Raw genomic sequence first — 230,686 nt, 5'->3', positions numbered from 1 at the left:
CAAAAATTGGATCAGGAATTGCTTCTAATACGCCTTCCAAAAGATTATTAGTTTCTCTGAGGGCAAACTCTGTTTGTTTGCGCTCGGTAATATCCATATTCGCTCCAACCCATTCTCTAATGCTTCCATCCGCCTCTAAAACCGGCACCGCTCGCGCCAAAGAATACACATAACTACCGTCAGATTTTCGCAAGCGGTATTCCGCTTCAAAAACTGTTTTATTTCGCACCGCCTCTTGCCAAAGGTAAGCAGTTTTTTCCCGATCTTCTGGGTGTACTACATCTAACCACCCCCCGTTTTGCATTTGTTCTTTTGTTTGGCCGGTCATAGCTTCCCACCCCGGCACATCAAACTCAACTTGTCCTTCCCCATTCGTTGCCCAAAAAATTTGAGAAGTAGCATGAGCTAAATATCGCTTTCTTTGTTGACTTATTTGCAACTTTTGTAACGTTTCTTTTTCCGCCGTAATAACTTCCTTAGAAATAATTAACCCCCCCACCTCTCCTTGTTCATTTCGCCAAGGAGCCACCGAAACTTTTAGCCACTCACCTTTCTCGCCTTTCCCTCCCATCCATTCTTCAAAACTAAATTCTTCTCCCGACTCCAAACAGCGGCGGTGAATTTCTTTTTCTTCCTCACTGGTAAGCGGGAAAATGTGGTAGTGAGTAATTCCTATTACTTCCGTTTCAATGCCCTGTTGCGCTAACCACCGGCGCGAACATAAGAGATATCGCATTTGGCGATCAAACATCGCAAAAGCTAAACTTGTGTCAGACAAAAAACTCAAACACAAACTAAAAGGGTTAAACTCGACCTTTGCCCCACCACAATCCTGTTGAAGAAGACTTACCATATCATCCGTAAATTCATCATTCTATTCTACCCACAAACAATTAATCCCTAACAAATGCCCCCTACCTTCAAACCCCTAAAACTCTTCCTATCATCGTATTTTTCCATGAATGCTATAACAAATTACAATTATCGTCAAGCGCACCTTACCTTATTTCCGTGCAAAAATAAAAAATTTTGCCCTTCAGACTAAACCCCCTCTAAATCAGCAATCCCGCTCAATTGATACATTGTGAGATAACAATTCACGGACATTAAGCCCACAAACCATAACACCCGCTTTTATCTGTGGCCCCTTGCAAAGAAATTAACCTTAACAAATTTTCAAAAAAAATCCTAGCAAAAATTTACCCAAAACTCTTATAAATAGCATATAATAATTGCTAAAAAATCCCCCAGATCCGCCTTTTTTTCAGAATCAGGGAAACCAAACGCTCAAAAAGCAAGATTTTGCAAAAAAGAAGCACGCGCTGTCGGGAACGCTTGGAAAAAACGGTTCACAGCCCAGACATTTTTTCAAAGCATAAACTTGTTTGTCAAAATCGCCTTAAACCAATCAGGGAAAAACCCATGAAAAACTACGCAGCCATAATCATAGGCATCAACGAATACCAAAATTTCTCCCCCCTAAATTATGCAAAACAAGACGCTCAAGCCCTAGAAAACTTTTTAATAGAAGAAGGAGGATTTGTCCCAGACCGATGCCTGCTAATGACACCAACCTCCCCACCAATCGAAAGTTACTCCACCTACCCCAACCGGTCAAACTTACTCAAAATGATAGACGACCTGTGCCGACATAAATTACAAACAGGCGACGTCTTATGGTTATTTTTCAGTGGTTACGCAGCCAACTGGAACGGAGAAGACTATCTCTTACCCGTAGAAAGCACCCCCACAGACATTGTTAGCACCGGCATCTCCCTCAAAGAAATTTTCAACCTTCTCCGCTCATCAAGCGCCGAACAACTATTAGTATTGCTCGACATCAAAAGACCCAGCAGCATAAATTCTCCCATCGGAGATAGCACCGCAAAACTCGCCCGGAACCTCCAAATTCCCACCATAATTTCCTGTAAATCTCGCCAAACTTCCAGCGAAAGTCCTATCGTCCAGCAAGGATTTTTTACCGGTGCCCTATTAGAAGCACTACGCTCAAATCAAAACATAACTCTCGACAACTTAGCAGAATATTTAAGCGAACGCTTGCCCCAATTGTGTGAAGAACACTACAGCCACCGGCAAGATCCCCTCATCGCCATCGCCGCCGAACACAGCGCCAGAAACCTATTACCCGAACTCAACCAAACACCCGCATCCTCACTCTGGGGAACCAGCGTCGCCGCCAGCCTGGCAACCGCCGGAGCCAACACAGCAACCGCAGAGCCCCAACGGATCTCCCCACCTCAACCCACCCCCACCCCACCTAAACCCACACCAGCCCTCGCCATGACCCCCTCAGCGCCACCCCCCAGCACCCCCCAACCAGCCCCCCAAGCCCCAGCCAAACCGCAACCCCCCTTATGGATTGCCGGCCTCGGCGTATTTTTGCTGCTAATATTTGGCTTGTACAGACTGATGACCCTCGCAGACTACCAAGCACGGCAGGCCGGCACCCCCACCCCCGTCGCCATCGAACCCGCCAGCGCCCCACCGCCGCCCAAACCCACCCCCGCCCCCATCGCACCGATCCCCGTCAAACCCACCCCCGCACCCATCGCACCCATCGCCGTCAAACCCCCCGCCGCCAAACCCCCCGCCGCCAAACCCACCCCAGCCAAACCCGCCCCAGCCAAACCCACCCCAGTCAGCGGCGAAAAACTCCAAAAACCCAACCTAGAATTACAAACAGCCCAAGCCTCTCAATTCAGCGACGCCATAGCCAAAGCTCGCACAATTCCTAAAAACGACCCCCTTTATCCCCAAGCTCAAAAAAATATTGATCGCTGGTCACAAGTCATCTTAGATATTGCCATTGGTCGAGCCCAACAAGGAGCCTATCAAAGCGCCATAAAAACAGCAAATCTTGTCCCCAAAGACCGCAAAGAAATTTATGCCACAGCCCAACAATACATCCCACAATGGCAGAAAAAATCCCAATTAGTCCGCACCAACGAACAGCAATTAATCGAAGCCCAAAAACTTGTCCGCTGGGGCCAACCATCCAGTTATAGCAAAGCCATCGCCGCCGCCAGCCAAATTAAAGCCGGTCAACCCAAATATCCCGAAGCCAAAAAACTTATTAATGAGTGGAGTAATAATATTTGGCAAATAGCTCAATATCGCGCGAACCGGCGCCTTTACCCTTCCGCCATAGCCGCCGCCCAACTAATCCCCCAAAACACCACCGCCTACCCCGCCGCTCAAAAAGCTCTCCAACAATGGCAGCGCTAACTTAAATTCTTGTAGGGCTTTTGCCCTACATACCCTCTATTTTTAAACCCAAAAAATGACCATAAAAAAACTAATTTCCCTAACTCTTATCACCTTAATCTTATTCACATTTTCCTTTCCCTCTCCCGCCCTAGCCAATCCCACCAGCAGCCAACTTTTTGCCACCAACTGCGCCGGCTGTCACCCCAACGGCAGCAACATCATTCGACGCGGCAAAAACCTCAAGAAAAAAACCCTACAAAAATATAAAATGGATACCCAAGAAGCCATTACCGAAATCATCACAAACGGCAAAAATAATATGTCCGCCTACAAAGACCGCCTCAGCCCCGAAGAAATCCAACAACTAGCCGCTTACGTCCTTGAACAAGCAGAAAAAGACTGGCGCAACTAATTAGCCCATTTCTGCCAAATCGCCTATAATCCTTAATATTCTCTCAACAAAAAGTAACTTCCCTCCCGATATTACTTCCTGTGCCATCTACCTTAAAACCAACAGCAAACCCATGAATTTACCCACCCATGCGCGGCTACAATTGACCCCCGATCTCAACATTTGCCGAGTATTAAATGGAATGTGGCAAGTATCAGGAGCACATGGACGAATAGACTCAACAGCCGCCATTCAAACCATGTTTAAATACATAGATGCCGGTTTCACAACCTGGGATTTAGCCGATCATTATGGCCCCGCAGAAGACTTTATCGGAGAATTTCGCCGGCAACTCATCGCCACACGAGGAGAACAAGCCCTAGAGCAACTTCAAGCCTTTACAAAATGGGTACCCAGACCCACAAAAATGACCCGTAAATTAGTCGAAGATAACATCAACATCTCCCTCCGCAGAATGGCAGTAGAAAGCCTCGACCTCATCCAATTTCACTGGTGGGAATACCGCGATAAAAGCTACCTCGACGCCCTCAAATACATGGCCGAATTGCAAGCCGAAGGAAAAATCAAACACCTCGCCTTAACCAACTTCGACACAAAACATTTACAAATCATTGTAGATAGCGGCATTAAAATTATCTCCAACCAAGTGCAATTTTCAATCATCGACCGCCGGCCCGAAATAGAAATGATTCCCTTTTGCCAAAAACACAACATCAAATTACTAACTTACGGCACACTAGGCGGCAGTTTACTCTCAGAAAAATATCTCGGAGTCTCCGAACCCAACACCTTTTTACTCAACACCGCCAGCCTCAGAAAATATAAAAACATGATCGATGGCTGGGGAAATTGGAAACTCTTTCAACAGTTACTCAACACCCTCAAACAAATCGCCGACAAACATGATGTTACTATCCCTAATGTAGCCGTTCGTTATATTTTAGATAAACCCGCCGTCGCTGGAGTCATTGCCGGTGCCCGTCTCGGAGTTTCTGAACACATCGAAAACAACAGTAAAGTATTTAATTTTCAACTCGACGACACCGACTCTCAGCAAATAGAAGAAATCAGCCAACAATCCCGCGATTTATTCAGCCTCATAGGCGACTGTGGCGACGAATACCGGCGCTAAATTCCCCAAAAATTCCCCCTTCCCTATCGGGGGAAGGGATAAAATTTCCATATCAATTTTCTAAAAAAATCAAGCTATAATACTCAAGAAAATATTTTTTACCAAGAGCAAAAATGACAAATCCTCTCCTTAATAACCCCGACAAAATACAAACAATAGATTCCCCGCCATCCAACTCCCCCCAACAATCTTTATTATATTCCTTGTGGAAATTTTCACGACCACACACAATTATCGGCACAAGCTTAAGCGTTTTTGGACTTTACATCCTAACTCAATTTACCTTCCGCAGCGCTACATTCCAGCCCGAATTACTTAACTTATTAGCAACATGGATAGCCTGTTTGTGCGGCAACATTTATATCGTCGGGCTCAATCAACTAGAAGACATAGAAATCGACAAAATTAACAAACCACACCTACCCATAGCCGCCGGCGAATTCACCCCCAAGCAAGCACAAATAATCGTCATCCTCACCGGCATCCTCTCCCTACTCATAGCAGCCAACACCGGCCCCTTTTTATTAGCAATGGTTAGCATCAGCCTAGCCCTCGGCACCGCCTACTCCCTCCCTCCCATTCGCCTTAAACGCTATCCTTTTTGGGCATCTTTTTGTATCTTCACCGTCCGGGGAATCATCGTCAACTTAGGCTTATATTTACATTTTAATTGCCTCTTAAAAGCCGCCCATCTTGGCAACAGCCAGCAAAAATTTGACTTAATAGCCCTCAATCAAATTCCCCCCCAAATTTGGCTACTCACCCTATTTATTTTAATCTTCACCTTTGCCATCGCCATCTTTAAAGACATCCCCGACATCGAAGGCGACAGACAATACAACATCAGCACCTTTACCCTCAAACTCGGTGCCCCCACAATCTTTAAACTTGCCCGCTGGGTAATAACAACTTGCTATCTAACCATCAGCCTAGCAGCCATTTTTTACTTACCCCAACAAACCGCCCTATTTCTAAGCATCAGCCACCTACTCACCTTAATTTTACTCTGGTGGCGCTCTCAAAAAGTTAACTTGCAAGACAAAACCGAAATCGCCCAATTTTACCAATTTATTTGGAAACTATTTTTCCTCGAATATCTCCTCTTTCCCGCCGCCTGTATCCTCGGCTAAAACCCGCCATTTCCTACCTTTTAAAGCCAGGTACATTGAGACGCTGAATCAAGACAAAATAACAGTTGAGCCGGTGATAAAAACATCCTTGAAAGTCGCAGTAGAACACTTTGGGGAAAATCTCAAACCGGTGCCGGTTCAACATAGCCGCTTTTTCTATCGCAAAGCAGATTACTCCGTGATCCCCACCTCTTACAATTACAATTACAACCCCACTTCCTAACCTTCTGAGGACTTAGGCAAAAAACCCCGTTTCGGTTAAAAAACCTCGATCTGTCCCGCATTCATATTCAGGTAGAAGAGGTTTTTGACAGGGCGTACTTCAGCCCTGCATCTAAAAAATTTTATTGTAAGGGTAAATAATTTTATGAGCGTCGTTGAACGTCACGGAGACTTAGAAATCAATGAGGATCTCGAATTCCAATACCGGGCGTGGAAAAGACAAAAAACCGCATGGCAAATCATGGCGCTAGTGCTACTGAGTGCCTTGCTGGGATTGTTTGGAAATGGCCCTTTGAGCGATGCAAAAGCAGGGCGAAAAACAGACAAAATGTGGATAGAATACGAGCGTTTAACAAGGTTACAGTCTCTCACAAAAATACAAATTCACTTATTGGCAGACACATCAAATCAGCAAGAACTGCGGATCAACCTCAACCGAAACTACTTGCAAGATAGCCAGATCCAGCAAATCACCCCCCCACCCTACTATGTAGAAACTGGCCAAAAACAGATCACCTATGTATTTCGGCAGACTCAACCACCCCAACCCACCACCCTAACATTTTATTTTCAGCCAGAGAGAATAGGAATAATCAACGCCGAATTTCAATTACCCAAAGAAAAACCGATTAAATTCAAACAATTTGTCTATCCCTAACCCAAATTTCCCAGCCAAAAAACAGCCTTATTCATCTACAGATAAATAAAATAACCATCCCCAAATTCCAAAAACTTAACAAAAAAAGAGGATAAAAAAGTGTACTCAATTTTGAGAGGAATCGCCATTTACTTTTTTTTATTAGGCATATTTAGACTAGCCGGCAAACGCTCCCTCGCCCAAATCACCACCTTTGATTTTGTCCTAACTATAATTATCAGTGAAACCACACAAAACGCAATGGTAGGAGACGATTACTCGCTTACAAACGCCCTCTTACTCATTGTCACAATGGTTGCCATAGATATCAGCATATCCATAATAAAAGAACGCTGGCCCCTCCTAGAGAAAATAGTAGACGGCGTACCCTTAATTATCTTAGAAGATGGCCGGCCCCTCAAAGACCGCATGAAAAAAGCAAGAGTAGGCGAAGACGACATCATGCAAGCAGCAAGGCAACTACAAGGATTAGAAAGAATGGAGCAAATAAAATACGCTGTATTAGAACGCAGCGGCAGCATTACAATTATTCCAAAATAACAATCCCAAAAACCCAACAAGAAAATGCAATTAATTTTGTATAGCAAACCCGGCTGCCACTTGTGTGAAGGATTACAAGAAAAACTCCTTCAGATCCAAGCAATAAACCTAGACTTAGAAATCCGAGACATCACCACCCGCGAAGATTGGTTTCAAGCCTACCAGTATGAAATCCCAGTTTTGTATGCCAAAATCCCCAACCCTTCGAGCCCCGAACCAACCGTAACACCCTTACCCCGGCCATCTCCCCGCGCCACAGTCCAGCAATTGCAGCAAATGTTACAGAAATATTTTCCGAAAAATGATTCACAATAAGCGAAATATTGCATAGGCTAAGGTCAAACAAAAAATCACCAAGCCTGTAATGAATTCGTGTGAGGACTCACGACCTATGAAGCTGCGCGAACTATTAGAAACCGTTCCCAACCTATTGCAAACGCCAGAGGGTGCAAACCTAGAAGTTGAAATCACAGGAATTGCCACCAATTCCCACGCCTGCCGGCCCGGTGACTTATTCATTGGAATGCCAGGAACCCGCGTCGATGGCGGAGAATTTTGGCCAAGCGCCTTAGCAGCCGGAGCCTTAGCCGCCATTATTTCCCCAGAAGCCGCCAAAAAGCAACCAGCAACAAATCAAAACGTCATCCTCGCAACAGATATTACCCAAGCCTGTGCCAAAATAGCCACCGCCTACTATGGCAACCCCACCAGCAAAATAAAAATGGTTGGAGTCACCGGCACCAACGGCAAAACCACAACCACCCACCTCATCGAATACCTCCTCAACAACGCGCAGCTACCAACCGCCCTCCTGGGAACCCTCTACGCTCGTTGGCCCGGTTTCTCCCAAACCGCCGTTCACACCACCCCCTTTGCCGTCGAACTGCAACAGCAACTCGCCGCCGCCCTCAACAGCAAAGTCACCACCGGCATCATGGAAGTCAGTTCCCACGCCTTAGCACAAGGAAGAGTTCAAGGCTGTGAATTTGAAGTCGCCGTTTTTACCAACCTCACCCAAGATCACCTCGACTTCCACCTCGACATGGAAGATTATTTTGCCGCCAAAGCCCTCTTATTTAGCCCCAACTACCTTAAAGGACGCGCCATAATCAACAGCGACGATGCCTATGGCAAACGCCTGATCGCCAACCTCAACCCCCAACAAGTCTGGAGTTACAGCATCAGCAACTCTGAGGCCGATCTTTACGCCAGCAACTTAACTTATTCGCAAACCGGAGTCAAAGGAATTATTCATACTCCCAAAGGCAACAGCGAATTTTATCTCCCTTTAGTTGGGCAATACAACCTCGCCAACATGATCGGGGCCATAGGCGCCGGTTTGCAACTCGGTTTAGACTTAAAAGACATGACCCAAGCACTGCCCGGATTTACCGGCGTCCCCGGACGGATGGAGCGCGTACAAATCAAAGCAGACCAAGATATCAGCGTCATTGTGGACTATGCCCACACCCCCGACAGCTTGGAAAACTTACTCAAAGCAGCCCGTCCCTTCATTCCCGGTAAAATGATCTGCGTGTTTGGTTGCGGAGGCGACCGAGATCGCACCAAACGCCCAATTATGGGAAAAATTGCTGCGGCTTTAGCCGATAAAGTGGTTGTGACCTCTGATAATCCCCGCACAGAAGACCCTGAACGCATCCTCCAAGACATTCTCAACGGCCTAGCAGCCGACAGCGAGCCGGTGGTAATTAGCGACCGAGCTACAGCCATTCGCGCCGCAGTCATGCTCGCCAAACCCGGAGATGGGGTACTCATTGCCGGTAAAGGCCATGAAGATTACCAAATTCTCGGCACCGAAAAAATACACTTCGATGACCGTGAACAAGCTCGTATAGCTCTAGGAGAGCGTTTATCTGCTGTAGCGTAATTGATGGGGATGAGCCGTCATTTGTAACGAGTTTTCAAAAAAAAATCACCCGTGACAATTGTACAGGCCGGTATGCCTAGCGCCACGCTACTCTATCATCCACATCGCTTACCTCCACCTTTCATCCTTGATAAACCCCTCGACCGAACCGCGCCCCTACAGATAAAACCCCCCCCTACACACAAATCCGGCGCCTATGCCCGATGTCTTGGACGGGGTAGGGTTTATATAAAGATTAGATACGATGGCTTACGGCTCCCCGTAGGCCATCTCTCGCGTCTTTACAAACCAAAACGTTGCGGCTTTTTTCGCACTAAGTCTATGTGCTCTCCCTGCCCAGATATCTCTGTTTATGAGCTTGCGCTCAATCGACACCTCCCTCCACCCCTCCAACTCAGCCCCTCGACTCTCAAAGCGGCGATAGCAGGGCTGGTGGATTTGTTGATCGAGCAGCGCCTCAGTGTTAATTTATTTGTGAAGCTGCCTCAGCAACTCGAATGGCAAGCAGATATTGAACGCTATCACAGCACCGGCATCAATATCGGTTTGTATTTTTTTGATGTCGTTGGTAGCCAGGAAAAAAACGAACCCGATACAGAAATGTATTTAGGCTCACCACATCCTCTCAAGCATTCCCATAAATCAGATTTCAATCACCGGCCAGTTTCTTCTTCACCCGTCTTGCTTAACGTTTCGCCAGAGTCATCTGTGGCGCGCGAGTATTTTGTCTTGGCAGTTTCTCAAAGTTTTTGGGCCGGTATTATTGCTCACCGGCCCCGTTCTCTACAGCAATCTTCTCTCCGCCAGCACGCTAAGACTGCAAACAATTCTTCTCAAGATCGTCATCCCTTGCTTTTGGCCCTTTGCTCGTTGAGCCGGCACACCCTCGAACCTGTCCTCCAATCTCTGCAAGAACTTTCACCCCAAAAATTGCCTGTACTTGTTGGCTCGGTTCCCCAAAATCCTGTAGTTGATTTAAGTACCATCAACGCTACAGAACAATTTTCTGTTTATGCCGCCCACTTGTGGGCAAAACAAATTCAGCAACAAGAGGAACTGTGGCGAGGGGCCGGTCACTACGGAACCACTGCTGCTGAAATCGCCGCCATTCAATTACACAATCAAGAACTCAAAGAAGCTATCGGCCTTAAAGATGAATTCCTCAGCAATGTGGGTCAAGCTTTGCGAACGCCTCTCACTAATATGAAAACGGCTCTCACTTTGTTGAAGTCACCTAACCTGAAAATTGAACAACGTAATCGTTATATTCAGATGCTTCTTACTGAATGTGACCGACAAACTTCTTTAATTAACGGGTTGCTCGATTTAGTGCGTTTAGATCACTTAGTTGATAGCTCTCCAAGCGGCGCTAAACTTCATCAAACAGGGATGGAAACTTTACGTTTATCTGATATTGTGCCTGGTGTTGTGAGTACCTATCAACCGCTCGCACAAGAAAAAGGTATTATGCTGGCTTATACTGTTCCTGAAGATTTGCCGCCGGTTTCTTGTTTGAGTGCTTGGGTAAAACAAATTGTGATTAATTTATTACACAATGGCATTAAATTTACACCGGCTGGCGGTCAGGTTTGGGTCAAAGCCAAACAACAAGGAGATTATATTTCTCTGGAGTTCCGGGATACAGGAATTGGTATTCCTCCTGCGGAGTTGCATAAGATTTTTGAGCGTTTTTATCGCGTTCGTCATGCAGTAGATGATGACCCAGGGGGGGCCGGTTTGGGGTTAACTATTGTCCAACAATTGTTACTTCGTTGTGGCGGGTCAATTTCCGTTAAAAGTAAGTTGGGTCAAGGCTCAACTTTTAATGTTATGTTGCCGGTTTATTTGGAGAGTTGAAAAAACGTTTTTTTTCTCAAAAGAGACAGAACTGTGTACAAAATAGGCCCACAGGGCTACTTTATTCTATGGGTAAGAATATGGTTAGGGTGTCTCCTTGTTGGGGTTTTTGGCGGACAATTAGTTTGCCTCCTAATGCTTGAAATAAATTTTTTGTGACATCTAAATTAAGAGAAAGGTTGCCGGTTTCTGGTTGAAACATTAAGAGTTGACCCAAAGATTTCAACGGCGAATTTGTCGTCGTCGGTTCATTTTCTGCTAGTTCTGATTGCAGTTGAAGTTTTAGTTGAGCGCCTGCTAGAGTTACTAATACTCTGATATGAGCAGAGGTTGGTTGAGTTGCGGTAAAGTTTTCTATTGCTCCTGTCAGCACTTGATCCAGCATCGTTGGATCGCTGACAACCGGCGGTAAGGTACGGGGTAAAATGATGTCTAAAGTTAGGTTCCTTCTTGCTGCTTGTTTTTGCCAGCGGGGAATGCAGCTATTAAATACTTCAGCTAGGGAAGTTGAAGTTAGCTGTACAGGGGTTCGTTTTGTTTGGGAGGTTTCAATTTCTACGGCTTTAAAAATTAGATTAAAACGATCTATCTGTTCCGTACATTCTCGGTCGATCATTTGCAAGCGTTTAATAACATCCGCATCTAAACTCTGCCGTTTTAATAATAACCGCGTTAAAGTCCGAATCGTTGTTAAAGGCGTGCGAACTTCGTGAAAAATTGCTTGCAGTAATTCTAAGTCGGCGGCTGGTTTTTCTTGTTTTAATTGTTTTTCATTGCCAGCCGCTAAACGTTCTATAACTTCTTTGCTTAAATGTTTTTTGGGTTTTAATTCAAATTTAAGATTATCCGCTAATTTCTCTTCGAGATTGTTTAATGCCGGTTCAATCAGTTCGCTTTCTTGTACAGAAGCCGGTAATAAATGCACGCATTTTTTTCGGTTCGGTGCCGTTTCTTGTCTTTCGGGAATATTATTTAATATTATCTGACTAAACCGCATTACAATTTTATAATCAGGAACAGTTGGCCTGACTTTGGCAACCGCTGCATCTAATACTTTTAACTGCTCTTGGCCGCCGGTCAATAAGACGCGAGGACGCAACACCCTTAACGTTTCGGATACTACTTCAGGGTCAAAGGAAAATTGAAAATTTGTCCCTTGTTTGGCTGTGAATACTAAACTAAATTTTTCCGTTAAGCATACACAAAATTGCTCATTGCTTAAGGGGTCATCTAAAAGCAAGGGGACTACTTGCGAGGATAGGGGTTTACTTGCGGTTTTTTGATTTGACTCGCTTAACATTGGTAATGTCGGAGCCGGTGTATCAAAGATGTTTCTGGCTGGCATCGATGTGCCTGAACCGCTGCCTACAGGTTTTTCGAGCAACCACACAGACGGATTAAGCGGGTCGCCAGAAAATGCCCAAATATTCAGAGAAGAAATAATATCGGGATGGCTTAACACCGGCACCGGCCCAGAAAGTATCAAAGCTTGAGATGCTTCATCCCCAGATAGCCGGCCTCGCATTTCTATCAACAGCGACTCAAGCGCCACAACCGCTGAACGAAAAAGAATGTCATTGCGATTTTTAGACCCTAACCGGTCGGTAGAAATAGTTTCCCCAAAAGCCGGTGTATGCAAGCCCGACTCTGGTTGAGTGAGAGCAAACACATCAGCGAGGGTAGGTAAAAACCATTTTGGCTCAGCATCGCTCCCCCTCATCAAATCGCCACCCGTCGCAGAACTGTTTTTAAACACTGTCAAATTCATTGCTTTTGCAACTATATACAGTTATTAACTATTTTCACTCTCCAGCCTATCTGGATTTGTCTTTCAAAGCTGTGAAGGAACCGAACTAACCAGTCGCAATGTCCCACTCTAGGTTAAAAATTCCCCAACCGGCCCACCAGGGCAACATTAGTTTTTGATTTCCTGCGCCCGAAAAAACAGGTTTTCAGCCCCTACCACCTCCTACCAGAGTGCTTAAAAAAAATGTGTACCATAGCTCACATTTTGGCAAAAATCCCGCCAAGCTAAATATAGGAGAGAGTTTCAGGCTGTTGTAACTTTATTTAAAACTCATCATTCAATCAAGCGTCAAGAACCACGCCCGGCTTTAGCAGGCGTGAGGATGTCAAAAAATAAAAGACAATTAAAGAATTGTCAAAATAAAAATAGTTCATTAAGCACTCCCCTAACCCATGCCTAGCTTGCTTGCTGATGTCAAAACCTTACTGTCAGACTTGGTAGACCGCTATAAATCGCGTGTAGATTACTTAGCAATTCGTCTCGAAGAATCCGATGGAACCGATATCCTATTGCGGGGAGAAAAAATTGAAACCCTCAGCCAAGGTATCTCTATCGGCGGACAAATTCGCGCTGCCTACAAAGGTGGGTGGGGGTTTGCCAGCTTTAACCATTTAGGAAATTTAGCCCAAAGAATCGAAGAAGCCATAACCCAAGCTCGTCTAGTCGGAGAAGAAGAAACCCTCCTCGCACCCATCAAAGCCGTGCAAGCGATCTGCCAAGTGCCCGTCACCGGCACCGATCCCAGAAACATACCCTTAGCCGACAAAAAAGCGCTCACAGAACACTACGCCGGCATATTGCGAAGTGTACACCCAAAAATTACCACTACCTCAGTCCGCTACGGCGACAGCGCCCAGCGCATCATCCTTGTCACATCCGAAGGCACGATTTTAGAGCAATCTTGGGTAGACATGGAAATGCGTTTTGCAGCCACAGCTAGAGACGGTAGCACCGTTCAAACCGGACGGGAAACCACCGGCTCACGCAAAGCCTACGAAGACCTCACAACCCTCGATTCCCAAGTCCGCAGCGCTGCCGAGCGAGCCGTTACTGCCCTCAGCTTACCGCCGGTCAAAGGCAACACCTACACTGTCGTCATTGACCCAATTTTAAGCGGTCTGTTTGTTCACGAAGCCTTTGGTCATCTTTCGGAAGCTGACATGGCTTATGAAAATCCAGACTTATTAGAAGTAATGACCTTGGGGCGGGCTTTTGGCCCCAAAGACTTGCAAATTTTTGATGGTGCTGCTCCTGAAGGCCATCGCGGCAGTTATTTTTATGACGACGAAGGTACACCGGCCACGACAACGCAATTGATTAAAGATGGTGTTCTTGTGGGCCGGTTACACTCACGAGAAACCGCCGGCAAATTAGGAGAAGAAGCAACAGGCAATGCTCGCTGTTTAAATTATCATTATCCTCCCCTTGTGCGGATGACAAACACCTGGATTCAGCCTGGAAACACGCCGGTAAAAGATTTATTTAGCGATATCAAAGAAGGTGTTTATGCTCGCAATTGGTTAGGCGGAATGACGAACGGTGAGATGTTTACGTTTAGTGCCGGTGAAGCCTGGATGATTCGCAATGGCGAACTACAAGAGCCGGTGCGCGATGTCACTCTTTCTGGCAATGTTTTTAGCACTCTCGCAGATATCGAAGCCATCGGCGATGATTTCTATTGGGATGAGTCTGGCGGATGTGGTAAAGGCGGCCAAAGTGGTTTGGCGGTGGGTTGTGCCGGCCCAAGTCTCCGCATTCGTAACGTCGTAGTTGGTGGTGAAGCAGCCGAATAACTAACACGGGATTAATAGGGGCCGGTTATTTAAACAACCTAAATAAATCGCCCTCCTCCTCAAACAAATAAAAAGGTTGGTTCTCAAGCCAGAGAACCAACCTAAATAAACCTCAATACAACAAAAAAATCTTATCTATCTATATTCCAGGGCAGCTAAGGATTCTGTTAAAAATCTTCCTTGCACCCCTAAAACCTAGATAACCATCTCAAAAAATTTAATAAAACCTAATAACATAAAATTAAAAACACCTAACGAACAGAAGAAATTTCATTAACCACATTTATGCGACCGCGACGCAAAGAACGCAACATCCGGTCAATCGCTGTCAAGTCTTCTTCAGGGATAGACTCATCAATCAAAGCAGCCAGGAGGCCATAACGGTCAGCGTGAGTGAGTTGTTGAGTTTCTGTAACGCTGGCAAAAATTTCAGAAACGGCACCGGGGAGAAGAATCATTTGAGGCATGAGGTTTGTTTGAACTCGACATCTATATAATCTCTGATTTACCAAGTTTAGAAAGTGACACCATTAGCCTGAAACCGTGATAATTTTCCGTCTTTAGGGTGATGACATCCCCGCCGATCTGTGATCTAAGGCACAATCCACCGGCACCCCAAAATCATTCAAAAATCAAAAAGAGACACTGCCAAAAGCAGCGCCTCTCTTTTTGAATGCGGATGGCGAGACTCGAACTCGCAAGGTTGCCCACACGCCCCTCAAACGTGCGCGTATACCAATTCCGCCACATCCGCAAGGAATTCCTATATTACACAAGCCTATAAATAAAAGCAAGTACCTGTGACGAAAAAATTTCAAAAAAAATCACACGCCTCCCCAAATCCAACCAAAGATACCCCACATGGTAGGATTAATGATTTGGCATCCCAACATCACCGAACCCAGAGAAAACCCCTAGCTCCCCGATGCAATTTTCCAAAATTCTCATCGCCAACCGAGGAGAAATTGCCCTCCGAATTCTCCGAACCTGTGAAGAAATGGGCATTTCCACCGTAGCTGTCCACTCCACCGTAGACCGTAACGCTTTGCACGTCCAACTCGCAGACGAAGCGGTTTGTATTGGCGAACCCCCCAGCAGCAAAAGTTATCTTAATATTCCCAATATCATCGCCGCCGCCCTGACCCGCAACGCTACAGCCATTCATCCAGGGTACGGATTTTTGGCAGAAAATGCCCGTTTTGCGGAAATTTGCGCCGATCATCAAATTACTTTTATTGGCCCGTCTCCCGATGCGATGCGCTCAATGGGCGATAAATCAACGGCTAAGGACACGATGAAACGGGTAGGTGTTCCTACAGTACCCGGTAGTGAAGGCTTGCTTACTGATGAAAAGGAAGCCCTAGAAATTGCTGGCAAAATTGGCTATCCCGTGATGATTAAAGCTACTGCCGGCGGTGGTGGACGGGGGATGCGCCTGGTAAAAGAAAGTTCTGAATTGCCTAAACTCTTTGCCGCAGCCCAAGGTGAGGCAGAAGCAGCTTTTGGTAATCCGGGCGTTTATATTGAAAAATTTATTGAACGTCCCCGCCATATTGAATTTCAAATTTTGGCAGATAGTTATGGAAATGTAATTCACTTGGGCGAGAGGGAGTGTTCAATTCAGCGGCGGCACCAAAAATTACTTGAAGAAGCCCCAAGTCCAATTTTAACTCCCCATTTGCGGGAAAAAATGGGAAAGGCTGCGGTGAAGGCTGCCAAAGCAATTAATTACACCGGCGCCGGTACGGTTGAGTTTTTGGTGGATCGTTACGGTAATTTCTATTTTATGGAAATGAACACCCGCATCCAAGTTGAACATCCTGTAACAGAAATGATTACAGGTTTAGATTTGATTGCTGAGCAAATTCGCATTGCGGCGGGAGAAAAACTGAAACTGTCTCAAAATCAAGTTAAATTGCAAGGGCATTCGATTGAATGCCGGATTAATGCTGAAGATCCCGACCACAATTTTCGCCCTTCTCCGGGTAGAATCACCGGCTTTTTACCCCCCGGTGGTACAGGGGTTCGCATGGATTCTCATGTTTATACTGATTATGAAATTCCGCCTTATTATGATTCGTTAATAGGCAAAATAATTGTATGGGCTCCTGATCGGGCCGGTGCGATTCGGCGCATGAAACGGGCTTTGCGGGAGTGTGCGATCACCGGCCTCCCTACAACTCTTTCTTTTCATCAAAAAATTCTGGAGAATCCTGCTTTTTTGGAAGGGGATGTTTATACCAATTTTGTTGAGCAAATGATGGGGAAATAAGTAATTGGGAATTTTTAGGGCCGGCGGGGGGCACGGCCCCTTTATTTGTCTAGCTTCGGATTTTTTAGGGCAATTGAGTTAGTTATCCCAACATGGTGAATAAGCCTTGTTGACCTACTAAAATTTCACGCAGTAAGCTAAAAATTCCTACCCAGATAATCGGAGAAATGTCTACACCGCCAAGGGGAGGAATAATTTTACGAGTTGGGAATAAAAACGGCTCAGTGGGCCAAGCGACCAGGTTAAAGGGAAATTTATTTAACTCGGCTTGGGGATACCAGGTGAGGACGATGCGAAAAATAAACAAAAAAGTCATTACACCCAAAAAGGGGCCAACCACCCAGGTAGCTATTGTTGCAGCACTCATCATGTCAGGGGAAAATTTTTTAAGATTTGTTACGGGCTTTCATGTTTGATTGTATCTTTTCTGAGGGCCGGTGCGGTGGTGGGGAAGAAGAAGACCGAACAGCCAAAACAAAGCAAAGCCAGCATTTAAAACGATTAACAGAATTAAACTGGAGAGGTTTCGGCAAAAACGGTCGAGCGGGAATAGCAAACAAGTTCCTGGTAAAGAGGCTTCTCAAAAAAGGCACCTGTGCTTAAAATTAAGACTAAACAAATTGTTGTAAAAACAAAACCAAAAGCCATGACACCATCCCTCGCTAACTTTTTGTGGAGCTTGTTATTGGGTACCGTAATTGTGCTCGTCCCAGCCACCATCGGTCTGATCTTCATCAGCCAAAAGGATAAAATCAAGCGCGTATAAGCAGCCTAGATGGCAATTGCCAACCTCAGTTTAAGGAAGGGGCATCAACATCAAAGCTGCCCCCTACCCACTAACTGAGGTTTAATTATTGTTGGTGTTAACCTTTATGCAAGTCCTACAGCGCGTGTCAGCCGGTGGCTGCAACCCCCAAGTTGCTGAAATTTAAACAGAACCAAATCTAGGTGCAGATTTTAGACTGAACTCGTTAATATAAAACTGACACGGGAGTTGAAACAATGGTAAACGTTTACTTTAACTGGAGCAGTTTGCTGGGCATTAGCCTAGCGGTGGCTGGGGCTGGACTCTATTTTTTGCGTTCTGTGCAGCCACGTTTGGCGAGAGATCACGATATCTTTTTTGCCGCTGTGGGTTTACTCTGCGGCGGGATTTTGTTTTTTCAAGGCTGGCGTCAAGACCCGATTTTACAATTCGGTCAGTTTTTGCTGGGCGGTTCAGCTATTTTTTTTGGCGTGGAAAGTGTCCGTCTCCGGGGCGTAGCAACCGAGCAAGCCAAGCGAAACACACGAATTGTTGATGATGAGAGGCCGGTCAGCAAAGTGTACAGTTATGTAGATGCTGAACTCGAACGCCTAGAACCAGAAGAAGATATGGGCGAAAGACCCCGCATCCGAGGTAGAGAGGAAGGTCGTTCTCGTCGGGCCGGCGAGGCTTATTATGAAGATGAAGAACCGCGTCGGCCAAAGTCGGCTAAACCCCGCAGCAGCGATGATCGCTATGGCACCGAGGAAACTTCCCGCAAGCGTAAACCCCGTTCCACAGAGCCTCGCCCCAACTCTAACCGTTATGATGAATGGGATGGCACTGTAGAGACAGAAGAACCTCCCACCTCAACGTCCCGACCGGCCAACCGCAAACCGGTAGACCCAAACCGGCCCAAACGCCGACGTCCCCCAGAAGATGAACGCCGCCGGCCACCGGCACCTTCAGAAACGTCTTCCTCTGATGAATATGTGGATTATCAGCCGATCAATCCCAGACAGCAGGATGAGGATGATTCTGATAACGAAAGCAATTTTGACTACTAGGTTTTGCCTTCAATTTTCCAAACTGCTCAACTTTTTGGCGCTGTGTTCTCAAGCGGTGAAAAAATTTCCCTTTTATCGGTCTCTTTCTCGCTGGCTGGCTTTAAGTTTAGCCAGCTTTGTTGTCGCTTGTACTCCCACCGGCCCCCAAGAACCCGCCGGCCTCAACAGCCGATACACCGACGAACAACCGGCCCTCAGTGGAGACGGTCGCTATTTGGCCTTTGTCTCTAACCGGGAAGGTAGCCGGAATATATTGCTTTATGACCTTAAAAGTCGGCAATATGTTAATTTACCTTTGTTAAATCGCCGCGATGCCATAGCCGACAGCCCCAGCATCAGTAACACAGCCCGCTATATTGTTTATATTGCCAGCGACCAAGGCCGGCCAGAGGTAGAACTTTATGATCGTGTAACCCGCAGCATCCAAGTTTTAACAAGGGGTTATAACGGTTGGGTTCGCAACCCCAGTATTAGTCCTGATGGCCGGTATATTGTTTTTGAAACCGGCCGGCGAGGACAGTGGGATATTGAAGTGATCGACCGAGGGCCAGAAATAGAACTTGATAGGCTTGATGGAGTGTAGATTTTTTATTAATTCTGATTTAGAGAAGGTGTTTTTATGAGGTTTGGTTTTTGAGTGGGAGGGCTTTTATTTTAACCGCAGATGGCTTATCTGTTGGTGTCTGAGGAATAGTTTTTTTTGGGTAGGAATTTTGGTATTAGAAGCTGAAATTATTTTGATTTGAGATTTAGAAGATTAGTTTTTTACACTTAAACATCAAAACTACTTAACTGCTTTAAATGCAATTCAAGATTATCAATCGATTTTTTTATCTTGGGGCAATTGTTCTCTCGGGCACCCTCAGCAGTTGCAGCGTGTACCCGCGTATTCTCAACTTCCCCTACGATCCAGGCGGACGCAGCTTAAATAGCCCTGCCGGTGATATCAACCCTCAAATCAGCGGTCGTTATATAGTGTTTGGTTCCGACCGCGAAGGCCGGCAGGATATATATCTTTATGATAATCAAGATCGGCGCTTAATAGACCTCCCTGGAATCAACGCCCTGGATACGATTGCTTCCCATCCCGCCGTCAGCCAAGACGGAAATTATATTGTGTTCTGTGGCAGTCGGGAAGGTAGAACAGATATTTATTTATACAATCGACCAACGCGGCAACTACGCAACCTCACCGAATCCCTAAAAGCCGAAGTCCGCAACCCAACAATTAGCGCCGATGGCAACACGATAAGCTTTGAGGCCGGTGCTCAGGGACAATGGAATATCATGGTCATAGACAGAACCGGTAACGGCTTAAACATCCCAGATGTGCTGCGGTAGGCTGGGGGGGAAAATAACTCTTGTCTAAAGCCGGAAAGACGTTCCGCGCCTTACGTCTCTACTACATCTGCGTCCATCTGTAGTGGGGCAGGCATCCTGCCTGCCTAACATCTGCGGTTAAAAAATCACCCCTTAGCTGAACTTCCAGCACACCAAAAAAAAGACCCAGAGTAAAAAATCCGATTTCGTATCCTATCCTCACCAATTGTTGCAAATTTCCCCAGAGCCGGTTTGAGAAAAATAAAATGAATAAATAAAAAGAAACTCTATAACAGCCAGTATGAAAGCAAAAATCCTGCATCGGGCAATAACAGGAATGATGGCAACCGCCCTCGCAACCACAACCCTCAGCCTCGAAACCTTTGGCCCAAACAATCTCTTTCCCCATAACCGTGCGGTTGCCCAAGACGTAGACGAACAAACCAATATCCGCGTCTACGAAAAAGCCAGCCCCGCCGTCGTTTCCATCAATGTCGGCAGCGCCACCGGCAGCGGTAGTATTATCTCCAGCGATGGTTTAGTGCTCACCAACGCCCACGTTATTTCACAAGGTGGCCGGCGGAACGTCACCGTCACGCTTTCTGATGGTAGACGTCTCCCTGCGGAAGTGCTTGCTTTTGGAGAGAGAGGACTTGACCTCGCCATTCTCAAAATTCAAGGCCAAAACAACTTACCCACCGTACCGCTGGCTCCCGTCGGCTCGGTAAAAGTCGGTCAACGCGCCTACGCCATTGGCAACCCCTTCGGACGCTTTCAAGGCACCTTCACGGTCGGGATCGTCAGCCGCATTGACACTTCGCGGGGTTTAATTCAAACTGACGCTGCCATTAACCCAGGGAACTCAGGCGGCCCCTTGCTGAACAGCCAAGGGCAATTAATTGGCGTCAACACTGCCATTTTCACCGGCGCCAGACAAGGCGGTAACATTGGCATTGGTTTTGCAATTAACGTAGACCGCGTACAACCATTTTTGACTGCCGTGCGAGAAGGACGTGCCCCTCGCAACGCTTCCACGCCGCGCACTCCCTCGTCAAACCAGCCTCCTAAACCGATCTCCTTAAACGGACAGACGATTGCTGGCAGACTGGGGCCGGGTTCCAATGTTTTGAGGGCAGATAATAGCTTTTTTGATATATATACTTTTCAAGGGCGAGCCGGTGAACGAGTTGTAATTGAAATGGCTAGCCAAGAAATTGACCCATTTTTAATTTTGCTGTCGCCTTCGGGGCGCGATCTTGCTCAAGATGACGACGGTGGAAGTGGTCAAAATGCCCGTATTGTGGCTGTTTTGCCTTCCACCGGCACCTACACGGTTATTGCCAACTCTGCCGAAAGAGGACAGGAAGGTGGTTATAGCTTGCGAGCGTCCAGTAACAGCGGCAACCGTGCTACCACACAACAAACGGTTTCTGGAAATTCTATCGCCCGTTTGGAGGGGATACTTGGCCCCGGCGCTTCGGTTTTGCCTTCGGATGGCAGTTTGTACCGCGAGTCTGCGTTTCAAGGTAGTGCCGGTCAGTCGGTGACAATTACTTTACGAAGCCCTGATTTTGATACTTATTTAGTAGTGATTGATCCTGAAGGCAAAATCATTGCCCAAAATAATGATATCAGCCCCAATGATAAAAACTCTTCTTTGCAAGTGAAGTTTCAGCGCACGGGCACTTATCGTGTCATTATCAACGCTCACGATAGAGGAGGACGGGGCCGGTATTTGTTAACTATTGAGTAGTGATTAAACCTCTGACTAACTCTCTGATTAACCTTCCCCGACAAGGCGGGAAAACTAAAAAAAACCTCTGACTAACCCTCCCTTTTTAGGGGAGGGGAGTTCAAGGGGAAAAACTTTAACTCCGAAATAACCGCGTATATAAAACCTCGTGATTCATACTTGCTAAAGACAACCCCCAACTACAAACACTTAAATCATCATCTTCTAAATATAAAATTTCTTCGGTTGCGCTAATTAAGTTTGATTGGAGGCTCAATAATAACTGCTGTCCGGCAGTTTGTCCCAAAGGTATTAACTTTACCCCAGCCCCAATTAAATTACTTGCCCAACTGTGCAGAAAACCCAACAAAGCCGCTTTTTCTTCTATTTGCCAATTTTGCGCGGCTACCCCAAAGGCTACTGCAAAATTACACCCAGTTTCCCAAGCTTTTAATTTTTCTTCTAACGCCGGCTGCATGGAAACTAAAAGCCGGTTTAAAGACATTCCCATTTGCAAACTTTGCAAGCGCAACTCTTCTGTTTCTCTCGTCGCCGTTGCCCAACTATTCCAATATTTCACGGCTTCTAAATCATCTCTTTGCATAGCGCGGTACACTCGAACCATCACCGCCGCTTCTAAACGAATTGATCCGAATTTCAAAGCATCTTCTATCCAATTTTGCAAGGTTTTTTTGTTATTAATTTTTTCGGCAACAATCAAAGTTTCCAAACCTTCAGAATAACTATAAGCCCCCACCGGCAAGGCAGGAGAAGCTAACTGTAATAAACTCAAAAGTGCTAGATTTTCTTGTGTCATACTAGATAGGATTTTAAGAGTTTTTTTAACCGCAGATGGACGCAGATAAACGCAGATGTAGAGACGTTCCTGCAACTAAATACACGCCCCAATTAAATAGCGAAGCTAAAAAACGATTATTATTGACAATCAAACACGCATTTCTGGTTCTTTAAAATACCGTCCTTGCAAATCTCAATAGCTATTAAAAATTATTAAAGGGTTAATGCTTTCTTTTTCCCACTAGCAAACCAGCCGCTTAACTTGTTTATTTTCAGCCAATTATCTAGGGTATGTAGTAGCGCTAAAGCGCTTTAGCGCTACATACTAAGTTAACGTAAACCCAACCAGCTAAAGAAATCTTGGCCGGTGAAAAACTCCAAAATCAAAAGCGCCACAAAACCAATCATCGCAAAGCGTCCATTGATTTGTTCAGCATAAGCCGTCCAACCAAAAGCTGGTTCAGGTTGGTTATAAGCCGGTTCTACTGGGGGAGTGGCGGGGGTAGGAGGTGTTTCAGAACTCATAACTGTTTATCCCTAATCAATTGATTTTTTGTCTAAGTTTTGTACCGATTCTATCAGCTTCCGCACCACCGGCGCGCCTTCGGACGGTTCAAACGAAAAAGGAATTTTCCCCCGCATCAGCATACGGATTCCCAACGGCCCCAATTTTATCAATTCTTGAGACGCTTTAAAAGAATAGCTAAACAATTTAATGGCAAACTTTCTTTCATTCAGCCAACCGCCCTCTTTTACCAAATCTAACAACAATTTACGGTGGCGCACGGGCTGACTAGAAACCGCATCTTTTCGGTCTAAAATTTCGTGTTTAATTTTGCTGATTTGGTCAAGAGGCGCTACTTCCATCGGACAAACCACATTGCAATAAAAACACCGAGTACAACCCCAAACTCCGCTTGTTCCTTCATTATATTTTTCTACCCGTTCTTCAGTTTTGCTATCGCGGGAATCAGCAATCATGCGATAAGCTTTCGCCAAAGCATGAGGCCCAACAAAATCTGGATTAACTTCCCGACCATTGCATTCGGAATAACAGGCACCACACAAAATACAATTGCCGGTTTGATTTAGTTTTGCACGTTCTTCGGGGGTTTGTAAAAATTCGCGTTCGGGGATATGACGAGCATTGCTGCTGACATAAGGCTCCACCGCTTCCAGATGGTTCCAAAAACTGCTCATATCCACCACCAAATCTTTAACCACCGGCATATTTCCCATCGGTGCAATTGTAATTTCTGGCAGTTTAGAAGCGGGGGGTGGGGGAGCATCTTGTCCGCCTTTATTTTCGACTATATTTAAACGTGCCCCTTCACTAATTTGGCCCAAAGAAATCTCAGAAATATGTTGTAATCTTGCTAATTCACTGCCAACATTTTCTTTACAGGCCAGAGCAGACCGGCCATTAATTCGCATTGAACAGCTACCACAAATAGTATTGCGACAATTTTTGCGAAAAGCAAGAGAGCCGTCTTGTTCCCACTTGATACGGTTAAGACAATCAAGAATAGTATTCCCCGGTTCAACTTCTAAAACGTAAGACTGAACGCGAGGCCCGGAGGTTTGGCTTTGGCGGACAACATTAAAACGAACTTGCATGGCTGCTACCAATAGCGTGAGCAACGGCGGATAAAATCGCCTTGGCTGGAAGTGTTTTAACTATTGTACGCTGTATTTTGAGTTTAGGTCATAAACCAACTGGCAGTAAGCAACCGCTCAGAGCATCACATACACCGGCCCAAAGGTTTTTTTAATTTTCTTTAAGGCCAAATTTTAGAGATTGATAGCGCCCAGAACTTACAGAAGAGAGACTTCCTTAAGTTTTTATTAAAAATTACCCGTTATTTTTACCCAAAAATAAGTATCTTTTTTGACATTAACCAGTCAAACCCCCCCCAACCGATGGCCACCAAAATTTAAATCGGACGATTCAAAATTTTCTATTTGTGCCTGGGGCTGTTGGTATTAACGAAAAATGCCGGTTCAGACGATTGCCAGCGCTAACGTTGTTAGATTTTAAGCTATCGTAAATTTCCTAAAAAAAATTGGTTTTGGATAATTAACAATTAGTCAGAATTTACCCTTGCCGTGTTTTGCTTCAAACTGAAGATGTGTTAAAAATGAGGCGAGGGCTGCTTTGAACCACCCACAACAGAGAAATCTGCTATCTGAGTCTTGGAGCCTTCTTGCTCCCTAGAAACCTTCAGTGTCAAACCTACCTAAGTGAGCCGCCCCTGCTATCGCTAAATTCCAGGGTTTCTACGGATAGCAAATCATTCTCCCCCTGTTTTATAATTCTTAATATGGACAAGTTTAATAACAATATGTTAAACTTTAGAGAGGGGTTTATGCCAACGCCAGTAGGACAAAAAAAGAGCAACTGAAAACATATTTTGTAATGCTGGTTAGGATAAAAAAAAATAAAAGCGTCCTTAAGAAGGATGAGTTCGTTACTGATAAGTGATAAAACCGTGTTTAGAGGTACAAATTTTTCTCAAAGGAAACCCCGACCGAGAAAATTTCGTTAAGAGAAGGAAACAGGAGACTAATTATGAACACAAAACAATCTTGCCAACGACTAGCCATGAGTGTAGCGGCGGTGGTGTTAGGAATCGCGGTTTATCCGGGGTTAACCAGACCGGCAAATGCTACAACACAAACAGCCAGCCTTAACCTGAATTCAATAAACCAACAATTAATCAGCCAAACCTTTCAACCGCCTGATCGCGGGGCCCCACCGAGAACAGCGGACGGAGGATCGAGAGGTTGTGGGTTAGTCAAACCAGGTCAAAAAGGATTAACCGCACTGACACCAGGAAATTCCTTACCCCTGACTGTCTCAGAGAAACCGACATTTTTTTGGTATGTGCCAGCTTCAACGGCTGTCAGACTAGAATTCACCTTAATGGATGAAACAGACTCCCAGGTAATTTACACAACAAAAATCCCGCTTCCTTCAAAAGCCGGCATTGTGGGTTTCACTCTGCCCAAAACCAACGCACCCGCACTAAAGATTGGAAAAATGTATCATTGGTATTTAGCAATGGTTTGCGATAGCAATGACCGAACAGGCGATACCGTTGTGGATGGGTGGATCGAAAGAACTGTTCAAAGCGCAAGCTTAACAGAACAACTAAACCAAGCAAATTCTTTAAGCGAACAAGCAGCAGTTTATGCAGATGCGGGTATTTGGCACGAAGCCGTTTCGACACTTGCCAAATTGCGCCAAAATCAGCCAGAAAATCAAGAATTGTTAAATAGCTGGGAAAGACTGCTCAGATCGGTTGAACTCGAACGATTTGCACAAGAACCCGTTGTGGATACTATCGAAATAAGTCAGGAGTAGTAAAAAATGTCGAAGAGGGGAACGAGTAAAACCGGCTTACTGATTCAGATCAGCTTGGTAATGCCTGCCATTATGACCTGGATGGCCACCGGCCCAGCAAGCTCTCAAACCCTGATTCCCTCTTCGGATGGCACCGGCACCCTGGTGACGCCAAACGGCAGCAACCTAGACATTACCGGCGGAAAACTATCAACAGACAGAGGCAACCTTTTCCATAGTTTTCAAGAATTTAACCTCACAGCCGGTCAAACAGCTAACTTCATTTCCTCCCCCGAACTTCGCAATATCCTAACCCGAATTTCAGGAGGGAATGCCTCCCACATAGACGGAAGACTGCAAATTTCTGGGGGGAACCCCAACCTATATTTAATGAACCCAGCCGGCATGATATTTGGCCCCAACGCCTCCTTAAACGTGCCGGCTTCATTTTTTGCCACCACCGCCAGCAGCATCGGATTTAACAACGGTACCTTCAACGCCACCGGCCCCAACAACTACACCAGCTTGGCCGGCAACCCAAACACCTTTAACTTCCCCCACCCCGAAAGCGGAAACCTGATCAACAGCGCTAACCTCGCCGTATCCGCAGGCCAAAATATCAGCCTCATCGCCGGCACAGTCATCAACACCGGCACCCTCACAGCACCAGCCGGTAGCATCACCATCGCCGCCGTACCCGGACAAAACCTCGTCCGTCTTTCTCAACCAGGGATGGTACTCAGCCTAGACATCCAAACCACCCCAGAAACTCAACCCAACAACATTACACCCCTGAGCATACCCCAACTGCTCACCGGCATCGGCAATAACAACGCCACCGGACTCACCCTCAACCCCGATGGCAGCGTCAGCCTTACCGCCTCCCAAACACCCATCCCCACAACAAACGGCACCGCCATCATTAGCGGAAACCTCAACATTTCCCATCCAAACATTTCTTCCCCAACTTCAACCGTAGGCATTTTTGGCGAAAAAATTGCCTTAATGAAAGCAAATATCAACGCCAACAGCCCCAACGGTAGCAACATTTTAATCGGCGGAGACTTTCAAGGAAAAGGAAACGTACCCAACGCCCTCCGCACCTTTATTAGCCAAGACACCACCCTCAACGCCAACGCCATAGAAGGCACCAATAACGGACGAATAATTATCTGGGCCAACGAAATCACCGGCTTTTATGGCAATATCAACGCACTGGGCGGAACTTCCGGCAATGGCGGTTTTGTCGAAGTTTCTGGCAAAGAAACATTAATATTTAAAGGAAAAGCAGATGTATCAGCCCCCAATGGTGCGGCAGGAACCCTATTACTAGATCCAAGAAATATTAGAATTGCAAGAAACGCCGGCACCGACTCCGAACCGGATACAGCTTTACCAGATATATTATTAACAGATTTCCCCGATACAGATATTACAATTAGCGCCGCAACCTTAGAAAATCAAAGCGGAAACATCGTACTAGAAGCGACAGAAAATATCACCCTAGATCAAAACATATCCCTAACCTTTGTACCCGGAGGCTCAATTACCTTTAGAGCCAATCTTAGCGGCAGTGGCACCGGTGCTTTTTCGATGAGCAACGGGCAGTCAATTGTCGCACCAGGCAGAAATATTGAAATCTCAGCCGCAAGCGTGAACCTGGGAAGCGTAGACACTTCAAGCGCCGACGATGGCGGCTCCATTAGAATTACAACCGCCAATGGCATCCTCAATACCGGCAACTTAACAACCAACAGCACCAACACCGGCAGAGGCGGAGATATTATTTTAAGTGCAGGCGGCACCAACGCCAATATAAACATCAACCCCGGCACATTAGATGCCAGTTCTGTATTAGGAAACGGCGGCAATATTTCCCTGACAACCGCTGACGGAGATATTAACGTTAATGACTTAATTACTCAGTCTAGTCTCGGAACAACCTCCGGCAACATCACCATAAATGCCGGTGGAAACGGTGTGGTAAATATCAACAATAACACCCTTACTGCCGGCTCAATCACCGGCACAGGCGGCGCAATTTCTATTACTACAGCCAATGGCGATATTAACCTGAGAAACTTAATTACAGCGGTCGAAGGCAGTGGGGATGCCGGCCCTATTACCGTGAGTGCCGGTGGCGTTGGCAATATTAATAACATCCCTGGTACTATCAACGCGAGTTCAGCAACCGGCAACGGTGGTAATGTTACTTTTACCACTAACAGCGGCGGTATCAACACCAACACCATCACTACCACTTCAGGGGGTGCCGGCAACGGCGGCGATATTACTTTGATCGTTAATGGCAGCCAAGGCGCACTTAACACCAGCGGTACCCTAGATGTCAGTTCATTTGCCGGGACTGCCGGCACGATTACCCTGCGAAGTGGCGGACGGGATATTAATACTCAAGATATCAACGCTTTGGGTGTCGATGGGGGGACGATTGATATTAATGCCGGCACCGGCAGCGTCAATCTTAACGGCACAACGATAGCGGAGGATATGACGTTAACGGGAGATAATATTGGTTTAAATGCCGGGGCTGGTTCGATTATAGGCACCGGCAATATAACGATCAGACCGGCCACACCAGGACGAAATATTGATATTGGTACCAATACCGAGAGCACGACAAGTTTAGATTTAAATACGGCAGAATTACCTGCAATTACAGGTTTTACGCGGCTGAATATTGGACGCGATGACGGTACAGGCACAATATATCTGGGCGATTTTGCGGCTTTTGGGGTGCCGGTGAATATTAACGGGGCGACAACTTTGGTGGGGCCAAACCGCAATACCACTTGGGATATTATCGGCAATAACAGTGGCAGTATTAGCGGTTATCCTTTGGGTTTAACTTGGACTAATATTCCCAACTTAACGGGAGGGACGGCTAATGATAGTTTTGTTTATTACAACGGGGCGACGATTAGTGGTCAGTTAGCGGATCTGGGGAATAATTTTACGACTTCGACGGCAACTGACCCGACGGTAGAACCTCCAGAGCCCTCGCCGGTGCCGCCTGAAACGCCAAATCCCTCGCCGGTGCCACCTGAAACGCCAAATCCTTCGCCGGTGCCGCCTGAAACGCCAAATCCTTCGCCGGTGCCGCCTGAAACGCCAGATCCTTCGCCGGTGCCACCTGAAACGCCAAATCCTTCGCCGGTGCCACCTGAAACGCCAAATCCTTCGCCGGTGCCGCCTGAAACGCCAAATCCTTCGCCTGGGACTGGGGGAACGCCAAATCCGTCTCCTGGGACTGGGGGAACGCCAAATCCTTCGCCGGTGACTGGGGGAACGCCAAATCCTTCGCCGGTGACTGGGGAAACGCCGACTTTTGCTGAGGCTCCCCCGCAGCAAGGGGTTACTGCCCCCAGTTTGCCTGTCACCAATGCAGCACCCCAGCCACCAGCGACTGCTTTACCAGTACCCTCCCCTCAAGGTAATAATGCGGTTGTAGGGGGGGGAAGTGTGGGGAGACCTCTTGAGGGTGGGGGAGTTTCGCAGGGCAATAGTGTTGAGGGTGGCGGTAGGGAAAATGTGCCGATGCCTCAAGAGGCTGTAAATGCTGCGAATTCGTTTTTGGTTCAAGAAAAGGGCCAAAATTCGGCTCAGTCTAGCCCGAACGGGGACGCTAGACTATCGAGGAGTGAACGTGAAAACGAAATTTCGGGGCCGACTGCGTTTAATCAGCAGTTTTTGCCAATACGATTGGTGACTCGCAATGAAATTGAAGATTTGCTGAGACAAGGCAATGTGATGGAGGCGGTGCGGTTAACCGAGCAGTTTTATAGTGAGGAGTTTGAGGACTATTTGGGGCAGAAATTGGCTGTTTCTAATTTGTCTTTTGCGGGAATTCAAGAAACTTTGAGAAGTCGTAGCCAGCAGACGGGTATTCAGTCGGCAATTGTGTATATTTTTGCGCGGGATAGTCAGCTTGATTTGTTGTTGGTGCCGATGGCGGGTGAGCCGATTTATAAGACTATTCCGCAGGCAAATAGAGCGACGTTGATGGCAAAGGTTCAAGAGTTCCAGCAAGAAATAGGCAATCCGGTGAAGCGTCGCACGAATAGTTATGCAGCGGCTTCGCAGCAACTTTATGAGTGGATGATTGCCCCGTTGCTGCCGGATTTAGAAAGGTTAGGTGTGCAAAGTTTGATGTTTAGTATGGATGGGGGGCTGCGGTCTTTGCCGATAGCGGCGTTGTATGATGGGAAGCAGTTTTTGGTAGAGAAATATAGTTTGAGTTTGGTTCCAAGTTTGAATTTGACGGATGTTCGGTATGCAAATATAAAGAATGTGCCTTTGTTGGCGATGGGGATGTCGGAGTTTTCGGATCAGCCGGCTTTGCCTGGGGTGCCGGTGGAGTTGCAAACTATTACTCAGCAGTTGTGGAAGGGTGAGGCGTTTTTAAATCAGTCGTTTACTTTGCAAACTTTGCAGGAGGAACGGCAAAACCGGCCTTTTGGGATTATTCATATTGCGACTCATGGTGAGTTTCAGCCCGGACAGTTGGAAAATTCTTATATTCAAATGTGGGATAAGAGGTTAACTCTCAATTTAATGGGACAGTTGAAGTGGAATGATCCGCCGGTGGAGTTGTTGGTTTTGTCTGCTTGCCGGACGGCCATAGGTGACAGGCAGGCGGAGTTTGGTTTTGCGGGATTGGCGGTGCAGGCGGGGGTAAAGACGGCGGTGGCTTCTTTATGGTATGCCAATGATGCGGGGACGCTGGGGTTGATGGCGGAGTTTTATAAGAATTTGCAGTTGGCTCCTGTGAAGGCGGAAGCGTTACGGCAAGCGCAAATTGCTATGCTGCGGGGGGATGTGGTTTTGGATGATGGTTTTTTGGTGGGGACGTTTGGCAAGGTGCCTTTGCCAACGGAGTTGGAGGCGTTAGGAAATCGTGATTTGAAGCATCCTTATTATTGGGCCGGTTTTACGATGATTGGTAGTCCTTGGTAAGGGGGATTTATCATTGGTCATTGGTCAAAAGAGTGATAACAAATGACAAATGATATGACAATAAAGGACGAAAGGCTAATGAATAATAAACGGCGCAAAATTTGGGAATGGCGGGGGGTGTTAATGATTGCACCTGGAGTGGCGTCTTGCGTGATTTTGCTGCGGGCAATTGGTTTGTTGCAGCTATTGGAATTGTCGGCTCTGGATCAGTTTTTTCGGGTACGTCCTCAAGAAAAACCTGATGAGAGAATTGTGATTGTTGGGGTGGAGGAGTCAGATTTGGAGCGGTTAAAAAAGTGGCCGGTTCCTGATCAAATTTTAGCGGATTTGTTGGAAAAGATAAAGAAGCAAAAGCCGAGGGCTATTGGGCTGGATATTTACCGAGATTTGCCGGTGGAACCTGGTCATGCAAAATTAAAAAAGCTGTTTGAAACTACACCGCAATTAATTGGGATTCAAAAAGTAGTGGGAAATGGCCAGGATGAAAGTGTAGCACCTTCGCCGATTTTGGCTCGTTTGGGGAGGAGTAGTGCGAATGATTTTCCTTGGGATGTGGATGGAAAAATTCGCCGGGGGTTTTTGTATTTAAGTGATCTTGATAAGAAGATGATTTATAGTTTGGGGTTTAAGTTGTCTTTAATTTATTTGGAAAAAGAGGGCATCCAACCGACAATGATGCCTGATAATGTTCATATTAAATTGGGTAAGGCAATGTTTGCGCCGTTTTCTAGCAATGATGGCGGTTATGTGGGGGCTGCGGATCAGGGCTATCAAGTTTTGTTGAATTATCGGGGGCCAAAAGGAACGTTTAAAAGTGTTTCGTTGAGTCAGGTTTTGGATAATAAAATTTCGCCGGATTTAATGCGAGATAAAATTGTTTTGATTGGTTCAACGGCGAAAAGTTTGAAGGATTATTTGCTGACTCCTTATAGTAGTAATTTGGTGACAATTCCTGAACCAATGGCGGGGGTAGAAGTTCATGCGAATATTATTAGCCAAATTATTCAAGGGGCTTTAAATGGGCGTCCATTGTTGCGAACAATGAGTGAACCTTGGGAGTGGGTTTGGATTTTGTCTTGGTCGTTTGTGGGGGCGACTTTAACTTGTCATTGGCGACGTAAGGAAGGGTTGGCGAAAATTTCGTTTTCTCGAACCACCGGCAGTATTTTGCTTTATGGTGGGGTTTTAGTTGGGATCGTTTATGTGGCGTTTTTAAATGCTTGGTGGGTGCCGGTGATTCCGCCGTTAATGACTTTGGTGGCGTCTACGGTGGTGATTATGAGTTATACTCTTTGGGAAAATCTTAAAAGTTCTTACCGGCAAATTGAAGAATATTCGCGGACTTTGGAAGTAAAAGTAGAGGAACGCACCAAAGAATTAAAGTATAAAAATCAGCAACTAGACCAAACTTTGCAGGAACTTAAGGCAGCACAAAAGCAAATGATTGCCCAAGAAAAGTTAGCTTTTTTAGGTACTTTGACGGCGGGAATTGCTCACGAAATTAGAAATCCTCTGAATTTTGTTAAGAATTTTGCAACTATTTCTGTGGATTTGACGCAAGAGTTAAAAGAGGAAATTGACAATCAATCGCAACAGTTAGAGGCCGAATCTGTAGAGTATATTGATGAGATTTTTAGCGAACTTAAGGATAGTATTGTTGAAATTGAAAAACAAGGTCAAAGAATTGAAGGGATTATTTTGAGTATGATGATGCACGCTCAAAAAGAAAGCGGTAAGCGAGAGAAAATCAATTTTAAGACTTTGTTAAGTGAGTCAATTCAACTAGCTTATCACAGTTTTAAGGCCAAACGAAATAATTTTGAAATTGCTATGGAAAAAAAATTTGATGAGGAGGTAGAAGAGATAGAGATAGTACCCCAAGAAATTAGTCGGGCGGTGGTAAATATTATTAGTAATTCCTGTGATGCGGTTTATGCAAAGCACAAGGCAAAAAAGGAGGAATTTAAGCCGGAAATTTTGATCACTACTATGAGTTTAAAGGATGCGGTTAAACTGATAATTAGGGATAATGGCCAAGGTATTGCCCCAGAAAATCTTGAGAAAATTTTTAATCCGTTTTTTACTACTAAACCCCCAGGCGAGGGGACGGGTTTGGGGTTATCTTTAACCTATGAAATTATTGTGGGACAGCATCAGGGAGAAATTAAGGTAGAGAGCGTGCTTGATTCCCACACAGAGTTTATAATTCTATTACCCAAAAAGTGGGGAGAGAACTAAGTGGGCGCAAAGTAAATATTAAGGAGTAAAGCTAAATGATCCCGAAAATTTTATTGGTTGATGATGAATTACCTTTTGAAGCGTTGATTCGCCGGCATTTTCGTAAACAAATTCGCGCTAAAGAAATGGAGTTATTGTTTGCAGCAAATGGGCTAGATGCCCTGGATAAGTTACAAGTGGAAGGGCCGGTGGATTTGGTAATTACTGATATTAATATGCCAGAAATGGATGGGTTAACGCTGTTAGAAAAAATTGGAATTTTTGACTCAACAATTAAAACTGTTGTGTTATCTGCCTATGGAGATATGAGAAATATTAGAACAGCTATGAACCGGGGGGCGTTTGATTTTCTCAATAAACCGATTGATTTTCAGGATTTAGAAATTACGATTAGTCGGGCGTTAAAACAAGTTCAAGAAATCCGCGAAAATCAGCAAAAGTTAAGGGCGGCGCAGACACAACTTATTCAAAGTGAAAAAATGTCGGCTTTGGGTCAGTTGGTGGCCGGTGTGGCGCACGAAATTAATAACCCGGTGGGATATATTACGGGCAATATTGGCATTGCCGAAGAATATTTGCAAGAGTTAATTGAGTTACTGGAACTGTATCAAACCTACTATCCTGAACCGACAGAAGAAATTAGGAAAAAAATTACAGAGATTGCTTTGGATGATTTAATCAATGATATGCCGCTTTTGATTTCTTCGATGCGAGAGGGCACAGACAGAATATGTTTTTTGAGTACGTCTCTGCGGACGTTTTCTCGTTCGGATGCGGATCATAAGGTGGCGTTTAACCTTCACGATGGTATCGAAAGTACGCTACTGATTTTAAAATACCGACTCAAAGGAAAAGATGGCCGGCCTACTGTTGAAATTATTAAAGAATATGGCGATTTGCCTTTAGTGATGTGTTTTGCCGGCCAGCTTAACCAGGTGTTTATGAATATCATAGCTAATGCTATAGATGCTTTTGATATGGGGAATTTGGATTTTGAAAAAGTTATCCCCACAATTAGAATTAGTACGGAAGTTATGCCAGCTAATAATAGTGTAGCAATTCGTATTTCTGATAATGGCCCTGGTATGTCGGAGGCTGTAAAACACAAGATTTTTGAGTATTTATATACCACAAAGCCGGTGGGCACCGGCACAGGTTTAGGTTTACATATCAGCCGACAAATAGTAGTGGAAAAGCATGGGGGTAGGTTAAGTTGTGAAAGTGAAGTTGGTGCGGGGGCTACTTTTATTATTGAACTTCCCCTATAGCTGGATGGAAAAAACTGGCATTTATCTGCTTGCGTCTGAGGTTTAATTTTAACCGCATCCTATAGCCGATAAACGCAGATTAACACTGATATTTATGGGGATTTTAGGAGGGTTTTACAGATAGTTAACGATTGCTTGGGCGATAGTTTCAGTGCCATTTTTATCGAGTTTTTCTGAGAGGCGGGGGGAGTTAACCGGCTGGTGAAGAAATTCCCAATTTCCCTCAAAAAATTCGGCTGGGGAAATGATTTGATGTTGCCCATAGTTTTGCAAGCCTTCTAATAATAAAGGTGACTCGGCAAAGCCTTCTCGCGTTAAAGAAATGAGGGGTGTATCTAAGCGCAAAGCTTCCGCAAATGTGCTATATCCGGGTTTAGAAATTACTCGCCCGGATATCTGCATAAAATCCACCGGCCTCAAGGTTTTATCTTGGACTTTAATTAAGTTTGGCAAGTCAGGCGCTTGTTTATCAAATGTAATAAACTGCCAATCAGAAAAATGTGCCAAATTATGATAGGGAATTTCTGCTAATCCTAAGCCTCCAAAGGAAAGTAGAATAGTTTTTTCTGCCGGTGCCGTAATTCCCCAATTTTGCCGGATTTGTTCATCACTAAATTGAGGAGTTCCTCCTGTTAAACCGGCCTCTCTTATATCAGGAAAAGCCCCCATTTCTTCATGCAAAGGCAAGCGGAATAAGACATCACATTGACTGAAACATTCTTTGATCCAATCAGCCATTTCTGTAAACTCACCCCCCCAAGGCCGGTAAATAAAATCCCAGCCAAAATTACTCATCATCCAACAAGGAATTCCCGCAGCTTTGGCAATTGGTGCAGCTAAAGGAGGAATATCTGCTAAAATTAAACCTACCTTATTTAGCTTAATAAAATTAACTTCAGAAGCAATTAAAGAATGTTGCTTTTTGCGAATTTCTTTGAGTTTTTCTAACGTGGCCGGTAGATCCATACTCAAACTATCACTTTGAACAACCCCCACATCAAAGGCGCGAGGACGAACAATAAAATCACCAGAAACATAAGATTCCAATAACCAACGTGGTGCAGTTGTTACGAAAATTATGGGAATTTCTGGGTTAATTTTTTTCACTTGCGCTGCTACAGATGCCGCCCGAACTGCATGGCCGAAACCGTGATTTGTGATGGCAATATAAAGAGCTTTTGACATATTTTTGTAAGAAGTGTTTAGGAGGTTGGATATAGTCTCTAGGCTTTTAATATTGCCTACTTTGCCTGAAAATCTAAAATCGCCTCTATTAATTGATCAATTTCCGATTCGAGGGTAAAATAATGCACACAAGCCCGCACACAATCAGGATTTAATAAGGTTCTTACCATAATATTTCTCTCTTCTAAATAATTAACTAAATCGTCGTGAGTTCTGCCAGATTCTATCTGGGTTTCATGCAATTGGAAAGAAACTAAACCGGCATCGGGGGGAGATTTTTTTAGACAAGAAACTCCTGCCAAATTATTTAATTTTTCCCAAAGAATCTTACTTAACTCCCGAATACGCTGATAACGTTTCTCAGTGGTTCCCCATTCGTGATGCAAAGCAATTGCAGTTCGTAAACCGGCATATAATGTAGTAGAAGACGAAGCAATTTCAAATCGGCGGCCATCTGATTTAAACTCCACCGGTTCGCCTTGAGAATTAACTTTAACGGAACGCCAGCCGATAAAAGTAGGACGGACACTTTCTAAAATTGCTGGATGAACATATAAACCGCCTAAACCAGCCGGCCCACACCACCATTTATGGCCGGTAAACGCATAAAAATCCGGTTCTAATTGTGCTAAATTTAAAGGTAAAACTCCCACAGATTGTGCCGCATCCACCAAAATTCTTACCGGCTGACCCCATGTAGAATGACTGCGACATAACTGGATAATTTCTTCGAGAGGTAAAACTTGGCCGGTGTTCCATAAAATATGACTAATCACCACCAAACGAGTATTTGAGCGTAAATATTGAGCAATTACATCCAGGGGCGAGCCTTCATTTAAAGTGGCTTTCAACGGACAAGTTGATACCTCAATATCATACCTGCGTTGCAATTCCCGCACCGCTGCGATAACGCCTTGATGTTCGCAGTCTGTGAGCAACAAATGATCCCCCGGACGCCAATCAATGCCCCACAAGGCAATATTACACCCCACTGTCACGTCTTCTGTGAGCGTAATACTTGATGCGGGTACCCCCAACTCCCCCCCAATCATGCAGCGCGTTTCCTCGGCTTCTTTTGTCATCCAAGCATTTGCTTCTGCCGAAAACGGCCCTCGCAGTTCGATTTGCTTATATGATGTCACAATAGCTTCTAGGGCTTGTTTTGAAAGTGGCCCTTGGCCGCCATAATTAAAATAAGCTTTGTTTGTTAATGCTGGGAAATGTTGCCGGTGATTCATAATTGTTTGGGATTGTTTATGAGGTTTTAATTTAACCACAGATAAATACAAATTGACACAGATGGGTCGAAATTTATTAACTAGCTTAGACTGTTTTTTGGGATACAGGAAAAATTCATGCTATTGAATGATGAGTTGTTTTTTCAATATCAGCGTTGTCCAAGGCGAGCTTACTTAGATGTTTGGGGAGATGCCGAAAAGCAAGACCCTCAAACTGATTTTTTACGCAAGCTTCAACAAGATACCATAGCACATCGGCTGTCTGTTCTTTCCCTACTGTCTTATCATCAGCCACAATATCCTCGTCACGATGTCGCCGCCGGTGCCCAAGCTACCCTTGAACTTATGCAGCAAGGTGTTGATATGATTTATTCTGGGGTTTTGCTGGCAGAACATTACGGCGATTTTACCCTTACCGGCACACCCGATTTATTAATTAAGTATCCGGGGAATTCCGTGTTTGGAGATTGGTGTTATTTGCCGGCAGAAATAAAACTCAGTAAACGGCCAAAGTTAGATTATCAAATTGCTGTAGCTTTTCACGCCTATTTGCTTTCTTTGACGCAAAATTTTCTCCCCGATGTCGGCTTTCTTTTTTTGCGTTCTCGCCGCAATTATCCTGTAAATTTAGAACAGCGTTTACCGCAAATGCACGAGCGCCTCAATGAGTGTATCGAGATGCTCCGCCGGCGTCAAGAACCAGAAGTTTTTATCTCTCGTCATCCTTGCAGTAATTGTCGTTGGTATAGCAGTTGTTATCAAGTTGCTTCGGAAGGTTGTCATCTTTCTTTAATACCAGGCATTACACCAAATCGCTATGCTAAATTAAAAGTCTTAAATATTACTACTCTCGAAGCCCTTGCCAAGGTTGAGCCGGCTGATCTTGCGGAGGAACCAGAGTTTCCAGAATCTATCCCTGAGCAGTTAGTTTTGCAGGCAAAAGCTTTTATAGAAAATAAGGCATTTGTCACACCGGCAGCCTTTTTTCTTTCTGGGGAAGACTTGCCAACTGCTCCGGTAGAAATGTATTTTGATATTGAAGCTGAGCCCGAATTAAATTTGTTTTTTTTGCACGGCGTTTTAGTTGTTAACCGGCTTACGGATACCCAACAATTTTATCCTTTTTTTGCCAAAACTCCGGCAGATGAGGGGGTTATTTGGGAAGAGTTCTTAGAGCTTGTTTGGCAATATCCAACTGCCCCAATTTATCATTTTTGTGAATTTGAGGCTCAAACTATTAAACAACTGGCTAGACGCTATCATACTCCTGCAAACCGTTGGCTTCCTTTGCTGAGCCGGTGTGTTGATATCCATGAAAGAATTACTCGCACAACAATTTTGCCCGTAGAAAGTTATTCCCTCAAAAGTTTAGCGCGGTGGATGGGTTTTCAGTGGCGAAATTCCCAAGGGAATGGCGCTCAATGTGTTTGCTGGTATGATGAGTGGTTGAAAACCGGCAATCGTGATTATTTAACAGCCATCGAGCAATATAATGAGGATGATTGCCGTGCTACTTATTTAATTAAAGATTGGTTAGTTAAATTTTTGCAGGATAGTTCTACAGAAAATTTAATTAGGGCCGGTTTATGAAAGAAATTTATACATCTCGGTTAACCGGCCTCTAATATTACCTAATGGACAAAGTTTACTGTTAAACCTGCTGTGCTGCAACTAAATGCCCTTGTTTCAGCATTTGTTTAACTATCAGCCACACCGCCATTTGTTCAACTATTAATATTCCAAGCACAGAATGTAATATTGCTGGCACTTAATCAATCACCCATCCCCCCTTAATTCACCCACATTTCTGTAAAAGACAAACGAGGGCAATTATTCCACCAAACCCGATTAACACAACTCGCTTTTAGCGTAATATTTTGAGAATTGGGAATTTCAAGAACTCTCTGCTGAATTTCCGTTTGCCGGCCAATATAAATTTGGTCAATCATATTTCTATCCGCATAAACTTCCAGCACAACCATATCTTGTCTATCCGTCTCATCACTATCCTTATCTAACCCAAAAGACAAATTAAGTTGAGAAACCCCCGCCGGCAACTTACAAGTAACCTCAGCCCCATACTCACTGCGGTCTAAAACATCCCCAAAATCTGCTAGATATTTATTGTGTAAATAAGCCACTTCATCGTAATTACTCTCCCCAATACGAACATCTTTTCGAGGAACCGTAAGTTTAAGAGGACTTTGAATTTCAGGAGTTTTACTTTGACATTCCAAATCATACAAATTAGAGGCCGTAGTTTGCGCCTTTAGCTCAACCCCAGCCAACATCACCGGCACACACAAAGTCAAACCCCAAACCACTTTTGCAAACTTGCTCATAAACACTCCTCAATTTTCCAAAAAAAACACATCCACCCTTTAATCTTATAACCGCCCGCAGGGCTATCCACTGCTTCGCGGGGCCGGTGCCACAGTGGCCCAAAATCTCGCCTGTATGCAGGCCCAAAAATGTCCACTGGCACCATCCCGAAAAAATTTTTTCAAAACCCCTTGACAACCCCAAATAGATAAGCAATACTAGATTTCGCGGAACACAAGGGACTGTAGTTCAATTGGTTAGAGCACCGCCCTGTCACGGCGGAAGTTGCGGGTTCGAGCCCCGTCAGTCCCGTTAAAAAAAACAAAAAATCCAAAAGCCCTCTATGAAAGTGGCGCAGCAGTATCGCCTGTGATTGCCGGCCCTGCCCCAACCTTGCAGGCAAAAGAAGTTTAAAGTTTTAAAATAGGCCGCTGCGTCAGAAGATGATAATATCTGCCGGCCTGCTGTATTTATTTTATTTCTTGGAGAAACCTGCTGTGACAGTAAGAGTTCGTATTGCCCCAAGTCCAACGGGCAATCTGCATATCGGAACCGCTAGAACTGCCGTATTTAACTGGCTATATGCCCGTTCCAAAAACGGCACCTTTTTTTTGCGAGTTGAAGACACCGACCTCGAACGCTCTAAACCAGAATATACCCAAAATATCCTCGATGGCCTGACTTGGCTAGGATTAAATTGGGACGTCGGGCCGGTATTTCAATCTCAGCGCATAGACTATTATCGCCAGCAAATACAAACCTTAATAGATAAAGGCGTCGCCTATCGCTGCTATTGCACCACCGAAGAACTCGACCAAATGCGGGAAGAGCAAAAAGCCAATAACCAAGCCCCCCGCTATGATAACCGGCACCGCCACCTCACAGCCGAAGAAATTGCCGCCTTTGAAGCCGAAGGACGCAGCCCCGTCATCCGCTTTAAAATAGACGACGAACGCGAAATAAGCTGGCATGACATGGTACGCGGCATAGTTACCTGGAAAGGCAACGACCTCGGCGGTGATATGGTGATTGCCCGCGCCGCCAAAAATGGCGAAATTGGCCAACCTCTTTACAATTTAGCAGTCGTGGTAGATGACATCGAAATGGGCATTACCCACGTCATCCGAGGCGAAGATCATATCGGCAATACCCCCAAACAAATTTTGCTTTATGAAGCCTTTGGTGCCAATGTCCCCGAATTTGCCCATACACCGCTGATTTTAAACACAGCCGGTCAAAAACTCTCTAAACGCGATGGTGTCACCTCGATTTCTGATTTCAAGAAAATGGGCTACACCGCCGAAGCACTTGTAAACTACATGACATTGCTGGGTTGGTCTTCGCCGGATGCGGAAGAATTATTTACCCTCTCTCAAGCCGCCGAGAAATTTAACTTTGAACGGGTGAATAAGGCCGGTGCTAAGTTTGATTGGGATAAGCTGACGTGGATTAATGGTCAATATCTGCGTCAAATGCCGGTAGCGCAAATGACTGATTTGCTGATTTCTTATTGGCAAGAAGCCGGTTATGAATTTAACGCCGAAACAGACCGGCCCTGGTTAGAACAACTTACCACACTCATTGGCCCCTCCCTCAATCGCTTAGATGAAGCGGTGGCAATGAGTAAGGTGTTTTTTGTACCAAGCTTTGAAGTCACAGAAGAAGCTAATACTCAATTACAGCAAGAAGGCTCAAAGGCTGTATTGCAAGCAATTTTGAGCAACTTAGCCCCAAATTCTCCCCTCACTGAGGCGGAGGCTCAAGAAATTATTAAAAAAGTCACAAAAGAGCAAAACGTCAAAAAAGGCGTTGTAATGCGCTCTCTGCGGGCAGCTTTGACCGGCGAGGTACACGGGCCTGACCTGATACAATCTTGGCTACTCCTCAATCAACGTGCTCAAGATCGAGTGCGTTTAGAAAAGGTTGCAGGCGTCCAAATTCAACACGAACCCCAGAAGGAAGCTATGAGCGAAACCCCCGAAACACCGGCACCAAGTCCTGTTACAGAGAACCCAGAACCCACTCCCGTTGTGGTTGAGACTACTCCCGTTACAACACGGGTGGAAATGAGTGCTCCGACAACTGGACAAGTCCAAGAAGAGGCTCAACAAGTGGGTCAGGCTTTTGTCTCAATTTTGTCTGATTTACCTGATTATATCGGTGGCTTTTTTAATCAATATCAAAAGCTTCTGAAAACTTTAGGTTTAATTGTTCTGGCTTTGCTTAGTTTGCGTTTGTTACAAGCTACGCTGGATGTGTTTAATAGTCTGCCTTTGTTGGGCGGCTTGTTTGAGGTTGTTGGTATTGGTTATTCGGCTTGGTTTGTTTATCGTTATTTGCTGACTTCTAGTAGTCGGCAAGAGTTGGCTGCTCAAATTAAGTCTGTTAAAGAACAAGTGGCCGGTGGAAATTCTCCTGAGTCTTAATTAATTAAGCACGATGGGGTGGGCATTGGCTCACCCTCTCTATTTGGTGGCATCGGTTGGGGTTTTTTTAAACCGCAGATTAACGCAGATTAACGCAGATGTAAAGCAGGCAGGATGGCTGAGCCACTGATGGGTTCTTGAGTTTTTTTGTATAATTTTAAAGTGTAGTTTGGTAAGGGCGGTATGTTATATAAATGGGTGAAAAATTTTAAGGATTGCCGCTTTGTTTTTTTGGGTTTGGTTGTGGTTGGTTTGGTTCTATTTTGTCAGGTTCCTGTTGTTGCTCAAGTTCGGTCTGTGGGGTTGTTTGCAAATGTTACTCTCAATTTGAATTTTAAGCCTGATCCTTTTATCCTTCGGGGTATTAGTGGTGGTGATATTGCGGCGAGTGGTATTGCGGGCAGGAAGGAAAGTTTGACTGGTTCTTGTGTGGGTTTTGTTGATGAAGCTGCGGATCATGTGATTATATTAAAGGCTTTTTTTAAACAGCTTAGTTTGCAAGTAGAAAGTGAAGATGATACAACTTTAGTGGTGCGCGGGCCGGGGGGTAGTTGGTGTAATGATGATGCTCCCACTCGTGGCAAAAATTCGGGAATTAGCGGTGAATGGTTAGCAGGTTCTTATCAAGTTTGGGTTGGTTCTTATCAAGAAAAGAAATATCAACCTTATGTTATTCGCATTAGCCAAAAATAAAAAATAGGTTGGTTTTTATAGTTTTTAGCCAACCTATTTTTGTTTTAAAAATCATCTGCTATCAATCCTTTGAGGCGCTCCAATACAGGATCGGATGGCTCTGCCGGCCCACTATGAGCCGGTTGTGGTTCAGGTTTTGATTCAGGTTTTGAGGCCGGTTGCGAGGATGATACACCTCCCCACTGGGGAGTCACCGGCCTCTGCGTTACCGCAGGCTGAGGTTCTGGTGGTGGCGGTGTTGGTTGGTTGTGTTGTTGCTGTTGTAACTGGCTAACCAGGCGCTCCAAACTAGCCAACCGGCCCGACACATCATTAAGCGTCCTTTGCTCAAAGCCATTAAATTGCCTTTGCAGTTGAGTCAACCGTTCGCTAAACCCTGATAGATCGACAGAATTTGCTGGTGATGCCGATGGAGTGGCGATGACTTCTTTTGCTTGCAAACGTTGCTCCAACTCAATAACATGAGCTTGCAAGGCGGCGATTTGTTGTTCCATTTCCCCAATTTTGGGGCTGGGACGCAAAGACTCTGGCACTCCTAACAAGTGCCAAAGAGCCTCCTTGCAAAGATCACTGAACGTTTTGTGAGGATTGTTGATGATTTGCTCTTCAATCATCTTCAGCAAAGTGCGATCAGTGACCTCTTGAGAGAAGCTGACCGTTTTGTTTGTCGTTTTATTTGACCACTGAAACATCAGCTTTAAAGTTTATTGGCGAGATGCAGAGGGTGCTGCCAGTTGAGCTTCTGCGTAAATATATTGTCCGAGGGCATTAGCTTGGCGGCAAGGCGCAGCTAAATAGGTATTGATGCGAGCATCTTTGAGTAAACGTTCGATATCTTCAGCGAAGAATTCTCCGCCACCGCCGGTTAAGATAACGTGGGTTACTCGTTCTGGCAGCCAATCTAAGATGCGGTTGCAAATTTCGCGGGAGAAACCTTCTTTGAGGTTGGGGAGAGTATCATCCAAATTGGTCGGTTTCAGAGCGCCCCTTGGACGATAAAAGCGATCACCGCGTGGCCGGTTGACAGCTTCAATCAACGACAAAGATTGAGGATCTGCTCCTTCAATTTGAGCCGCCACTTGTTCATAAAATTTTGTCATAGCAAACGGTTCGCTTTTAGATGCAGCCCGTGCAAACCGGAAATTATCAACCATCAGACAGTCAGTAGTTTGATGCCCGATATCAACAATGGCAACGGAGATTTTGCTGAAATCGGGGGCTGGGGTTGCGCTTGCGCTTCTTTTCGGCTGTGCTTCACACCAAATCAAGCTTCCGTAGCCTTCAGGAATCACCCAAACTTTCGTGATGTTCAGGTTCATTTGTTCGCCACGAAATACCATCGTGTGGGGGCCGGTAAGTTGGCTAATCAGTTTTTCTTTTTCCCGCTCAAATTCTTCTTGAGAATAGTAGGGCAAACTGATGACAATAGAAAGGTCGTCTTTGTCTCTCAGTTCTTTAGAGAAATAGCCGATGCAGCCCAAAACTTTAGCCAGAGCGTTTTCGGTTTTTGATTCTTTATCTCTTCTGTCAGATCCGCCGTCTGAGAACAGCTTCGCCCCAAAGTCTGCGGCGAGTTGACCAAGTGCATAGCCATTGCCTTGATACTCAAGCCAAAGATCCATTAAAGGATCAGTGGGACGCACTTCAAAAGTACCGCCGCGTAAGTCTTGCACCGGCTTTTGGATTGCGTTGGCGGGAATAAAGGCCACCGTGCCTTCGTCTCGGCCTACACAAGTTTTTGTGGCTGTCCGGCCCAAATCGATGCTGATAATCGATTTAAGCACTAAGGGCGTTCTTGTTTGTTGTTTTTGGGCGGTGGGCGCGTTAATCGGCGTACTTGCCGAAGTTGCGGCATTCATTGGGGTAGCAGCGGACTGCGGTGGTTGGCTATTCATCAGAACTCCTATTCTCTCTTAGCCTCAAACTTACCATGACCAAACCCCGTTTTCAGAACAGATTAAGGTGGGGTTGGCTTTTTAATATGGAGCGTCATTTTGTAGTCTTTGCACTAGGGCAGGACTATCTTGTTTTGACGCTTTTCCCAGTTTTAGTTTTTTGGGCCACAACAATTTTATGGCATTATGGCACATACACCGGCAATGCTTGAGGGATAACGCGAAAAGTTGCGGGGGTGGTGGTTGTAATTTCGCCGTCTGTGTTGATTGGACGTTTTTTGCTATAGGTTGTAATTTCTATTTCTTGTCCTTGAAAGGCTCTCACTCCTGGCCAAGATGCGTGATTTCCTTGTCTCATGGCCGGCATCAGGGCGAGAATATGCCACCAGTCTTTTGCTTCTAAGCTATATAAATCCAAGCGCCGGTCGTCTATGGCTGCATCTTCGGCTACGGTCATTCCACCCCCATAATAACGGCCATTGCCTACAGCTATTTGAAGCGCTCTTACTAAAATTGGTTCTTCTCCGTTGATTCGTATTGAAGCATTAAAGGGTCTTGATTCCCAGACAGCTTTACTCGCTGTTATGGCATAGGCCAATACTCCCCATTTTTGTTTGATGTCTTTGGTGAGTTGGCGGGTAATTTTGACGCTTAATCCTAAACTTGCGACGTTAAAAAAATATTTTCCATTCACCCAGCCTAAATCTATTCGCTGCATTTTTCCGCTGGCAATCACTTGACAAGCTTCGGGTAATGTGGTAGGAATTCCCAAGGTTCGAGCTAAATCATTTGCAGTTCCGAGGGGCAAAATTCCCAGCGGTAATTGAGTTTCCACTAAACCTTCGACGGCGGCATTCATGGTGCCATCACCGCCGCCAATAATCACTAAATCGACTTTATCTTGGTTGCTACGAATGACTCCGGGGATTTGATCGGCATTTTTTATTTTTTTTTCGAGTAAGTCAAAGCCTAAATTTTCTAGTTGTTCTAGGGCTTCGTTGATTTTATCGCCTCCTTGTCTGGCTTGCCGGTTGACAAACACTAAGGCGCGTTTGCTTTTTGTTTGCTGAGTCATAAAGTGCGGGGCTCATGGGTCAAAACTTCCTTTTCAGGTTAACGATTTTTTTGTAGTTTGGTTGACGATTTAGTTTTTAGCCTTTGAGTTTTTAGCCTTTGTGCATCCGGCGGATAATCCAGTAACTTGTGGAGAGGGCTAAAATTGAGAAAGCTAAGCCAATAATTTGAACCCCTTCGATTTTTTCTAAGTCTAAAATGATAATTTTTCTGGCCACCGCAATAATTGAGGTGACAATCACTAATTCTACCTGGATGACGTGCTTTTTCAGGTAGGCGGTGATGTTTTCTAAAATTTCTAGGGCAATTAAGACGTTTAAAAATAAACCAAAAGTTTTAAATAAAGTTTTGCCAAAATCGTCGAGGGGAGTTGTAAATAACTCCTTCACCAGAAAGGCGTTTAAATTCCAAATAGAAACTAATATCACTATAACCATTGCCACTGATAGAACTTTAGAAACCGCAGTTTCTAGGTACTCTAGCCAGTGCAAAAACTTTTCATCTTGATTATTATAGTGCTTCATTGGGTGGAATAATTTTTTAAATAATGGCATATTCGAGACTTTTGGTATGCCCACCAACAAATATCGGTGGGCATACCTAAAAGCTTATTAATCGTCATCGTGGGCAAAACGATGATATAAGAAGTCTAAGGCATAGTTCCGCAGTTTGTAATATGTGGGGTCTTCCATGATCCGGGCGCGGTCGCGGGGACGGGGGAAAGGAATTTCTAAAATTTCGCCGATTTTCGCCGCCGGCCCGTTGGTCATCATCACTAATTTGTCAGCCAAAAATAGGGCTTCATCAATATCGTGAGTAATCATCAAAACGGTGGCGCGGTTGTCGTTCCAAATTTTGAGTAATTCTTCTTGTAGTTCTTCTTTGGTAATAGCATCCAGCGCGCCAAAGGGTTCATCCAAAATTAAGACTTTTGGTGCAATTGCTAAAGCGCGAGCAATTGAAACCCGCTGTTTCATCCCCCCAGAAATTTGACTTGGTTTTTTATGGGCGGCTTCGGTTAAGCCAACCATTGCCAAGTGTTTTTGAGTAATTTCTCTTTTTTCTGCTTCTGATTTATTGGGGTTAACGGCATCAATTGCCAGGTAAATATTTTCATAAGCTGTCAACCAAGGTAGAAGCGCATAGTTTTGAAATACTACCATGCGATCTGGGCCTGGTTCGCCGATGGGTTGACCCTCTAAACGTACTTGGCCGGTGGTGGGGGTAGAAAAACCAGACACCATATTTAAAAGGGTAGATTTGCCACAACCAGAGTGACCAATCACACAGATAAATTCACCTTCATTGACTGTCAAATTGACTCCATCAAGTACGGTAAATGGCCCCTTGGGAGTTTTATAAACTTTGGTGACGTTATCAACAATTAGATAAGGCTGCCGGTTGGGAGGAGCTTTTTGGGGTTGTTTACCAGTTTGAGTAGAGGTGGCGTTAGTTTTCACAGATTGCATGGTTATTTGTGATGGTTGGTGAACGGTTGATTAGTGGTTGGTCATTGGTCAAAAGTTGAGGTTTGCATACAGGCATGAAGCCTGTGCTACTCTTGGTCGCGCCCCTACATTAGTAAAGACAATTGACTAGGCAAAAATGACAAATGACCAAGAATCAATTAAGCAGCGGGCCGGCGGGAATCGATGACAACTTCGGCAACGCTGAAATCGCGTTTAATTTTCAAATTGTTGAGATATCCGATTGGGTCTTCAGCATCAAATTTTGTCCCGTCAAAAAGTTGGATGGTACCCCGATTATATTTCATATCCAACACGCCTAATTCACGGGCTGCGGTGCTAAAGACATTAACCCGACAAACTCGTTCGAGAATTTCTAACCAGTTGCGGGGGAAGGGAACATCACCCCAGCGAGCCATTTGGGTCATTTGCCAGAGGTGTTCTGTGCGAGAGGGCCGGTTGACACCATCACCAAAGAATAAATGATGGGCGTATTCTCGCATGGGTTGGTCTAAACTGCACGCGGCTGAGGAGGGGTCGCCGAGTTGAATATAATCGACGTTGGTGCTGAGATATTCTCGACTGGCGACGATTTGACGCACTTCTTCGTCGTTGGCATGATCGGCGCAATATTGACCGGCCTCTAAGAGTGATTTCACTAAGGCGATGTGCGTATTAGGATAGGCATTTGCCCAATCTTCCCTTACTCCTAATACTTTTCCTGGGTGGCCGGGCCAAATTTCCAGATCGGTTGCTACGGTGAAACCGACATTTTCCATTGCGGCTCGTAGGCTCCAGGGTTCGCCTACGCAGAAACCATCGATACTACCGGCCTGTAAGTCTACTACCATTTGGGCCGGTGGCAGGTTGGTGAGGTGGACTTCGTGATCGGGGTCAATTCCACCGGCAGCTAACCAATAACGCAGCAATAAATTGTGCATTGAGGAAGGATGAACTACCCCCATGCGGTGTTGTAAATTTGGCGATTCTAAGAGCATTTTCTTAAAGTCTGCCAATCCATAAATGCCTTGTTCGTAAAAGCGTTTGCAAAGAGTAATTGCGTTGCCGTTACGAGTCATTGTCAGGGAAGAAACCACCGGCGCCGGGCGATTTTCGTGGCCACCTAATGTCATCCAAACCGGCATTCCTGAAGGCATTTGAGCAGCATCTAAAAAGCCGCCGGCGATGCCATCAACAATCCCGCGCCAGCTTGTTTCCCGCACTAAAGTTACTTCATCTAAACCATGTTTGGCAAAGAAACCTTTTTCTTTGGCGATGGCAAGGGGTGCACAGGCAGACAGGGGAACAAAGCCAATTTCCAAATTAACTTTTTCCAAGCCATGACGGGCAATTGCGCCTGCTTTTTTCGCCCGCAATTTTTTGATACGTTTTTGTTGGTTAAGGAAGTAAATCATTTCACTCCGCAAGCGATAATAGCTTGGGTGTTCTACTACTTCCATACGCTTGCGAGGGCGTGGGATATCTACATCTAAAATTTGGCCAATTTTTGATTCGGGCCCGTTGGTTAACATCACGATGCGGTCGGATAATAATACCGCTTCATCGACATCGTGTGTCACCATAACTGCTGTAACTTCGTTTTCCTCACAAATTCTCATTAATTGTTCTTGCAAGTTGCCACGAGTTAAGGCATCTAAGGCGCCGAAAGGCTCATCTAATAACAGCACTTTTGGGCGAATTGCTAAGGCGCGAGCAATAGAAACTCGCTGTTTTTGTCCCCCTGAAAGCATCCCTGGTTGTTTATCGGCGTGGGGTCTTAAACCTACCATGTCGATATGATGTTCTACGATGCTGCGTCTTTCTTCTTTGGAGAGGTTTCCGAGAACTTCATCAACGGCGAGGGTGATATTTTCGCGGACGTTTAACCAGGGAAGTAGGGAGTAGTTTTGAAATACTACCATCCGGTCGGGGCCGGGGCCGGTGATTTTTTGGGATTCGAGGGTGACGACTCCATCGGTGGGTAAGTCGAGGCCGGCAATCATGTTTAATAGGGTTGATTTGCCGCACCCGGAGTGTCCAATTAATGAGATGAATTCGCCTTTTTTGATTTGGAGGTCGATGCCTTTGAGGGCTATGTATTTGTTGCCGCCGGCTAGGTCAAATACTTTTTCGATTTGGTCTACTGCTACGAAAACTGACATAGTTTTTTGATTGGGGCTGAATGAGTTTTGAACCGCAGATTAACGCAGATGAACGCAGATGGTTTTATTTCTTTTCGCCGGGGATGAGTTTGTCGGCGACGATTGCCATGATTCTGTCAAGTATTAAGCCGACTAATCCGACCCAAACTAGGGCGACTATGATATCGCTTGTACGGCCTACGTTGTAGGCGTCAAACATGAAGTATCCTATGCCTACGCCGCCGGTGATCATTTCTGCTGCTACGATGGCTAACCATGCTAAACCGATGCCAATTCTGAGGCCGGTGAAGATGTAGGGAACTGCGGCGGGAAGTACGACTTTGACGAAATATTTTTGTTGAGAAAGGCGTAAGACGCGGGCGACGTTTTTATAGTCTTGGGGAATTTGTTGTACGCCGACAATGGTGTTCATTAAAATCGGCCAAACTGCGGTAATGAAAATAACGTAAATTGCAGATGGTTCCGATTTTTGAATGGCGGCGAGGGCGATGGGCAACCAGGCAAGGGGGGGAATGGTACGCAAGAGTTGGAAGATGGGGTCAAAGGCACGGAATAAAAGGTTATTTACGCCGACTAAAATGCCGACTGCGACACCAACGATGCCCGCTAGGGTGTAACCAATGGCAACCCGTTGTAAGCTGGCGGAAATTTGCCAGAATAAGCCTTTGGCGGTTCCTTCTCGGTCGGGGTAAGCGAAGGGGTAGAAAATTTTATCCCAACTTTCTTGAAATACTCTGATTGGCCCTGGCAATGTGGAGTCGGGGCTGATGGTAAGAAGTTGCCATAACAATAGACAACTAATGATTGCAATCAGGGGGGGTAAGATGTTGGGGCCTTGTTTTTTGATCGAGGTAATAAAGTTTTCGATGGGGTTTGATGAGGCGTTGCGTTTGTAATCTGCGGTCATTTTTTAGGTTCTCCAAGAATTGTTAGCGGTGGTTTGTGATTCGTCTTTTTGTCATTTGTCATTTGCCTGTGCTTTAACCAATAACAAAGGACAAATGACAAAGGGCATTAGACTCGTTTAATTTTGAGGCTTGCGAGGTAGGCTTTGGGGTTTTCTGGATCAAAGACTACGCCATCAAAGAATTTTTCTGGCCCTTTGGAGGGACTCGAAGGAATTTCGGCGGCGGCGACTCCCATTTCTTGGGCGGCTTCTCGCCAGTATTTTTCGCCGTTGACTTCTGCGATCAGTTTTTTGGTGTCTAGGTCGGCGGGTAGTTGTCCCCAGCGTTGGTTTTCAACAAGGAACCACAAGTCATGGCTTTGATAGGGGTAGGAGGCGTTGCCTTTGTCCCAGAAACGCATCACGAAGGGACTGTTGTCTACAATCCGTCCGTCGCCGTAGTCGATTTTTCCTTTGAGTCGGTCGATGATGTCGCTGACGGGGACTTTGGCGTATTCGTCACGTCCGACTATTTCTGCCATTTCTTGCCGGTTTTCCATTTTGTCGCACCATTGCTGGGCTTCCATGATGGCTTTGAGGATGGCTTTGAGGGTTTTGGGATTTTTTTCTGCCCACTCTTTACGGAAGGTGAGGGCTTTTTCGGCGTGGTCTTTCCAGATTTCGCCTTGGATGGCGGCGGTGTAGCCGACTTTTTGGCTGATGGCGCGTTTATGCCAGGGTTCACCAACGCTGAATCCTTGGATGTCGCCAGTTTTCATGTTTGGTACCATTTGCGAACCGGGGACGATTTGCACGGTGACGTCGGTATCGGGGTCGATTCCACCGGCTGCTAACCAGTATCTCAGCATCATGTCGCTTGTGCCGCCTTTGAAGGTGTGGGCGAAGCGTAGGTTTTTCCCGGCTGTTTTGGCTTTTTCGACTTCTGCTTTCATTACCGAGGTGTCGAGTTTGACTCCTGTTGGTTTGAGGCTGTCGGATACGGTGATGCCTTGTCCGTCTATGTTGATCCGCATTGGCACGATCATTGGGATTTTCTTGTTGCCTTTGGTGATCGTTCCCAGGGACATTAAATATGGGATGGGGGTAAGAACGTGGGCACCGTCTAAGCCTCCACCGGCTGTTTCGAGTTCGAGTTTATCTCTAATAACTGCCCAAGATGGTTGTTTTTGTAATTGGGCGTCGCTTACTCCATATTTGGCAAAGAATCCTTTTTCTTTGGCTATAATCAAAGGCGCTGCATCGGTTTGTCCGATTATTCCCAGGGTGACGGTTTTTGTTTCCGGAAGTTGATCGGCGCTTAAATTAATAGCTTGTACTTGTTCGACTTTGCTACCGGCTTTTTCTGGGGGGTTCCCTAAACAGCCTTTTAATAAAACTGAACTGGCTGCGGTGGCACCGGCGGTGAATAGAAATTTACGTCTCGAAATTGCGCTGGAAAATTTAGTCATAGGGAATCCTCTTAGCGATTCTTTTTGCATTTACCTTGGTTTGGTGAATGGCTGGTAGAACCGCTATCAACTTTGTTGGTGATAGGTATGGTTTACATTTTGGGTACTTTATTGCTGTTGGGCTTGGGCGGTTTTTTTGGCGTTGGCCCCCCGGCAATATGTTTTCTGGTTAGGGCAAGCTATCTTCAGTGCAACGCTCTGATTTTAGTTCTGGCCCTGTTTTTGTTTTCGTTAAATGTAAGCTTACAGCCTTTAGTGGATTTATGGGCGACTTAGTGGCACCAATTTTAAAATAAATATTAAATTCAATCCATAAGTATTTTTTGCGGTTCTTTGCTGCGATGCCCCCGCTTTTCTATAGTCCCTTGAGTCCTTTATTCTTACCATTGATTTTTTTTGATAAGTCCGGCGTATTATTTTTTAGGAAGAGGATATTTTTTAGCCTTTTTATGTGTTTCTAGGCAAAACGTTACGAAAATACTTTTACAAGTAGTTGAGTTGGGCTGTAAAATTAGGAGTTATGCTTTTTTTGCTCGTTCTTGTTGAAGCCGGCCCCTTGCTCAGTTGGCGAAAAAAGATAAGCTGTGGAGAACGGCAGCTTGTTAGTTGAGGAAGAGTAATAAATTGATAAGGACTTAAAGGGTTGTGGGGTCAAATTAAAAGTTGCAGGTTGAGAATAAAGGTGCTGAGGGGCTGGAATAAGTCTTTCTATAAGAGAGTAAAAAACATTAAAAATGCAAGTTCACAGCGAGTAAATAATAACGATGGTGGCCGGTTCAGAGAAAAACAGAAAGGCAACCTGGACTGGGATAAGAAGCTTTGGCCTGGCGGACTGAAGGTGGGGTTAAGGGGAGAGAGGGAACCGATGGCCCAAGACTGAGGGAAGGAAAAAACAATCTAAAGCGCTGAAACACTTGCGGTGCTTTGGATTCGCTTTGCGGGCTTGCCTCAATTATGATAATTACGTTAAATTTAATTAAGATTTGAGGGAGAAGTGATTCTTATTGTCTATAAGGCTGGCCGGCTTGGCTTGAACAAGTGGCTGGGCCAAAGGGCAACCCAAAGGGCCACGATATCAAATGCTGCCATAATCAAAGGAATTGATAAGCCATTGCAGCCTGAATCTAAAAACCTACTGATGTGAACACATCAGCCGAAAAGCATTCCCCAGTGCTTTTGGAGAGAGGATAGAGGGGATAGAAGTATCTCCACACAACAGCAAGCTTAGGCAGGTGTCTGTATTTGCCTATGCTGATAACTATAACTAGAGGCCATCTATGAAATTTGACTGGAAAATTGGTTTATTGTGGGCTGTGCCTGCTTTGGTAATTGGGTTTTTTGTGTGGCAAGGCGTTTTTGCCAATGCGACCGTAGAAGCCGGTAATAATGCTGCTAATGTTCGGATGAGCTATGGCCGGTTTTTGGAATACCTGGATGCTGGCCGCGTGACGCGGGTGGATCTGTATGAGGGTGGCCGCACGGCGATTGTGGAGGCGGTTGACCCGGATCTGGATAATCGGTTGCAGCGTTTGCGGGTAGATTTGCCGGCGAATGCTCCTCAATTAATTACGAGACTGCGCGAGTCTACTATTGATTTTGACACTCACCCTGTGCGGAATGATGGCGCTGTTTGGGGTTTGTTGGGGAATTTGGTTTTCCCTCTGTTGCTGATGGCGGGGTTGTTTTTCTTGTTCCGCCGGTCTAATAATGTGCCGGGTGGCCCTGGCCAAGCGATGAATTTTGGCAAGTCGCGGGCTCGTTTTAGTATGGAAGCGAAAACCGGCATTTTGTTTGATGATGTGGCCGGTATTGATGAGGCTAAGGAAGAACTGCAAGAGGTTGTTACTTTCTTGAAGAAACCGGAACGCTTTACGGCGGTTGGTGCAAAAATTCCTAAAGGTGTTTTGCTTGTTGGCCCTCCGGGAACTGGTAAAACTCTGTTGGCTAAGGCGATTGCTGGTGAGGCCGGTGTGCCGTTCTTTAGCATTTCTGGTTCTGAGTTTGTGGAGATGTTTGTGGGTGTGGGTGCGTCCCGCGTCCGTGATTTGTTTAAGAAGGCTAAGGAAAATGCGCCTTGCATTATCTTTATTGATGAAATTGATGCGGTGGGTCGCCAGCGTGGGGCCGGTATTGGTGGTGGTAATGATGAGCGTGAGCAGACTCTAAACCAGTTGTTGACTGAGATGGATGGTTTTGAGGGCAATAGCGGAATTATTATTATTGCTGCGACTAACCGGGCTGATGTTTTGGATGCGGCGCTGTTGCGTCCGGGCCGGTTTGACCGGCAGGTGATGGTGGATACGCCGGATATTAAGGGCCGGTTGGAGATTTTGGGGGTTCATGCTCGTAATAAAAAGTTAGGGCCCGATATTTCTCTGGATGCGATTGCTCGCCGGACTCCTGGTTTTTCGGGTGCTGATTTGGCGAATTTGCTGAATGAGGCGGCGATTTTGACGGCCCGCCGGCGCAAGGATGCTATTACGATGCTGGAGATTGATGATGCTGTTGACCGTGTGGTTGCCGGTATGGAAGGTACGCCGCTGGTGGATGGCAAAAGTAAGCGTTTGATTGCTTATCACGAAATTGGTCATGCGATTGTTGGGACTTTGATTAAAGACCATGATCCGGTGCAGAAGGTGACTTTGGTGCCGCGTGGACAGGCTCGTGGTTTGACTTGGTTTATGCCTGGTGAGGATCAGAGTTTGGTTTCTCGTTCGCAATTGAAGGCTCGTATTACGGGTGCTTTGGGTGGTCGTGCTGCTGAGGAAATCGTTTTTGGCGATTCTGAGGTGACGACTGGCGCGGGTAATGATTTGCAGCAGGTGACTGGAATGGCTCGCCAAATGGTGACTCGTTTGGGGATGTCTGAGCTTGGGCCTTTGTCTCTGGAAAGCCAGCAAGGTGAGGTGTTTTTGGGCCGGGATTGGATGAATAAGTCTGATTATTCTGAGAAAATTGCTTCTCAGATTGATGTGGCTGTTCGTTCGATTGTTGAGCAGTGTTATGTGGATGCGAAGCGGATCATGCGGGAAAACCGCGAGGTGATTGACCGGCTTGTTGATTTGCTGATTGAAAAAGAAACGATTGATGGTGAGGAGTTCCGGCAAATTGTGGCTGAGTACACTGTGGTGCCGGAAAAAGAGCAGTTTGTTCCTCAGTTGTAATTGGTCATTAGCTGCTAGTTTTGAGCAAAATTAAGGTAAGGGGATGAATTGACATCCCCTTTTTTATTGATCAGTTTTTTGGGGCTAGGGATGAGGTTTGTTATGAGGCGATGGGTGTTGGTGGGGTTGCTGGTGTGTTTGGTGGTTTTGATGGGTTCGTTTTGGTTTTCTCAGGAGGTGGAGATAGCGGTTGTGGATAAACCGGCTTCTGCTCAGGTATATCGTGTGCAAGGGCCAAAGGTAGATTCTGAGCGGTTGTTTTCTCACATTAAAGAGTTGAATTTTCAGCGATATACAAATAATGACCGACAACGGGCGCAAGAATATATTATCAATAGGTTAAGTGAGTTGGGATTGCAACCGCAGTTACAGGAATTTGAGGGGGGTGTGAATGTGTGGGCGCAACGTCAGGGAACGGATGCGAGTGCGGGGGTGATTTTGGTGGGGGCGCATTATGATACTGTGCCGGTGTCTCCGGGGGCTGATGATAATTCGACGGGGGTGGCGACGGTGTTGGAGGTGGCGCGCCTTTTGGTACAAAGTGAGACGGCGAGGGGTTTGGGGGTGGTGTTTTTTGATTCGGAGGAGAGGGGTTTGTTGGGGAGTTTGGCGTTTAATGGGGGGGATGTGCGGTTAGATGATGTGCGGGGGGTGGTGGTTTTGGATATGATTGGTTTTGCTTGTCGGGTGGCTGGTTGTCAGAAGTTGCCGCAGGGGTTGCCGGTTTCTGGTGTTAGTAATAAGGGGGATTTTTTGGCGGTGGTTGGTGATACTGAACATTTGCCGCTTTTGCGGGTTTTTGAGGAAGTTAAGGGGGGTGGTTTGCCTGCTGTTTTTGGGTTGCCGGTGCCTTTGAAGGGGGCGTTAATTCCTGATGTTTTGCGGAGTGATCATGCTCCTTTTTGGTTAAATGGTATTGGGGCGGTTTTGGTGACGGATACTGCTAATTTACGGAATCCACATTATCATCAATTTTCGGATAAGCCGGAGAGTTTGGATAGGGATTTTTTTGTTGGTTCTGCTCAGTTGGTTGTGAATGCGGTTACGCAGTTGTTGGAGGGGAGGGGAAGTTTGGAGACGGTTAGGAATTAGGGGTTTTTTGGAGGATTGCCGGTTAAATTGGGTTAGGAATTGCCCGATTTTGCATCACTATGGAAAACAAGGGAAAGAGTGGGTGATTAAAACAATGAAAAAATAGTAGACAAACCGGATTTTTCCTAACATTTAAAGGTTTAAATATAGGAGTTCTTAAGAAAAACCCGGTTTGTTATTTGCTATTTCTTCACTTGCTGCGCCGCTTCGTTAATGAGATACCTAGACACTGTTTGAATGCCTGTATGCTCATAATAATTCGTCGTCATATCCAAAAACGCCGCTACATAATCTAACTTATCATCCGCCACATCCACAAAACCTTGCAATTTCCCTAAAATACTGGCCGGTTTCAACCCCCGCGATGATACCAAATTTCCCATCCAACCTTGGGCAGAATTAAAGGTTTGACTGATAAAACCTAGCTTATTCTGAGCGTTATTTCCGGGGATTAAACCGCTGACTTTTTGAAACACAGGATTTTGCTCTAACATGGCCGGATTTAAACCGTTAATCGTTCTTCCAGAAACCTGTAAAAAGTCTGGCCCCAAGGGAATTAAACCATCAAAACATACCAGCGCCGCCATACGCATTACGGCTTCATTGTGATAGTTTGGCAAGGCTTTTACAAAGTCAGGAATGCTGTAAATTGGAATGCGGTTAAGTATGCAAAATGCAATTAATTCTGCTACTAATTTAATACACAAATCCACCGATTGAATTGTATCTGCTTTGGGTGTTAATTTGTTTAAAAAGCCGAGAAAGGATATCGACTGGCTGACTTTATTTGCCATTGCTGCCATTCCCATTGCACTGTCTGCATTATCAACGATTTGATAAAGCCAAATTGCTTTTTGATAACCTAGAGATTCATCATTGTAAATCCATAAAGCGCGTTCGCTGATTTTTTGGATTTTGTCGGGGTCTTTTTTGCCGGTGATTTCCCGCACCATGTTGGCGAAACCTACTGTATTTTGCCACTCTCCGGGGACAACAAAATCTAAGGCTTTTAAGGCGGAAATGGTGATGTTTTCGCTGGGTAAATTGTCGGCTAATTGAATGATTGATTGGCTCATGGTTGGCTTTTTTAAGCAATGATTGTCTTCTGTTTATAGCATCACCTGTGAGGGAGATAATTTCGCAAACTTGGTAAAAGGTTTTTTGATGATCAGCATAAAAATAGACACCGATTAAAATCGGTGCCTACAGGAAGAAAACCTCCTGCGGAGGTTAAAATTTAAAAGTGTGCTAACCTAACTACGTCCAAGCGCGGAAAAAGGTGTTATCTTGCCATGCGGTTGCGGTTCGCTGTTCGATGGCTGCCATTTCTTTCTCACTTAAAGGCTTATAAGCTTGGGCGACTCTCACATTTGATTCTAGTTGCTCTGGTGTTTCGGCGGCGATGACGCAAGTATGCACACCGGCAACGGAAAGGCTGTAGCCCATCGCTTGCTCCATTCCGTCGAGAATGCCATTTTTAAATAACCTTCCATAGGCCGGCACTTTCATCGCAATAACGCCTATATTTTTCTGTCTTGCTATTGGCATGACGGCGGGAATAAAGGGACGCGGATGATGTTTATCTGCTGCATTTACGCAGATTAATGTTGTGTCGAAATCATACCGACGCAAGGCTTCGGCTATGATATCAGGTTCGTGGTGGCCGGTGATGCCGGTGAAGCGAATTAGTTTTTGTTGTTTTGCTTCTTCTAGGGCTTTTATTGCGCCATTTTTACTGAAAATTTCGGTAATTTCTTCTGCCAAAGAAACGTGGTGCAATTGCCACAAATCAAGGTAATCTGTTTTTAAACGTTTAAGGGAATTTTCCAAGTGTCGCCATGCTCCATCTCTGTCGCGTGCATGGGTTTTGCTGGCTAGAAAAATTTGTTTTCGATACTGTGGTAATATTTTACCTAAATTCTCTTCGCTGGGGCCGTATTCTGCGGCTGTATCAAAGTATTTAATGCCTAGTTGCAAGGCGCGTTCAATGATTGGTATTGAGGCTGCTTCTTGTCCTGTTTTTGAAAGTGGGGTTTGTCCGGCGCCTCCTAATCCAAAAATGGGAAGTTTTATGCCGGTTTTTCCTAATATTCGCTCTGGCATTGTGCCGGTTATTTCGGCTTTGGTTGTCAGTGTTGAAACTTCTGGTTGCTGGCTTTTAACTGCTGAACAGGCAACAATTCCACCCGCTACGGATGCGGTGGTTAGTAAAAATTTGCGCCGGCTTGTTTTGCGTTCCATTTTGCATGACTCCCGCTTTCAAATTTTCTTGATTATAGCTTAGACTTCCGGTGCTTGCACCTGTTAATTTACTCCTGGTTTTATTCCAGCAATTGTTAACCGGATTTTGTATAAGCTTTTACCGGCTGTTATGTAAAGGGTTTTGTAATCTTCATCTCCCCAAGCTAAATTAGTGGCACTTTCTGGGACAGCGATTTTATTGATTAATTGGCCGGTGCGAGAAAATACCCAAATTCCGCCAGGGCCGGTGCTATAAACATTTCCTTCGACATCAACTTTGATGCCATCGGGTACGCCGTTTTTGCCTTCTTCTTTCATTTCTGCAAAGACTTCTCCGCCGGCCAAACTTCCATCAGTTTGCACATCAAAAACTCTCATGTGATTTTTTTCTGTGTCGTTGACATAAAGCTTTTTCTCATCGGGAGAAAATGCTAATCCATTGGGACGGATAAAGTCTTTTGCTAATAAGCTTAGTTTGCCATCAGGGGCGATGCGGTAAACGCCATAAAAGCCTAATTCTTCGTCTTTTTTTTGGATGCCGTAAGGCGGATCTGTGAAGTAAATACTGCCATCTGATTTGACTATCACATCGTTGGGACTGTTGAGCAGTTTGCCTTCAAATTTATCTGCTAAAGTAATAATTTTTCCATCTTGGCCGGTGCGGGAAACACGGCGGTTTTTATGCTCTGCGGTAATTAAATTTCCCTGCTTGTCGAGGGTGTTTCCATTGGCGTTTCCTGATGGTTTCCGGAAGACTTCAACAGGTTGATTTTGCTGATATTTGTAAAGAGTATCGGCGGGAATATCGCTGAAAATTAAATAGCCGGCGGGCATCCACACCGGCCCCTCGACGAAATTAAAATTAGAGGCTACTTTTTCTAGTTTTTGGTTGTTTTGGTCTACCGATTCCACAGAGGTATTCTCCTTCGCAAATAAAGTGATACTGAGGAAAACAATCAATAACAAAGTCGCGCCGGCAACAGTTAGATATTTTTTCATGGGTTTTCTAATTCATACCTTTCGCCTGATTTATGCGGTCAATCCATGCTTGATTGTTATCGAGGGTTAAAATGATGCGGTTGTAAGGTTCATCGATTAATTCAAGGGTTAAATAATCCTTGTCTTTTGTGACATACCAAAACTCTTTTCCGCGTCGAGTGTAATAAGTACCGGCCTTTATAATGCCAGGTAAAAATGTTCCGGGTGCGCGAAGTTCTGCCCAAGTGCTTTGGGGTTCTTCTGCGGTGACTCTTTCAATATGAGCAAGGGGAATAGACATGGTTTCATTGAGGGTAAATGCCCAAAGTTGCTCATACCATTCTAAGTCGATAGATAATTGGTTGCCGGTGATACTTAAATTCATAGGGGGTTGTTGTTGGGATGATTTTGTAAAAAGTATTTGGTTATTTTAACCGATTTCTAAACAAAGCTGCACCCTACTAGGGTGGATCGGATATTCCCCCCTGTCAATTGTCAAAAAGTCAGGCAAAATAGAAAGGATAGTGATACTGAAAAGGCTACTGTGATGGTTTCTTCAGAAAATTTAAAAACAACAGACCGTTCCCCAGCCCAAAAAACCGGGCTCGCACCTACTTATAGTCAAGACGAAGTACAGCAAATTTTACATTTAGCTTTATCTCGAAAAGAAGAAGGCGGGGAAATTTCTCGCGCTCAAATGTTAGAAATTGCTCAAGATTTAAACATTCCTCTTGCTCATTTGGAAGCCGCCGAAAAAGAATGGTTAAGCCGTTCAGGTGACTTTGAAGAACGCCAAGTTTTTGAAACTTATCGCCGCAAGAAATTAAAAAAGAACGCTGTTAACTATGGAATTTTTAACAGCTTTTTTGTCCTGTTAAATTTGGCCGGTTCTGGCGAGCTATCTTGGTCTTTATATATTCTGTTATTTTGGGGCTTAGGACTGGCTTTGCAAGGCTGGAATAGCTATCAAAGTGAGGGTGAAGAATACGAGCAAGCTTTCCAGCGCTGGCGGGTAAAAAAACAGTTAGGTCAATCTGTTAATAGTTTGGTTAACAAATTTCAGAAATGGATTAGTTAAAAGCTGGGTGTGGGTTTTTTATAATAGGTTGGGTTTGGCAACCCAACCTACATTTGTAAAGCTGCCATTGCTGATTTAATTAAGTTAAAAAACTGCTTTTGTCGCACATCCACCGGCAATGCTGTTTCTCGATTGGTTCCAAAAATACCAATTTTTTGCCCTTTTTCAATGGCTAAAACTTGCCCTTGGGGAGTTTTGATTCTTATCTCTTGCCCGGAATTTTTTGCATACAAGGCGCAATTATATTTCTGGTTTTCATAATAAAATTCTGCTTTGGCTAGTGCTGCAACCGGCACACTTTGATCTGTTTGTTCTTGCGGTAAGCGCACGCCAATAATTTCGATTTCAAGATTTGTATTTCCCTGCCAATTATTCTCGGTTAAGCGATAAGCGACATCCAGGCGAACGGGTAAAGGAAAATACTCTCCCCATCGCCACGCCATTGCTTGAATGCGAGCATATCCACCATTTTTTAACTGTTGAGAAAGGGTGACTTTCAGGTGATTTTCTCCCACAATTTTTTGCTCAACGACTCGCACATTTGAAACCCAAAAAACCGGCTCTGAGTTTTCAATTCCGCAGGGATGTAAAGCGTCTATTTGACGATATAAATCTAAATTAATTTCATCTAAATTTAATTCGGCGTCTATTTGTACCAAAGGTTTTAAGTGTGCCGGTTCTAAACAGCGATGTGCGAAAACACTAAGCCGGTCGCTAAATGCTTGTAAATTTTCTGCTTTCAAAGAAAAGCCTCCCGCCGCACGATGTCCGCCATATTTGCCTAACAAATCATCGCAAAATTGCAAAGCTTCAAAGACATGAAACTCTGGAATACTGCGCGCAGATCCGCGAATATGTCCGCTATCTTCGTAGGTTCCAATAAACACCGGCACGCCGTATCTTTCTACTAGCCGCGAGGCAACAATGCCAATTACTCCATGATGCCAGTTTGGCTGCACTACCACCAAAACTCGCTTTTCTAATAAGTTAATTTGGCTATTTTCTACCCACTCCACCGCCTCTTTTTCAATTTGTTTGCAAAGTTGCTGCCGGCGCTGATTAATTTGTTCGCATTGCATGGCTTTTTCTAATGCCAATCCCATGTCATCTGTAGTTAACAAGTCAATGACAATTTGCGGGTCGCCAATTCTTCCCACTGCATTAATTCTCGGCCCAAGCCTAAAGCCAATATCTTCGGGTTTTAAAGATTTTGTGTTTTTATTTTCTTGTTTTATGTAAAAATTTCCCTGTTCTCTCGCTTTTACTCCTGCCACTTGAATTAAGGCTTGAATTCCTGCTAATTCTGATGTAGGTAACTGCCGCAAACCCAGCTTTAACCAGCGCCGGTTTACCCCCGTTAAAGGCGCTAAATCGGCAATAGTTCCTAATGTCATTAATGAGCGTAAAGGCGTAATTAAGCCTTGAGTTTTGCCTAACTTTTGAGCAAGGCAAACAGCGAGAATATAGGCAACTCCTACCCCAGCAACTCCCCGATAGGGAGAATCTTCTCTGATTAATTTGGGATTTAGAATTGCGTCTGCCGGCGGTAATTTGTCGGGGATATCATGGTGATCGGTTACAATCACTTTTAAGCCTAATTCCCTGGCACGAAAAACTGGCTCATAGGCTGATATTCCATTATCAACTGTTAAAACTATTTCCACACCTTCGCGGTGGAATTCTTCAACAATTCGGATGTTAATTCCATAGCCTTCGCTCATACGGCTGGGAATGGCATAATCAACTTCAGCCCCCAACCAACGCAATGCTCTTAGCAACAATGAAGTGCTGGTCATTCCATCGGCATCATAGTCTCCACAAATAGCAATTTTTTGTTTTAAACTAATGGCTTGAACCAACAAATCGACGCTTTTTTGCAAGTCTGGAAATTCATCAATTGGGGAGGGTAAAACAATTGAGTCTGGGTTTAAATAAAATTGGGCTTCGGTAGGATTTTTAAGACCGCGATTAATAAGAACTTGTGCTAAAACCGCTGATAAACCGGTAGCATCAGCCAATTGTACGCAGAGGTCTGGCTGTTGTGAGAAAATCTGCCAACGCTGAAGAGGAAGCCGGTGGGGGGGGGAGAATCCAGAGGGGTCTAACACTGCATTTCTATTAATGACATACTTGATTGTAACTTTAGCACTCTTTGTGCTGTCAGCGCGGGCTTGTCAAAAAAAAGGCAGCAAAATCGGTTAATTAATAATTTAGGTTACTATCTTAATTATTTGTGTCAACATAAAGAAAATCTCGTTTTTGCTGTCGGCATCCTCCGTGAATGATTGATCTGTCTCAACTCACTCCTGATTCTACCATTGGCAACTTGCCCAGCCATCACTTTCAAGTTAGCCAAAGAATCCCCGGCAATATTGTGGCGAAAACCTTTGCTCACCAACCAGAAATTCCGGGGGTAATGGTGCTTAATGGCCCGCGCTTGGTGGGAATGATTTCACGGCGAAAATTTTATGAATGGATGAGTCAACCTTATAATATTGAACTTTATATGCAGCGCCCTATAGGTGCGATTTTAGATTTTTTTAAAATTCCTGCTTTGCTACTTTCTCAGAATAGCAAAATTGATGAAGCGGCAAAAATTGCGCTAAATCGCTCTGAAGATTTGGTATATGAGCCGGTGGTTATTGTCTACGATGATAATAGTTTTCGCTTACTTGATATGCGGGTTTTGCTGCTCGGTCAATCGCAAATGCTCAGTTTATCTTATGAAGTTATCCGCTTGCAAAAGTTAGAAATTCATAACTCGCTTAATCTCATTCAAAAAGAACAAAATAAAGCGAAAGGTTACACGCAATTGTTAGAGTTTAATTTAGTTGAACTACAAAACCAAAATCAACTTTTGAGCGAACAGCAATCTCGATTAATGAAGCAAGCAAAAAGAATTTCGCAATTAAATCAAAAGTTTATTCAAATTGGAAAACTTCTGTCTCTGGAAGGCCGAAAGGCTTTTCAGGCAACTTTTGCCGGTGTGAATGCTATTTGCCAGAATACGGATCAAATTGTCGATATTGGCAAGGCTTTAGCCAAAGAATTAGAGACAATTAATGCTGCTTCGGTACTTATTGCAAAAGTTAGCCAGCAAGTGCGATATTTAGCTATGCAAGCAGCCGTTGTGGCGCATCGTTCGGGAGATCACTTTAGCGAATTTAGCAACGTTACGTCTGAAATTGGGAAATTAGTTAGCCAAACTTTTGAAGCCGGTCGGCAAGTAGACCAGCTTGCTAATCGTTTTAAAATCCGTGTTCAGGATCTTACAGAATCAGCAAGAGAAGGTGCGACGGTGGCGCGTTCGCTTATACAACAAATTGAGACAGCAGAGATGGCGTTAGCTCAGTTGGAAGAATTGGTAAAATATCCTGCATCTAACATGAGTTCAGAACTACATAATCCTGAAATCAACGCATATTTAGAAACAGAATCTTTACTGCAAAAAATTGAACAAGCAGAAGGAGCCTTAACAGAATTAGAGCAATTAGTTAAGCATCAGGATTTGGTTAGGGTTATTGAAAAAATCGAAGGCATTTTAAGCCGGCAGAATCGGCAGATTGAGAAACCAGGTTTTTCGGAAAACCTAAGTTTATAAAAACTTCAATAGTTGTCACGGCTATAAAGTCTCATTTTTTTCTGAGTCGGTGGTTAATTAAGTTAAAATTTGGGGAATTTTTACAACAAATTCAACTGTTTATCCCCCTCTTCTCCCCCCAACAAACCCTCCGCCGCCACCAACAAATCCCCCTGAATATCTTTCAAATCACTGCGATTTTCCAAATAACTTTTCAACGCCTCCATCGGAGAAATACCCCCACCGGCCACTAAACTAGGCACACGCGGACGCGCCAATTGACTCACTAATTCCGCCTGAATTGTATAACTATGAGCCGCATTTAACGCCTTATGAATCGCAGCATTATCAATCAAATCTAGCTGCTCAGAACGCACCTGATAAATCAACCGCACCACCGCATCGTTAATTTCTTTCTTACCAATTTTTTCCACCAACATCGCCTGGGGATCTTCCGCCTCCGAAACATCGACCCGAATTGTTACAAAAGACCTCACCGGTAACTTACAAAACTCCCAATTTACCCTGCCTTTTTCCACCTCCAACATCACATAACCTTTATCCTCTTTTTCCTCACTAAAATCCACCCGTTCAATACTCCCCGGATAAATCACCGGCGGATTATTTTGCCGATTCAAATTTTGGTGCCGGTGAACGTGCCCCAGCGCCACATATTCAAAACAAGGACGCACCAACAACGACATCGGAATAGTAAAACCTTTCCCCACCGCCAAAAATCTCTCCGCACCTAATTCTGCCTTATCTGCCATCAAATGCGCTAACAAAATTGTCGGCACATCTTTATCTAACCGCACGATTTCCCCTTCCAAAACTAACCGCAATTTTTCATTTAATAAATTATTCACATCAGCAATTGCCATCCCTTCTGTTTCCGCTCTCGCCATCAAAGTTGAGCGAGTTAACCAAGGCAAAGTTAACACTTGCACCGGCCCACTTTTTGTTTCAATCCTGTGAGTCTCTAAACGATCTCCCACAATAAAACCTGGCACTCCCAAAGTGCGATAAATACACAAACTTGCACCGCCTTGTCCTTGGGAATGTTGATCGTGATTTCCTACTAACAAAACTGTCGGAATATCCGCATCCACTAAGCGGCGAAATTGAGTTGCAAACGCTTCTTGAACATAGGGCGGAGGTGTAGCATCCGGAAACGCATCTCCCCCAAATACAACCAAATCCACCGACTCAGAAATTGCCCTATCAATACACAGCGAAAGAGTCTTGACGAAATCTTCTAATCGTGTATTTAATCCCGTTACTGGATTAATTTTACCGTGCGAAAAACCGCTGCCAATATGAATATCCGAAAGATGCAGAACTTTAATCATTTTTTTGCTCAAAGTAAGGATTATTGATTAGACAATGCCAGGGACTTTTTGATAAATATCCGTAATTGAAACCTGAAAATCTACGCTTTCTAAATAAACCTCCGAACCTTTTTCATAAATTTGTGAATTCCAATTTCCAGACTCATCCAAACGGAAACACTCGACCTTCATCTCGTTTTGACTTACTAATACATATTCCCGCAGCGTAGGGCAAGTTTGATAATCAGCAAATTTCTCAGTTCTATCAAAATTCTCCGTCGAACGAGAAAGCACTTCTACTATCAAAACGGGATAGCGAATAAAATCATCCGTTGAAGTTGTATCCCGTTGATCACAGGTTACAGCCACATCAGGATAATAATAACAATTTGCTTCCTCAAGTCGGACTTTGATATCTGATGAAAGAACTAGACAGGGGCTATTACGGAGATGATTATTAAGCAGGGTAATATAGTTTCCTGCAATCACAATATGAGGTTTTTTTGCCCCCGTCATTGCATAAACATGACCCCGCCGATATTCATGTTTAATCGGACTGATTTGTTCAGCTTCTAAATAATCTGCTGGTGAAATGTAAAAATTGTTTTTAGAGACAAACATCTAGGAAAACTCCTTTTTAAATTAATTTAAGCACTTTCTAAAATTAGAGATTTTTTAAATTAGATTAACCCCGCTACTTTTTGATAAATATCCGTAATTGAAACCTGAAAATCTACGCTTTCTAAATAAACCTCCGAACCTTTTTCATAAATTTGTGAATTCCAATTTCCCGACTCATCCAAACGGAAACATTCGACCTTCATCTGGTTTTGACTTACTAATACATATTCCCGCAGCGTAGAGCAAGTTTGATAATCAGCAAATTTCTCAGTTCTATCAAAATTCTCCGTCGAACGAGAAAGCACTTCTACTATCAAAACGGGATAGCGAATAAAATCATCCGTTGAAGTTGTATCCCGTTGATCACAGGTTACAGCCACATCAGGATAATAATAACAATTTGCTTCCTCAAGTCGGACTTTTGTATCAGATGTTAAGACGATGCAGTTACTTTCATCAAGATGATTACCTAACCGCCTTACTAGGTTTCCTGCAATCACAACATGAGGATTTTTTGCCCCCGTCATTGCATAAACATGACCCCGCCGGTATTCATGTTTAATAGGGCTGATTTGTTCAGCTTCTAAATAATCTGCCGGGGAAATGTAGAAATTATTTTTTGGAATAAACATCTGCCTAAACTTCCGCAGTTTTATCAAACATTATAGCCTAAACCTAAAAAACCCGGTTTGTAATAAAAACCGGGTTTCTCAATTTTACTATTTTCATAATTCCCCCCATAAAATTTAGTCAGTAGTCAGTTTTATTGACTCTTACAAACATACCGAATCTGTCACTGACGACTGACTTTTTACCCACAGTAAATTAGATGTGAATCCCACACTCTGTCTTGCCGGTACCACGCCACCGGCCCGCCCGCTCGTGCTCGTCTGCTCCCACCGGCGTCGTCAGCGGTTCATCACCAATGCTGGCATACCCCATATCATGTAGCACATTATAAGGAACATTATGCTCCAACACATAAGACCACGTTTCTTTGCGAGTCCAAGACGCCAAAGGATTGACCTTAATGCGTTTTTTGATATCTCGCTCAAAAACGAATAACTTTGTGCGACTATCAGATTGATCCCTACGCCGGCCAGTTATCCAAGCCTGTGTATTCAACTCTGATAAACCCCGCTGCAAAGGCTCAACCTTTGTGAGATAGTGAAATTTTTGCACATCCTTTTCCCACAGCAAATCACCATAGCGACGCGCAAAAAGTTCGCGGGACTCAGCATCAATTACCTTATACACTCTGAGATCCAAATTGTAGTGCTGGCGACTGCGTTCCACAAGGTCAAGAGTTTCTTTAAAATGGTGAAGCGTATCCAAAAACAACACCGGCACAGGCGGATTAGGCTTTAGTTCCCGATACAAAAGATCCATAATTACCATGCCGGTGACACCAAAAGCGCTGGTTTGGATCAGGCCGGTGGGGATGTTGCGAAGACACCAGGCCAAAATTTCCTTGGGGTGCGCGTTTTCAAATCTCTCATTAAGTTCGTCCAAATCAAGGTGCGAATTATCAATGTCAGCTTGTTGCGAGCAGACCATGCGTTGTTAACTCTCAAAAAGTTGCGTATTTTACATTCCTGATTTTACTCGATAATGTCGCCTAACTTGATCGGGAATCCGTATTTTATGATAAAACCGCGATAAACCTATGTCCAAACCGCTATCGAGAGCCTCAGAAATATGGTATGTATTAGCTAAACATCTTACAGTCTAAGCTATGTGAGGATGCAGTTAAATCCAATTCACTTAGGCTGCAATTCTATTTAATTTGTAAAACATTTAAACTGTAATAACCATCAAAAATTCCTCCAAAAAAAAGGATCTATGACAATAGCAAAAGGCAAAGTTTATTTAGTCGGTGCCGGCCCCGGAAATTTATCTTATCTAACCGTAGAAGCCTACAATTTACTAGCATCTGCTGAAGTTTTGGTCTATGACGCGCTGATCAATCAAGAAATGTTAAAAATAGTGCCGATCAACGCCACATTAATTGAAGTCGGAAAACGCGGCGGAAAACCCAGCACTCCCCAAGAAGAAATCGACCGGCTATTAGTTGAACAATGCCAAAAAGGAAAACAAGTCATCCGTTTAAAAAGCGGAGATCCTTTTATATTTGGGCGCGTCGCCTCCGAAATTCAAGCCTTACAAAAAGCAGACTGTAACTTTGAAATTATCCCCGGTATTTCCTCAGCCTTAGCCGCCCCTTTACTAGCAGGAATACCCCTAACAGATCCCGTTTTAAGTCGATGTTTTGCCGTCCTCAGCGCTCACGAACCCGACGCCCTAGACTGGCAAAGTTTAGCCAATATAGAAACCTTAGTTATTTTAATGGGAGGCCGGCAATTAGATGAAATTATCCATCAATTACACCGGCATGGCAAACCCATTTCCACCCCCGTTGCCGTCATTCGTTCCAGCAGCCATCCCGATCAAAAAATCTGGACAGGAAATCTCGGAAATATTTCCTTTAAAACAAACGGAGAATCACTTTCCCCTGCCATAATTGTCATTGGAGAAGTCGTGCGCCTGCGCGAATTTTTTATCAACAATTCTCCTAAACAAATTCTTAATCTAAAACCTCCAATTCTCAATACTATGGATGCACCCTTAAGCAACAAAACCGTTTTGGTAACTCGTTCCGCCGGCCAATCTGGCAGTTTTACTAAGCGTTTAGAAGCAGCCGGTGCAAACGTCATAGAAATGCCGGCACTTCAAATTGGCCCCCCTTCCTCTTGGGAAGAACTCGATAACAGCATAGCCAACTTATCCCAATTTGATTGGTTAATTCTCACCTCAACAAACGGCGTAGATTACTTTTTTGAAAGATTGCTCGCCCAAAACAAAGATGCTCGCGCCCTAGCCAACTTAAAAATAGCCGTAGTCGGCGAAAAAACCGCCCAAAGTTTGCAGCAACGCCAGATTCAACCAGACTTTATTCCCCCCAACTTTGTCGCCGATAGTTTAGTAGAAAATTTTCCAGAAAAGGTTGCAGGAAAAACCATATTATTTCCCAGAGTAGAAAGCGGCGGAAGGGAAGTATTAGTAAAAGAATTAACCGCCAAAAATGCCAAAGTAATAGAAGTCGCGGCCTACGAATCCCGCTGTCCCGAAAAAATCGTTCCCCAAGCATGGGAAGCCTTGCAAAATCACCGCGTTGATATTATCACCTTTGCCAGTTCAAAAACAGTCAAAAACTTTTGCCATCTTATCCAAAAAGCAGATATTGGCGGAAGCGGTATCGCCTCATTATTAGAAAACGTTTGTTTAGCATCCATTGGCCCCCAAACTTCCAAAACTTGCCTAGAATTATTCGGAAGAGTTGATTTAGAAGCGCAAGAATATACGATGGAAGGATTATTTCAATCCCTCATCCACCATTACGGGTAAAAATGCCAAGCTATCGCCATGAATTACAAACAGTTTAATTTCATATTTTTTGCTTTGATATCGATGCCGGTGATAATTTGCACACCGGCCCCAACTGCCGCCAAACAAATAGCCCAACTCCGAGGAAATAACGCCCCCATTCCCTATTTTCCGCCGCCAAATCAGCAAATTTTGGGGCAGAATTATTACAATCAAGCCAACAATTTCTTACAAACCGGCAACTATCAAGCAGCCATAGAAAATTACACCCAAGCCTTACAAATTAGTCCCAGTTTAGCAGAAGCTTATTTAGGAAGAGGATTAGCAAAACGCCGCATTGGAGATAACCAAGGAGCAATAGATGATTACACAAAAGTTATTCAACTGCAACCAAATAATGCCCTCGCCTATCATAATCGAGGCGTCGTAAAAGCAGTGTTAGGAAAACATCAAGAAGCCTTAACAGATTACACCCAAGCGCTTTTAATTAATCAAAATGATGCAACCGCTTATTTAAATCGGGGACGTTCTCGGTTTGCAATAGGCGATAAATTGGGAGCAATTAAAGATTATGATATGTCATTGCAGCGCAATCAAAATAACTCCCTAGCTTGGCATTATCGAGGGATAGCTTTTTTTGATTTAGGCAACTATCAAAAAGCCCTTGATTCCTACAATCAAGCCATCCAAATAAATCAAAACTGGGGAAATATCAGCGCTGCCGATGCTTATAAAAATCGCGCCACTACCCAGCTAAAATTCCAAAATAATCAAGCCGCCAGCGAAGATTTAGAAAAAGCTGCCGGTTTGTATCAACAACAAGGCAATATAAAAGAATATCAAGAGGCTATTAATGCACTTAAAAACATTCAGAGACTCTAACAACAAAAAACGCATTATTGGTTTAACCGGCAGCATCGCCACCGGCAAAACCACCGTTTCTAACTATTTGGCGGAAAAATACGGACTGCCGGTTTTTGATGCCGATATTTTGGCGCGGGAAGCGGTGGCTGTCGGTTCGCCAATTTTAGAAAAATTTGCCAGCAGATACCCAGATATTCTCTTAGCAGATGGCAGTTTAAACCGGCCAAAATTAGGCAGTATTATTTTTAACAATTCCGACGAACGCCGGTGGGTAGAATCGCAAATTCATCCCTACGTCCGCCAGCGCTTTGTCGAAGCAATTTCAAACACCTCTCACCCCACAATTGTCTTAGCAATACCCTTATTATTTGAAGCCCAAATGACCGATTTAGTCACAGAAATTTGGGTGGTCTATTGTAACCCAGAAACGCAAATTAAACGCCTAATGCAACGAGACAACCTCAGCCAAGAACAAGCAGAAACCCGAATCAAAAGCCAAATGTCGCTAGAGGAAAAATGCAACCTAGCAACCCTTATTTTAGACAACTCAACCACCCAAAAAAACCTTCAAAAACAAATAGACAAAACCCTAAAAACCCAACCCAAATAAACCCAATCCCCACCAAAAACCTATCCGCGTTTATCTGCTATAGGATGCGGTTTTAAAAACCCCCTTCTCGCCTCCCCACCCTCAAGGCAGTTCGCAAAATTTGCCCCGCCAACATAGCCGCACCAAAACCATTATCAATATTAACAACTCCCACCCCCGCCGCACAAGAATTCAGCATCGTTAAAAGCGGCGCCACACCCCCAAAACTTGCCCCATAACCAACACTTGTAGGAACGCCAATCACAGGACAATCTGCCATTCCCCCTACCACACTTGGCAAAGCACCTTCCATCCCCGCTACAACAATTAAAACATCCGCCGCCGCAATTACATGACGATTGCTTAAAAGCCGGTGAATTCCTGACACTCCAACATCCCACAAACGTAACACCTCAAAACCACAAAGGGAAGCTGTACAAGCCGCCTCCTCCGCCACCGGCAAGTCGGCAGTACCAGCAGATAAAATGCCAATTACACCCTCATATTTTGGCTCTAAAGGTGCCGGTGCCGTCGCACAAATCCGCGCTTCTGGGTAATAGAATAAACCAGGAAGTTTTTCATCTAACTCAGCAAAAACTTGGGCTTCTATGCGCGTCGCCATCACCACCGGATAATTCTGGCGCATATTTTCCATAATTTGAGCAATTTGAGTCGGCGTTTTTCCGGGGCCCCAAATTACCTCTGGGAAGCCGGTTCGCAAACTTCTGTGATTATCTATTTTGGCAAAATCTCCGACGTTTTCATAATCAAAATGCTTTAATTTTTCGGCTGCTATTTCTGGGGTTATGTTGCCTTTTGCAACTGATTGAAGGAGGTTTTTTAAGGTTTCTGAGTCCATGTTTAGTTTGGGGATTTTTTAAGAATTTTTTAACCGCAGATAAACGCAGATAAACGCAGATAGTTTATAGCGGGTTATTGGGGGTTATTGGAGATTTTTAGGTTATAGATATTCCAAAATGCTCCTCCCAAGGAGGAATATTTTACGCCTTCAATATTGTTGCGAATTGCTGTCATTGAATAAGGATTTACTAGATAAATCATTGGCAGATATTCTTGGGTTAATTGTTGTGTTTCGGCATAAATGGCTTTTCTTTTTGCTTCATCAAATTCTTGTGATCCTTGAATATACAAATCTTCAATTTTTTGCTCCCAAGGGGCAATTTCTCTGCCTTCTATACCTTGATCAGCCAGCGGTTTTTGATTAAAGCTATGCAAACCCCCATCTGTCAGCCACACATTCGCGCCGGTGTGGGGTTCAATTCCGCCGGTGAATCCTAACAAATAACACTCCCAATCAAGCGTATTTGTCAGCTTATCCACAACGCTATTAAAAGCCATTGGGTTAAAATCAACTTGTATGCCAATTTTACTCAAATTTTGTTTAATTTGTGCCCCCATTCCTACACGAGTTTGGTTTTCTGCATTCGTAATCAGCGTAAAACGAACACGGTTGCCCGCTTTATCAAATAACTCGCCTTTTTCATTATATTTGAAACCGGCCTGCCTCAATAACTCCTTCGACTTTTCAACATTATAATTATAAAGTTTTAAGCCTTCTTTTGGAGAAATATAATAAGGGCTTTGCACCGAAATCGGCGAATTTTGCAACTCACCTAACCCCCTTAAACTATTATTTATGATCGTTTGCCGGTCAATTCCATAAGCAATCGCCTGTCTAAATTCAACAGTATTAAACCAACCCGACTTAACCGGATCAACCAAAAATTTCCCATCTCTACGTCCCTTATTTAAATTAAAAGCAATAAATGTTGTCCCCGGACGCGGGCCCGCCGTATAAATTCTAAAATTGCCTCGTTTTTCTTCTCTTTTTAATAGCGGAAAATCTTCCGGTCGCATCCTTCCCCAGCCATCTGTTGTATCTAAATCTTGTGAACGAAAACGCAAAAGTTGCGTATCCATATTATCGGTAATTTGCCAAATAATTCTCTCAATCTTTGGCAATTGATTTCCCTTTTCATCCTTGCGCCAGTAATAGGGATTTCGCCGAAATACCAACCGCTGACTCGTTAAATAACTTTCCATCTTATAAGGGCCATTCACCACAATTTTATCTGGATCAGTATCCACCGCCCAAGTTGATAAAAATTGCAGTTTTCCCTCCGCATTTTTAGTTTTAATCGACTTTTCAAGAGCGTGTTTTGGTAAAATAGCCACCCCATCAGAAGCCGGCCCTGTTGTTGTGCGAAAAAACGGCGAAAAAGCTTCAGGAAACCTAAACTCCACCCTGCGCCTATCTAGCTTCTTCACCGCCGGAAATAAACCTCGTTTACCCACCTTTAAACTATCTCTCGCATCCGTTGGAATCTCTTTATTAAAAACCACATCATTGTAAGTAAACACCACATCATCCGCCGTCAGCGGTTGACCATCCGACCATTTCAAATTTTCTCTCAAAGTAAAAACAATGCGCTTTTTGTCCTTAGAAACTTCCCAAGATTCCGCTAAAGCAGGCTCAATTTTTCCTGTAACGCTATTTTCACTTGTTAACCCTTCATAAGTAATCAAAAACACATTAGGAAATTCTTGCACCAACGCCCAATTAAACGTTTTTGGGTCACTTAAAATAGCCGTTACCAATTGCGAACCCCTAGCAGTCGGCTGTTTTAAAAAAGACCCGCTGCACCCCGACAAACCTATCACCAAAAAAACTAAAATTACTAAAAACAACCCTAGGGGCAATACCCCTGGTTTCCCCTGAGCCTGTCGAAGGGTGGTTGTCCCCTTCTTATTACCCCAAAAATGCAACCGTAGGGGCAATACCCCTAAAGTTGCCCCCTTTCTAGCCCCCCAATTTTTCAGCACCTATTTGTTTACTCCTCTTCCGCAATTTTAAGCTCATATAAATTCCAAAAAGCCCCACCTAAAGCAGAAAAATTCAGCCCTTGAACACGATCCCTCACAGCCTCCATAGACAGAGGATTTACTAAATAAATAAACGGCAAATTTTCTTGAGTAATGCGCTGAGATTCCTGGTAAATTTTCTTGCGTTTTGCCTCATCTAATTCGCTCGCACCCTGGATATAAAGCCGTTCAATTTCCAACTCCCAATCATTCGCTTTCCAACCCGTTAAAGGCGGTTCTCCAGGCTGCTCTGCCAAATTAAAAGCGTGCAAACCGCCCTTCGTTGTCCAAGTATTTGCCCCACTATTCGGCTCAACTCCACCACCGCCTATTTTGCCAATATAACTATCCCATGTCCGCTCATTATACACCTTATTAATCATCGTATTAAACGCAATCGCACTAAAATCAACTTGAATGCCAATTGCCCCCAAATCTTGTTTAATTTGAGCCCCAATTGCCTCCCTTAACTTATTCCCAGCATTCGTCAACATTTCAAACCTAACTCGATTTCCTTGCTCATCAAAAAGCTCCCCATTCGCGTTATATTTAAACCCAGCTTTTTGCAGCAACTCCTTCGCCTTTTGGGGGTTATAATCATAAACTTTCAGCCCTTGTTCCGGCGCTAAATAATAAGGACTTTGCTTATAAATTGGCGAATTTTGCTCCTCTCCTAACCCCCGAAACAAATTATTTAACATCTTGCGGCGATCAATCGCATGAGCCACCGCCTGCCGAAATTCCAACGTATTAAACCAACGAGACTTTACCGGATCAACCAAATTTTCACCCTTAGAGTTTTTCGCCCGGTTTAAATTAAAAACCACAAAGGTTGTACTCATTTCCGGGCCACCCGAATAAATCTTAAACTGCCCCCTTTCTTCCTCCTTTTTCATCAAAGAAAAATAGTCAGGCGTAATGCCAACCGTATCTAAACTTCCCGACCGAAACTGTAAAAAAGATGTATCCGTATTTTCAACAATTTGCCAAACAATTCGCTCGATATAAGGTTGAGGTTTTCCCGCCGCATCCTTACGCCAATAATAGGGATTACGCCGAAAAATTACCCGCTGACTTGTTTGGTACTCCTCCAAAGCATACATCCCATTGCCGACAATTTTTTTCGGATCTGTATCCGTTCCCCAAAAAGTTAATAACTTAATATTTCCATTCGCATCTGTCGTTTCGACAGCCTCTTGTAAAGCGTGTTTTGGCAAAATTGCTAACCCGCCGGTATAACGCAAAAAAGGTGCAAACGGTTCAGGTACCGTAAACTCAACCCGGCGACTATCAACTTTTCTTACACCAGGCAACCTGCGCTCTTTTCCGATTTTCAAAATATCTCTAACATCCGTCGGAACTTTCTCATTAAAATAAATTTTTTCGTAAGTAAAAACTACATCATCAACAGTCAGCGGTTCCCCATCCGACCACTTAAGATTATCCCGCAAAGTAAACACAATTCGTCTCTTATCTGGGGCAATTTCCCAAGACTCCGCCAACCCCGGCTCAAGCTCACCAGTTAAGCCATTTTCTGTAATCAAACCCTCATAAATGTAACCAAAAACATTAGGCGACTCTTGAGAAAGCGGATAATTAAAAGTCTTCGGATCACTCAGCACTGCATCAACTAACTGCGGTACTTGTGAAGCCTCCGATTTTAAACTAATTCCATTACATCCGCCCAGAGAAACCGCCACCAAAAAAGCCAACAAAAAAGCCAACCATCGCCGTTTATTTAACATCACATTATCCCCAATTTTTATATATTTTTCCTTTGTTTCAATTCCTACTTTTCCCTCGTCAACAAAGCCACCGCATAAGCAGAAATTCCCTCCTCTCTTCCCTCTGGCCCTAACTTTTCATTCGTCGTCGCTTTCACCCCAACTTGCTCCGCTTCCACCCCTAAAATTCCCGCAATTTTATCCCGCATCGCGCCAATATGCGGCTTTAATTTCGGACGTTCCGCCACCACCACCGCATCAATATTACTAACCTGCCATCCCCGCCCAATAATTAAATTATTCACCTGAGAAAGCAACATCAAACTATCAGCACCGGCCCATTTTTCATCCGAGGGGGGGAAATAATGACCAATATCGCCTAAACTCAAAGCGCCCAACATAGCATCCATAATCGCATGAGTCAAAACATCCGCATCGCTATGCCCTAACAAACCTAAAGAATGCTCAATTTCTACCCCACCTAAAATCAACCGGCGCCCCTCCACAAGCCGGTGGATATCATAGCCATTACCAATCCGAATATTCATTCTTTTTGTCCTGAGTCAATTGTCATTTGTCAATTTTCCTTTCTCACTGCTTTTTTGTCAATTATTCGCCCTCCTTTATCTTTATAAGTAAGTCAACTTAATTAAACTCTGGGTGTAATGTAGGATGGGTAGAGGAACGAAACCCAACACTCTCCAGGCTTTGATGGGTTTTGCTTACGCTCTACCCATCCTACAAATAATTAAGTGCTTCTACTTATCTTCACCAAACCCACCCCATACCCATGACCAATGACAAATGACCAATGACCAATGACTAAATCTGAATCATATCCGCATATTCCGTCAGCAACTCATCATACGTCAGAGTATCGGTTGCTTCTTGCGGACTCCACAGCAACTCAAACACAAACAAATAATCCGAAGTTATTCCCGCCAACCTCGTCAAAACAGCGCGCAAATGTTCAGCGGAATAAATCTTATCAAACAGCGGTTTATCATCCGCCGTTCCTACCAAAAAAGTCACCACAATATAAGCCGCCGGCCCCTCATCACCATCCACCGGCGCCGGTGAACGTCTCTGTACATAACCTCCCACATTAGACAAGGTTTCTGCACTAAAATTACTGCGTTCTTTAATAGAAAACTGCTCAAAAACTTGTTGCGCCTCTTCCCGACTCTTCACCGTTTGGGAAGTGCATAAAACATGACTCCAATATTCAGGAGAACGCAACAAAGCTAAAGCCGATTCTTGCAAAAATTGTGTTAACCCTTCCGCTGTTTCCAAATCGGAATTTACCGCCAAATCAGATAACTCGGCTTGAATGTGACGCGCCTCTGCAAGCAATGCGACTTGTAACTTAGTCACCGTCACAATATCATTGTCTAATTCTGATTGCGGTGAATGTCTATTTTTCTTCGATAAAATCATCCAAGCAATCAATAAAATTCCACCACAAATCAACAAAAACAATAAAAAGCTCCACAACCCCCCATTATTTGACGACCGGCCCGAACGATAATCGCCACCGGCTGGATAGGAAGGAGGCACCGGCTGAGCAACCGACCCACCGGAAGGATAATAAGGCGTTTGAGCCGGCACCGGTTGCGAAGGATAATAAGGCGGTTGAGCCGGATAAGGATAATAACGCGGTTGAGGTTGCGGCACCGGCACCGGCACAATCACCGTCGTCCCCCCACCACTCGGATAACGCGGCGGATTATAAGGATATGGCTGAGATGGCGGATAATTTGGACTGTAACCGCCTCCCCGACTTGGATAATTCGGCACCGGCACCGGCGTCACCGTTGGCCGTCTATCCCAGTCACCTCCTCTAGCCCGTCCGCCCGTATTTCCCGAAGATCGTGGTGGCGCACTTGGAGCGCTATCTCTTGGCGGATTATAACTAGAACCAGCCGGTCTGCTAGGAGAATAACCCGATGAACTGCCACTCGAACGAGAGGGACTTGAAGAAGGCCGGTTAGAACTTGGTCGGGAAAAAGAACCCCCCCGCGACCTCCCCCCCCCGCTTCTCGCCTCTGCCACACTTAGCTGCAACCATTTCCCCCCATTTCTAGGTGCAAAAAAACCGATATCCCCCAGCACTAAAAAACAAACAACCGCAGCCGACAAAAACTTTAACTTAAACATCGCTACAAAACCAACTCTTCATAGATCAATACTAATTCTCAATTTCCGATTCCCAATTCTGGCCCTGGCAATCCCTAATTTTGCTTTTCCAATGACAAATGACAAATGACAATTAACCATCCAACAAATCAGGCCGGCGGAGGCGAGTTCGTTCAAGTTGCTGCTGATAACGCCAGCGCTCAATTTCCCCATGATTTCCCGAAAGCAAAACATCCGGCACTTTCAACCCTCGGAACACCGGCGGACGAGTATAGTGCGGATAATCTAACAAACCATTTTCAAAACTCTCATACTTTAAAGAATCCGCCTTACCTACGGTTCCCGGCAGCAAACGAACCACCCCATTAATTAAAGTCAGGGCCGGAATTTCACCTCCCGTTAAAACAAAATCTCCCAAAGACACCTCACGAGACACCAAACTCATCACCCGCTCATCCACTCCCTCATAATGACCACAAAGCAAAACAAGCTGGTCAAAATTCTCTGCGAGATCCCGAAACATCCCCTGCTGCATCCGCTCTCCCTGGGGTGTTAAATAAATCACCTCTCGCCGGCCCACCATCGGCACCGACTCCATCGCGGCAAAAATCGGTTCCGGTTTTAGAACCATCCCTACCCCACCCCCATAGGGCTCATCATCCACACGCCGATGTTTATCTGTGGCAAATTCACGGGGATTAGTTAAAAAAATTTCGGCAATTTTCTTACTTAAAGCCTTTGCCAATAACCCAGACTCTAAAGGCGATTTAAAGAAATCTGGAAACAATGTAAGGACATCAAATCTCATAAAAATTTACGCAATAAACACTACACATCAAAGCCAACCAAGGCAAAAAGAACACCACACTTAACATTTAAAATCTAAAACGTAGAATCTTAGCACACCGGCCCCCTATCCCTGGAAATGTTAAGAAATGCCTAATAAAACCAACCCCAGCCCCATCCATAACCGCCCCATAAAAAACTAGCATTTTAAGCCCAACAAACTTACCCCACAAGCATTAGAGCAGCAAAGGCTGTGCAAAAAAACAAAAAATAGAAACACAAGAAATACGCGATATCGCCAAAAGATTATGAGACAATTAAAAGCCAGCCTGCGTTTACTACTGTGCCAGCAGATAAGCCAGACTGGTGAATTAAACTTCATATTCAAGCAATTTTATAGATCGTGGGAACCAAAGCCGGTCGCCCACAAGCCTGCTAACAAGCGATGTCATGCTGCAATTAGAATCTCAACCGATAGAACCCAGGATGCCCCAACCAACCAAATCAGCCATCATGGTGATTGGCGGAGCAGAAGACAAAGTACACGGACGCGAAATCCTACATACGTTTTTTACTCGCGCCGGCGCTGCGGATGCCCAAATAGCAATTATCCCCTGCGCCTCCCGCGAACCCGCCGCCATAGGTCAGCGCTATACTGCTATTTTTGAAGAAATGGGCGCAAAAGCCATACAGGTACTCGACATCCGCGAACGCTCCCAAGGCGAAGACCCCATCTGGCAAGACTACCTAGAAGCGGCAACCGGCGTTTTTATGACCGGCGGCGATCAACTGCGCCTTTGTTCCCTCCTTGCAGACACCCCTTTAATGGAAAAAATTCGCCTGCAAGTCCAACTCGGACAAATCGTTCTTGCCGGTACCAGCGCCGGTGCCGCAGTCATGGGCCATCACATGATCGCCGGTGGCGGTAGTGGCGAATCTCCTAACCGTTCCCTCGTTGATATGGCAACCGGCCTCGGCATCATTCCCGAAGTCATTGTTGACCAACACTTCCAAAATCGCAACCGGATGGCTCGTCTCCTCTCCGCTGTTGCCTCTCACCCGGATAGAATGGGCATCGGTATCGATGAAGACACCTGTGCAATGTTTGAACGAGACGGCCTGATCTCTGTTATCGGCAAAGGCACCGTCACCATCATCGACACGAGCGAAATGTCTCACACTAATTACCCCTACGTCGAAGCTACAGACCCCCTGAGCTTGTTTAACCTCCGCCTTCACCTTTTGTGTCACGGCGACTGTTACGACCGGCCCAATCGAAAAATAGTTCACCCCCCCCGGCAGTCTTAGCAACCCTGCTTTTGATTGGGGGACTTTAGTGCCGTTATCTCCCAGTCCCTCATCCCCATAAAATGTTCACTATGAACAGTTTGCGGAGGGGAGCCGCCATGAAACTAGATTAGTTAAGCCTATTGCACGCCATACGCATCGCACACTCAAGGGAAAGGTTATGAAAATACTTAAAATCCTGACGTTACGCGGCCCCAATTACTGGAGCATCCGCCGGCATAAGTTAATTATTATGCGTCTTGATTTGGAAAATTTGGCAAACTCACCGACAAATCAAATACCCGGCTTTTATGAAGGCTTAATCGAATCTCTCCCCAGTATAGTTGAACACTTCTGCTCGCCTGGGTGTCGCGGCGGCTTCCTGCAACGGGTGCACGAAGGCACCATGATGGGTCATGTCGTTGAGCACGTTGCCCTGGCTTTACAAGAGTTGGCAGGGATGGATGTGGGTTTTGGTCGCACCCGCGAAACTTCTACGCCTGGCACCTATCAAGTTGTGTTTGAATATCTCGATGAACAAGCGGGCCGGTATGCAGCGCGTGCAGCGGTTCGTCTTTGTCAAAGTATTGTTGATACCGGCCACTACTCAGTGTCGGAAGTTGAGCAAGATATCCAAGACCTTAAGGAACTTTGGGCCGAGGCTGCTTTAGGGCCAAGTACGGAAACAATTGTTAAAGAAGCGGAAATTCGAGGCATTCCCTGGATGCCCCTCAGCGCTCGCTCGATGATTCAGTTGGGCTATGGTTCTTACGGCAAGCGCATTCAAGCTACTCTGACTAATTTTACCGGCATCCTAGGGGTGGAGTTGGCTTGCGATAAGGAAGGTACAAAAACTATTCTCCGCAGTGCGGGTGTGCCGGTGCCTCGCGGAACGGTAATTCGCTATTTGGATGAGTTGGAAGATGCTATCTCTGATGTCGGCGGTTTCCCGATTGTCCTTAAACCGCTTGACGGCAATCATGGGCGTGGCATTACTATCAATATTAATGACCTTAAACAGGCTGAAGATGCTTATGATATGGCTTCGGCTGCTTCTAAAACTCGCTCGGTGATTGTGGAACGCTACTATACTGGCCGTGACCACCGGGTTTTGGTGGTGAATGGTAAATTGGTGGCGGTGGCGGAACGGGTGCCGGCTCACGTCATCGGTAATGGCAAATCAACTATACAAGAATTAATAGAAGAAACTAACCGTGATCCGAACCGAGGCGACGGTCATGCTAATGTTCTTACCAAAATAGTTGTAGACCGCACCTCTGAGCAATTACTGCAACAAAAAGGCTATACCCTCGAAACAATTTTGCCTCATGGGGAAGTTTTTTATCTCCGCGCAACGGCCAACCTCAGCACCGGCGGCATAGCTATCGACCGCACTGATGAAATTCACCCGGAAAATATCTGGATTGCTCAGCGGGTTGCTAAAATTATTGGCCTTGATATTTGTGGGTTGGATATAGTAACTTCTGACATTTCTCTTCCGCTGCGGGAAACCAACGGGGTGATCGTTGAGGTGAATGCTGCACCGGGTTTCCGGATGCACGTTTGTCCTAGTAAGGGTTTGCCTCGCAATGTGGCTGGGCCGGTTTTGGAGATGCTTTTCCCCCCCGGAACTCCTCACCGTGTGCCGATTTTGGCTGTCACCGGCACGAATGGTAAAACTACTACGACTCGTTTACTGGCCCATATTTACCGTCAAACCGGCCAAGTTGTGGGCTATACGACAACGGATGGTACTTATATTGGCGATTATTTGGTGGAAAAAGGCGATAACACCGGCCCTCAATCTGCTCAATTAATTTTGCAAGACCCGACGGTTCAAGTGGCTGTTTTGGAAACGGCGCGAGGCGGTATTTTGCGGTCGGGTTTGGCTTTTGACCATTGTGATGTTGGGGTGGTTTTGAATGTTTCCGCTGACCATTTGGGTCTGGGGGATATTGATACTATTGAGCAAATGTCAAATGTGAAGGCGGTTTTGGCGGAGGCTGTGGCACCGGCCGGTTATGCGATCCTCAATGCTGATGACCCGCTGGTATCACAAATGGCTAAAAAAGTCAAGGGTCAAATTGCTTATTTTTCGATGAATCCGAATAACAGTTTGATTCAGGAACATATTCATAAAAATGGCTTGGCGGCTGTTTATGAAAATGGGTATTTATCGATTTTGAAGGGCGACTGGACGCTGCGTATTGAAAAGGCGGAAAATGTGCCTTTGACGTTGAAGGGAATGGCGCCTTTTCAAATTGCGAATTGTTTAGCTGCTTGTTTGGCTGCTTATTCGCAAGGGGTGCAAATTGAGTATATCCGTGCTGCTTTGGCTTCGTTTACTTCGAGTGCGGCGCAAACACCGGGGCGGATGAATTTGTTTGATTTGGGCAAGTTTCATGTTTTGGTGGATTATGCCCATAATGCGGCCAGTTATGAGGCTGTGGGGGGTTTTGTCCGCAATTGGCCCGGTGAAAAAATTGGCGTTGTTGGAGGGCCAGGGGATCGCCGTGATGAGGATTTTGTGGCTTTAGGGAAGTTGGCGGCGGAGATTTTTGACCGCGTGGTTGTGAAAGAGGATGATGATACACGGGGTCGTCCGCGTGGTGATGCGGCGCGGTTGATTTGTGAGGGAATTGTGGCGACTAAACCTGATTGCCGGTATGAGTCGATTTTGAATGAAACGGAGGCGGTGAATAAAACGCTGGATTCTGCACCGGCGGGTAGTTTGGTGGTGATTTTGCCGGAAACGGTGAGTCGTGCTATTGGTTGGATTGAGGCGCGGAGTCCGGTGGGGGAAAATACGGTTTCTGTTGCTGTCAGTCCGCAGAATGTCTCGGTGCCGGTGGTTAATAAGGCTTGAGGCGGGTATATACCTGCTTTTGTAGGGGCAATCCCCCTGTGGTTGCCCTCTACCTACAGGATTAATTATTGTTATCGTCTGGTTTTTCTGAGGATTCGTTATCAGGGGGGTTTTGCAATTCGTCTTTAAATCCTCGCATGGTTTTCCCCAAACTTTTACCAAGTTCGGGGATTTTTTTGGGGCCGAAAATAAGTAGGGCTACACCGGCAATTATCGCAACTTCAGGCCATCCCAAACCAAACATAATTATTTTCTATTTTTTACTAGGGAGATTGAGTTTATTTTACCTGTTAGATAGAGCCGGTTTGTTTTTGGTTTGGTTATGTTTGCTGGTTAGTTAGCGCAAACACCGGCTATCTTCAGCCGTCCGAACAGCACCAATTAAGGTGGAAATGAAAACGCAGCGTTTATTTTGTCCGCTTGTGTTAGAGAGGGTGATTCTTCCGAGTTGTCCGTTAGGATGACCTTTATGGTTAAATTGAATTCGCCAAGCGTTAATAGATGCTTGGCGAAATAATGTTGTATTTTGTGTGTCGATAATTACCCCAGGTTCGTTAATTAAATTCCAATTTGTGGGGGTTGTTGTGGCGGGATGAAGAGAGGCTTCGATTCTGTCTGCACTTTGTTGTCGAAAGCTTGCTTGCCAGGTGGTTTTTGTTTGGGTGGCGGTGCTTTGGGCTTCTCGAATTGTGTGAAAAATTCTATCGTGAGCCCCATTAACTCTGAGCCGGTTTAGCCATCCTAAATAACTTATTGTGCCTATGGTTGCTAAGATGCTGGCAATAATTACGGCGGCTAGAATTTCTACTAAGCTGTAGCCGCCTGTTGTGTTATTTAGTTGTTGCACCCGTTGTTTTTGCCCAAAATTCCCTGATGGCATCGCTCAGTTTTTCTGGCCGGTTTCTAATTTATGTATAAAATACTAGAAAAGGGCCGGTGTGTCAAGGGTTTTTGTGGCTAGATACCACTTTTTTTAGATCCAGTTCTTAATTTCCACAACTTCCATCACCTTCAGAACGAGTCGCCCCTAAAAGCGTCACTACTTCAACACAACGTCTTGGCATAGTACCTTTATAAGAAATTGTGATTCGTGCCGGTAAAGGATTAGGAGCTTCCTCTCTGACCACATTGCCCTTATTATCAAATCGAATATACCAATAAGGAGGATTCCCAGGCTGCTGTCTAAAATTTGTAAAAGTTCTGTCAGTGTCTATTTGAACTCCAGGTTCATCAATTGAAGTCCACCGTGTAGGAGTAACGCTGCCTGGATGAATTGCCATTTGAATATTTAAATCACCCGCTTGCGGGTCTTGTTTAAAGCTAACTTGCCAAGGAATTGCCTGCTGTCTAGCGCGAGTTTGTCCTTCTCTAATTGCAATTAAGACCTTATCTTGAACACCATTAACTCGCACCCGGTTTGCCCAACTTTGTAAACTAAAAACACTTATGGCTGCCAGAATGCTAACCATTACCACAACAACGATAACTTCTATCAAAGTAAAACCGGCTGTAGATTTAGCCAAACGCTGCTGACGTTTTTTTCTTAAAACAAAATGTAATAATCTCATAGTCTTTTCACTGTGTAGAAGACGGGTTTCTCGCAAACACACCACGAGTTTGTACTTGAGCAGTTACTTGGGGTAAATAAGCAGTATTACGGTTATCTGGCAAACCGGCTCTCCTCACAGCATTACCCCGAATTAAAACAATTACATCTTGCGTTTGACCGCTTGCTGGCCTTCTAACGCAAGTATAAAAACTTGTACTTAGTACGTTGGTGCCATTATTAGGAACATCTGGTCGTTTTGGATAAGTAAGACTGTAAGTTAATTGACTGCGATCAGTGGGGTAAGGAGTTATCGGTTCAGGACACTCCTGTACTCCTGGTAAGCTTGTAATCCTGTCTTGAAACGCTACATCTGTTTCCCAATCCACCAAATCAACCAAAATTTGCTCATTATAGGTTGGCCTTACTGTTGCCCTATTCTCGAAAGTATTTTCAGACGCATTCACAGCAAACGGCCAACTACCAAAAGTAACGCCCCCATTTGTCGGGTCAACATAACCGGGTGTTTGTCTTAGCGTATTCAACGGAGCAGTTACAGCTGCCTGATATTGGCGCAGTTCATAACGCCAAATTCTCGCCGGGCCAAGCCATCTTTCAGTGTTTCCAGTGTTTCCCGATGTATCCGAGCGCATCCCATAAACAACCAAAGTATAACTGCTACGATTTAACAACAAAGAGTAGCATTCTTCACGGTTAGGCTGCGGTGGCGGTGTAGGCGGCAAAGGAGACTGAGGAAAACCTTCACATTGCTGTCCGCTTGGTAACTGTTCCCAGGTATTGGTAGCGTTCAATACATAGGGAACGCGCTCTATTTTCCAAAATGCCAAAACTGGTGTCACTCCACTCGGAAACTGCAAGTGATTACTCAACCCCGGACAATAATCTGAGTCTCTTGGTTGACCGCGAACCGTTGTCCCTAAACATTCTCCTTCATACACATAAATCGCTTCTTTAAGCTCGCTAGACATATAATCTAGGGCAAAACTCATATCTTGCTGGGTTTGAGTCAAGGCCAATTCTTTACGGTCGGTTTCTGATAGTTGCACCACAAACCACAAGATCCCTGAAACAACGATAAACCCAAGTGCAATAGACACTAATAATTCAATTAATGTAAATCCCCGATTCCTTCTTTTATACCGACTATAACTGTCTTTATAGCCTTTTTTTCTAGTTTTCATGCTACGCCCCTTATTTTATGGTTAGTGAAAATATGATTGTGGGTTGAGCAAAATTAAACAATAGTTTGTTTTCTTGATAAGTTGTAGCAGCCTTTTTCTCTTTTATTTTCTTTCTTTACCGCATTTTCTTACTTTTAAAAACTCATTGCTAATACATCTGCGTCTGCCACTAATTACAATTAGCTGATGTCACCTGAATTTTGTTATTCAGTTCGCAATAAGCAAAGCGAGAAGTAGGTAAATCACTTTTAACAATAGGCGTATAAAAGGTAACTAGAGGCAAGCTTAAAACCTGACCTGAAGTTAAACCTCCCGAAGCAGTTTCTCGCCTTGGATATGGCTTTAAACTCCCTGAAATTAAAGCCGCTCTTGTATAAACCCGTACCCCCATCAAAAATGCAACAGGTTTACCACGTACCTGCTGATAAACTACCGCTGGTGTTGATGAGGTAAAAGTTTGGACTCCTAAATCCCAATTCTGCTGACCATCTCCATTGATATCTACAGCACACCACTCTGTTACGCTAGTGGCAGCTGTCGCATTTAACGGACAGGCGGGAGGATTTGGGTTGGGAGTTGGTGCCGGCACCTGAGAATCTAAATCAAACCGATCAACCGTTTGACCCAAAGTGGGAGGTAAATTGGTATAATTTCCCCGCTCAACTTCCAAACGTACCCGATCAATTTCACCGCGCGCCAGTTTAATCGCTTGGTCAGTTCTGTAATTTTTGATCCGCGACGCATAACCCACCACCAAAGCCGGGGTAATCAGACTAATGACTACAGCTACTACCATAATACCCACTAGGGACTCTAGCAGTGTTAATCCTTTTTCTGAGTCGTTTAACAAACGTCTTTTCATCTTAAACCTCCACATTTCTAGTAGTTACGAAATTTGGATGGTTCATTGTTTGCATTTACGAACAATAAACCATCCTTAAAAATTAGTTAGGACAAGTGATACCCGTCTCTACAACTTTGCGTAACTTGCAAATGTAGGGGTCATCTGCCGGGGGTTCCCGGTAAAACTCACTGCGTTCGAGAGAAGGAATTACCATCCGGCGAGCAATCGGCCCCGCTGACGAGATTTGCAGCGCTACATCATAACCCCAGTTTCGGCTCGGCACTCTATAGTATTTGTATAATTCTTGGGAACTTGAGTTGCCTCCCAAGATAGGTACCATCCCTGGTTCCCACGCATCTTGGTCATAGGGAGCAGTGGCATAGTTACTGAAATTCAGCTGCAACATTGAGCCAGAAATATTGAGGGCAACACTACCAGCGCCCCAGTCTTCAATCAAGCGTGGGAAGTTGTGTAACCCACCATTAGCACTCCCTGGACGCGAGGGAGTCACTGCACTCACTAATACTGCATTTATAGTTGTGGCAGTAGCGGTGTTTAAAGCTCCTGGTGAATTTCTATCAGCTCTAAAGTCTCTGAAACGAGAATAAGAAGTGCCTGCGGCATCAGCAGCGTTTACTTTATATTGAATTTCTCCATTACGCAGAACTTTAATCGGGCCGTCACAACCTTTACCATCGGCTGTAGAAAGGTTTGATGTTGTGGAGCTATTAAAACTTGCTGCCAATATTTCGTTCATCGAAGCAAGTCTTGGATCGTAGGGGTTGGCGCAGACATAGCCTTCTAAATCGGTTAAAGCTGTGGTAACAGGTTTTCTTGCCGCAGGAGTCCAGAAGCTCGGGCTGGGTTCGCCTTGCATATTGCTGTTGCGGTAAGAAGATGCAGCAGAACAGCCTGTGTTATCACCACGAATCCCACTTTGAACTGTGCCATCACACTGCCAGTTATTAGAAATAATAGTAATGGCATCTGCAATAATTTCTGACTGTCGCCACCGATCATTTCCTTTGCCAAAATTGGGATTTAATGCTGAGCGACTATAGAAAGGTTGCGTTGAGTCTGTAAATTCTTGTTGGGTGTTAGTACCATCGGTAGTATGCAAGTTAAAGTTGCCTTGAATGTACACCGGGTTATCTGAAATTAACGACAAACCACGCTCCAGATTCTGCACCGGCACCGTAATTCCTTCCCGTACCAAATTTGAACCATTCCGTAAACGGAAACCATAGGGACGGCGATCTGGGTCAGGATAGTAGTCTATTGGTTTGGGGCTAATCCCCCTCGGCAATCCGGGAGACACCGGCGGCGGTGTGGTGATTGGTATCAATGGTGGATCTTGGTTATTCCAAACATTCATTACCTCACTAACTGCCGTTGGGTTGCCTGGAGGATTTGTGCCATTCCACCTTTGTAGGTAAGAATTTGCATTCATAAATTCTGGCCTCACAATGGCATCTTCTCGCACTGCATCTTCGCGGAAGGCATAAACAAGACTGCTTGTTGGCAACCATGTATCTTGTGTACTGGCATTTGGAACAGGTGTAGTCCGCATCAAGTCTAAATCCAAATTCATCAGCCGGACGCTCATCATTTCCCGACCGTCAAAAATCGCCGAATCTTTAAATGCTACCCGCACACAACCATTTGTTAGGCTATTATTCGACAAATTAACGGTTCTGATATAGCTATCACCGTTACCCGCTGTGGGAGTAAAATTCAACATTGCGTAGGAATTACAACGAGCGTCAGGTCTCTCAACTCTTGGTAACATCCAATTTTGAGCCGTACCACCCAGTTGATTGAGGTTAATTCCCAACTGTTTCGGTCTCGCTACAATCGTCTTAATTGGGTCATTCGACAAAGGGAAATCGTGGTAAGTAAACGTTCCATTTACATCGTTTCCTCTGATATAAGCATCCCGGTTTCCCAAAACATCGCGTGTTACTGTTGGATGTGGCGGCTCTCGGTGAGCGACAGTCGGGAAAATGTAATATAGTGCCGGGAATTTTGGCTTGTAATCATCTCCATTTTGTGGGCAAAGTGGTGCGGCGGGGCTGCCTGTGAGTGGGCATGATTCTGGTGTTGTTGGGTTACTAAAGGATTGACCATTACTACGATCAAGGGCAATTTGTTCTTTAAGGTACAAAATTTTGGCAATGGCAGCATTTTTTGTCTTAGTCTGTAAAGAGGTAGAATTGGTGGTATCTGCAAGCTGCCTATCTAGTTCAGAAATAATGTAATTTGGTTTATCATCGGTAGATTGTAGATTAGAAAAATTAGGACTGCTTGTAATATTGGTAATAGCAGTCTCAAAAGGTGTACGATCTGCGGAGGGGAGTGCCGAATAAGTAAACTCATTGATGTAACTAATGTTGTACGCCAAAAGCCCTAAAGTGCAAGCTGCGGTGTGGAGATAAGACTTATCTGCAATACTTAAAGTGTTATATGCCCCACTGCCAATTGCCCGTCGCAAGTTCGAGTAATTTCCCCACATTGCCATATTGGAGTAGGGATGCTCCACAATATCTGGGTCTCCTGGAACAGCTTGCGCTGCTGGAAATGCGCCTTTAGGATCACCGGCAAAGCGCGACAAATTCTCTAAAGCTTGTCTTAACGGACTATTGGCATTACCAACTGCCGTTTCAAAAGCCGTTTCTGTTGTTATACCCGCCGGCATTGTAAATTCCCAACCATTTGTACCTTGCCCATAAAAGAAATTGCTCAACAAGGTAGGATTTGCTGAACCATTCGGGAGCATTTCAAAAGTTGCACTTTGAGCCAAAGTATGAGCGGTGCCAGGGTGAACTGTGCTTGCTAAACAAGATGTGGGGAAATAACCACCTTCATTAACTGCTGTGCCAGAATTATCCCCTACCTTGGCATGATAAATTGCCGTTCCTTGCACAGCGGCTAAATTATCGTAAAGGGTACGCAGTTGCCATGCTTCGTTGCTTCTCTGTGGGTTGCTTGTGCGGGCCCAGGCGGGACTGTTTGTTTGGGGATTTGCCCGGTTAAGTGGGTAAAGTGGATCTGCGGCATTAGGATCATCATCATTGAGATTGCCATTATTATTGACATCGCCATTATTCCAGCCGAATGTATTTCCCAACTCCAAGCGTTCACCGACAATAATTCTCAGCCCTTCATTGCGAGCGCGGCGTTCCCAGAAACCATCTAACCCTACAGTTTCCGGCACTTCTGGGCCCAGAGGTTCGGGACGAATTAAATCATCACTTGCAATTGTCTGTGTTGGATCAGTTGTGGGAAGGGGGTCTGCTTGAGCGGCGATGTCAGAGCCTTGTGCCACCCTTAAGTAAGGTAGTGCACACTCGTCTCTATTGGTGGTGGGATTTCGGAACGGTCTTTCTCTGGAGTAGGCGGGTTTAGGGCCAACGCGGTTATCAGCACGATAGGTATCATCAACGTAGGGAGCACAAGAGTTAATATCTACGTTTACCCGACTGGTTCCTAATACTGGAGTTGCCGGTTTTGGATCTGGGCTAAAGTTGGGGTCACGTTGCCAAGTGCTGGTACCGGAGTCTACTCGTGGCCTAGAAATCCCCTGAACTTGCAGGCGCAGTGGATCTACGGAAATGCGCGAAATATTGTATGACGTAGGGTTAATAGAATCGGTGTTTGCGTCTACCGGAAACGGGCCATTAGCGCCGGTATCTGCTTGTCCTCGAATGACTGTAGCGCTGTCTTGAGCATCCATAAGAACCGTACCAACGGTGCCGGCTGCGTTACTATCTTCTCGAATCCGACCGGCCACTAATTCCCCAGCCGTCGTGATTCTGGAACCGCTCTCTGGTAAGAAAAAGCAAGAACTAGGAGAGCTAATTAAATGAGAGCGGAACGTTTGACCGGCCACAAAAATATTACTTTGCGAGTGCATCGCTCCGTTCCAGTTAAAATTTTGGCCTGGAAAAATTTCCAAATCATAGCGGAACCAAGCCCCCCATTTATTTCCTCGGTCAAACGAGCGGTCTTGCTGATACTGAAGTGTGGAAATAGCTTTATTTGTAGCGTTTACTTGGTTGGTAGCTGTCGCCGGCACGCTAACAGCAAAAACTTGCATATTTTTGTACACCGTTGCAGTTCCATTTCCGGGGAACCAACCAGCCAAAAGGTTTGAGCCTCCCCCTGTGCCGGTGCAGGCGGCGTTACTGTTTTGAATTGTGGTCGCTAAAGGGCCATTACGAACCAACCATAAGTCTGCTTTCCCCGGAGTGCTCGCCTCTCGTTTATCATTTTGCACATATATTTTGGGATTAGTTGATCTTGGATCAACTGAATAGCGAGGCCCGTTGCCTACCTGTCTTTCGGCCCTAAGCACCACTCCGTAAATGGTGGTTACATCGTCATTTGGGTTTTGTGTATTTTGATTATTTGTGTACCTCCAAACAAGAGGCGTGATTCCAGAAGCCAGTCCATCAAGAGTTGTCACCCTTGTTTCATCAGGATACCTATATACATCATTCGGTAGTGCTGGTACACCCTCACTGCCATCATTTTTCATCATCGCTTCCAGAATAGTTTCATCTGGAATACCGGCTGGCAGTCTGGGGTCAGTTGTAAACAAATATTCTATCTTTGCTTTTGCCCTATCCAAAGCCGGCGTCGCGGCATTCACCACCTGCTGAGTTTGGTAATCCCGAATCACCTGAGTATTGCGGCTAAACGTGCGGAACATCACCGCCGCCACCACCAAAAACACCACAATCATCATTAAAGCAAGGGTTGGCAGCACAAATCCCGCTTGAGTCTGCCTCCACCGGTTCGTCACCAAATAAGAGCGAAGCAACCACTGCATTAGTTGCCGAGACAGCCGCTTAAAAAGATTAAATATTTCTTTTAGTAGACGCTGAATTGCTTTCTGGAATTTGTGCTTAGCCATACATCCCCAACAAAGACAGACAATACCAATTTTTTATAGTCCCCTCCTTTAGTGTTAACTCACCAAAGCAGGAAATGACAATACTCCACGAGTGTTGTCTCTAAGTTGAGGATACCCACCGGCTCACAATTAACGATCACTGCCCCAGAGAATTTTCCCCATCACTTGCATTCGGTAACACAGTCGGTGCAGAATTATTCGGAGAATTTGCCCGCGAACTCGCCAAAGTATTTGACACCAAAACAAAGCCCAGGTAGGCCGGCAGCAACAACGCCCCAACCGCCGCAACCCCCGTCAGCCAAGAAGTCCAACTCACCGACGGCCCATAATGAGTCCGGTACGGATCAAACGAAATAAACTCACCTTTAATAATATCCCGCATCGCCAAAGGACGTTTAAATCTCACCCGCCTATCATCCAACTTTTCTAACAGAATCCACCCTGCTTGTGCCTCTTCCTCACACAATTTTTGAAAAACATTTGCATCCCTAAACAAATCCGAGCTAGAACGCACAATTTTATATTCCCAGCCATTCAAACGCGGATCTTTTGCCATATCCCTACCCCCGCCATTTTGGGATAAGCTTTGAGGAGCCATAGGCACCGGCCCATAAGAATTTTCCTCAGTATCTTGCAAACTCAAAATTAACTCCTCCTCCTGGTATAATTGCTCATCTATAAGTTGTTGCCGGCCCATAACCGCACCAGCAATCACAGCCTCCATGCCAAGCGTGCCCACAAAGACACTCCAAATCAAAATTTCTAACACAGTTTTGTCATTAGTCCTTTGTCAATTGACTTAAAGAAGTTTCAAATAACCTTCCACCACACACTCAGAACCAATAGGCCGCCAGCTTACCTGTTCTAAACTAAAAGCATCCGTCATACTCATTAACCCCAAATCTCCCACCGGCGTCGGAGCCAACACACCGCCAATAATTTTAGGAGCAATAAAAGCTAAAATCTTTTGCACCGCACCTCCTGCTATCGCACTAGCCGCCAAAGTACCTCCACATTCCCACAACACAGCGGAAAATTGCCGGTCATACAAATGCACCATCACCGCATCCGGTGTCAGCACATCCAACTCGACGACTTCCACCCCCTTATTCTTTAACATCTTTTGAAATTCAGGATTAACCCCCGTTTCCGTTACCACCAGCGTCGGCGCATCTTCAACTTCCCACAAACGCGCCTGTGGGGGTAAATTCAAACTCCTACTCATCACCACCCGTAACGGGTTGCGTATCACCGGATCATGTGTCGTTAAACGCGGGTTATCCAACCGTACCGTATTTCCCCCCACAATCACCGCATCACAAATAGAGCGCAACTGATAAACTTCACTGCGAGAATCCTTACTTGTTACCCAGCTACTATGGCCGGTGCTACTAGCAATTTTGCCATCAAGCGTCATCGCATATTTCAAAATTCCAAACGGGCGCCGGTGTACAATTCTATGGATAAACGCCTCATTAAGCCTGCGGCAATCTTTTTCCTCAACACCCACCACCACCTCAATACCGGCCTTTCTTAACCGTTCAATTCCACCCCCACCCACCAAAGGATTAGGGTCAACCATACCCACCACAACTTTTGCCACCCCCGCCGCCACCAAAGCCTCACTACAAGGCGGAGTCCGTCCGTAATGATTGCAAGGTTCAAGATTAACGTAAATTGTCGCACCCTTAGCCAACTCACCGGCAGCCCGGAGAGCAAAAACCTCTGCATGAGGCTGACCGGCCTTTGGGTGAAAACCTTCCCCTACAATTTGGCCATCCCGAACAATCACCGCCCCAACCAAAGGATTAGGAGAAGTTTGCCCCTGAGCCTGACGAGCCAAACTTAAACATCGCTGCATCATTGTACAGTCAAATGCGCTCACCGTTTGCGAGAAACCATTCACAGCAGCGCCAACACCGGCACTTACGCTATCGGCTGATATTTGTAAATTTGCGTCCTTGTCTGCGAGAATATTGTCCATGTTGAAGGGGTAGGGCTTGAAATTGTGCTGAGTTAAATGCCTGTGGCAACCTGCGAACCGGCCTTTATCCTGAGTTTATCGGAAACAGTGGAGCCGGTGCCTGAGAAACTGCCTAACTTTTCCTTTGTACAGCCCTAGGTGTTCAGCCCGCCTCAGCTTTGTATAAAATATATTTATTTAACCGCTATTCAGTTATACTTAATAACCAAAACCCAAAAACCTATATCCTCGATTTAATTGATAAAAAGCTCAAAATGCTGCAAATAAAAAGAATCATATTTTATACAGATAGTTTTAGCGACACCTATTTATACATAACAACAGCAGTTTTCCCCCTTATTAGGTATCTATAATGAGAAAAGCGGCAAAAACCCAGGCCAAACAGGCAGAATTAACAAAACAAGAGCAAAAACTATCGTTAGTATTTAATAAACCACAGGCAAAACCGGCATCTCCCAGTTCAGCACCAATTAAATTTGCCACACGCACTCCTAAAGTGTTTCAATAAGATATAGAATCCCTCTAGCGAAAGCGAGTGCATCGAGCCAGAGAAGAGCCATTGTTTTGTTCGTCCGTGCGGTTCCCAAAAAATAACTGTAGAAAACCACAGCAAAATTCCGCACAACTGCCGCTCTCTAAACTAAATTTGATGATATAGACTTTGCCCACACATAAAACCGTATCCATGAACTCCCCCCAATAGAAGCAAGCAAAGCGAGAAATACCCATGTCAATCAAACCAAACCAATTTACAGTCCACTTCTGGGGCGTTCGAGGTAGCATCGCCTGTCCGGGCGCAGAAACAGTGCGCTATGGGGGAAACACCCCCTGCGTAGAAATGCGCGTAGGTGGCAAGCGCTTGATCTTTGATGGAGGCACCGGCCTGAGAGTATTAGGACAATCCCTATTGTCGCAAATGCCGGTAGAAGCCTATATGTTCTTCACCCATTCCCACTGGGATCACATCCAGGGATTCCCCTTTTTCGTCCCCGCCTTCATCAAAGGAAACCGCTTCCACATCTACGGAGCCGTTGCGCCCAACGGTGCTACCATCGAACAACGCCTCAATGACCAAATGTTGCACCCCAACTTCCCCGTACCCTTACAAATCATGGGAGCGCAACTCGAATTTAACGACTTAGGAGTAGGCGAAACAGTCCAGCTTGGCGATGTCACCATCGAAAACGCCCTGCTCAACCATCCCGGCGAAGCCGTAGGCTACCGGATAAGCTCACAAGGCTGCTCCGCCGCATACATCACCGACACAGAACATTTTCCCGACCGGCTCGATGAAAACGTCCTCTGGCTGGCTCGCAACGCCGACGTGATGATATACGACGCCACCTACACCGATCAAGAATACTACTCAGAAAAAACCAGTAAAGTTGGTTGGGGACACTCAACTTGGCAAGAAGCCGTAAAAGTTGCCAAAGCCGCCAATGTCAAAAAATTGGTTATCTTCCACCACGATCCGCTCCACAACGATGATTTTCTCGATAGCGTCGCCGAACAAGTCGGACAGCAATTTCCCGACAGCCTGATGGCAAGAGAAGGGCAATCAATTCAATTAGTCCCCCCAGGCTTAGCCTCCGAGAGCGAAGTTGCCGTCATTGAAACAGTCCAAGATGCCAAAGTTTCCGCCTGAGATTTGAGATAGCAGGTTTTAAAATACCGCACAATTGTAAAAATTAAACATTAAGCATTTTGGCAAAAACCGGCGTGTGGGTCTCCAAATCTCTCTCAACAGCGCTAACACCAACAGCCATCGCCCTCGGCAACTTTGATGGCTTACACCGAGGACACCAACAGGTGATCTCTCCAATTTTACATCGGGCTGTCCAACCGGCTACCATTGCCGCAGCACAAGCGCAGCCGTCCATCGCAAGGCAAAAGCCCCTAAACTGGCAAAATTCCCGCCTTGGCAGTTGCAAATCCCTAAAAGCGAACGACCGGCCAGAGGAACCTTACAGCCCCTCAGTTTTGCCTAGTGGGGTGCATTCAACAGTGGTGACATTTTATCCCCACCCCCAGCAATTTTTCACCGGCATCACCCGCACTCTTCTCACCCCGCTGGATGAAAAAATAGCCCTCTTGCGGGAAATAGGGGTACAGCAATTAGTTTTATTACCCTTTAACAACGATATTGCCTCCTTAACTCCCCGCGAATTTGTCGAAAAAATTCTCGTGCGAGAACTGGCGGCCAAACAAATCAGTGTCGGACAAAATTTCCGCTTCGGATACAAACGCACCGGCACCACAGAAGAACTAAAATCAATAGCCTGGGAATATGGAGTGAAAGTAACCATTGTGCCCCTAGAAATTTGTCAAGAAGAACGCATTAGTAGCTCTCAAATACGATGCTATTTAGAAGCCGGAAATGTTAAAGCAGCCAACAGACTTTTAGGCCGTTCCTACAGCTTAATGGGAACAGTAATAACCGGCCAAAAACTCGGCAGAACCTTGGGATTTCCCACCGCAAATATACAACTTAACCAAGAGAAATTTTTACCCAAAACCGGAGTTTATGCCGTGCAAGTTTGGCTGGAAAATTCCGACTCAAACAGCAAACCAATTCCGGGGGTAATGAATATAGGAATGCGCCCCACAGTAGCCGGTGTAAAACTCACAACCGAAGTGCATTTATTAGACTGGTCAGGAGATTTATACGGCCAAAACATCACCGTCACCCTCGAAGAATATCTGCGAACTGAGGAAAAATTTCCCTCCCTCGACGCCCTTAAACAGCAAATTCAAGCCGACTGCAATTTAGCAAAAAAAATATTACAAATGTAGTAGGGGCGGGCTTTGGAGTTTCGACAAAACCTCCGAAGTCCGAGCGGCTATTCAATAGCTTCGCTTATAGCATAGATCGCAGGTGAACCCGCCCATACATGATAATTGACCCTTTACCGAGGACAAAATATGAGGGAACGCATCGACCGGCTCACCGAAAATCTAGCCCAAACCATCGTAGGAAAAACTGACGCCATTCGGTTAGTAATTGTCGCCTTACTGGCCGGTGGCCACGCCTTACTCGAAGACGTACCAGGGGTAGGCAAAACCCTCCTAGCAAAATCGCTCGCTCGTTCAGTAGCCGGCAAATTTCAACGTATCCAATGCACCCCCGACTTATTACCCACCGACATCACCGGCACCAATATTTGGAACCCAAAAAGCGGTGAATTTATATTTCTGGCTGGGCCGGTTTTTACCAACGTCTTACTATGCGACGAAATAAACCGCGCCACCCCCCGCACCCAGTCAGCCTTGCTAGAAGTGATGGAAGAAAGACAAGTAACCGTAGATGGAGTCACTCGTCCAGTACCGGCACCATTTTTTGTGATCGCCACCCAAAACCCCATCGAATATCAAGGCACCTTTCCCCTCCCAGAAGCGCAAATGGATCGCTTCACCCTCGCTTTTTCTCTTGGGTATCCCAGCGAAACCGAAGAACTACAAATGCTGCAACAACTCGAAACCGGCATCCGAGTTGAAGAACTACAACCGGCCATCACCCTAGAAGAAGTGCAAGAATTAATTCGTCAGTGCCGGTTAATAAAAATCGAAAATAGCTTACAAAAATATATTTTAGACTTAGTAAGAGCCACCCGCGAAGACGACGAAATTACCCTCGGAGTAAGCCCTAGAGGGGCCGTTGCTTTGTATCGTTCCAGCCAAGCCTTTGCTTATCTTTCCGGGCGGGATTATGCGACTCCTGATGATGTAAAATATCTCGCCCCTCATGTGTTATCTCACCGGCTTATCCCCGCAGGAAACCGCAGATCCAAAACCATCATCGAGCGGTTATTGGCGTCTGTCTTTATTCCTTAAAAACGCATTTTTCCAACACTTTCTGGGCGGGTTAAAAGCCCCCGCTACACAAATAAAACCCCTCCGGGGTTAAGCGGCGGGTTAAAACCCACCGCTACACGAATAAAACCCCTCCGGGGTTAAGATAAATTCTCAGAGAATGTGTATTTAGTCCGAAGGACTTTTTTCATGTAGACGCCGGTTTTAACCGGCGGCTTAAATATGCCTAATTCCCGTACACTAAGAGCAACGATCATAATTTTAATAGCAGCCGCCCTAAGTATCGGTCTGGGATGGGGACTCGCCAGCAGCGCCAACCCACCGAGACAAAATACCACAGACTTGCTTAGCAACCCTCAACTACAATACGGACAAGAACTTTATCTCGAAAACTGTGCCACCTGCCACCTTGGACTTCCCCCCGCAGTGATGCCCACCGAAACCTGGCAACAGCTACTCAGCGATACCCAACACTACGGAGTACAAGTTAAAATCCCTCCAGATCCCTTTCGCGTCCTGATCTGGAACTACCTGCTAATTTCTTCCCGCCTACTGCAAAAAGAAGAAGAAACTCCCTACAGGCTCGCGGAGTCCCGTCATTTTAAAGCTTTGCACCCCCGCGTAAAATTTAATGAGCCGGTCAAACTCAACACCTGTATAAGCTGTCACCCCAGCGCATCAGACTACAATTTCCGTGATTTGTCCCCGGAGTGGCAAAATTCTCCATAATGTAAATAGACAAATCAATCGTAAGGAAGAAGGAAAAATATATTAATCCTTCGTCCGCGATCCTTCATCCTTTCGTTAAATGCTCCTGCCATGCTGAAAAATTTGCTCGGCGATCCCAATGTACGCAAAATCAAGAAAATTCAGCCGCTCGTTACTGAAATCAACCTCCTAGAGGAAGAGATCCAACCGCTCTCTGATGATGCACTAATTGCTAAAACAGCAGAGTTTAAGCAGCGGCTCCATAATGCTAAAACTCCCGATGCTCAAAAAGAAGTGCTCGATGAACTGTTACCAGAAGCCTTTGCTGTGGTAAGAGAAGCGTCGCGCCGGGTTTTAGGTTTACGGCATTTTGATGTGCAAATGTTGGGCGGTATGATTTTGCACAAAGGTCAAATTGCTGAGATGAAAACCGGCGAAGGTAAAACCCTCGTCGCTACTTTGCCATCGTATCTCAATGCTCTTTCAGGTAAAGGCGTTCACGTCGTCACGGTTAATGATTACCTGGCCCGTCGGGACGCTGAATGGATGGGACAAGTTCATCGCTTTCTTGGTTTAAGTGTGGGTTTGATCCAACAAGGTATGAACCCTGATGAACGCCGGCGTAACTATGCTTGCGATATTACCTACGCAACCAATAGCGAATTAGGGTTTGATTATCTGCGTGATAATATGGCAACTTCTATGGCGGAAGTGGTACAAAGACCTTTTAATTACGCCATTATTGACGAAGTAGATTCAATTTTAATTGATGAAGCGCGTACTCCTTTGATTATTTCGGGTCAAATAGAACGTCCTACAGAAAAATATTTGAAAGCCTCTGATATTGCCAATGCTCTACAAAAAGAAGAACATTATGAGGTTGATGAAAAAGCTCGAAATGTTCTGCTCACCGATGAGGGGTTTGCTGAGGCGGAAAGATTGCTCGGTGTGACGGATCTTTATGACCCTAATGATCCTTGGGCTCATTACGTTTTTAACGCCATCAAAGCCAAAGAGTTATTTATTAAGGATAAAAACTACATCCTTTTTGATGATGAAGTCGTAATTGTTGATGAATTTACAGGGCGAGTTTTGCAAGGGCGCCGGTGGAGTGATGGTTTACATCAAGCGATAGAAGCAAAAGAACGAGTCGATATTCAGCCAGAAACACAAACGCTGGCAACAATTACTTATCAAAATTTCTTTTTGCTTTACCCGAAGTTGTCGGGGATGACCGGCACCGCAAAAACAGAAGAAGCTGAATTTGAGAAAATTTATAGCTTGGAAGTTACAGGAGTTCCGACCAACCGCAACAATAAACGCAGAGATTTAGCCGATGTAGTGTACAAAACTGAGGAGGCTAAATGGAAAGCGGTGGCGGCTGAATGTGCAGAAATGCACACCCTTGGTCGTCCGGTTTTGGTGGGTACTACCAGTGTAGAAAATTCTGAGTATCTGTCGAGTTTGCTGCAAGCTCTTAAGATTCCTCACAATTTGTTGAACGCTAAACCAGAAAATGTGGAGCGGGAGTCAGAAATTGTTGCCCAGGCCGGTCGCAAAGGCGCGCTGACAATTGCAACAAACATGGCCGGTCGCGGAACGGATATTATTTTAGGTGGCAACTCGGACTATATGGCGCGCTTGAAATTGCGCGAGTATTTCATGCCGGCTATTGTCCGTCCTGATGATGAAAGTTTGGTGAGTTCAATGCGGGTGCCGGGCACTGCTAATCGCTCCGCCGGCCAAGGTTTTGCCCCCACTCAGAAAAAAGTCAAAACTTGGAAAGCCTCTGAACAAATTTTCCCCAAACCACTCTCGAAAGAAACGGAAACGCTGCTCAAAGAAGCCGTACAGTTTGCCGTAAAAACCTACGGAGAACGTTCTTTAACTGAACTCGAAGCCGATGATAAAGTCGCTGTGGCGGCTGAAAAAGCGCCTACAAACGATGGGGTGATTCGTCAGTTACGCGAAGTCTATAACCGGATTCGCAAAGAGTATGAAGAAAAAACCGGCAAAGAACACGACGAAGTAGTTCAGCTTGGCGGGTTGCACGTTATTGGCACAGAGCGCCACGAATCACGGCGAATTGATAACCAATTACGGGGCCGGTCGGCTCGTCAAGGCGACCCTGGTTCGACAAAGTTTTTCCTGAGTTTACAGGATAGCTTGCTGCGGATTTTTGGCGGCGACCGGGTGGGCAAAATGATGGATATGTTCCGCGTTGAGGAAGATATGCCCATTGAGTCGGGGATGCTGACTCGTTCCTTGGAAAATGCTCAAAAGAAAGTAGAAACCTACTATTACGACATTCGTAAACAAGTGTTTGAGTATGACGAGGTGATGAATAATCAGCGCCGTGCTATCTATGCAGAACGCCGCCGGGTTTTGGAAGGTCAAGATTTAAAAGAACGGGTAATAGAATATGCCGAAAAAACAATGGATGACATTGTTGAGGCGTATGTCAACCCCGATCTGCCTTCGGAAGAGTGGGAACTACCGAGCATGGTAAATAAAGTTAAAGAGTTTGTTTATCTGCTTTCGGATATGGAACCCAGCCAACTTGATGACATGAGTTTGGATGAAATTAAGACGTTTCTCCACGAACAGATACGCATTGCTTATGACATCAAAGAATCGCAGATTGATCAAATTCAACCTGGTTTGATGCGGCAAGCAGAACGCTTTTTTATCTTGCAGCAAATTGATACTTTGTGGCGCGAACATTTGCAGCAAATGGATGGTTTGCGAGAATCGGTAGGGTTGCGGAGTTATGGGCAAAAAGACCCCTTAATTGAATATAAATCAGAGGGGTATGAGTTGTTCTTGGATATGATGACTGATATTCGCCGGAATGTCGTTTATTCTCTGTTCCAATTCCAACCTCAAATGGCTCAACCGGCAGTCGCTTCCTCAGAAAGAGTATAGATTGGGTGGGGTGCGTCGCCAAAAACGCACCCTACTTTCCAGACCCAGATAGCACTTGGGGCGACAAGCTTAGTTCTAGTGCGGAGTGTTTTTTTCATGTTATAATATAATCTGAATGTTTTTGTTTTGTTTCCTTCACTTGCTCTTGTAGTTAAGGAGGGATTTTTTTTATATTTACTAAAGCTAAGTTTCATTGGTTTTTTGAGTAAATTTGTGAGAGGGAGTTAATAAAGAAATAGTAAATGCTTAGAAGAAATTTTTGAGCAGGATTTCTGATAGGCGGCTCCTTGTCCACGTCAGTAAAATAAAAAGCAGTTGTTTACTAAAGAGAAGGTTATGCGCAGAAGACCAAATAAAGGGTTTCAACGGGTGCTGGAGGCACCGCGTTCAGGCGGTTGTTTTACCTCGCCAAATGCCGAACGTTTAGCGAAAAAGCCGGTAGCGGTGCGCCTGCCAATTAGCGTTGACGCAACAGTACGTCGGATTGCCGAGGAAAGGGGGATATCAGTGGGAGACTGGATACGGGAAGTGATTTCTGCTCACTTAAAAGACAACAATGAGCCGGCGCAATGACCCTAAAGCAGTAATTGCATTAAAGATAGGAGCCAATGGCAGCTATACAATCGTCACGAGGTGGTAAATTGAGTGGAAGAAAGAGGCAAAATAAGCTGGCTAGTGATGCGACCGTCCTCAAGCTGAAAGAAATTTAACTCGCCGCCGAGTTGCAAGATAATGCGCCGGCAAATGGCTAAATGCAGTCCGGGTGGCTCGTCCAAAGGAGAGGGAGCCAGTAAATCGGCAGACCGGAGAGCCTGTAAATCGGCCAGTAAAGCCGGTGAAATGATGCCACTATCGGTCACGGATAAATCAGCCCCATTTTCATGGGACTGCCGGCACCAAATATCAATACGACCCCCTTGGGGTGAGCGGCGCGCTGCGGCCAGCAATACCTCATAGAAAACCCACTCAATTTTCATTAAGTCGCCGCTGATCGTTAAATGCCCTTCACTATGTACTTGAGTCCAGAGTTGGCGTCCTTGGATAATGCCTTCGAGGCGCTCTAAAGAACGACGCAACAAAGTGGCTGCCGTGATCGTTTCTTGTGATGAGCTCATCTCCCACTGTTCGCGTTTGATGAGGGGGCGCATAGACTGAATGTTGGCGTTTAGCTGTCGCAAAATCTGCTGTAAGCGCATGACCTGGAGGTTGCCAAAGGTGCCTTGATGTTCGGCAAGTTCGTTGAGTTTTTTGAGTCCTGAGTAAAAGTTTCGATAAAAATCTTCCAGGTGCCGGTGTTTGTACCAATTGAGGCATTCTAAGTTTTCTTTGGTTTCGACTAGTGTGGCGGTGAGCATGATTTCGCGCCGCGACCAGGCTAATTGTTTGACTAATACCACCATGAGTTTAATTGTATCGGGCGACCACCGCCGCTCAGGGCCATCGGCGACCAATAAAATGCCGGTGGGTTGATGGCTTTCGGTTGTGCTGTCGCCTGGGGATGTTCGCAGAGCCATCACTAATATCTGGCTGATGCTGGGGCCGCATAGCCAGGCTCTTGTTTCTAGGGGCAAATCCACAGCTTGTACGAACAGGGGTTCGGGGGTAGTTTGTAGCAAGGCCCACTGTACTAAGGCATCGGTTTGCACCGGCACGGCAAGATCATTTTTAACGGCAAACTGGGCATTTCGCACGGTTGGGGCGATGATGCGGCCAGTAGTTTGACCAGGCCACCAGGTAACTAAGGCAGCTAAGGGCACAGACATGATTTCCGCGACTTGTTGCAAGCAGGTACGCTCGAGTTGCGCGGCGCTGAAGGTTGATTGTTGAAGGTTGCCAACAGCGCTCAGGAGCGTTGAAAAGAGTTGTCTTTGCTTGTCGCTGTTGTCTTGCAGTTCCCATTGGTGGGAAATTAAGCTAATTTGCCGGCTGACGAGTCCGACAAGTTCTCGTTCTCGATAGCTCCATGAGCGGGCGGTATCACAGCAAACCATCACCAAACCTTCTAAGAGGTGGCCTGGGGAGGTACTGCATATCAACAACGAACGCGCTCCTAAATCAAAAAAGGCCGGTCGCCATGCCATCAGTTTTAAGTCTTCGTTCCAATTTTCTATAGCGATGGCTTCGGGACTATCTTGGAGCATTTTGGTGTCCACTTCGCCTGGGGTGGCTAAGGGTGAATTGATGGGCCGGCGGTTCGGGGGGTGGCTTTGATAGATAATGTCAAATTGATGGTTTTCTTGGTTGTAGTTGAGGACAAGAAAGCGGTCGGCTTTTAACCGGCCTAACAGTTGCTCGCTCGCGGTTTGGAGGGTTTGTTTCCATTCCGAGTCTGTGTAAATGGCGTGGGTAATACCGGCACTAAGGGCTGAATCGAGTTTGACTTGCTCGATGGTAGTTTCCATTGTCGAGAGCGGGGCGATTAACGACAGCAGTTGTGCAGCGGCTCGAACGTAGTTTTTTTCTTCTTCTTGCCAGATGCGGGGGTCATTGCCTTCGACTGCTAAAAATCCCAGCAGTTCATTTTGAAAGATGATCGGTGCCGCTAATAATGACCGTGCTCGGATCTGCTGCATGAGGCGAAGGGTAACATCAGCTTTGAGGGAGGAATGAGCTTCGCCAATTGCCACCAATTGGTCGCAAAGTAACGCTTGATAAAAGCTTCCTAGATCCGACACCATAACCCCAGAGGCCGGTTGCGTGAAGTCTCCAAAGGAAGGCGTTTTTTGGTAGTTTCCTACCCGTCGCCAAAAGTAACGTCTTTCTGGGTAATACCAATAAATGTTTGTGCGGTTGGGGCTGATAAATTTATGGGTTTGTTCGACTACTGCTTCTAATGACGCGTCGAGGGTTCTGCATCCTCGCAATTTGGCTAGTAAATTGTATAAAGATTGGGGGTTTTTTTGCTGCTGGCGTTGCCAGTCTGTTTCTATTTGGTAAAGTGCTGCTGCTAAACCGCCGAGTATGATTGACAATCGTGCTTTTTCGTCGGCGCGGGGTGAGACTCCCCACAATGTTGACCCTAAAACGGCTATGCCAAAACACCGGTCTTTGTAGCGCATGGGAAAAATTAAAGTGCCTTGGATATTACATTTTTGGGCAATTTTTCGCCATTCACCGGCCCGCTGTTCTTCTCGTAAATCGGGGACTCCGACTGGTCTTTGTTGAATAACGACTTGTTCTAGCAGATCGCCTGGGGTGAGAATAAATCGCTGTTTAAGTGCCGGGTTTTCGTTGTTGGGGCTGCGCCCTCCAATGCCTTTAAGTTTATGTTCAACTCGATCATAAAGGCCAATCCATAGCAGTTTGTAATCAAATTCTGCTTCTAGGTATTGCAGGGTGGTTTCGATGAGGACTTCAACGTTCTCCTCTTCCCGTAAGATTTGGAGGGTTCTCCCCAGGGCAACGAGTTGTTTTTCGTAAGATGTCGGTATTTTTTCCTGACCCATTTTTTTTTTCTCTTCACCAGTCCGGGGACAGAAGGATACAAGTTTAGACTCAAGACAAGTACAGTTTTAGATTAGCCAAACATGAGCTAGGACGGGGGGTTTGAGTAAGTGACAAGTGGCCTTTATTGAGGAATTATCTATAAAGTCTGAAAACCTATGGCCACTCCTCCCCACTGTTCCGGCTACACTCTTTAACGGCCACGAATAATTATCTTAAAAGTATATTTCGAGTCTACAATAGGCACGCAGCACCAATCAGGATACTGAGCGATTTGGTTTATTATTTTCTAAATGCGAATGCGGGCATAAGTTGAGTTTTTAGTAGGATTTTGTTTTGGGTTGTTATTTCTTTGGGTAAGACTATGGATATTTACCGTCAAGGCATTGCTCCTATTTTGTTTTACGGTGTCAAGGTTGATCCTGAATGGATACACCATCAGACGATAGAATTCTTGAGTTGGCTTGGCCGGCATAATCAGCGCCCGCCGGCTCGTTGGATTCAATCTCAGTTTGCTCACAGTTGTTGTCTTGACGATCAGCGTTTACATCAAGATTTATGGGGGTTAAGTTTTCCTAATCCGGTGGGTTTGGCGGCTGGGTTTGATAAAGATGGTGTTGCTGCCGGTGTTTGGGGAAGTTTTGGTTTTGGTTTTGCTGAGCTTGGCAGTTGCACTCTTCATCCTCAGCCCGGAAATCCTCAGCCTCGATTGTTTCGTTTACCGGAAGATGAGGCTATTCTTAACCGCATGGGCTTTAATAATCAGGGTGCGGCTGAGATGGCGGCACGTTTATCTCAACGTCAACAGCTTGCTAGTTCTGGTTGTGCTTTTCCTATTATCCCGATTGGGATTAATCTTGGTAAATCTAAAATCACTGCTTTAGAGGAAGCTCCACAAGATTATCTGGGCAGTTTTCGTCTTCTTAAAGATTTAGGTGATTATTTTGTAGTTAACGTTTCTTCTCCTAATACGCCCGGATTGCGTAGTTTACAAGATGCTGGTCAGCTTGCTCGAATTTTTGATGCTTTGCAAGGCGAAAATCAGGGAATTAAACCTATTTTAGTGAAAATTGCTCCTGATTTGGAATGGGAGGCTATTTGTCAGGTAATTGATGTGGCGAAATCTTATCAACTTTCTGGCATTATTGCGACGAATACAACGGTGAGCCGCGAGAATTTACAGACCGATATTATATCACAAACCGGTAAATCTGTCAAGGATGAAGCTGGGGGAATCAGTGGTGCTCCGTTGCGCCGGCGTTCTACGGAGGTGATTGAGTATATTTACCGGACGACAGGGGGAAAAATGAAAATTATTGGTTGTGGTGGGGTGTTTACGGCTGTTGATGCTTGGGAAAAAATTACTGCCGGTGCATCTATACTTCAAGTGTACACGGGCTTGGTTTATCAGGGCCCTTGGATGGTGCGCCAGATTTTGGAGGGGTTGTTAGAAAAGTTGGCGGAAAATAATTTAACTCATATTTCTGAGGCGGTGGGTTTGTCTGTTGCCGGTGTGGAGAGAGGCGTTGAATTGTAAGCTATGGTTGGGTTGAGCTTTTTTAAGCGCTTCCTTGTACCCAGATGCTTTTGGGAATTTTTAGCGCTACGAATGGGGAAAGGGGGGGTGGATTTTTTGAGGTTGTAGGAAGGGTGGATTTTTGTTTAGAAATAAAGAAGGAACTGAGCTTAAGAGTTGAGGAGTTATGTTGTTAAAGTCGGTAATTGATTGGCGTTTGGGTTTTGGTTTGTTGGGTGTAGGGGCGGCGAGTAGTTTAATTTTGTTGAATGTTTATGTGATGGCAATAACAGCCAAGTGGCGTTTTACAAACATAGCATCGGTGCCGGTTGAAGAGGTGGCAATTATTTTTGGGGCGGGGGTTTGGGAAGATGGTACACCTAGCCCTATGTTGGCGCAACGGGTACAGGCGGGGGTGGATTTATATCATCAGGGAAAGGTGAAAAAGCTGTTAATGACTGGTGATAATAGTAGCGACGATTATAACGAAGTTCGGGCAATGCAGCTTTATGCGGAGGCGCAGGGGGTGCCGGCAGAGAATATTCAACTTGATTATGCCGGATTTAGTACCTACGAAAGTTGTTATCGCGCAGGTGCGGTTTTTGGAGTCAAGCGGGCAATTTTGATTACGCAGCGTTATCATTTACCGAGGGCTGTTTATACTTGCCGGAGTCTGGGAGTGGAGGCGCTAGGTTTCGGCACTCCCGATTGGGGAATTTTTCGTAATGATTCGATGTTACGCTATTCAACGCGGGAATTTTTGGCGGTAATTAACGCTTTGTTGGAAGTTCATCTTATCAAACCCAAACCGACTTTTTTGTAGAGGTTATTTTTTTGTTAAAACCTTTCTCACCTTAAATTTATTGGGAGAAATTAACCAAAATCCTCCCTTAAAAAAGACAAATGACTATTGACAAAGGAGAAATGACTAATGACTCTTTATTTAGATTCGGCAATTATTTCTGAGGCAAAGATAGCTAGTAAGTTTGGGTGGGTGAAAGGAATTACGACAAATCCGACGCTGTTGGCAAAAAGTGAACTTTCCCCGACTGAAACTTTGCAGCAATTGAAGGAAATTATTTCAGGGGAATTGTATTATCAGCTTACGGCTTCTGATTTTGATGGGATGGTGGCTGAAGGAAAGGCGGCTTTTGAGTTGATAGGAAGTCAGACAGTTTTAAAGGTGCCGGCAACGCCTGTAGGGTTTGAAGTGGTGGCGTATTTGTCGCCTAATATTGCTTGTTCGGTAACGGCGATTTACAGTGCGGCGCAGGCTGTGGTAGCAATGGAAGCGGGGGCAAAATATGCGATTGCGTATGTAAATCGGGCTACAAAATTATTAGGGGATGGGGTGGCTTTGGTTCGGGATATGGCAAGTGTGCTGGCGGGAAGCCAGACAAAGATTTTGGCGGCTAGTGTGAAATCACCGTTAGAAGCGGTGGAAACGCTTAAGGCGGGGGCGGATTGTTTGACGTTGCCGTTGGGGGTGTTGCAGGCAATGGCGGTGCATGAGTTGTCGGAAAAAACTGTTGAGGAGTTTGGCAAAAATGGACGGGGTATTTTTGGCTAGGGCGGCTGGTATTTAGTAGGATACATAAAAGTTTAGTTAATATTTTTTAGGTGGGAGGTATTTTTTAAGGGTGGGAAAAAATTAAAAGGAATCATTTTTTAAAACTAGATGATGTTTGTAATCAAAAGTGATTTGGCCTTCTTGCTGAAGCTGATTGAGTATTCGGGTGATAGTGACTCGTGTGGTGCAGCAAGCTTGTGCTAAATCTTCGTGGGTGAGGCGAACGTTGAGGCAGGTTCCGTTAGAAACCGGCTCGCCTATTTGTTGTTTTAAAAGCAGCAGAAGGTGACATAAACGTTCTTTGACTCGTCGCTGTCCAAACATTCCTAGTAGTAATTCGGTTTGTTGAAGGCGCTGGTTAATTTGGGGCAAAATTGCTTGGGCTAGTTGAGGGGATTCTGAGATTTCTGCCCAAGATAAAGAGATTAATTGAACGACGTTTGACATGGCGGTTGCTTGGTAGATTTGGAGGGCGGTTAATCCTGACCCAAAGGGCATTTTGGGGCTGGCAAATCCGACTAGGACATCTTCGCCATTTTCGGAAAGGGTGGTGAGTTTAACGAGTCCTTGAATAACGATGTAAATTCCTTGGGGGTTGAGGGGGATAATTTCATTTTTTGAATAGACGACGGTTGATCGGTTGTCGTAGAGATTGGCGGAATTTGTTGGGGGGCTAATCTGCGGATGGCTGGGTTGGCTGACATCTCGCAGAAGCCATAGTAGGGCGGTGGGTTGACCGGCTGAATTGTTTAGGGGTGCAACCATGATGGCGACTTCAAGGATATCGCCTGTTTGTTGTTGCAGACGCCACTGCCTCCAGACTTTTTTTGCTGCTTGTAGGGGGGGCAGTTGTGCGGCAAATAACTGGCGTTCTTGGTAGAGGATAAAGGCTTGCAGGTGAAGACCTTTGAGGCTTTTTTCGGGGGTTTTTAAAAGGGCTGCTGCTGAGGCGTTGGCTTCTAAAATTGTGGCTTCTAGGTCGGTGAGTAAATAACCGTCGGGTGAAGATTCAAATAGCTGTTGATATCGTTGGCGTTCGGCTTCGAGTTGTTTTTGGATTGAGGCTAGTTTTTCATTTTGAAGCTGGAGTTGTCTGGCTGCTAGTTGTAAGGCTTCTGAGGCGATGCCTAATTGGGTGAAGAATCCGGGCAAGAGTTCGGTTTGCGGCTGGTTTCTGTCGCCTGCTGTCCTGTAAAGTTCTGCTAGGTTCCAATGCAATGTCTCTATCTTTTGAGCAAATATGTCAGCGTTCAACATTTTCTCCCCTATTTGCAACACTCTAAAGTAGGATACCCAACTATTTTTTTCAGAAAATTAACCTTATGAGGGATGTTTTTGGCTGGTGGAGTAGCGTAAAAAGTTTAAAACATTGTCTTTGACGACAAAAAAATAGTGCTGAAAATGAGTTTCGGGTTTTTCGGATGTGCTGTTGAGTGTGACTGACTGCTATGGCGTGGGTTTTCTTGACAGGGGCTTGTGGTGCTTGAAATTACGGGGTTTTTGAACGGCTGATTGCTTGCTGATGGCAGTGGGGCAACCGGCGGCTACAGTATCTTTGAAAAAGTGTTTTCAGCTTGAGGTGAGCAAAAGAAGAGGGTGGCGGCTTAATCTTTTTTTGTGTTAATGGCTACTTTTCAAGTTTATAAAAATGCCATTCTTCGGATAGAGAGTTTGATCTATTTAAAAAGGTTATGTTCTATATAGTTAAAACTTAAAAGAAGTTCTGGAGTTTTTTAAGCTTTAATTTGTTGGTTAGGCAATGTCTGTGATTAGATGAGATAGTTTTTTTCGAGAAGGGTAAGACGATGAAAAGTTATACTGAATTTCAAAATTTGCCGGTGTCCTCTGGGGTGGTGGTTTTGTCTAATGAGTTGGAGGAGACAAGGCTACCTCGCCACTGTAGGGTTCAGGAAATTAGGGTTTCTTCGAGATTGGGCCAAGCCTCTACGGGAATTCCAATGATGGCTGGTAAGGTTTCTGGTGTGAGAGGTTTAGGGGTGATGGAGGGTTTTTTGGATTTTAGTTAATGGGCTGCTGAGTTGAGATTAAATGGTGCTGTTTGTCGCGCTATTGCGGTGCTTTTGAGGATTGGTTTAATAAGGGTGGGGTGAGTTGAGTTAGGAAGAAATATATACAGTTTAGCCAAAGATAAAATAAGTTAAATTTTTAGAGGTTTATTGCTGCTTGGGGTGGGTGTGTAAAAGTGTGGCTATGATGATATCAAATGTGCGGGCATTAGTTTAAGTGCCGGTGATTTTAAGCTTTGTCAAGGATGTTGGTATCGTTGGCTGTCAATTTAAAAAGTGACACAGTTGGCTAAGGGGTAGTTTGTGGGTCTGCTGTAAATTGACTTTATGAACAGATAAACTCTGCAATTTAGACGAGTTGATTTATGTTAAAAAAACTTTTACAAGCTGCCCTGATCACTTTTTTGCTGCATTCTATTGTCTATTCTGAACCTAACCGTCCTCAGACTGTGGGGAATAGGTTGACACTCCCCGGCCTTGAAGGCGCGGGGATTCTTGGATCAATCAGTCGATTTGCTCGTTGATGCTGCCATCAAAGAGTAGAGATCGGTCTGTCCCCAAGCGTTGATTTCGGTGTGCCCCACCGTATTTAAATTCAAATTAATTCCTGCTTGCTTCAACCCTTTAACCAAAATATTGCGAGCTGCGTTGTAGTCACGATCTAACGTCGCACCGCAATCGCAAATATGGGTTCTGGTTGATAGCGTTTTCAAGACAGTATTGCCACAACTTGAACAATCTTGCGAGGTGTATTGAGGTGGAACAGCAATTACTGTTTTGCCGTACACATTTGCAAAATACTCTAACCATTGAGCAAATTGTGACCACGCTGCATCGCTAATCGACTTAGCAAGTTTATGGTTTTTGACCATATTCCGTACTTGAAGGTCTTCGTAAGCTACAAAATCGCTAGATTTTACCGCGCACAACGCCGTCTTTATGGCGAAGTCTTTACGCTGCCGACTAACCTTCAGGTGCTTTCTTCCTAACTTGTTGATCGCTTTTTTTCGATTGCCAGAGCCTTTCTTCTTTCGAGAAACTCGCTTTTGCAATCTCTTCAAAGCTTTTTCACTTTTTCGGAGGTGGCGAGGGTTCGCGACTGTTTCACCATCGCTATCGGTATAGAAATGGTTCAATCCCACGTCTATTCCAATAGCTTTACCAGTCGTAATAAGTTCCTCTTTTCGCTCCACATTGATGCAAAGTTGTGCGTAGTATCCGTCGGCACGACGCACAACTCTGATTCGCTTAATCTCATCTGGTGCATAGAAATGCAAATCCCGACTACCGACTAATTTGAACTTCCCAGCAGCAAAGCCGTCCTTAAATGTCAAACATCTTTTGTCGGCAGAAAGTAGCCATCCTGATGTTTTGTATTCGACAGAGCGAGTATTTTTCTTAAACTTTGGGTAGCCTTTTTTGCCTGGTGTTTTTGCTTTGCAATTAGCAAAAAAACGTTGGATAGCAAAAATGGCACGTTCGGCAGAAGCCTGACGTGCCATTGAGTTAAGCTTGCCTGCCCATTCAAACTCTTTTGCCATAATGGCGCATTGTTTGTACAGATCAATTAGCTTAACTCCTTGATTGTCTATCCAATATCTAAGAGTTTTGTTTCGGACAAATTGAGCTGTTCTGATCATCTCGTCGATGACCCGATATTGCTCGGCTTTGCCTTTCAACTTAAACTCTAGAACTATCATGACAAAATGTTATCACTTTTGCGAAAGCTTTTAGTTACAAAATACGTATATTTAACAATTATTTGCAATAAGTGGAAATTAAAGCCGTCCTAGAAGGACGGGGCTTTAGACCCAATTTTTTGGTAAAGTTGGATGCGTTGGTGTTTCTTCAAAAATGATTGTTGAGTTTTTTGTTGTGTTAGGTCGGCTGGTTGGGAGACTCAGCCTGGTTTACTGAGAATTTTTGAGATTTTATATTTAACGGTAAAAAAAGCTGGTATAGTTATCGGTTTTAAGGCTGTATCTGTAGTTTTTACAAGGTGAAATGCTGTTTAGCGGCTCTTAACGGCGGCTATTTTTTGGGCGTTGCTCATTTTCCGAATGAAACTGTAGGGGCAAACGGTGGCTGTGGTTGGTGTGTGATCGGGGGTAGGCACAGGGGCACTACCCCTACATTGGGGTTGTGCAAGGCTATTTTTTGTAGTAGGTTTTGTAAAAAAAAATTAACATTTCGTAATAAAATGGAATTAAAGAAAGGCAGAAAAGAAACTATAAAAGCTGGATGGTGGCTATCCTACTGAGGGTTTTTTGAGGTGGGATGGTGCCGGCTTTGACGAGAGAGTGCAATTTAACGTAGAGAAAAGAGGGTTAGGGGAATGACTATCAAATTTGTGAAAGAAAATCGGGAAGTTGTGGTCGCTAATGGGGCGAATTTGCGGATCAAAGCCATTGAAAATGGGGTTGATATCTATACACTGACGGGAAAGATGATGAACTGCGGGGGCTATGGGCAGTGTGGGACTTGTATTGTGGAAATTGTGGAAGGAATGGAAAATCTGTCGCCCCGCACGGATTTTGAAGATCGAAAGCTGAAGAAAAAACCGCAAAATTACCGGCTGGCTTGTCAAACTGTGGTAAATGGGCCGGTAATTGTGAAAACCAAGCCGTGATATCCTAGAAATCGCGTAATTTTGAGTTTTACAGAGAGGCTGGGTTTAAATGCAAGTTAACGATCTAGGCTTTGTTGCAAGTATCCTTTTTGTTTTTGTTCCAACAGTTTTCCTGTTGATTCTGTATATCCAAACTGCTAGCCGCGAGAACAAAAATTCCTAGCAGTTGTTGGCAACCGGCCACGACAAATAAAAGGCACCCTGTTTTGAGAGGGTGCTTTTTTTGTAGGTTGGGGGGACGCCTAAATTAAAAACTTATGATGTTTTAGGCGTTGCCAATTCGGGTAGGGGATGCTGGCTTTTTTTAAGAGCCTTTCTCGAAGCCTTTGTAAGGGGCTACGAAGTTAACGGGCTAACAAGACGGGACAAGTGGCGTAGACGCGAACATAGTCAGAGAGGGAGTTGCCGAGGAGCCGGTCGAGATCGACGAAACTTTTGGCGATGGAGGGGCGCCGGTCTGGGGAACCGAGCAACAGGAGGTCGGCGTTGGCTTCTTCGGCAATGCGACAGATTTCTTCACCGGCTTTGCCTGCGGCTGTGATACACCGGTACTTAATGCCATATTTTTTGGCTTCGGCGGCGGCGGCGCTTAGGGCTGGGTCGGACTCGGCGGTGGCTTTAGGGTCGGGGGGGTTGACGTGAGCAAGGATGATTTCGCTACCTTTGATTTCTCTCAGTAAGGAAAGGGCCAAGTTGAGGGACTGTTTGGCTGATTCTGAGTTGTCGATGGCTACCATGATGCGGTTAATGCGTTTGACGTAGGTATCGTCTTTAACGAGCAGCATGGGGCGTGAGGTTAGCTGAAAGACGTATTGGCTGACGGAGTTTTCCAGGATTGATTGCAGCCGGCCTAATCCGCGTGAACCCATGATGATCAGGTCGGCGTTGATTTCGTCTGCTATTTCGCAGACGGTGGTTTTGGGGTCGCCTTGTTTGAGGCGTGCGGTGACTTGGGAGGGATCGAGTTTGAGGGAGGCGATGGCTTCGGCAAGTATTTTGCCGCCTTCTTCGAGTTTGCTGGCCATTGCGTCGGCGGTGACTTGGGAGGGGACGACGTGGAGGACGGTGACGGATGCTTTTTGAATGGAGGGGATTTCCATTAACATTTTGAGCATTTCTTCACATAGCCCTCGACCGGCGACGGCGACCAATATTTTCTGTATCATTGTTTTTTCTCCTGTTGACTTTGAGTATTGTTGTGAATGGCCATCCCTTGCGCGACGCGAGACAAACGGGATGAGCGTTATAGGGGCAATTTTGTAGACTAATTAAGATGAATCTATTAGTACGTCTTTTTATTTAAGAATAAAACAGAGACACTTCTCCAATTTTGTAGATTTTTAGCGTTTTTCAACGATTTGTAACATGAGAGAAAATTCTTCAAGTCAAGGACAACTGCCACCGGCTGGGGCAATTGAACGTCAGACGCTGATGGCTTCTAGTAGTGGCTGGTTTGATTATCCGGTGCGGGTTCAGCCGCATCATACTGATTACAGTGGGAATGTTTGGCACGGGAGTTATATCAGTTGGATGGAGGAGGCGCGGGTGGAGTGCTTGCGTTCTCTGGGAATTGAGTTTGCTGATTTGGTGGCGTTGGGTTGTGATTTGCCGGTGGTGGATCTTTCGGTGCGCTACCATCGGGCTGTTCGGATGGGGATGACGGTTGTGGTGAAGGCGCGGATGGAAAATATGTCGGGGGTGCGTCTGAATTGGGATTATGAGATTCTGTCGCCGGATGGTGGTGAGCTTTATTTGACGGGGCGGGTGACTTTGGTGCCGGTTGACCGGGAAAAGGGTAAGATTATGCGCTCTTTACCGCCGGCTGTTAAGGATGCTTTGATGCGATTGTTGAGTTAGGGGGTTGATGAGGGGGAATAGGGGAATTTTCTTTTGCTGGGGGCCGGTTTATGAAGGCTTTTAGTTGGAGGATAAAAGTTTATGTAAACCGGCCTCTAGTTAATTTGTACAGGCGTTTTACCCCGGTTGGAATTGGTCTAAAAGTGTTTGGGGTAGTTGGATGATGTGCTGCCAAAGTTGTTGGGGGCCAATTCCAAATCCGAGTTGTAAGATGAGGACGATGAGGGCAACGGTAAAGGCTGTTTTGAGGGTGGTTTTGAGTAGGGAAACTAAGGCGGTGAAAACCAGCCAGGAGACGATAAGGGCGGCAATGATGGTGATGAGTTCGAGTGTCATGGTGGGATCTTCTATTTGTTGGGAAAAAAGGTTTTTGGGGTTGGTTTTTTCTTAATTATATTCATTTTTATGGGGGATGATTCCGGTAAGTGTGCCGGCTTTTTTTGAACCGCAGATTAACGCAGATTAACGCAGATGAATGCAGATGTAGAGACGTTCGCAGCAGTTGGGCTGTACTTAATTTTTAAATTGGATTTGGTATGATTTGTGGCTGCCGGTGTTTGAGGGGCTGAGGTTTTTGAGAAACCCGATTTCAAAGTGAAACCGGGCAAATTTTGCATTTTTAACGCAGGGCAATTACTGGCTGTTCCTGCTTTAAGCTATTAGCAGGGGTTTGGGCGGCTTCTAATACTACTGTTCTTGCCCAGTTATCAAAGGCGATTATGTCATCTAAGGAAGGGGTGGCGCAGTTATCGTTTTTGTGTTTTTCGCAGGTATATTCGATGAGGCGGGGAATGTCTAAAAATTCGATTTTTTCTTCTAAAAATAGGGCTACGGCTTGCTCGTTGGCGGCGTTTAATACGGCTGGCATGGAACCACCGGCCCGACCGGCTGCGTAGGCTAATTGCATACAGGGATATTTGTTGTGATCGGGTTCTCGGAAGGTTAAATTACCGGCTTTGACTAAATCTAATTGTTCCCATTCTGTGTAAATTCGCTCTGGCCAAGACATTGCATAAAGTAAGGGTAATCGCATATCTGGCCAGCCTAATTGGGCTAAAACTGAGGTGTCTTGAAGTTCGATTAAGGAGTGAATTATGCTTTGGGGATGGATGACAATATCGATGTTGTCGTAATCTAATCCAAAGAGATAATGTGCTTCTATTACTTCTAAGCCTTTGTTCATTAAGGTGGCAGAATCTATGGTTATTTTTTTGCCCATTGACCAGTTAGGATGTTTGAGGGCGTCTGCTACTTTTACTTGGCTTAGTTTTTCTACCGGCAAGTCTCGAAATGCGCCGCCGGATGCTGTTAGAATGATTCGCCGTAATCCACCGCTAGGAACGCCTTGTAAACATTGAAATATTGCGGAGTGTTCTGAGTCTGCTGGCAGTAATTTTACGCCGTGTTTTTCGATTAAGGGATTGACTACCGGCCCGGCGGCAATTAAGGTTTCTTTATTAGCTAAAGCGATATCTTTACCGGCTTTTATTGCGGCAATTGTTGGCAATAACCCGGCAACTCCTACTATGCCGGTGACAACGGCTTCGGCGTCGCCATAGCGGGCAACTTCTACAACTCCTTCCTCACCGGCTAATAAAATTGGCTGCTGTTCGAGGTCTGCAATGGCGGCTTTGAGTTCACTAAGTTGATTTTCGTCAGAAATAGCAACTATTTGAGGGCGAAATTGGCGAATTTGTTGGGCGAGGAGGGTGATGTTGCGACCGGCTGCTAGTCCGACGATGCGGAATTTGTCGGGGTGGGAGGCTACGATGTCGAGGGTTTGGGTGCCGATGGAGCCGGTGGAACCGAGGAGGGTTATTGCTTTCACTTGTGGGTTTCCTTATTGCGATCTTTGCAATATATTAAGACTTTTTGCGACTTTTAATAAAGTTTTCTCATTTTCTTTGAAGAATTGTTCTGTGACGCGAGCTTCTAATTGATAGAAAATTCCGTTTTCTTCTAAGACGAGAAAATATAAGATTTGGCCGGCTTCTTTGCCATTAATTAGGGTGGCTTTTTTGCCATTATCAAGGGTTATTAATTGGCGTTTTAAATTGGGGTCATTAAATTGTCCGCCGTAGGGTTCTGTGAAGGGGTTGGAAACGGAACCGTAGGCGCGGATATCTATGTTGGGGTCATTGGCATATAAAAAGATGCCGTTTCCGTCGGGTGTGCCGCTATTTCTTGGCCAGCTTTTGGGAAATTTGATGCTAAATCCAAAGCGTTGATTTACATATTCTTGCCAGTTTTCTTGGTTATTTGTTTGGATGGTTGGGGGGGTTAAATTCGGCTGGGAGGTTTGGGGGTTGGCGGAACAGGAAATTAGCAGAAAGCTGAGGATTAAGAGGGAAAATGTTAGGGGTTTCATACGGATAATGGTAAAGTGGTGAAGGGTTGAGGCCGGTGGGGATAGCCCACCTTAGTTTATGAAGGTTATTAAAAATGTTAGCTTGCCTTTGGTTATTTTGGGGGCGTTTTTTGGCTGTGCTGTGGTGGGGATGTTGATTGAACCGCAGGCTTTTTTTAAGTTTTTTTCGCCGGTGCAGTTAATTCGGGTTCCGCCGCCGCAGTTGCCGGATAAAAGTTACTATTGGGATGTGGAGCATTATGCTTCTTTGGCGTTAAATTTGCGCTGTAATGCGTTTTATCCACTGTGGCCGGCTGTTTTGAGGTTTTTGTTTAATCCGCAGAGTTTAGAGGGGGCTGCGTTTTATGCGTCGGTGGTGGGGACTGGGTTGTTTTTTGTGTCTACGCCTTTTTTGTTTTGGCTTTTTGAAAAGGCTTTAAATCGCAGGTATTTAGCGTTTCTTTTATTGTTGGCTTTTACGCTTAATCCAATGGCGATTTTTCGGGTAAATGGTTATACGGAAAGTTTATTTACGGTGTTGAGTGCGGTTTTTATTTGGGTTTGTTTGAGTGATAATTTGAAATTGAAGTTGGGGGGGTTGTTTGGGATTACGTTTTTAATGGCTTTAACGAGGCCGGTTTTGGTGCAAATGCTTTTTGCTTCGGGTGCGGCTTTGTTGATGTTTTGGTTTTTTGGCAAGTTGAAGTTAGATAAAGTTTATGAAACAATTGCTATTTGGCTTGGTTCTTTTTTGGGTTATTCGGTTTATGGCAGTTTTTGTTTAAATACACGGGGGGATTTTTTGGCACCGTTTCAAGATCAAAAGCTTTGGGGTAAAAGTTTGGGGCTGCATTTAGAGTTGTTGTTAACTCCTAAGTCTTTATTGTTTGATTTGTTGGGGTTATATTTTCCGGTGATGGTGTTGGTTTTGGGGTTGGTTTTTGTTTATTTTCAGGGGAAAGATAAAAGGCCGGTTGTTTTTATTCCGCAGTTTTGGGGTTGGAATGTTTTGCTTGTTTATCCACCGGCTTTTGTTGTGGGTTATCTGGTTAATTTTCTGCGGTTGAAGTTTCAAAAGGTAAGTGAATTAAAGCCTTTACGTCTTTCGGGTTTTACGGATAGTTTGCGGGAAAATTATTTGTTCTTGTTTTCTGTTTATTTTTGTGTTGTACATTGCGGGATTGTGTTTTTTACGCAAGATCGCTTGTTTAGTTTGGGCCGGTTTGTGTTTGGGGTTCCGTTCTTTTTTCTGGCGCTGGGTTATTTATATCGCTGCATTCCCGGTAGTAAAAAATATGCCGGTTTGTTGTGGATGATTTTAGTGTCAGCGGTGGCTTTAATTTTGCAGTGGGTTACTTATGGACAAGATGGGTGGTTGGGTTAATACCTGATTATGTTTGAGAGCTTTTTAAAACCCGGCTTTTAACAGAAACCGGGTTTTTTTATAACCGATCTATAATCTAAAAAATCATGTTTTCTAAGGCGGTTTGTAAGTCTTTGGTTAAACCGGCCACAGCAGACCTGCGACTACTGGTATATTCTCCCCAACGATCTGTTACGGAAAGCGGTTCGCCGATGGTTATTTGTACTTTTTGAGCGCCTAATTTTGGCCGGCCAAAAGGATTACCGCCTTTAATTCTTGTGATAACATCAGATATCAATAAAGTTGTTTCGGCAAAGCGTTCTACGGTTTGTTTTTCTTGCACATACCGGCCTGTCACGGCGACAAAACTTTCAACTAATCTCATGTGCCACATTCTTAAACTTGCTTCTTCGGCAATGCGGTCAGCAAGACCTCTTTCTAGGGGAGAAATGGCCTCAATATCTTTAATATCTTCCCGATAAATTCGATCCCATCCTGCTTGCTCTAAACGCCGGCAACGGTCAATTACGCTGCCTTTGGGTTGCAGATTAAAATACTCTTCGGCAACTTTTAATGCCACATCTAAAAGTGCTGAAAGTCGAGAGTTTAAATCTTGCTTTTCATCTGTTTTAGGCAAACTTTGATGATAAAAACTTGTATAAAATTCCTCCATCATTGCCAATAAATGCCCTCCCAAACGGATTAAGCGCCTATAAAGAGAACTGTCAATATGAATGGTAGAATCAATGTTTTTTTGATGGTAAATGTTGCCTTTTAGAGCGGGTAAACCGCAATCTTCCTCTAATTGAGTTAACAAATTTTCGAGCGCGCTCCAAGGCTCCTCAAGATAATGATATTGAATGCCCACCGGCACCAGCAAAACTTGTTCATTTCTACCGGCTTTAAAAATATCTTCTGCACACCAAAATGCAAGCTGTGAGATCCCTGGCTCCAGCGGACTAATAATTTCATTGTGACCGTTTGTAGCACCTTCTGGTGCAGCAGCGAGGGGCAATTTTCCATCGGTAAATAATTCTCTGGCGGCGCGTAAACCAACCCGGTCAATTTTGCCTCGCATGATGGGAGTTCCGCCTAAGCGAGAATACAACCAACCGACTTTATCTCCAGCCCAAAGCGGAATTCCTCGGTCATACATAAAATGAAAATGGGCAGGGTATTGTAGGGGGATACCTTTTTGTTTAGCAATTTGTGGCATCAAGTGCCAAACTAAATATCCTAAACAATAGGGGTCATCTGTATTTGGATGACGAAAAGCGAGTAAAAAACGAATTTTTCCTTCTTGGAATTGATGGTAAAGTTCGGCAAGACGTTCTACATTTGTGGCATCAATTTCTTTGATATTTGTTTTAAATTTTAACCACAAAGGTAATCCTTGTTGACAAAAGTTTAATACAAGAGGGTTTAGGCGTGGTGGGATATAAGTTAATGGAGGTTGAGCTTGAGTGATTGGGTTCGGCATGGTTATTTCAATCAAAATAAGTAAATATACAATTAATTTACTGCCATTCTTGCCATTCTTGCAGCCAATTTTGTACTAAATTAAGAATTTGCTCACGGCGTGTCTCAAAAGTTGCGGCTATCCAAATAAAAATCACTCCCACAAGTAAGCCTATAATCCATTTTACAAAAGAATATTCTAAACTGAGTAGCACAAGTTGATTAAAGGCATTGAGCAAAAATACCGCCGTTCCTACATACAAAAAGGCCCGAATTCTTAAGGCTAAACCGGCAAAAATTGCCACCAAACTAACCACACCGGCCACCAACCAGCCAGAAGTTGCTAAAGCTACGAAGCAAATCACCCCGGCGCCCAACAAACGCAACAAATGGCGAATTTGCTTTTGTTCGGCTGCTTTTAAAAACGGGTCAAAAGCGGCAATATAAAGCAAGCAAAGGGCTGGTGGTGAAACTTGAGCTAATAAATCAGTTAGCTTGATATTCCAAAACCACTGAAACAATGCCCAATCAAGGAAAAATAAGGCTAAATAAGTGATGCGAATTTGTTTATTTAGCCATGCCAAAAAGAGATAAAAAGCTGCCGCGCCTAATAAGCTTATCGGCTGAATAACGGGATAAGTCAAAAATGCTGTAATTGTCGGAATTACAATCGCTGAACGTAACCAAGGAGTTTTTGGCCAGCCCCAATTTTCCCAGGGTAAAGCATAGACAAAATAGGCAATTGCTGAAACTATCACCGCCGCCCAAGGTAACACTAAAGCAGCAATTTTAAATTTATAACCCAGAAAAATTGCTAGTCCCGCAGCTTCCAAAATGCCGCTATAAACCCACCATTCGGCAGCATTTTTATCGGGGTTATGTCTTCCCTGCATAATGGCGTAGCGGCTTAAAATAAGGCCGGTGCCTAACCCTAACAGATCGCCAGATTGAATGGGCGAAATAACGGCAGAAGTTAAAAAATAGCTACCCAAAAACCAGTGAATATGGGCGGTGAGTTTGAGTTCATTTTCTGTGAGGCGCAAATAATCTTTCAACCAAAAAATCAACAGACGATAGGCATACATAATACTGGTTGCCATCGCGGCGCTGGCAATTAATTTATCGCCGGTTGGCCGGCTTACAATTTGATAGCTTAAAATTTCGTAAGCCGAAGTTGTTACTCCAATTAATCCCAAATAAACTAAAAATTTTAGTTGAGGAGAACGCCGGCCTACTCCAAAAGCAATTAACACCAACCCCAAGGAAGAAAACCCCGTCCAATTCGTAAATATTCCCCAACGTAATAACCCCGCCATTACACCATAAAGCAACGGCATAATGTGTAAACTGGTGGGTAAATTTTGCCCGTTGTTGCGCCGGTGCCACCAATCACCTACTAACTGAAAAATCAGCCCTAAAGCAATATTTACCACCACTAAAGGAACAACTGACCGGCCAAAAAATCCCAAACATTCTACTGCTAACAATTCCAACGCCCAACCAAAGCCATAAATTAGCCAATTTGTCGGATTTTTCCAAGTCTGATAAAACAAAGTCAAGGTTATGATAGCAGTGGCAATAATTGCCAAAAGAGAAGGCTGTAAATCTCCTAAATACATCCCAAAAGAACGAACTGTTAAAATAAATAATTCAGCTAAACAAAGCCCTATAGCCCAAAAATTTGTTGCTTTTGAGTAAATAACAAAAAGCGGTTTATTGGGCGCATTTTCCGCTTTATTAAAAGCAATTGAACTCAGCCAGTCGCACAAAATCCATAAAGCAATAACAGTGCCGGCATTAACAATTAGCCAGCCCATTCTTGATAAAGGTGGAAACACCGGCAGCCCTTGCCATAGCCCACCATACAATAAAAATACTGCAAAACCGACTGTAATTATTGCCGAATTTACCCGTCTTAAATAATGCGTATTAACAAACATCAAAAGAACCGCTATTCCCGCCCCCAATAACCGGCCCCCTGGCAACATAAAAAGCAGTAATTCTGCCAGTATCAAAGCCCCCACACTCAACCAACCGGCAACCGTCCGTTTTTCCCCACTGCTACGACTCGCCACCGCTGTTAATAACATCGGAGTAAGTAACCACAGAAAACCCCATTGTAAAGGCGCTGCCGGTGCTTGACTTAAAAAAATGCTGAGATTTTTTAATAACAGCAAATAACTCAAACCAGCCAACCCACAGCCTAAATACCAAGCACTATTTTGGTCAGCATTCGTAGCAATTTCTTCACCATCTAATTTCAGCCTCAACCCTAAAACTAAAAACAACCATTCCAAGCCCATCAAACTTAAACAAATTGCTGCCCAAACCACCAAACTTAAATTAGGCAAAAACCAATTTATCCAACTTACAACCGTTAAAACACCGGCCAAATTTGTCAGATAAACCAAAAACCCCCTCACCGGCTTTCGCCGCACTGTCAAAAATCCTAAAATCACCGTCGAAGCCAACAAATTTAACGCCCTAATACTTGGATTTGGGGAACCTAAAATCGTTAAAAATATCCCAAAACCCAAAGCTAATTTATCCCCAAAAAATGCTAGTTCTCGTTTTCCTTTAGTGTAAATCCAACCATTCACCCACAGCATAAAAACTAGATAAGGTAACCAAGTCACACTCAGCAAACTTCCGGGGGTATTTTGAGCCGCTGTGAGTTGAACTCCTGTGGTAATTGCACTTTTTCTCACTCCAGCCGGAATAATTTTGCCTATTAAAAAAATCGCCTGCAACCCAATTAAATAAATAGCCGCTAAATCAATTTTTTGCCAGCGTCGCAGTAAGCGAACCCCCAAAAAATAAATTCCCAACCCGCTAATAATTAAAGCTTGCCAACTTTGTGTCCAAACCGAAACTACCCAACCCAACAACAATAACGCAACACCGGCACCACTCCAAGGCGAAATTGGTGATGATTCTTGATAAGTTTCTCGTTGGGAAAGCCAAACAAATAACGACCCACAAATGCCAATAGCTAAACCTAATTGCGGCACCGGCACACCCACCGCGAAAATTGCCCGAAACAGCAAAATTGCCAACGCATAACCGGCCATACTATAAGGCAAAAATCGCCGCCAAGCAGACTGAGTGTTTTCAGGAGAACTTACTGAAAAATATTCCTTTTTTAAAATAATCAACGTTGTTAAAATCGTGCCGGTGTAACAAGCAAGCAAAGGAACCGGCAAGCCGGAAAACTTCCAGCCAAAATGCAAGAAACTTAACCCCAAACTATTAAGCAAATTTAAGCGAGAAAAAGGCCGGTGTAGCTTCAACAAAACCGTCGTCACACCGGTTAACGTAATGGTTGCTACCACCACCGTCAACCATTCTAAAAAATTACTCCACAAACCAAAACGATCTATCGCCCAAAAATTCACCGGCACCAACAATAAAGTCACAATTTGCAGAGTTTGAGCAGTTAAATTCAAATTTGATTGTCGGTTTGCCCACAAACTCACGCCAAAAAAAAGTAAAGTATAAACTAACAAAATTCCATATTGTCCTGCCGCCGGAAATTTCTCCCACTGACTCGCAGCGAGTAAACCCGAAGACATCACCACCATAAACACACCCAAAAACAGCAACCACCGCACACTTAACTCTGCTTTTAGTGCTTCTAAAGGTTGAAAAATTGGTTTACGGGGAGGCTTTGGAGTAACTGTTGCCGGCGTTAATTCTTCTTGAATTAATGTTTGCACCGGCACATTTTCTACATCCAACTTTTCAGGACTATTTTCTATTGGTTGCAAAACCGGCACCGGCAAAGGGCAAGTCAAATTTTGACCACAAACTTGCCTAACTTCACTATCAGAAATTAAACCCAACTTCAGCAACACATCCAGCCCTTCCAAAACTTCAGGCTGTTCGGTGTTAACCCTCAAATTTAAACGCAGTAAACGTTCTTGTGGCGAAGACATAGGGCAAATACTACAAACATAGATACCCCATCATGGCTCATCCATAATAACTTCGCTAATTTCTTCACATCCACTTAACAAACTGTCTCTTTAGTCCTTTGTCTATGGCAAATGACAAACAACAAAAGTACCGGCCCTCGCAAGAGTGGGGCAGGCGTCCCGCCTGCCATCCCCTACCCCAACAACCTACCCAGCAGACTGAAGCGAAGAAAGGCTCTCAGTTGCTTTTTGTTTAATCTTATCTAACTCTCGATTCAGTCAATTAGAGCTTAAATTTATGACAAAATAGGCATCTACACTTAATTTTAGGGGTACTCAAACCCACTAGTCTGCAATTTTTTAGCAACTCTAATTTCGGCTAAACGTTTTTCATATTTTTGGTTAATTTCCAAAGTAAAATCAGCTAATTCTGTTATTTGATGCTCGGTAATTTTAGCGAGTTCGAGCAGTTCTTTCATTTTGGCTAATTCGCCCTCACTCATAGATGGTTCTGTCACGTTCACTCCTCCAAACGAGTTTTAAGTTGATTAGCATTCATTTTAGCTTCTAACACCCTTCCCAGAATCAGTCCCAAATCTTCACCAACATCTTGCAGAACTTGAACAGGTATATCGTTAGCGGAAATTTGCTCAACAAGATTGCTAATTCGACCTCTGTTAATTTCCACGAAAAAGAGAATATTGTTTAACGCAGCAAAAAACTGCATCAATATCTCATTTTCTGGAAAGAGAGACAACCTCTGCCTGACTAAATTCAGTCCTGTGATCGCGTCTCGCTCAATCTCATCTAACTCTCGGTTCAGTCGGTCAATTAAAGCTTGAATTTCAGACGGAATAGGCATCTACATTTAATTTTATGGGCTAACTACCATTAGGCTCTAACGTTAATCAGCATATCAGCCGAAATGCCATCCTAATAGAGCTTTCCAAAAAAGCCAAGGAAAAGCCGGCATCTTGCCGCCCCCACAATTTTGATGACCCATGACAAACAACAAAAGTACCGGCCCTCGCAAGAGTGGGGGAGGAGTCCCGCCTGCCATCCCCTACCCCAACAACCTACCCAGCAGACTGAAGCGAAGCCGGAGTCATCTCCTGAAAATGAATCTCATCCCGACGCGGATCAGAATAAGCCACCTTCACCTCCAAACGTTCCCCAGGCGACATAGGACGCGGAAAACGCCAAGCCAACTCCAACCCCAACTCCTCCAGCAAAATTAACCCCAGATTCTCATCTTCCCGCAACCAGCGCAACATCAAAGCTTCCCAAACCTCATTAGAATGCCGGCGCAAATATTCCAAAGCCCAATAACGGTTACTTTGACGCTCCACCAAAGAAGCCTCTTTTGCCGAAGCACTCACACTCATCATTAGCTCTAACATTTGATCCGCCGTATAAGCCAGCCCCTCTCCGCGCAAATGCGTCTTAATTTGGAAGTGAGCAATTAAATCTGTATAGCGACGTATAGGAGATGTTACCTGCACATAAGTATTCAAACCTAAACTCGCATGACGGGCCGGTGTCAAACTCACCTCACTTTTTGGCATACACCGGCGCACCGCACAAGCCCGCACCGGCCCCGCCGGCAACAGCATCAACTCCTGATCCGGCGGCAATTCCGGCTGTTGTTGATGCCGGTAAGGCAAAGGTAAATTGTGAGATTGACCATATCTGGCCGCCACTTCCCCCGCCAAAATCATCATTTCCGCCACAAGTTGCCGAGAGTCCGTATCTTCCAGCAAGTGAATAGTTATATTCTCTTCCGCATCAACCTTAATCACCGCTTCCGGCATCGAAATGCTAATAGCACCTTGCGACAACCGCCAGGAAACTCGTTTTTTTGCCCACTTATTCAGCGCTTCAATTTCTGGCTCTGCCTGTACCCCCAACTGAATCATCTCATCAACATCATCATAGGTGAGACGATAGGTAGGCTTTATATTCGTAGGATGAATACTATACTCTAGCACTCCCCCATCTTCATCGAGGATAACCGCAAAACTCAGCGCCCCACAAATGTGACCCTGCCTTAAACTCATCGGGCCGGTGGCCAGTTCCGCCGGGAACATGGGAATCATGCCATTTGGCAAATAAATCGTTGTACTGCGCCGGCGAGCTTCCATATCCAAATCATCACCGGGTATAATCAACCGAGTAGGATCAGCAATATGAACCCAAAGCCGCTCCCGGCCATCTGGCAAATATTCCACACTCAAGCCATCATCAATTTCTTTCGTACTCTCATCATCGATGGTGTACACCTTAAGATGAGTGACATCGAGCCGGTTGACATCGGGATCAGCAGGGGGAAAATTTAAACAGCTTTGAGCCACTTCCAGCACCTTCGTAGAAAAATGAGTTGGAGTTTGACTGCGGCGCAGAAACAGATTTTCGTGCACACTCCACACCTTTAAATCTACCAAAAGCTGAAAAGCCCCTTGCGGAGTTTCGGGGCGTTTCAAGGCAGCCAAGGTTTCCAGCGCCGGTGTGCGGTTGTTCGCTTCTTCTCCCAAGGTCGCAAACCGTTCTAAGGCTTCAATGCGAACCCGGTCAGTATTTTGCCACTCCACCGGCCCACCGGCCAACTGTTGCTGGACGCGAAGTAAAAAGTCTTGCCATTCGTTTTGACGAGCCCGCTCCACATCTTGCTGGTGTTTAAGTTCCGCCACCAAACTCATCGAGCGCGGTTCGTACCGCTCGCCTTTTTGCTTAAAATACAGTTTATCTTCACACAGCAAACTGTAAGCCGCATAACATTGGGCCGGTGTGCTGTCAGAAAACAACAACTGCGCCATTTCTTTGGGGTCTACCGAGCCGCCTTCAGTCACCAAAAATTCCCACGCCACCTCTAAACTCGTCGGATCTAAATACGGCTCTACTTCTTTGCGAAATACGCCTATTTCCGACTGTTTATAAGTTGCTCCTACCACTTCATAACTAATTTGCCGGGGGGGAAGGCTGTGCGGTTGGCCCTGCTCGTCTATGACAACCCAGTTTTTTTTGCCATCTGGGCGATCTGCCACTGCCAGCCTACGGTCTCCATGTAACCGAAATTCTACTAAGGTTCCCTTATCCACAACTTTAAATAAATAAGCAACTATATAGGAAAAGTTGAAGCTAGAAGTGAAAAGGCTAATTTTTTATTAGACTTCGCCTCAACACTTCAGCTTGTGTTTAGCCTTCTTGGTTGACGAAGGGTAACAGCGCCAAAATTCTAGCCCGTTTGATCGCCAGTGTCATATCGCGCTGTTGTTTCGCGGTCAGACCTGTAATGCGACGCGGCAAAATTTTACCACGCTCGGTGATGAACTTCCGCAGCAGATCCACATCTTTATAATCAATCGGATCGTCTGGTTTAATTGGTGATACTCGGCGACGGAAATAAGCCATAGTGATTGTCGGTTTTCTTTGATCGGTTGTCAGTTATCAAGTATTTTGGCCGATTTGTCAAGCGTCAGGGGCAAATTGCTTTTCTTTACCCATCAGCATTGACAAACGACTACTTGATTTCTTTGTGGACAGTGTGCCGGTTGCAGTTCGGACAGAACTTTTTCAACTCAAGCCGCGCCGTAGTGGTACGGCGGTTTTTCGTCGTGGTGTAGCGAGATACACCAGGGGAGCGCTTTGCGAGGTTAGAGCGACACTCGGTACATTCCAAGGTCACAATAATACGAACACCCTTAGCCATAATTTTACGAAGTTAAAGGGTTGACAGATTTAAACACAAACATCTATTGTTTCACAAAACGTCGCAACTGAGCAACCCATCTTTTAATTTTTAGATCCAGCGAGTATCCGCGACGAGTTGGCACTACTACTGTACCGGCCAGCCGGTCGTGAAAGGCTTGTTGTCTGAGTTCGTCAAAATACGCAACGCCACAATCAACCACCAAGGGAAGCACCAACAGCATATACTGAGCGGCAATCGGGGATAAACTTGTAACGCCAATAATCGCTAAACTCACTCCCAAACCCGTCAGACCTTCCCGTTTTGCTAATTCCACAAATCCGGGCGACCGGCCCCGGCGGTCGTCGATGACTTTCATATCAAACGCCCACCGGCCTAAACTTTGCCCTTGATTATAAGATACCAACAGCACCCGCAAGCCTATCCAAATCAACAAAATTATTATTAAATTTCTTCCCAAAAGCAAACTCAGCAGCCACACCGGCAGCACATCCACAAATAAAGCACAACCCCGCCGCCAGATGGGAACTTTTGGCCGGCGTTTATAAAAAGGTTCTGTTTCGAGTTCGTTCATTTTTATACCTATTCCCTGCTCAAAGTTTAGCCTTAAAACTTGACTTTTTGCGCTAGTTTTTTGTTTATCTCTTTGGTTGATAAACTTTTCCTACCTGATGATCAGCTTTTATTTCTATCACCAAATCTACCAAATCGCTATTTTTTACCAAAGAGTTAATAAATAATTCTGGATGCAATGCTTTCCAAAAATACTTGACAAATTCCTCTATTTCTGAATCACTCATTCCCGATTTGCCGGTGGCTCGCATTTCTTGTTCTGCTTGTTTGCGCCACGACATCGAAAAACGATAATCAATTGGATATAAAACCATCAATTTATCCAATCTTTCCCACAACGGTAAATAGTCTTTTAATTTCTCATTCATATCGCGGGCAAATTGCCGGTCAGCTTCCGTTAAAATGGGGTCAATTGGATTGTCAAAAACCCTAAAATCGATAGGACGCGCCCCCACAAACCAGCCCTCAAAAAGCACAATATCGATGTTATCAACAACCTCCGGCTGAGTGCGATCACCGGCCCCACCAAAAGCCGATTTATCAAAACGCGGAATTGCTACCTGCTCATTTTTTAAATTTCGCAACTTATCCAAAATAGAGATACCTAATTCTACATCATGGGTACCCGGTGGCCCCCGCCAAATTAAACGCGGGTCTTGTTGTTGTAAAACTTGTCTTTCACGATATGTTTTATATAAATCATCCAGAGAAAAACTCAGGGTTGTGTAGCCCAATTCTGCTAAAATTAACTTTAAAATTGCAGCTAGGGTAGTTTTGCCGGTGCCTTGAGAACCTAAAATGCCTTGAATCAAAGGCCGGTTTAAAACTTGCCGGTGTTCCGCCAAAAGTAGCGCTAAAGGTAGCCAGAGATTCCATAAACTTTCTAAAAAACTTCCGTCGGTAGCACCCTTATTAATTTGGCAAAGTTTTGGCAAAACTTTTTCTAATAATTCCCCTCTTTTTCTCAAAGCTTCTGTTACATTGTTAAAGTTAATGCCAAAAGCTTGAGACTCCTGGCTATCTGCCAAAGCCAAACTTTCCAAGTGCTGCCATTGCTCCCCCGTAGGGATTTCTCCACCGGCCCGCGCCAGCAATATTGCCTTTTCCGACATATTTTTGGAGACTTCCATAAAAAATCCCTAAATCAAAACTACATATTAACCAACTAAGAGCCAAGCTTAAAAGCTTCCACAAATAAACTGTAAGTCATGCCAATTTTAAGAGTATTCAACATTTGAAAAAACAAAGATTGACTCACACGCCGGCCCGCTCCATAAACAAAGCGACTAGTTGCTTCCGTAAACACCAATAAAAAAGCAGCCACACTGATATCTAAATTTGCTTGTTGGCCGGCTACCGTAGAAATAGCACTAGCGAAAAAATAGCCAAAAAGTAAACTAATAATCAACAAAGAAAGGCGACGCCAAGGATTACTTAGCCAACGCCCAATTTGGCGACTTGTCGTATCTAATAAAGTAGAAAACCGAGTATTTTGCATAAAAAATTACCAGGAATTATGCTGAATATTTTTGAACCAAAAAACGCCTATAAAATTTCAAGACCCGCGAGATAAAACTCAATGGCGACGCTATAAAAAAGCTTTGGGGTGCTAAACTAAAAACATCAACAAAACTCATAAAACACCTTTATGCCAGCCATTGAACTAAAATTAATTACCCACCAAAGCGAGGAAGGACTAGCTTACCAGCATTTGAGAATTCGCCTCAGGGCTACTGATGGCATTATAACTCCAAAAGACCTCCAACAACTGCAACTTCCCAAAGGCATTGATTCCACCAAAGGCATTGTCGTTGAAGGAAAAGGGCCCATTTGGCTTTATGCCTATCTCACCCATGAATGTCATACAACCGCCTGGGTAGGATGTTATGATCCGCGTTTGGGAGGAGCAGTGGTGGTAGAAAGCCACAGTGGTGAAGTCTCTGTCGGCGAAGTTTGGAAATTACAATTACCTTAATTATTTGATAAAATCTAGGGAACTTGTGGAACAAAAAACCCTCAAACAAGAGGAATAGTTTAAAAAAACTTAGGAAGGTACAGCATAACAATTTGGCGGCGTTTAGACATCCAGCCTAAACGACATTCCAGGTAAACCAAACAAAGCCGGTGTCAGCCCCTAATAAAGTAAACTCAAATAAGGTAATTTATTACAGTCCATCTAGCCAAAGATTCCCAACCACAGTAATGAAGCTGAGACTAAATCACGCCATCCACAACATTTTCATAAAACTCCAAAAACAACCGGCACTCGCTTGGATAATATCAATCTTGTGGTTGCTGATCCTTGGCGGTATAGCATATTTGTGGAATTTAGGAAACATCGGCTTAGTCGATGAAACCGAACCTTTATTTGCCGAAGCAGCCCGCCAGATGACTATCACCGGCGACTGGATCACCCCTTATTTCAACGGCGAAACTCGATTCGACAAACCGCCCTTAATTTATTGGTGTATGGCAATTTGCTATAAAATCTTTGGTGTCAGCGAGTGGAGTGTGCGCCTACCATCTGCCTTATCAGCCATCGCCATAACCGCCTTAGCATTTTATGTATTGCTCAACTATGGGTACTCAAACTTTGCCCCTGTAAAAAGCGAAAATTCCCCACAAGATATCCCAGAAAATCAGCCAAACTTTTCCAGCCAAAAATGGATTTCAGCCTTGATTGGCTCAGCCCTAATTGCCTTAAATCCAGAAATGATAGGATGGGGAAGAATAGGAGTTTCTGATATGCTGTTGAGCGGCTGTATGTGCTCAGCACTGCTCGCCTTTTTTCTTGGCTATGCAGAAACCGAAAAAAACCATTTTCTCCAAGACAATAAAGAAGAAAACAAAACAAAAAAATCAGTTATATCTCGTTGGTATTGGGCATTTTATATATTATCAGGATTAGCCGTTTTAGCTAAAGGGCCGGTGGGGATTGTTTTACCCGTCTTAATTATTAGCAGCTTTTTATTATATCTAGGAAACTTCCGCCAAGTCTTGCGAGAAATGGCAATTATCCCAGGAACTTTATTATTTTTAGCCATAGCAGTTCCCTGGTATATTTTAGTAACTATTGCCAACGGAGAAGCCTATATAAACTCATTTTTTGGCTATCACAACATCGAGCGATTTACCAACGTTGTCAACTATCACTCAGCGCCTTGGTATTTTTATTTTCTTGTAGTGTTGCTGGGGTTTGCCCCTTGGTCAGTTTATTTACCCCTTGCCATAACCAAATTAAACTTTTGGAAACGCACAATTTGGCACCGGCAACCTCGCAGTCATCAATTAAGGTTATTTGCCTTATTTTGGTTTGCCACTATTTTTATTTTCTTCACCATCGCCGTCACCAAATTGCCGAGTTACATCTTGCCCTTAATGCCGGCAGCCGGAATTTTAGTCGGACTACAGTTTAGTTCCTTTTTTGAGCCAGAAAATCGCCATTTCCACCAAAAAGAAAACACCTCAAAAATTCCCCCCTATCAACCTACTCGATTTTTCACTATAACTAACTGGATAAGCGTTTTATTTTCCGCACTTTTAGCCACCAGTCTTTTTATCAGTCCCCTGTGGTTAAAGTTGATAGATGACCCATCCATGCCAAACTTAGAACAAACAGTTTTAAACTCCGGCTTATTGTACAAAGGAGGAGGAATATTAACAACACTTGTCTTAGCTAAAGTAATATTATTGCTCGTCAAAAAAGCCCGCTGGTTGTGGACTGTTAATTTAATAGGATTTGCCGTTTTCCTAATTGTAGCAGTCTTACCGGCCCTTTCTTTAGTTGATCAAATGCGACAATTACCGCTGCGAGAAATTGCCCAAACCGTGATTGTAGCCAGGCAAACAAATGAACCCATCGCCATGCTGGGATTGCCAAAACCAACCTTAGTTTTTTATACCGAAAAAAAGATACATTACTTACATGAAAGCCCCCTCGTGCGTAAACAACTCAAAACACTTGCCGAAACCCAACCCAAACCGCCATCAATTTTAATTATCGGCACCCCAGCCAAATTTGAAGAAGCCGAACTAGAAGCAAATCAATATCAAATCATTGATAAAGCCGGTGCTTATCAAGTTGCTAGAATGTCGCAGCAAGTAATTGCTAGGCTAGTTAAAAATTGAAGCAGAAAATAATGCAGCAACTAGCAAAAAACCTTGCTTATTGAGCCTTAAGAATTGAATGAATTTCCTCTAACAACTCAGCCATCGATAAAGAAGCAGAGCATACCTTAGTAGCCATTTCATTTAACAGAGGCTCAAGCAGTGGTTCTGATGGCCGAGTTTCACTTGCAATGAAATGATTTAAACCAGAAGAAGTAACAACAGACTCCTGCTGTTTAATAGCTGTTGCAATTGCAATATTTCGCCAGCCTTGATCAACAATACCCTTGCCAAAAAACGCCTCCGAACTAGGCTGAAACACAACTAAAATGGGCGGTTTATCGGGTAAATTATGCAATGCAGTCAAAGCCTCCATCACAGACTGATCCGTCGGATAATTGCGGAAATTAATTAAAAGTAAATCAATACTTTTTGTTTCCAATTGCCGCGAAACTTCCGTCCAAGACTGACCCATCAAACCGCGATAACCGGCAGTTTGGAGATATTGTAATAAAGCTTGACACCAATCATTTCTGCTATCCACAGAAGAAAGCCGGTTTTTTGCTAAATCAGGCAAAACAGAAAAATCCAAAACACAAATCACCGGCAAACTATTGTTACCAGCCGCTTGTTCAATAACACCGAGCAAAACTTCAGGCAATCGACAAGCAATATCATTAGCAGGAAGCGAGCTTGCCCCCAAGCCGCTCAAACAGGGAAACACAGCCAAACCAGGAACAAGAGAAGCAGCCTCAGTGGTTAAGCGATCAAGCGTCACCAGAGGCAAACAAGCAAGACGCGGGCAATTTTGAGAATATTTTTTAAAAAACTCATCCGCATCAGACAAACTCTCACCGCTATCGAGCAAAACCACATCCGGTTGCCAAACACGAGCCAGCATTTCTGCACCTTCCAAATCTTCGGCTTCCAAAACCCGATAATCGTATTGGTGTAATAAATTATTGAGCCGGTCAACAGTTGGGAATTCCTCAGTGGTGGGTGTGTCGGCACCCTTAAAATTGCAAGAGCGGATATTTAAACGCAGAACTGTTAATCTTGTAGTTCTTTCCTGGTGTTGGGAACCCAATTTCGCCAAAACGCCGCGCAACGCTTCTAACTGCACCGGCAACCTCAAAAAACCATCTGCTCGTAACTGAAAAGCCTGCTCTTTTTCGGCTTGAGTTGCGGCGATCACCGTTGGAATATTGCACGTTACCGCATCCGACTTGAGCAAAGTCAGCACATCCCAACCGGAAAGCATCGGCAAAACGGGATTGAGAAAAATCACCTCTGGAGAAAAGCGACGAGCCTTATCAAGAGCCTCGGTGCCGGTGCGAGCAATAACAACGCGATAACCTAAACTGGTTAGTTGAGAACTCAACTGTTCAATAAATCTTGGCACGGCCTCAACAATTAACACCAAACGATGACGAGGAGAAGAAGACGTGCGAGGGGTAGAATTTTGTTCAGGCGGTTGCGGCGGTAGTAGCAAAGTAAATTCGCTACCTTTGCCTTCACAGGAAATAAAAGTAACATCGCCACCGTGCAAACGAGCCAAACCTCGCGCCACCACCAACCCCAACCCCACACCTTCAAACCGGCGAGTTAAAGGGTTTTCTAATTGTTGGAATTTTTGAAAAATCAGGTGTTGTTTGTCATCGGGGATGCCGATGCCGGTGTCCCAAACTGTAAAAGCAATCCACCCTTCCCAAAGGCTGACTTTTAGACCTACCTTGCCGTTGGGTTCAGTGAATTTAAAGGCATTTGATAATAGATTGACCAACATTTGCCGCAAACGCAACTCGTCGGCCACCATTATTTCGAGGTTTGGTTCAATAGACAGCGTAAAGCCTGGTGGAAAATTGTTTTGGTATGCCTCGCTGCCGAGTTCCTCCTCGCTGCGGCCTCTTTCTGTCGGTTGTAGATGCCAAGCGCTATGAACAGCCCGTTCGCAGACGGTGGACACATTAACCGGCTCCACCAGCAATTCCATCTGGCCGCTTTCCATGCGAGTCAAATCTAAAATATCATTGACCACCACCATCAAGTGCCGGCCACTTTGGTAAATTAAACGCGCATAGCGGGCTTGACGTTCATTGAGTTGGCCGATGGTTTGGTCTTTTAGCAAGCTAGAAAGCCCTAAAACAGCAGTCAAGGGGGTTTTGAGTTCGTGGCTGATGCAGGCAAGAAAATCATCTTTGAGGCGGTTGAGTTGTACTAAATCGGCATTTTTTGCGGCGAGTTCTTTGGCAATTTGCTGGTATTCTGTGACATCTTGCGCCAACACCAGACAGACGGTCTCTTTCTCATTTTCTGGGCTGTGATCAGAAGCCGGTGTGGCGAAGCCCTTTCTTTGGTTGGCTTTGGCTGCATGAGAGTGGGTTTCTGGGGTGGTTTGTTTAGAGTTGGTGGTTGTTTGTGAACCCAGACTGCCGGTGTTTTGCACCCGCATTGCAATATTGAGGGGCATTTTAACAAACTGCCAGACTTTTTCCGACTCGGCGGGTATGACGCAAACCCCCCAAGAGTAAGCAAATTCGCCGCTGGGTGTTTCAGAAAAATTGCTGTTACGGGTTGTCGCAGTTTGTCGGCTGGCGCTAGAGATTGTCTGTTTGGTGAGCGGGGGAAAATCTGAGGCTGAGTGTGTTTTTATGTCATGGTTTGAGTTGTCTGTCTCTAGGGCTTTGAAACTGCGTTGAATATGGGGGTCTTGGGAGTCTTGAAAATGTAGAGCATAGGCTTGATTGCAAGCTATGATACTGCCTGTTGAGGTTTCTAAGCATAAAGGCAACGGCAACAAATCGAAAATTTCAATGAGGGTGTGCAGAGTTTCCAGACACGCTGTGTCTTCGTTTGGTTGAGGCTGGTTTTGGAGGGAAGCAAAAAACGGCACACACAAGGGGTTTGCAGCCGGTTTGTTTTGGCTGACTTGGTATTGGTTTGCTAAAAATTCTAATAAACGGTAGCGGTCGAGCAGTCCGAGAAACTCGCCGGTGGCTGAAACAATGGCCCACTCTTGCTTTCTTGTCCCCGAATTGTTTGCCAAAAAATTTGACTGTTCTGGTGGCGCTATGGAAAAATTTTGGCTATCGCTATCGCTGTGTTCTAAAAAATGTGGCCCCAATTGGCTTAAGCTCAGATCGGCCCTTAAACTTGGCAAGGATTCAAGGAGGCCAACGCTGGCATAAAGTGGTTGTTGTAAGTCGAGGCCGGTGTGGGCTGGAGTTTGGGTTTCGGGCGAGTCTTGGTGGGTTTGGGTGGCCAGGGAAGCCATCAGGTAAGGGGTGAAGCTGCGTAAGTGAATTATCCCCACCGGCTGTGAAGCTGCGTTTAGCACTACCACGCGGTCTTGTGTGGGGGAAAAGACTTTCAGGACAGTTGCTAAGACGGCGTTGTGGCCCACAGTGGGGGCCGGTTCAATAAAAATTTGCAGGTTTGGAGTGGAAGTTAACATGAAGCTCATTTTGGCCCGGCTGGGTTGCGGCTTTTAGCAGGTGGATTTATAACGATCAAAATACGGGTTTTACACCGGCTGCCCTGTTTGCCAATACAGGCCAGCTATCAATACGCAGTCAAGGGGGATAGCTCAATTATGACCGACAGCTATGGAACTCTAAGGCGTTGCCCTTACAATTGGTTACAATTAAAAATGGGATAGTGCTTTTTTCGCCTACATGAAAAGCCTGCTATTATCACGAATGTTTGATCAACAGCCGTAACTTACCCTTTTTTATTGTCTACCGCTTTGCGACCCCTACTTTTTGTTTGTGTTTTCCTTTACACCGATGTGCTGGCTTCTAAGCTGGTGCCCTATTTCCCTGCTGAACGCTATGCGATCAGTTTTTTTACTTCTGAGGCTGAATTTTTGCTCTTTGCTGGGGGTCAAAAACAACAACTGGATTGCTTGATTTTAGAACAGAACCCCGCTTTGTTATCGCTGGCCGCAAGGTTGCGTGAGCAAGATATTTTGTTGCCGGCGGTTATTATTAAGGGGCCGGTGGAGGCTAATACCCCGGAGGGTTCTTTTTCTTCTCCTACTTCTTCTCAAGCGGTTGCTGATAACATTCCTCCTTGTTTTTACCACCGTGCGGAGGTGATGGTTGGATGCGATAAACTTGGTGAAATTACCGATTTTCTTCACCACGCACTGACTGAATTTCTTAACCTTTCTCCTAACGGGGACTTAATACCGCCCTCTAAAGATACCCCCGACAACGAACGGACATCTCAGCATTATTTAATGCAGCAGCAGCACCGGCTCTCAGAAAAGTTACGGGAACGATTAGGATACTTAGGTGTGTATTACAAACGCAACCCGCAGGGATTTATCCGCAATTTGGCTCCGGCTGACAAACAACAACTCCTAGCTATTCTTAAAGATGAGTATCGGGAAATTGTCTTGAATTATTTTCTGGATGAACAATTCTTAAACCAAAAAATTGATAACTTTGTAAACATTGTCTTTTTTGCCGATGTCCCTGTTACCAATATTGTTGAAATTCACATGGATTTAATGGATGAGTTCTCTAAACAGCTAAAATTAGAAGGGCGCAGTGAGGAAATTCTGCTCGATTACCGGTTAACCTTGATTGATACAATTGCCCATCTGTGTGAAATGTATCGCCGTTCAATTCCTAGAGATTCGTAAACATTGGTTAGGGTTAATATCGGTAGTCAGAAAAATTGCCAGCTTACCTTTTTTTGAGTTTGGCAACCTTTCCTCAACCAGCCTCTTGTTTCGGCTTCCCTCAAAAATTCTTCCCACTACTAACTGTTAACACGCTTAGCTTTTATTTATGTATCCCCTTAAAAAAACCTACGTCCTCAAGCTTTATGTGGCCGGCAACACTCCTAATTCAGTGCGAGCCTTAAAAACTCTCAAAAATATCCTTGAACAAGAGTTTCAAGGTGTCTATGCACTTAAAGTTATTGATGTGCTCAAAAATCCTCAACTCGCCGAAGAAGATAAAATTTTAGCCACCCCAACTTTATCCAAAATCTTGCCTCCGCCAGTCCGCAAAATCATCGGTGACTTATCGGATCGAGAAAAAGTTTTGATTGGCTTAGATTTACTCTACGAAGAACTCTGCGAAGATGAATCTAATTTGTAGAGCTATATTTCGCTCTATCGCTATCTCTTCCAAAAATTCCCATTTTGTGTTAAGAGTAGTTTGGCTTAGAGATTCTTTTGTGTCAAGTTCAATTTTTAGAAACTAAAATGATAGAAGGCGAGAAAAGCGGACACGCCATTACCTGGCAACCCGTAGGAGTCCCAAAAATCCGCACGATGATCGAGGGGTTTGACGATATCAGTCATGGGGGGCTGCCGGTGGGAAGAACCACCCTCGTCAGCGGTACTTCGGGCACCGGCAAAACCTTATTAGCAGTACAATTTCTTTACAACGGCATTACCTTGTTTGATGAGGCGGGGGTTTTTGTAACCTTTGAAGAATCCCCTACGGATATTATTAAAAATGCTGCTAGTTTTGGTTGGGATTTACAAAAGTTAATCGATCAAGGAAAATTGTTTATTCTCGATGCTTCCCCAGATCCCGAAGGGCAAGATGTGGTAGGGAATTTTGATTTATCTGCTTTGATTGAGCGCATTCAATATGCTATCCGCAAATATAAAGCAAAGCGAGTTTCTATTGACTCGGTAACAGCAGTATTTCAGCAATATGATGCGGCTTCGGTGGTGCGTCGAGAAATTTTCCGTTTGGTTGCTCGTCTTAAACAAGTGGGTGTTACCACGATTATGACAACTGAACGGGTGGAAGAATACGGGCAGGTGGCGCGGTTTGGTGTCGAAGAGTTTGTCTCGGATAATGTAGCGATTATGCGAAATGTACTCGAAGGTGAACGCCGCCGCCGTACTATCGAAATTTTGAAATTACGCGGCACCACCCACATGAAAGGCGAATATCCCTTTACCATGACCAATGAGGGGATTAATATTTTCCCCCTTGGTGCAATGCGATTAACTCAACGCTCATCGAATGTCCGCGTATCCAGTGGTGTTGAAACGCTCGATGCTATGTGCGGCGGCGGCTTCTTTAAAGATTCGATTATTTTAGCCACCGGCGCCACCGGCACCGGCAAAACGCTTTTGGTGAGCAAATTTATCGAAAATGCTTTTTTAACCGGCGAGAGAGCTTTATTATTCGCCTATGAAGAATCCCGCGCTCAACTATTAAGAAATGCCTATTCTTGGGGCATTGATTTTGAAGAAATGGAGCGCAAAGGATTCCTAAAAATTATCTGTGCTTATCCAGAGTCTGCCGGTTTAGAAGATCATCTACAAATCATTAAATCTGAACTTGCTCAATTTAAACCCTCCCGCATTGCCATTGATTCGCTTTCCGCACTCGAAAGAGGCGTAAGTAACAATGCTTTCCGGCAGTTTGTGATTGGTGTAACCGGCTATGCCAAACAAGAAGAAATTACCGGCTTTTTCACCAACACCACCGATCAATTTATGGGGAGTCATTCGATAACAGATTCCCATATTTCCACCATTACCGACACAATTTTAATGTTGCAATATGTAGAAATACGCGGTGAAATGGCGCGGGCAATAAACGTATTTAAAATGCGAGGTTCCCGACATGATAAAGGAATCCGTGAATACACAATTACCGAAAAAGGCCCGGAAATTAAAGACTCTTTCCGTAACTATGAACGCATTATCAGCGGTTCGCCTTCCCGCATTGTCGTCGATGAAAAAAGCGAACTTTCGCGCATTGTTAAAGGAGTTCAAGGAAAAAAAAGCGATGTATAATTGTAAAAAATAGTAGAGTTTAGAGAAAAAAACAAGCGCAATCTCACAAACAGAAAGCCGGTGGCCTTAAAAAACCGGCTGATAGCGGTTTGCAGTACGAACAGTACAGTTTGGGCATTATAAAAACACCCTCTCTAGGGCATCAGGTTTTGGTCGTAGCAAGTCATAAGAAAACCGGCTTATCTTATTTTGCCCCGATATCCAATCGCTTAGCCCTATAACTTCAGCCGCAAACAAAACGGCCATAGTGTAACAAATTGTAAAAGCATCGACACCCAAAAAATTACTTTGCGGCGGTTGGTCGAGCAAAACTTGGACTCAGTGATCCTTACTGCTGACATCGTGCGAATTCTTGATACTTTGACGCTTACATTGCTTTAAGTCCGTTGAATTTTCCTAATACAATAAATATATTGTGATTGTGTTTAAAAAATGGTTGAAAACGTTTTCCTACGAAACAATGTAACGGTGTTGGGACAAGGCCCACAAGTCATGCTATTGGCGCATGGCTTCGGGTGTGATCAAAATATGTGGCGCTACCTAACGCCGGCCTTCCTCAACGACTATAAAATCATCCTATTTGACTATGTAGGCTCTGGAAAATCAGATATCGCCGCCTATAACACCGAGCGCTACAGCAACCTGAATGGCTATGCCCAAGATATTCTCGATATCTGTGAAGCATTAGCCTTGAGCGAAGTAATTTTTGTTGGGCATTCTGTAAGTAGCGTGATTGGTATTCTTGCCTCTATCCAAGCGCCTCATTTTTTTAAGAACCTGATTCTCGTCAGTCCTTCCCCGTGCTACATCAACCAGCCCCCCGATTATATCGGAGGCTTTGAGAGAGCAGATATTGAAGGCTTGCTAGATATCATGGAAAAAAATTACATAGGTTGGGCGAGTTTTTTGGCACCGATGGTGATGCAAAATCCTGATCAGCCTGAGTTAACTCGTGAGCTTGAGGCAAGTTTTTGTTCCACTGATCCCGTGATAGCAAGCCGGTTTGCTGAAGTAACTTTTTACTCAGACAACCGCAATGATTTATCAAAAGTAACGATACCTTCTCTGGTTTTGCAATGTGCGGAAGATATGATTGCGCCGGTTGAGGTAGGAGAATATTTAGGCCAGCACTTGCCTAAAAGTACACTCAAACTAATGAAAGCGACTGGACATTGCCCGCACATGAGCCATCCAGAAGAAACTATCAATTTAATCAAAGAATATTTAAGTGCTGCTTATGTTGCCTGAGCGGCATTGCCAACATGACCGACCAGATAGACGAGCTACTTAATATGGCACCCTGTGGCTTTCTCTCGTTTACTGACGATGGCACTATTGCGATGATCAACGCAACGCTGCTGGAATTACTCGGATATGAACTTGAGGATTTGCGGGGACGGAAAATCGAAACAATTCTACCGATTGCCAGCCGCATTTTTTATCAAACGCATTTTTTCCCGATTCTTAAACTGCATGGAAAGGCAGAGGAAATTTACTTTTCTTTGCGTTCTAAGCATGGAAAAGACGTGCCTATTCTTGTTAATGCAGTCCGGCGTGAAAAGGCAGGAAGGTGCGTAAACAACTGTATTTTAATCCCTATCCACCAGCGCATCCAGTATGAAGATGAACTTCTCAAGGCAAAAAAAACGGCGGAGATAGCCATCAGCGCTCAAAAGCAGGTAGAAATAGCCCTCAGACAGCAGTACGAAAGGGCGATATTGCTTCGAGATATTACCCAAAATATTTATCAATTTCTTGATTTATCTAAAATTTTTGCCATTGCTTGTACTCAGATCCGCGAGTTATTTCAGGCTGAGCGAGTAGGGGTGTTTAAATTCTATCCCAATGGATTTTATAGCGATGGGGAATTTGTCGCCGAATCTGTAGCAACAGGGGTTAATTCTAATGTAGGCATAAAAGTTCACGATGATTGCTTTGGCGAAAAGTATGCTTTCTCTTATCAGCAAGGCAGATTTCACGCCGTAGATGATATCGAAACTGCTGGGCTTTCAGACTGCCATCGGGTTTTTTTGGCAAAACTTCAGATTCGGGCTAATTTGGTTGTCCCATTGTTGAATGGGGCTGACGATTTGTGGGGTTTATTCTACATTCATCAATGTTCTTCGCCCCGTCATTGGCAAGAAATTGAGATAGAGTTCATTCAACAAATTTCTCTTCAGTTATCGATAGCTATTAAGCAAGTCAATCTTTTTGAAAAGTTGCAGAAGGAGTTAGCAGAACGCCAACAAGCAGAGGCGCAATTGAGAGAGACTAACCATCAACTTGAACTTTCTAATCAAGAATTGGCAAACGCTACGCGAATGTTAGAAAAGTTGGTTAATATTGATGGTTTGACTCAAATTGCTAATCGCCGCTGTTTTAATGACCGTTTAGAGCAAGAATGGCAGCGACTTTTTCGAGAACAAAACCCTGTATCATTGTTGCTATTTGATATCGATTATTTTAAACGTTATAATGATTTTTATGGGCATCAAGAGGGCGATGAGTGCTTGATGAAACTGGCTCAGGCTGTGCAAAATACGGTGTACAGGCCGGCGGATTTAGTGGCTCGTTATGGAGGGGAAGAGTTTGTCGTTATTTTGCCCAATACGGATCGCTCAGGCGCAATTGCTGTCGCAAATCGGATTCATTCTGTGATTAAGAAGTTGGGGATTGTTCACCAGAGTTCTGAGGTAAGTGATGTCGTTACGATTAGTTTGGGGATTGCGTCTTTAATTCCAAGTTTGGAACTGTCACCGCACACCTTGATTTCGCAAGCAGATCGGGCTCTTTATGTGGCTAAGCAACGCGGGCGAAATCAGTCGGTGGTTTTTGCTTTTGATTAGGGAGATAGTTGTACTTAATGCGGTTTTGATCAATATCGTTTTGATCACTATGGTAGGTAGGAAATAGCGATAAAGCAATGTTATCCTGTCTTTTAATTACCCACCGGCACAACCCTAAAATAAAACCGGCACCCGAAAATCAAAAACTCGGCTTCTCAATGAAACCGAGTTTAGAAAACTTTAACGAGTATGGAGGGATTTGAACCCCCGACCCTCAGAACCGGAATCTGATGCTCTATCCACTGAGCTACACACCCTCGTTTCGTTAAACTATAGCACAGAATTTACTCAGCGACAATCTGCACTCACAGTTTTATAGTTTCATCACATTACACCAAATATTTGTTTTTGTCAAATGCGAAGATCAGTAGGGCCGGTGGCTTCTGGGCCATAACCGCCACCGGCATCTAATTTAACCGGCCACAGCAGCTTTCCAACTCTCAAGATCCGCCAAAGAACGATCTCGATAAGCCCCATAACGCTCTTGTTTATTGCGAATTTTCACCCCCAACTCTGGCAAAATTCCAAAATTAGGAGGCATCGGTTGAAAATGCTTAACAGAAGCCGAACTAATAAACTCAAATAATGACCCCATCATAGTCGTCACCGGCAACTGCAAAACCTCCTTACCCAAAGCAAGACGAGCAGCATTTGTACCTGCCAACCAACCACCGGCAGCCGCAGCAGTATAACCCTCCGTACCCGTTAATTGACCGGCTGCTAAAATCGTCGGTTTCTTCTTAAATTGAAGAGTGGAAAAAAGCAACTCAGGAGCATTAATAAAAGTATTGCGGTGCATCACACCCATCCTTACAAAGTCCGCATTTTCTAACCCCGGAATCAAACTAAAAACTCGCTTTTGTTCACCCCAACGGAGGTTAGTTTGAAACCCTACCATATTCCAAAGCTGACCGGCCTTATCTTCCTGTCTTAATTGTACAACCGCATAAAAACGTTCACCCGTGCGCTCATCCGTTAAACCCACCGGCTTGAGGGGGCCATAACGCATTGTATCTTCCCCGCGTTTTGCCATTTCTTCAATAGGCAAACACGCCTCAAAAAACTTTGCCGTTTCCCGTTCAAAATCTTTTAATTCTGCTTGTTCAGCCTTGCATAATTCCTGCCAAAAATGCAGATATTGCTCCTTATTCATAGGGCAATTAACATAATCTGCATCGCCTTTATCATAACGAGAAGCCCGAAAAGCCACATCAAAATTAATTGATTCGCCCAGAACAATCGGACTTGCAGCATCAAAAAAACTCATGTATTCCAGGCCGGTAAAAGCGCGTAAATCTTCCGCTAAATCGTGACTGGTTAGGGGGCCGGTGGTTAACACCACAAGATCATCTTCAGGAATAGATCGCACCTCTTCGCGCCGCAATTCAATTAAAGGATGATTTGCCAAAGTTTCCGTTAAATCTTTACTAAAAACTGCTCGATCCACCGCCAAAGCACCCCCAGCCGGCACCGAATGATTATCAGCCTTGCCAATAATAATCGAACCCAGCCGACGTAATTCTTCATGCAGCAAACCGGCAGCACGATCCGTTGCTTTTGCGCCAAAAGAATTACTGCAAACCAACTCCGCCAATTCACTTGTATGATGTGCCGGACTCAGAAAATTTGGCCGCATTTCATACAAAATCACCGGCACCCCAGCCCGTGCAATTTGCCACGCCGCCTCAGTTCCAGCCAGCCCACCGCCAAAAACTTTAATTGGTTTTATATCGCTCATTTTAACTTTTTCCTCAAATTTATTTAGTTTTTATTTGTTATCACAAATAACGTAAATTGTCAAGTTAATTAGCTTTCAAGAAAACTGCAAAACATTTAACAAAAACTTAGGCAAGGGCAAAATAATCAAAAGTAACAAACCCAACATCACTAGCCCCAACAAATCACGTTTATTATCCAACTCTGTCACATCATTAAGGGCCGGTTCATCCCGAATAGGAATCAAAAACAACAGCAAAGCCCATAATAACAACTCGCGCTGAACCACCGACAAAATTAACAACAAAAACCGAGAAAATTGACCAATAATAGCCGCCGTTCGATGCCCAAACATAGCATGAACAATATGCCCCCCATCCAACTGACCAACCGGCATCAAATAAAACGCCGTAATCACCAAACCCACATAACCAGCAACGCCCACCGGATGCAAATCAATAGCCTTATCCGCAGTTAAAGCCGCGCCTAACATCAACTTACTCAAAAGAGCAAACAATAAAGAAAAACGGGGATTAACTTTATCAAAATTAAACAATCCCACATCCTCACCCAAAGCCACCACCTGCGAATGAGCTAACCCCCACAAAAGCAAAGGTAAACTCAACAGCAAACTTAAAACCGGCCCCGATACACTCAAATCAAACAAAGCCTTGCGGTGAGGAACCGGCGAACGAATGGAAATAAAAGCGCCCAAAGTTCCCAAGAAAAAAGGAATCGGAATAAAATAAGGCAAAGTTGAACGCAACCGGTAATGACGCGCCACAAAAAAGCGCGAAACCGCATAAACCCCAAAAATTCCCATTAAAGCCAAAGCATAGGGTAAACCTAACTGCAAAATCCCCAGATTTAACGACTGACTTTTAGCTGATACCCCAGCCATTTGTGCACCGACAACCGTTGTCGTAAACAGCGAAAGTAAAAACAAGGCAAAAGCTAAAAAAGGCCGGTTTAACTCCAGAGAATTCTCCGCCGCCGATTCTTGATAAGGATTAGGAACCAAAGCAAAAAACGGTTTACCATTCAAATTTTCTCGAAAAACCAACAAAAACCTGTCGCCAAAAATCTTATTAATATTTTCCCCAATAACCCCATAAGCTTCTTCTGGATTACTGCGTAAATGACCCCAACAAATCACCGCTTGAGGCCGGTATTCCAGATTTTGTAAAAAATAAACCGACCAAGGAAAACACTCTCGTAACTGCGTTTCTTCCGCTTGGGAAATGGGACGTAAAGGCACAGTATGCTCAGCAGGAGTCTGGAGAGTTTTTTCTACATTCGACTCATCCGTTGCAGCCGAGCGAGTTTCTGGCAACCGGCCCCGCTGAACCAACCACAAATAAATAGTCGGACAAAGCACAAATGGCACCAGCATCAGCAAGGGTGGAATCGGTTTATTTTCACCGTACACCAACACCCAAGCACTCCACAAAAAAGCTGGAGTCATCATCACCAACCACAAAAGCCAAACCGGGGTAGCCGTCACCGGCGCCACCGTCCGCTGCAAAATAATATAAGTAAGCAGTCCTAAAACCAGGATTAAAGAGAAAATCATGCTATGTCCAAGCAACCACAGGCCGTCCTTGATACAATTTTTGCGTTTTCACCCAATCGGGACACCTTGGGAGCAACAGCCTATCTCATTGTAGAAAATAGAGGTAACATCCTCATAGACTCTCCCGCCCTAGATGACACCAACCTCGAATTTTTGCAACAACAAGGCGGAGTCAAGGGGCTGTTTATCACCCACCGAGGAGCCATAGGCAAAGCGGAAAAACTCAGCCAAATTCTCGGCTGCGAAGTGATCATCTCCGAACAAGAAGCCTACCTCCTGCCAGAAACAAAAGTAACCACCTTCCGCGAAGAATACAATCTTAGTGAAACCGCCAAGCTGATTTGGACACCCGGACACTCTCCGGGGTCATCCTGTTTGTACCATAGCAGCAACGGCGGAGTTTTATTTACAGGCCGGCACATCATACCCAACCAAAAAGGCGAGCCGGTGCCCCTGAAAACCTCAAAAACTTTTCATTGGCCCAGGCAATTACAAAACGTCCAAAAACTCCTAAACAGTTTTAGCGCTGACACCCTTAGTTACATTTGTCCGGGTGCAAATACCGGCTATTTACGCGGTCAAAAAGCCATTACCTCTGCCTATGAACGGTTGGCTATCGTGCCGGTGGGTGGCTAGGGTTATGCCCCAGTGGCGCGGGCATCTTGCCCGCGATTACCCTCAACCCAAACCCACCGGCAAAGCGAAAATTACTACGACCGAGCAACACCTTCAGTACGAGCCGCTTTTTGAACAGCACCGGCCACAGCAGTTGCCACCCGCTCATCAAAAACCGAAGGCACTATATACTCGCGGTGCAACTCCGAAGGATTAATCAAAGAAGCAATAGCCATCGCCGCTTCCAGATACATCGTTGTAGTCAGCGTAGCAGCGCGACAATCAAGAGCACCGCGAAACAGCCCCGGAAACGCCAAAACATTATTAATTTGGTTAGCATAATCACTGCGACCGGTAGCCATCACCGCCACTTCCGTCGCCACCAACTCCGGCTGAATTTCAGGAATCGGATTAGCCATCGCAAAAACAATGCGCTCTTTTGCCATAGAGCGTACCATCTCCGGAGTCAAAACCCCCGGCGCGCTTACCCCAATAAACACATCAGCACCAATTAGCGCATCCGCCAGCAAGCCAGTTTGTTCCACCGCAAATTGCTGTTTTTCTGGATTCAGGTCAGACCGGCTCTTCGACAAAATCCCCTTAGAATCGCAAATGACAATTTTTTCGGCTCCAGCTTTTTGCAGTAAACGTGCAATAGCAATGCCAGCCGCACCGGCACCATTAATAACAATTGCCACCTCAGCCATTGCCTTATTTACAACTTTAAGCGCATTAACCAACGCCGCCAGCGTCACAATTGCCGTCCCATGTTGGTCATCGTGAAAAATAGGAATATCCAACTCTTGACGCAGACGAGATTCAATTTCAAAACATCGCGGTGCCGCAATATCTTCTAAATTCACCCCGCCAAAAACCGGCGCCAAATTTTTCACCGTTTGCACAATTTCGTCTGTATTTTGAGTTGCCAAACAAATCGGAAACGCATCAATACCGGCAAACTCTTTAAACAACATCGCCTTGCCTTCCATCACCGGCATCGCCGCCTCTGGGCCCAAATTGCCAAGGCCCAAAACCGCACTACCATCAGTAACAATAGCAACAGTATTTTGTTTAATCGTGAGTTTATAAACCTGTTGCGGATCTTCAGCAATTGCCTTACAAATACGGCCCACACCCGGAGTATAAGCCATAGCTAATTCTGCCTGAGTTTTCAGGTGCATTTTGCTGTGGATGCTAATTTTTCCGCCACGATGCAGATGAAAAGTCCGATCATAAACTTTCAAGACTTGCACATCTTCTAAGGCTTTAACAGCGTTAACAATAGCCTCAATGTGTTCGTCACAAGTCGCATCAACCGTAATTTCCCGAAGAGAAACTTGTCGAGTTTGCTCGATTAAATCAATTTGGCCCAAGTTGCCGCCAACCGAGGCAATAGCGTGAGTGACGTTGGCCAGCATTCCAGCGCGGTTGGGGAGTTGCAAGCGAATCGTTAAACTAAAACTGGGGGTCGGAGTTAGGTCTACCATGCTGTTTCTGTTTTCTAGGGTAAAGTTAAGGCGTTAAGATTTGTGTTTTTGCCAGAGATGTCCATCGTACATCTTGCTGGACAATCGTTGATCTTAGGGGAAACACACCTAAGCAAAATGTACTGATTTGCACCAATATAGTGTTTAAGATTATGGCGAGTGTGTATGTTGAAATTGAGATAAGTGCCCCCAGGGAGAGGGTTTGGCAGGTTTTGATGGCCAAGCAACGCTGGAAAGAATGGAATTCTTTTTTATTTGACTGTGATGCTTCGCTGCCATTTCAAACAGGGGAAGTGGTGTGTTTAGGCTTTCGCCGGCATCCGGGCGAGTCGGAAACCCTGATCACCCCCGTCTGTAGCAGAGTCCAGCGCAATGTTTGTTTAGCATGGATCTCAGAAATTCCGGGGTTTCGCAGCCAGCAGGTTTTTGAGTTACAAGAAATTGGCGTGGGTCGGACAAAATACACCCACCGGCAGGAGTTTTCTGGTTTTTTGTGCAGAGTGTTTTTTCCTTTTATTCGTCAAGATGAACAAAAGGCGATGTTGCGAATGGCACGGGAGTTGAAGCGGTTTGTAGAGCGAGAATTTTAAGCTTCTAAAAGTATTTTAATTGAAAAATTTTAGATGGTTATTAAATTTTTAACGAGTCATTTTCAATGGGCTTGGGATGTTGAGACTGAGTTTTTATTAAAAAAATTGGGTTGGTCAGGGAGTTGGTGGACTTTTTGCTAAAGCAGAATTTAAAACACAAAGATTTTAGATTTTAGCCACTTTCTTAAGCGTCTATTGCTTGGTTTCAACTTTATAAGGCGGCGCTTGGGGGGCAGGTGAAAGGATTTTGAATTTTGCCATAGCACGATAAGATACTTCAGCAACCCCTGATGGGGCTCCAAGTTATAGTTGATACATAAACCAACGCACGCATCACGGATGTCACAAGGGCGCCAGTTAAGGCAAACGCGAGTTAAGGGAAAAAAGCTCAAGCTAGGGTTGAAGGTAGAAGAATCCCATACTTTGTTAGCCAGTTCTAATAGTGGGTCGGATTTTCTAGCTTCTAGCTGCAATACAAGGAAAAATATAGTGAGGTCGAGAGTAGGAATTTTAGAGGATAACAGATAATTATGACCTTCCTCCAGAACAGGTATGGACAATTTTTAATCTTAGTGGCTGCGCTGGCTGTGAGCTATTTTTGGGCATCGGTGGTCTCAGCCTTTATTCCAGGAATGGATGTTAAAGCAGTGCCGGTGGGGCCACCGGTCGGTATTGCTCTGGCCGCACTGCTTTACAATCAACGTCTCTGGCCCGGAGTTGCTCTGGGTGCTTTCTTTTTTACCTTCCAACAGTCAGGATCTATTGCTGTTGCTTTTGTTGTGGCTACTGCCAGCACTTTACAAGCTATTGCCGGAGTCAGGCTGCTGGACAAGCTCAAATTCCGCCCTTCAATGGAACGCCCCCAAGATGTGGTTTTCCTCTTTTTGGCCGCAATGGTGTCAATGCTGATTAATTCCACCCTCAGCGCTCTGGCTCTGTGTCTGGACGGTCTCCACCCTTGGCAGCATTTTGAATTTCTCTGGTGGAGTCTGTGGGTGGGGGATGTTATGGGTGTGGTCGCCATCTCGCCTCTGCTGTTAGTAGGCCATGAGTGGCAAGGCGGCAACCGGAACCCCCAACGCTTACTGGAAATTGGTTTTTGGTTGAGTTTGCTTGTCTGTGTTGGTTGGGTTGTTTTTTGTTCCAGAACTCGCATTTATATCGCAAAATACCCAATGGAGTATTTACCCTTTCCGCTTGTCGTTTGGGGAGCTTTGCGGTTTGGACGCGGCGGAACTGCGGTAGGAAATTTAATTATCTCTGCTTTGGCCATTTGGGGGGTGGCGCGCGGTAGTGGCCCGTTTCTCAAACACACCAATAACCCCAGTGAGGCGTTTTTAACTCTCCAAGCTTTTATGGCGGTTCTCATCCTCACTTCTTTGGTTTTGGCTACTGCTATTGCTGGCCGGCAACGAGCCGAACAATCTCTGCGTCAAAATCAAGCCAGTTTAGCTAATGCTCAACGTATCGCTCAATTGGGAAACTGGGATTTAGACTTAGAAAAAAACCTGCTTTCTTGGTCTGATGAAATGTACCGGCTTTTAGGTTTTCCCCCTGCTGCTTTTCCCCCCAACCACGAGTCTTTTTTAGAATTTATCCATCCTGATGACCGCGATTTTGTTGGGGCTTCTATTAAAAAAGCTATCGATGATCAGGTACTTTATAGTATTGATTACCGCATTCTGCTTCCTGATGGTCAAGTGCGAATTGTTCACGAACAATCGGAAATTTTTCTCAATTCTTCGGGCGCTGCAATACGAATCACCGGCACGGTTCAAGATATTACAGAACGCGCCCGCGCTGAGGAATTTCGTTTAGCAAAAGAAGCTGCTGAAGAAGCAAATCGGGCTAAAAGTGCTTTTTTGGCAAATATGAGTCACGAGTTGCGAACTCCCCTTAATGCGATTATCGGCTATAGTGAAATGCTGCAAGAAGAAGCGGTTGATTTAGGAGAAGAAGAGTTTGTTGATGACTTACTAAAAATTAATTCTGCCGGCAAACAATTGTTATCTTTGATTAGCGATATTTTGGATTTATCTAAAATTGAAGCCGGTCGAATGCAGCTTTATATAGAAACTTTTAAAGTGGAAACTTTGATTTGGGAAGTGGTGACGACTATTGAGCCTTTACTTCCTAAAAATGGAAATACCCTCACCGTGAAATGTCCTGATGATATTGGTACAGCCCAACTCGATTTAACAAAAGTCCGTCAGTGTTTGCTAAATCTTTTGAGTAATGCCACAAAGTTTACCCATCAAGGCACAATTGTTTTTTCTATTAGTAAGGATGAAATCAAAGACCAAAACTTTGACAAATCGAAAATTCCTCCTTGTCTACGCCAGGCTAAACCAACAGATTTGGCGACAAATCAAAGTTCTTGGATTATTTTTTCTATCACGGATACCGGCATTGGTATGAGTCCAGAACAAGTTTCTAAGGTTTTCCAGCCTTTCACTCAAGCTGACTCCTCCACCACCCGTCATTATGGGGGCACCGGCCTGGGATTAACTATTACTCAAAAATACTGCCAAATGATGGGAGGTGATATTATGGTGACGAGTGAATTAAATCGCGGTTCAACTTTTACTATTTATTTGCCTGCTGTTCTTTCTAATCCTGCCTTAGAATCTGATTAAAATTTGCTCGCTAATTTTGCTTAAATTCTTTCTTCAGAGAAAAATCTAAAATGGCTGGGGCACAAGTTCTAAAGTATAATAATAAAGTGCTACTGGCTTGTTACCTGCGGCGAAATAATCGGGGTCTTGCGGAGAAAGGTAAATTGCAGTTATCTGTTGTGCGCTAATTTTTGAGTCTGGTGGTTGCGGTGGTGTATAGCTGGTGGTGGTTTCAACTTCGTTGAGATAAATTCGGGGGCCGGTTTGAAAAACTTGTTGGCTCACTTCTGTAGCGACAAAACGGGTGTTTTCTGTCTCACTTTGTCTAGCTGTGACGGTAGAAATAAGTTGCCGGTCGCCGCGTAAAAAGGTGATTTGTCTGTTAGGGGAATTGGGGTCAACTTTGACATTTAAAACTGCCTCTTTTCCCAGATAAGCCTCGGCAATATTCAAGCCATTAAAAGCGCGATCTGCTACTATTTCACTTTGAATAAAACGAGATTTTTCGGAATTGGAAGAAGTGAGGGCCGGTTGAAACCGCACCATAAAAGTCACAGGAATATTAATATATTTTCGGTTAGTTTCAAACCCCGGAGTTACTATTTTTGGGGCTAAAGGGGCAATCATTTCTACTAATGTGCTGGTGGCTTCCCAAGTGCCGGTTATCCATTCTGGATAAATTAAATCTCCTTTGGCGGCTTTTAGCAGGGGTTTACTTTCCCAGTTAGGAAATTGAGCAATGCGCTCAGTTAATGGGCCGGCACTTGCTTGAGTTGCAGTTGAAAGAAACAGCAGTAAGGCTAATAATAAGCTGGAAAATATTTGCTTCATAAAAGCTTGGATTTTTTAAATGCCGATTTATGCCCCACCAGTGGGGCGGGCAAGATGCCCGCCATTGTATAAGGCAGGCAATGTATGCCCCACAGATAGTTTAGGGATTTTTTGTTAATTGGGTTTCGGGTTAATTTTAAGCACAAATTAGGTTTTTTCGTGCTCTTCGTAGGCGGCGACAATGCGCTGAACTAGGGGATGGCGGACAACATCGCCTTTACCGAGATAGCAAAAGGCTATTCCTTCGACTTTTTCGAGGATTTTTTGAGAAACGGATAAACCGGAGGCTTGATGCAGCGGTAAGTCGGTTTGGGTGAGGTCGCCTGTTACTACCATTCGGGAATTAAAACCGAGACGAGTTAACACCATTTTCATTTGTGCCGGCGTTGTGTTTTGGGCTTCATCTAAAATCACAAAAGCGTTACTGAGGGTGCGTCCGCGCATATAAGCCAGGGGCGCGACTTCGACGATGCCGCGTTCCATGAGGTTTGCGATTTTTTCGGGGTCTATGAATTCGTGAAGGGCATCATAGAGGGGGCGCAGATAGGGGTTAACTTTTTGTTGTAAGTCGCCTGGTAAAAAGCCTAGTCTTTCACCGGCCTCGACGGCGGGGCGGGTTAAAATAAGTCGTTCGTATTGATTGCTGAGCAAGGCTTGGACAGCGAGCACAGCGGCGAGATAGGTTTTGCCGGTGCCGGCTGGGCCAATACAAAAGGTGAGGTCGTGGGTGCGGACGGCTTGGACATATTGACGCTGGCGAAAGGTTTTCGCGCGTATTTCGTCGCCTCGGCGGTTTCGGGCGAGGACGTCGCCGCGCAAGTCTTGGAGTTCGTCTTGGCGGTTGGTGTCGAGGGCGTGGCGGGCGGTGAGAATGTCTACATTGGTGATGCTTTTGCCGTGTTTCCAGAAGTCCTCAAGCGAGGAGACAAGCCGGCAACAAAGTTGAATTTGATTTGCGGTGCCGGTGATCAGCAAGTCTTGGCCGCGCAGGACGAGGGTGGCGCCGGTTTGTTTGGAGAGGGTTTTGAGGTTTTCTTCGCGGTTGCCGGCGAGGGCGATGGCACTTTCTATGTTGGGTAAGGAAATGGTTTTGCTTTCTGTCATCCGTAATTGGGTACGGGCGTAAACCCGCTGGCCCTTGGTTGGTGAAAAGGTGAGTGGGGTGCGTTGGGTTGACAAGGCACTATAAGTTTATTTTAGTTTATGAAAATCAAGATAAAAAAACACCTGAAATCAGCATTTTGGGCGATTTTCCAGGCGTTGGAGTTTGGCCGGCACTGTCAACAACTCGCAAGTATCGCGGTTTGTTTTTTGGCGATACGAAACGATTTTTTTTAATGGGTGTTTTTGTGCGGCTTGGTTTTTAAACTGATAATTTGCTTAAAAAGTCAGTCAGTCTTCCCGTTTAGCTAATTTTAAGGAGTCCGAAATTTCGGTGAAGACCGGCTGGGGAATTCTGGCCGGCGAGAGGGAGGTCTGGAGGGCCGTGACGGTGGCACTCGACTTTCCGATGGAGGAGGACTTTCGCGCCGTTCTGATCCACTGCCGTAGATATCGAGATAAAGCGTCTGGCCATTGGATCGGGCCGAGGCTTCTAATACGGTGCGGATCGCTTGGATGTTGCGACCGCCGCGACCAAATACGCGCCCTTTGTCTTCGCCGTCAATGGCGAGGCGTATCCAAACGCGGGGCTTGCTGGGCAAGATTTCGCAATCGATTTTCAGAGACTCAGGGCTTTCTAAAAAGGGCTCGATGAGAAACTGTACCAAGCCGGTGTAGTTTTCACCAGCTGGCAATCGTTGATTTTCAGGCATTTGAGGTAGCTTCGCCGCTTAGTAGCTCAAAAACTTTTTGTTTGGTGAGGAGGTTTCTCACGGTTTGTGTGGGCTGGGCGCCTTGTTTGAGGCGGGTGATGATAGCTTCTGTTTTCAGTTTTACTTCATCGGTTCTGGGGTTATAAAAGCCAAGTTCTTCTAGGGGCCGGCCATCACGGCGTGAGGTGCTGTGTACGGCGACGATACGATAGCTGACTTCTCTTTTTTTGCCGAATCGCTTTAAGCGCAATCTAATCATGTTGCTGTGATTTTCTTTTGGTGTGTTTTTCAGCTTTGGGCTGGTACAAGCTTTTAGCTGTTCTGGTCTTTGCGGTACAGAGTTCTATATTGTACCATGTCTGGGCTTTGCTTAATCGTGGTTTCTCAAATGTCCCCGATTGCCCATCTGTCGGCCCGTTGGCAGGGCCCTAACAAATGACTAATGACAACCTTATAACTGCCCGAAGCCTTTCTTTTTCTTTTCTTTTTTCTTTTTTTTACCGCTAGTTGGTGCCCCTGGATAGCCGCGCCAACCTGCTTGAGGCCGGCCCCCTCCCATTCCCATGCCTCCCATGCCTCCCATGCCTCCCATTCCGGGCATTCCAGGCATTCCAGGCATCGGCATTTGACCTTGGCCCATCTGCTGCATCATGGCTCGCATTTTGGTAAAGTTTGTTACCAGTTCGCTGACTTCTTTTTCCCCATAACCGCAGCCTTTGGCGATGCGCCGGCGCCGCGATGGAGTGCTTGCCAGCAAATCTGGATTTTTTCGTTCTTCTGGCGTCATGGAGTTAATCATGGCTTCGGCTTGCTTGAGTTGGGCTTCGCCTCTTTGCAAGTCGGTGTCTGAGATTTTGTTCATCCCCGGTATGTATTTTAATAAGCCGCCGAGGGAACCCATGTTTTTCAGCAAGCGCATTTGTTTGAGGAAGTCGGTAAAGTCAAATTGCGCTTCCAGAATTTTCCGCTGCATTTTTTCGGCGTCGGCGATATCGACTTCTTCAGCGGCTTTTTCTACCAAGCTGACGATATCTCCCATACCTAATATGCGCGAGGCCATCCGTTCGGGGTAAAACGGTTGCAGGGCTTCGACTTTTTCTCCCATCCCGACAAATTTAATGGGGGCGCCGGAGATTTGCCGCACGGATAGGGCTGCGCCGCCTCGGCTGTCGCCGTCCATTTTGGTGAGGATGGCGCCGGTGATGCCGATTTCTTCGTGGAAAGTGCGGGTGAGGTTGGCGGCTTCTTGGCCGGTCATGGCGTCCACGACGAGGAGGGTTTCGTGGGGTTTGACGGTTTGTTTGATTCTGGCGAGTTCTGCCATCATGTCGCGGTCGATTTGTAACCGGCCTGCGGTGTCGATGATGACGGTATCTACGCCGTCTGCTTTGGCTTTTTCTACGCCTTGACGGGCGATTTCTACGGGATCGGTGCCGGTTCCCATTTCAAAGACCGGCACGTTGATTTGTTTACCGAGGGTAACGAGTTGGTCAATAGCGGCGGGCCGGTAGATGTCTGTGGCGACGAGGAGGGTGCTACGATCTTGTTTCCGCAGGTGTAGGGCGAGTTTGGCTGTGGCTGTGGTTTTACCTGTTCCCTGCAAACCGGCCATTAATACGATGGTGGGGGCTTTTTCTGCTTCGGCTAGGGGGGCGTTTGTTTCGCCCATGACTTTTACGAGTTCGTCGTTTACGATTTTGACGAACTGTTGGGCCGGTCGCACGCCGCTGATGACTTCGGCTCCCAAGGCTCTTTTTTCGACTTCGGCTATGAAATCTTTTACAACTTGTAGGTTGACGTCGGCTTCGAGGAGGGCTCGTCTTACATCTCGGAGGGCTTCTTGTATGTTGGACTCTGAGATTTTGTCTTGTCCGCGTAGTTTTTTCCAGGCTGTTTCTAGGCGTTCGGAAAGGGCGTCAAACATGAATGGTGTTGTGTGTAGTTTTTTGTTTAAGAGTTATTGATTAGAATAGCTCTTTTTGGTGTGCCGGTGGCACGGATGGCGCTAAAGCGCAACTACATACGGAGCGCTAAAGCGCAACTATATACGCACCGCCCTTATTGCAACTACATACCAAGTTAAACCTTAACTCGTTCTATTCTCAGAGATAATTAACAACCGGCTACCGTTAAATTTTGCTGAATTTGAAAGGCTTTACTAAAGGATGCTAAGGCTTCTTGATATTGGTGTAAACTCGCCAGCAAATTGCCCCGACTATACCACACTTCATATTGCTCTGGCTTAATTTTAATCGCTTTTTCATAAGAGACAAGCGCTTCTTCATAGCGATGTAAATTTAAAAGCGAATTGGCGGAACTGTACCACGCTTCAAAGTTTTCTGGCTGAAGTTCAATCACTTTATCATAACAAATAATCGCTTCTTCATATCGGCTTAATTTTTCCATCAATCCCCCTTGGCTTTGCCAGAATAAGGGATTTTTTGGTTGAATTTCCAGGGCTTTTTTGTAAGACGCGATTGCCTGATCATATTGCTGAATTTTCTCTAATAATTTTCCCACACTATGCCACACTTCAGCAAAGTTAGGTTTGATGGCTAGAGCTTTATTGTAAGAATCAAGAGCCAATTGATTGCGCTGCATTTTCTCAAGAAGTATGCCTCTGGTGTGCCAAACTTCCGCCCGATTATTTTGAACTTTGAGGGCGTTTTCATAGGATTTTAAGGCTTCTTCATTTTGCTGCAATTTTACCAGTAAGTTTCCTCGATTGTACCACGATTCATATTTATCTGGTTTCAGTTTAAGGGCGTTGTTATAAGCAGCGAGTGCTTCTTCATCGCGCTGAAGTTTAGCTAAAACCGCCGCTCTATTGTGCCAAGCTTCGGCAATATCTGGTTTAAGGTTTAAGGCTTTATCGTAATAACTTAGGGCTTCTTCATAGCGTTGTAATCTTACGAGTAAGTTACCTTTGTTATACAAGGGTTCATATTTATCCGGTTGCAGATAAGTTGCCCGATCATAAGAAAGTAAGCATTCTTCATATTGCTCTAATTTTGCTAAAGCAATGGCGCGATTATACCAGGCTTGATAAAAATTTTGGTTGATTTTTAGGGCTTGCTCATAACAGATAAGAGCTTCCTGATATTTTTGGTTTTGAAAAAGCACCTCTCCTTGTTTAATATATTCCCATTCATTCTCGAAACCCTGCTGGGAGTTTGAGTTTGCTTGTTGTGATTTTTGGCCGTTAATTTGCTGGTTTATTTCTGGCTTCAGGGCTTCTAAAATCTGAGTTTCTGTAATTTTAGAGAGCCGGTGAATTACATTTTCTTTGGCTTCTTGAGCCTCTAAAGTGATTTTTTGTACTTGAAAAATACACTGATCTTTGAGGGCTTGGAATTGTTGCAGGCTTTTTTTCTGGTTTTCAAATTCAATTTTTAAAATTTGCAGTTCTTTTTGGGTTGATTGTTTGGTTGTGGTGAAATGTTGTTGCAATTCATCGCTTAATTTTTCTGATGTGTTTGTGACGCTTAGAATTTGTTGTTCTAAGAGGTTTAATTCTTTTAAGCGTTGTTTGACTTCTTCGACTACTCGAAAGATAACAACTTGCCGGCATAATAAAAAAACTACAATTCCTGCGAGGGTGGAAAAAAGGAAATTTAAAGCCAAAATATTTATTAAAGTTAGCGGTGGCTCCGCCAACTCAATTGGGGTAAGTTCCGATGAGGTGCTGCGAGAAAAATTCCCGACAAAAAGCGTTTCGGGAACGCTAACCGGCTCGACTGCAAAGGCCGGTGTATCAAAAGAAATAGCGTTTTGGTTTGGGCTTATTGGGCCAAAGGAATCTTCAAATATTTTTTCCAAAACATCGCCAAATAATTCCTGAGTGGCCAGAGAAAGTAAAGTAACAATTGCAATGTTTGAAACCCTCATAAAAGCCTGCTAATCAATAGGGTTAATTAGAAAAAATCAATGACGAATTGGCAAGAACTCTAAGCAAGTTCAACAAAAGCCAAAAATAGGAAAGTTTTTGTAACGATGCAAGCTGCATTAGCTACTTGTACCAAAAGGCGAGACGCGATCCGGACATCCAGAAACAAAGCGCGAAATTTACTGGCAAAAAACGGCAACAAAAAAATAATATCTTTAAAAGTTGTGATTTTGAGCGCAGTTATCAGCAATTCCTAGCCATACCTCAATACCCGGAATTTTGGTTTTTATAGAGATATATCGTGATAGCGCTCATCGGCCATTTTCTTATCGGGTAGAGAGCCGCCAGAGATGGAGTCAGTAAAGATTTGGTAAAGATAGCAAGAATTTATAGATTTCTGTCTGGGAAGTATTTTAATTCGCAAAAAAGACGCTTAAAATAAAACAAAGTTTAAACAAATGCCTAAACTTGTCAGACAACTAGGCAGACAACGGGTGCATCACATTTTATCTTAAGGGAGAATACCCAGCCTCGATAGCATCTGGGGGTATAGCTCCAGGCTTGCCTTGGAAGTACCACCGGCCTTGTTTTCAACAACAACCCTGTCTTAATTTCACACATTACAGGTGCATCACCCATGTCTACTTCCGAGCCCAATTTTGATTTAAACAACAACCGCAGCGACAGGCAAGTTGCCAGCCAAGACAAAGCCGGCAAACCAGGCAAACTCGCTCAAACAAAAGCCAAAAAAATTAACTCAGTTTTACAACCTGTGGCTTTACCGGCATCCCAAATGCCAGAAATTGACCAACACCAAGCCAAAACGCACAATTTCGACTGGCTCACCGGCTCGCCTAGCTCCCAAAGGCTACTGATCGCAGCCATTCACCCCAACAATTTTACCCTCACCCACGCTAACGAAACATTTTGCCGTCTCACCGGCACCGACACCCACACCCTCGAAACAAAACCCACCCAACTCACTGAAATTTTTGCCGATTTTGATACACCCCAAGAAAACCGCCTCTACCGGCAACATCTAATTTGTCAAATTTTCAAACAACTTTATCACCTTAACTTTACCGACCCTGTAGAATTAGAAGAACCCCTCACCGTCACCGTCCAAAGTCCCCTCTACCGGGAACCCCGCTATATTCAATTTTGGCTGGAATCTCACCTTCTAAAAATCTCCCGCCTTAACTCCATTGATGAATTTGCCGATTTACAACCGGTTTCTTATCCAGGTAAAAAAAATGGTAAATTTTATCATGTTTTGCCTAATTTGTCAAGCTTAGAAAATCGGCTGAAACTAGAAAATTACCACATCGAAGGACATTTTTTGCTTGTGGGATTCGACATCACCCCCCAAGAAACCCAACGGCGACTTATTCAGCTTTTAATTCAGCGAGACTCAATTTTACGCCCCAGTAAATTCAGCAAAATTAACCGGCATTTAAGATCCCTATTTCGCGCTCAAAATACCGTTGTTTTAAGCATAGAACGCGACAAAGCCCAGATATTTTTAGGCAATATCAGCGACAAACTAAACCCAACCACCTATCCCATGCAATCCCTACGCGGCTCACATTTTTTACGCGCCGCCAAAGCCAATCAAGTCTTAAATATTGCCGACTTAGCAGCAGATTGTCAAACCGAATGTGAGCGCACACTTTTGCAAATGGGAGTGCGTTCTATGCTACTTATTCCCCTAGTTATTAAAGCCACCGACTCCACACCAAGCACCGGCCAACTTGCCGGTTTAGTGGGCCTAACCAGCGACCGCCCCAACAACTTCAACAGCACAGACAGCCAAAACGCCGAAACCCTTATCCCCGCCTTTCTTGCAGCCTTAAGATCCGCCATCCAGCAGCGCGTTACCACCCTCCACAACATCCACCCCGCCGTTGAGTGGCGATTTTTGCAAGAAGCCGAGCGCCGCAGTTGGGGTTTACCGCCGGAACCCATCGTTTTTAATGATGTTTACCCCTTGTATGGCATTTCCGATATTCGCGGTTCTTCTGAAGAAAGAAACCGTGCAATTCAAGCAGATTTAATCGAACAATTCCGTTTAGCAATTGCCATAGTTACAGCAGTTTGTAACAATCAAAAAACTTCCCTTGGTGAGCAATTAAAAATAGACTTAAAAGAATATGCCGAAAAATTGCAAGAAGAAGTCACCGTTGATGCAGAAGTCACCGCCACCCAATATTTAAAAGAACAAGTCGAAATTTACTTTGATTATTTTGCAAGCTGTGGAGAAGAAGCGCAGCAGGCTGTCGAAACTTACCGGCAGCATTGCGCCAATGAACACGAATGTGTATATGTCGCTCGTGCTCATTACGATCAAACGATCAATCAAATTAATATGCTGCTTAGGGAAACTTGGGAACGCTGGCAAGGAAGAATGCAGGAAATTACACCGCACTATTGTGATGTAGAATTTACCGACGGCATTGATCACATGATTTATGCCGGTGCATCCATAGACCCAAAATTTACGCCGTTTCATTTGCGAAGTTTGCGCTATGAACAACTACGGGCTTTGTGTGATTGTGCTCGCACAGCGTTTAAAATTCAAGACCAATATAGTACCAAAATGCAAGTCACACATTTGGTATTAGTTCAAGATTCAACTGTTGATATTTTCCACGATGAACAAACCGATAATTTGTTTGATGTGCGCGGTACACGCGATACTCGTTATGAAATTGTCAAAAAGCGAATTGATAAAGGCGTGGAAAGTCACAGCCAAACCCGCATTACTCAACCGGGAATGCTGACGGTGGTTTATTCCACAGATGGAGAGTACGGGCAATATCAAGAATATTTGCGTTATTTGGCGCGGGAAGGTTGGGTAGAAAGTGAGATTGAATGCGGAATGGTGGAACCTTTGCAAGGCGTCAGCGGTTTAAGGTTTGCACGGGTTAGGGTATTGCCGGCATCTGAAATCTAACCCCCTATCAACCTCTCCCTTTTTTTCCCCCTTGCCTTGTAGGGAACGAGGCAGGGGGGTTAGGTTTATTGTTGGTGAGAATTAATATAAAGTTTATTCCATAGTCCAGCCTTCGTTTTCGAGTTGCTGGCAGGCTTTTAGCCCCAGACTGGGATTTTGGCGGTATTCTTCTGTGGGTACCCATACCGTCACTGTCCAATCTGGGGCCACAGAGTAAAGGTACTGCACATCGGAATTAAACGCTACCCCAACTCGGAGGTTAGAAAAATCATCCTCGCAAATTTCAAACCCAAATCGCACCACAATTTGAGCAACTAAGCATTCGGGGGTGTCGCAGTATTCACCGGCAGTTTCCCTCTCTTGCAAAAATTTTTCTAAGAAAGGTTTGAGGATGCGGCGTACTTTTTCGGGGCTACCATTGCGACTTGCATAAATAACTGCGGGGTTGCCTACAACAAGGATGTGGCAGGGTATGGCCATTTCTTTGACTCCTGATCTTCTGTGGTTTGGGCTACTTTGGCAAGATATGGGCTATCTTGAGATAAAAAAACGTCTCTGCCCATCTCAAACCATTAGATCACAATCTGAGAGCATCGTTAGTAGGGGAGTGTGTTGGAGTGAATGCAGCGGAACAAGTGAAAAATTTTGAATTGGCAAGCAAAATCGCGGCTGTCGTGAATTTGTTTAAGTCAGAGTTTCCAGAGTTGCGGGTGGATCTCAAACCTTGGATGAATGATCCTGATACCCGCGAATTGGTTGATCCTGATTCGATTGATATTGGTTTTCATTTTCCGGGGTTATCGCGGTCTTTTCAAAGTCGCAGCATTTTGATTCAGATTCGCTTTTATGACGATCCTCTCGATGGCTGCCGGCGGGCTATTGGTGTGGAGGCGGCGGGGTTTGATCACACCGGCAAACAATGGCGCTTTTCTACGGTGGAAAATTGGCAATTTGTTGGCGATAAGTCGCCTTCTGATGCGGCTGGAGAAAAGTTAAAACTCTTGTGCCGGCAAATTCTTGAGGTGTTTAATGGTTCTACTCAGTCTTAGGCGTACAACCGCAATCGCTTTTGTAAACCGGCTCATAGGTAGAGTTGCGTTTACCAAAAAGTGTATAACGGTTATCGCGTATTTGTTCATAAAATCGATCTCCCGCCCATTTTAAACCGGGTAGCGCCCGATAGGCAGAAACAAAAATTTCTCCGGCTGGCAGCAGTCGGCCTATTTCTTCGGCGGCGTCGCTTCCTTGCCAGCGGCGATCTGGCGTTTTTGCATCAATTAAAATCATCCCTAATTCACAATCTGCCGGTGTTATTCCAAAACGGTTTAGGCCGGTTTGGTCTTGCATGGGAATGTAGTTAAATTGTTGACCTTTATCTAAATTTTCTAGCAATTGCACCAAAGTTACACAAAGATTACAATTGCCATCATAGACAACATGATAGGGCATGAGAGATTTCTTCCTTAAATTCCATACTAATTTATTTTAAACTATAATTTATCCATTCCAAATTATAAAGGAGATATCAATGAAATTAGACAGATTTACCCTTGCTCAGACGATGGCTTTTTTAATTTCCATTCCCCCCGACAGCAACTTAGCCAAATTATTAACTTTTTGTTTGACGGTCAAAGTCCGTGAAAAAACGCAAGGTTTGGATCTCTTAAAATTGACTTATGACCTCATGGAAAATCCGTCTAATTTAGCTTATTGGACGCAAGATGTCATGGGGCAGGATTTAGATTACACTTCAGAGGAATGGAAAGCTTTGGGAGAAATGGGGATTAAAAATTCCGATGAATTTATGGCAATTTTGTCGCAAGAGCTAGAAAACTTGAATTTGTAAAATGGAGAATTGATAATGTTAGATGTGGAACTTTTAGAGCAAAGTTTTGAGCAAGTTAAACCTCGCGCCGATCAATTTGCAGTAAGCTTTTACGAAAACTTGTTTATTGCCTATCCAGAGGTAAAACCGCTTTTTGCTAAAACCGATATGGAAAAGCAACAAAAAAAGCTGTTAAGTTCTTTGGTTTTGGTGGTAGAAAGTCTGCGAAATCCCGAAGCGTTAGGACAAGTTTTAAATGCCTTGGGAGCCAGGCACGTTGGTTATGGGGCAATTTCTGAATATTATCCTGCGGTTGGACAAGCTTTATTAACAACTTTTGAGCAATATTTAGAGAAAGATTGGACACCGGAAGTTAAAAAAGCTTGGGTAGATGCCTTTGCTGCCATTAGCGCTCAAATGTTAAAAGGTGCGGGGATAGAATCGGTAACTGAAAAATCAGAAAAACCTAACGTTAAAGACAAAACTTTAATTACTGAAGAAGAGGTGAAGCCAACAGAAATACCGGCATCTATTACCGAAGAAGAAAACTCCTCGGTGACAAAAGAGTTGCCGGTGGAACTGCTAGAAAATAGCTTTGAAAAAATTAAACCTCGCGCCGAGGAATTTGCTGCCAGATTTTATGAATATCTCTTTGAAGCGCATCCAGAAGTAAAACCGTTGTTTGCTAAAACAGAGATGACCAACCAACACAAAAAACTGATAAATTCTTTAGTAGTTGTTGTAGAAAGTCTGCGAAATCCAGAAGCATTGGCACAGGTTTTAAATGTTTTGGGAGCAAGACATATTGGTTATGGGGCAATTCCCAAATATTACCCTGCCGTTGGACAAGCTTTATTGAGCACTTTTGAGGAATATTTGGGCGACGAATGGACAAAAGAAGTTAAGGATGCGTGGGGGGATGCGTTGCGATTAATTACAGCGCAAATGTTAAAAGGTGCAAGAGAAATTTCTGCCGCTTCTGTGCGAGAACAAAAACCGCCAGAATCTAAGCCAGAAGCAAAAGAAGAATTAAACGAAGTTGAGGGTTCCAAAGCAAAGCCGGGTTTATTCAGCTTTGGATTTAATAACGAGATTGTTCAAGAATTTTTGAACAACATAACGGAAAAGTATCAACAAATTAAAGAGCTAGTTTCTCAACAGCCTTGGGGAAAGGCTCTCAAAGAATTGCCGGCTAAATTAAACGAGATATTTTGGTCATTGCCGGCTTGGAAAGTTGCATTAATTGCCGCAGTTGTGATGTCTGTAGTGTATGTAATTGGAGATGAAGAATCGTGGCTAGGAGAGGTGTTAAATGGCGCTGATGCGATTAGTTTAGTGGTGGCGGTGGTTTTATTTATTAAAGAAGCGCCAGATCGACGAAAACAATTTCATTACCAAGCTTGGAGTACCATTGATGCAGCCCATCATGTAAAAGTCAGCTATGCGAGAATTTTAGCTTTGCAAGATTTGAATGAGGATGGTGTTTCGCTGAGAGGTTTAGATGTTTCGGGGGCTGAGTTAGTGAAGATTAACTTGCCACAAGCAAATTTGAGTGAAGCAAATTTAAGTGAAAGTGATTTGAGTAATGCTAATTTGAGAGAAGCGAATTTAAATAATGCAAATCTCAGTTTATGTAAACTCAGCGGTGCAAATCTTGTGGAGGCGGACTTGAGTTTTGCGAAGTTGATGGAGGTTAATTTAAGTAGTGCAAATCTCAAGGGTGCAAATTTGATTTGTGCTGATTTGAGTAAGGCAAATTTAAGTGGTGTAAATTTGAGGAATGCGAGTTTGAGTGGGGCAATTTTGGAGGGTTCGTATTTGAATGGAGCAAATTTAAAAGATGCAAAGGTGAGTATTTCTGAGTTAAAAGGAGCGTTTTTAGAAGGCGCAACAATGCCGGATGGTTCAAAATATCAAGCTTAACTTTCTCAAGAAAAAGGCTAAGGCTGCATCTTATGAATCTTTATCCCGATAAACATTCATAAGATGCCCTGCGGTTAAGTTTCTGTTATTCCGCAATGTTTAAGTTGACAACCATCCCATAGGTTGATACATAGTCTTCCAATTCTTTTAAATCAACCGTGCCATTTTTGTCATTATCAAGAATGTTGAAAAGATAATCGGTGATGTAACTACGCATTTCTTCGGAACTGCGTTCACCGACAGTCATATCTTCAATTAACCCCAATAGCTCAATAATTTCGGGTTTGTCGAGGACTCCACTTCCATCGGCATCTAAATTATGGAAAAGTTTTTTCACGTCTTCTGTTGCCATTCTTGAAGACCTTAAGGTTTCCCGAAGAATGTCTGACGTAAAGGCATTCATAAACAAAATTTGCTCAAGTACAGGAATGCAGAAAAACCCTAAACCGGCCCAAAAAATTGCATAGCTTAAAGTATCCGAACTCGCATCTGTAGTTACACCGCTAAAAAGAGCCGCCCACAAGAAAAAGTTGGGATTGACAAGCAAAATGTAAGCATCTTGGGCTTCGGCATGATTTAATTTGCCTTTGGCAAAAGTTACAGTTAATACTGCCAAAACCCGCATTAACAAAAATACCAAAAGTGCTACGGCAAGCTGTTGAAAACCGATAAATGAGCGATTAGTATCAACCGGCGAAAAAACATCCGAAATTAAAGTATCTGGGGCAAATTGAAAGCCGGTTGCTAATGCCATAAATGCAACCGCCAAAACGCCGATAAATTTCCATTCTTTGCTATGCCGGTTTGAGTCAACAGGAGAGTTAGAACGCCACAACTGAGCAAGAGTTCCGGGTACCGCTAAACCCAAAATCAAAATCAGAAAGAAAAATTGTAAACTCGCAACGTTAATAGGTAAGCGATTTCCGGCGACAATTAAAGTACCGAGAAGTGCCAGCGGCGCAATAATTGATAAGGTTCTGGAAATAACAGCCGAAGGATAAAGATTGCCTCCCCACAAAATTGATAAAACTGAGGAAGTAAGAGCCGGCGGCACCATCCAGAAAAGCACCCACAAGATTTTGTAAAAATCCCCTGAATTTTGAGACAAAACTCCAGAAAAAATTAAGAAAAGCCCCACAACCCAGCGAGCTACCATCCAAAAATTGACGATATTTTTAATCGTTGGTGTGACTTTTTTCTTACTGGCGGCAAAGTCAATGTCTAGGTAAGTATAAAACGTGGAAATGCCAAGGCACAGAACAATAATTGCTCTAAATAATTCTGCCGGCATTCCTGCGGAAACGGTGACAGCTTTAATTAAAGTACCTAGCAAAAATGCTCCGGCATAAAGCATAATTGCCCACATAGTTGAAAGATCGTTAATCTTTTTCCGCAGAGAAGCTGCACCACTTGATTCTGTATCCCGATATTTAACTAACTCTTCCCGACTCAGTGCTTTTCCGTTCGGCAATTTCAGAGTATGATAAGCACTTGGTGGTAAATGGCTTAAATGCAGTGCCAGCGGTTCTAAAACATACTGGTGGCAAACAACTAAAACGTTTTCACCTCTTTTTAAATGCGGCACAACTTTTTCTTCATAAAAGCTGGAAGCGCGGGCATAAACTTGGGCAATTTTTTCGCCGGTTGGTGGTGCTTCGTTATGGGAATGTAACATTTCCTCGAAGCCTTCATAACCCAAAGCTAAACGCAATAAATTTAAGTTTCTGCCGGCAAAAAGACCAAAAGAACGCTCGCTAATGCGGTGATCTACATGAATAGGAATATCAGGAGATTTTAGGGCTTGACTTTCTGCAAGAGCAATTTCACAAGTTTGCCGTGCTCGTCTCATGTGGGAAACATAAACGGCATCAAATTTGATACCTTTTTTCTTAAGATCAGTGCCGGCGCGACGTGCTTGCAGTTTGCCAAAGGCGGTGAGTCCTACATCTAAAATGCCGGCAAAAATGTTACGCTCGTTACTGGTACTTTCCCCATGTCGGATAAAGTAAGCTTCTCCTGATTGAACGCTATTATCTTCGAGATCAGGTGTGGGTGAATTAAGGGGTGGGTTGCTGATTGTTTCCATTATCTTTTTACACCTTAAAGGTGTTATCCCTGATACAAAGCTCGGCAGAAATTATCAAAAACTCAGTTTTTCTAGCTGTTGCTTAAGAATAAGACAGAACTATTTAAACAAAAGCTAATTGGTAATCAACCATCAACAAAGCTTAAAATTATTTTAAGCCAATTTTACCCACCCAGTATAAACGGGCCACGCTGAAGCGTCAAGTTAAGTTTTATACAAAAAAAATATTTTGAAAATTCTAAACAATCCTAAATTTTTATAACAATTTAGCCTAAAATTACCTTGATATGATAAGCGCTCTTATCGCCTATTAGTCGGCAGTTTAGATGCTTCGAGTTCGCAACCCCTGCATCTAAACTGCCTAAAAATTAAGTCGTATATTCCGCGTTAATCTTCACATAATCGTAGCTCAAATCACAACCCCAAGCCTTACCAGAACCAGGCCCATTGCCAACAGAAACAGCAATTAAAACTGTATCTTCTTTCAAATAAGCACCGGCAGCCGCTTTTTTCATATAATCACTAGCAGCAGCCCGATCAAAAGCCAAAGGTTGCCCCTGTTCCATCATCAAAAATTCACCTAATTGAATTCGCAAATTTTCCTGCTCAAAAGGAACTCCCGCCCGTCCAGCCGCCGCCGCAATTCGCCCCCAATTGGGATCACGTCCAAAAATTGCCGACTTCACCAAAGAAGATCCAACAATTGTTTTAGCAATTTGTTGTGCTGAAGCTTCATCTTTTGTCCCCGAAACTTCGACCTCCACTAAACAAGTTGCCCCCTCACCATCGCGGGCAATTGCTTTAGCTAAATATTGACAAATTTCTGTCAACATTTCTTCTAATTTTTCTGCTTCTGCACCCATTTCTGTAATTGCCGGTGTCCGCGAAGCGCCATTTGCTAAAGCAAACAAACTATCATTGGTGCTTGTATCTCCATCGACGGTAATTTGATTAAAACTTCTGTCGGCTGCACGGCTTAACATTTGCTGCCACAGATGCGGAGAAACGGCAGCATCACAAGTTACAAAAGCCAGCATTGTTGCCATATTTGGGTGAATCATTCCTGAGCCTTTACACATTCCCCCCATCCGCACTACTCGGTCACCAAATGTGGTTTCTAATGCTATGGATTTTGCCACTAAATCTGTGGTGCAAATTGCTTTAGCTGCTGCATCTCCCCCTTCTTCTGAAGCTTGGGCAACTAAACTGGGAATTGCTGCTCGCAATTGCTCCATTTTGATGCGTTGTCCGATCACGCCGGTGGAGGCAATTAATACTAAATCTGAGGAAATATTTAAGGTTTGTGCCAGCAATTGGGCGCTTTCAATTGTATCTATCCAGCCTTGTTCACCGGTGGCTGCATTGGCTTGACCGGCATTGCACAAAATCGCCCGCGCAGTTGCTTTTGCTTGCAAACGTTGCCGGCAATAGTCCACCGGCGCCGCCCGCACCACTGATGTTGTAAACACCCCTGCCGCAATGGCATCTACTTCTGACAACACCAAGGCTAGATCCGGTGTACCTGAAGGTTTTAACCCCGCCTTCATCCCCGCTGCTTTGTATCCTTTCGGAGCCGTTACTCCACCCGAAATCACTTTCCAATCGGCCATAAATTCTTCTCAACCTTTTCTAGGTTTAATGAGAGGCGATTATATCAAATTGGTGGCTCTTAATTAGGAATTGGAAAGTTTTGGAACTTGCCTATCAGGGCCGGTGTCATCAAACAAACATATTTTCCGAACCACAAAATCTATCCCGCTGCTTCAAGTTTCCTGTTTTAAATAATGCTTAGTTCGCTCGCTATTTAACAAAAAAAGGGAGAGCTTGGGGACTCTCCCAGCCATCAGGGTGCATCTACATATCACAATAAAGCATTTTAGGGATGAGGGGCTATACCCCTCGAATTAAATTTTGTAAAAAAATAATCACAAAAAAATAGGGGCCATTGTCTGACCCCCACTGGTTAATGGTTTTTTGTCTACTAGCCACTACATACAAAGCGCTTTAGCGCAACTACTGAGCGTTTAATTTCTGCATCAGCAGTTGGTTTGTCAGTTTCGGATCGGCCCGTCCGCCTGTTTGTTTCATCACTTGACCGACAAAAAAGCCTTGGAGTTTGGTTTTCCCAGCCCGATATTGTTCTAGTTCCTTGGGATTGGCTGCCAAAACTTCATCGATAATTTTTTCAATGGCCGATGTATCAGAAATTTGGCTGAGTCCCTTGGCTTCGATTAGTTGTTTGGCAGAACCACCATTTACCAATAATTCCGGTAAGATTTCTTTGGCAATTTTGCCGCTAATGGTGCCCGTTTCAATCAACGAAATTAATTCAGCTAAACCGGCCGGTTTGAGCGCCAACTCATTAATCGAGAGCTTTTGCGCCTTGAGGTAAGCCGTGATATCACCCATGATCCAGTTTGCAGCTTGTTTGCAATCTGCACCGGCCCCTACTGTCGCCTCAAAATACTCAGCCACCGCCTTATCATCGGTCAAAACCCGCACATCATAAGGCGAAAGTCCGAATTGAGTTTCATAACGATAGCGTTTTTGGGCCGGCAACTCTGGTAAATCAGCCTTCCAGTCATCAAGTTGCTTCGCCGAAACCTCAATTGGCGGCAGATCCGGCTCTGGAAAATAACGATAATCGCTCGAACCTTCCTTAGAACGCATACTAATCGTGCGTTGAGAAGCTTCTTCCCAGAGACGAGTTTCTTGCATTATCCGCTCACCGGCCTCAATGGCAGCAATTTGGCGGTCAATTTCATACTCAATAGCACGCTGGATAGCATTAAAAGAATTCATATTCTTAATTTCCACCTTCGTGCCAAACTCCGATGTGCCCACCGGCCTAACCGAAATATTCACATCACAGCGCAGCGAACCTTCCTGCATATTGCCATCACTGACACCCAAATAACGCATAATCCGCCGCAATTCTTCAGCATATTCGGCAGCTTCTTGACCAGAACGTATATCCGGTTCTGAGACAATTTCCACCAAAGGCACACCAGCGCGATTGTAATCTACCAGCGAATAAGACGAACCCGAAAGCCGCTCACTGCCGCCGTGAACCAACTTCCCAGCATCTTCTTCCATGTGCAGGCGTGTGATGCCAATTCGCTTACGAACCGGCTCACCGTCCTCACCAACTAACTCAATTTCTAGCCAGCCATTTTCAGCAATGGGCAAATCAAATTGAGAAATTTGGTAATTTTTCGGCAAATCCGGGTAAAAATACTGCTTGCGGTCAAACTTGCTGTATTTGGCAATTTCGCAATTAAGCGCCAAACCCGCTTTAACAGCGTACTCCAGCACCTTTTCATTGAGTACCGGCAACACCCCCGGCATTCCCATACAGATTGGATCGATATTTGTGTTTGGTGGCGCACCAAATTCCGTAGACGAATTTGAGAAAATCTTAGTCTGCGTACTAAGCTGACAGTGCGTTTCCAGGCCAATAACGGCTTCGTACTGAGTTTTAACAGGTAGCCCGGTGCTCATCGACATTACAATAAATTACTGATGAATGTAAAGATTTTCTTCTATTGTAGCCTTTTGCCATCGTCCTAAAACATGAAGAAATCGGCGCTGGGACGATTGGCAGCCTAAAACGTGCCGGTGAAGGAATTTAATAAACTAACAGAAACATGAGAAAATAGAATCGTTAATGATTTACTTACATTGGGACATTTTTATGGTATAGAAGAAGCAAGCAGCAGCTAAGCGCAGTTTATCAAAAAAAACCAAACAGCGTTTGACAATAGCTTACTCTATTACCCCTCTAAACTTATGTCTCCAATATTTGAGAAAAACCCACACACTAGAGGCCCGAAAATGCCAGAAATTACAAAAGAAGAAATGCGCGAGAAATTGGGAAACATAGACCAAATACGCGATATTCTTTTTGGTTCTTTACTCAGAGAATATGGCTCTCGGTTTGAAAAAATAGAGTCGGATATTGCCCTGCTCCAGCAAGAAATGCACGACTACGCCTCTCAGGTAAAAAGTGTGCTTTCTACGGAACTGCGGGCTGCTATAGAATCTTTTGAGAAAAAACTCAAATCTCTGAGTTTATCTAGTCAAGAAGAAAGTACCGATTTACGTCAACAAATTGACAGGATTAATCGCAAATTTACAACTACCATAGAATCTCTGGATGAATCGGTAGATAAACAAATTAATTTAATGCGAGAAGAATTTTCTGATACCCGCGACCGGCTGCAAGAAGATGTCCGCTCTTTGAGAAATCAAGTTTTTGATGAGTTAAATGGCCGGCTTTCTGTGATGCGGGATGCCAAAGTTTCCCGCGATGATATGGCAGAAATTTTGTTTGAACTGGGGATGAAGCTAAAAGGTACTGAGTTTGTGCCAGAACTTAAACAAGCCGCTGATACAAATCTCTATACCGATGTGCGGCTGATTGAGTCTCCAAATGACGGTTTAAATGACACTCTCTAAGCTTTGTTTTTGATTGTTAGGATGAGGGTATTGGGTGGAACTACCGCACGCAGAGGTTCGAGTATGGCTTTATCGGAAGAAAATCGAATTCTTGCTAAAGAAGATTCTGAAAAATTGGTTTCTACACCGGCAGCCTCTCCAGATTCCCATACGGTTGATCTGGAAACTTTGCTCAATTTGCTACTGGGTGTAGAGTCTCCTGTGCCGGTTCAAGAAAGCAGCGACACCGGCACCGATTTTACATCGGATTCATACGATGACACTTCAAACGGTAAAGCTTACAACGAAGAACCCTCTGAAAAGCGGTTAGCAACACCTGAACCCCTGAACAGCCTGGAGGAATCCGGTAAAATAGACAAAGTTAAAGAGCCAGAAATAGGCAGTGTGTCTGGGGAGATAGAAGAAAGCGAAGATACCTCGAAACCGGCCAAGCAGGAAAATTTGAAAATCTCCGCCCAAGTGTCGGAAAAAACTTTAAAAAGTGACGACGACGCGCCGATAGATTATCAGCCAGATTTAAGCGCTTTAGATGAGATTTTAGAGCGGTGGCAAAATCGGCTAATTCGTCTGAAAACTGAGGGGGAAAAAGCTCAAGAAATTTCCCAGGGAAACCGGCCAGAGCAAGTCAAAGAAAGGCCGGTTTTGAGTTCAGAGATGACTAGAGAGGTACTTTCCAGTTTGCTGTTGGGAGGAATAGCAGAATCAGAAACAACTGCAAACAGAGAAAGAGAAACATTGGAGCCGGTGGAATTAGAGGTCTGTGAAACTTTAACTAACAGCAACCAAGAAAAAATTGTCGCCCCCGAACTAACCCCAGAAACAGAAATAATTAACTTTTTTGCCGACAGCGAAGAACAAAACCAAAATATTGACAGCGCCAATATGGTGCAAGCAAATAGCCCCGAAAATCCCCTCGAACAGTTGCAAAATTTGCTGCTGGGATCGCAAATTTCCCAACTCGACGAACTGAAAAAGCTTGTTGCAGAAACCGGCTTGCCTGGGATGCGGGAAATGATAGAAATTCTGGAAACCAAACTAGGACAACTAGAGCATAAACTCACAGATTCCAAAGAATTAATTAGCTTGCTAGTGCCTTGGATTGCCGAAATTCTCAGTTTAAAAGTGGCAGCATCAAAAGAAGAAGTTATTAAAGCCTTGGTGCCGATTATTGATGATGTGATTCGAGAAAGAACCCAGCAGGACAAACAGGCGATGAGTGCAGCTATTGGGGAATTATTACCAGCTGCTATTTCCCAAGAAATTACCAACTCTCCCAAAGAAATCGCCAAAGCTATTGGCCCGGAAATTGGGGAAGCCATTCGTGAGCAAATTAGAATTGACAGAGACGAAATTATTAGTACCCTAGCGCCGGAAATGGGAAGGGCGATTAAAGGGCAAATAGAACTGGAAAGAGACGCAATGGTAGATGCGCTTTATCCGGTGATCGGGAGTACAATTGCTAAATATTTATCTGAGGCAATCCGCACCATCAATAAAAAGGTTGAAAATGCTTTTAGTATGGAAGGAATGCGGAGAAAATTGAAAGCGAAAATGCAGGGAGTTTCTGAAGCCGAATTAATTTTGCATGAATCGATTCCTTTTACTGTCCAAGCTGTATTTTTAATTCAGAAAACATCGGGTTTAGTGATAAGCGAAGCGCAGCGATGTGATAGCGAAAAGCTAGAATCAGAAATGGTGGCCGGGATGTTGACGGCGATTCGCAGCTTTGTCAATGATTGTATTGTGAAAAAAGGGGAAATTTCCGAGCTAAATCAAATCGATTATGGGGATTCTAGGATAATTTTAGAAGTGGCCGGTTATTGCTATTTGGCAGTGATAGAAAAAGGAGAAGCCCCTAAAGAGTTTATCGAAAAACTGCGTGATACTTTGGGAAAAATTATTTTATACTATGGTCAGCCCATCGAAGAATTTGATGGGGATACCTCGACGATTCCTGATGCGCTGCAAGCGCGGCTGGCGCTGTTGATGGGAATTGAATCAGACAAGAAGAAAAAACCCAAATCTCCCCTAGCTTTGATAGTAATTGGTTTAGCAGTTTTAACAGCAATTCTTGTGCCTTGGGGAATCTCTGAGCATCGCCGCAGTATTGAACAGCGCATCCAAGCCAAAACGGCGACGGCTTTGGCATCTACTCCAGAGTTAGCTGTGTATCGTTTAAATGTGAATACTGAAGGGGGAGTGATAAAGTTAAGCGGACAATTGCCAAATGAGGCAATGCGAGCAAAAGCTGAACAAATCGCGCGGTTAAATGCGGGAGAATTGAAGTTAGAAAATGAAATTTTAGCGGTGGAGGTTCCGCCTGATCCTTTGTTGATGGCGGCGGAAGTAAAGCGGCTGACTTCGGTTTTTAATCAAATGAATGGGGTGGCAATTTCTGCAAAAGTTGAAGATCAAAAAGTAAGCGTATGGGGAACGGTAATGCAGATGGCTGATGCTGAAAAAATTACCGGGGGTTTTGCGAGTATTCCGGGGGTAAAAGCTGTGGTTAGTACGATGAAGCTTAATCCTCTCAATATTGCCAGCCGAATTTATTTTGAGTCGGGATCAGCTAAAGTAAATCCAGGTTATGAAAAGAACTTGAGGGAAATTAACGAGTTTTTGAATCAATATCCCCAAAAATACCTTAAAATAATCGGTCACAGTGACAGCACCGGCAACAAGGCGGCCAACCAGCGGATAGCGGTTTTGCGAGCGACAGCGGTAAGAGATGCTCTGGTAAAACAGGGGGCCGATCCCAAACGCTTACAAATTGCTGGCAATGGCAACCCGCCGGCGGATGTGGGATCAAATCAACCGTTATTGTTAAGTCGGTGTGTTGTATTTGAGCCGGTAAGTAAGGAAGTACAAAAGTAAATAAATTATGGGAACTATTTCTAAAAAAATGTGCATGATAGGAGATTTTGGCGTCGGTAAAACCAGCCTGATCCGCAGGTTTGTTGACGGTCAGTTTAGCGATCAATATCTTTCAACGGTGGGGGTAAAGATTTCGCGGAAAACTGTGGAAATTATCGAAAATGAAAAACGGGATGTGCAGCTTTTAATTTGGGATTTGGAAGGTCACACAAAGTTTAAGGGTATTGCTCCTACTTATTTGCAGGGGGCTGCTGGGGTTCTGGTTGTGGCGGATGTGACTCGCAGCGAAACGATTGAGCGAATTCCCGAACACTTAAAACTTTTTTCGTCAGTGAATCCTAAAGGCGCGATTATTATTGCTTTGAATAAGGCTGATTTAGTGGACGAAGAAAAACTAGAAATCTTGCGGGGAATTGCACGATATCCTGAGTATGAGCGCGTAGTTGCTATTTATCCAACTTCGGCAAAAGATGGGATTTGTGTAGATGAAATTTTTTATAATTTAGCGGCAAAAATGTTATAATTAATGTAATTTTAGAAAAACGAAATTTTTAGGTAATTAATAGTTAGCAATGGGCTTTAATGTGCCGTATTGTTGTTGTTTTAACATTTCTTCAAATGCTGCGGCGGTAACGGGAGGGCTAAACCAATAACCCTGCATGAGATCACAACCACACTGGCGGATAAAGTCTTGTTGAGCTTGGGTTTCTACTCCTTCGGCAATGGATTTTAAATTTAAACTCCTGGCAAGTTGAATGATGGCGTTGATAATGGCGGTGTTTTTGGAATTTTGGGAAAGGTTATTAATAAAGCTGCGGTCAATTTTGATTGAGTCAAAGGGAAAATTTTGTAAATAACTTAAGGAAGAATAGCCGGTGCCAAAATCGTCTAAGGCGAGATTAAGACCGGCAGCTTTGAGTTCTTGAAGGGTAGTTTTGGCTGTTTCTTGGTTTTGGACAACTGCCGTTTCTGTTAGCTCGAATTCGAGCCATTGGGGGTCAACAGCGGTGGCTTTGAGGATGTCCAGAATTTGCTGAGTTAAATTGGCTTGTTGGAATTGAGCCGCCGAAAGGTTGACGGCAATAGAGAGGTCATAACCGGCATTTCGCCAGATTTTTAGTTGTTGGCAAACGTTTTGCAAGATGCAGCGGTCAAGATAGGTAATGAGGCCGGTTTGTTCGGCAATGGGGATAAATTCGCTGGGTGGGATAAAACCTTTTTCGGGATGATACCACCGGCAGAGGGCTTCGGCTGCGACTATTTTGCCTGTTTTGGTGTCAACTTGGGGCTGGTAATAAACTTGAAGTTGGTTTTTTTCTAAGCAAGTGTGTAATTCAAGTTCTAACATTAAACAATCATAGGATTTTTCTTGAAGTTCCCGGTTGTACACCTGATAGCAATTGCCGCCTTTTTGTTTGGCTACTTTCATGGCGGTGCTGGCGGCTTTGAGGAGGCTGTCAATATCGTTGCCATCCGAGGGATAAAGGGAAATGCCCAGACTGCCGGTGATAAAAACTTGATATTTTTGCAGGCTAAAAGCGGTGGATAAACTGTTAAGAATTAAAACCGCCTCCCCAGAGGCTTCTTGTTTGTCAAGAATCGGCGGCAAAATTAAGGCAAGCTGATCGCTGTTGAGGCGCGCGACGGTGCCGTTGGTGCCGATGCAGGGTGAAATTCGCTCTTGGACAGCTTGTAATAATAAATCGGTGTAATCGGTTCCGAGGCTGCTGTGGAGGCGATCAAATTGGTCTAAGCTGAGGACTGCCACCGGCACTGTGTGAGTGGCCCACACCGGCGCGAGGGCTTGCTCAAACCGGTCTTGCAACACCAGCCGGTTGGGCAGGTTGGTTAAACTGTCGTAATATACCAAGTCATTTAGGTGCGAGATTGCTTCGGAGACGGCGGTATTTTGAATGCGCTTTATTTTGTCGAGTTTGTCGAGTTGGGTGCTGATGGCTTTGAGCAGTTCAACGCGGGTAAAGGGTTTGGTGAGGTAATCGCTGGCGCCCATTTCCATTGCCTTTCGCAAATCAGAACGCTCGGATTTAGCCGTCAAACAAATAACGGGAATAGTTGAAGTGAGGGCATCTTGTTGTAGGGCACTCAAAACTCCATAACCGTCGAGGAGGGGCATCATTATGTCACACAAAATTATGTCCGGATGCTCAAGGCGGGCTAGGTGCACTCCGACTTGACCATTTTCTGCCCCGATGGCTTCAAATCCTCCCACGCTGAGCATTTCTAGGAGGTTACTGCGAATGCTATCCTCGTCTTCTATGACTAAAATTTTTTTCATATTGTTTTTTTAGCGCCCTCACGGTTTGTTGTTCGCTGGGAATGCTCTTTCTGGCATTAAATTTATTTACAAATGTTGTCAGCGAATTTATCTTTACTTCGTTAAACTTTGCAAATCTCTGGGGCTGGGGGCTTGGTTGCCCTTTGGATTTGGGCTTGGCCCTAAAGGCATTCCACCGGCAAGTTGCTTGTTAAACGCCTATAGAGCCAAGCTTTTCTAGCCACAGGCTTGCTGTTGAGCTAGAGTTGCCGGTCTGTCTTGAACTTACGGGCATGATGATCAGATAATATAAATAAACTAAAATAGAATTTTATCATACTTGGCTTAAATAACGGAGATGAGGAAATCAATTTTTACGATTTGAAAAAATGCTCAATATTGGCAATAGCCCCTAATCATGGAAAGGATATCTAAGGGAATATGCTTGATGGGACTTTTTGGCAAAAATACGCGGATGGGTGGGGTAGAACACTGGCTGATGGGAGGCTCTTGGCTTTCGACATTGGGCGTTAAAAATTTTTGCAGAACTGTGGAATTAGACGCTGCTCATTTGACGAAGAAAAGAGTTTTACCGTTGATTATTTTGTTTTTAAAACAAGCGATTTTTAACCGACTGAGGGTCAGTTATTTGCGAGCAGCCAGCGGAGCGGTTTCTTTGCTAATTTTTGTTTTTAATTTCCTTGAAGTTAAGCAGGCAAAGCCGAGCCAAGAAATGCTGGCATTGAAGTCGGAAAATCAAAATTGTACCGTTTGATTTATTGATCCAAACAACCCCAGACGATCCATAAGTAAATGAACTTCTGCACAATATCACCTACAAAATAATAGAGTCTGCATGAACCCTTTTTTAAAGAAACTCTTGGCACCTCGCCACATTGAATATTTATCAGTGGATCGCAACTTAATGATTTTGGAAACATCGAGAGCGGTGCGGCAGTTTGCTGATCGGCCCGAAGAAGTTTCTCCGGGTAAAGATGTTCGGGCCAGTTTTCCTGAATTAATTGGGGCTGAAGAAGTTTTAAAGGCCGTTTTCGAGGGGAAAAAAGCCAGCTTTGAAGTAAAAGGAATTGCCCGCTTTGCAGAAGGAGACAAGCCGTTTTATATAGACTTATATATCAGCCAGCATCAAGATGAAATTTCCCTTGAACCTTTGCTGCTAATTTTGTTAGAAGATGTCACAGAAAACATGGTTTTAAAGCAGGCTTTAGTTCAAAGAGCCAATGAAGCAAGCCTGCTGGTGAGTGCTTTAGCGAGTTCGCAAGATTATATTCATAAAATTATTACCTCTATGGCAGATGCCCTATTGGTGACAACCAGTTCGGGGCAAATAAAAACGATTAATCCGGCGGCTCAAAAATTGTTTGGCTATAGTGAAGCAGAATTGCTCGGCCAGCCGGTTTCGCTGCTGATTAAAGATCAGCAATTTATTGACGACATCAAAAACCAACTGCCTTGTTTAAACGGCTCGGAATTGTTAAGGAATAGAGAAGTAGTTTGCAGCAAAAAAGAGGGCGATAATTTTTTAGTAGATTTTTCTTGTTCCTGTATTCAGGCTGATGGCATTGAGAAGCGAGATTTTGTATATATTGGCAGGGATATCACCGAGCGAAAACGGGCAGAAGCCGAAACCCAAAAGGCATTAGAGACACAAAAAGAACTCAATCAAATGCGGGCAAATTTTATTTCGATGACTTCTCACGAATTTCGCACCCCGCTGACAGTTATTTTAACTTCTGTTGAGTTATTAGAAAATTTTTATGAGACGACGGACAAATATAAACCAAAAGTTCAGCAGTATTTTAAAATGATCGAAAATGCTATCCGACAGATGGCCGATATGTTGGATGAGGTGCTGCTGCTCAGTAAGGCTGAGGCCGGAAAGCTGACGTTTCATCCGAGCTTGTTGGATGTGAAAAAGTTTTCTGAAGAAATTGTTGCAGAAATGCAGTTTAGCAAAAGCAAAAAACATACGCTAAAATTTACCTGCCCTCCTGAAAAAGTTTTTGGTTGGGTGGATGAAAAATTGCTCAGACAAATTCTTGTTAATTTACTTTCAAATGCGATTAAATACTCTCCCCAAGGGGGGATGGTACGTTTTGATTTGCGCCAAGAACAAGACAATGTAAGTTTTGAGATTGAAGATGAAGGGATGGGTATTTTAAAAGAAGATCAAGAAAGACTTTTTGAGTCGTTTTATCGGGGTCGAAATGTTAATAATATTTCTGGTACGGGTTTGGGATTGGCAATTGTTAAAAGCTCGGTAGATTTACACGGCGGTGAAATTATAATGAGGAGTGAAGTAGGGAAAGGGACAGTGTTTCAAGTGATTTTGCCCCTCAAAACAAACACTATGCAGTAAACTTAAATCAGCTTCGATAAAAATCAGGGTGTAGGGAATAAAGAGCCGACATGAAAAAAGTTTTACAAAAATTATTCGTCCCCGATCATTTAGAGTACCTGACATTGGATGAAAATTTGATGATTGTAGAGCTATCTTCGGATGTCAAGCGGTTTGCTGATTGTCCTGATGAGGTAGGTGTGGGGAATGATGTGCGTGTTGGTTTTCCTGAATTGATTGGCACTGAAGAATTGCTGGAGGGCGTTTTTTGCGGCGAAGAAAAAAGTTTTGAGTTAAAAAGCATTGGCCGGTTTCCTAACGATAGAGCGCCTTTATATCTTGATTTTTATGTAAATTTATACCAAGATGAAGAAAGCCAAGAAAAAAAACTAATTGTATTTTTTGAAGATGTGACAGATCGAATGATGCTGGAGCAGAGATTGGTGCAGAGTTCTAATGAAACGCATCTTTTGTTAGCAGCGTTATCAAATTCACGCAATTATATCAATCAAATTATTAGCTCGATGGCAGAAGCTTTGGTGGTGACGAAAAATTCGGGACAAATTAAATCTGTGAACCCCGCTGCCGAAAACTTGTTTGGCTACGAACAAGAAGAACTTCAAGGCGAAAATATTTCAATTTTGATCGCCGACAGAAATTTTTTAAATTTGATAGCGGAAGAGGCTATTTTAGGGGATGGAGAGTTATTAAAAGATATTGAGTTAGTTTGCCATACCAAAGCGGGCCAAAAAATTATCGTTGAATTTTCTTGCTCTAGGATCGCCCCAGATAGCGATAGCAATGCCAACACAGAAGCCGGTCTTAAAGACATTATTTACATTGGGCGAAACATCACAGAACGCCAGCGCACCCAGCAACGTTTAACCGCACAGTATGCTATCGGCAGAATTTTATCAGAAGCTACCAATTTTGAACAAGCACTCCCGAAAATTTTGTTAGCAATTTGCGAGGTGTTAGGCTGGACACTTGGCGAGTTTTGGATAGTAGAAGAAACTTCTCCAAATCGCGGGGGCGAGTTTAATCTACATCGAGATTTCCTACCACCTTCAAAAATACTCAAATGTGCAGAAATTTGGTCGCGTCCCTCAGCCGTTAGTGGAGAATTCATCGAATTTTCAAAAAGCTTAGTCTTTGCTTGGGATGCCTATTTACCGGGTCATGTTTGGGCAACTCGCTCATCTTTGTGGGTGAGTGATGTTTTGCAAGAACCCTTATTTAGGCGAAAAAAAGTAGCAGAAGAAAACAATTTACACACAGTATTTAGCATTCCTGTACTCAGCAATGGGGAAGTTTTGGGAGTGATGGTTTTCTTCCACCGAGAGATCCAGCAACCAGATCAAGATTTGCTGCAAACAATGAACGCTATTGCTTCTCAAATTGGGCAATTTATGAAGCGGAAACGAGCCGAAATCGCCCTTGTTGAAAGCGAAGAGCGCTATCGAGATTTATTTGAAAATGCCACAGATTTAATTCAATCAGTAGGCCCAGATGGCAGTTTTATTTATGTGAATCGCGCCTGGAAAGAAACCTTGGGTTATAGCGAAGCAGACCTCGCAAATATGAGCGTTTTTGAGGTGTTAGATCCCGATTGCAAAGAGCAATGTTTAGAGATGTTTCAACGGGTAATTTCTGGGGAACAATGCCAGCGGGTACAAGCGGCATTTCGCAGTAAAACCGGCCAAAGAATCTTTGTAGAAGGCAGTGTGAATTGTAAATTTGTCGAAGGCAAGCCGGTGGCGACGCGGGGAATTTTTCGAGATATTACACAACGTTTACTAGCTGAAGAAGCGCTGCGTCACGAACAGGAACAAACCGAGCGGCTTTTGCTGAATATTTTACCCGAAGCAATTGCTGACCGGCTCAAACAAGAACACGCAACGATTGCAGAAAGTTTTGCAGCGGTAACAGTTTTGTTTGCAGATATTGTGGGTTTTACAGAAATTGCCTCCTCGCTTTCTCCGATAGCCTTAGTGAGTTTGTTAAATCAAATTTTTTCCTCTTTTGACCGGCTCACCGAACATTATGGCTTAGAAAAAATCAAAACAATTGGTGATGCCTATATGGTGGTGGGAGGACTGCCAAAACGCCGTGTTAATCATGCTGAAGCAATTGCAGAAATGGCGCTGGATATGCAAGGGGCAATTGCTGAATTTAATGCCCAAAATAACCTTAATTTTAATATCCGAATTGGCATTCATTCCGGGCCAGTGGTGGCCGGTGTGATTGGCATCAAAAAGTTTATTTACGATTTGTGGGGCGATACTGTTAACACTGCTTCGCGCATGGAATCTCACGGCAGCCCCGGACGAATTCACATTTCCGATACCACTCATAGACTTTTACGCCATAAATATGTTTTTGAAAAACGCGGCATTATTCAAGTCAAAGGTAAAGGAGAGATGAGAACTTATTTTCTGCTGGCGCGACAAGATATTAGGGATTTACAAAGCATCGAACTTGCCAAGATAAACTTTAAAGAAAGTATGGTACAGGCAAGCCAACGCTTGATTAAAAGAATAAAAAATAAGCTGGAACAAGATTATTTCGGGGAAAGTCGATAAGTTTTTTTCTCGCTTAGCAAAAAAAACATCCACTCCCCCTCTGAGGCTAAAAATATTGCAAAAATATCACCCAAAACTAAAAAAAAATGCTCTTTCCGGTTAAGCTCTCTCAAAAGCGGGAAAACTAAGGCAGTAAACAAAATCAATAGCTTTTGACGACGTTTTGAACCATCAACAGCGTTGCCCTGATCCAATCTGGATTTTTTGAATCAAAAATCAAAAATCAAAAATCAAAAATGGTATGATAGGGGGCATTGCTGTTGAGGAGTCAACATCCAACCGCGAAAAAACATGAATTTGACAGACATTGCTCTCCGACTTCTACATCGCCTCCGTCTGGGATGGCAAAATTTCAGCGCTAACCGGCACCGCTTAGGAAAATTGCAATCCTCAAATGCTGAGGTTTCCTCTGGTTTGGCAAATAAACACAAAAAAAGCCGAGTTTTGATATTTGCAATTTCTTTAATTTTTGGTTTCGGCGTGAGTCAAGTTTATGCAGCATTTCCCCCGGCTAACAGCACTGCACTTGATAGCAATCAATTGGTAACAGTAGGACACCAACGCGAATTTCGCGGCGTGTGGGTAGCAACGGTGGCTAATATTGATTGGCCTTCCAAACCGGGAATGCCGGTGCAACAACAGCAAGCAGAATTAATCGGCATTCTTGACAGAATGCAATCCTTAAATCTTAATGCTTTAGTCTTGCAAGTTCGACCGGCCGGTGATGCCTTTTATGCCTCCTCCATTGAGCCTTGGAGTGGGTGGTTAACCGGCACCCAAGGCGTCGCTCCATCCCCCTATTATGACCCCTTGGAATTTGCAGTAAATGAAGCCCACAAACGCAACATAGAACTGCACGCCTGGTTTAATCCTTACCGCGCAAAATCCCCCGGACGCGGCAATCTTACCCCGAACCACATGGCAAACCAATTTCCACAATATGCCTATCAATATGGCGATTTATTGTGGATGGACCCCGGTGCAAAAGAAGTGCAAGACCGCACTTATAGCGTCATTATGGATGTGGTTCGCCGCTACGATGTTGATGGCATTCACTTGGATGATTACTTCTATCCGTATCCAAAAGAAGGCGTTTCTTTCCCCGATTCTCGCACCTATGGAGCCTATAAAGCTGCCGGTGGTACAATGTCTTTGGGAGACTGGCGCCGGGAAAATGTTAATAGCTTAATGCGTCGTCTTGATCAAGGAATTCGCGCCGAAAAACCTAATGTTAAATTTGGCATTAGTCCCTTTGGAATTTACCGGCCCGGGCAACCTGCCGGCATTGTTGGACTTGACCAATATAACGACATTTATGCTGATGCTAAAAAATGGCTTCAAGAAGGCTGGGTTGATTACCTTGCACCGCAACTTTACTGGCGTATTGATCCCCCCCAACAAAGTTATCCCGCCTTGTTGAATTGGTGGACACAACAAAACATCAAAGGTCGCCATATTTATGCAGGAAATTACCTCAGCAAATTGGATGGCGGAAGCTGGTCTATTGGCGAATTTAAACGCCAAGTTGATATTTCTCGAAAATTGGCCCCTCAAAATTCTTTAGGCAATATTTTCTTTAGCTACAAAGTGTTTAAAGAAAACCGTCTGGGAGTAAATGAAGCCTTCCGATCTGCCCTTTATCCATCCCCGGCTTTACCCCCAACAATGCCTTGGTTAGATGCAACAGCGCCGCAGCCCCCAAGCGGAATTACTATTAACAATGATGTTGTTGCATGGCAGCCTTCTGTGGATGGTGATATTCGTTCTTGGACGGTTTATACGAAGGCTGGAAACACTTGGAAATTACTGCGTGTTTTGCCGGTTTCTGCAAATGCTGTACGTCTGCAACGCGGAACCTATGCCATCGCTGCTGTTGATAAAATGGAAAATGAAAGTCAAGGTGTTTTGGTTCCTGTTCAGTAAACATCTTGCTTTATAAAAAGTAGGGTGGGCATAACTCACCCTATTTTTTATCCAGTTTTTCGCCAATGTAGTAAAATAAAATAATGCCGGCCATACTAGCAAAAAAATCTTCAAAACTTGCCGAACGATTGGGTAAAATTGCTTGTAAAAACTCTTCAAACGCCGTAAAATGGCTGAAAATAAACGGCCCTAAAGGAATTGAAACACCAAAAATAACGAGATAGTTGCGGTTAATGGCACGATGACTGAGAAAAGAAGCAATGCCATACAAAATAAAATGGCCCAGTTTATCGTAGGGAGGATGCGCCAAAACAAACGTTTTCAGCATTCCCAAACCTGCTAAAAGCATGATGCCTAACAGAATTCCCAAATACCCAAAAAAAGCAAGTTTCCAGTTAAAACTTGAAAGGCGGAGTTTCATAAAGAATTGTTTGTAGGGTTCCTATTTTTCCTCACCCTCATCCTGCACAATTCCTGAAACTCCTTCCTAAAAAACCTTAAGCATGGCTATTCAATTGTTCTAGCAACCAAGGATCAACCGGCTTGCCATCTTTCCGCCGCAATTCTATGTCAATATCAATAATTCTTCCTGAACCAGGAGGCGCCGGCCTTTGATTAAAAATAATATCATAATCCGCCGGTGTTTCATTTCGTTCTTTTAACCAATCCTGCACCTTTAGCGGCGCAAAAAAAGATTGACCCTCATTAAACATCCGCGTAATTTGCATCTGAATCGTAAACCGTTCATAACGTGGCATAATTTTCTCCTTTTACAAAAAAGGTTGGGTGAATTAACCCAACCTACAATATTATTGCAAACCTTCAACTAACAGCTTATGAGCAGTTTCTAAAGCTTCATTCAGCTTAGTGCTATCACGTCCCCCAGCTTGCGCTAAATTCGGACGTCCGCCACCGCCACCGCCGCAAATTTTAGCAACAGCACCAATAAACTTACCGGCTTGCACATTTTTCTTATTCACATCTGCACCAAAAACAGCAATAAAATTAACCTTATTCGTCTCCGGTACACTTGCCAAAACAACCGCACCAGCAGCCCCTAATTTTTGCTGCAAACGTTCCGCCGCCGTCTTCAAAGCCTCCGCCTCTACATCACCAAGTTGAGCAACAATAAACTTAAACTCACCCACCGCCTCAGCTTCTGCGAACAATTGCTCAGATTTTGCAATAGCTAACTCCGCCTTTGCAGCTTCCAATTGTTTTTGAGTAGCTTTCAGTTCACCTTGCAAAGCAGTCACACGATCCGCCACTTCTTCAGGCTTAACCTTAAAGCGATCCGTCAACTCCTTAACAACTTTATCCCGCAAATTGAGATACTCCAAAACCGACGGGCCGGCCACCGCCTCAATACGACGAACCCCCGAAGCAATACCCGTTTCAGAGATAATCTTAAACACTCCAATTTCCGCCGTATTGCTAACATGAGTTCCGCCGCATAACTCCATCGAAACCCCCGGATAATCGACCACCCGGACAATATCAGCATACTTCTCACCAAACATCGCCACCGCACCTTTTGCCTTAGCTTCTTCTAACGGCAATTGATTAACTTGTGCAGAATGCGCCTCAGCAACCCAGATATTAATTTGCTCCTCAACTTGTTGCAATTCATCTGTTGTTAAAGCACGGGGACAATTAAAATCAAACCGCAGCCGGTCAAAATCCACCAAAGAACCGGCCTGCGAAATCGTATCATCCACAATTCTTTTAAGCGCCGCTTGCAACAAATGAGTTGCAGTATGATTTGCTTGAGCGCGTCTGCGAAAAGCTCGATCAATTTGAGCCGTTACCGCATCCCCAACCCGCACAACGCCACGCTCAATACGGCCAAAATGCACAAAGAAATCCGATTCTTTTTTCACATCCTCAACGCGAATCACCAAATCACTCCCAGAGATATAACCCCGGTCGCCAATTTGTCCGCCAGACTCAGCATAAAAAGGCGTTTTATTCAAGACAATTTGCACCGCATTTCCTGCTTCCGCCTCATCCACACTTTCGCCATTAATTAAAATTACCGTCACCTCAGCTTCCGTCACCGGCTCGCTATATCCCACAAACTCCGTTGCTTGGATATTTTCTGCTAACTTATCCAGCGAACCTTGCACCGTTAAATCAATCGTTTCGTGTGCTTCTCGCCCGCGATTTTTCTGCGCTTCCATTTCCGCATCAAAACCTTTTACATCTACCGTTATTCCCTGTTCTTCCGCAATTTCTTGGGTTAATTCCAAGGGAAAACCGTAAGTATCATAAAGCGTAAAAGCATCCACACCAGAAATTTGTTGTGGTTTCTTTTCCAAAATTTCTGTTAGCAGCTTTTCTCCCCGTTCCAAAGTTTTCAAAAAACGGTTTTCTTCTCGCTGTAATTCTGCCTTAATTTGTGCTTCGCGTTTCCGCACATTCGGATAAGCAGACTCCGATAATTGAATGGCAGTTTCAGCAACTTTTGTCGTAAACTCGCCTTCAATGCCAATCAACCGGCCATGACGAACCACCCGCCGAATTAAACGCCGCAAAACATACCCACGCCCAATATTAGAAGCGCGAATTTCATCAGCAATCATGTGAACAACAGACCGCACATGATCACCAATCACCTTAAGAGAAACTTTGGTTTTTTCCTCAGCTTTGCTGTAATCAATTCCGGCAATTTCCCCAGCCGTTTTAATGATCGGAAAAATCAAATCTGTTTCGTAATTATTTGGAACTTTTTGCAAAATTTGCGCCATTCGTTCCAATCCCATGCCGGTGTCTATGTTTTTATTTGCAAGCGGGGTGAGATTGCCTTCTGCATCCCGATTGTATTGCATAAACACCAAATTATAAAATTCAATAAACCGGCTATCATCTTCTAAATCTATCGTTTCATCTCCCTTTTCTGGGTGAAAATCATAATAGATTTCTGAACAAGGGCCACAGGGGCCGGTGGGGCCACTTGCCCAAAAATTATCAGCCTCATCCATCCGCTTAATGCGTTTTTCTGGCACGCCAATTTTATCGCGCCAAATTGCATAAGCTTCTTCATCTTCACGAAATACACTAACTACCAAGTTTTGGGGGGACAAATTAAAAATTTTCGTGGATAATTCCCATCCCCACTCGATAGCTTGCTCTTTAAAATAATCGCCAAAACTAAAATTTCCCAACATCTCAAAAAAAGTGTGGTGTCTGGCAGTGCGTCCCACATTTTCGATATCATTGGTGCGGATACATTTTTGAGATGTGGTAGCTCGCTTAAATTCAGGAGTCCGCTGACCCAAAAAAATCGGTTTAAACGGTAACATACCGGCAATCGTTAACAAAACCGTCGGATCTTCGGGCACAAGCGAGGCACTTGGTAGCACTTGATGACCTCGTTGGGCATAGAAGTCAAGGAATTTTTGGCGAATTTCGCTACCAGATAAAAATTGAGAAGAGGATAACATAGGTTTTCATACACAACATTTCAATCCCGTGATCGGGATTTATCTATCATAACCTGAACAGGACAAACGCTTAGGAGTCCCGAAGAGCTTTTTCACCAGTATTAAAGCCAGGCTACTAAAATTTACCTAAAAAAACCCACTTTCTTCCCAGAAGCAGGCCAAGTCTTTCGATACGTTTAATAATTAATAATTACCCATTAATTATTAACAATAACCAGATTTTTTAAACCTAGATTTCGGGAATACTGATCAGATCCCCTAACTTTATCCCTTTTCTTCAGCATTAATTATACGCCCCAAAACTGATCAGCCCGGATGCGCGACTTTCGGGGGCCGGTTTTACAAAAGATGACGCAAATATTACCAAATGTAAAGCCTTGTAAAAAAAAGTAAAAACCCCTTGTCAAGCAAAAAACCACCTGCTAACTTACTAAATAGATACCAAAAAGAAATAAAAACAAAACAAACAAACAAAGGCTCAGACCTGGTATCTCCTGTCAAAAGCCAAGCAGTGAAAGCTTTACGCACATAGCAGGAAGTGGCCAAACGCCCCTCATTTGGGGAAGAGCCAAACCCATAATCTGGAAAGATCAAACTGTGTAGAGGCGATAAAGAAATAACTGCGACAAGTCAACCCTTAGTAAGAAGACCGATACTTCTCAAAACCACTAACTCATTGAAATCCAACTATCGTGCTAAAAGGGTCTAGTCAGTTTCCGACTAGACCCTTAACAATTTTTCGGGTAATTTTCCCCCACCCCATCAGCCCTGTCACCGGAGCGCTCACATCAGTCTTTAGATAGAGGCTAAACTATTTCTTTAGATATAGAATTGTTAAAACTTAATAAGTTCAAACAGGCCCACCAGCCACAGTTAAAATTAAAAAATTTACAAAAAAACCCGCAAACCTAAACTTTTTCAGCCTCAAAGATATTGGGCGTTCCCAAAGCAAATAAAATGCAGAGTGAAGAAATTTATCAAAGACAAAGAGGGGACGAGATCAACGCCCGCCCGGATCGAGTGTTAAAACACCAGCAGGCAAACAACCACGATTTAAACCAAGAATTGCCCGCAGAAAACCTCGATAGCGAACACAAATGTGGTGAAGAAAAAATTCTTAAGATAAACGCTGAATTAGAAACTCTCATTCAACAGCGCACCGCTGAACTGCAAACCGCAAACAATTGGTTAGCCGGCATCATCAACAGCAACAACGACATCATTGCCGCCCTCGACACAAACTTTAATTTCATTGCCTTTAACCAAGCCTACCAAAAAGAATTTAAAGCAATTTTTGGCGTAGATATTCAAATTGGCGCAAACCTAGCAGACAGCATCGCCCACTTGCCAACCGAGCAAAAAAAAGCCATTGCTATATGGCAACGGGCCTTGAACGGTGAAAAATTTGTTATCACAGAAGATTTTGGTATCGAAGAATTACAAAGAAACTATTATGAATTAAGCTTTAATCCTATCAAAAACGAAAGCGGAAAAATTATCGGAGCATCTCATATTGTCCGCGATGTTACCACCAAAAAACAAGCCCAAAAACAAATAGAAAACCTCAATATTCAACTCGAAGAGCGGGTTAAAGAACGCACCCAACAACTCGAAATTATTAATCAATCCTTAGAGCAAGAAATCAACGAACGCAAACGCTCAGAAGCCAGATTTCGCTCTTTAATCTTTGCCACCGCCCAAGCCGTTTGGACTTGCAACCCCAAGGGCGAATTTATTGAACCCCAACCAAGCTGGCAAGTTCTCACCGGCCAAACCCAAGCAGAATATAGCGGTTGGGGCTGGTTAGAAGCCATCCACCCCGATGACCGGCCAACCACTGTTAAACGCTGGCAAAACGCCACCTCTAGTGCTATGTCGGGGCGTTCGATGCCACAGGGCCCGTATGAAGACGAATATCGCATCAAAACCACAGACGGCACCTATCGTCATTTCACAACGCGAGCCGTGCCGGTGTTCAACGATAACGGCATTATTGAAGAATGGGTTGGCATCCATACCGACATCACCCACCGTGTAGAAGCAGAAACGGCTCTCCGAGAAAGTGAATCTCGCCTCAGAGTTGCTCAAAAAGCCGCCAAAGCAGGCACCTGGGACTGGGATATTCTCAACAACACCGTCAGTTGGTCAGAAGAATATTACCAACTCTACGGACTCGATTTTTCCACCGAGCCAAGTTATGAAAATTGGATGAATTGCATCTATCCCGAAGACCGCGAAAAAATCCACTCCGCAATTTTTTCTGCCTTAGAAACTCAAAATGAGATTACCTTAGAATTTCGAGTTCTCCACCCGAAGGACATTCGCTGGTTTTATTCCCTCGGCGAAATTTTTCGCAACGAGGCAGGAGAACCCAGCCGCATGATCGGCATCGTCTTTGATCTTACCCAGCGCTGGCAACTCGAAGAAGCCCTGCGAATTTCTGAAGAACGTTTTCGTCAATTTGCCGAAAATATTAATGATGTTTTATGGGTGTCTAATATCAAGCAAGGCCAACTACTTTACGTCAGCCCCGCTTATGAGGAAATTTGGGGACGCAGCAGCCAAAGTTTATACACTAACTACTTTAGCTGGATTGAGGCTATCCACCCTCAAGATCAACCGCGAGTGCTTGAGGAATTTGAAAAACAAGTGGCCGGGGAGAACTACGACACCGAGTATCGCGTTGTTCGTCCCGACGGGTCAATACGCTGGATACGCGACCGAGGTTTTCCCATTACCGGTTCTTCTGGAGAGCCAGACCGAGCAGCCGGCATTGCCGAAGATATCACCGAGCGCAGAAACGCAGAAATCGCTTTGCAACAAGCCCTAGAAAGGGTTTTACTCCATGTTGATAACAGCCCTTTGGCGGTGGTGGAGTGGGATGCCAATTGGCAAGTAGTGCGCTGGAGTAGCGGTTCAGAACGCATTTTTGGCTGGAAAAGTGAAGAAGTGCTGGGCAAAACTTTTACAGACTGGGAATTTGTTTATCCAGAAGATTTACCCACTGTCAGGGATTTTATTTTGCAGATCAAAGAAAACCGGCAAACAAAATATTTTTGTATAAATCGCAACTATACTAAACAAGGCTCAGTAATTTCTTGCGAGTGGTATAACTCCACGCTCAAAGATGAAAACGGTAATATTACTTCAGTGCTTTCTTTCGCACTCGACATTACCGAACGCGAACGAATGCAGCAATCTTTGCAAGTTAACCGCGAACGTTTAGATTTAATTCTTGATGCGTCGCAATTGGGTTTATGGTATTGCGATTTGCCTTTTAGTAAACTGCAATGGAATTCAAAATGTAAAGAGCATTTTGGCCTCAGCCCGGAAACAGAAGTTACGATAGAGTTGTTTTATAATACACTGCATCCCGATGACCGTGAATCTACTCGCATTGCCATAGAACAGAGTATTAACAATCACAGTGAATTTGATATTGATTATCGCACCATTGGCCAAGACGGAAAAATGCGTTGGGTTAGAGCCATAGGTCGAGCTTTTTATGATCAAAATGGCATTGGCCGGCGTTTTGATGGCATTACTATTGATATTACTGAACGCAAAAAAGCGGAAGCGGAAAAAGAAGAATTATTGCAGCGAGAACGTTGTGCCCGCGAACAAGCCGAAACGGCAAATCGTATTAAAGATGAATTTTTGGCGGTGTTATCCCATGAATTACGTTCGCCTTTGAATCCGATTTTAGGTTGGGCAAAATTGTTGCGTTCTCGCACCTTTAGCCGCGAAGCAACAAACCGCGCTTTAGAAACTATTGAACGCAATGCCAAATTACAAACACAGTTAATAGAAGATTTATTAGATGTATCGCGGATTTTGGGGGGGAAATTAAGTTTACAAATAGCCCCGACCAATTTATCAACGGCTATAGAAGCGGCTTTAGAAACGGTGCGTCTCTCGGCAGAGGCAAAGTCTATTTCTATCCTCACAAATTTGGATGCTAATTTGGGTTTAGTGATGGGAGATAGCGGACGTTTGCAACAAGTTTTCTGGAATTTATTATCAAATGCGGTGAAGTTTACACCGGCCGGTGGACGGATAGAAGTAATGTTAGAGAGGGGGAATAACAGCGCTCAAATTATTGTTAAAGATAATGGCAAAGGAATTAATCCTGAGTTTTTACCTTATGTTTTTGATACCTTTCGGCAGGCAGATAGTAGCATTACTCGAAAGTTTGGCGGTTTGGGGTTGGGTTTAAGTATTGCTCGTCATTTGGTGGAGTTACATGGCGGTAATATCCAAGCAGAAAGTTTAGGAGAGGGCACCGGCGCAACGTTTAAGGTGGAGTTGCCTTTGATTTTGTCTTCGGAAAAAATAGCTAACTCTGAGGAGTTTCCGGGGGTTTTAAATATTGCCGGTGTGCGAATTTTGGCGGTGGATGATGAACGGGATATGCTGGATTATTTGGGCTATGTTTTAGAGTCTGCCGGCGGTGTAGTAACGGTGGTTGCTTCGGCACAAGAAGCTTTGGAAATTTTGCAGCGCCAGCGTTTTGATGTTTTAGTAAGTGATATTGGAATGCCGGTGATGGATGGTTATGAACTCGTGCAAAAATTAAGAAAAATGAATTCTGAAGTTGCTACTATTCCTGCTATTGCTCTGACGGCTTATGCCGGGGAGTACAATGAAAAACAAGCGCTTTCTGCGGGGTTTTCGGCGCATTTATCAAAGCCGGTGGAACCTGATAAAATCATTGAATCTATTTTGTCATTAGTCATGGGTCATTAGATTCGCCACCGATTAACGCCACCGATTAAAATCGGTGTCTACACGAATAAAACCCCCAAAAGAAGTTAAAAAAGTGCATTTTTGAAGCCACAGCCACCAATGAACCCCACCTCAATGTTTCTAACCCCCGGAGGGGGTTTTCTTATTCCTGTAGCCACCGGTTTTAACCGGTGGCTTGTACCAGTGGCTTCTACCGGCTATTGGCATTAACCGATAACATTAACCGGCAACTTTAGAAAGGCTTTCCCTACAAATCAATTTCCGCTGTCACCAGATCAAAATTGCGATGTAAGCGGAAACCAAGCTTTTCACAAACACGCTGCATTTCGACATTTTCCGGCAAAATATCAGCAACTAAACGAGATAAATTTTCATCCTTGGCAACTTGAAGAAGCCGGTTTAACAACTCGGTTCCTAAACCGCGATGTTGGTATTGATCTGTAACCAAAAGCCCAAATTCGCCGTCATTTTTGCCGTGTACTTTTGTCAACCGGCCAAACCCCAACAAATGCCTTTCATGTGTTGCAGGATCGCGGTATTCCACCACCAAAGCCATCTCCTGATTGTAATCAATAAAACAAATTCGCGTCAAACGTTCGTGAGAAACACGCCGGCTTAACTTCAGCAAATTAAAATACCGAAAATAAACACTGCGGTCACTCAAACTTTCGTGAAATTTTACCACCAAAGGCTCATCTTCAGGACGAATAGGCCGAATCATCACCTCCATTCCATCCTTTGTTTGCCAAGGCGCAACATATTGAATAGGATAAGGACGAATAGCCGGCACCGGCAACTTTTCCTCCGGTGTTTCAGGATCATGCAAAACCACCCGTGCATCCAAAGCAATTAACTGTTCCGCAGAAGCCAACAAAGGATTAATATCAATTTCCTTAATCCAGCGCTGCTCTACCACCAACTGACTAAAACGTACCATTAATTGCTCTAACTTTTCCAAATCAACCGGCTGCCGCCCCCGTACTCCTTTCAGCGCTGTAAAAATCTTAGTTTGTTCCATCATTCTTCGCGCCAAAGTTGTATTTAAAGGCGGCAAAGCTAAAGCCCGATCTTTAAAAACTTCCACCAATTGTCCGCCGGTGCCAAACAACAAAACCGGCCCAAATTGTGCATCCAAACTACTGCCAATGATAATCTCATAACCCTCTACTTTCAACATTGGCTGTACCGTCACACCTTGGAAATGTTCAGCCCCGACTTTTTCCGTCACCGAAGACTTAATTCCACCATAAGCACCGCGTACCGTTTCCGCATCCTTTAACAACAACCGTACCCCACCCACATCAGTTTTGTGAGTGATGGTTTCAGAAAACAACTTTAAAACCACCGGATAACCAATTTGTTCCGCCAGTTTTACAGCCTCATCTTCGGTTCTAGCCACGCGAGTATCAACCGTTGGAATGCCATAAGCAGCCAGTAAATTTTTCGATTCATACTCAGTTAAAATGGTACGACCGGCAGCCCTGGCTTGTTGAATAATTCGCTGTGCTGTGGGCCGGTCAATGGGCGTATCACCATCATCTTTTGGCAAACTTGGCGTCTCATACAACCCCCGCAAATTGTAAGTGTAACGCCACATATAATTAAAAACGTGGGCTGCGGTATCGGGATAAGGAAAAGTGTAAATATTCGCCCGATTTAAAATTGCTTCACCGGCAGCAACTTCTGCACCACCCATCCAACTTGCTAACAACGGTTTGCCTTGTAAATGCGAAGTAACATTTTTTAATTGTTCCGCTGTTTGAGTTGGGTCACTCATAGCTTGCGGTGTTAAAATTGCCAACAAACCATCACTATTGGGGTCTTTTGCCGCAATTGCAATCGCTTTTGCATAACGTTCGGGATCAGCATCTCCCAAAATATCAATCGGGTTACCATGACTCCAATGAGGAGGCAAAATTTTATCAAGTTCTGCAATGGTTTCTGGGGCAAGTTGTGCCAACTCTCCACCTTCAGAAATCAACGCATCAGTGGTTAAAACTCCGGGGCCACCAGCATTTGTTAAAATCGTTAAACGTTTATTTTTCGGACGCGGTTGTTTTGCCAAAACTTCCGCCATATTAAACAAATCATCAATCGTATTAACTCGCAACACCCCAGAGCGACGGAAAGCAGCATCTAATACTTCATCACTTCCTGCCAGGGCGCCGGTGTGAGAGGCGGCTGCTTGTGCGGCGGCGGCAGTTCGACCGGATTTAATGACAATAATCGGTTTACTCAATGCTACTTCTCGCGCTGCCGAAAGAAAAGACCGAGCATCCCCGATAGACTCCATATAAATGACGATACTTTTTGTGCGGGTATCGTCGCCAAGATAATAAATTAAATCGCCCCAGTCTACATCTAACATCGAACCGATAGACACAAAGGCACTGAAGCCGACATTTTCGCGGAAACTCCAGTCAAGAATTGCTGTACACAACGCCCCACTTTGACTGATAAATCCGACATTACCCGGTCTTGCCATCACACTTGCGAACGTCGCATTTAGGCCGGTGAGCGGACTCATCACCCCTAAACAGTTGGGGCCGATAATTCTCAAGTGGCCTCGGTGGGCTTCTTCGAGGATTTGGCGTTCTAATTCTACACCTTCGGGGCCAATTTCTTTGAAGCCGGCAGAAATGATAATCGCACCTTTGACACCACTTTCGACGCACTCAGAAATCACAGCGGGGACAGTTTGTGCCGGGGTGACGATCACTGCCAAATCGACTTTTTCGGGTACTACAGAAATGGACGGATAAGCTTTGATACCGAGAACACTGTGGCGTTTTGGGTTCACCGGAAAAACTGTACCCCCAAACGGGCTACTAATTAAATTCCATAATATTGTGCGGCCTACGCTGCCTGCTTTTTCGGTTGCACCAATCACGGCGACGGTTTTGGGTGCAAAAATGGCATCGAGGGGCTGGCGTTCGTAGCTTAATAAGTCTTGGGAAAGATTGGTCGTTCGTTGGATCGTTTGCATTAGTCTCTCCTATTATCCGACCGTAGGGCCACCATCTACGGTTTCCTACTGTTTGGCCGGCTTTTTTGGCTGGTTTTTGTCTCCCTATGTCTAGGCTAACGTTTTGTTTTCCAGAAGGATGTTTTTTTTAACACAATGGTAATATTTGCCGAACATTCTCTTCTTTTAGCCTTTTCTCTTTTGAGTTTACTGGATATTTTCCCTGTTTGTAGCCTTTTTTTGACTGCATACCGACTGCTCTCTACAATTTGTCGTTTTTTCTGTTCCTTCTCTAAGGACTGGTTTAACCCGGTTGTTTGATCAAGGCCAATCTCTAGGTTAACCCGCCCTTACATAGCTTGTTTTAGGAATTTTAGGTAATAAATACCTAGGAAATTGTTAACAGATTTTTAGGTTATCTTCCTAACCGTGAACATTTTTCACCGGCTCCACACTTGACTGGTAGCTTAAGTTACAATATGCTTAGAAATAAGAGGAGTAAATTCTCAAAAGGAAGGGAAAATTTTTCTCAAGCTATACCCTGAAAGGCGTGGATCACGCTGTTAAACAGAAAAATCGGGTTTTAGGTTTATTCTTTATTTAAAAATAGAAAGCGTTGATCCCCACTGTGATTTCCGTAACTTAGGCGAAAACCAAGAAAGTCAGACATAAAAAATCTTGACTGCCGGTTGACCGGCATCTACAAATTTTATCCCCTAAACAAATCTCGCCTAAGTTGGGCAAAGCAGATGTCGCGTAATTTACGCATATTTGCGGAAAAATTAGCCGTAACTAATGAAAATTTATCTCAAACTCCCCGTAGAAATACGGGAAAAACCCAAACGAATGTAAGGGAAGGATACGGACATGGAAAATAACATTAATTTCCACCATAAATATCAAGATGTGTTTGTTGATAAGCGGATCAATCACGGTTTAGCTAATAATGAAAATTTGACTCATACCCATCGGGCGGTATGTTTCAATAACCAAAACAAACTTTTTTGCGGGCTGGAAATGCTGGGGATGAAAAACCTCGCTCATGTTTATCAAAATTTGCCCATTCCCAAATTAATAGAACATACCCTTGCTCGCGGCGAAGGTGTCTTAGCTTCCAATGGTACCTTATGTGTAAATACCGGCAAATATACCGGACGCTCTCCTAATGATAAATTTGTTGTCGATGAACCCAGCAGCCGCCAGGATATCGACTGGAATAAACTTAATGTTCCCATTTCCGAAGAAAACTTTAAACGTCTCTACCGCCGTGTTCTTTCGTATGTTCAAGGCCGTGATCTCTACATATTTGATGGCTTTGTTGGCGCTGATACGGGTTATCAAAAAGCCGTGCGCGTAGTAACAGAACTGCCGGCCCAAAGTTTATTTGCCCAGCAAATGTTTATTCGCCCCACCCCAGAAGAACTGCAAAACCATTATCCAGATTTTACGGTAATTTCCGTGCCAGGATTACACGGCGATCCCGAAGATGATGGCATTAATTCCGAAGCTTTTATCGTTATTAATTTTGGCAAACGACTTGTCATTATTGGCGGTTCTAAGTATGCCGGTGAAATTAAAAAATCGGTGTTTTACTTAATGAATTACTTTATGACAAAAGAAAACGTTTTGCCTATGCACTGTTCGGCAAATATGGACGCAAACGGCAACACGGCTTTATTTTTTGGGCTTTCTGGCACCGGCAAAACTACCCTTTCTGCTGACCCCGAACGCCGGTTAATTGGCGATGACGAGCACGGATGGAGTAGAGAAGGCATTTTTAACTTTGAGGGCGGCTGCTACGCAAAAACCATTAAACTTTCTAAAGAAAATGAACCGCAAATCTGGGATGCGTTGCGTTTTGGTGCTTTGATGGAAAATGTGATTTTAGACTCCCAAACGCGCATTCCTGACTACAACGACGGTATTTTAACTGAAAATACTCGCGCTGCTTATCCGCTTGACTATATCCCTGGTGCGGTAATTCCTAGCATGGGGAGTCATCCTAAAACGGTGATATTTTTAACGGCAGATGCGTTTGGGGTATTGCCACCGATTTCTAAACTCACGACCGAGCAAGCGATGTATCACTTTATGTCAGGATACACAAGTAAGGTGGCCGGTACCGAACGCGGGATCACGGAACCACAAGCTACTTTTTCTGCTTGTTTTGGTAAGCCGTTTTTGCCTTTGTCGGCGACGGTGTATGCCAAAATGCTTGGGGAACGTCTCGAACAACTAGGCGCAACGGTTTATTTAATTAACACCGGCTGGTCTGGTGGCCCGTATGGGGTGGGACATCGCATTGCAATTAAGGATACTCGCGCGATGGTTTCGGCGGCGCTAAATGGGTGGTTGGATGATGTGAAATTCTATCCCCATCCGATATTTAAGGTGTTGGTGCCTAGTTATGTACCTGGTGTGGATAGTGCAATTTTAGATGCCCAAAGTACCTGGGGTGATAAGGAGGCTTATCACCGTGCTGCTTTAGACCTTGCTTGCCGGTTTGCAACTAATTTTCAGCAGTACACGAAGGCACCGGCTTCTATAACGGCGGCGGCGCCGGAGTCTGGTGTGGGGTGTGTGTTGATGCCGGTGTGATTAAAGATGGATTTTTGAGGTAGCATTTTTGATGCCATATCCGGCCAATCTCTAAAGTATCTAAAAGTTTTCTTAAGTTTGAAAGTTCTCTTCTTGCTTGGTAAAACCCTTGCACTGTATGGGTTATGCGGTGCGGGGGCTTTTTTTTGGGGAAAAAACAGGGAGTATTATTTTTGGAAGAGGTTTTTGCCTGTCTAGTTGTCTTTGGTTAGATTTTTTTAACCGCAGATGTAAGGCAGGCAAGATGCCTGCCCCACAGATGGTTTTTTGCGGCGATGCAGGTTAATGTTTTTTTCGCTAAGTTGATATCTGGATGTGTGGGGCGAATTAAAGCTGAGTTGATTTTAATCTAACCACCACAAGTATTTTGAAGGATTCGCATCCGCTTCCATTACAGATTTTGTAGAAAGCTATACCACAAGGAGATTTTTTGCATGGCACCTGTTAAAGTCGGAATTAATGGTTTTGGTCGGATTGGTCGGTTGGTTTTTCGGGCCGGTTTGGGTCATCCTGAAATTGAGTTTGTTGGTATTAATGATTTGGTTCCGCCTGAGAGTCTTGCTTATTTGCTGAAATATGATTCCACGCATGGCCGTTATAAGGGTTCGGTGGAAGTGGCTAAGGATGGGATTATTGTTGATGGGAAGTATATTCCTTGTGTTTCAATCAAAAATCCTGAAGAGTTGCCCTGGGGTAAGTTAGGTGCGGATTATATTGTGGAATCCACCGGCTTGTTTACGGATTATGAAGGCGCTTCTAAACACCTGAAAGCTGGGGCAAAACGGGTGATTATTTCGGCACCAACTAAGGAAAAAGACCCGGAAAAAGTACCGACTTTGTTGGTGGGTGTGAATGAGGATAAGTATGATGCTAGTAAGCATACTGTGGTTTCTAATGCTAGTTGTACAACCAATTGTCTGGCGCCGGTTGCTAAGGTGATTCAAGATAATTTTGGCTTGAGTGAAGGTTTGATGACGACGGTTCACGCTATGACTGCAACTCAACCAACCGTAGACGGGCCAAGTAAAAAAGATTTCCGGGGAGGTCGTGGGGCCGGTCAAAATATTATTCCTGCTTCCACCGGCGCCGCCAAAGCTGTGACTTTGGTTTTACCAGAGTTAAAGGGTAAATTAACCGGCATGGCATTTCGTGTTCCTACGCCTGATGTTTCGGTAGTTGATTTAACATTCCGTACCGAAAAAGCTACCAGCTACAAAGAAATTTGTGAGGCGATGAAAGCCGCATCAGAAGGCCCTCTCAAGGGAATTTTAGGATATACAGAAGATGATGTAGTTTCTTCTGATTTTACCGGCGATTCTCATTCCAGCATATTTGATGCCGGGGCGGGTATTGAGTTAAATTCCAACTTTTTTAAAGTCGTTTCTTGGTACGACAATGAGTGGGGTTATTCTTGCCGGATGATTGATTTAATTTTGTCAATGGCAGCAAAAGATTAATTTTCCCAATCCCAACTTATCCCGTAAACACAAGTTTTTAAAAACCCGGTTTCTCAAACAAACCGGGTTTTTCTAATAGCAAACCCGCCTAAAAAAGCGCCCCTAACCCCAAACACCAACAAATAACCCATCTGTGGGGCAGGCATCTTGCCTGCAATTCATCGGCGGTTAAAAAACTCTTATCTCATAATCCCAAACAACCACAGAAAAATTGCCCCCACCGGCAAGCCATTAACTTTTTTGAGGAACACCACTTACTTTCAATAAATCAGTAAAACTTTTGCAATAAACCGGCAGCCCAAAAGTCCCAGGATTAACAGGATTTTGATAAGTAAAATGCCGGTATTCCAAACAAAAGCGATCCCAAGCAGCCATTTGAATGCGAAAAACCTTAATAATCACATTAGCTAAAGTCGGACTTAAATCAACGCGAAATTTAATTTCTTTTCCTAAATATTCGCAGGCAGTTTCTACGGCTTGATTGACTGTCACCGGTTCAGTTCCTAATACTAAACTTCGGTTTTCTCCTTCGCCTGGAGGATTATCAATCAGGTGATTTACTACAGCGGCGATATCTTTGCCGTGAATAAAATGGAAACTGCCATCAGCTTTTAAAAAGCGGATTAAATCAATCCATTTAACCACTTGTGGCAACCCAGAGGTAAGGTGAGAAAACGGTTTATTTTCATCTCCTCCTAAGACTAAAGTAGGATAGAGAGTTGTTACCATTTTGGCTAGGGGTAAGCGGGAAAATTGCCCGTAACATTCATATTTTGAGCTTATATAGTCTGTACCCAGTTGGCCGGCTTGGGGTAATAATTCGTTATTGCGGCCTAAAATGCTGGCGGTAGAAAAATAAATAATGTGTTCACATTTCCCCGCTTCTAGCATTTTCATTAGTTGAATTGTTTTATTGACGTTTACATCACAAACTGCTTTGATCCCTCCCCAAGCGGTCGCTGTCAACACTGCCACATCAATGTTTTTGATTAATGCGCCATACTTTTCAATTTCCACCATATCGCCTTGGATGATATGAACACCAGGGCGAACTGTGCAATCAATTTTCAGTTTTTCGGGTGTGCGGACAAACAGATATAATTCGTGGTTGGTTTGCTGTATTAAGGTTTCGCTGATGTAATGACCAATACATCCACTCGCGCCGGTGATGAGAATTTTTTTCATAGTTGGTAATTCGGGGATAGCGTCTTTGATGCCTTACCCGCCCTTAATTTGGGTGTTGTGATTCGCTAAGGAACACTTTAATAAGAACTAGGAATAATTTTAGAAGTTTCTGGCACAAAAAAAGTTATAGGTTGGGTTTTTCAACCCAACCTACAAAAACTGCCGGCTGACACCTGAGTGGTTAGGCGCGGGCCATCAATTGATCTGCTTGTTTGGCAGTTTCAAAGAAGTAAGCGGCGTTTTCTTCTGGGGTGTTGGCGATAATACCATGACCCAAATTCAGAATATGGCCTCGGTTGCCGGCTTTGCGGATGGTGTCGAGGATACGCTGGCGGATAAAGTCTTTGGAACCAAATAAGGCGCAGGGATCGATGTTTCCTTGTACCCCGACATTTGGGCCGAGACGTTTACGCGCTTCTGCCATGTCCACTGTCCAGTCAAGGCTGACGATATCGACACCAGACTGGGCCATGCGTTCTAGCAAACCGGCACTGCCATTGATATACAAAATCATTGGGGTGTCGGGGTGGGTGGCTTTGACTTGTTGGACAACACGCTGCTGGTAAGGCAAGGCAAAGATATCGTAGTCTTGGGGCGAAAGATGGCCGGCCCAAGAATCGAACATTTGCACCACTTGGGCACCGGCGTCGATTTGATAGCGGACATACACAGCGATTGCATCGGCAATTTTGCCTAACAATTCATGTAAGATGGCCGGTTCCGAGAAGGCCATGCTTTTAATGATCGTGTAGTCTTTGGAAGATTTTCCTTCAATGGCGTAGGCGGCGAGCGTCCAAGGTGCTCCCACAAAGCCTAATACCGTCGCTTTATTGCCTACTTCTTTGCGTAAAGTTTGCAAGATTTCTCCCACAAAAGGCACACATTCAGCGGGGTTGAAGGGAAGGAGATTTTTAACTTGTTCTGCGGTGCGGATGGGCGGGTCGATGATTGGCCCTTTGCTTTCGATGATATCAAAAGGAATGCCCAGCCCCGGCAGGGGGGTAAGAATGTCGGAAAATAGAATTACGCCGTCTGGCTGGAAGGCCCGAAACGGTTGGAGGGAGATTTCAAGGGCGAGATCGACGTTTTCGGAACGTTCGCGGAACGAGGGATATTTTTGCCGTAAGTCGCGGTACTCTTTCATGTACCGGCCGGCTTGCCGCATCATCCACACGGGGGGCCGGTCAAGCACTTCGCCTCGCGCTGCCCTTAGTAAATAGGGTAGCTGGGTTAACCCAGTCATTTAGACTTCACCTTATTTGTATCTTAAATGCCATAGTAAGCTTACCATTGTAGCTATTGCGAGTTGGCAGGTTTACAATTGTTCATATTTGCTGAGTTCAGGCAAAGTTGAGGAAAGGCTGAAAATTTTACTTGCTGTCTGGTGGGGATGCAGAAGCCATTGTGGCTGCCAAAACCTCCTTTTTCTGACCGGCCTCTTCATTTTTGCTAATGGCAGGAGATCGGGGAATTTCGATCTGAAATTCTGTGCCTTTGCCGAGTTCGGAAATACAAGAAAGGTTTCCTTTGTGTTTTTCGACAATAATTCTATAGCTGATCGATAAACCCAGGCCGGTGCCTTTTCCCACCGGCTTTGTTGTAAAAAACGGATCAAATAATTTGCCTTTTGCTGCTTCACTAATGCCGGGGCCATTATCAGCAATTCGGATTCTAACATGGCTATTATCTATTTCGGTACAAATAGAAATTGTGGGCTTAACTTCTTCTGTACAGGCATCGTTTTGGCATTCTTTCCCTTTGGGCTTCTCACCGTTTCTGAGAGGTTCTAAAGCGTCAATGGCGTTGGTAATAATATTCATAAATACTTGATTCAAACTGCCGGCGTAGCACTCAACTGGCGGTAATTTACCGTAGTCTTTGACAACTTCTATCGCGCGTAATGTGCCGTTGCATTTGAGACGATTTTGCAAAATCAGCAAAGTATTATCGATGCCTTCATGCAAATCAACCAGCTTCATTTCTGCTTGATCAACGCGAGAAAAATTCCGTAAAGATAAGACAATTTGGCGAATTCTATCAGCGCCAATTTTCATCGATGCCAGCAATTTAACCAAATCATCCCGCAAAAACTCCAAATCGATAGTTTCGCTGTGTTCTTGAATTTCTGGGGGCGGTTCTGGATAATATTTTTGGTAGAGTCCCACCAAGTCTAACAACTCTTCAATATAGTTGTTAGCGTATTTGAGATTGCCATAAATAAAATTGACGGGGTTATTAATTTCGTGGGCAACACCGGCCACCAATTGCCCCAAACTAGACATTTTTTCTGTTTGAATTAATTGGGCTTGACTTTGCTGTAAGTCTTCTAAAAGTTGAGCCAATTGTTGCGCTTGAGCGGTGGCGGTGGCAGCGGCGGCTTTTGCCCTAGCATAAAGATAAGCTTGATGAATAGAAATCGCTAATTGATCGGCGACGGCTTGAGAAAGTTCGAGGTCATTTTTTGACCAATAACGAGTATGAGAACATTGATTTAGGTAAAGAATAGCATGAAGTTGATTATTTGCCTGCACCGGCACCACCAACGAGGATTTAATTTGAGCTTGTTCGTATTCAGAATTGTTGCTATCAATACGCGGATCTTGAGTGACATCAGAAATTACAACCTGTTGCCGGTGTTGAATCACCCAGTTAGTTATCGGCCCGTGTGTGTCAAAATACTCTACAGATGGGGGAAAAGGATCTCGGCAAACTTCAAACAAATGCCGGCGACGGAAACCAACTAATTTAGCTGCTTCTTCGAGTTCTTCTTCTGATAAAATATAACCGCTTTTGCCGTCTTCTATTTCATCATGTTCTACCAAATGAACTAAACATCTGTCTGCTTTTAATGCTTCCATTAATTGAGCAATTGCCGAGCTAAGAATCGTCTCTAAATTTAAACTTTGACGAGTTTGGCTAGTGATTTGATTAACTAATTGTTCGCGTTGGGCTTGTTTTTGAGTTTGCTCATAAAGTTGAGCTTGACGGATGGCAATTTCTAACTGTTGAGCGAGGGATTCCAAAAATTCTATTTCTCCACTTTTCCAGCGACGGGGATGATCGCACAAACAGGCAATAAATCCTATCCAACCTGATTTACTTTTGACGGGAATTAATAAGTTAGAAACTGAACCTAAAACACTTTTATTTTCAGCTTGGTGAGTTCTGGTAAATTGAGAATATTTTGCCATCCCAGAAAGCAAACGAGTCACCGAAAGAAGGCCGGCGGAATTAACCTGTTGACCATAATTTACAATTAAAGAACCTTGAGCAATAGCGGTGCCGTTGTTGCCAAAACTTTCGAGGGGGTGATACCCCACAGATGAGGGAGAACCTTCCCCGCAAATACACTCGCAAACAACTTGCACTCGTTGAGTATCGCTGTAGTACCACAAAAAACTACATCGATCTAAATTCAGCAAACTAGCTACTTCATCAACGGCAGTTTGCAGCACAACTTTTAACTCTAGCGAGTTACGAATACGATCAATAATTTTTCGCAACAAGGCGCTTTGTTTGTCGGGGTGGCTGAGTTGATTCATTAGTTGAGTTTGAGGAGAAATCGCAAAGATTGAAGATAACCGGTGTAACCAAGAGGTTGTTAGTTCCATGACATAATTTCACTTAAATAAATCGCTGTTGCTCGCAAAAAACTCGGCATCCTTGCTGATGGCTATCGCATTCCACCCTGTCTCATTAACATTTTATAGTTTGAGTTGCCGGCTTATTTATTGATGGCAATCAAAATTCACCACCTGACCCGCTTATCGAGGGGATAGTCTGGCATCAGCGCTGCTGGGACTTGTTCAAGAAAAAATAGAGTATTGGCCCTATGGACTTTATACAAGATTCAGGAACGCTAAAAATGTTCGCAGCGAACTTGACCGCTGAATTAAAATAGGCATTCACCGGCTATATATTCCAACGCAGGCTCGATAATAGCACCGCCAGAAAATATAAGGTGGATGTTTATTAGGGACTTTTTTCCAGAGATTAGGAGATCGGCACAGAAGGAGCAAACATATAAAAAAAACAAAAATTAGTATAATGTGCTTAAAAAAACTTGGAGAGTATCTAACTAAAGTTAACGCGGGGCCAAAAAAACGATTTTTTGCGTTTGGCCTATAGTTTAAAGATTCTTAGATATTACCAACTAAGGGATGAAATTTTGTCATAAAACTTTATTTTTTTTCAAAAATAGCTTACAATGCCCCACAGTTATTAACAATAAGGAGTAAATACAACAATGTCGGAGGCAACGCAGCCGCTGACAGTTCCTAAACAATTTGTCGGGCCTCCAGGGGACGTAAACCCGACTTTAATTATGTTTTTAGGTGCAGTCGCCATGTTCGCCAGTTCTCACATAGGGTACTGGTTTTTTCACTGGGTAGACTGGTGTTGCTTTTGCACAAACGTGCTTGCCCTACATTTAGTAGGCACAGTCATTCACGATGCCTCTCACAATGTTGCCCATCGCAACCGAATTGTCAACGCGCTGTTAGGGCACGGCAGTGCTTTAATGCTAGGGTTTGCCTTTCCGGTATTTACCCGCGTGCATTTGCAACACCACGCCCACGTTAACGACCCCAAAAACGACCCGGATCACTTTGTTTCCACCGGCGGGCCCCTGTTTTTAATTGCAGCCAGATTTTTTTACCACGAAGTCTTCTTTTTCAAAAGACGTTTGTGGAAAAAATGGGAATTGCTGGAATGGTTTTTAAGCCGGCTTTTTGTGGGCAGTATCGTCTATATTGCTTGCCAGCATGATCATTTGGGTTACATCCTCAACTTTTGGTTTTTACCGGCCTTAGTTGTCGGTATAGCCTTGGGATTATTTTTTGATTATTTACCTCACCGGCCCTTTGTAGAACAAGACCGCTGGAAAAATGCCAGAGTTTACCCAAACGCCATTTTAAACATCTTAATTATGGGACAAAACTACCATCTCATACATCATTTGTGGCCTGCAATTCCTTGGTACTACTACAAACCCGCCTACGAAGCAACCAAACCCTTATTAGATGCCAAAGGTTGCGAACAAACCCTGGGATTATTACAAGGAAAAAGCTTTTGGAGTTTTGTTTACGACATCTTTATAGGCATTCGCTTTCATCACCACAGCGAAGCCACCAAACAACTCTAATCGTCATTTGTCAGTAGAGACGTTCTGCCAAAACGTCTCTACTGACAAATCACTAACTTAAACTTAAACTCCGATCAGGACGAAGATTTTGAGCGAGGCGTAAATAGGGGTGATAAATGCGGTCTTGAAGAACCGGCAAATTAACATGAATTAAAAAGCGAATACAGCGAGGCAAACTGCCCTCAACGTGCATTTGCTGAACATCCAAAAGAGCCACATTATCCCACCCAGGACGACTTCTGGCAATAGCAGCAGGAAAGATAACATCAATATCGCGCGTTACAGAAAAAGTGACGCTAATAATATTTTCAGGATCTAAATCATTGCGTGACTCTAACTCATCCAACAGTTCAGTTACCGCCTCTTGAATTGCTTCAACCGTATTTTCTGAAACAGTTGTAGCGCCACGAATTGCCCTTACTTTCCACTCCACGCCAAAAAACCTCCTGGGATTACAAAATTTAGAATTTAGATTTTAGACATTTGACTTGATTGCCCAGGCACAATTTTAGGCATTAAAACACACTTTAAAACCTAAAATTGCACCTAGCGCCTTACTTAAGGCCGGTACATCCACAAAGGTTGACCGCTGGTAGACAATTCAAAGTCTAACCAACCCACACCGGCAGAGAATTTAGAACTCGCTTGCGAACTTCCCAAAATCCGACTCAGCGGTGGTTTGCGTTCTTCAAAAGTATAACAGCGGGTTTTTTCAGGATCTAACCCCACCAGTTCCGCAGCCCAGCGGCGAGCGTCTTCTTCCGTACCCAGCCGGTCAATCACCCCCAAGTTTAAAGCTTGTTCCCCAGTAAAAATGCGACCATCCGCAAAACTTTTTACCGTTTCAACCGCCAACTTTCTCGCCTCAGCCACCGTTTGCACAAACTGGCCGTAACTCGTATCAATAAGCTGCTGCAAAATTTCTTTTTCGGCCTCAGTTAATTCGCGGTCAAAAGACAAAATATCTTTATACGGCCCCGATTTAATCACCTTAAAAGAAACGCCAATTTTTTCCAGCAACCGCTCAATATTATTGCCGCGAAGAATCACCCCAATGCTGCCGGTAATCGTGCCTGGGTTCGCCACAATATGATGAGCACCCATAGCGATATACACCCCACCAGAAGCCGAAATATTGCCAAAACTGGCAACAATTTTAACTTTTTCGCCTAACTTTTTTAAAGCACTATAAATTTCTTGAGAATCCCCCACTGTCCCGCCCGGACTGTCAATGCGTAAAAGCAGAGCAGGAAACTTCTTTTCCTCAATAGTTTTTAGCGCTTCTAAAACTTGTTTACGAGTTGCACCGGCAATTGCACCCGTAACTTCAATGCGAGCAATTTGTTTACGAAAACTCGGTTTAAACGGCCAAATCATGCAATTAAAAATCCCCTTGGGGTCTAAACAATAGTTTGGTTTTTTGTACAGATGATATCCCGCATCCCAGCGTGAAAAAATTTCACACCCAGCCTAACATTAAGGATAATTTTGACAAGCCCACTTTCTGAAGCCAGACAAGAAGGCGTGACAATAATCTTCTGCCATCTATTCTAGTTTGCCCGATGCCCGAAACTTTGGAGAGTGCGGATCACCGCTTCTGTTGCCCTCAATTCTTGAGAGTTTGTTAAGAACTGTAGACGCAATACACTCAGATTTCTTAACAAAATTACATAATTCGCTAAAATTGAAGAGGCTGGGCCATGCAACACCGGCCCCAGAAATCGCGCAGGCCAAAGAAACCAAAAAAAACATCAATCAAAAAAACTCCATGCAATCATCAGTCAACACTTCAAAAATCCCCTATTACACACTGCTATTAATCGCACCATTTTTCCTCTGGGGGACAGCAATGGTAGCCATGAAAAGCGCCATCCCCAACACAACAGCATTTTTTGTAGCCGGTGTGCGCCTAGTTCCAGCCGGCCTGCTAGTCTTAGCAGCAGCCCATTTAGCCGGTAGATCCCAACCCAAAGGCTGGAAAGCCTGGTTATGGATCAGCCTATTTGCCGTAGTAGATGCAGCCATGTTTCAAGGCTTTTTAGCCCAAGGCTTAGTCAGAACCGGCGCCGGACTCGGCTCAGTAATGATAGACTCCCAACCCTTAGCCGTCGCCATATTATGCAGATTTTTATTTGCCGAACAAATAGGAATATGGGGATGGTTAGGGCTATTAATCGGCGTTTTAGGCATTAGCTGCATAGGCTTACCCGATCAATGGATACTCGAAATACTACAAGGACACTTTTCTGCAATTAGCCAAAATTTTGAACCAGGGCAAAACCTAGCCACCTCCCTATTCCAAAGCGGCGAATGGTTAATGCTACTAGCAGCCCTATCAATGGCCCTCGGCACCGTCACCATACGCAAAGTCAGCCAATATGCAGATCCCGTCGTCGCCACAGGCTGGCACATGATCATAGGCGGCTTACCCTTATTTGCCCTCTCCGCCGTCACCGAAACCCAACAATGGCAGAACCTAGACTTAGCCGGCTGGCTAGGATTAGCTTACGCCACAGTCTTTGGCAGTGCAATTGCCTATGGTTTATTTTTTTACTTTGCATCCAGCGGTAACCTCACCAGTCTCAGCGCCTTAACCTTCTTAACTCCCGTCTTTGCCCTACTCTTTGGCAACTTATTCTTAGGAGAAATGCTCAGTCCCTTACAAACAGCAGGAGTTTGCCTGACCTTGCTGAGTATATATTTAATCAATCAGCGCGATAACATTGCCCAAATACTGAATGTCAAACGGGGTATAGCCGCAACAGAAAACCAACTGCTATTAACAAGAGTTCAAGACAAACCAGCAGAAAAAATACCCCTGCAAGTCCGCCTCAGCGAAACAGAAACAGAAATTTAAGCGGTTTCGATAGATAACGGTAGGATTGAGCTAGTTTAGTTACACCAGAAACTACGCTGGTTCACTCTCCCACCCCCTCGCTCTTAACTATGGCGCTTTACCGCTCCACTGCGTTGTTTATCACCTGCGCTAGTTGCTTGGGTTTGTTCACTTCTCCTGCAACTGGCTCATCCTACCCCCAGCAACCGGGGGAGAGCTTTTTGACACCCGTACAACTAGCTCAAACCGACGCCCCTCCAACCACACCCCCTCCCACCCTACAAGCAGGTGATCGTGGGCCGGCTGTGGAACAATTACAAACAAGCCTCAAAAAATTAGGATTTTATACCGAAACAGTAGATGGGTTTTATGGAGAAACAACCATTGATGCGGTGGCAAAATTTCAGCAGTCGGTAGGCTTAACCTCCGATGGTATTGCCGGTGCAATTACCACACAACGCCTCCAAACCGCCGTTCAAAAGTCTCAAGAATCAATTGTCAAAACTTCCCAACCCAAACCCAACCCTGCAAAAAAACCTGGATTGTTGCAAGGCAAAAGAGGATTCTTTTTGCTGGGATTAGGGGGTATAGCTTTAGTGGCAATTGTCGGAGGCTTGTTTTATTTATTAATGCGTTCGGGAGAAGAAACCGAACCAGACGAATATGATCAGCAAGACCGACAATTAAAACCTAAAGTACCCCAAACCCAAAAATTTGACACTTCTAAACAATTGGAATCGACATCAAAACCTCAACAAAATTACGAAAATAATGGGTTTTCTGAATGGGGTACAAATCCCTCCGAACAGCATGATGCTCCACAACTGGTAAATAAGACGGGGGAGGCTCTAGCCTTTGATGAAATGCCTCGTCTCAGTAAAATTGATATTGTTGAAGAATTAATTAGAGACTTGCCAACTCTTGACCAATTCAAACGGCGTAAAACAATTTGGGAATTAGGACAACGGGGTGATTCCAGAGCGATTCAGCCGTTGGTAAATTTATTAATAGATTCCGATTCTCAGCAGCGCAGTTTGATTTTAGCTGCTTTGTCAGAAATTGGCACCCGCACCCTTAAACCAATGAATCGCGCTTTAGCTCTTTCTTTAGAAGATGATAATGCTGAAGTTCGTAAAAATGCGATTCGAGATTTAAGCCGCATTTACGATTTGCTTTTGCAAATGAGTCAGCTTTTGCGGCGGGCGGTAGATGATGAGGATGTAGAGGTTCAGGAGACTGCTCGCTGGGCTTTGGGTCAATTAAATAATATTCGCTTTGTTGCGGGAGTTGATACCCCTCAGCGACGTTCAGATTCGGGGAGTTCCAGAGACAATTCCCACGACAATTTAAGTTAGGATTATTATTTGATGTTTTGCGGGTGGATGCTTAATGAGGTTGTTATTTTTATCTACTTCTGTCGGGCCTTTGGGTACTGGTTTAGGCGGTGGAGTTGAGTTAACTCTTTATAATGTGGCGCTGGAAATGTTGCGTCGCCAGCATCAGTTAACAATTTTGGCTCCAATGAATTCCCAAATGGGAAACTTACCCATAGTAGAAGTGGCGGGGGAGTTGCAGGTGCCGGCCCAAACTCAAGATCGTGATGTGCCGGTGATCATGGCAGGTAATTCTGTGCTGGTAAATATGTGTGAATATGCCCGCAAAGTCCAATCTGAATATGATTTAATAGTTAACTTTGCTTATGATTGGTTGCCCTGTTTTTTAACTAGGTTTTATAATATTCCCATTGCTCATGTTATTAGTATGGGTTCGCTCAGTCAGGCAATGGATACCATTGTGGGCGAAATAGTCCAAGAGTTTCCTGGTACAATTGGCGTTTGTACAAAAGTCCAAGCAGAAACTTTTACCTTTGCCAAAGACTGTAAAGTATTAGGCAGTGGCATAGATTTATCGCTTTATAATTATTGCGAAACCCCAGAAAATCAACTGGCTTGGGTTGCCAGAATTGCCCCAGAAAAAGGCTTAGAAGATGCAGTAGCAGCCGCACAAATCCTAGGAATTCCCCTCAAGATTTTTGGAAAAATTCAAGATCAAGAATATTGGGAAAAAATCCTCCGAGATTATCCCGATGCACCCATAGAATACGTCGGTTTTTTATCTACAACTGCACTACAAGCCCAGTTAGGAAAATGCCGAGGAATGTTAATGACACCACGTTGGGTAGAAGCTTTTGGTAATGTTGCTATTGAGGCTTTAGCCTGTGGAGTGCCGGTGATTGCTTATCGTCGTGGCGGGCCCATCGAAATTGTCCGCGATGGCGAAACCGGCTTTTTAGTTGAACCAGATAGCGTTGATGCCTTAGTTGATGCTATTAATAATCTCGATAAAATTAACCGCTATTATTGCCGGAAACAAGCAGAAGAAGAATATTCTTTGCCGGCCTGGGGCGATAGAATGGAACAATGGTTTAAGAATATATTAACCGCAGATAAACGCAGATAAACGCGGATAAAATTCTAGATTCTATCTGTGTTCATCTGTCTTTTGTCCCGAACAAAAAAACCATCTGCGTTTATCTGTGGTGCAGGCATCTTGCCTGCCATACCTCTATCTGCGGTTAATAAAAAAACCCATGCAAAAACCGATCAAAATTTGCCAACCGGCCCCCCTCAAAAAAGGTGATTTACTCCGAGTAATTGCCCCTTCAGGATGCCTACGAGAAACCGAAGCCTTCGAGAAAGGTGTAGAAATTTGGCGAAATCGAGGTTATCGAGTCGAATTGTGCGAAGGCTATGATAGCCGGTGGGGATATCTCGCCGGCACCGATGAAGCCCGCCGCTATCAATTAGCACAAGCCTGGAATGATCCTGAATGTAAAGGGATTTTATGCGCCAGAGGTGGTTATGGTGGTGCGAGATTGTTAGAAAATTGGACATGGCCGACCACTGAGGCTAAATGGTTAATTGGTTTTTCCGATATCACCGGCCTGCTGTGGAGTCTTTGCACTATGGGCGTTTCTGGTGTTCATGGCCCCTTATTGACAACGATTGCAGCAGAGCCAGACTGGTCTATTACGCGGTTGTTTGATTGGGTGGAAAATCGCAGTTTAGAAGCTTTACAAGGCACCGGCTGGGGGGGTGGTGTCGTGTCTGGATTATTATTGCCGGCAAATTTGACAGTGGCGACGCATTTGTTAGGGACACCTGTTCAGCCTTCCTTTGACGGCGTAATTTTAGCCTTTGAGGATGTGGGAGAAGCGCCTTATCGTCTGGATAGAATGCTGACACAATGGCGATTAATGGGGATGTTTACGGGGGTAAAAGGTATTGCTTTGGGCCGGTTTTCGCGGTGTGAGGTAGAGGCCAAAATTCCCAGTTTTACAGTGGATGAAGTTTTGAAAAATCGGCTGGGAGATTTGGGGGTGCCGGTGGTGTCTGGTTTGCCGTTTGGCCATGAGGGGGAAAATGCAGCCTTGCCGGTGGGGGTGCCGGTAATTTTAGATGGGGATAGAGGGATTTTGAAATTTGAATAAACTTACTTAAAAAAACCAGGTTTGTTTAAAAAACCTGGTTTATTGAAAGCTCTTTTAAACAAAAGCGCGGTGTTGCAATTCTAGGGTAAAAGCTTCGCCTGGTTTAGGGTCAATAACTTTTGTGGAAAGGTTATTAGCTATGAGTAATTGTTGGAATTCTTCGACACTTCCGACAGCACGAAGAATCGACATTAATAACCCTTCAAAAATTACATCTCCACCCGCAGCCGTAGGTAAAATTACTTGCGGCTGCACCATTTTTGCTAAATCTAAAGCTGTTTGAGAACCTTTAATAACCGGCCCCAGAAAGGGAATTGCCAGGTCAATAAGGGGACTAATGACAACATCAATGGGGGCAAACTCTTTGAGGGTAGGAGAGTGATAACCGTGTGGTTCATAATAAAGACTTGTGCCGGTTTCTAAATCCTTGAGCAGATAGGCATTTTCAACAGTAGTCGGGCCAATGGGAGACCCCGGAAAAGCGGTTATTTGTACCTTATTTGCCAGGGTGTAACTTTGATTGTGCAAAAGTGGCGTAACTTTGCTATATCCAAGTTGAGTGGTAACTTTAGCGGCGCCGGGGGAACCAACAACCGGGATAGTTTTTTGTAATTCTTTGAGAGTGGGAGGATGTGCGTGATCTTCCAGACCTTGAGAAAGGAGAATTAAATCAATATTTGCAGGAATTTGACGTGGTTGGGGTCGGTCGCCTTTAAATAACCAAGGAAGATTTCCAAAAACAAGAGGGCCAATTAACCAAGGGTCAAGTAAAATTCGCTGGCCGGCTGTTTCTATTAACCAAGAATTGCTATCTAGGTAAGTAAGCTGCATAGGTTTTTTTGCAGGTAGGGTATGTAATCACTCAAATAACCAATGACCAATGACCATTGACCAATGACCAATAATTTTTAGTTTAAAATGACTTCTTATAGAAAGCTAAGAAAAATTGTGGCAAATAAACAGCAAACAGCAACAACTATCGAAAGCCTGTTTGCAGGCAACACCGAAACCGCAGCAATGATGCGCTCACTCGACTGGTCTCAAACACCTCTTGGCCCTGTTGAGAATTGGTCGCAAAGTCTCAAAACCTGTGTGAGAATTACCCTCACTTGCAGACAGCCGATGTTTGTCTGGTGGGGAGAACAACTTATTAATATTTATAACGACGCTTACCGATCTGTGCTGGGGGGCAAACATCCACAAGCTCTTGGCCAACCGGCATCTGTAGTTTGGGCCGAAATTTGGGATCAAGTCGGGCCCCGTGCTGATCAGGCAATGCTCAACAATGAGGGTACTTATGACGAAGCCTTGTTGTTAATTATGGAGCGCAACGGCTACCCAGAAGAAACTTATTACACATTTTCTTATAGCCCTGTACCTGATGACGAAGGCGGCACCGGCGGGATTATTTGCGCGAATAGCGAAGATACGCAGCGGATCATCGGTGAACGTCAATTAGCTTTGTTGCGGGAATTGGCAGCCAATACAGCCGATGCTCGAACTTTTGACGATGCTTGCAGTTTAAGTGCAAAATGTCTGGAAACAAATCCATTAGATTTGCCCTTTGCAATGATATATCTGGTTGATTCTGTGCACGATAGCCTTTTTTTGGCCGGCACCTGCGGAATTGACCGAAATCATCCAGCCGTCCCCCAAACAGCCGCTCTTGACAGTAATTCAATTTGGCCGTTTGCGGAAGTAATTCAAACTCAGAAACCTTGTGTGGTTGAAAATTTACCGGCATTATTTGAAAAGCTACCCACCGGCGCTTGGTCAAGTCCTCCTCATCAAGCAGTTGCGGTGCCGCTGGCTGCTTCGGGCCAAACCGGCAAAGCAGGAATTTTAGTGGCCGGTTTGAATCCTTACCGGCTTTTTGATGACAATTATCAAGGTTTTATCACTTTAGTCGCCGCTCAAATTGCCGCTAGTATTGGTAATGCTCAAGCTTATGAAGAAGAGCGCAAGCGAGCCGAAGCTTTAGCAGAACTTGATCGAGCAAAAACAGCATTTTTCTCGAATGTCAGCCACGAATTTCGCACCCCCTTGACGTTAATGTTGGGGCCCCTAGAAGATTCTTTGCAAAGTTTGGCAGATCGTTTACAACCGGCAGAACGCGAACAGCTAGAAACGGTGCAAAGGAATAGTTTGCGTTTGCTGAAACTGGTTAACAGTTTGCTGGATTTTTCACGCATAGAGGCCGGTCGGATTCAGGCGAGTTACGAACCTACGGATTTATCGGCGTTTACCGCAGAATTGGCTAGTGTGTTTCGTTCGGCTATTGAAAAAGCGGGGATGCGTTTGGTGGTGGATTGTTCGCCTCTGCCAGAAAGCATTTATGTTGACCGAGTTATGTGGGAAAAAATAGTTTTTAATCTGCTCTCAAATGCTTTTAAATTTACTTTTTGTGGAGAGATCCGCGTAGCAATAAAATATGATAATGACCGCGTAAATTTTACTGTTCAAGACACCGGCACCGGCATTCCTCCTGAACAAATTCCCCATTTGTTTGAGCGTTTCCACCGCGTACCAGGGGCGCAGGGGAGAACTTTTGAAGGCTCAGGAATTGGTTTGTCTTTGGTGCAAGAATTGGTGAAGCTACACGGCGGGAGTATTGAAGTTAGTAGTGTGGTGGATGCCGGTACGACTTTTAAAATTTCTATTCCTACGGGTTGTGCTCATTTGCCGGCGCATCAAATTCAAGCAACCCGCAGCCTTAGTTCTACTGCCGTTAATGCTTCTGCCTATATTGAGGAGGCTGTGCGCTGGCTGCCAGAGGAGAAGAGGGTGCGGGAGTTGGGGCAAACCGAAATTGTGCCGGTTTCCGCTTCTAGGGATGAGTTGATTGGCCCGTCAGGACGGCAGAGGATTTTGCTGGCGGATGATAATGCAGATATGCGTGATTATGTCAAGCGGTTGTTAGCTCAGCATTATGAGGTAACGGCGGTGAGGGATGGGATGGCAGCATTGGCGGTAATTGAGCAGCAAATGCCTGATTTGGTTTTGACAGATATAATGATGCCGAATTTGGATGGTTTCGGTTTGCTCTCCCGGCTTCGGGCTAATCCAGCAACGCAGAATTTGCCGATAATTTTGCTGTCGGCGCGGGCGGGTGAGGAGGCGAGGGTGGAAGGTTTAGAAGCCGGTGCGGATGATTATTTGATTAAGCCTTTTTCGGCGCGGGAGTTGTTGGCGCGTGTGGAATCAACTTTGAAGATAGCCCGAATCCGTCGAGAGGCAACGCAACGTGAGCAAGTTTTGCGTTTGGAGGCTGAAGAGGCGAAGGAGAACCTAGAGGAGGTTTTGAGAAGTATTAATGATGGGTTTTTTGTGTTTGATGCTGAGTGGCGTTATGTGTATGTCAATGAGCGCAGTTCTCATATTACTCATTTGCCAAGAGAAGAAGTTCTAGGTCGGGTTTTTTGGGAGGTGTTTCCTGATTTGGTGGATACTGTGCTTTATCGGGAGTATCATCGAGCGGTGGAGCTTCAAAAATCGGTGCAGTTTGAGTATTTTTATGCGGGCTGGAATTGCTGGTATGAAAATCGGGTTTATCCGTTAGAAAATAATGGCGTTTCTGTGTTTGTAACGGATATTACGGCTCGCAAAAATGCGGAAGCAGCATTGCAAGAAAGTGAGGAGCGCTTGCAGTTGGCTTTGGTGGCAGCGAAAATGATTGCGTGGGAATGGAATCCTCATACGAATACTCTTATTACCAGTTCAAATTTTGCCAACATCTACGGTATAAGTCCTGTTCAATCGGTTGAAGAGGGTTTAGCTCTTGTTCAGGCTGAAGATAAGGCTCGTCACAGTGCGGCGCTGCAAAATGCTTTGGTGACTAAGACTGGTTATTTTTCGGAGTTTCGCGTTACTCGCCCTGATAATGGTGCTACGGTTTGGCTGGAAGAACGGGGCGAGCCGGTGTTTGATGCCCAAGGAAATGTGCAAAAGTTGATAGGCGTGACAATTGATGTGTCGGAACGCAAGCAGGCTGAATTTGGCTTCCGAGAAAGTGAGCGTCGTTTCCGGCGTTTGGTGGAGTCTAATGTTTTTGGGGTGGTGTTTGGGGATTCTCAGGGTGGGCTTCACTATGCGAATGATTATGTTTTAAAGATGTTGGGTTATTCTTCTGAAGAAGTTGGGCGTGGTTTCTTGAGGTGGGACGGGCTCACCCCTGCGGGGTTTGCAAGTTTAGATCAGAAGGCGATAGAGGAGATGGCTACTCAGGGGGTTTGTACGCCTTATGAAAAAGTTTATTTGCATAAAAATGGCACCCCAGTACCGATTTTGGTTGGGGCGGCTATGTTGCAAGAACCTTACAATAGTAATCAGGAAATTATTGCGTTTATTTTAAATTTGACTGAGATTAAGTTGCTGGAAGCTGAGCGCAATGAGTTACGAGATCAAACCGAACGGTTTTTTGCTTTGGCTGTTGATATGTTGGCGATTGCCAATTTTGAGGGTTATTTTATTCAGCTTAATCCTTCTTGGGAGCGGACTTTGGGTTTTTCTGTGGCTGAGTTGATGGCGCGTCCTTATATTGATTTTGTGCATCCTGATGATCGGGCGGCGACAATGGCTGTGGGGGAAAATTTAGCGCAGGGTATTGCGACGATTGCTTTTGAAAATCGCTATCTCTGTCGTGATGGTTCTTATCGTTGGATTAGTTGGAATGTGGTGCCGGTGCCAGAGCGAAATGTGCTTTATGGGGTGGCTCACGATGTGACTGAGCGTAAGCTCGCGGAGGTGGAGCGCTCACAATTGCTGGCGCGGGAGCAGTTGGCGCGGGAGCAAGCGGAACAGGCTAATCGAATTAAGGATGAGTTTTTGGCGGTGTTGTCTCACGAGTTGCGTACTCCGCTGAATCCGATTTTGGGTTGGGCAAAAATGCTGCTGACTGGCCGGTTGGATGCGGCGAAAACGCGGCTGGCGGTGGAGACGATTGAGCGAAATGCTAAGTTACAAACTCAGTTGATTGAGGATTTGTTGGATGTGTCGCGGATTTTGCAAGGTAAGCTGAGTTTGCATAAGGTTCGGGTTGATCTGCGAGGGGTTATTGAGGCGGCTTTGGAAACGGTGCGGTTGGGGTTGGAGGCAAAGTCACTTTGTGTTGAAAGTGTTTTTGATTGGGGGGTTGGTGCGGTTTTGGGTGATCCGGCTCGTCTTCAGCAGGTTTTTTGGAATTTGCTTAGTAATGCTGTTAAGTTTACTCCTGAAGGTGGGAGGATTAGCGTTTGTTTGAGGAATTTGGATTCATATATTCAAATTGAGGTGAGTGATACGGGTAGGGGAATTGAGCCTGATTTTTTGCCTTTTGTTTTTGAATATTTCCGTCAGGCTGATGGTTCGACGACTCGGACTTTTGGGGGTTTGGGTTTGGGTTTGGCTATTGTTCGTCATTTGGTTGAGTTGCATGGAGGTATGGTGCAGGCTGAGAGTTTGGGTGTGGGAATGGGTTCGACTTTTACGGTGATGTTGCCGGTGCTTAAGGAGGATGGGGATACAGCGGCTGATGATTTTTTGAATTTAGATTCGCCGGCTTTGTCGCTTTCTGGTGTGCGGATTTTGGTTGTTGATGATGATGCTGATACTCTTGATTTTTTGGCGTTTGTTTTGGAGCAGTTTGGTGGGGTGGTGACTGCGGTTGCTTCAGCGGAAAAGGCTATTTTGGTGATTAAGAAAGAGTTGCCGGATATTTTGTTGAGTGATATTGGTATGCCGGATATGGATGGTTATATGTTGGTTCGTGAGGTTGGCAAGTTTTTGGCTGGTGTGGGTAAAAGTTTGCCGGCGATTGCTTTGACTGCTTATGCTGGGGAAATTGACCGGCAACAGGCGTTTTCTGCTGGTTTTGTTGGGCATATTTCTAAGCCGGTGGAGCCGGAAATGCTGGTTGAAATGATTGCCAGTTTTGTGAATTTAGGCGGTAATAATTGAAAGCCGGTGAACAAATCAAAATTTAAAGAAACTGGGTTTCTTTTTAATATCTCTGCGGGGATGCAAAAATTATCGCAGAAAGCCGGTTTCTCAAACCTACCACCGGCCACCACAAACAAATGATAAAATACTAAACAAACCTGAATCATCAAATATGAGAGAAATCACTTTTCTCATAGAAGAATCTCCAGAGGGAGGGTTCAATGCTCGCGCCGTTGGAGTTTCTATTTTTACTGAAGCTGAAAATAGAGCAGAATTGCATGATCAAATTCGGGATGCTGTAATGTGCCATTTTGAAGAAGGAAAAGCACCCCAAACTATCCGACTTCAATTATTGCGGTAAGTACCAATACCGTAAACGATACCCGCCTATAAAAATACCAATAAAAACCACAAAAAAAGCCCGCAAGGTGCGAGCTTTGTTTTATAGAGGTTTCATGCAAGGTAAACCGATTCTAAGGTTTAGCCAGCAGTTACTAATTCTGCATCTGGGGTGGCTGAATCTTCACCTTTTAACACTTCATGCTGATTGGCTACATCATTGTACAATTTGGAATCAATGCGACAACCACGATAAGCCAAAATGTACAATTCTTTGAGATCCCGAATCAATGGATAACGAGGGTTGGCGCCGGTGCATTGATCATCAAACGCCTGATCCGCCATATCTTCAACTTGTTCGTAGAAAGCTTGATCTTCTTCTGTCAAAGCTTCTTTCAAAGTTAGCGGAATATCCAAAGCTTGCTTGAGATTTTCGATTGCTTCAATCAGCTTCTCAATTTTCTCATCTTCGGAATTGCCACCTAAGCGCAAATAATCAGCAATCTGTGCATAACGCCATTTGGCATTAGGATATTTGTACTGCGGGAAAATCGCTTGCTTAAACGGCATATCGGTTGCGTTATAGCGGATGACATGAGAAATCATCAGCGCATTTGCTAAACCGTGCGGCACATGGAATGTAGAACCCAATTTGTGCGCCAGCGAGTGACAAACTCCCAAGAAAGCATTAGCAAATGCCATCCCTGCCATTGTTGCGGCATAATGCACTTTTTCGCGGGCTTTTGCATCATTTGCGCCGTTTTTATAGGCACTTGGCAAATATTTAAATAGCAAGCGAATTGACTCTAATGCTAAGCCATTGGTAAATTCTGAGGCATACACAGAGACATAGGCTTCTAAAGCATGAGTTAAGGCATCAATTCCGCCGTAAGCTGTTAACCGTTTTGGCATATTCATTACCAATTGCGGGTCAACAATTGCCATATTAGGCGTTAAGGCATAGTCGGCGAGGGGATATTTAATGCCGGTGCGATCATCGGTGACAACTGCAAACGGTGTGACTTCTGAACCGGTTCCCGAAGTTGTAGGAATTGAAATCATTAAAGCTTTTGTGCCTAATGCCGGCAATTCATAAACTCGTTTACGGATATCCATAAACCGCGTTGCTAAGCCTTCAAATTCAATGTCTGGATGTTCATACATTAACCACATTACTTTTGCTGCATCCATTGGCGAACCGCCACCAATGGCGATAATAACATCGGGGTTAAAGATGTTCATTTCTGCCAAACCTTTGTTAACTGTTGTTAACGAGGGATCTGGTTCGACGTCAAAAAAGACTTGCGATTTTACGCCAATTTCGTCTAAAAGGTTTTCAACTTCTTGGGTTACTCCCATATCAAAAAGCGGTTTGTCTGTGACAATAAAGGCGCGTTTTTTGCCGGCTAATTCTCGCAATGCTACGGGCAAAGAACCGGCTTTGAAATACACTTTTGGCGGAACGCGGAACCACAGCATATTTTCGCGGCGTTCCGTGACAGTTTTAACGTTTAATAAGTGTTGGGGGCCCACGTTTTCTGAAACTGAGTTACCGCCCCAAGTTCCGCATCCTAATGTTAGAGAAGGATCAAGACGGAAGTTATACAAATCGCCAATTGCACCTTGTGAAGCGGGGGTGTTAATTAACACGCGAGCCGTTTCAATGGTATTTTCAAAATATTTGATATGTTGTTGGTTGGCCGGTGCTGTGTACAATACGGAGGTATGTCCGTGTCCGCCAAAGTTTACCAAAGATTTCGCTTTGGCTACTGCATCCTCAAAGTTTGTGGCGCGGTACATTGCCAAAATCGGTGATAATTTTTCAAAAGAAAACGGCTCTCTATCGCCAATTTCTCCGACTTCACCAATCAAAACTTTGGCACTTTCTGGGACGTCTATGCCGGCCAGTTGAGCAATTTTTTGTGCCGGTTGACCGACAATTTCGGCATTCAGGCGACCATTAACAATGATGGTTTTAGCAAGTTTTTCCCGTTCTTCAGCATTGAGAAAATAAGCGCCGCGTTCAGTGAATTCTTGTCTTACTTCTTCGTACTTATCATCTACCACAATTACCGATTGCTCGGAAGCGCAAATCATGCCGTTATCAAAGGTTTTGCTGAGCAAAATTGAACTGACTGCCATTTTAATATGAGCAGTAGAATCAATCACAGCGGGTGTATTTCCTGCACCCACACCTAACGAGGGATGTCCTGAAGAATAGGCAGCTTTTACCATTGCCGGCCCGCCGGTTGCCAGAATTAATTTAACATCTGGATGCTGCATTAAAGCTTGCGAAAGTGGCACGGTTGGGTCATCTATCCAGCCGATAATATGTTCAGGCGCACCGGCTTCTACGGCAGCTTTTAAAACAATTCGTGCAGCTTCAATAGTTGCTCCTTTGGCGCGGGGGTGGGGCGAAAAGATAATAGCGTTGCGGGTTTTGAGGGCAATCAAAGCTTTGAAGATTGCCGTTGAAGTTGGGTTTGTGGTAGGAACAATACCTGCCAATATTCCCACAGGCTCAGCTATTTTTTGATAGCCAAAGGTTTTATCTTCTTCGATGATGCCGCAGGTTTTTTCGGCTTTGTATTTGTTGTAAATAATTTCGGAAGCAAAGTGATTTTTAATCACCTTGTCTTCGATGATTCCCATGCCGGTTTCTGCAACGGCCATTTTAGCAAGAGGAATGCGAACTGCGTTAGCCGCAAGTGCGGCTTTTTTGAAAATTTGATCCACCTGTTCTTGTGAGTAGGTGGCATATTTTGCTTGGGCTGCTTTGACTTTGGCAATCAGTTCTTCAAGTTCTTGGATGTTCGTAACTGACATAATAACTCCCTAACGGTTTTTTTCTGGGTCAGTCAGATTGCTTGATTCTGTTGCAATTGACCGCTTTTGAAAAGCAAAGTTGTTTTGATGATTTTTGCTTGGGGATGGAGATTTAAAATTGCTGAGGATGTTTCCCTTATTCTAGTCTAGCACAGGTTTTTTGGCTGTTGTTGCTTTTTGTAACAAGTTTAACTTTTATTGCAAAGTTTAACACTGGGGTGCGGTGTGTTGCGGTTGTCTTATTTTTTTCCCCTGTTTTTATTTTGGCTTGAGGAGAGAATTTTTGCAGGGCCAAAAATATCGGTTTTCCCTGAAGAAGCGGTAAGGAAAACCGTCCCTTAAGCTTACTGAACTTTAAGGCCGTGATGTTTAAAAATATCTACGGTTTTTTGGACTAATTCTGGGCTAGGCGGCTGGGTATTTTTCAGTTGATACTCAAAACCCATTTGCTGCCATTTATATTCGCCCATTTTATGAAAAGGCAAAACTTCTACTTTTTCAACATTCTTTAAATCGGCCACAAAGTCTGCCAATCCTTCGACATTTTTTGAGTCGTCGGTGAGGTTAGGAACCAAGACAAAACGAATCCAAGTAGGTTTGTTTATTTCGTGCAAATACTTGGCAAAATTTAAAGTCGGTTCCAAGGAAACATGAGTGACGTTAAAGTAAGTTTGGGGATCATAAGATTTGATATCGAGTAGCACTAAATTGGCATACTCAACCACCGGCTTTGCACTTTCTAAATCGGCATAACCAGAGGTATCAAGGGCAGTATGAATTCCTAATTCTTGGCAGCGTTTAAAAATTTCTCTGACAAATTCTGGCTGCATCAAGGGTTCGCCGCCGGTGACGGTGACTCCGCCGCCAGAAAATCGCATATACGAGCGATATTTTTGGATTTCTTCGATTAGTTCATCAACGGTTTTGGTTGTGCCGTCTTGAATAGTTCTGCAATCAGGATTATGGCAGTAAAGACAGCGTAATGGACAGCCTTGAGTAAATATTACAAATCTGATGCCAGGGCCGTCTACTGTTCCGCAGGTTTCTATTGAGTGAATTTTGCCGGTGATCATAGGGTTTTTTTTTGTAACCGCAGATATATAGCAGGCAAGATGCCTGCTCCACAGATAAACGCAGATGTTGAGCAATTTTTATCTGCGTTCATCTGCGTTCATCTGCGGTTAAATTAGAATTTTTCGTGGAAGGTTCGGCTAATAACGTCGAGTTGTTGTTCTCGCGTTAATTTGATGAAGTTAACCGCATATCCCGATACCCGAATGGTTAATTGGGGGTATTTTTCTGGGTGATCCATTGCCTCAACTAACGTCTCACGATTGAAAACGTTAATGTTAACGTGGTGGCCGCCATTATGGAAATAGCCATCGATCATACCGGCCAGGTTATTGTATTTATCCTTGGCGGTTTTTCCTAACGCATTCGGCACTATGGAGAAGGTGTAAGAAATTCCATCTTGTGCGTGATCGTAAGGAATTTTGGCGACTGATTCTAAGGCTGCAATTGCTCCTTTGGTATCGCGTCCGTGCATGGGGTTGGCACCAGGGGCAAACGGTACACCGGCTTTGCGTCCATCGGGGGTACTGCCGGTTTTTTTGCCATACACAACGTTTGAAGTAATTGTCAAAACTGATTGGGTTGGAATGGCGTTGCGATAGGTTTTTTGCTTGCGGAGTTGTGTCATAAAATCTTTGACAATATCCGCTGCAATAGTATCTACGCGATCATCGTTATTTCCGTATTTGGGAAAATCGCCTTCAACTTCGTAATCGACGGCTAAACCGCTTTCATTACGGATGACTTTGACTTTCGCATACTTCATGGCTGAAAAAGCATCGGCTACCACTGATAAACCCGCTATGCCACAAGCCATTGTCCGCAAAATATCGCGGTCATGCAAGGCAGCTTCTAGGCGTTCATAGCAGTATTTATCGTGCATATAGTGAATGACGTTTAACGTATTCACATACAGTCTTGCTAACCACTCGGTCAAGCGGTCAAATTTTGCCTTGACTTCTTCATAATCTAAATATTCGGAAGTCACCGGCTCAAAGGCAGGCCCGACTTGATCCCCGGCTTTTTCATCTTTGCCGCCATTGATGGCATAAAGTAAGGCTTTGGCTAAATTTGCTCGTGCTCCAAAAAACTGCATTTGTTTGCCAATTTTCATCGCGGAAACACAGCAGGCAATGCCATAATCATCGCCATAATAACGCCGCATTAAGTCGTCGTTTTCGTACTGAATTGAACTGGTATCCGTCGAAACTTTAGCGCAATAATGCTTGAAGTTTTCGGGCAAGTTTTCTGACCACAAAACTGTTAAGTTTGGTTCAGGTGCCGGCCCTAAGTTATAAAGGGTGTGTAAAATGCGGAAATTGGTTTTACTCACCAACGTCCGACCATCTAAACTCATGCCTCCCACACATTCTGTTACCCATGTGGGATCGCCAGAGAACAGTTGGTTATAGTCGGGTGTCCGCAAGAATCGTACCATGCGTAATTTCATTACAAAATGGTCGATTAGTTCTTGCGCTTCACTTTCTGTGAGGGTGCCATTTTTAATGTCGCGTTCGATATAAATATCGAGGAATGTTGAGACGCGACCTAATGACATTGCAGCGCCGTTTTGCTCTTTTACTGCTGCTAAATAAGCAAAATATGTCCACTGGACAGCTTCTTTGGCAGTGGTGGCCGGTTTGCTAATATCAAAACCGTAACTCGCCGCCATTTGTTTAAGTTCTTTCAGCGCTTTTATTTGGTCGGAAATTTCTTCTCGACATTGAATCGTGTACTCGTCCATGCAGTCGAGTTCCAGTGATTCAAGTTGTTGTTTTTTGTCTTCAAGTAAACGATCAACGCCATACAATGCGACGCGGCGATAATCGCCAATAATTCTACCCCGTCCATAGGCATCTGGCAGGCCGGTGATAATGCCTGAGTGCCGTGCTTTTTTCATCTCGCGGGTGTAGCCATCAAATACGCCGTCATTGTGCGTTTTGCGGTATTTGGTAAAGATTTCTTCGGTTTGCGGATCAAGTTGATATCCGTAAGCTTCCAAACCTGCTTTCACCACACGAATTCCGCCATAAGGCATGATGCCTCGTTTGAGCGGTTTGTCGGTTTGTAAACCCACAATTTGTTCTAATTCTTCGGCAATGTAACCGGCTGCGTGGGAGGTAATTGTTGAGGGTACTTTTGTATCTGTATCTAATACGCCTTTTTCCCGCTCAAGTTTCATCAAAAAGCTTACTTTATCCCACAATAATTTAGTGCGCTCGGTGGGCTCTGCTAAAAATAATTCATCGCCTGTGTAGGGGGTGTAATTTTTTTGGATGAAGTCACGAACATCAATTTCTTTCATCCATTTACCGGAAACAAAATCTTTATATTGCTCCAACATGATTGGTTGTTTACCCTTTCTTCGTTGTTGGGGGCTATCTTTTTCCCCTGCAATTTCTATGTTACCGAATTAAACCGCTTACTGGGCGTTCATCTCTGACTATTTTCTACTTTTGTTACAAAACTTTACAATTAATGCCTCAAATCAAGTTTAACCGTCGCAGAGACCCAACTATAAACAATCAAAAAGTTGCTTAAGTACCGAAAAACCTTTGTTTGGCCCGGCTTTTTGGCGGAAAAGAATAAAAAATTAAATTGCATCCAGCGACAAAATTTTGTGGTATAATTTAGAGCCAAAGAGAATGTATTTTTGATGACATTTATTAAAAGCTTTCGTTTCACTGCGAAGAATTATGAAATTTATTGATGAGTACCGCGACGCAGACACTGCTCAAGATTATGCCCGTGCGATTGCAGACTTAACAACCCGCCCTTGGACAATAATGGAAATCTGCGGCGGACAAACACATTCTATCGTCAAATATGGCATTGATGAGCTCTTACCAAATAAAATTACGTTAATACATGGCCCTGGTTGTCCTGTTTGCGTGACACCGATTTCTTTAATTGATCAAGCAATAGAAGTGGCCGCTAATTCGGAAGTGATTTTTTGTTCGTTTGGCGATATGTTGCGTGTCCCCGGCACCGAAAAAGATTTACTGAGTGTTAAAGCAAATGGCGGTGATGTTCGGATTGTTTATTCGCCCACAGATTGTCTAAAAATTGCTAAAGAAAACTCCGATAAAGAAGTGGTATTTTTTGGCGTTGGTTTTGAAACAACCGCACCGGCAACGGCAATGGCTGTTTATCAAGCACACCAACAAAACCTTAAAAATTTCTCAATGTTAGTGTCTCATGTGTTGGTACCACCGGCCATGAAAGCCCTTTTATCATCTCCTCAAAGTCGCGTTCAAGGATTTTTAGCAGCCGGTCATGTTTGCACTGTTATGGGTTACACAGAATATGAACCCATCGCTGCAAAATATCACATTCCTATAGTTGTAACTGGTTTTGAGCCGGTGGATATTTTGCAAGGAATATATTTGTGTATAAAACAATTAGAAGAAAACCGCGCCGAAGTTGAAAATCAGTATGCCCGATCTGTCCGCCGGCAGGGAAATCAAACCGCACAAAACCTGATTCAAGAAGTCTTTAAAATTGTCCCGCGTCAGTGGCGAGGCATAGGAGAAATAGACGAAAGCGGCTTAGGTTTACGCGAAAAATATGCTCAATTTGATGCCACAAGCCGGTTTAACCTATTTCATATTCAGAGTCAAGAGTCCTCAGAATGTATCAGCGGAGCCATTATGCAGGGTGTAAAAAAACCCCATGAATGCCCTGCTTTTGGCACAAAATGCACCCCAGAACATCCCCTCGGTGCGCCTATGGTTTCTTCGGAAGGTGCTTGTGCAGCTTATTACCGCTATCGACAACAAACAGTTTTAATGGTATGACTTAGAAAAGTTTTAAAATGCCATGACAGTAACACATAATAACCAAGAATTTAGCCTCAATTGCCCGCTGCCTATTCAACAATATCCCCAAATTTTGCTGGCACATGGTGGGGGGGGTAAATTAATGAGGCAGTTAATTGAAAAAATGTTTTTGCCGGCCTTTAATTCTGGCAATTCTCCCCACGATAGCGCCACCTTAAACCTACCCACCGGCAAAATCGCCTTTACCACAGATTCCTATGTGATTAATCCCTTATTTTTTCCTGGTGGAGACATTGGTTCCTTGGCAATACATGGCACCGTGAATGATTTAGCAATGAGTGGCGCACGTCCGCTTTATTTAAGTGCCGGTTTTATCTTAGAAGAAGGCTTGCCGATAGAAACATTATGGCGGATCATAAATTCGATGAAACAAGCAGCCGAAAAAGCCAAAGTAAAAATCGTTACCGGCGACACAAAAGTAGTAGATAAAGGCAAAGGAGATGGCATTTTTATTAACACTGCCGGCGTCGGAATTATTGAACACAACCAAATAATTGCTCCCCAAAGCGTCAAACCCGGAGATATCTTAATAGTAAATGGTGATATTGGCCGGCATGGCATCGCTATTATGGCAGTGCGAGAAGGATTAGAATTTGAAACCACCATTGAAAGTGATTCCGCGCCGGTGGCTGATTTGGTATTAAACTTATTAGAGGCCGGTGTAGAAATACATTGTTTGCGAGATTTAACACGCGGCGGTTTAGCAAGTGCCCTCAACGAAATTGCCAGCGATGCAAAAGTAAATATTTCTATCAAAGAAAACGCCATTCCTGTTAGAGAAGACGTGCGCGGTGCCTGTGAAATTTTAGGCTTTGATCCGCTTTATGTTGCTAATGAAGGCCGGTTTGTTGCCTTTGTGCCGCCGGAAAAAGCAGAACAAACATTAAATTTAATGCAAGCACATCCTCTGGGAACAAACGCACAAATTATTGGCACAGTCACAGGCACAGGCAACGGCACCGTCACCATGCAAAGTATTATTGGGGCCGGTCGCATTGTAGATATGTTGGCCGGTGAACAACTCCCCCGCATTTGCTGAGACTGGCGAAGCGGCCTGAAGCGAAAAATTACACATCAATAATTGTCCGGCTAATGCCCAGTGGTGCAGGCAACATAAGCTGCATCTTACCTCTATGGATGCAGAGCGATATCATATCTGGCTTTGCCTTCAAAATCAAAAAATATAATAATTTCTTTAAAATTACCAGCTTAAATAACATCATAAAATACAGAAATTGGCAATTTTTTTCAGCTTGCTCCTTCCCTGAAATTAAGCAATCTTTTAGTTGTTTTAGTAGTTTTGTAAAGTCGGCCTTGTAATCGATATCTCAAACAAAAAATAAGCTAAAATTAAGATTAAGAACGATAGAAAAGCTCAAGAAGAGAGCATAATTTAACATAGCCGAACCAAGATAAATCCCGGCTACGCCCTATAAAATCGGGTTAAGTTTAGCAAAGATTAAGCGATTTTTAACAATGGGTAAAATGGCTTAAGGGAGAATCAGATAATTTGGCTGGCAGTGAAGATAAAACTCAGCAATAACCGAAAGGTAGGACTGAAACCATGCAAACTTCCTCCGAACCGCCCAAAGTTGCAGAAAAGCCAAAAGAACCTGCAAAAAAAGCAGAAAAAGGACATCCCAGCGGCGATAAACGCTTCAAAGTATTAGACATGACAATGAAGCGAAACCAATACCGGCAAGACGCCCTCATCGAAGTATTACACAAAGCCCAAGAATCCTTTGGTTTTTTAGAAGAAGACGTACTCCTCTACATTGCACGCGGACTCAAACTTCCCCTCAGTAAAGTGTATGGAGTCGCTACATTTTATCACCTCTTTTCCCTCAAACCAAATGGCGCCCATACCTGCGTTGTGTGCTTAGGAACCGCCTGTTATGTAAAAGGCAGTGGAGAAGTATTAGCCGAACTTGAAAAACACACCGGCATTCATCAAGGCGAAACCACAGAAGACGGGCAATTATCAATAATGACAGCCCGTTGTATTGGTGCTTGTGGCATTGCACCGGCAGTAGTTTTTGATGGAACCGTCGCCGGAAAAGTTAGCGCATCGGAAGCCATTGAAAAAGTCAAACCTTGGTTCAACAATAATACTCCGTAAATCCTTGTTTTTTATCAATTTTACTAATTTAAACAACTGGAAACGGACAAAGGAAAAAATCTATGGACTTACAAGAATTGCATGAAATTGGCGCAAAAGAACACCGGAGCCAAAAACCGATTCGAGTGCATTGTTGCACCTCCACCGGCTGCCAAGCAGCCAACTCATTAACCCTCAAGAAAAACTTAGAAAACAGCGTCAAACAAAACGGACTCAGCGACCAAATACAAGTCGTAGGAGTCGGGTGCATGGGATTTTGTGGAAAAGGGCCCTTAGTCCAAATCGAAGCCAAAAATAAACTTTACGAAGAAGTCACCCCAGACGATGCCGCCAGCATCATCAACGCCATCAATAACGGCACAACAGCCACCGCAGCAGAAGGAGATTTAAACCACCCATTTTTTGCCAAACAAATGAGAATAGTCCGCGAAACCAGCGGCAAAATAGACCCCGAAAAAATCGAAGAATATATAGCAGCCGGTGGTTATGAATCGCTTTACAAAGTCATTCACGACATGACATCCGCCGAAGTTGTAGAAGAAATCACAAAAAGCGGTTTAAGAGGACGAGGAGGCGGCGGATATCCCACCGGCCTGAAATGGGCAACAGTCGCCAAAATGCCGCCCAAACAAAAATATATTATATGCAATGCAGATGAAGGCGACCCAGGGGCTTTTATGGATCGCTCAGTCCTCGAAAGCGACCCGCACCGAGTCTTAGAAGGCATGGCTATTGCCGGTTATGCCGTAGGAGCCAGCGAAGGTTTTATATATGTCCGCGCCGAATATCCCCTAGCCATAGACCGGCTAGAAATGGCAATCAAACAAGCCAAAAAACTTGGCATTTTAGGGAGTCAAATTTTTGACTCACCCTTCGACTTTAAAATTAACATTCGCATCGGTGCAGGTGCTTTTGTTTGCGGTGAAGAAACAGCCCTTATTAGTTCCATAGAAGGCGGACGAGGCAACCCCAGACCCCGACCACCCTACCCTGCTCAATCAGGATTATGGGGCTGCCCAACACTAATTAACAACGTCGAAACATTTGCTAACATTTCCGCCATCATTCGTGAGGGTGCAGAATGGTATGCAAACATCGGCACAGAAAAAAGCAAAGGCACAAAAATATTCGCCCTCACCGGCAAAATTCGTAACAACGGATTAATAGAAGTTCCAATGGGAATAACCCTCCGAGAAATCGTCGAAGAAATGGGCGGAGGAGTACCCGATGGAGAAGTAAAAGCCATCCAAACCGGCGGCCCATCAGGAGGTTGTATTCCTGCATCATTACTGGATACACCAGTTGATTATGACTCCTTAATTAAACTGGGTTCAATGATGGGATCTGGGGGCATGGTTGTCATGGATAAAGGCACAAGCATGGTAGGAGTCGCCCAATTTTACATGGAATTTTGCCGAGGAGAAACCTGCGGAAAATGTGTACCTTGTCGCGCCGGCACAGTGCAAATGTATCAGGCATTAACCAAAATTATCAACAAACAAGCCACCCTCAAAGACCTCGAAAAACTGGAACAACTTTGCCAAATGGTAAAAGCAACAAGTTTGTGTGGTTTAGGACAATCAGCACCAAACCCAGTTTTAAGTACATTGCACTATTTCCGTGACGAATATTTAGGCTTAATTGAAAGCAATCAAAACGGCAAAAAACCACCACAACACCAACAACCGGCAACAGCCCATAACTAAACACAAACAACCAACAAACCAAAGAGGAAAAATATGTCAGTCGTCACCTTAAAAATTAACGGCGTTGACCTGGCAATAGAGGAAGGCTCAACAATTTTAAACGCAGCAAAAGAAGCAGGAATACGCATACCAACCTTGTGCCATTTAGACGGAGTTTCCGATGTTGGAGCCTGCCGACTTTGCTTAGTAGAAATAAAAGGCACAAACCGGCTTTTACCATCCTGCGTGACCCAAGTTGCCGAAGGAATGGAAATAACCACCCACAACGACCAAATAAACGAATATCGGCGAATGATAATCGAAATGTTATTTGCCGAAGGAAATCATGTTTGTGCCGTTTGCGTAGCCAATGGAAACTGCGAATTACAAGACCTAGCAATCGAAACCGGCATGGATCATTCGCGCTTCCCCTATCGCTTCCCAGAACGCGAAATAGACGTCACTCACGAACGTTTTGGAATCGACCATAACCGGTGTATTTTATGTACCCGTTGCGTGCGAGTTTGTGACGAAATAGAAGGCGCCCATGTGTGGGATGTTGCCTATCGCGGAGCCGCAGCAAAAGTAATAACAGGATTAAACCAACCCTGGGGAAACGTAGATGCCTGTACAAGCTGCGGAAAATGTGTAGAAGCCTGCCCAACCGGCTCAATATTCCGCAAAGGTTCCACCGTTTCAGAAATGACCCGTGACCGTGCAAAATTGCAATTTCTTGTCGATGCAAGAGAAAACAAAGAATGGACACGCTAAACCCAAACCCCACCCCCAAATAAACCCATCCCATTCATTTGTGGGGCAGGCATCTTGCCTGCCACATCTGCGGTTAAAAAATCCCCAAAAAACCCGAAAAAAATCATGGAAAAAATAAAATTTGCCACCGTTTGGCTAGCCGGCTGTTCAGGATGCCACATGAGCTTTTTAGACTTAGACGAATGGCTATTTGACCTCGCTCAAAACGTCGATGTAGTTTACAGCCCAGTAGGTTCAGACATCAAAGACTACCCCGAAAGCGTAGATGTTTGTTTAGTAGAAGGTTCCATTGCCAACGAAGAAAACCTAGAACTAATTCACAAAGTCAGAGAACGCACAAAAATTTTAATTTCTTTTGGAGATTGTGCAGTCACCGGCAACGTTCCCGCCATGAGAAACATGATCAAAGGTTCTGATCCAGTCCTGCGCCGGTGTTACCTAGAACTCGGAGACGTTAATCAACAATTACCCCATTTTCCCGGCATCGTCCCCGAATTACTAGACCGCGTTCGCCCTGTCCATGAAGTAGTAGAAGTCGATATTTTTATGCCTGGGTGTCCGCCATCCTGGGACAGAATTAAAGCCTCCATTGAACCATTTTTCCGAGGAGAAGAGCCGGTCATGGAAGGGCGAGACATGATAAAATTTGGCTAAATTAAATTAGCCGAGCAAAGGGCAAAATTTCCCCCTATCAACCCAGCAAAAAAAACCGAGGAATTTTATAATGAAGAAAAGACCAAAAATTAAGCTTTTCAAATTACTGATGAACTTACTGTTGGTCTTGCTGATGGGGGGAATAGCCATACAATTGTCGGCAAAAACATCCCTTGCCTCCCAACAACAAGCAACCGTGATTAAAGTTGTGGATGGCGATACAGTAGATGTGAAAATGGCTGGATGCCGGTTGCCTTTACCAGGAAACTCCGAAGCCTGCCGAATTCAACTAAGCTGTATTGACACCCCCGAAGCAAGCGAAGCGCCTTTTTTTGAACAATCAAAAGCCCGTTTGCAAGCCTTATTACCGGCAGGAAAAACTATTACAGTCAGAGACACAGGCACCAATGCTCAAGAGCGTTTAGTTGGAGAAATATTTGCAGACGGAAAATCAGTAAATATCCAATTGGTAAGGGAAGGACAAGCAATTTTATTCTGCAAGTATCTCACCAATTGTAGCGGCTCTCTGAACTCCTACTTAAGCGCTCAAAAAGCAGCCCGTGAAGAAGGTTTAGGAGTGTGGAACCGGCAGCAACCCTGGGCAAAAGCCAAACCCTGCGGCGGCTAAAAAAAATGACAAATCAGAAAAAACAAACTACCAAATAAGAGAGTAAATATTATGGCGAAAACAGTTGTTATAGACCCCGTAACTCGCATTGAAGGACACGCGAAAATCTCCATCTTTTTAGACGATGCTGGAGAAGTAGAAAATGCCCGATTTCATGTAGTAGAATTTCGTGGGTTCGAGAAATTTTGTGAAGGCCGGCCCTTCCCAGAAATGGCAGGAATTACCGCCAGAATATGCGGCATTTGTCCAGTTTCCCACCTGCTCGCCTCAGCCAAAACCGGCGACAAAATTCTAGCCGTAAAAATCCCCCCAGCCGGTGAAAAATTGCGGCGAATGATGAACTTAGCACAAATCATTCAATCCCACTCCCTAAGCTTTTTTCACCTCAGTAGTCCCGACTTTTTATTAGGCTGGGATAGCGACCCCGCAAAACGAAATGTTTTCGGATTAATAGCTGCTGATCCAGACTTAGCAAGAAGCGGAATTCGTCTACGTCAATTTGGGCAAAAAATCATCGAATTATTAGGGGCAAAAAGAATACATCCAGCCTGGGCAGTTCCCGGTGGTGTACGTTCACCTTTAAGCGAAGAAGGACGCACATGGATACGCGAACGCCTCCCCGAATCTCGACAAACAATTGACACAGCTTTAACGCTTTTTAAACAACTCTTAGAGCGTTTTACAACCGAAGTCGAAGCCTTTGGAAAATTCCCCTCCTTATTCATGGGATTAGTCACCAAAAAAGGCGACTGGGAACACTACGATGGACATATTCGCTTTGTAGATAGTGAAGGAAAAATAGTAGCAGATCATTTATCAGAAGATGACTATCAAGAGTATTTAGGCGAAGCAGTGGAAGCCTGGTCATATCTGAAATTTCCCTACTATAAACCCCTTGGATATCCCGATGGAATTTATCGAGTTGGGCCCCTAGCAAGGTTAAATATTTGCTCAAAAATTGGCGTACCGGCAGCAGATAAAGAACTAGAAGAATTCCGTCAACGGGCCGGTGGAATAGCCACATCTTCCTTCTACTATCATTATGCGCGGTTAATCGAAATTTTGGCCGGTATAGAATTCATCGAACAATTAGTTAATGACCCCGATGTAGTCTCAGCAAGAGTGCGTTCAGAGGCCGGTATCAACCAACTCGAAGGTATTGGAGTTTCCGAAGCACCACGCGGTACATTATTCCATCATTACAACGTCGATGACAACGGCATAATTAAAAAAGTCAACTTAATTATTGCCACCGGCCAAAATAACTTAGCCATGAATAAAACCGTCACCCAAATAGCCCAACATTACATTCATGGCAACGAAATCGCCGAAGGATTATTAAACCGAGTCGAAGCAGGAATACGCGCCTTTGATCCATGCTTAAGCTGTTCCACCCACGCGGCAGGACAAATGCCCTTAGAACTCGAATTAATAGCCCCAGACGGCACGATTATCAATCGCATTTCTCGTGAATAAAACATCATTCGTAGCCCTTAAAGGGCTACCTTTCTCCTATGAAAAAAGAAAATTTATTTTTATGTATGGGTTCTGCCTGCCACCAACTCGGAGTTTATGAAGTCTTACCCAAACTTCAATCACTAATCAGCGAACACCAGCTAGAAGACGAAATCGAATTAAAAGGCTCATTTTGTTTAGAAACCTGTAGTGATGGAATTGTAATGAAATTTCGTAACCAAGTATTTAGCAAAATTAGTCCCGAAAACATCGAAAAAAAATTCACCGAAGAAATATTACCACACATCAAAAAAACAGAGGAAATAACCTATGGCCAATAACGAAAACCACCTCTGGAAACTACTATGGGAATATGACCCAAACGCCTTAATAGTAGTGGATAAAGACATGAAAATTACCTTACTAAACCCAGCATTTTCTAAACTTTTTAACGTCAACTCCCAAGAGTTAATCGGCAAACCGGCAGAAGAAATTTTAGGCGAAGTCAAAGACTTTAAAAAAGCCTGGGAAAACAACGAAGTCATCAAAAACGAAGAAAAAGAATATCCCAAACATAAACTCTACGTTCGCCAAGTAATCTTTCCCATTAAAGATGAAAATGTCGTTGCCTGCATCATCGTTGATCTTTCCCAAGAATGGCATCGTCGGCAAGAAATGAGCAAGCTAAAAGCCGAAACTCTTGCCAAAGTCAACGAAGTTGTAGACAACCAAATGAAAGTTGCCCAAGAAATAGCAGGATTATTAGGAGAAACCACCGCCGAAACCAAAGTCAGCTTATTAAAAATCCTAAAAATGGTCGATCAGGAGTTAGTCTAGCATGGATAATTTCTTAGATATCTATGATTTAAGCCTCAACAAAAAAGGCGAAGAACTTTGTGGAGATAAAGTCAAATTTCGCAAAACAGAAGACAAAACAACCATAGTATTATCCGACGGTTTAGGAAGCGGCGTAAAAGCAAACATTCTCGCCACCCTTACCACCGAAATTTTGATTACCATGCTCAACGCCGATGTACCCCTAGAAGAAGTCATCAAAACCGTCATCGGCACCCTCCCCATTTGCCAAGTCAGAAAAATAGCCTACGCCACCTTTACAATTATTACAATTGACCACAAAAGCAATAAATTTAAAGTAATTAATTTTGACAATCCCCCAGTTTTTTATTTAAGACGTGGCCAACTTGTAAAATTAGAAACTATTACC

General features: G+C 44.4%; 176 protein-coding genes, 3 tRNA genes and 1 pseudogene (2 of these 180 only partly in view). 91 read left to right on the top strand and 89 right to left on the bottom strand.

Translation table 11 applies throughout. The features are described from left to right. Positions 1-853, bottom strand: the 5' end (the start) of a protein-coding gene (locus NG798_RS02480) for a PAS domain S-box protein (protein WP_261220209.1). It extends 3,038 nt beyond the left edge of the window; 853 of the gene's 3,891 nt are visible here — the first part of the coding sequence; its start codon is at positions 851-853; the stop codon falls past the left edge of the window. Between the two features lie 569 nt (positions 854-1,422). Here NG798_RS02480 and NG798_RS02475 point away from each other — a divergent pair. The 9 genes from NG798_RS02475 (at position 1,423) to NG798_RS02435 (ending at position 11,067) form a co-directional block, all read left to right on the top strand. Then, the gene (locus tag NG798_RS02475; RefSeq protein WP_261220208.1) at positions 1,423-3,246 is read left to right on the top strand and encodes a caspase family protein; all 1,824 of its coding nucleotides are present in this window, start codon (positions 1,423-1,425) and stop codon (positions 3,244-3,246) included. 55 nt (positions 3,247-3,301) lie between these two features. After that, complete coding sequence (petJ, locus tag NG798_RS02470; RefSeq protein ID WP_261220207.1) at positions 3,302-3,640, top strand: cytochrome c6 PetJ; 339 nt, start codon at positions 3,302-3,304, stop codon at positions 3,638-3,640. A gap of 112 nt (positions 3,641-3,752) precedes the next feature. After that, positions 3,753-4,772, top strand: coding sequence for an aldo/keto reductase (locus tag NG798_RS02465; RefSeq protein WP_261220206.1), 1,020 nt, complete (start codon positions 3,753-3,755; stop codon positions 4,770-4,772). A gap of 113 nt (positions 4,773-4,885) precedes the next feature. Next, positions 4,886-5,902, top strand: a complete 1,017-nt coding sequence (locus NG798_RS02460) for a homogentisate phytyltransferase (RefSeq protein WP_261220205.1) — start codon at positions 4,886-4,888, stop codon at positions 5,900-5,902. A 367-nt stretch (positions 5,903-6,269) separates the two neighbouring features. Further along, positions 6,270-6,782, top strand: a complete 513-nt coding sequence (locus NG798_RS02455) for a hypothetical protein (RefSeq protein ID WP_261220204.1) — start codon at positions 6,270-6,272, stop codon at positions 6,780-6,782. A 99-nt stretch (positions 6,783-6,881) separates the two neighbouring features. Then, positions 6,882-7,322, top strand: a complete 441-nt coding sequence (locus NG798_RS27960) for a YetF domain-containing protein (RefSeq protein ID WP_261220203.1) — start codon at positions 6,882-6,884, stop codon at positions 7,320-7,322. Positions 7,323-7,346: 24 nt separating this feature from the next. Next, positions 7,347-7,637, top strand: a complete 291-nt coding sequence (locus NG798_RS02445; protein ID WP_261220202.1) for a glutaredoxin family protein — start codon at positions 7,347-7,349, stop codon at positions 7,635-7,637. A 76-nt stretch (positions 7,638-7,713) separates the two neighbouring features. Beyond that, positions 7,714-9,210 (top strand): UDP-N-acetylmuramoyl-L-alanyl-D-glutamate--2,6-diaminopimelate ligase, encoded by a 1,497-nt coding sequence (locus tag NG798_RS02440; protein ID WP_261220201.1) that lies wholly within the window; start codon positions 7,714-7,716, stop codon positions 9,208-9,210. Between the two features lie 321 nt (positions 9,211-9,531). Next, positions 9,532-11,067, top strand: a complete 1,536-nt coding sequence (locus tag NG798_RS02435) for an ATP-binding protein (protein WP_261220200.1) — start codon at positions 9,532-9,534, stop codon at positions 11,065-11,067. Positions 11,068-11,128: 61 nt separating this feature from the next. On the opposite strand, the gene NG798_RS02430 is transcribed toward NG798_RS02435, so the two are convergent. Then, the gene (locus NG798_RS02430) at positions 11,129-12,835 is read right to left on the bottom strand and encodes a sensor histidine kinase KdpD (RefSeq protein ID WP_261220199.1); all 1,707 of its coding nucleotides are present in this window, start codon (positions 12,833-12,835) and stop codon (positions 11,129-11,131) included. Positions 12,836-13,266: 431 nt separating this feature from the next. Here NG798_RS02430 and NG798_RS02425 point away from each other — a divergent pair, with 431 nt between their 5' ends. Next, complete coding sequence (locus NG798_RS02425) at positions 13,267-14,667, top strand: TldD/PmbA family protein (RefSeq protein ID WP_261220198.1); 1,401 nt, start codon at positions 13,267-13,269, stop codon at positions 14,665-14,667. Between the two features lie 251 nt (positions 14,668-14,918). On the opposite strand, the gene NG798_RS02420 is transcribed toward NG798_RS02425, so the two are convergent. Both NG798_RS02420 and NG798_RS02415 read right to left on the bottom strand, forming a co-directional pair. After that, positions 14,919-15,134, bottom strand: a complete 216-nt coding sequence (locus NG798_RS02420) for a hypothetical protein (RefSeq protein WP_261220197.1) — start codon at positions 15,132-15,134, stop codon at positions 14,919-14,921. Positions 15,135-15,341: 207 nt separating this feature from the next. Further along, a tRNA-Leu gene (locus NG798_RS02415) sits at positions 15,342-15,421 on the bottom strand. A 171-nt stretch (positions 15,422-15,592) separates the two neighbouring features. Between NG798_RS02415 and accC the strand changes: the two genes are divergently transcribed. Further along, positions 15,593-16,939 (top strand): acetyl-CoA carboxylase biotin carboxylase subunit, encoded by a 1,347-nt coding sequence (gene accC, locus NG798_RS02410; protein ID WP_261220196.1) that lies wholly within the window; start codon positions 15,593-15,595, stop codon positions 16,937-16,939. Between the two features lie 82 nt (positions 16,940-17,021). On the opposite strand, the gene NG798_RS02405 is transcribed toward accC, so the two are convergent. Further along, positions 17,022-17,306, bottom strand: coding sequence for a YggT family protein (locus NG798_RS02405; protein WP_261220535.1), 285 nt, complete (start codon positions 17,304-17,306; stop codon positions 17,022-17,024). A 279-nt stretch (positions 17,307-17,585) separates the two neighbouring features. Between NG798_RS02405 and psbX the strand changes: the two genes are divergently transcribed. The 5 genes from psbX to NG798_RS02380 all read left to right on the top strand — a co-directional run bounded on the left by psbX (position 17,586) and on the right by NG798_RS02380 (position 21,824). Then, positions 17,586-17,705: a photosystem II reaction center X protein gene (gene psbX, locus NG798_RS02400; RefSeq protein ID WP_261220534.1), complete on the top strand. Its 120-nt coding sequence runs from the start codon at positions 17,586-17,588 to the stop codon at positions 17,703-17,705. Between the two features lie 236 nt (positions 17,706-17,941). Beyond that, entirely contained in the window at positions 17,942-18,751 is an 810-nt protein-coding gene (locus tag NG798_RS02395; protein WP_261220195.1) for a Ycf66 family protein, read from the top strand. Next, entirely contained in the window at positions 18,720-19,334 is a 615-nt protein-coding gene (locus NG798_RS02390) for a TolB family protein (protein ID WP_375338943.1), read from the top strand. Before NG798_RS02395 ends, NG798_RS02390 begins: the two co-directional genes overlap by 32 nt. A 218-nt stretch (positions 19,335-19,552) precedes the next feature. Further along, positions 19,553-20,092, top strand: coding sequence for a Tol biopolymer transporter periplasmic protein (locus tag NG798_RS02385; RefSeq protein ID WP_261220193.1), 540 nt, complete (start codon positions 19,553-19,555; stop codon positions 20,090-20,092). Between the two features lie 280 nt (positions 20,093-20,372). Continuing rightward, positions 20,373-21,824, top strand: coding sequence for a trypsin-like peptidase domain-containing protein (locus NG798_RS02380; protein ID WP_261220192.1), 1,452 nt, complete (start codon positions 20,373-20,375; stop codon positions 21,822-21,824). Between the two features lie 115 nt (positions 21,825-21,939). Here NG798_RS02380 and NG798_RS02375 read toward each other — a convergent pair whose 3' ends face one another. The 3 genes from NG798_RS02375 to NG798_RS02365 form a co-directional block, all read right to left on the bottom strand. After that, positions 21,940-22,620: an urease accessory protein UreF gene (locus tag NG798_RS02375; protein ID WP_261220191.1), complete on the bottom strand. Its 681-nt coding sequence runs from the start codon at positions 22,618-22,620 to the stop codon at positions 21,940-21,942. A gap of 311 nt (positions 22,621-22,931) precedes the next feature. Beyond that, entirely contained in the window at positions 22,932-23,126 is a 195-nt protein-coding gene (locus NG798_RS02370) for a chlorophyll a/b-binding protein (protein WP_261220190.1), read from the bottom strand. A gap of 12 nt (positions 23,127-23,138) precedes the next feature. Then, complete coding sequence (locus NG798_RS02365) at positions 23,139-24,218, bottom strand: succinate dehydrogenase/fumarate reductase iron-sulfur subunit (protein ID WP_261220189.1); 1,080 nt, start codon at positions 24,216-24,218, stop codon at positions 23,139-23,141. A gap of 952 nt (positions 24,219-25,170) precedes the next feature. Here NG798_RS02365 and NG798_RS02360 point away from each other — a divergent pair. The 4 genes from NG798_RS02360 to NG798_RS02345 all read left to right on the top strand — a co-directional run bounded on the left by NG798_RS02360 (position 25,171) and on the right by NG798_RS02345 (position 34,424). After that, positions 25,171-25,965: a DUF928 domain-containing protein gene (locus tag NG798_RS02360; protein ID WP_261220188.1), complete on the top strand. Its 795-nt coding sequence runs from the start codon at positions 25,171-25,173 to the stop codon at positions 25,963-25,965. 6 nt (positions 25,966-25,971) lie between these two features. Next, positions 25,972-30,918, top strand: a complete 4,947-nt coding sequence (locus NG798_RS02355; RefSeq protein WP_261220187.1) for a CHAT domain-containing protein — start codon at positions 25,972-25,974, stop codon at positions 30,916-30,918. A 78-nt stretch (positions 30,919-30,996) separates the two neighbouring features. After that, positions 30,997-33,156, top strand: coding sequence for a CHASE2 domain-containing protein (locus NG798_RS02350; protein WP_261220186.1), 2,160 nt, complete (start codon positions 30,997-30,999; stop codon positions 33,154-33,156). Between the two features lie 35 nt (positions 33,157-33,191). Beyond that, complete coding sequence (locus NG798_RS02345; RefSeq protein ID WP_261220185.1) at positions 33,192-34,424, top strand: response regulator; 1,233 nt, start codon at positions 33,192-33,194, stop codon at positions 34,422-34,424. Positions 34,425-34,538: 114 nt separating this feature from the next. Here the strand turns inward: NG798_RS02345 and NG798_RS02340 are convergent, their stop codons facing one another. Both NG798_RS02340 and NG798_RS02335 read right to left on the bottom strand, forming a co-directional pair. Next, positions 34,539-35,609 carry a glycosyl transferase gene (locus NG798_RS02340; protein WP_261220184.1) on the bottom strand — a complete coding sequence of 357 codons (1,071 nt, stop codon included), beginning with the start codon at positions 35,607-35,609 and terminating at the stop codon, positions 34,539-34,541. Positions 35,610-35,665: 56 nt separating this feature from the next. After that, a complete protein-coding gene (locus NG798_RS02335) occupies positions 35,666-36,847 on the bottom strand; it encodes an aminotransferase class V-fold PLP-dependent enzyme (RefSeq protein WP_261220183.1) in 1,182 nt (393 codons plus the stop codon). 117 nt (positions 36,848-36,964) lie between these two features. Here NG798_RS02335 and NG798_RS02330 point away from each other — a divergent pair, with 117 nt between their 5' ends. Beyond that, on the top strand, positions 36,965-38,437 hold the full coding sequence (locus NG798_RS02330; protein ID WP_261220182.1) for a TM0106 family RecB-like putative nuclease: 1,473 nt from the start codon (positions 36,965-36,967) through the stop codon (positions 38,435-38,437). 200 nt (positions 38,438-38,637) lie between these two features. Here NG798_RS02330 and NG798_RS02325 read toward each other — a convergent pair whose 3' ends face one another. Continuing rightward, positions 38,638-39,189: a hypothetical protein gene (locus NG798_RS02325; RefSeq protein ID WP_261220181.1), complete on the bottom strand. Its 552-nt coding sequence runs from the start codon at positions 39,187-39,189 to the stop codon at positions 38,638-38,640. 218 nt (positions 39,190-39,407) lie between these two features. Here NG798_RS02325 and NG798_RS02320 point away from each other — a divergent pair. The 4 genes and pseudogenes from NG798_RS02320 to NG798_RS02305 all read left to right on the top strand — a co-directional run bounded on the left by NG798_RS02320 (position 39,408) and on the right by NG798_RS02305 (position 42,288). Then, a tRNA-Asp gene (locus NG798_RS02320) sits at positions 39,408-39,481 on the top strand. A 185-nt stretch (positions 39,482-39,666) separates the two neighbouring features. Continuing rightward, positions 39,667-41,094, top strand: a pseudogene (gene gltX / locus NG798_RS02315) (glutamate--tRNA ligase); the annotation flags it as partial. 39 nt (positions 41,095-41,133) lie between these two features. Beyond that, positions 41,134-41,595, top strand: a complete 462-nt coding sequence (locus NG798_RS02310; protein ID WP_317619554.1) for a CAAD domain-containing protein — start codon at positions 41,134-41,136, stop codon at positions 41,593-41,595. A 183-nt stretch (positions 41,596-41,778) separates the two neighbouring features. Further along, entirely contained in the window at positions 41,779-42,288 is a 510-nt protein-coding gene (locus NG798_RS02305) for a hypothetical protein (protein WP_261220180.1), read from the top strand. A gap of 44 nt (positions 42,289-42,332) precedes the next feature. On the opposite strand, the gene NG798_RS02300 is transcribed toward NG798_RS02305, so the two are convergent. The 8 genes from NG798_RS02300 to NG798_RS02265 all read right to left on the bottom strand — a co-directional run bounded on the left by NG798_RS02300 (position 42,333) and on the right by NG798_RS02265 (position 51,240). Next, positions 42,333-42,902, bottom strand: coding sequence for a hypothetical protein (locus tag NG798_RS02300; RefSeq protein ID WP_261220179.1), 570 nt, complete (start codon positions 42,900-42,902; stop codon positions 42,333-42,335). A 90-nt stretch (positions 42,903-42,992) separates the two neighbouring features. Then, complete coding sequence (locus NG798_RS02295) at positions 42,993-44,183, bottom strand: ParM/StbA family protein (protein ID WP_261220178.1); 1,191 nt, start codon at positions 44,181-44,183, stop codon at positions 42,993-42,995. 184 nt (positions 44,184-44,367) lie between these two features. Further along, complete coding sequence (locus NG798_RS02290; RefSeq protein WP_261220177.1) at positions 44,368-45,258, bottom strand: lipid kinase; 891 nt, start codon at positions 45,256-45,258, stop codon at positions 44,368-44,370. 91 nt (positions 45,259-45,349) lie between these two features. Beyond that, positions 45,350-45,781: a phosphate-starvation-inducible PsiE family protein gene (locus tag NG798_RS02285; RefSeq protein WP_317619542.1), complete on the bottom strand. Its 432-nt coding sequence runs from the start codon at positions 45,779-45,781 to the stop codon at positions 45,350-45,352. 87 nt (positions 45,782-45,868) lie between these two features. After that, on the bottom strand, positions 45,869-46,726 hold the full coding sequence (locus NG798_RS02280) for a nitrate ABC transporter ATP-binding protein (protein ID WP_261220175.1): 858 nt from the start codon (positions 46,724-46,726) through the stop codon (positions 45,869-45,871). A 158-nt stretch (positions 46,727-46,884) separates the two neighbouring features. Further along, positions 46,885-48,885: a nitrate ABC transporter ATP-binding protein gene (locus NG798_RS02275; protein WP_261220174.1), complete on the bottom strand. Its 2,001-nt coding sequence runs from the start codon at positions 48,883-48,885 to the stop codon at positions 46,885-46,887. 64 nt (positions 48,886-48,949) lie between these two features. After that, positions 48,950-49,792: a nitrate ABC transporter permease gene (gene ntrB / locus NG798_RS02270; RefSeq protein ID WP_261220173.1), complete on the bottom strand. Its 843-nt coding sequence runs from the start codon at positions 49,790-49,792 to the stop codon at positions 48,950-48,952. Between the two features lie 107 nt (positions 49,793-49,899). Beyond that, positions 49,900-51,240, bottom strand: coding sequence for a CmpA/NrtA family ABC transporter substrate-binding protein (locus NG798_RS02265; RefSeq protein WP_261220172.1), 1,341 nt, complete (start codon positions 51,238-51,240; stop codon positions 49,900-49,902). Positions 51,241-52,517: 1,277 nt separating this feature from the next. Between NG798_RS02265 and ftsH2 the strand changes: the two genes are divergently transcribed. Beyond that, entirely contained in the window at positions 52,518-54,404 is a 1,887-nt protein-coding gene (gene ftsH2, locus NG798_RS02260) for an ATP-dependent zinc metalloprotease FtsH2 (protein ID WP_261220171.1), read from the top strand. A gap of 102 nt (positions 54,405-54,506) precedes the next feature. Further along, positions 54,507-55,496 carry a M28 family peptidase gene (locus NG798_RS02255; protein ID WP_261220170.1) on the top strand — a complete coding sequence of 330 codons (990 nt, stop codon included), beginning with the start codon at positions 54,507-54,509 and terminating at the stop codon, positions 55,494-55,496. 182 nt (positions 55,497-55,678) lie between these two features. Here NG798_RS02255 and NG798_RS02250 read toward each other — a convergent pair whose 3' ends face one another. The 4 genes from NG798_RS02250 to NG798_RS02235 form a co-directional block, all read right to left on the bottom strand. Then, entirely contained in the window at positions 55,679-56,572 is an 894-nt protein-coding gene (locus NG798_RS02250; protein WP_261220169.1) for a hypothetical protein, read from the bottom strand. Positions 56,573-56,753: 181 nt separating this feature from the next. Next, a complete protein-coding gene (locus NG798_RS02245; protein WP_261220168.1) occupies positions 56,754-57,737 on the bottom strand; it encodes an aldo/keto reductase in 984 nt (327 codons plus the stop codon). A gap of 63 nt (positions 57,738-57,800) precedes the next feature. Beyond that, positions 57,801-58,736 carry an SMP-30/gluconolactonase/LRE family protein gene (locus NG798_RS02240; protein ID WP_261220167.1) on the bottom strand — a complete coding sequence of 312 codons (936 nt, stop codon included), beginning with the start codon at positions 58,734-58,736 and terminating at the stop codon, positions 57,801-57,803. Positions 58,737-58,743: 7 nt separating this feature from the next. Then, on the bottom strand, positions 58,744-59,100 hold the full coding sequence (locus NG798_RS02235; protein ID WP_261220166.1) for a hypothetical protein: 357 nt from the start codon (positions 59,098-59,100) through the stop codon (positions 58,744-58,746). A 162-nt stretch (positions 59,101-59,262) separates the two neighbouring features. On the opposite strand from NG798_RS02235, the gene NG798_RS02230 reads away from it, so the two are divergent. After that, on the top strand, positions 59,263-59,793 hold the full coding sequence (locus tag NG798_RS02230) for a 2TM domain-containing protein (RefSeq protein WP_261220165.1): 531 nt from the start codon (positions 59,263-59,265) through the stop codon (positions 59,791-59,793). 47 nt (positions 59,794-59,840) lie between these two features. Here the strand turns inward: NG798_RS02230 and recJ are convergent, their stop codons facing one another. Beyond that, complete coding sequence (gene recJ, locus NG798_RS02225; RefSeq protein WP_261220164.1) at positions 59,841-61,901, bottom strand: single-stranded-DNA-specific exonuclease RecJ; 2,061 nt, start codon at positions 61,899-61,901, stop codon at positions 59,841-59,843. A 173-nt stretch (positions 61,902-62,074) separates the two neighbouring features. Here recJ and NG798_RS02220 point away from each other — a divergent pair, with 173 nt between their 5' ends. Then, positions 62,075-63,394 (top strand): chemotaxis protein, encoded by a 1,320-nt coding sequence (locus tag NG798_RS02220; protein ID WP_261220163.1) that lies wholly within the window; start codon positions 62,075-62,077, stop codon positions 63,392-63,394. An 80-nt stretch (positions 63,395-63,474) separates the two neighbouring features. On the opposite strand, the gene sbcD is transcribed toward NG798_RS02220, so the two are convergent. The 4 genes from sbcD to cysH all read right to left on the bottom strand — a co-directional run bounded on the left by sbcD (position 63,475) and on the right by cysH (position 66,879). Then, positions 63,475-64,722 carry an exonuclease subunit SbcD gene (gene sbcD / locus NG798_RS02215; protein ID WP_261220162.1) on the bottom strand — a complete coding sequence of 416 codons (1,248 nt, stop codon included), beginning with the start codon at positions 64,720-64,722 and terminating at the stop codon, positions 63,475-63,477. Positions 64,723-64,749: 27 nt separating this feature from the next. After that, on the bottom strand, positions 64,750-65,322 hold the full coding sequence (locus NG798_RS02210) for a Uma2 family endonuclease (RefSeq protein WP_261220161.1): 573 nt from the start codon (positions 65,320-65,322) through the stop codon (positions 64,750-64,752). A gap of 59 nt (positions 65,323-65,381) precedes the next feature. Continuing rightward, positions 65,382-65,954: a Uma2 family endonuclease gene (locus NG798_RS02205; protein WP_261220160.1), complete on the bottom strand. Its 573-nt coding sequence runs from the start codon at positions 65,952-65,954 to the stop codon at positions 65,382-65,384. A gap of 193 nt (positions 65,955-66,147) precedes the next feature. Then, positions 66,148-66,879 (bottom strand): phosphoadenosine phosphosulfate reductase, encoded by a 732-nt coding sequence (gene cysH, locus NG798_RS02200; protein ID WP_261220159.1) that lies wholly within the window; start codon positions 66,877-66,879, stop codon positions 66,148-66,150. Between the two features lie 285 nt (positions 66,880-67,164). On the opposite strand from cysH, the gene cobA reads away from it, so the two are divergent. Genes cobA through coaE form a run of 3 tightly spaced genes read left to right on the top strand, consistent with a single transcriptional unit; the run spans position 67,165 to position 70,180 of the window. After that, positions 67,165-68,727, top strand: a complete 1,563-nt coding sequence (gene cobA, locus NG798_RS02195) for a uroporphyrinogen-III C-methyltransferase (protein ID WP_261220158.1) — start codon at positions 67,165-67,167, stop codon at positions 68,725-68,727. A gap of 18 nt (positions 68,728-68,745) precedes the next feature. Next, on the top strand, positions 68,746-69,588 hold the full coding sequence (locus NG798_RS02190) for a tetratricopeptide repeat protein (RefSeq protein WP_261220157.1): 843 nt from the start codon (positions 68,746-68,748) through the stop codon (positions 69,586-69,588). After that, entirely contained in the window at positions 69,560-70,180 is a 621-nt protein-coding gene (gene coaE, locus NG798_RS02185) for a dephospho-CoA kinase (protein ID WP_261220156.1), read from the top strand. The genes NG798_RS02190 and coaE overlap by 29 nt, the downstream gene beginning before the upstream one ends. A 52-nt stretch (positions 70,181-70,232) precedes the next feature. On the opposite strand, the gene larB is transcribed toward coaE, so the two are convergent. The 6 genes from larB to trmD form a co-directional block, all read right to left on the bottom strand. Next, positions 70,233-71,018, bottom strand: a complete 786-nt coding sequence (gene larB / locus NG798_RS02180; RefSeq protein WP_261220155.1) for a nickel pincer cofactor biosynthesis protein LarB — start codon at positions 71,016-71,018, stop codon at positions 70,233-70,235. Positions 71,019-71,092: 74 nt separating this feature from the next. Then, positions 71,093-72,880: an ABC transporter substrate-binding protein gene (locus NG798_RS02175; RefSeq protein ID WP_375338942.1), complete on the bottom strand. Its 1,788-nt coding sequence runs from the start codon at positions 72,878-72,880 to the stop codon at positions 71,093-71,095. Between the two features lie 131 nt (positions 72,881-73,011). Further along, positions 73,012-74,787: an ABC transporter substrate-binding protein gene (locus NG798_RS02170; RefSeq protein ID WP_261220154.1), complete on the bottom strand. Its 1,776-nt coding sequence runs from the start codon at positions 74,785-74,787 to the stop codon at positions 73,012-73,014. Positions 74,788-74,831: 44 nt separating this feature from the next. Next, positions 74,832-75,314, bottom strand: coding sequence for a 2-C-methyl-D-erythritol 2,4-cyclodiphosphate synthase (gene ispF / locus NG798_RS02165; protein WP_261220153.1), 483 nt, complete (start codon positions 75,312-75,314; stop codon positions 74,832-74,834). Between the two features lie 274 nt (positions 75,315-75,588). Next, positions 75,589-76,923 (bottom strand): DUF1517 domain-containing protein, encoded by a 1,335-nt coding sequence (locus NG798_RS02160; RefSeq protein WP_261220152.1) that lies wholly within the window; start codon positions 76,921-76,923, stop codon positions 75,589-75,591. A gap of 112 nt (positions 76,924-77,035) precedes the next feature. After that, positions 77,036-77,710 (bottom strand): tRNA (guanosine(37)-N1)-methyltransferase TrmD, encoded by a 675-nt coding sequence (gene trmD / locus NG798_RS02155; RefSeq protein WP_261220151.1) that lies wholly within the window; start codon positions 77,708-77,710, stop codon positions 77,036-77,038. Positions 77,711-78,138: 428 nt separating this feature from the next. On the opposite strand from trmD, the gene NG798_RS02150 reads away from it, so the two are divergent. Continuing rightward, positions 78,139-78,996 carry a cyanophycinase gene (locus NG798_RS02150; RefSeq protein WP_261220150.1) on the top strand — a complete coding sequence of 286 codons (858 nt, stop codon included), beginning with the start codon at positions 78,139-78,141 and terminating at the stop codon, positions 78,994-78,996. Between the two features lie 160 nt (positions 78,997-79,156). Further along, positions 79,157-81,841, top strand: a complete 2,685-nt coding sequence (gene cphA, locus NG798_RS02145) for a cyanophycin synthetase (protein ID WP_261220149.1) — start codon at positions 79,157-79,159, stop codon at positions 81,839-81,841. A gap of 61 nt (positions 81,842-81,902) precedes the next feature. Here cphA and tatA read toward each other — a convergent pair whose 3' ends face one another. From tatA to ribD, 8 genes are all read right to left on the bottom strand, one after another. Next, entirely contained in the window at positions 81,903-82,085 is a 183-nt protein-coding gene (gene tatA, locus NG798_RS02140; RefSeq protein WP_261220148.1) for a twin-arginine translocase TatA/TatE family subunit, read from the bottom strand. Between the two features lie 93 nt (positions 82,086-82,178). Then, positions 82,179-82,721: a Tfp pilus assembly protein FimT/FimU gene (locus tag NG798_RS02135; RefSeq protein WP_261220147.1), complete on the bottom strand. Its 543-nt coding sequence runs from the start codon at positions 82,719-82,721 to the stop codon at positions 82,179-82,181. A 106-nt stretch (positions 82,722-82,827) separates the two neighbouring features. Further along, the gene (locus NG798_RS02130; protein WP_261220146.1) at positions 82,828-83,409 is read right to left on the bottom strand and encodes a Tfp pilus assembly protein FimT/FimU; all 582 of its coding nucleotides are present in this window, start codon (positions 83,407-83,409) and stop codon (positions 82,828-82,830) included. Positions 83,410-83,416: 7 nt separating this feature from the next. Continuing rightward, positions 83,417-84,589 carry a prepilin-type N-terminal cleavage/methylation domain-containing protein gene (locus NG798_RS02125; RefSeq protein ID WP_261220145.1) on the bottom strand — a complete coding sequence of 391 codons (1,173 nt, stop codon included), beginning with the start codon at positions 84,587-84,589 and terminating at the stop codon, positions 83,417-83,419. A 169-nt stretch (positions 84,590-84,758) separates the two neighbouring features. Next, the gene (locus tag NG798_RS02120; protein ID WP_261220144.1) at positions 84,759-85,451 is read right to left on the bottom strand and encodes a type II secretion system protein; all 693 of its coding nucleotides are present in this window, start codon (positions 85,449-85,451) and stop codon (positions 84,759-84,761) included. Between the two features lie 82 nt (positions 85,452-85,533). Further along, a complete protein-coding gene (gene hpsA, locus NG798_RS02115) occupies positions 85,534-90,348 on the bottom strand; it encodes a hormogonium polysaccharide biosynthesis protein HpsA (protein WP_261220143.1) in 4,815 nt (1,604 codons plus the stop codon). Positions 90,349-90,484: 136 nt separating this feature from the next. After that, a complete protein-coding gene (locus NG798_RS02110; RefSeq protein ID WP_261220142.1) occupies positions 90,485-91,117 on the bottom strand; it encodes a hypothetical protein in 633 nt (210 codons plus the stop codon). A gap of 30 nt (positions 91,118-91,147) precedes the next feature. Then, on the bottom strand, positions 91,148-92,212 hold the full coding sequence (gene ribD / locus NG798_RS02105) for a bifunctional diaminohydroxyphosphoribosylaminopyrimidine deaminase/5-amino-6-(5-phosphoribosylamino)uracil reductase RibD (RefSeq protein ID WP_261220531.1): 1,065 nt from the start codon (positions 92,210-92,212) through the stop codon (positions 91,148-91,150). A gap of 847 nt (positions 92,213-93,059) precedes the next feature. On the opposite strand from ribD, the gene NG798_RS02100 reads away from it, so the two are divergent. From NG798_RS02100 to NG798_RS02075, 6 genes are all read left to right on the top strand, one after another. Continuing rightward, positions 93,060-93,977: an MBL fold metallo-hydrolase gene (locus NG798_RS02100; RefSeq protein WP_261220141.1), complete on the top strand. Its 918-nt coding sequence runs from the start codon at positions 93,060-93,062 to the stop codon at positions 93,975-93,977. A 74-nt stretch (positions 93,978-94,051) separates the two neighbouring features. Continuing rightward, complete coding sequence (locus tag NG798_RS02095; RefSeq protein WP_261220140.1) at positions 94,052-95,125, top strand: bifunctional riboflavin kinase/FAD synthetase; 1,074 nt, start codon at positions 94,052-94,054, stop codon at positions 95,123-95,125. Between the two features lie 129 nt (positions 95,126-95,254). Beyond that, the gene (locus NG798_RS02090) at positions 95,255-96,163 is read left to right on the top strand and encodes a MoxR family ATPase (protein ID WP_261220139.1); all 909 of its coding nucleotides are present in this window, start codon (positions 95,255-95,257) and stop codon (positions 96,161-96,163) included. A gap of 201 nt (positions 96,164-96,364) precedes the next feature. Then, positions 96,365-96,871 (top strand): diheme cytochrome c, encoded by a 507-nt coding sequence (locus NG798_RS02085; RefSeq protein WP_261220138.1) that lies wholly within the window; start codon positions 96,365-96,367, stop codon positions 96,869-96,871. A 90-nt stretch (positions 96,872-96,961) separates the two neighbouring features. Continuing rightward, on the top strand, positions 96,962-99,775 hold the full coding sequence (gene secA, locus NG798_RS02080) for a preprotein translocase subunit SecA (RefSeq protein ID WP_261220137.1): 2,814 nt from the start codon (positions 96,962-96,964) through the stop codon (positions 99,773-99,775). Between the two features lie 336 nt (positions 99,776-100,111). Further along, the gene (locus NG798_RS02075) at positions 100,112-100,348 is read left to right on the top strand and encodes a hypothetical protein (protein WP_261220136.1); all 237 of its coding nucleotides are present in this window, start codon (positions 100,112-100,114) and stop codon (positions 100,346-100,348) included. Between the two features lie 53 nt (positions 100,349-100,401). On the opposite strand, the gene NG798_RS02070 is transcribed toward NG798_RS02075, so the two are convergent. Beyond that, positions 100,402-103,221, bottom strand: coding sequence for a GAF domain-containing protein (locus tag NG798_RS02070; protein ID WP_261220135.1), 2,820 nt, complete (start codon positions 103,219-103,221; stop codon positions 100,402-100,404). Positions 103,222-103,583: 362 nt separating this feature from the next. Between NG798_RS02070 and NG798_RS02065 the strand changes: the two genes are divergently transcribed. The 3 genes from NG798_RS02065 to NG798_RS02055 all read left to right on the top strand — a co-directional run bounded on the left by NG798_RS02065 (position 103,584) and on the right by NG798_RS02055 (position 106,305). Then, positions 103,584-104,756, top strand: coding sequence for a quinone-dependent dihydroorotate dehydrogenase (locus NG798_RS02065; RefSeq protein WP_261220134.1), 1,173 nt, complete (start codon positions 103,584-103,586; stop codon positions 104,754-104,756). A 166-nt stretch (positions 104,757-104,922) separates the two neighbouring features. Beyond that, complete coding sequence (locus tag NG798_RS02060; protein WP_261220133.1) at positions 104,923-105,558, top strand: vancomycin high temperature exclusion protein; 636 nt, start codon at positions 104,923-104,925, stop codon at positions 105,556-105,558. A 108-nt stretch (positions 105,559-105,666) separates the two neighbouring features. Beyond that, the gene (locus tag NG798_RS02055; RefSeq protein ID WP_261220132.1) at positions 105,667-106,305 is read left to right on the top strand and encodes a transaldolase family protein; all 639 of its coding nucleotides are present in this window, start codon (positions 105,667-105,669) and stop codon (positions 106,303-106,305) included. An 81-nt stretch (positions 106,306-106,386) separates the two neighbouring features. Here the strand turns inward: NG798_RS02055 and NG798_RS02050 are convergent, their stop codons facing one another. Beyond that, positions 106,387-107,562 (bottom strand): helix-turn-helix domain-containing protein, encoded by a 1,176-nt coding sequence (locus tag NG798_RS02050; RefSeq protein ID WP_261220131.1) that lies wholly within the window; start codon positions 107,560-107,562, stop codon positions 106,387-106,389. Between the two features lie 548 nt (positions 107,563-108,110). Here NG798_RS02050 and NG798_RS02045 point away from each other — a divergent pair. Continuing rightward, positions 108,111-108,332, top strand: a complete 222-nt coding sequence (locus NG798_RS02045; RefSeq protein ID WP_261220130.1) for a hypothetical protein — start codon at positions 108,111-108,113, stop codon at positions 108,330-108,332. A gap of 500 nt (positions 108,333-108,832) precedes the next feature. Here the strand turns inward: NG798_RS02045 and NG798_RS02040 are convergent, their stop codons facing one another. Continuing rightward, a complete protein-coding gene (locus NG798_RS02040; protein ID WP_261220129.1) occupies positions 108,833-110,032 on the bottom strand; it encodes a transposase in 1,200 nt (399 codons plus the stop codon). Between the two features lie 635 nt (positions 110,033-110,667). Here NG798_RS02040 and NG798_RS02035 point away from each other — a divergent pair. Both NG798_RS02035 and psbM read left to right on the top strand, forming a co-directional pair. Further along, positions 110,668-110,961 carry a (2Fe-2S)-binding protein gene (locus NG798_RS02035; RefSeq protein WP_261220128.1) on the top strand — a complete coding sequence of 98 codons (294 nt, stop codon included), beginning with the start codon at positions 110,668-110,670 and terminating at the stop codon, positions 110,959-110,961. 49 nt (positions 110,962-111,010) lie between these two features. Further along, positions 111,011-111,124: a photosystem II reaction center protein PsbM gene (gene psbM / locus NG798_RS02030; RefSeq protein ID WP_261220127.1), complete on the top strand. Its 114-nt coding sequence runs from the start codon at positions 111,011-111,013 to the stop codon at positions 111,122-111,124. A gap of 181 nt (positions 111,125-111,305) precedes the next feature. Here the strand turns inward: psbM and NG798_RS02025 are convergent, their stop codons facing one another. Then, a complete protein-coding gene (locus tag NG798_RS02025; RefSeq protein ID WP_261220126.1) occupies positions 111,306-112,127 on the bottom strand; it encodes a universal stress protein in 822 nt (273 codons plus the stop codon). A 199-nt stretch (positions 112,128-112,326) separates the two neighbouring features. Between NG798_RS02025 and NG798_RS02020 the strand changes: the two genes are divergently transcribed. Further along, positions 112,327-112,818: a thioesterase family protein gene (locus NG798_RS02020; protein ID WP_261220125.1), complete on the top strand. Its 492-nt coding sequence runs from the start codon at positions 112,327-112,329 to the stop codon at positions 112,816-112,818. A gap of 117 nt (positions 112,819-112,935) precedes the next feature. Here NG798_RS02020 and NG798_RS02015 read toward each other — a convergent pair whose 3' ends face one another. The 3 genes from NG798_RS02015 to NG798_RS02005 all read right to left on the bottom strand — a co-directional run bounded on the left by NG798_RS02015 (position 112,936) and on the right by NG798_RS02005 (position 115,186). Beyond that, positions 112,936-113,154 carry a hypothetical protein gene (locus NG798_RS02015; RefSeq protein ID WP_261220124.1) on the bottom strand — a complete coding sequence of 73 codons (219 nt, stop codon included), beginning with the start codon at positions 113,152-113,154 and terminating at the stop codon, positions 112,936-112,938. Positions 113,155-113,437: 283 nt separating this feature from the next. Continuing rightward, positions 113,438-114,646 (bottom strand): 1-deoxy-D-xylulose-5-phosphate reductoisomerase, encoded by a 1,209-nt coding sequence (dxr, locus tag NG798_RS02010; RefSeq protein ID WP_261220123.1) that lies wholly within the window; start codon positions 114,644-114,646, stop codon positions 113,438-113,440. 12 nt (positions 114,647-114,658) lie between these two features. Further along, positions 114,659-115,186 carry a hypothetical protein gene (locus tag NG798_RS02005; protein WP_261220122.1) on the bottom strand — a complete coding sequence of 176 codons (528 nt, stop codon included), beginning with the start codon at positions 115,184-115,186 and terminating at the stop codon, positions 114,659-114,661. Between the two features lie 58 nt (positions 115,187-115,244). Here NG798_RS02005 and NG798_RS02000 point away from each other — a divergent pair, with 58 nt between their 5' ends. Continuing rightward, positions 115,245-116,549 (top strand): hypothetical protein, encoded by a 1,305-nt coding sequence (locus tag NG798_RS02000; RefSeq protein WP_261220121.1) that lies wholly within the window; start codon positions 115,245-115,247, stop codon positions 116,547-116,549. Between the two features lie 76 nt (positions 116,550-116,625). On the opposite strand, the gene NG798_RS01995 is transcribed toward NG798_RS02000, so the two are convergent. The 10 genes from NG798_RS01995 to NG798_RS01950 all read right to left on the bottom strand — a co-directional run bounded on the left by NG798_RS01995 (position 116,626) and on the right by NG798_RS01950 (position 127,677). Next, the gene (locus NG798_RS01995) at positions 116,626-118,008 is read right to left on the bottom strand and encodes a 1-acyl-sn-glycerol-3-phosphate acyltransferase (protein WP_261220120.1); all 1,383 of its coding nucleotides are present in this window, start codon (positions 118,006-118,008) and stop codon (positions 116,626-116,628) included. Between the two features lie 37 nt (positions 118,009-118,045). Further along, positions 118,046-121,921 (bottom strand): DUF2157 domain-containing protein, encoded by a 3,876-nt coding sequence (locus tag NG798_RS01990; protein ID WP_261220119.1) that lies wholly within the window; start codon positions 121,919-121,921, stop codon positions 118,046-118,048. A 305-nt stretch (positions 121,922-122,226) separates the two neighbouring features. Then, the gene (locus NG798_RS01985) at positions 122,227-122,418 is read right to left on the bottom strand and encodes a hypothetical protein (protein WP_261220118.1); all 192 of its coding nucleotides are present in this window, start codon (positions 122,416-122,418) and stop codon (positions 122,227-122,229) included. A 2-nt stretch (positions 122,419-122,420) separates the two neighbouring features. After that, positions 122,421-122,762 (bottom strand): hypothetical protein, encoded by a 342-nt coding sequence (locus NG798_RS01980; RefSeq protein ID WP_261220117.1) that lies wholly within the window; start codon positions 122,760-122,762, stop codon positions 122,421-122,423. A 214-nt stretch (positions 122,763-122,976) separates the two neighbouring features. After that, positions 122,977-124,995, bottom strand: a complete 2,019-nt coding sequence (locus tag NG798_RS01975; RefSeq protein WP_261220116.1) for a ribonuclease catalytic domain-containing protein — start codon at positions 124,993-124,995, stop codon at positions 122,977-122,979. A 97-nt stretch (positions 124,996-125,092) separates the two neighbouring features. Continuing rightward, entirely contained in the window at positions 125,093-125,308 is a 216-nt protein-coding gene (gene rpsR, locus NG798_RS01970) for a 30S ribosomal protein S18 (RefSeq protein ID WP_261220115.1), read from the bottom strand. 109 nt (positions 125,309-125,417) lie between these two features. Continuing rightward, positions 125,418-125,606, bottom strand: coding sequence for a 50S ribosomal protein L33 (rpmG, locus tag NG798_RS01965; RefSeq protein WP_261220114.1), 189 nt, complete (start codon positions 125,604-125,606; stop codon positions 125,418-125,420). A gap of 43 nt (positions 125,607-125,649) precedes the next feature. Beyond that, the gene (locus tag NG798_RS01960) at positions 125,650-126,180 is read right to left on the bottom strand and encodes an RDD family protein (RefSeq protein ID WP_261220113.1); all 531 of its coding nucleotides are present in this window, start codon (positions 126,178-126,180) and stop codon (positions 125,650-125,652) included. A gap of 64 nt (positions 126,181-126,244) precedes the next feature. Continuing rightward, a complete protein-coding gene (locus NG798_RS01955; protein WP_261220112.1) occupies positions 126,245-127,309 on the bottom strand; it encodes a glycerate kinase in 1,065 nt (354 codons plus the stop codon). Between the two features lie 35 nt (positions 127,310-127,344). After that, complete coding sequence (locus tag NG798_RS01950) at positions 127,345-127,677, bottom strand: DUF565 domain-containing protein (protein WP_261220111.1); 333 nt, start codon at positions 127,675-127,677, stop codon at positions 127,345-127,347. Positions 127,678-127,827: 150 nt separating this feature from the next. Here NG798_RS01950 and crn3 point away from each other — a divergent pair, with 150 nt between their 5' ends. Beyond that, positions 127,828-128,154, top strand: a complete 327-nt coding sequence (gene crn3, locus NG798_RS01945; protein WP_261220110.1) for a CRISPR-associated ring nuclease Crn3/Csx3 — start codon at positions 127,828-127,830, stop codon at positions 128,152-128,154. Positions 128,155-128,381: 227 nt separating this feature from the next. Then, a complete protein-coding gene (locus NG798_RS01940; protein WP_261220109.1) occupies positions 128,382-130,307 on the top strand; it encodes a glycosyltransferase family 39 protein in 1,926 nt (641 codons plus the stop codon). Positions 130,308-130,344: 37 nt separating this feature from the next. Here NG798_RS01940 and NG798_RS01935 read toward each other — a convergent pair whose 3' ends face one another. Then, positions 130,345-133,740, bottom strand: a complete 3,396-nt coding sequence (locus NG798_RS01935) for an ATP-binding protein (protein WP_261220108.1) — start codon at positions 133,738-133,740, stop codon at positions 130,345-130,347. A gap of 279 nt (positions 133,741-134,019) precedes the next feature. Between NG798_RS01935 and NG798_RS01930 the strand changes: the two genes are divergently transcribed. From NG798_RS01930 to NG798_RS01910, 5 genes are all read left to right on the top strand, one after another. Beyond that, entirely contained in the window at positions 134,020-134,934 is a 915-nt protein-coding gene (locus tag NG798_RS01930) for a circadian clock protein KaiA (protein ID WP_375338938.1), read from the top strand. A gap of 148 nt (positions 134,935-135,082) precedes the next feature. Then, complete coding sequence (gene kaiB, locus NG798_RS01925) at positions 135,083-135,397, top strand: circadian clock protein KaiB (protein ID WP_261220106.1); 315 nt, start codon at positions 135,083-135,085, stop codon at positions 135,395-135,397. 107 nt (positions 135,398-135,504) lie between these two features. Beyond that, positions 135,505-137,064 (top strand): circadian clock protein KaiC, encoded by a 1,560-nt coding sequence (kaiC, locus tag NG798_RS01920; RefSeq protein WP_261220105.1) that lies wholly within the window; start codon positions 135,505-135,507, stop codon positions 137,062-137,064. A gap of 432 nt (positions 137,065-137,496) precedes the next feature. After that, positions 137,497-138,312, top strand: coding sequence for an alpha/beta fold hydrolase (locus NG798_RS01915; RefSeq protein WP_261220104.1), 816 nt, complete (start codon positions 137,497-137,499; stop codon positions 138,310-138,312). Positions 138,313-138,326: 14 nt separating this feature from the next. Continuing rightward, positions 138,327-139,910, top strand: coding sequence for a sensor domain-containing diguanylate cyclase (locus NG798_RS01910; protein ID WP_261220103.1), 1,584 nt, complete (start codon positions 138,327-138,329; stop codon positions 139,908-139,910). A 184-nt stretch (positions 139,911-140,094) separates the two neighbouring features. On the opposite strand, the gene NG798_RS01905 is transcribed toward NG798_RS01910, so the two are convergent. The 3 genes from NG798_RS01905 to NG798_RS01895 form a co-directional block, all read right to left on the bottom strand. Then, positions 140,095-140,167 (bottom strand) — tRNA-Arg (locus NG798_RS01905). Between the two features lie 155 nt (positions 140,168-140,322). Further along, positions 140,323-141,648, bottom strand: coding sequence for an FADH(2)-oxidizing methylenetetrahydrofolate--tRNA-(uracil(54)-C(5))-methyltransferase TrmFO (gene trmFO, locus NG798_RS01900; protein WP_261220102.1), 1,326 nt, complete (start codon positions 141,646-141,648; stop codon positions 140,323-140,325). 75 nt (positions 141,649-141,723) lie between these two features. After that, positions 141,724-143,199, bottom strand: coding sequence for a site-2 protease family protein (locus NG798_RS01895; RefSeq protein ID WP_261220101.1), 1,476 nt, complete (start codon positions 143,197-143,199; stop codon positions 141,724-141,726). 3 nt (positions 143,200-143,202) lie between these two features. On the opposite strand from NG798_RS01895, the gene NG798_RS01890 reads away from it, so the two are divergent. Further along, the gene (locus tag NG798_RS01890) at positions 143,203-143,835 is read left to right on the top strand and encodes an MBL fold metallo-hydrolase (protein WP_261220100.1); all 633 of its coding nucleotides are present in this window, start codon (positions 143,203-143,205) and stop codon (positions 143,833-143,835) included. 74 nt (positions 143,836-143,909) lie between these two features. Here NG798_RS01890 and NG798_RS01885 read toward each other — a convergent pair whose 3' ends face one another. Further along, positions 143,910-145,301, bottom strand: a complete 1,392-nt coding sequence (locus NG798_RS01885; protein WP_261220099.1) for a malic enzyme-like NAD(P)-binding protein — start codon at positions 145,299-145,301, stop codon at positions 143,910-143,912. 152 nt (positions 145,302-145,453) lie between these two features. On the opposite strand from NG798_RS01885, the gene NG798_RS01880 reads away from it, so the two are divergent. Beyond that, positions 145,454-145,891, top strand: a complete 438-nt coding sequence (locus tag NG798_RS01880) for an SRPBCC domain-containing protein (protein WP_261220098.1) — start codon at positions 145,454-145,456, stop codon at positions 145,889-145,891. A gap of 530 nt (positions 145,892-146,421) precedes the next feature. After that, the gene (locus tag NG798_RS01875; protein ID WP_261220097.1) at positions 146,422-148,527 is read left to right on the top strand and encodes an MASE1 domain-containing protein; all 2,106 of its coding nucleotides are present in this window, start codon (positions 146,422-146,424) and stop codon (positions 148,525-148,527) included. A 45-nt stretch (positions 148,528-148,572) separates the two neighbouring features. Here the strand turns inward: NG798_RS01875 and NG798_RS01870 are convergent, their stop codons facing one another. From NG798_RS01870 to NG798_RS01845, 6 genes are all read right to left on the bottom strand, one after another. Then, the gene (locus tag NG798_RS01870; RefSeq protein WP_261220096.1) at positions 148,573-149,337 is read right to left on the bottom strand and encodes a DUF6816 family protein; all 765 of its coding nucleotides are present in this window, start codon (positions 149,335-149,337) and stop codon (positions 148,573-148,575) included. Positions 149,338-149,484: 147 nt separating this feature from the next. After that, positions 149,485-150,441 (bottom strand): PhoH family protein, encoded by a 957-nt coding sequence (locus NG798_RS01865; RefSeq protein WP_261220095.1) that lies wholly within the window; start codon positions 150,439-150,441, stop codon positions 149,485-149,487. 311 nt (positions 150,442-150,752) lie between these two features. After that, on the bottom strand, positions 150,753-151,151 hold the full coding sequence (locus NG798_RS01860) for a KH domain-containing protein (protein ID WP_261220094.1): 399 nt from the start codon (positions 151,149-151,151) through the stop codon (positions 150,753-150,755). Further along, the gene (gene rpsP / locus NG798_RS01855; RefSeq protein ID WP_261220093.1) at positions 151,144-151,410 is read right to left on the bottom strand and encodes a 30S ribosomal protein S16; all 267 of its coding nucleotides are present in this window, start codon (positions 151,408-151,410) and stop codon (positions 151,144-151,146) included. The genes NG798_RS01860 and rpsP overlap by 8 nt, the downstream gene beginning before the upstream one ends. A gap of 192 nt (positions 151,411-151,602) precedes the next feature. Beyond that, the gene (gene ffh, locus NG798_RS01850; protein ID WP_261220092.1) at positions 151,603-153,075 is read right to left on the bottom strand and encodes a signal recognition particle protein; all 1,473 of its coding nucleotides are present in this window, start codon (positions 153,073-153,075) and stop codon (positions 151,603-151,605) included. 188 nt (positions 153,076-153,263) lie between these two features. Continuing rightward, entirely contained in the window at positions 153,264-155,039 is a 1,776-nt protein-coding gene (locus NG798_RS01845) for a tetratricopeptide repeat protein (protein WP_261220091.1), read from the bottom strand. Positions 155,040-155,674: 635 nt separating this feature from the next. On the opposite strand from NG798_RS01845, the gene NG798_RS01840 reads away from it, so the two are divergent. After that, positions 155,675-157,990 carry a GAF domain-containing protein gene (locus NG798_RS01840; protein ID WP_261220090.1) on the top strand — a complete coding sequence of 772 codons (2,316 nt, stop codon included), beginning with the start codon at positions 155,675-155,677 and terminating at the stop codon, positions 157,988-157,990. A gap of 93 nt (positions 157,991-158,083) precedes the next feature. On the opposite strand, the gene NG798_RS01835 is transcribed toward NG798_RS01840, so the two are convergent. Beyond that, positions 158,084-158,470 (bottom strand): histidine kinase, encoded by a 387-nt coding sequence (locus NG798_RS01835; RefSeq protein ID WP_261220089.1) that lies wholly within the window; start codon positions 158,468-158,470, stop codon positions 158,084-158,086. A gap of 137 nt (positions 158,471-158,607) precedes the next feature. Between NG798_RS01835 and NG798_RS01830 the strand changes: the two genes are divergently transcribed. Beyond that, positions 158,608-159,039, top strand: a complete 432-nt coding sequence (locus NG798_RS01830; protein WP_261220088.1) for a hypothetical protein — start codon at positions 158,608-158,610, stop codon at positions 159,037-159,039. On the opposite strand, the gene NG798_RS01825 is transcribed toward NG798_RS01830, so the two are convergent. After that, the gene (locus tag NG798_RS01825; RefSeq protein ID WP_261220087.1) at positions 159,026-159,439 is read right to left on the bottom strand and encodes a thiol-disulfide oxidoreductase DCC family protein; all 414 of its coding nucleotides are present in this window, start codon (positions 159,437-159,439) and stop codon (positions 159,026-159,028) included. The two genes, NG798_RS01830 and NG798_RS01825, sit on opposite strands and share 14 nt — an antisense overlap. Positions 159,440-159,518: 79 nt before the next feature. On the opposite strand from NG798_RS01825, the gene NG798_RS01820 reads away from it, so the two are divergent. Together NG798_RS01820 and NG798_RS01815 are read left to right on the top strand one after the other, a co-directional pair. After that, positions 159,519-159,836 (top strand): hypothetical protein, encoded by a 318-nt coding sequence (locus tag NG798_RS01820; protein ID WP_261220086.1) that lies wholly within the window; start codon positions 159,519-159,521, stop codon positions 159,834-159,836. 15 nt (positions 159,837-159,851) lie between these two features. Beyond that, the gene (locus NG798_RS01815) at positions 159,852-161,738 is read left to right on the top strand and encodes a pentapeptide repeat-containing protein (protein WP_261220085.1); all 1,887 of its coding nucleotides are present in this window, start codon (positions 159,852-159,854) and stop codon (positions 161,736-161,738) included. An 85-nt stretch (positions 161,739-161,823) separates the two neighbouring features. Here the strand turns inward: NG798_RS01815 and NG798_RS01810 are convergent, their stop codons facing one another. From NG798_RS01810 to gatB, 3 genes are all read right to left on the bottom strand, one after another. Further along, positions 161,824-163,824, bottom strand: a complete 2,001-nt coding sequence (locus NG798_RS01810) for a histidine phosphatase family protein (protein ID WP_261220084.1) — start codon at positions 163,822-163,824, stop codon at positions 161,824-161,826. Positions 163,825-164,192: 368 nt separating this feature from the next. Next, positions 164,193-165,434, bottom strand: a complete 1,242-nt coding sequence (argJ, locus tag NG798_RS01805) for a bifunctional ornithine acetyltransferase/N-acetylglutamate synthase (protein WP_261220083.1) — start codon at positions 165,432-165,434, stop codon at positions 164,193-164,195. 403 nt (positions 165,435-165,837) lie between these two features. Beyond that, on the bottom strand, positions 165,838-167,325 hold the full coding sequence (gene gatB / locus NG798_RS01800) for an Asp-tRNA(Asn)/Glu-tRNA(Gln) amidotransferase subunit GatB (RefSeq protein WP_261220530.1): 1,488 nt from the start codon (positions 167,323-167,325) through the stop codon (positions 165,838-165,840). Positions 167,326-167,658: 333 nt separating this feature from the next. Here gatB and NG798_RS01795 point away from each other — a divergent pair, with 333 nt between their 5' ends. The 3 genes from NG798_RS01795 to NG798_RS01785 all read left to right on the top strand — a co-directional run bounded on the left by NG798_RS01795 (position 167,659) and on the right by NG798_RS01785 (position 171,679). Then, the gene (locus tag NG798_RS01795; protein ID WP_261220082.1) at positions 167,659-168,282 is read left to right on the top strand and encodes a hypothetical protein; all 624 of its coding nucleotides are present in this window, start codon (positions 167,659-167,661) and stop codon (positions 168,280-168,282) included. Positions 168,283-168,345: 63 nt separating this feature from the next. After that, a complete protein-coding gene (locus tag NG798_RS01790; protein ID WP_261220081.1) occupies positions 168,346-171,156 on the top strand; it encodes an OmpA family protein in 2,811 nt (936 codons plus the stop codon). A 7-nt stretch (positions 171,157-171,163) separates the two neighbouring features. Further along, positions 171,164-171,679 (top strand): Rab family GTPase, encoded by a 516-nt coding sequence (locus NG798_RS01785; RefSeq protein WP_261220080.1) that lies wholly within the window; start codon positions 171,164-171,166, stop codon positions 171,677-171,679. Positions 171,680-171,715: 36 nt separating this feature from the next. Here NG798_RS01785 and NG798_RS01780 read toward each other — a convergent pair whose 3' ends face one another. After that, a complete protein-coding gene (locus tag NG798_RS01780; RefSeq protein ID WP_261220079.1) occupies positions 171,716-173,452 on the bottom strand; it encodes an EAL domain-containing response regulator in 1,737 nt (578 codons plus the stop codon). Between the two features lie 397 nt (positions 173,453-173,849). On the opposite strand from NG798_RS01780, the gene NG798_RS01775 reads away from it, so the two are divergent. From NG798_RS01775 to NG798_RS01760, 4 genes are all read left to right on the top strand, one after another. After that, positions 173,850-174,206: a hypothetical protein gene (locus NG798_RS01775; RefSeq protein WP_261220078.1), complete on the top strand. Its 357-nt coding sequence runs from the start codon at positions 173,850-173,852 to the stop codon at positions 174,204-174,206. A gap of 81 nt (positions 174,207-174,287) precedes the next feature. After that, positions 174,288-175,811 carry a PAS domain-containing sensor histidine kinase gene (locus NG798_RS01770; protein WP_261220077.1) on the top strand — a complete coding sequence of 508 codons (1,524 nt, stop codon included), beginning with the start codon at positions 174,288-174,290 and terminating at the stop codon, positions 175,809-175,811. Between the two features lie 50 nt (positions 175,812-175,861). Continuing rightward, positions 175,862-178,372 (top strand): adenylate/guanylate cyclase domain-containing protein, encoded by a 2,511-nt coding sequence (locus NG798_RS01765; protein ID WP_261220076.1) that lies wholly within the window; start codon positions 175,862-175,864, stop codon positions 178,370-178,372. Between the two features lie 291 nt (positions 178,373-178,663). Next, positions 178,664-180,295, top strand: coding sequence for a glycoside hydrolase family 10 protein (locus NG798_RS01760; protein ID WP_261220075.1), 1,632 nt, complete (start codon positions 178,664-178,666; stop codon positions 180,293-180,295). Positions 180,296-180,335: 40 nt separating this feature from the next. On the opposite strand, the gene NG798_RS01755 is transcribed toward NG798_RS01760, so the two are convergent. From NG798_RS01755 to alaS, 3 genes are all read right to left on the bottom strand, one after another. Then, positions 180,336-180,716 (bottom strand): VanZ family protein, encoded by a 381-nt coding sequence (locus tag NG798_RS01755; protein WP_261220074.1) that lies wholly within the window; start codon positions 180,714-180,716, stop codon positions 180,336-180,338. Positions 180,717-180,792: 76 nt separating this feature from the next. Then, positions 180,793-181,053 carry a hypothetical protein gene (locus NG798_RS01750; RefSeq protein WP_261220073.1) on the bottom strand — a complete coding sequence of 87 codons (261 nt, stop codon included), beginning with the start codon at positions 181,051-181,053 and terminating at the stop codon, positions 180,793-180,795. Between the two features lie 51 nt (positions 181,054-181,104). Continuing rightward, positions 181,105-183,738, bottom strand: a complete 2,634-nt coding sequence (alaS, locus tag NG798_RS01745; protein WP_261220072.1) for an alanine--tRNA ligase — start codon at positions 183,736-183,738, stop codon at positions 181,105-181,107. A gap of 957 nt (positions 183,739-184,695) precedes the next feature. On the opposite strand from alaS, the gene NG798_RS01740 reads away from it, so the two are divergent. Continuing rightward, positions 184,696-188,484: a PAS domain S-box protein gene (locus tag NG798_RS01740; RefSeq protein ID WP_261220071.1), complete on the top strand. Its 3,789-nt coding sequence runs from the start codon at positions 184,696-184,698 to the stop codon at positions 188,482-188,484. 247 nt (positions 188,485-188,731) lie between these two features. Here NG798_RS01740 and NG798_RS01735 read toward each other — a convergent pair whose 3' ends face one another. Then, the gene (locus tag NG798_RS01735; protein WP_261220070.1) at positions 188,732-191,470 is read right to left on the bottom strand and encodes a bifunctional acetate--CoA ligase family protein/GNAT family N-acetyltransferase; all 2,739 of its coding nucleotides are present in this window, start codon (positions 191,468-191,470) and stop codon (positions 188,732-188,734) included. 728 nt (positions 191,471-192,198) lie between these two features. Here NG798_RS01735 and NG798_RS01730 point away from each other — a divergent pair. From NG798_RS01730 to gap, 3 genes are all read left to right on the top strand, one after another. Further along, positions 192,199-192,327, top strand: coding sequence for a hypothetical protein (locus NG798_RS01730; RefSeq protein ID WP_261220069.1), 129 nt, complete (start codon positions 192,199-192,201; stop codon positions 192,325-192,327). After that, positions 192,317-194,047 (top strand): phosphoenolpyruvate carboxykinase (ATP), encoded by a 1,731-nt coding sequence (pckA, locus tag NG798_RS01725; RefSeq protein ID WP_261220068.1) that lies wholly within the window; start codon positions 192,317-192,319, stop codon positions 194,045-194,047. The genes NG798_RS01730 and pckA overlap by 11 nt, the downstream gene beginning before the upstream one ends. A gap of 434 nt (positions 194,048-194,481) precedes the next feature. Continuing rightward, the gene (gene gap, locus NG798_RS01720) at positions 194,482-195,504 is read left to right on the top strand and encodes a type I glyceraldehyde-3-phosphate dehydrogenase (RefSeq protein ID WP_261220067.1); all 1,023 of its coding nucleotides are present in this window, start codon (positions 194,482-194,484) and stop codon (positions 195,502-195,504) included. 231 nt (positions 195,505-195,735) lie between these two features. Here gap and NG798_RS01715 read toward each other — a convergent pair whose 3' ends face one another. The 3 genes from NG798_RS01715 to NG798_RS01705 all read right to left on the bottom strand — a co-directional run bounded on the left by NG798_RS01715 (position 195,736) and on the right by NG798_RS01705 (position 200,300). After that, positions 195,736-196,689: an NAD(P)-dependent oxidoreductase gene (locus NG798_RS01715; RefSeq protein ID WP_261220066.1), complete on the bottom strand. Its 954-nt coding sequence runs from the start codon at positions 196,687-196,689 to the stop codon at positions 195,736-195,738. A gap of 181 nt (positions 196,690-196,870) precedes the next feature. Next, on the bottom strand, positions 196,871-197,932 hold the full coding sequence (gene hemE, locus NG798_RS01710; protein WP_261220065.1) for a uroporphyrinogen decarboxylase: 1,062 nt from the start codon (positions 197,930-197,932) through the stop codon (positions 196,871-196,873). Between the two features lie 127 nt (positions 197,933-198,059). Continuing rightward, positions 198,060-200,300 carry a GAF domain-containing sensor histidine kinase gene (locus NG798_RS01705; RefSeq protein ID WP_261220064.1) on the bottom strand — a complete coding sequence of 747 codons (2,241 nt, stop codon included), beginning with the start codon at positions 200,298-200,300 and terminating at the stop codon, positions 198,060-198,062. Between the two features lie 635 nt (positions 200,301-200,935). On the opposite strand from NG798_RS01705, the gene crtR reads away from it, so the two are divergent. After that, positions 200,936-201,832 (top strand): beta-carotene hydroxylase, encoded by an 897-nt coding sequence (gene crtR / locus NG798_RS01700; RefSeq protein ID WP_261220063.1) that lies wholly within the window; start codon positions 200,936-200,938, stop codon positions 201,830-201,832. A gap of 52 nt (positions 201,833-201,884) precedes the next feature. On the opposite strand, the gene aroH is transcribed toward crtR, so the two are convergent. After that, positions 201,885-202,265, bottom strand: a complete 381-nt coding sequence (aroH, locus tag NG798_RS01695; protein ID WP_261220062.1) for a chorismate mutase — start codon at positions 202,263-202,265, stop codon at positions 201,885-201,887. Positions 202,266-202,390: 125 nt separating this feature from the next. Continuing rightward, entirely contained in the window at positions 202,391-203,209 is an 819-nt protein-coding gene (gene sppA / locus NG798_RS01690) for a signal peptide peptidase SppA (RefSeq protein ID WP_261220061.1), read from the bottom strand. Between the two features lie 391 nt (positions 203,210-203,600). On the opposite strand from sppA, the gene NG798_RS01685 reads away from it, so the two are divergent. The 4 genes from NG798_RS01685 to NG798_RS01670 all read left to right on the top strand — a co-directional run bounded on the left by NG798_RS01685 (position 203,601) and on the right by NG798_RS01670 (position 208,158). Further along, positions 203,601-204,689: a DMT family transporter gene (locus NG798_RS01685; RefSeq protein WP_261220060.1), complete on the top strand. Its 1,089-nt coding sequence runs from the start codon at positions 203,601-203,603 to the stop codon at positions 204,687-204,689. Between the two features lie 200 nt (positions 204,690-204,889). After that, on the top strand, positions 204,890-206,023 hold the full coding sequence (locus NG798_RS01680; RefSeq protein ID WP_261220059.1) for a peptidoglycan-binding protein: 1,134 nt from the start codon (positions 204,890-204,892) through the stop codon (positions 206,021-206,023). Between the two features lie 34 nt (positions 206,024-206,057). Continuing rightward, complete coding sequence (locus NG798_RS01675) at positions 206,058-207,128, top strand: glycosyltransferase family 4 protein (protein WP_261220058.1); 1,071 nt, start codon at positions 206,058-206,060, stop codon at positions 207,126-207,128. Positions 207,129-207,258: 130 nt separating this feature from the next. Continuing rightward, positions 207,259-208,158, top strand: coding sequence for an LD-carboxypeptidase (locus NG798_RS01670; RefSeq protein WP_261220057.1), 900 nt, complete (start codon positions 207,259-207,261; stop codon positions 208,156-208,158). 54 nt (positions 208,159-208,212) lie between these two features. Here NG798_RS01670 and NG798_RS01665 read toward each other — a convergent pair whose 3' ends face one another. Then, entirely contained in the window at positions 208,213-208,989 is a 777-nt protein-coding gene (locus NG798_RS01665) for an MBL fold metallo-hydrolase (protein ID WP_261220056.1), read from the bottom strand. Between the two features lie 117 nt (positions 208,990-209,106). On the opposite strand from NG798_RS01665, the gene NG798_RS01660 reads away from it, so the two are divergent. After that, a complete protein-coding gene (locus NG798_RS01660; RefSeq protein WP_261220055.1) occupies positions 209,107-214,092 on the top strand; it encodes an ATP-binding protein in 4,986 nt (1,661 codons plus the stop codon). Positions 214,093-214,246: 154 nt separating this feature from the next. After that, positions 214,247-214,435 (top strand): 2-oxoisovalerate dehydrogenase, encoded by a 189-nt coding sequence (locus tag NG798_RS01655; protein WP_261220054.1) that lies wholly within the window; start codon positions 214,247-214,249, stop codon positions 214,433-214,435. A gap of 119 nt (positions 214,436-214,554) precedes the next feature. On the opposite strand, the gene adhE is transcribed toward NG798_RS01655, so the two are convergent. The 3 genes from adhE to pflB form a co-directional block, all read right to left on the bottom strand. Then, a complete protein-coding gene (gene adhE, locus NG798_RS01650) occupies positions 214,555-217,239 on the bottom strand; it encodes a bifunctional acetaldehyde-CoA/alcohol dehydrogenase (protein WP_261220053.1) in 2,685 nt (894 codons plus the stop codon). A gap of 344 nt (positions 217,240-217,583) precedes the next feature. Then, positions 217,584-218,312 carry a pyruvate formate-lyase-activating protein gene (gene pflA, locus NG798_RS01645; protein ID WP_261220052.1) on the bottom strand — a complete coding sequence of 243 codons (729 nt, stop codon included), beginning with the start codon at positions 218,310-218,312 and terminating at the stop codon, positions 217,584-217,586. A gap of 113 nt (positions 218,313-218,425) precedes the next feature. Beyond that, positions 218,426-220,654: a formate C-acetyltransferase gene (gene pflB, locus NG798_RS01640; protein ID WP_261220051.1), complete on the bottom strand. Its 2,229-nt coding sequence runs from the start codon at positions 220,652-220,654 to the stop codon at positions 218,426-218,428. A 352-nt stretch (positions 220,655-221,006) separates the two neighbouring features. On the opposite strand from pflB, the gene hypD reads away from it, so the two are divergent. From hypD to NG798_RS01585, 11 genes are all read left to right on the top strand, one after another. Further along, positions 221,007-222,107, top strand: coding sequence for a hydrogenase formation protein HypD (gene hypD, locus NG798_RS01635; protein ID WP_261220050.1), 1,101 nt, complete (start codon positions 221,007-221,009; stop codon positions 222,105-222,107). A 22-nt stretch (positions 222,108-222,129) separates the two neighbouring features. After that, positions 222,130-223,188, top strand: coding sequence for a hydrogenase expression/formation protein HypE (gene hypE, locus NG798_RS01630; RefSeq protein WP_261220049.1), 1,059 nt, complete (start codon positions 222,130-222,132; stop codon positions 223,186-223,188). Between the two features lie 525 nt (positions 223,189-223,713). Next, on the top strand, positions 223,714-224,268 hold the full coding sequence (gene hoxE / locus NG798_RS01625; RefSeq protein WP_261220048.1) for a bidirectional hydrogenase complex protein HoxE: 555 nt from the start codon (positions 223,714-223,716) through the stop codon (positions 224,266-224,268). 62 nt (positions 224,269-224,330) lie between these two features. Beyond that, positions 224,331-225,974: a NuoF family protein gene (locus tag NG798_RS01620; RefSeq protein WP_261220047.1), complete on the top strand. Its 1,644-nt coding sequence runs from the start codon at positions 224,331-224,333 to the stop codon at positions 225,972-225,974. A gap of 33 nt (positions 225,975-226,007) precedes the next feature. After that, positions 226,008-226,724: a bidirectional hydrogenase complex protein HoxU gene (gene hoxU, locus NG798_RS01615; protein ID WP_261220046.1), complete on the top strand. Its 717-nt coding sequence runs from the start codon at positions 226,008-226,010 to the stop codon at positions 226,722-226,724. Between the two features lie 105 nt (positions 226,725-226,829). After that, positions 226,830-227,378 (top strand): oxidoreductase, encoded by a 549-nt coding sequence (locus NG798_RS01610; protein ID WP_261220045.1) that lies wholly within the window; start codon positions 226,830-226,832, stop codon positions 227,376-227,378. Positions 227,379-227,487: 109 nt separating this feature from the next. Further along, complete coding sequence (locus NG798_RS01605) at positions 227,488-228,006, top strand: thermonuclease family protein (RefSeq protein WP_261220044.1); 519 nt, start codon at positions 227,488-227,490, stop codon at positions 228,004-228,006. Positions 228,007-228,057: 51 nt separating this feature from the next. Next, a complete protein-coding gene (locus NG798_RS01600; RefSeq protein WP_261220043.1) occupies positions 228,058-229,482 on the top strand; it encodes a Ni/Fe hydrogenase subunit alpha in 1,425 nt (474 codons plus the stop codon). 38 nt (positions 229,483-229,520) lie between these two features. Continuing rightward, complete coding sequence (locus NG798_RS01595; RefSeq protein ID WP_261220042.1) at positions 229,521-229,802, top strand: (2Fe-2S) ferredoxin domain-containing protein; 282 nt, start codon at positions 229,521-229,523, stop codon at positions 229,800-229,802. After that, positions 229,792-230,298, top strand: coding sequence for a PAS domain-containing protein (locus NG798_RS01590; RefSeq protein WP_261220041.1), 507 nt, complete (start codon positions 229,792-229,794; stop codon positions 230,296-230,298). The genes NG798_RS01595 and NG798_RS01590 overlap by 11 nt, the downstream gene beginning before the upstream one ends. A 1-nt stretch (position 230,299) precedes the next feature. Then, a protein-coding gene (locus NG798_RS01585; RefSeq protein WP_261220040.1) for a serine/threonine-protein phosphatase crosses the window boundary here: on the top strand, positions 230,300-230,686 show its 5' portion. It continues 774 nt past the right edge of the window; 387 of the gene's 1,161 nt are visible here — the first part of the coding sequence; it begins with the start codon at positions 230,300-230,302; its stop codon lies beyond the right edge, outside the window.

The sequence above is a fragment of the Ancylothrix sp. D3o genome (assembly GCF_025370775.1).
GTDB lineage: Bacteria > Cyanobacteriota > Cyanobacteriia > Cyanobacteriales > Oscillatoriaceae > Ancylothrix.
Note: the sequence above shows the minus strand (reverse complement) of the source record. Positions and strands in the feature narration are given on the sequence as shown.

Coding starts and splice junctions, on each gene's coding strand:
- NG798_RS02475 (WP_261220208.1), top strand. CDS start 1,423: ATGAAAAACTACGCAGCCATAATCATAGGCATCAACGAATACCAAAAT.
- petJ (WP_261220207.1), top strand. CDS start 3,302: ATGACCATAAAAAAACTAATTTCCCTAACTCTTATCACCTTAATCTTA.
- NG798_RS02465 (WP_261220206.1), top strand. CDS start 3,753: ATGAATTTACCCACCCATGCGCGGCTACAATTGACCCCCGATCTCAAC.
- NG798_RS02460 (WP_261220205.1), top strand. CDS start 4,886: ATGACAAATCCTCTCCTTAATAACCCCGACAAAATACAAACAATAGAT.
- NG798_RS02455 (WP_261220204.1), top strand. CDS start 6,270: ATGAGCGTCGTTGAACGTCACGGAGACTTAGAAATCAATGAGGATCTC.
- NG798_RS02445 (WP_261220202.1), top strand. CDS start 7,347: ATGCAATTAATTTTGTATAGCAAACCCGGCTGCCACTTGTGTGAAGGA.
- NG798_RS02440 (WP_261220201.1), top strand. CDS start 7,714: ATGAAGCTGCGCGAACTATTAGAAACCGTTCCCAACCTATTGCAAACG.
- NG798_RS02435 (WP_261220200.1), top strand. CDS start 9,532: ATGTGCTCTCCCTGCCCAGATATCTCTGTTTATGAGCTTGCGCTCAAT.
- NG798_RS02430 (WP_261220199.1), bottom strand. CDS start 12,835: ATGAATTTGACAGTGTTTAAAAACAGTTCTGCGACGGGTGGCGATTTG.
- NG798_RS02425 (WP_261220198.1), top strand. CDS start 13,267: ATGCCTAGCTTGCTTGCTGATGTCAAAACCTTACTGTCAGACTTGGTA.
- NG798_RS02420 (WP_261220197.1), bottom strand. CDS start 15,134: ATGCCTCAAATGATTCTTCTCCCCGGTGCCGTTTCTGAAATTTTTGCC.
- accC (WP_261220196.1), top strand. CDS start 15,593: ATGCAATTTTCCAAAATTCTCATCGCCAACCGAGGAGAAATTGCCCTC.
- NG798_RS02405 (WP_261220535.1), bottom strand. CDS start 17,306: ATGAGTGCTGCAACAATAGCTACCTGGGTGGTTGGCCCCTTTTTGGGT.
- psbX (WP_261220534.1), top strand. CDS start 17,586: ATGACACCATCCCTCGCTAACTTTTTGTGGAGCTTGTTATTGGGTACC.
- NG798_RS02395 (WP_261220195.1), top strand. CDS start 17,942: ATGGTAAACGTTTACTTTAACTGGAGCAGTTTGCTGGGCATTAGCCTA.
- NG798_RS02385 (WP_261220193.1), top strand. CDS start 19,553: ATGCAATTCAAGATTATCAATCGATTTTTTTATCTTGGGGCAATTGTT.
- NG798_RS02380 (WP_261220192.1), top strand. CDS start 20,373: ATGAAAGCAAAAATCCTGCATCGGGCAATAACAGGAATGATGGCAACC.
- NG798_RS02375 (WP_261220191.1), bottom strand. CDS start 22,620: ATGACACAAGAAAATCTAGCACTTTTGAGTTTATTACAGTTAGCTTCT.
- NG798_RS02370 (WP_261220190.1), bottom strand. CDS start 23,126: ATGAGTTCTGAAACACCTCCTACCCCCGCCACTCCCCCAGTAGAACCG.
- NG798_RS02365 (WP_261220189.1), bottom strand. CDS start 24,218: ATGCAAGTTCGTTTTAATGTTGTCCGCCAAAGCCAAACCTCCGGGCCT.
- NG798_RS02360 (WP_261220188.1), top strand. CDS start 25,171: ATGAACACAAAACAATCTTGCCAACGACTAGCCATGAGTGTAGCGGCG.
- NG798_RS02355 (WP_261220187.1), top strand. CDS start 25,972: ATGTCGAAGAGGGGAACGAGTAAAACCGGCTTACTGATTCAGATCAGC.
- NG798_RS02350 (WP_261220186.1), top strand. CDS start 30,997: ATGAATAATAAACGGCGCAAAATTTGGGAATGGCGGGGGGTGTTAATG.
- NG798_RS02345 (WP_261220185.1), top strand. CDS start 33,192: ATGATCCCGAAAATTTTATTGGTTGATGATGAATTACCTTTTGAAGCG.
- NG798_RS02340 (WP_261220184.1), bottom strand. CDS start 35,609: ATGTCAAAAGCTCTTTATATTGCCATCACAAATCACGGTTTCGGCCAT.
- NG798_RS02335 (WP_261220183.1), bottom strand. CDS start 36,847: ATGAATCACCGGCAACATTTCCCAGCATTAACAAACAAAGCTTATTTT.
- NG798_RS02330 (WP_261220182.1), top strand. CDS start 36,965: ATGCTATTGAATGATGAGTTGTTTTTTCAATATCAGCGTTGTCCAAGG.
- NG798_RS02325 (WP_261220181.1), bottom strand. CDS start 39,189: ATGAGCAAGTTTGCAAAAGTGGTTTGGGGTTTGACTTTGTGTGTGCCG.
- NG798_RS02310 (WP_317619554.1), top strand. CDS start 41,134: ATGAGCGAAACCCCCGAAACACCGGCACCAAGTCCTGTTACAGAGAAC.
- NG798_RS02305 (WP_261220180.1), top strand. CDS start 41,779: ATGTTATATAAATGGGTGAAAAATTTTAAGGATTGCCGCTTTGTTTTT.
- NG798_RS02300 (WP_261220179.1), bottom strand. CDS start 42,902: ATGATTGAAGAGCAAATCATCAACAATCCTCACAAAACGTTCAGTGAT.
- NG798_RS02295 (WP_261220178.1), bottom strand. CDS start 44,183: ATGAATAGCCAACCACCGCAGTCCGCTGCTACCCCAATGAATGCCGCA.
- NG798_RS02290 (WP_261220177.1), bottom strand. CDS start 45,258: ATGACTCAGCAAACAAAAAGCAAACGCGCCTTAGTGTTTGTCAACCGG.
- NG798_RS02285 (WP_317619542.1), bottom strand. CDS start 45,781: ATGAAGCACTATAATAATCAAGATGAAAAGTTTTTGCACTGGCTAGAG.
- NG798_RS02280 (WP_261220175.1), bottom strand. CDS start 46,726: ATGCAATCTGTGAAAACTAACGCCACCTCTACTCAAACTGGTAAACAA.
- NG798_RS02275 (WP_261220174.1), bottom strand. CDS start 48,885: ATGTCAGTTTTCGTAGCAGTAGACCAAATCGAAAAAGTATTTGACCTA.
- ntrB (WP_261220173.1), bottom strand. CDS start 49,792: ATGACCGCAGATTACAAACGCAACGCCTCATCAAACCCCATCGAAAAC.
- NG798_RS02265 (WP_261220172.1), bottom strand. CDS start 51,240: ATGACTAAATTTTCCAGCGCAATTTCGAGACGTAAATTTCTATTCACC.
- ftsH2 (WP_261220171.1), top strand. CDS start 52,518: ATGAAATTTGACTGGAAAATTGGTTTATTGTGGGCTGTGCCTGCTTTG.
- NG798_RS02255 (WP_261220170.1), top strand. CDS start 54,507: ATGAGGCGATGGGTGTTGGTGGGGTTGCTGGTGTGTTTGGTGGTTTTG.
- NG798_RS02250 (WP_261220169.1), bottom strand. CDS start 56,572: ATGAGCCAATCAATCATTCAATTAGCCGACAATTTACCCAGCGAAAAC.
- NG798_RS02245 (WP_261220168.1), bottom strand. CDS start 57,737: ATGGAACGCAAAACAAGCCGGCGCAAATTTTTACTAACCACCGCATCC.
- NG798_RS02240 (WP_261220167.1), bottom strand. CDS start 58,736: ATGAAAAAATATCTAACTGTTGCCGGCGCGACTTTGTTATTGATTGTT.
- NG798_RS02235 (WP_261220166.1), bottom strand. CDS start 59,100: ATGAATTTAAGTATCACCGGCAACCAATTATCTATCGACTTAGAATGG.
- NG798_RS02230 (WP_261220165.1), top strand. CDS start 59,263: ATGGTTTCTTCAGAAAATTTAAAAACAACAGACCGTTCCCCAGCCCAA.
- NG798_RS02220 (WP_261220163.1), top strand. CDS start 62,075: ATGATTGATCTGTCTCAACTCACTCCTGATTCTACCATTGGCAACTTG.
- sbcD (WP_261220162.1), bottom strand. CDS start 64,722: ATGATTAAAGTTCTGCATCTTTCGGATATTCATATTGGCAGCGGTTTT.
- NG798_RS02210 (WP_261220161.1), bottom strand. CDS start 65,322: ATGTTTGTCTCTAAAAACAATTTTTACATTTCACCAGCAGATTATTTA.
- NG798_RS02205 (WP_261220160.1), bottom strand. CDS start 65,954: ATGTTTATTCCAAAAAATAATTTCTACATTTCCCCGGCAGATTATTTA.
- cysH (WP_261220159.1), bottom strand. CDS start 66,879: ATGGTCTGCTCGCAACAAGCTGACATTGATAATTCGCACCTTGATTTG.
- cobA (WP_261220158.1), top strand. CDS start 67,165: ATGACAATAGCAAAAGGCAAAGTTTATTTAGTCGGTGCCGGCCCCGGA.
- NG798_RS02190 (WP_261220157.1), top strand. CDS start 68,746: ATGAATTACAAACAGTTTAATTTCATATTTTTTGCTTTGATATCGATG.
- coaE (WP_261220156.1), top strand. CDS start 69,560: ATGCACTTAAAAACATTCAGAGACTCTAACAACAAAAAACGCATTATT.
- larB (WP_261220155.1), bottom strand. CDS start 71,018: ATGGACTCAGAAACCTTAAAAAACCTCCTTCAATCAGTTGCAAAAGGC.
- NG798_RS02170 (WP_261220154.1), bottom strand. CDS start 74,787: ATGTTAAATAAACGGCGATGGTTGGCTTTTTTGTTGGCTTTTTTGGTG.
- ispF (WP_261220153.1), bottom strand. CDS start 75,314: ATGAATATTCGGATTGGTAATGGCTATGATATCCACCGGCTTGTGGAG.
- NG798_RS02160 (WP_261220152.1), bottom strand. CDS start 76,923: ATGTTTAAGTTAAAGTTTTTGTCGGCTGCGGTTGTTTGTTTTTTAGTG.
- trmD (WP_261220151.1), bottom strand. CDS start 77,710: ATGAGATTTGATGTCCTTACATTGTTTCCAGATTTCTTTAAATCGCCT.
- NG798_RS02150 (WP_261220150.1), top strand. CDS start 78,139: ATGCTGCAATTAGAATCTCAACCGATAGAACCCAGGATGCCCCAACCA.
- cphA (WP_261220149.1), top strand. CDS start 79,157: ATGAAAATACTTAAAATCCTGACGTTACGCGGCCCCAATTACTGGAGC.
- tatA (WP_261220148.1), bottom strand. CDS start 82,085: ATGTTTGGTTTGGGATGGCCTGAAGTTGCGATAATTGCCGGTGTAGCC.
- NG798_RS02135 (WP_261220147.1), bottom strand. CDS start 82,721: ATGCCATCAGGGAATTTTGGGCAAAAACAACGGGTGCAACAACTAAAT.
- NG798_RS02130 (WP_261220146.1), bottom strand. CDS start 83,409: ATGAGATTATTACATTTTGTTTTAAGAAAAAAACGTCAGCAGCGTTTG.
- NG798_RS02125 (WP_261220145.1), bottom strand. CDS start 84,589: ATGAAAACTAGAAAAAAAGGCTATAAAGACAGTTATAGTCGGTATAAA.
- NG798_RS02120 (WP_261220144.1), bottom strand. CDS start 85,451: ATGAAAAGACGTTTGTTAAACGACTCAGAAAAAGGATTAACACTGCTA.
- hpsA (WP_261220143.1), bottom strand. CDS start 90,348: ATGGCTAAGCACAAATTCCAGAAAGCAATTCAGCGTCTACTAAAAGAA.
- ribD (WP_261220531.1), bottom strand. CDS start 92,212: ATGATGCAGCGATGTTTAAGTTTGGCTCGTCAGGCTCAGGGGCAAACT.
- NG798_RS02100 (WP_261220141.1), top strand. CDS start 93,060: ATGTCAATCAAACCAAACCAATTTACAGTCCACTTCTGGGGCGTTCGA.
- NG798_RS02090 (WP_261220139.1), top strand. CDS start 95,255: ATGAGGGAACGCATCGACCGGCTCACCGAAAATCTAGCCCAAACCATC.
- NG798_RS02085 (WP_261220138.1), top strand. CDS start 96,365: ATGCCTAATTCCCGTACACTAAGAGCAACGATCATAATTTTAATAGCA.
- secA (WP_261220137.1), top strand. CDS start 96,962: ATGCTGAAAAATTTGCTCGGCGATCCCAATGTACGCAAAATCAAGAAA.
- NG798_RS02075 (WP_261220136.1), top strand. CDS start 100,112: ATGCGCAGAAGACCAAATAAAGGGTTTCAACGGGTGCTGGAGGCACCG.
- NG798_RS02070 (WP_261220135.1), bottom strand. CDS start 103,221: ATGGGTCAGGAAAAAATACCGACATCTTACGAAAAACAACTCGTTGCC.
- NG798_RS02065 (WP_261220134.1), top strand. CDS start 103,584: ATGGATATTTACCGTCAAGGCATTGCTCCTATTTTGTTTTACGGTGTC.
- NG798_RS02060 (WP_261220133.1), top strand. CDS start 104,923: ATGTTGTTAAAGTCGGTAATTGATTGGCGTTTGGGTTTTGGTTTGTTG.
- NG798_RS02055 (WP_261220132.1), top strand. CDS start 105,667: ATGACTCTTTATTTAGATTCGGCAATTATTTCTGAGGCAAAGATAGCT.
- NG798_RS02050 (WP_261220131.1), bottom strand. CDS start 107,562: ATGTTGAACGCTGACATATTTGCTCAAAAGATAGAGACATTGCATTGG.
- NG798_RS02045 (WP_261220130.1), top strand. CDS start 108,111: ATGAAAAGTTATACTGAATTTCAAAATTTGCCGGTGTCCTCTGGGGTG.
- NG798_RS02040 (WP_261220129.1), bottom strand. CDS start 110,032: ATGATAGTTCTAGAGTTTAAGTTGAAAGGCAAAGCCGAGCAATATCGG.
- NG798_RS02035 (WP_261220128.1), top strand. CDS start 110,668: ATGACTATCAAATTTGTGAAAGAAAATCGGGAAGTTGTGGTCGCTAAT.
- psbM (WP_261220127.1), top strand. CDS start 111,011: ATGCAAGTTAACGATCTAGGCTTTGTTGCAAGTATCCTTTTTGTTTTT.
- NG798_RS02025 (WP_261220126.1), bottom strand. CDS start 112,127: ATGATACAGAAAATATTGGTCGCCGTCGCCGGTCGAGGGCTATGTGAA.
- NG798_RS02020 (WP_261220125.1), top strand. CDS start 112,327: ATGAGAGAAAATTCTTCAAGTCAAGGACAACTGCCACCGGCTGGGGCA.
- NG798_RS02015 (WP_261220124.1), bottom strand. CDS start 113,154: ATGACACTCGAACTCATCACCATCATTGCCGCCCTTATCGTCTCCTGG.
- NG798_RS02005 (WP_261220122.1), bottom strand. CDS start 115,186: ATGAAACCCCTAACATTTTCCCTCTTAATCCTCAGCTTTCTGCTAATT.
- NG798_RS02000 (WP_261220121.1), top strand. CDS start 115,245: ATGAAGGTTATTAAAAATGTTAGCTTGCCTTTGGTTATTTTGGGGGCG.
- NG798_RS01995 (WP_261220120.1), bottom strand. CDS start 118,008: ATGCCGAACCCAATCACTCAAGCTCAACCTCCATTAACTTATATCCCA.
- NG798_RS01990 (WP_261220119.1), bottom strand. CDS start 121,921: ATGTCTTCGCCACAAGAACGTTTACTGCGTTTAAATTTGAGGGTTAAC.
- NG798_RS01980 (WP_261220117.1), bottom strand. CDS start 122,762: ATGCCTATTCCGTCTGAAATTCAAGCTTTAATTGACCGACTGAACCGA.
- rpsR (WP_261220115.1), bottom strand. CDS start 125,308: ATGGCTTATTTCCGTCGCCGAGTATCACCAATTAAACCAGACGATCCG.
- rpmG (WP_261220114.1), bottom strand. CDS start 125,606: ATGGCTAAGGGTGTTCGTATTATTGTGACCTTGGAATGTACCGAGTGT.
- NG798_RS01960 (WP_261220113.1), bottom strand. CDS start 126,180: ATGAACGAACTCGAAACAGAACCTTTTTATAAACGCCGGCCAAAAGTT.
- NG798_RS01955 (WP_261220112.1), bottom strand. CDS start 127,309: ATGGAAGTCTCCAAAAATATGTCGGAAAAGGCAATATTGCTGGCGCGG.
- NG798_RS01950 (WP_261220111.1), bottom strand. CDS start 127,677: ATGCAAAATACTCGGTTTTCTACTTTATTAGATACGACAAGTCGCCAA.
- crn3 (WP_261220110.1), top strand. CDS start 127,828: ATGCCAGCCATTGAACTAAAATTAATTACCCACCAAAGCGAGGAAGGA.
- NG798_RS01940 (WP_261220109.1), top strand. CDS start 128,382: ATGAAGCTGAGACTAAATCACGCCATCCACAACATTTTCATAAAACTC.
- NG798_RS01935 (WP_261220108.1), bottom strand. CDS start 133,740: ATGTTAACTTCCACTCCAAACCTGCAAATTTTTATTGAACCGGCCCCC.
- kaiB (WP_261220106.1), top strand. CDS start 135,083: ATGTATCCCCTTAAAAAAACCTACGTCCTCAAGCTTTATGTGGCCGGC.
- kaiC (WP_261220105.1), top strand. CDS start 135,505: ATGATAGAAGGCGAGAAAAGCGGACACGCCATTACCTGGCAACCCGTA.
- NG798_RS01915 (WP_261220104.1), top strand. CDS start 137,497: ATGGTTGAAAACGTTTTCCTACGAAACAATGTAACGGTGTTGGGACAA.
- NG798_RS01910 (WP_261220103.1), top strand. CDS start 138,327: ATGACCGACCAGATAGACGAGCTACTTAATATGGCACCCTGTGGCTTT.
- trmFO (WP_261220102.1), bottom strand. CDS start 141,648: ATGAGCGATATAAAACCAATTAAAGTTTTTGGCGGTGGGCTGGCTGGA.
- NG798_RS01895 (WP_261220101.1), bottom strand. CDS start 143,199: ATGATTTTCTCTTTAATCCTGGTTTTAGGACTGCTTACTTATATTATT.
- NG798_RS01890 (WP_261220100.1), top strand. CDS start 143,203: ATGTCCAAGCAACCACAGGCCGTCCTTGATACAATTTTTGCGTTTTCA.
- NG798_RS01885 (WP_261220099.1), bottom strand. CDS start 145,301: ATGGTAGACCTAACTCCGACCCCCAGTTTTAGTTTAACGATTCGCTTG.
- NG798_RS01880 (WP_261220098.1), top strand. CDS start 145,454: ATGGCGAGTGTGTATGTTGAAATTGAGATAAGTGCCCCCAGGGAGAGG.
- NG798_RS01875 (WP_261220097.1), top strand. CDS start 146,422: ATGACCTTCCTCCAGAACAGGTATGGACAATTTTTAATCTTAGTGGCT.
- NG798_RS01870 (WP_261220096.1), bottom strand. CDS start 149,337: ATGAAGCAAATATTTTCCAGCTTATTATTAGCCTTACTGCTGTTTCTT.
- NG798_RS01865 (WP_261220095.1), bottom strand. CDS start 150,441: ATGACAGAAAGCAAAACCATTTCCTTACCCAACATAGAAAGTGCCATC.
- NG798_RS01860 (WP_261220094.1), bottom strand. CDS start 151,151: ATGCCTGAAAATCAACGATTGCCAGCTGGTGAAAACTACACCGGCTTG.
- rpsP (WP_261220093.1), bottom strand. CDS start 151,410: ATGATTAGATTGCGCTTAAAGCGATTCGGCAAAAAAAGAGAAGTCAGC.
- ffh (WP_261220092.1), bottom strand. CDS start 153,075: ATGTTTGACGCCCTTTCCGAACGCCTAGAAACAGCCTGGAAAAAACTA.
- NG798_RS01845 (WP_261220091.1), bottom strand. CDS start 155,039: ATGAGGGTTTCAAACATTGCAATTGTTACTTTACTTTCTCTGGCCACT.
- NG798_RS01840 (WP_261220090.1), top strand. CDS start 155,675: ATGTCTACTTCCGAGCCCAATTTTGATTTAAACAACAACCGCAGCGAC.
- NG798_RS01835 (WP_261220089.1), bottom strand. CDS start 158,470: ATGGCCATACCCTGCCACATCCTTGTTGTAGGCAACCCCGCAGTTATT.
- NG798_RS01825 (WP_261220087.1), bottom strand. CDS start 159,439: ATGCCCTATCATGTTGTCTATGATGGCAATTGTAATCTTTGTGTAACT.
- NG798_RS01820 (WP_261220086.1), top strand. CDS start 159,519: ATGAAATTAGACAGATTTACCCTTGCTCAGACGATGGCTTTTTTAATT.
- NG798_RS01815 (WP_261220085.1), top strand. CDS start 159,852: ATGTTAGATGTGGAACTTTTAGAGCAAAGTTTTGAGCAAGTTAAACCT.
- NG798_RS01810 (WP_261220084.1), bottom strand. CDS start 163,824: ATGGAAACAATCAGCAACCCACCCCTTAATTCACCCACACCTGATCTC.
- argJ (WP_261220083.1), bottom strand. CDS start 165,434: ATGGCCGATTGGAAAGTGATTTCGGGTGGAGTAACGGCTCCGAAAGGA.
- gatB (WP_261220530.1), bottom strand. CDS start 167,325: ATGAGCACCGGGCTACCTGTTAAAACTCAGTACGAAGCCGTTATTGGC.
- NG798_RS01795 (WP_261220082.1), top strand. CDS start 167,659: ATGCCAGAAATTACAAAAGAAGAAATGCGCGAGAAATTGGGAAACATA.
- NG798_RS01790 (WP_261220081.1), top strand. CDS start 168,346: ATGGCTTTATCGGAAGAAAATCGAATTCTTGCTAAAGAAGATTCTGAA.
- NG798_RS01785 (WP_261220080.1), top strand. CDS start 171,164: ATGGGAACTATTTCTAAAAAAATGTGCATGATAGGAGATTTTGGCGTC.
- NG798_RS01780 (WP_261220079.1), bottom strand. CDS start 173,452: ATGAAAAAAATTTTAGTCATAGAAGACGAGGATAGCATTCGCAGTAAC.
- NG798_RS01775 (WP_261220078.1), top strand. CDS start 173,850: ATGGAAAGGATATCTAAGGGAATATGCTTGATGGGACTTTTTGGCAAA.
- NG798_RS01770 (WP_261220077.1), top strand. CDS start 174,288: ATGAACCCTTTTTTAAAGAAACTCTTGGCACCTCGCCACATTGAATAT.
- NG798_RS01765 (WP_261220076.1), top strand. CDS start 175,862: ATGAAAAAAGTTTTACAAAAATTATTCGTCCCCGATCATTTAGAGTAC.
- NG798_RS01760 (WP_261220075.1), top strand. CDS start 178,664: ATGAATTTGACAGACATTGCTCTCCGACTTCTACATCGCCTCCGTCTG.
- NG798_RS01755 (WP_261220074.1), bottom strand. CDS start 180,716: ATGAAACTCCGCCTTTCAAGTTTTAACTGGAAACTTGCTTTTTTTGGG.
- NG798_RS01750 (WP_261220073.1), bottom strand. CDS start 181,053: ATGCCACGTTATGAACGGTTTACGATTCAGATGCAAATTACGCGGATG.
- alaS (WP_261220072.1), bottom strand. CDS start 183,738: ATGTTATCCTCTTCTCAATTTTTATCTGGTAGCGAAATTCGCCAAAAA.
- NG798_RS01740 (WP_261220071.1), top strand. CDS start 184,696: ATGCAGAGTGAAGAAATTTATCAAAGACAAAGAGGGGACGAGATCAAC.
- NG798_RS01735 (WP_261220070.1), bottom strand. CDS start 191,470: ATGCAAACGATCCAACGAACGACCAATCTTTCCCAAGACTTATTAAGC.
- NG798_RS01730 (WP_261220069.1), top strand. CDS start 192,199: ATGTCGCGTAATTTACGCATATTTGCGGAAAAATTAGCCGTAACTAAT.
- pckA (WP_261220068.1), top strand. CDS start 192,317: ATGGAAAATAACATTAATTTCCACCATAAATATCAAGATGTGTTTGTT.
- gap (WP_261220067.1), top strand. CDS start 194,482: ATGGCACCTGTTAAAGTCGGAATTAATGGTTTTGGTCGGATTGGTCGG.
- NG798_RS01715 (WP_261220066.1), bottom strand. CDS start 196,689: ATGAAAAAAATTCTCATCACCGGCGCGAGTGGATGTATTGGTCATTAC.
- hemE (WP_261220065.1), bottom strand. CDS start 197,932: ATGACTGGGTTAACCCAGCTACCCTATTTACTAAGGGCAGCGCGAGGC.
- NG798_RS01705 (WP_261220064.1), bottom strand. CDS start 200,300: ATGGAACTAACAACCTCTTGGTTACACCGGTTATCTTCAATCTTTGCG.
- crtR (WP_261220063.1), top strand. CDS start 200,936: ATGTCGGAGGCAACGCAGCCGCTGACAGTTCCTAAACAATTTGTCGGG.
- sppA (WP_261220061.1), bottom strand. CDS start 203,209: ATGATTTGGCCGTTTAAACCGAGTTTTCGTAAACAAATTGCTCGCATT.
- NG798_RS01685 (WP_261220060.1), top strand. CDS start 203,601: ATGCAATCATCAGTCAACACTTCAAAAATCCCCTATTACACACTGCTA.
- NG798_RS01675 (WP_261220058.1), top strand. CDS start 206,058: ATGAGGTTGTTATTTTTATCTACTTCTGTCGGGCCTTTGGGTACTGGT.
- NG798_RS01670 (WP_261220057.1), top strand. CDS start 207,259: ATGCAAAAACCGATCAAAATTTGCCAACCGGCCCCCCTCAAAAAAGGT.
- NG798_RS01665 (WP_261220056.1), bottom strand. CDS start 208,989: ATGCAGCTTACTTACCTAGATAGCAATTCTTGGTTAATAGAAACAGCC.
- NG798_RS01655 (WP_261220054.1), top strand. CDS start 214,247: ATGAGAGAAATCACTTTTCTCATAGAAGAATCTCCAGAGGGAGGGTTC.
- adhE (WP_261220053.1), bottom strand. CDS start 217,239: ATGTCAGTTACGAACATCCAAGAACTTGAAGAACTGATTGCCAAAGTC.
- pflA (WP_261220052.1), bottom strand. CDS start 218,312: ATGATCACCGGCAAAATTCACTCAATAGAAACCTGCGGAACAGTAGAC.
- pflB (WP_261220051.1), bottom strand. CDS start 220,654: ATGTTGGAGCAATATAAAGATTTTGTTTCCGGTAAATGGATGAAAGAA.
- hypD (WP_261220050.1), top strand. CDS start 221,007: ATGAAATTTATTGATGAGTACCGCGACGCAGACACTGCTCAAGATTAT.
- hypE (WP_261220049.1), top strand. CDS start 222,130: ATGACAGTAACACATAATAACCAAGAATTTAGCCTCAATTGCCCGCTG.
- hoxE (WP_261220048.1), top strand. CDS start 223,714: ATGCAAACTTCCTCCGAACCGCCCAAAGTTGCAGAAAAGCCAAAAGAA.
- NG798_RS01620 (WP_261220047.1), top strand. CDS start 224,331: ATGGACTTACAAGAATTGCATGAAATTGGCGCAAAAGAACACCGGAGC.
- hoxU (WP_261220046.1), top strand. CDS start 226,008: ATGTCAGTCGTCACCTTAAAAATTAACGGCGTTGACCTGGCAATAGAG.
- NG798_RS01610 (WP_261220045.1), top strand. CDS start 226,830: ATGGAAAAAATAAAATTTGCCACCGTTTGGCTAGCCGGCTGTTCAGGA.
- NG798_RS01605 (WP_261220044.1), top strand. CDS start 227,488: ATGAACTTACTGTTGGTCTTGCTGATGGGGGGAATAGCCATACAATTG.
- NG798_RS01600 (WP_261220043.1), top strand. CDS start 228,058: ATGGCGAAAACAGTTGTTATAGACCCCGTAACTCGCATTGAAGGACAC.
- NG798_RS01595 (WP_261220042.1), top strand. CDS start 229,521: ATGAAAAAAGAAAATTTATTTTTATGTATGGGTTCTGCCTGCCACCAA.
- NG798_RS01590 (WP_261220041.1), top strand. CDS start 229,792: ATGGCCAATAACGAAAACCACCTCTGGAAACTACTATGGGAATATGAC.